This window comes from Streptomyces sp. NPDC051909 (genome assembly GCF_040681095.1).
Taxonomy (GTDB): Bacteria; Actinomycetota; Actinomycetes; order Streptomycetales; family Streptomycetaceae; genus Streptomyces.
Genome location: NZ_JBFAYA010000008.1, coordinates 1 through 224,299, shown reverse-complemented (window position 1 = coordinate 224,299; position 224,299 = coordinate 1). Strand labels below are relative to the sequence as shown.

209 protein-coding genes and 5 pseudogenes (1 of these 214 cut by a window edge) are annotated in these 224,299 nt (G+C 73.3%); 98 read left to right on the top strand and 116 right to left on the bottom strand.

Features of this window, described 5'->3' with window-relative positions:
* The 5 genes in view from AB0M18_RS15660 to AB0M18_RS15640 are tightly spaced (at most 6 nt apart) and all read left to right on the top strand, a layout consistent with a single transcriptional unit that may run on beyond the window.
* Window positions 1–1,133 carry the 3' portion of an ABC transporter substrate-binding protein gene (locus AB0M18_RS15660; RefSeq protein WP_365758039.1) on the top strand. Its footprint begins 622 nt before the window's first position, so the window shows 1,133 of its 1,755 coding nt (coding positions 623–1,755); its start codon lies off the left edge, out of view; it ends in the stop codon at window positions 1,131–1,133.
* Window positions 1,134–1,139: 6 nt separating this feature from the next.
* Window positions 1,140–2,090 (top strand): ABC transporter permease, encoded by a 951-nt coding sequence (locus tag AB0M18_RS15655; RefSeq protein WP_365758037.1) that lies wholly within the window; start codon window positions 1,140–1,142, stop codon window positions 2,088–2,090.
* A 5-nt stretch (window positions 2,091–2,095) separates the two neighbouring features.
* Window positions 2,096–3,082 (top strand): ABC transporter permease, encoded by a 987-nt coding sequence (locus AB0M18_RS15650; RefSeq protein ID WP_365758303.1) that lies wholly within the window; start codon window positions 2,096–2,098, stop codon window positions 3,080–3,082.
* Window positions 3,082–4,068: an ABC transporter ATP-binding protein gene (locus AB0M18_RS15645; RefSeq protein WP_365758035.1), complete on the top strand. Its 987-nt coding sequence runs from the start codon at window positions 3,082–3,084 to the stop codon at window positions 4,066–4,068. Before AB0M18_RS15650 ends, AB0M18_RS15645 begins: the two co-directional genes overlap by 1 nt.
* Complete coding sequence (locus tag AB0M18_RS15640) at window positions 4,065–5,072, top strand: ABC transporter ATP-binding protein (RefSeq protein WP_365758033.1); 1,008 nt, start codon at window positions 4,065–4,067, stop codon at window positions 5,070–5,072. Before AB0M18_RS15645 ends, AB0M18_RS15640 begins: the two co-directional genes overlap by 4 nt.
* A 98-nt stretch (window positions 5,073–5,170) precedes the next feature.
* On the opposite strand, the gene AB0M18_RS15635 is transcribed toward AB0M18_RS15640, so the two are convergent.
* The 3 genes from AB0M18_RS15635 to AB0M18_RS15625 all read right to left on the bottom strand — a co-directional run bounded on the left by AB0M18_RS15635 (window position 5,171) and on the right by AB0M18_RS15625 (window position 8,969).
* On the bottom strand, window positions 5,171–6,847 hold the full coding sequence (locus tag AB0M18_RS15635; protein WP_365758031.1) for a carbohydrate binding domain-containing protein: 1,677 nt from the start codon (window positions 6,845–6,847) through the stop codon (window positions 5,171–5,173).
* A gap of 162 nt (window positions 6,848–7,009) precedes the next feature.
* Window positions 7,010–8,170: an LCP family protein gene (locus AB0M18_RS15630; protein WP_365758029.1), complete on the bottom strand. Its 1,161-nt coding sequence runs from the start codon at window positions 8,168–8,170 to the stop codon at window positions 7,010–7,012.
* 136 nt (window positions 8,171–8,306) lie between these two features.
* The gene (locus AB0M18_RS15625) at window positions 8,307–8,969 is read right to left on the bottom strand and encodes a hypothetical protein (RefSeq protein ID WP_365758027.1); all 663 of its coding nucleotides are present in this window, start codon (window positions 8,967–8,969) and stop codon (window positions 8,307–8,309) included.
* A 591-nt stretch (window positions 8,970–9,560) separates the two neighbouring features.
* On the opposite strand from AB0M18_RS15625, the gene AB0M18_RS15620 reads away from it, so the two are divergent.
* Window positions 9,561–10,337, top strand: a complete 777-nt coding sequence (locus AB0M18_RS15620; RefSeq protein WP_365758025.1) for an NPP1 family protein — start codon at window positions 9,561–9,563, stop codon at window positions 10,335–10,337.
* 122 nt (window positions 10,338–10,459) lie between these two features.
* Complete coding sequence (locus AB0M18_RS15615; RefSeq protein ID WP_365758023.1) at window positions 10,460–13,324, top strand: BTAD domain-containing putative transcriptional regulator; 2,865 nt, start codon at window positions 10,460–10,462, stop codon at window positions 13,322–13,324.
* A 30-nt stretch (window positions 13,325–13,354) separates the two neighbouring features.
* On the opposite strand, the gene AB0M18_RS15610 is transcribed toward AB0M18_RS15615, so the two are convergent.
* A complete protein-coding gene (locus AB0M18_RS15610) occupies window positions 13,355–14,278 on the bottom strand; it encodes a MerR family transcriptional regulator (RefSeq protein WP_365758021.1) in 924 nt (307 codons plus the stop codon).
* Between the two features lie 92 nt (window positions 14,279–14,370).
* Here AB0M18_RS15610 and AB0M18_RS15605 point away from each other — a divergent pair, with 92 nt between their 5' ends.
* The 4 genes from AB0M18_RS15605 to AB0M18_RS15590 all read left to right on the top strand — a co-directional run bounded on the left by AB0M18_RS15605 (window position 14,371) and on the right by AB0M18_RS15590 (window position 18,404).
* A complete protein-coding gene (locus tag AB0M18_RS15605) occupies window positions 14,371–15,912 on the top strand; it encodes an alpha/beta fold hydrolase (protein ID WP_365758019.1) in 1,542 nt (513 codons plus the stop codon).
* Window positions 15,913–15,976: 64 nt separating this feature from the next.
* Window positions 15,977–16,690 (top strand): molybdopterin-dependent oxidoreductase, encoded by a 714-nt coding sequence (locus AB0M18_RS15600; RefSeq protein ID WP_365758017.1) that lies wholly within the window; start codon window positions 15,977–15,979, stop codon window positions 16,688–16,690.
* Window positions 16,674–17,300 (top strand): cytochrome b/b6 domain-containing protein, encoded by a 627-nt coding sequence (locus tag AB0M18_RS15595; protein ID WP_365758015.1) that lies wholly within the window; start codon window positions 16,674–16,676, stop codon window positions 17,298–17,300. The genes AB0M18_RS15600 and AB0M18_RS15595 overlap by 17 nt, the downstream gene beginning before the upstream one ends.
* A 54-nt stretch (window positions 17,301–17,354) precedes the next feature.
* A complete protein-coding gene (locus tag AB0M18_RS15590) occupies window positions 17,355–18,404 on the top strand; it encodes an NAD-dependent epimerase/dehydratase family protein (protein ID WP_365758013.1) in 1,050 nt (349 codons plus the stop codon).
* Between the two features lie 35 nt (window positions 18,405–18,439).
* Here the strand turns inward: AB0M18_RS15590 and AB0M18_RS15585 are convergent, their stop codons facing one another.
* Together AB0M18_RS15585 and AB0M18_RS15580 are read right to left on the bottom strand one after the other, a co-directional pair.
* Entirely contained in the window at window positions 18,440–19,552 is a 1,113-nt protein-coding gene (locus AB0M18_RS15585) for a HAMP domain-containing sensor histidine kinase (protein ID WP_365758011.1), read from the bottom strand.
* The gene (locus AB0M18_RS15580; RefSeq protein WP_365758009.1) at window positions 19,549–20,334 is read right to left on the bottom strand and encodes a response regulator transcription factor; all 786 of its coding nucleotides are present in this window, start codon (window positions 20,332–20,334) and stop codon (window positions 19,549–19,551) included. The genes AB0M18_RS15585 and AB0M18_RS15580 overlap by 4 nt, the downstream gene beginning before the upstream one ends.
* Window positions 20,335–20,457: 123 nt before the next feature.
* Here AB0M18_RS15580 and AB0M18_RS15575 point away from each other — a divergent pair, with 123 nt between their 5' ends.
* Genes AB0M18_RS15575 through AB0M18_RS15565 form a run of 3 tightly spaced genes read left to right on the top strand, consistent with a single transcriptional unit; the run spans window position 20,458 to window position 22,510 of the window.
* Window positions 20,458–21,198, top strand: a complete 741-nt coding sequence (locus AB0M18_RS15575; RefSeq protein ID WP_365758007.1) for a glycosyltransferase family 2 protein — start codon at window positions 20,458–20,460, stop codon at window positions 21,196–21,198.
* On the top strand, window positions 21,195–21,827 hold the full coding sequence (locus tag AB0M18_RS15570; RefSeq protein WP_365758005.1) for a DUF2064 domain-containing protein: 633 nt from the start codon (window positions 21,195–21,197) through the stop codon (window positions 21,825–21,827). Before AB0M18_RS15575 ends, AB0M18_RS15570 begins: the two co-directional genes overlap by 4 nt.
* On the top strand, window positions 21,824–22,510 hold the full coding sequence (locus AB0M18_RS15565) for a class I SAM-dependent methyltransferase (protein WP_365758003.1): 687 nt from the start codon (window positions 21,824–21,826) through the stop codon (window positions 22,508–22,510). Before AB0M18_RS15570 ends, AB0M18_RS15565 begins: the two co-directional genes overlap by 4 nt.
* Here the strand turns inward: AB0M18_RS15565 and AB0M18_RS15560 are convergent.
* Both AB0M18_RS15560 and AB0M18_RS15555 read right to left on the bottom strand, forming a co-directional pair.
* Window positions 22,483–22,929, bottom strand: coding sequence for a hypothetical protein (locus AB0M18_RS15560; protein WP_365758001.1), 447 nt, complete (start codon window positions 22,927–22,929; stop codon window positions 22,483–22,485). The two genes, AB0M18_RS15565 and AB0M18_RS15560, sit on opposite strands and share 28 nt — an antisense overlap.
* Window positions 22,930–22,931: 2 nt before the next feature.
* On the bottom strand, window positions 22,932–24,143 hold the full coding sequence (locus AB0M18_RS15555) for a molybdopterin-dependent oxidoreductase (protein ID WP_365757999.1): 1,212 nt from the start codon (window positions 24,141–24,143) through the stop codon (window positions 22,932–22,934).
* A gap of 113 nt (window positions 24,144–24,256) precedes the next feature.
* Between AB0M18_RS15555 and AB0M18_RS15550 the strand changes: the two genes are divergently transcribed.
* Window positions 24,257–25,717 (top strand): glycosyltransferase 87 family protein, encoded by a 1,461-nt coding sequence (locus tag AB0M18_RS15550; RefSeq protein ID WP_365757997.1) that lies wholly within the window; start codon window positions 24,257–24,259, stop codon window positions 25,715–25,717.
* On the opposite strand, the pseudogene AB0M18_RS15545 reads toward AB0M18_RS15550, so the two are convergent.
* A pseudogene (locus tag AB0M18_RS15545) lies at window positions 25,654–26,571 on the bottom strand (AraC family transcriptional regulator); the annotation flags it as partial. The gene AB0M18_RS15550 and the pseudogene AB0M18_RS15545 sit on opposite strands and share 64 nt — an antisense overlap.
* Before the next feature lie 270 nt (window positions 26,572–26,841).
* On the opposite strand from AB0M18_RS15545, the gene AB0M18_RS15540 reads away from it, so the two are divergent.
* The 6 genes from AB0M18_RS15540 to AB0M18_RS15515 all read left to right on the top strand — a co-directional run bounded on the left by AB0M18_RS15540 (window position 26,842) and on the right by AB0M18_RS15515 (window position 34,021).
* Entirely contained in the window at window positions 26,842–28,248 is a 1,407-nt protein-coding gene (locus AB0M18_RS15540; protein WP_365757995.1) for a DUF1254 domain-containing protein, read from the top strand.
* Window positions 28,249–28,293: 45 nt separating this feature from the next.
* Complete coding sequence (locus AB0M18_RS15535; protein ID WP_365757993.1) at window positions 28,294–29,640, top strand: MFS transporter; 1,347 nt, start codon at window positions 28,294–28,296, stop codon at window positions 29,638–29,640.
* Between the two features lie 109 nt (window positions 29,641–29,749).
* Window positions 29,750–31,312, top strand: coding sequence for a long-chain fatty acid--CoA ligase (locus AB0M18_RS15530; RefSeq protein WP_365757991.1), 1,563 nt, complete (start codon window positions 29,750–29,752; stop codon window positions 31,310–31,312).
* A 62-nt stretch (window positions 31,313–31,374) separates the two neighbouring features.
* Window positions 31,375–32,262 (top strand): M24 family metallopeptidase, encoded by an 888-nt coding sequence (locus tag AB0M18_RS15525; RefSeq protein ID WP_365757989.1) that lies wholly within the window; start codon window positions 31,375–31,377, stop codon window positions 32,260–32,262.
* A gap of 89 nt (window positions 32,263–32,351) precedes the next feature.
* Window positions 32,352–33,686, top strand: a complete 1,335-nt coding sequence (locus AB0M18_RS15520) for an ammonium transporter (RefSeq protein WP_365757987.1) — start codon at window positions 32,352–32,354, stop codon at window positions 33,684–33,686.
* A complete protein-coding gene (locus AB0M18_RS15515; protein ID WP_365757985.1) occupies window positions 33,683–34,021 on the top strand; it encodes a P-II family nitrogen regulator in 339 nt (112 codons plus the stop codon). Before AB0M18_RS15520 ends, AB0M18_RS15515 begins: the two co-directional genes overlap by 4 nt.
* A gap of 152 nt (window positions 34,022–34,173) precedes the next feature.
* Here the strand turns inward: AB0M18_RS15515 and AB0M18_RS15510 are convergent, their stop codons facing one another.
* A complete protein-coding gene (locus AB0M18_RS15510) occupies window positions 34,174–34,839 on the bottom strand; it encodes a Tat pathway signal sequence domain protein (protein WP_365757983.1) in 666 nt (221 codons plus the stop codon).
* A 425-nt stretch (window positions 34,840–35,264) separates the two neighbouring features.
* Between AB0M18_RS15510 and AB0M18_RS15505 the strand changes: the two genes are divergently transcribed.
* From AB0M18_RS15505 to AB0M18_RS15495, 3 genes are all read left to right on the top strand, one after another.
* Window positions 35,265–36,014, top strand: a complete 750-nt coding sequence (locus tag AB0M18_RS15505) for a TetR/AcrR family transcriptional regulator (RefSeq protein ID WP_365757981.1) — start codon at window positions 35,265–35,267, stop codon at window positions 36,012–36,014.
* Window positions 36,015–36,194: 180 nt separating this feature from the next.
* A complete protein-coding gene (locus AB0M18_RS15500) occupies window positions 36,195–36,854 on the top strand; it encodes a DUF6230 family protein (RefSeq protein WP_365757979.1) in 660 nt (219 codons plus the stop codon).
* A gap of 2 nt (window positions 36,855–36,856) precedes the next feature.
* Entirely contained in the window at window positions 36,857–37,339 is a 483-nt protein-coding gene (locus tag AB0M18_RS15495) for a DUF6114 domain-containing protein (protein WP_365757977.1), read from the top strand.
* Window positions 37,340–37,476: 137 nt separating this feature from the next.
* Here the strand turns inward: AB0M18_RS15495 and AB0M18_RS15490 are convergent, their stop codons facing one another.
* Window positions 37,477–37,830, bottom strand: coding sequence for a helix-turn-helix domain-containing protein (locus AB0M18_RS15490; protein ID WP_365757975.1), 354 nt, complete (start codon window positions 37,828–37,830; stop codon window positions 37,477–37,479).
* A gap of 70 nt (window positions 37,831–37,900) precedes the next feature.
* Here AB0M18_RS15490 and AB0M18_RS15485 point away from each other — a divergent pair, with 70 nt between their 5' ends.
* Entirely contained in the window at window positions 37,901–38,806 is a 906-nt protein-coding gene (locus AB0M18_RS15485; protein WP_365757973.1) for an NAD(P)-binding domain-containing protein, read from the top strand.
* A 14-nt stretch (window positions 38,807–38,820) separates the two neighbouring features.
* Here the strand turns inward: AB0M18_RS15485 and AB0M18_RS15480 are convergent, their stop codons facing one another.
* Together AB0M18_RS15480 and AB0M18_RS15475 are read right to left on the bottom strand one after the other, a co-directional pair.
* Window positions 38,821–39,990 (bottom strand): alpha-hydroxy-acid oxidizing protein, encoded by a 1,170-nt coding sequence (locus AB0M18_RS15480; protein WP_365757971.1) that lies wholly within the window; start codon window positions 39,988–39,990, stop codon window positions 38,821–38,823.
* Window positions 39,991–40,118: 128 nt separating this feature from the next.
* Entirely contained in the window at window positions 40,119–40,700 is a 582-nt protein-coding gene (locus AB0M18_RS15475) for a Type-2Aa cytolytic delta-endotoxin (RefSeq protein WP_365757969.1), read from the bottom strand.
* Window positions 40,701–41,038: 338 nt separating this feature from the next.
* Here AB0M18_RS15475 and AB0M18_RS15470 point away from each other — a divergent pair, with 338 nt between their 5' ends.
* The 4 genes from AB0M18_RS15470 (at window position 41,039) to AB0M18_RS15455 (ending at window position 44,650) form a co-directional block, all read left to right on the top strand.
* Complete coding sequence (locus AB0M18_RS15470) at window positions 41,039–41,524, top strand: NUDIX hydrolase (protein WP_365757967.1); 486 nt, start codon at window positions 41,039–41,041, stop codon at window positions 41,522–41,524.
* Between the two features lie 25 nt (window positions 41,525–41,549).
* Complete coding sequence (locus AB0M18_RS15465) at window positions 41,550–42,416, top strand: DUF6585 family protein (RefSeq protein ID WP_365757965.1); 867 nt, start codon at window positions 41,550–41,552, stop codon at window positions 42,414–42,416.
* Between the two features lie 97 nt (window positions 42,417–42,513).
* Window positions 42,514–43,740, top strand: coding sequence for a phosphodiester glycosidase family protein (locus tag AB0M18_RS15460; RefSeq protein WP_365757963.1), 1,227 nt, complete (start codon window positions 42,514–42,516; stop codon window positions 43,738–43,740).
* A gap of 112 nt (window positions 43,741–43,852) precedes the next feature.
* The gene (locus tag AB0M18_RS15455) at window positions 43,853–44,650 is read left to right on the top strand and encodes a VOC family protein (protein ID WP_365757961.1); all 798 of its coding nucleotides are present in this window, start codon (window positions 43,853–43,855) and stop codon (window positions 44,648–44,650) included.
* Between the two features lie 57 nt (window positions 44,651–44,707).
* Here AB0M18_RS15455 and AB0M18_RS15450 read toward each other — a convergent pair whose 3' ends face one another.
* The 5 genes from AB0M18_RS15450 to AB0M18_RS15430 all read right to left on the bottom strand — a co-directional run bounded on the left by AB0M18_RS15450 (window position 44,708) and on the right by AB0M18_RS15430 (window position 49,148).
* Window positions 44,708–44,902, bottom strand: a complete 195-nt coding sequence (locus tag AB0M18_RS15450) for a hypothetical protein (RefSeq protein ID WP_365757959.1) — start codon at window positions 44,900–44,902, stop codon at window positions 44,708–44,710.
* 246 nt (window positions 44,903–45,148) lie between these two features.
* Window positions 45,149–46,294 (bottom strand): acyl-CoA dehydrogenase family protein, encoded by a 1,146-nt coding sequence (locus tag AB0M18_RS15445; protein WP_365757957.1) that lies wholly within the window; start codon window positions 46,292–46,294, stop codon window positions 45,149–45,151.
* Window positions 46,291–47,499 (bottom strand): acyl-CoA dehydrogenase family protein, encoded by a 1,209-nt coding sequence (locus AB0M18_RS15440; protein WP_365757955.1) that lies wholly within the window; start codon window positions 47,497–47,499, stop codon window positions 46,291–46,293. The genes AB0M18_RS15445 and AB0M18_RS15440 overlap by 4 nt, the downstream gene beginning before the upstream one ends.
* Window positions 47,496–48,464: an NADPH:quinone oxidoreductase family protein gene (locus AB0M18_RS15435; RefSeq protein ID WP_365757953.1), complete on the bottom strand. Its 969-nt coding sequence runs from the start codon at window positions 48,462–48,464 to the stop codon at window positions 47,496–47,498. The genes AB0M18_RS15440 and AB0M18_RS15435 overlap by 4 nt, the downstream gene beginning before the upstream one ends.
* An 81-nt stretch (window positions 48,465–48,545) precedes the next feature.
* Window positions 48,546–49,148, bottom strand: a complete 603-nt coding sequence (locus tag AB0M18_RS15430) for an XRE family transcriptional regulator (RefSeq protein ID WP_365757951.1) — start codon at window positions 49,146–49,148, stop codon at window positions 48,546–48,548.
* Between the two features lie 65 nt (window positions 49,149–49,213).
* On the opposite strand from AB0M18_RS15430, the gene AB0M18_RS15425 reads away from it, so the two are divergent.
* Window positions 49,214–50,179 (top strand): NAD(P)/FAD-dependent oxidoreductase, encoded by a 966-nt coding sequence (locus AB0M18_RS15425; protein ID WP_365757949.1) that lies wholly within the window; start codon window positions 49,214–49,216, stop codon window positions 50,177–50,179.
* A gap of 248 nt (window positions 50,180–50,427) precedes the next feature.
* Window positions 50,428–51,207 carry a VOC family protein gene (locus tag AB0M18_RS15420; RefSeq protein WP_365757947.1) on the top strand — a complete coding sequence of 260 codons (780 nt, stop codon included), beginning with the start codon at window positions 50,428–50,430 and terminating at the stop codon, window positions 51,205–51,207.
* A gap of 28 nt (window positions 51,208–51,235) precedes the next feature.
* Here AB0M18_RS15420 and AB0M18_RS15415 read toward each other — a convergent pair whose 3' ends face one another.
* From AB0M18_RS15415 to AB0M18_RS15365, 11 genes are all read right to left on the bottom strand, one after another.
* Entirely contained in the window at window positions 51,236–51,994 is a 759-nt protein-coding gene (locus AB0M18_RS15415) for a PIG-L deacetylase family protein (RefSeq protein ID WP_365757945.1), read from the bottom strand.
* Complete coding sequence (locus AB0M18_RS15410; protein WP_365757943.1) at window positions 51,991–52,137, bottom strand: hypothetical protein; 147 nt, start codon at window positions 52,135–52,137, stop codon at window positions 51,991–51,993. The genes AB0M18_RS15415 and AB0M18_RS15410 overlap by 4 nt, the downstream gene beginning before the upstream one ends.
* A gap of 65 nt (window positions 52,138–52,202) precedes the next feature.
* On the bottom strand, window positions 52,203–53,516 hold the full coding sequence (locus AB0M18_RS15405; protein ID WP_365757941.1) for an alpha/beta fold hydrolase: 1,314 nt from the start codon (window positions 53,514–53,516) through the stop codon (window positions 52,203–52,205).
* An 89-nt stretch (window positions 53,517–53,605) separates the two neighbouring features.
* Window positions 53,606–53,995 (bottom strand): VOC family protein, encoded by a 390-nt coding sequence (locus tag AB0M18_RS15400; protein ID WP_365758301.1) that lies wholly within the window; start codon window positions 53,993–53,995, stop codon window positions 53,606–53,608.
* Window positions 53,996–54,149: 154 nt separating this feature from the next.
* The gene (nadE, locus tag AB0M18_RS15395; protein ID WP_365757939.1) at window positions 54,150–54,980 is read right to left on the bottom strand and encodes an ammonia-dependent NAD(+) synthetase; all 831 of its coding nucleotides are present in this window, start codon (window positions 54,978–54,980) and stop codon (window positions 54,150–54,152) included.
* A 132-nt stretch (window positions 54,981–55,112) separates the two neighbouring features.
* Window positions 55,113–56,243, bottom strand: a complete 1,131-nt coding sequence (locus tag AB0M18_RS15390; protein WP_365757937.1) for a sulfite oxidase — start codon at window positions 56,241–56,243, stop codon at window positions 55,113–55,115.
* Window positions 56,244–56,447: 204 nt separating this feature from the next.
* On the bottom strand, window positions 56,448–58,028 hold the full coding sequence (locus AB0M18_RS15385; protein WP_365757935.1) for a molybdopterin-dependent oxidoreductase: 1,581 nt from the start codon (window positions 58,026–58,028) through the stop codon (window positions 56,448–56,450).
* A 93-nt stretch (window positions 58,029–58,121) separates the two neighbouring features.
* Window positions 58,122–59,036 carry an amino acid ABC transporter permease gene (locus tag AB0M18_RS15380; protein WP_365757933.1) on the bottom strand — a complete coding sequence of 305 codons (915 nt, stop codon included), beginning with the start codon at window positions 59,034–59,036 and terminating at the stop codon, window positions 58,122–58,124.
* Window positions 59,033–59,698, bottom strand: coding sequence for an amino acid ABC transporter permease (locus tag AB0M18_RS15375; protein ID WP_365757931.1), 666 nt, complete (start codon window positions 59,696–59,698; stop codon window positions 59,033–59,035). Before AB0M18_RS15375 ends, AB0M18_RS15380 begins: the two co-directional genes overlap by 4 nt.
* 10 nt (window positions 59,699–59,708) lie before the next feature.
* Complete coding sequence (locus AB0M18_RS15370) at window positions 59,709–60,545, bottom strand: glutamate ABC transporter substrate-binding protein (RefSeq protein ID WP_365757929.1); 837 nt, start codon at window positions 60,543–60,545, stop codon at window positions 59,709–59,711.
* An 85-nt stretch (window positions 60,546–60,630) separates the two neighbouring features.
* Entirely contained in the window at window positions 60,631–61,386 is a 756-nt protein-coding gene (locus AB0M18_RS15365; protein WP_365757927.1) for an amino acid ABC transporter ATP-binding protein, read from the bottom strand.
* A 359-nt stretch (window positions 61,387–61,745) separates the two neighbouring features.
* On the opposite strand from AB0M18_RS15365, the gene AB0M18_RS15360 reads away from it, so the two are divergent.
* Window positions 61,746–62,204, top strand: a complete 459-nt coding sequence (locus AB0M18_RS15360) for a cyclic nucleotide-binding domain-containing protein (RefSeq protein ID WP_365757925.1) — start codon at window positions 61,746–61,748, stop codon at window positions 62,202–62,204.
* Between the two features lie 35 nt (window positions 62,205–62,239).
* Here the strand turns inward: AB0M18_RS15360 and AB0M18_RS15355 are convergent, their stop codons facing one another.
* Window positions 62,240–62,683, bottom strand: coding sequence for a GNAT family N-acetyltransferase (locus AB0M18_RS15355; RefSeq protein WP_365757923.1), 444 nt, complete (start codon window positions 62,681–62,683; stop codon window positions 62,240–62,242).
* A gap of 221 nt (window positions 62,684–62,904) precedes the next feature.
* Between AB0M18_RS15355 and AB0M18_RS15350 the strand changes: the two genes are divergently transcribed.
* From AB0M18_RS15350 to AB0M18_RS15340, 3 genes are read left to right on the top strand one after another with little or no spacing between them, the layout of a single operon-like run.
* Window positions 62,905–64,191, top strand: coding sequence for a diacylglycerol kinase family protein (locus AB0M18_RS15350; protein WP_365758299.1), 1,287 nt, complete (start codon window positions 62,905–62,907; stop codon window positions 64,189–64,191).
* Entirely contained in the window at window positions 64,184–64,807 is a 624-nt protein-coding gene (locus AB0M18_RS15345) for a phosphatase PAP2 family protein (RefSeq protein ID WP_365757921.1), read from the top strand. Before AB0M18_RS15350 ends, AB0M18_RS15345 begins: the two co-directional genes overlap by 8 nt.
* 8 nt (window positions 64,808–64,815) lie before the next feature.
* Window positions 64,816–65,247, top strand: a complete 432-nt coding sequence (locus AB0M18_RS15340) for a PPOX class F420-dependent oxidoreductase (RefSeq protein WP_365757919.1) — start codon at window positions 64,816–64,818, stop codon at window positions 65,245–65,247.
* A gap of 13 nt (window positions 65,248–65,260) precedes the next feature.
* Here the strand turns inward: AB0M18_RS15340 and AB0M18_RS15335 are convergent, their stop codons facing one another.
* The 9 genes from AB0M18_RS15335 to AB0M18_RS15295 all read right to left on the bottom strand — a co-directional run bounded on the left by AB0M18_RS15335 (window position 65,261) and on the right by AB0M18_RS15295 (window position 75,591).
* Window positions 65,261–65,977: a GntR family transcriptional regulator gene (locus AB0M18_RS15335; RefSeq protein ID WP_365757917.1), complete on the bottom strand. Its 717-nt coding sequence runs from the start codon at window positions 65,975–65,977 to the stop codon at window positions 65,261–65,263.
* A gap of 49 nt (window positions 65,978–66,026) precedes the next feature.
* On the bottom strand, window positions 66,027–67,031 hold the full coding sequence (locus tag AB0M18_RS15330; protein WP_365757914.1) for an ornithine cyclodeaminase family protein: 1,005 nt from the start codon (window positions 67,029–67,031) through the stop codon (window positions 66,027–66,029).
* Window positions 67,028–68,143: a proline racemase family protein gene (locus tag AB0M18_RS15325; RefSeq protein ID WP_365758297.1), complete on the bottom strand. Its 1,116-nt coding sequence runs from the start codon at window positions 68,141–68,143 to the stop codon at window positions 67,028–67,030. The genes AB0M18_RS15330 and AB0M18_RS15325 overlap by 4 nt, the downstream gene beginning before the upstream one ends.
* Complete coding sequence (locus AB0M18_RS15320) at window positions 68,131–69,135, bottom strand: proline racemase family protein (protein ID WP_365757912.1); 1,005 nt, start codon at window positions 69,133–69,135, stop codon at window positions 68,131–68,133. The genes AB0M18_RS15325 and AB0M18_RS15320 overlap by 13 nt, the downstream gene beginning before the upstream one ends.
* Window positions 69,136–69,150: 15 nt before the next feature.
* The gene (locus tag AB0M18_RS15315; protein ID WP_365757910.1) at window positions 69,151–70,065 is read right to left on the bottom strand and encodes a dihydrodipicolinate synthase family protein; all 915 of its coding nucleotides are present in this window, start codon (window positions 70,063–70,065) and stop codon (window positions 69,151–69,153) included.
* A gap of 70 nt (window positions 70,066–70,135) precedes the next feature.
* A complete protein-coding gene (locus AB0M18_RS15310) occupies window positions 70,136–71,593 on the bottom strand; it encodes an NAD(P)/FAD-dependent oxidoreductase (RefSeq protein WP_365757908.1) in 1,458 nt (485 codons plus the stop codon).
* Complete coding sequence (locus AB0M18_RS15305; protein WP_365758295.1) at window positions 71,574–71,834, bottom strand: (2Fe-2S)-binding protein; 261 nt, start codon at window positions 71,832–71,834, stop codon at window positions 71,574–71,576. The genes AB0M18_RS15310 and AB0M18_RS15305 overlap by 20 nt, the downstream gene beginning before the upstream one ends.
* A 199-nt stretch (window positions 71,835–72,033) precedes the next feature.
* Entirely contained in the window at window positions 72,034–73,197 is a 1,164-nt protein-coding gene (locus AB0M18_RS15300; RefSeq protein ID WP_365757906.1) for an FAD-dependent oxidoreductase, read from the bottom strand.
* Between the two features lie 63 nt (window positions 73,198–73,260).
* Window positions 73,261–75,591 (bottom strand): collagenase, encoded by a 2,331-nt coding sequence (locus AB0M18_RS15295; protein WP_365757903.1) that lies wholly within the window; start codon window positions 75,589–75,591, stop codon window positions 73,261–73,263.
* Window positions 75,592–75,794: 203 nt separating this feature from the next.
* On the opposite strand from AB0M18_RS15295, the gene AB0M18_RS15290 reads away from it, so the two are divergent.
* The gene (locus AB0M18_RS15290) at window positions 75,795–76,388 is read left to right on the top strand and encodes a TetR family transcriptional regulator (protein WP_365757901.1); all 594 of its coding nucleotides are present in this window, start codon (window positions 75,795–75,797) and stop codon (window positions 76,386–76,388) included.
* A gap of 152 nt (window positions 76,389–76,540) precedes the next feature.
* Complete coding sequence (locus tag AB0M18_RS15285) at window positions 76,541–78,613, top strand: discoidin domain-containing protein (RefSeq protein ID WP_365757899.1); 2,073 nt, start codon at window positions 76,541–76,543, stop codon at window positions 78,611–78,613.
* A 62-nt stretch (window positions 78,614–78,675) separates the two neighbouring features.
* Here AB0M18_RS15285 and AB0M18_RS15280 read toward each other — a convergent pair whose 3' ends face one another.
* Both AB0M18_RS15280 and AB0M18_RS15275 read right to left on the bottom strand, forming a co-directional pair.
* Window positions 78,676–80,589, bottom strand: a complete 1,914-nt coding sequence (locus AB0M18_RS15280) for a cellulase family glycosylhydrolase (RefSeq protein ID WP_365757897.1) — start codon at window positions 80,587–80,589, stop codon at window positions 78,676–78,678.
* Between the two features lie 34 nt (window positions 80,590–80,623).
* Window positions 80,624–81,949 (bottom strand): YncE family protein, encoded by a 1,326-nt coding sequence (locus AB0M18_RS15275; protein ID WP_365757895.1) that lies wholly within the window; start codon window positions 81,947–81,949, stop codon window positions 80,624–80,626.
* Window positions 81,950–82,218: 269 nt separating this feature from the next.
* Here AB0M18_RS15275 and AB0M18_RS15270 point away from each other — a divergent pair, with 269 nt between their 5' ends.
* From AB0M18_RS15270 to AB0M18_RS15260, 3 genes are all read left to right on the top strand, one after another.
* On the top strand, window positions 82,219–83,394 hold the full coding sequence (locus tag AB0M18_RS15270) for an ATP-binding protein (protein WP_365757892.1): 1,176 nt from the start codon (window positions 82,219–82,221) through the stop codon (window positions 83,392–83,394).
* Window positions 83,382–84,068: a response regulator transcription factor gene (locus AB0M18_RS15265; protein ID WP_365757890.1), complete on the top strand. Its 687-nt coding sequence runs from the start codon at window positions 83,382–83,384 to the stop codon at window positions 84,066–84,068. Before AB0M18_RS15270 ends, AB0M18_RS15265 begins: the two co-directional genes overlap by 13 nt.
* Window positions 84,069–84,209: 141 nt before the next feature.
* The gene (locus AB0M18_RS15260) at window positions 84,210–87,074 is read left to right on the top strand and encodes a LuxR family transcriptional regulator (RefSeq protein ID WP_365757888.1); all 2,865 of its coding nucleotides are present in this window, start codon (window positions 84,210–84,212) and stop codon (window positions 87,072–87,074) included.
* Window positions 87,075–87,089: 15 nt separating this feature from the next.
* Here AB0M18_RS15260 and AB0M18_RS15255 read toward each other — a convergent pair whose 3' ends face one another.
* The 4 genes from AB0M18_RS15255 to AB0M18_RS15240 form a co-directional block, all read right to left on the bottom strand.
* The gene (locus tag AB0M18_RS15255) at window positions 87,090–88,634 is read right to left on the bottom strand and encodes an ABC transporter ATP-binding protein (protein ID WP_365757886.1); all 1,545 of its coding nucleotides are present in this window, start codon (window positions 88,632–88,634) and stop codon (window positions 87,090–87,092) included.
* Entirely contained in the window at window positions 88,631–91,381 is a 2,751-nt protein-coding gene (gene lanKC, locus AB0M18_RS15250; RefSeq protein ID WP_365757884.1) for a class III lanthionine synthetase LanKC, read from the bottom strand. Before lanKC ends, AB0M18_RS15255 begins: the two co-directional genes overlap by 4 nt.
* A gap of 103 nt (window positions 91,382–91,484) precedes the next feature.
* Complete coding sequence (locus AB0M18_RS15245; RefSeq protein ID WP_365757882.1) at window positions 91,485–91,604, bottom strand: class III lanthipeptide; 120 nt, start codon at window positions 91,602–91,604, stop codon at window positions 91,485–91,487.
* Window positions 91,605–91,807: 203 nt separating this feature from the next.
* Window positions 91,808–92,572, bottom strand: a complete 765-nt coding sequence (locus tag AB0M18_RS15240; protein ID WP_365757880.1) for an HNH endonuclease family protein — start codon at window positions 92,570–92,572, stop codon at window positions 91,808–91,810.
* A 265-nt stretch (window positions 92,573–92,837) separates the two neighbouring features.
* On the opposite strand from AB0M18_RS15240, the gene AB0M18_RS15235 reads away from it, so the two are divergent.
* Window positions 92,838–93,440: a cysteine hydrolase family protein gene (locus tag AB0M18_RS15235; protein WP_365757878.1), complete on the top strand. Its 603-nt coding sequence runs from the start codon at window positions 92,838–92,840 to the stop codon at window positions 93,438–93,440.
* A 65-nt stretch (window positions 93,441–93,505) separates the two neighbouring features.
* Here AB0M18_RS15235 and lexA read toward each other — a convergent pair whose 3' ends face one another.
* Window positions 93,506–94,198 (bottom strand): transcriptional repressor LexA, encoded by a 693-nt coding sequence (gene lexA / locus AB0M18_RS15230; RefSeq protein WP_365757876.1) that lies wholly within the window; start codon window positions 94,196–94,198, stop codon window positions 93,506–93,508.
* Window positions 94,199–94,375: 177 nt separating this feature from the next.
* Complete coding sequence (locus AB0M18_RS15225; protein WP_365757873.1) at window positions 94,376–94,996, bottom strand: L-threonylcarbamoyladenylate synthase; 621 nt, start codon at window positions 94,994–94,996, stop codon at window positions 94,376–94,378.
* A 221-nt stretch (window positions 94,997–95,217) separates the two neighbouring features.
* On the opposite strand from AB0M18_RS15225, the gene AB0M18_RS15220 reads away from it, so the two are divergent.
* Genes AB0M18_RS15220 through AB0M18_RS15210 form a run of 3 tightly spaced genes read left to right on the top strand, consistent with a single transcriptional unit; the run spans window position 95,218 to window position 98,786 of the window.
* Entirely contained in the window at window positions 95,218–96,897 is a 1,680-nt protein-coding gene (locus tag AB0M18_RS15220; protein WP_365757871.1) for a 5-guanidino-2-oxopentanoate decarboxylase, read from the top strand.
* The gene (locus tag AB0M18_RS15215) at window positions 96,894–98,111 is read left to right on the top strand and encodes a Glu/Leu/Phe/Val dehydrogenase dimerization domain-containing protein (protein WP_365757869.1); all 1,218 of its coding nucleotides are present in this window, start codon (window positions 96,894–96,896) and stop codon (window positions 98,109–98,111) included. Before AB0M18_RS15220 ends, AB0M18_RS15215 begins: the two co-directional genes overlap by 4 nt.
* 54 nt (window positions 98,112–98,165) lie before the next feature.
* Window positions 98,166–98,786, top strand: coding sequence for a TetR/AcrR family transcriptional regulator (locus AB0M18_RS15210; RefSeq protein WP_365757867.1), 621 nt, complete (start codon window positions 98,166–98,168; stop codon window positions 98,784–98,786).
* 29 nt (window positions 98,787–98,815) lie between these two features.
* On the opposite strand, the gene AB0M18_RS15205 is transcribed toward AB0M18_RS15210, so the two are convergent.
* Window positions 98,816–99,079 (bottom strand): hypothetical protein, encoded by a 264-nt coding sequence (locus tag AB0M18_RS15205; RefSeq protein ID WP_365757865.1) that lies wholly within the window; start codon window positions 99,077–99,079, stop codon window positions 98,816–98,818.
* Between the two features lie 74 nt (window positions 99,080–99,153).
* Window positions 99,154–99,825, bottom strand: coding sequence for a maleylpyruvate isomerase N-terminal domain-containing protein (locus tag AB0M18_RS15200; RefSeq protein WP_365757863.1), 672 nt, complete (start codon window positions 99,823–99,825; stop codon window positions 99,154–99,156).
* A 172-nt stretch (window positions 99,826–99,997) separates the two neighbouring features.
* Between AB0M18_RS15200 and AB0M18_RS15195 the strand changes: the two genes are divergently transcribed.
* Window positions 99,998–100,819, top strand: coding sequence for a VOC family protein (locus AB0M18_RS15195; protein ID WP_365757861.1), 822 nt, complete (start codon window positions 99,998–100,000; stop codon window positions 100,817–100,819).
* Between the two features lie 101 nt (window positions 100,820–100,920).
* Here AB0M18_RS15195 and AB0M18_RS15190 read toward each other — a convergent pair whose 3' ends face one another.
* The 5 genes from AB0M18_RS15190 to AB0M18_RS15170 form a co-directional block, all read right to left on the bottom strand.
* Window positions 100,921–102,027: a hypothetical protein gene (locus AB0M18_RS15190; protein WP_365757859.1), complete on the bottom strand. Its 1,107-nt coding sequence runs from the start codon at window positions 102,025–102,027 to the stop codon at window positions 100,921–100,923.
* Between the two features lie 11 nt (window positions 102,028–102,038).
* Complete coding sequence (locus AB0M18_RS15185) at window positions 102,039–104,006, bottom strand: GAF domain-containing protein (protein ID WP_365757857.1); 1,968 nt, start codon at window positions 104,004–104,006, stop codon at window positions 102,039–102,041.
* Window positions 104,007–104,123: 117 nt separating this feature from the next.
* Window positions 104,124–105,491, bottom strand: a complete 1,368-nt coding sequence (locus AB0M18_RS15180) for an MFS transporter (RefSeq protein ID WP_365757855.1) — start codon at window positions 105,489–105,491, stop codon at window positions 104,124–104,126.
* Window positions 105,492–105,591: 100 nt separating this feature from the next.
* Window positions 105,592–106,386, bottom strand: coding sequence for a 3-hydroxybutyrate dehydrogenase (locus tag AB0M18_RS15175; protein WP_365757853.1), 795 nt, complete (start codon window positions 106,384–106,386; stop codon window positions 105,592–105,594).
* 99 nt (window positions 106,387–106,485) lie between these two features.
* Complete coding sequence (locus tag AB0M18_RS15170) at window positions 106,486–107,904, bottom strand: tannase/feruloyl esterase family alpha/beta hydrolase (RefSeq protein WP_365757851.1); 1,419 nt, start codon at window positions 107,902–107,904, stop codon at window positions 106,486–106,488.
* Window positions 107,905–108,242: 338 nt separating this feature from the next.
* On the opposite strand from AB0M18_RS15170, the gene AB0M18_RS15165 reads away from it, so the two are divergent.
* The 3 genes from AB0M18_RS15165 (at window position 108,243) to AB0M18_RS15155 (ending at window position 111,396) form a co-directional block, all read left to right on the top strand.
* Entirely contained in the window at window positions 108,243–109,739 is a 1,497-nt protein-coding gene (locus tag AB0M18_RS15165) for a PHB depolymerase family esterase (protein ID WP_365757849.1), read from the top strand.
* Between the two features lie 210 nt (window positions 109,740–109,949).
* On the top strand, window positions 109,950–110,729 hold the full coding sequence (locus AB0M18_RS15160; RefSeq protein ID WP_365757847.1) for a CoA transferase subunit A: 780 nt from the start codon (window positions 109,950–109,952) through the stop codon (window positions 110,727–110,729).
* A gap of 1 nt (window position 110,730) precedes the next feature.
* Complete coding sequence (locus AB0M18_RS15155) at window positions 110,731–111,396, top strand: CoA transferase subunit B (RefSeq protein WP_365757845.1); 666 nt, start codon at window positions 110,731–110,733, stop codon at window positions 111,394–111,396.
* Here AB0M18_RS15155 and araD read toward each other — a convergent pair.
* The 4 genes from araD to AB0M18_RS15135 all read right to left on the bottom strand — a co-directional run bounded on the left by araD (window position 111,311) and on the right by AB0M18_RS15135 (window position 116,594).
* Window positions 111,311–112,057: an L-ribulose-5-phosphate 4-epimerase AraD gene (gene araD / locus AB0M18_RS15150; protein WP_365757843.1), complete on the bottom strand. Its 747-nt coding sequence runs from the start codon at window positions 112,055–112,057 to the stop codon at window positions 111,311–111,313. The two genes, AB0M18_RS15155 and araD, sit on opposite strands and share 86 nt — an antisense overlap.
* Window positions 112,058–112,104: 47 nt before the next feature.
* Window positions 112,105–113,613 (bottom strand): L-arabinose isomerase, encoded by a 1,509-nt coding sequence (gene araA / locus AB0M18_RS15145; protein WP_365757841.1) that lies wholly within the window; start codon window positions 113,611–113,613, stop codon window positions 112,105–112,107.
* Between the two features lie 77 nt (window positions 113,614–113,690).
* The gene (gene araB, locus AB0M18_RS15140; RefSeq protein WP_365757839.1) at window positions 113,691–115,370 is read right to left on the bottom strand and encodes a ribulokinase; all 1,680 of its coding nucleotides are present in this window, start codon (window positions 115,368–115,370) and stop codon (window positions 113,691–113,693) included.
* Between the two features lie 177 nt (window positions 115,371–115,547).
* Window positions 115,548–116,594: a LacI family DNA-binding transcriptional regulator gene (locus AB0M18_RS15135; protein WP_365757837.1), complete on the bottom strand. Its 1,047-nt coding sequence runs from the start codon at window positions 116,592–116,594 to the stop codon at window positions 115,548–115,550.
* Between the two features lie 240 nt (window positions 116,595–116,834).
* Here AB0M18_RS15135 and chvE point away from each other — a divergent pair, with 240 nt between their 5' ends.
* From chvE to AB0M18_RS15110, 5 genes are all read left to right on the top strand, one after another.
* Window positions 116,835–117,944, top strand: coding sequence for a multiple monosaccharide ABC transporter substrate-binding protein (chvE, locus tag AB0M18_RS15130; RefSeq protein WP_365757835.1), 1,110 nt, complete (start codon window positions 116,835–116,837; stop codon window positions 117,942–117,944).
* Window positions 117,941–119,533: a multiple monosaccharide ABC transporter ATP-binding protein gene (gene mmsA / locus AB0M18_RS15125; protein ID WP_365757833.1), complete on the top strand. Its 1,593-nt coding sequence runs from the start codon at window positions 117,941–117,943 to the stop codon at window positions 119,531–119,533. Before chvE ends, mmsA begins: the two co-directional genes overlap by 4 nt.
* Entirely contained in the window at window positions 119,530–120,774 is a 1,245-nt protein-coding gene (gene mmsB / locus AB0M18_RS15120; protein WP_365757831.1) for a multiple monosaccharide ABC transporter permease, read from the top strand. The genes mmsA and mmsB overlap by 4 nt, the downstream gene beginning before the upstream one ends.
* 199 nt (window positions 120,775–120,973) lie before the next feature.
* Window positions 120,974–121,234, top strand: a complete 261-nt coding sequence (locus AB0M18_RS15115; RefSeq protein WP_365757829.1) for a hypothetical protein — start codon at window positions 120,974–120,976, stop codon at window positions 121,232–121,234.
* 219 nt (window positions 121,235–121,453) lie between these two features.
* Complete coding sequence (locus AB0M18_RS15110) at window positions 121,454–122,707, top strand: low temperature requirement protein A (RefSeq protein WP_365757827.1); 1,254 nt, start codon at window positions 121,454–121,456, stop codon at window positions 122,705–122,707.
* Window positions 122,708–122,792: 85 nt separating this feature from the next.
* On the opposite strand, the gene AB0M18_RS15105 is transcribed toward AB0M18_RS15110, so the two are convergent.
* Entirely contained in the window at window positions 122,793–123,758 is a 966-nt protein-coding gene (locus tag AB0M18_RS15105; protein WP_365757825.1) for a pirin family protein, read from the bottom strand.
* Window positions 123,759–123,894: 136 nt separating this feature from the next.
* Between AB0M18_RS15105 and AB0M18_RS15100 the strand changes: the two genes are divergently transcribed.
* The 3 genes from AB0M18_RS15100 to AB0M18_RS15090 all read left to right on the top strand — a co-directional run bounded on the left by AB0M18_RS15100 (window position 123,895) and on the right by AB0M18_RS15090 (window position 125,622).
* Window positions 123,895–124,242 (top strand): tetratricopeptide repeat protein, encoded by a 348-nt coding sequence (locus AB0M18_RS15100; RefSeq protein WP_365757823.1) that lies wholly within the window; start codon window positions 123,895–123,897, stop codon window positions 124,240–124,242.
* 172 nt (window positions 124,243–124,414) lie between these two features.
* Entirely contained in the window at window positions 124,415–124,873 is a 459-nt protein-coding gene (locus AB0M18_RS15095; RefSeq protein WP_365757821.1) for a DUF6153 family protein, read from the top strand.
* Between the two features lie 89 nt (window positions 124,874–124,962).
* Window positions 124,963–125,622 (top strand): DUF305 domain-containing protein, encoded by a 660-nt coding sequence (locus AB0M18_RS15090; protein ID WP_365757819.1) that lies wholly within the window; start codon window positions 124,963–124,965, stop codon window positions 125,620–125,622.
* 67 nt (window positions 125,623–125,689) lie between these two features.
* Here the strand turns inward: AB0M18_RS15090 and AB0M18_RS15085 are convergent, their stop codons facing one another.
* From AB0M18_RS15085 to AB0M18_RS15075, 3 genes are all read right to left on the bottom strand, one after another.
* Window positions 125,690–129,439, bottom strand: a complete 3,750-nt coding sequence (locus AB0M18_RS15085; protein WP_365757817.1) for a choice-of-anchor D domain-containing protein — start codon at window positions 129,437–129,439, stop codon at window positions 125,690–125,692.
* Between the two features lie 187 nt (window positions 129,440–129,626).
* A complete protein-coding gene (locus AB0M18_RS15080; RefSeq protein WP_365757815.1) occupies window positions 129,627–130,451 on the bottom strand; it encodes a hypothetical protein in 825 nt (274 codons plus the stop codon).
* On the bottom strand, window positions 130,448–131,917 hold the full coding sequence (locus tag AB0M18_RS15075) for an NAD(P)/FAD-dependent oxidoreductase (RefSeq protein WP_365757813.1): 1,470 nt from the start codon (window positions 131,915–131,917) through the stop codon (window positions 130,448–130,450). Before AB0M18_RS15075 ends, AB0M18_RS15080 begins: the two co-directional genes overlap by 4 nt.
* Before the next feature lie 122 nt (window positions 131,918–132,039).
* Between AB0M18_RS15075 and trxA the strand changes: the two genes are divergently transcribed.
* On the top strand, window positions 132,040–132,414 hold the full coding sequence (gene trxA, locus AB0M18_RS15070) for a thioredoxin (protein WP_365757811.1): 375 nt from the start codon (window positions 132,040–132,042) through the stop codon (window positions 132,412–132,414).
* Window positions 132,415–132,508: 94 nt separating this feature from the next.
* Here the strand turns inward: trxA and AB0M18_RS15065 are convergent, their stop codons facing one another.
* The 3 genes from AB0M18_RS15065 to AB0M18_RS15055 form a co-directional block, all read right to left on the bottom strand.
* Complete coding sequence (locus AB0M18_RS15065; protein ID WP_365757809.1) at window positions 132,509–133,696, bottom strand: thiolase family protein; 1,188 nt, start codon at window positions 133,694–133,696, stop codon at window positions 132,509–132,511.
* A gap of 175 nt (window positions 133,697–133,871) precedes the next feature.
* Entirely contained in the window at window positions 133,872–134,165 is a 294-nt protein-coding gene (locus AB0M18_RS15060; RefSeq protein ID WP_365757807.1) for a hypothetical protein, read from the bottom strand.
* A 146-nt stretch (window positions 134,166–134,311) separates the two neighbouring features.
* Entirely contained in the window at window positions 134,312–134,581 is a 270-nt protein-coding gene (locus AB0M18_RS15055; protein ID WP_365757805.1) for a hypothetical protein, read from the bottom strand.
* An 85-nt stretch (window positions 134,582–134,666) separates the two neighbouring features.
* Between AB0M18_RS15055 and AB0M18_RS15050 the strand changes: the two genes are divergently transcribed.
* Both AB0M18_RS15050 and AB0M18_RS15045 read left to right on the top strand, forming a co-directional pair.
* The gene (locus AB0M18_RS15050) at window positions 134,667–134,888 is read left to right on the top strand and encodes a hypothetical protein (RefSeq protein WP_365757803.1); all 222 of its coding nucleotides are present in this window, start codon (window positions 134,667–134,669) and stop codon (window positions 134,886–134,888) included.
* Window positions 134,889–134,971: 83 nt separating this feature from the next.
* Entirely contained in the window at window positions 134,972–136,390 is a 1,419-nt protein-coding gene (locus AB0M18_RS15045) for an SPFH domain-containing protein (RefSeq protein ID WP_365757801.1), read from the top strand.
* A gap of 102 nt (window positions 136,391–136,492) precedes the next feature.
* Here the strand turns inward: AB0M18_RS15045 and AB0M18_RS15040 are convergent, their stop codons facing one another.
* From AB0M18_RS15040 to AB0M18_RS15030, 3 genes are all read right to left on the bottom strand, one after another.
* Entirely contained in the window at window positions 136,493–136,876 is a 384-nt protein-coding gene (locus AB0M18_RS15040) for a hypothetical protein (protein WP_365757799.1), read from the bottom strand.
* A gap of 81 nt (window positions 136,877–136,957) precedes the next feature.
* Window positions 136,958–137,125 carry a hypothetical protein gene (locus AB0M18_RS15035; protein ID WP_365757797.1) on the bottom strand — a complete coding sequence of 56 codons (168 nt, stop codon included), beginning with the start codon at window positions 137,123–137,125 and terminating at the stop codon, window positions 136,958–136,960.
* 64 nt (window positions 137,126–137,189) lie between these two features.
* Entirely contained in the window at window positions 137,190–138,023 is an 834-nt protein-coding gene (locus AB0M18_RS15030) for a TIGR02452 family protein (RefSeq protein ID WP_365757795.1), read from the bottom strand.
* A 154-nt stretch (window positions 138,024–138,177) separates the two neighbouring features.
* Between AB0M18_RS15030 and egtA the strand changes: the two genes are divergently transcribed.
* Genes egtA through egtD form a run of 4 tightly spaced genes read left to right on the top strand, consistent with a single transcriptional unit; the run spans window position 138,178 to window position 142,473 of the window.
* Window positions 138,178–139,446 (top strand): ergothioneine biosynthesis glutamate--cysteine ligase EgtA, encoded by a 1,269-nt coding sequence (gene egtA, locus AB0M18_RS15025; protein WP_365757793.1) that lies wholly within the window; start codon window positions 138,178–138,180, stop codon window positions 139,444–139,446.
* Window positions 139,443–140,759, top strand: a complete 1,317-nt coding sequence (gene egtB / locus AB0M18_RS15020; RefSeq protein WP_365757791.1) for an ergothioneine biosynthesis protein EgtB — start codon at window positions 139,443–139,445, stop codon at window positions 140,757–140,759. Before egtA ends, egtB begins: the two co-directional genes overlap by 4 nt.
* Entirely contained in the window at window positions 140,759–141,511 is a 753-nt protein-coding gene (gene egtC / locus AB0M18_RS15015) for an ergothioneine biosynthesis protein EgtC (RefSeq protein ID WP_365757789.1), read from the top strand. The genes egtB and egtC overlap by 1 nt, the downstream gene beginning before the upstream one ends.
* Window positions 141,508–142,473 (top strand): L-histidine N(alpha)-methyltransferase, encoded by a 966-nt coding sequence (gene egtD / locus AB0M18_RS15010; RefSeq protein ID WP_365757787.1) that lies wholly within the window; start codon window positions 141,508–141,510, stop codon window positions 142,471–142,473. The genes egtC and egtD overlap by 4 nt, the downstream gene beginning before the upstream one ends.
* Here the strand turns inward: egtD and AB0M18_RS15005 are convergent.
* From AB0M18_RS15005 to AB0M18_RS14995, 3 genes are all read right to left on the bottom strand, one after another.
* A complete protein-coding gene (locus AB0M18_RS15005) occupies window positions 142,368–143,327 on the bottom strand; it encodes a lysophospholipid acyltransferase family protein (RefSeq protein ID WP_365757785.1) in 960 nt (319 codons plus the stop codon). The genes egtD and AB0M18_RS15005 overlap by 106 nt on opposite strands.
* Window positions 143,324–144,169, bottom strand: a complete 846-nt coding sequence (locus AB0M18_RS15000) for a GNAT family N-acyltransferase (protein ID WP_365757783.1) — start codon at window positions 144,167–144,169, stop codon at window positions 143,324–143,326. The genes AB0M18_RS15005 and AB0M18_RS15000 overlap by 4 nt, the downstream gene beginning before the upstream one ends.
* A gap of 187 nt (window positions 144,170–144,356) precedes the next feature.
* The gene (locus tag AB0M18_RS14995; protein WP_365757781.1) at window positions 144,357–145,604 is read right to left on the bottom strand and encodes an extracellular solute-binding protein; all 1,248 of its coding nucleotides are present in this window, start codon (window positions 145,602–145,604) and stop codon (window positions 144,357–144,359) included.
* Window positions 145,605–145,884: 280 nt separating this feature from the next.
* Between AB0M18_RS14995 and AB0M18_RS14990 the strand changes: the two genes are divergently transcribed.
* Entirely contained in the window at window positions 145,885–146,100 is a 216-nt protein-coding gene (locus AB0M18_RS14990; protein ID WP_365757779.1) for a dodecin, read from the top strand.
* A gap of 132 nt (window positions 146,101–146,232) precedes the next feature.
* On the opposite strand, the gene AB0M18_RS14985 is transcribed toward AB0M18_RS14990, so the two are convergent.
* The gene (locus AB0M18_RS14985) at window positions 146,233–146,721 is read right to left on the bottom strand and encodes a hypothetical protein (RefSeq protein ID WP_365757777.1); all 489 of its coding nucleotides are present in this window, start codon (window positions 146,719–146,721) and stop codon (window positions 146,233–146,235) included.
* 82 nt (window positions 146,722–146,803) lie between these two features.
* On the opposite strand from AB0M18_RS14985, the gene AB0M18_RS14980 reads away from it, so the two are divergent.
* Together AB0M18_RS14980 and AB0M18_RS14975 are read left to right on the top strand one after the other, a co-directional pair.
* Window positions 146,804–147,844 (top strand): LLM class flavin-dependent oxidoreductase, encoded by a 1,041-nt coding sequence (locus AB0M18_RS14980; protein WP_365758293.1) that lies wholly within the window; start codon window positions 146,804–146,806, stop codon window positions 147,842–147,844.
* A 9-nt stretch (window positions 147,845–147,853) separates the two neighbouring features.
* A complete protein-coding gene (locus AB0M18_RS14975; RefSeq protein ID WP_365757775.1) occupies window positions 147,854–150,247 on the top strand; it encodes an excinuclease ABC subunit UvrA in 2,394 nt (797 codons plus the stop codon).
* Between the two features lie 36 nt (window positions 150,248–150,283).
* Here the strand turns inward: AB0M18_RS14975 and AB0M18_RS14970 are convergent, their stop codons facing one another.
* Window positions 150,284–150,838: a YceI family protein gene (locus tag AB0M18_RS14970; protein WP_365757773.1), complete on the bottom strand. Its 555-nt coding sequence runs from the start codon at window positions 150,836–150,838 to the stop codon at window positions 150,284–150,286.
* Between the two features lie 132 nt (window positions 150,839–150,970).
* Here AB0M18_RS14970 and AB0M18_RS14965 point away from each other — a divergent pair, with 132 nt between their 5' ends.
* The 3 genes and pseudogenes from AB0M18_RS14965 to AB0M18_RS14955 all read left to right on the top strand — a co-directional run bounded on the left by AB0M18_RS14965 (window position 150,971) and on the right by AB0M18_RS14955 (window position 153,562).
* On the top strand, window positions 150,971–151,825 hold the full coding sequence (locus AB0M18_RS14965; protein ID WP_365757771.1) for a helix-turn-helix transcriptional regulator: 855 nt from the start codon (window positions 150,971–150,973) through the stop codon (window positions 151,823–151,825).
* Between the two features lie 591 nt (window positions 151,826–152,416).
* Window positions 152,417–152,494: pseudogene (locus tag AB0M18_RS14960) on the top strand (hypothetical protein); the annotation flags it as partial.
* A gap of 423 nt (window positions 152,495–152,917) precedes the next feature.
* Window positions 152,918–153,562 carry a response regulator transcription factor gene (locus AB0M18_RS14955; protein ID WP_365758291.1) on the top strand — a complete coding sequence of 215 codons (645 nt, stop codon included), beginning with the start codon at window positions 152,918–152,920 and terminating at the stop codon, window positions 153,560–153,562.
* 4 nt (window positions 153,563–153,566) lie between these two features.
* Here the strand turns inward: AB0M18_RS14955 and AB0M18_RS14950 are convergent, their stop codons facing one another.
* Genes AB0M18_RS14950 through AB0M18_RS14940 form a run of 3 tightly spaced genes read right to left on the bottom strand, consistent with a single transcriptional unit; the run spans window position 153,567 to window position 157,035 of the window.
* Entirely contained in the window at window positions 153,567–154,313 is a 747-nt protein-coding gene (locus tag AB0M18_RS14950) for a succinate dehydrogenase/fumarate reductase iron-sulfur subunit (protein ID WP_365757769.1), read from the bottom strand.
* Entirely contained in the window at window positions 154,310–156,298 is a 1,989-nt protein-coding gene (locus AB0M18_RS14945) for a fumarate reductase/succinate dehydrogenase flavoprotein subunit (protein WP_365757767.1), read from the bottom strand. The genes AB0M18_RS14950 and AB0M18_RS14945 overlap by 4 nt, the downstream gene beginning before the upstream one ends.
* Window positions 156,299–156,300: 2 nt before the next feature.
* Entirely contained in the window at window positions 156,301–157,035 is a 735-nt protein-coding gene (locus tag AB0M18_RS14940) for a succinate dehydrogenase (RefSeq protein WP_365757765.1), read from the bottom strand.
* Between the two features lie 95 nt (window positions 157,036–157,130).
* Between AB0M18_RS14940 and AB0M18_RS14935 the strand changes: the two genes are divergently transcribed.
* Entirely contained in the window at window positions 157,131–158,027 is an 897-nt protein-coding gene (locus AB0M18_RS14935; protein ID WP_365757763.1) for a LysR substrate-binding domain-containing protein, read from the top strand.
* Between the two features lie 94 nt (window positions 158,028–158,121).
* Here AB0M18_RS14935 and AB0M18_RS14930 read toward each other — a convergent pair whose 3' ends face one another.
* Both AB0M18_RS14930 and AB0M18_RS14925 read right to left on the bottom strand, forming a co-directional pair.
* Entirely contained in the window at window positions 158,122–160,293 is a 2,172-nt protein-coding gene (locus AB0M18_RS14930; protein WP_365757761.1) for an EAL domain-containing protein, read from the bottom strand.
* Window positions 160,290–161,102, bottom strand: coding sequence for an SAM-dependent methyltransferase (locus tag AB0M18_RS14925; protein ID WP_365757759.1), 813 nt, complete (start codon window positions 161,100–161,102; stop codon window positions 160,290–160,292). The genes AB0M18_RS14930 and AB0M18_RS14925 overlap by 4 nt, the downstream gene beginning before the upstream one ends.
* Before the next feature lie 530 nt (window positions 161,103–161,632).
* Here AB0M18_RS14925 and AB0M18_RS14920 point away from each other — a divergent pair.
* From AB0M18_RS14920 to AB0M18_RS14910, 3 genes are all read left to right on the top strand, one after another.
* A complete protein-coding gene (locus AB0M18_RS14920) occupies window positions 161,633–162,253 on the top strand; it encodes a hypothetical protein (RefSeq protein WP_365757757.1) in 621 nt (206 codons plus the stop codon).
* Window positions 162,254–162,292: 39 nt separating this feature from the next.
* Window positions 162,293–163,057 (top strand): hypothetical protein, encoded by a 765-nt coding sequence (locus tag AB0M18_RS14915; RefSeq protein ID WP_365757755.1) that lies wholly within the window; start codon window positions 162,293–162,295, stop codon window positions 163,055–163,057.
* A 169-nt stretch (window positions 163,058–163,226) separates the two neighbouring features.
* Window positions 163,227–163,790 (top strand): hypothetical protein, encoded by a 564-nt coding sequence (locus AB0M18_RS14910; RefSeq protein ID WP_365757753.1) that lies wholly within the window; start codon window positions 163,227–163,229, stop codon window positions 163,788–163,790.
* A 139-nt stretch (window positions 163,791–163,929) separates the two neighbouring features.
* On the opposite strand, the gene AB0M18_RS14905 is transcribed toward AB0M18_RS14910, so the two are convergent.
* Window positions 163,930–164,463: a hypothetical protein gene (locus AB0M18_RS14905; protein ID WP_365757751.1), complete on the bottom strand. Its 534-nt coding sequence runs from the start codon at window positions 164,461–164,463 to the stop codon at window positions 163,930–163,932.
* 345 nt (window positions 164,464–164,808) lie between these two features.
* Between AB0M18_RS14905 and AB0M18_RS14900 the strand changes: the two genes are divergently transcribed.
* On the top strand, window positions 164,809–165,468 hold the full coding sequence (locus AB0M18_RS14900; protein ID WP_365757749.1) for a class F sortase: 660 nt from the start codon (window positions 164,809–164,811) through the stop codon (window positions 165,466–165,468).
* 60 nt (window positions 165,469–165,528) lie between these two features.
* Here AB0M18_RS14900 and AB0M18_RS14895 read toward each other — a convergent pair whose 3' ends face one another.
* Window positions 165,529–166,410 (bottom strand): polysaccharide deacetylase family protein, encoded by an 882-nt coding sequence (locus tag AB0M18_RS14895; RefSeq protein ID WP_365757747.1) that lies wholly within the window; start codon window positions 166,408–166,410, stop codon window positions 165,529–165,531.
* A gap of 90 nt (window positions 166,411–166,500) precedes the next feature.
* Between AB0M18_RS14895 and AB0M18_RS14890 the strand changes: the two genes are divergently transcribed.
* On the top strand, window positions 166,501–166,947 hold the full coding sequence (locus AB0M18_RS14890) for a universal stress protein (protein ID WP_265867658.1): 447 nt from the start codon (window positions 166,501–166,503) through the stop codon (window positions 166,945–166,947).
* Between the two features lie 16 nt (window positions 166,948–166,963).
* Here AB0M18_RS14890 and AB0M18_RS14885 read toward each other — a convergent pair whose 3' ends face one another.
* Window positions 166,964–168,163: a CapA family protein gene (locus AB0M18_RS14885; RefSeq protein WP_365757746.1), complete on the bottom strand. Its 1,200-nt coding sequence runs from the start codon at window positions 168,161–168,163 to the stop codon at window positions 166,964–166,966.
* Window positions 168,164–168,392: 229 nt separating this feature from the next.
* Here AB0M18_RS14885 and AB0M18_RS14880 point away from each other — a divergent pair, with 229 nt between their 5' ends.
* The 3 genes from AB0M18_RS14880 to AB0M18_RS14870 all read left to right on the top strand — a co-directional run bounded on the left by AB0M18_RS14880 (window position 168,393) and on the right by AB0M18_RS14870 (window position 170,107).
* Window positions 168,393–168,980 (top strand): sigma-70 family RNA polymerase sigma factor, encoded by a 588-nt coding sequence (locus AB0M18_RS14880; protein ID WP_365757744.1) that lies wholly within the window; start codon window positions 168,393–168,395, stop codon window positions 168,978–168,980.
* Window positions 168,981–169,000: 20 nt separating this feature from the next.
* Complete coding sequence (locus tag AB0M18_RS14875; RefSeq protein ID WP_365758289.1) at window positions 169,001–169,414, top strand: PaaI family thioesterase; 414 nt, start codon at window positions 169,001–169,003, stop codon at window positions 169,412–169,414.
* A gap of 261 nt (window positions 169,415–169,675) precedes the next feature.
* Window positions 169,676–170,107 (top strand): hypothetical protein, encoded by a 432-nt coding sequence (locus tag AB0M18_RS14870; protein WP_365758287.1) that lies wholly within the window; start codon window positions 169,676–169,678, stop codon window positions 170,105–170,107.
* Window positions 170,108–170,128: 21 nt separating this feature from the next.
* Here the strand turns inward: AB0M18_RS14870 and AB0M18_RS14865 are convergent, their stop codons facing one another.
* The 4 genes from AB0M18_RS14865 to AB0M18_RS14850 form a co-directional block, all read right to left on the bottom strand.
* Window positions 170,129–170,887 (bottom strand): LytTR family DNA-binding domain-containing protein, encoded by a 759-nt coding sequence (locus AB0M18_RS14865; RefSeq protein ID WP_365757742.1) that lies wholly within the window; start codon window positions 170,885–170,887, stop codon window positions 170,129–170,131.
* Window positions 170,888–170,906: 19 nt separating this feature from the next.
* Complete coding sequence (locus tag AB0M18_RS14860; protein ID WP_365757740.1) at window positions 170,907–171,779, bottom strand: DNA-formamidopyrimidine glycosylase family protein; 873 nt, start codon at window positions 171,777–171,779, stop codon at window positions 170,907–170,909.
* Between the two features lie 70 nt (window positions 171,780–171,849).
* A complete protein-coding gene (locus tag AB0M18_RS14855; protein WP_365758285.1) occupies window positions 171,850–173,853 on the bottom strand; it encodes a SpoIIE family protein phosphatase in 2,004 nt (667 codons plus the stop codon).
* Between the two features lie 186 nt (window positions 173,854–174,039).
* The gene (locus AB0M18_RS14850; RefSeq protein ID WP_365757738.1) at window positions 174,040–175,239 is read right to left on the bottom strand and encodes a DUF6777 domain-containing protein; all 1,200 of its coding nucleotides are present in this window, start codon (window positions 175,237–175,239) and stop codon (window positions 174,040–174,042) included.
* Window positions 175,240–175,432: 193 nt separating this feature from the next.
* Here AB0M18_RS14850 and AB0M18_RS14845 point away from each other — a divergent pair, with 193 nt between their 5' ends.
* Genes AB0M18_RS14845 through AB0M18_RS14830 form a run of 4 tightly spaced genes read left to right on the top strand, consistent with a single transcriptional unit; the run spans window position 175,433 to window position 178,706 of the window.
* Window positions 175,433–176,479 carry a YndJ family protein gene (locus AB0M18_RS14845; RefSeq protein ID WP_365757736.1) on the top strand — a complete coding sequence of 349 codons (1,047 nt, stop codon included), beginning with the start codon at window positions 175,433–175,435 and terminating at the stop codon, window positions 176,477–176,479.
* Window positions 176,476–177,033 carry a DUF1990 domain-containing protein gene (locus tag AB0M18_RS14840; RefSeq protein WP_365757734.1) on the top strand — a complete coding sequence of 186 codons (558 nt, stop codon included), beginning with the start codon at window positions 176,476–176,478 and terminating at the stop codon, window positions 177,031–177,033. Before AB0M18_RS14845 ends, AB0M18_RS14840 begins: the two co-directional genes overlap by 4 nt.
* Before the next feature lie 50 nt (window positions 177,034–177,083).
* The gene (locus AB0M18_RS14835; RefSeq protein ID WP_365757732.1) at window positions 177,084–177,251 is read left to right on the top strand and encodes a hypothetical protein; all 168 of its coding nucleotides are present in this window, start codon (window positions 177,084–177,086) and stop codon (window positions 177,249–177,251) included.
* 18 nt (window positions 177,252–177,269) lie between these two features.
* On the top strand, window positions 177,270–178,706 hold the full coding sequence (locus AB0M18_RS14830) for a lipase maturation factor family protein (RefSeq protein ID WP_365757730.1): 1,437 nt from the start codon (window positions 177,270–177,272) through the stop codon (window positions 178,704–178,706).
* A gap of 88 nt (window positions 178,707–178,794) precedes the next feature.
* Here AB0M18_RS14830 and AB0M18_RS14825 read toward each other — a convergent pair whose 3' ends face one another.
* From AB0M18_RS14825 to AB0M18_RS14815, 3 genes are all read right to left on the bottom strand, one after another.
* Window positions 178,795–178,965, bottom strand: coding sequence for a hypothetical protein (locus AB0M18_RS14825; protein WP_365757728.1), 171 nt, complete (start codon window positions 178,963–178,965; stop codon window positions 178,795–178,797).
* A gap of 319 nt (window positions 178,966–179,284) precedes the next feature.
* Entirely contained in the window at window positions 179,285–180,778 is a 1,494-nt protein-coding gene (locus AB0M18_RS14820; protein ID WP_365757726.1) for an SDR family NAD(P)-dependent oxidoreductase, read from the bottom strand.
* Window positions 180,779–180,841: 63 nt separating this feature from the next.
* Window positions 180,842–181,585 carry an IucA/IucC family C-terminal-domain containing protein gene (locus AB0M18_RS14815; protein WP_365757724.1) on the bottom strand — a complete coding sequence of 248 codons (744 nt, stop codon included), beginning with the start codon at window positions 181,583–181,585 and terminating at the stop codon, window positions 180,842–180,844.
* 266 nt (window positions 181,586–181,851) lie between these two features.
* On the opposite strand from AB0M18_RS14815, the gene AB0M18_RS14810 reads away from it, so the two are divergent.
* Window positions 181,852–182,850 (top strand): DMT family transporter, encoded by a 999-nt coding sequence (locus AB0M18_RS14810; protein ID WP_365757722.1) that lies wholly within the window; start codon window positions 181,852–181,854, stop codon window positions 182,848–182,850.
* Here AB0M18_RS14810 and AB0M18_RS14805 read toward each other — a convergent pair.
* The 5 genes and pseudogenes from AB0M18_RS14805 to AB0M18_RS14785 form a co-directional block, all read right to left on the bottom strand.
* Window positions 182,731–184,083: a transglycosylase family protein gene (locus tag AB0M18_RS14805; protein ID WP_365757720.1), complete on the bottom strand. Its 1,353-nt coding sequence runs from the start codon at window positions 184,081–184,083 to the stop codon at window positions 182,731–182,733. The two genes, AB0M18_RS14810 and AB0M18_RS14805, sit on opposite strands and share 120 nt — an antisense overlap.
* Before the next feature lie 136 nt (window positions 184,084–184,219).
* On the bottom strand, window positions 184,220–184,384 hold the full coding sequence (locus AB0M18_RS14800; protein ID WP_265867640.1) for a hypothetical protein: 165 nt from the start codon (window positions 184,382–184,384) through the stop codon (window positions 184,220–184,222).
* A 156-nt stretch (window positions 184,385–184,540) separates the two neighbouring features.
* Complete coding sequence (locus AB0M18_RS14795; protein WP_365757717.1) at window positions 184,541–184,891, bottom strand: GNAT family N-acetyltransferase; 351 nt, start codon at window positions 184,889–184,891, stop codon at window positions 184,541–184,543.
* Between the two features lie 23 nt (window positions 184,892–184,914).
* Complete coding sequence (gene panD, locus AB0M18_RS14790; RefSeq protein WP_365757715.1) at window positions 184,915–185,340, bottom strand: aspartate 1-decarboxylase; 426 nt, start codon at window positions 185,338–185,340, stop codon at window positions 184,915–184,917.
* Between the two features lie 410 nt (window positions 185,341–185,750).
* Window positions 185,751–186,281, bottom strand: a pseudogene (locus AB0M18_RS14785) (GNAT family N-acetyltransferase); the annotation flags it as partial.
* Window positions 186,282–186,418: 137 nt separating this feature from the next.
* Between AB0M18_RS14785 and AB0M18_RS14780 the strand changes: the two are divergent.
* Window positions 186,419–186,705: pseudogene (locus AB0M18_RS14780) on the top strand (ABC transporter ATP-binding protein); the annotation flags it as partial.
* Window positions 186,706–186,802: 97 nt separating this feature from the next.
* On the opposite strand, the gene AB0M18_RS14775 reads toward AB0M18_RS14780, so the two are convergent.
* The 10 genes from AB0M18_RS14775 to AB0M18_RS14730 are packed head-to-tail and all read right to left on the bottom strand — an operon-like array spanning window position 186,803 to window position 198,060.
* The gene (locus tag AB0M18_RS14775; RefSeq protein ID WP_365757713.1) at window positions 186,803–188,329 is read right to left on the bottom strand and encodes an ATP-binding cassette domain-containing protein; all 1,527 of its coding nucleotides are present in this window, start codon (window positions 188,327–188,329) and stop codon (window positions 186,803–186,805) included.
* A complete protein-coding gene (locus AB0M18_RS14770) occupies window positions 188,326–189,138 on the bottom strand; it encodes an ABC transporter permease subunit (RefSeq protein WP_365757711.1) in 813 nt (270 codons plus the stop codon). The genes AB0M18_RS14775 and AB0M18_RS14770 overlap by 4 nt, the downstream gene beginning before the upstream one ends.
* A complete protein-coding gene (locus AB0M18_RS14765; RefSeq protein ID WP_365757709.1) occupies window positions 189,135–190,088 on the bottom strand; it encodes an ABC transporter permease in 954 nt (317 codons plus the stop codon). The genes AB0M18_RS14770 and AB0M18_RS14765 overlap by 4 nt, the downstream gene beginning before the upstream one ends.
* Window positions 190,085–191,704 carry an ABC transporter substrate-binding protein gene (locus AB0M18_RS14760; RefSeq protein WP_365757707.1) on the bottom strand — a complete coding sequence of 540 codons (1,620 nt, stop codon included), beginning with the start codon at window positions 191,702–191,704 and terminating at the stop codon, window positions 190,085–190,087. The genes AB0M18_RS14765 and AB0M18_RS14760 overlap by 4 nt, the downstream gene beginning before the upstream one ends.
* A gap of 46 nt (window positions 191,705–191,750) precedes the next feature.
* Entirely contained in the window at window positions 191,751–192,560 is an 810-nt protein-coding gene (locus tag AB0M18_RS14755; RefSeq protein WP_365757705.1) for a class I SAM-dependent methyltransferase, read from the bottom strand.
* A 14-nt stretch (window positions 192,561–192,574) separates the two neighbouring features.
* The gene (locus tag AB0M18_RS14750) at window positions 192,575–193,834 is read right to left on the bottom strand and encodes an MFS transporter (RefSeq protein WP_365757703.1); all 1,260 of its coding nucleotides are present in this window, start codon (window positions 193,832–193,834) and stop codon (window positions 192,575–192,577) included.
* On the bottom strand, window positions 193,831–194,889 hold the full coding sequence (locus AB0M18_RS14745) for an enolase C-terminal domain-like protein (RefSeq protein ID WP_365757701.1): 1,059 nt from the start codon (window positions 194,887–194,889) through the stop codon (window positions 193,831–193,833). Before AB0M18_RS14745 ends, AB0M18_RS14750 begins: the two co-directional genes overlap by 4 nt.
* Window positions 194,886–195,977 (bottom strand): cysteine synthase family protein, encoded by a 1,092-nt coding sequence (locus AB0M18_RS14740; protein WP_365757699.1) that lies wholly within the window; start codon window positions 195,975–195,977, stop codon window positions 194,886–194,888. Before AB0M18_RS14740 ends, AB0M18_RS14745 begins: the two co-directional genes overlap by 4 nt.
* The gene (locus AB0M18_RS14735) at window positions 195,974–196,807 is read right to left on the bottom strand and encodes a DUF364 domain-containing protein (protein WP_365757697.1); all 834 of its coding nucleotides are present in this window, start codon (window positions 196,805–196,807) and stop codon (window positions 195,974–195,976) included. Before AB0M18_RS14735 ends, AB0M18_RS14740 begins: the two co-directional genes overlap by 4 nt.
* The gene (locus AB0M18_RS14730) at window positions 196,804–198,060 is read right to left on the bottom strand and encodes an ATP-grasp domain-containing protein (RefSeq protein WP_365757695.1); all 1,257 of its coding nucleotides are present in this window, start codon (window positions 198,058–198,060) and stop codon (window positions 196,804–196,806) included. Before AB0M18_RS14730 ends, AB0M18_RS14735 begins: the two co-directional genes overlap by 4 nt.
* 171 nt (window positions 198,061–198,231) lie before the next feature.
* Between AB0M18_RS14730 and AB0M18_RS14725 the strand changes: the two genes are divergently transcribed.
* The 3 genes from AB0M18_RS14725 to AB0M18_RS14715 all read left to right on the top strand — a co-directional run bounded on the left by AB0M18_RS14725 (window position 198,232) and on the right by AB0M18_RS14715 (window position 200,228).
* Window positions 198,232–198,795 (top strand): GNAT family N-acetyltransferase, encoded by a 564-nt coding sequence (locus tag AB0M18_RS14725; protein ID WP_365757693.1) that lies wholly within the window; start codon window positions 198,232–198,234, stop codon window positions 198,793–198,795.
* Between the two features lie 95 nt (window positions 198,796–198,890).
* Complete coding sequence (gene rpmF, locus AB0M18_RS14720) at window positions 198,891–199,061, top strand: 50S ribosomal protein L32 (protein ID WP_344642506.1); 171 nt, start codon at window positions 198,891–198,893, stop codon at window positions 199,059–199,061.
* Window positions 199,062–199,067: 6 nt separating this feature from the next.
* A complete protein-coding gene (locus AB0M18_RS14715) occupies window positions 199,068–200,228 on the top strand; it encodes a GTP-binding protein (RefSeq protein WP_365757690.1) in 1,161 nt (386 codons plus the stop codon).
* Window positions 200,229–200,319: 91 nt separating this feature from the next.
* Here AB0M18_RS14715 and AB0M18_RS14710 read toward each other — a convergent pair whose 3' ends face one another.
* The 11 genes and pseudogenes from AB0M18_RS14710 to AB0M18_RS14660 form a co-directional block, all read right to left on the bottom strand.
* Window positions 200,320–201,447, bottom strand: a complete 1,128-nt coding sequence (locus AB0M18_RS14710) for an MsnO8 family LLM class oxidoreductase (RefSeq protein ID WP_365757688.1) — start codon at window positions 201,445–201,447, stop codon at window positions 200,320–200,322.
* A 95-nt stretch (window positions 201,448–201,542) separates the two neighbouring features.
* Window positions 201,543–202,946: an NtaA/DmoA family FMN-dependent monooxygenase gene (locus tag AB0M18_RS14705; protein WP_365757686.1), complete on the bottom strand. Its 1,404-nt coding sequence runs from the start codon at window positions 202,944–202,946 to the stop codon at window positions 201,543–201,545.
* Window positions 202,947–202,966: 20 nt separating this feature from the next.
* Complete coding sequence (locus tag AB0M18_RS14700) at window positions 202,967–204,172, bottom strand: LLM class flavin-dependent oxidoreductase (RefSeq protein ID WP_365757684.1); 1,206 nt, start codon at window positions 204,170–204,172, stop codon at window positions 202,967–202,969.
* Between the two features lie 309 nt (window positions 204,173–204,481).
* Window positions 204,482–205,456: a glutathione S-transferase C-terminal domain-containing protein gene (locus AB0M18_RS14695; protein WP_365757682.1), complete on the bottom strand. Its 975-nt coding sequence runs from the start codon at window positions 205,454–205,456 to the stop codon at window positions 204,482–204,484.
* A gap of 372 nt (window positions 205,457–205,828) precedes the next feature.
* Window positions 205,829–205,963 (bottom strand): annotated as a pseudogene (locus AB0M18_RS14690) (FMN reductase (NADPH)); the annotation flags it as partial.
* Window positions 205,964–206,061: 98 nt separating this feature from the next.
* Complete coding sequence (locus AB0M18_RS14685; protein WP_365757680.1) at window positions 206,062–207,048, bottom strand: ABC transporter substrate-binding protein; 987 nt, start codon at window positions 207,046–207,048, stop codon at window positions 206,062–206,064.
* 51 nt (window positions 207,049–207,099) lie between these two features.
* The gene (locus tag AB0M18_RS14680; protein WP_365757678.1) at window positions 207,100–207,918 is read right to left on the bottom strand and encodes an amino acid ABC transporter ATP-binding protein; all 819 of its coding nucleotides are present in this window, start codon (window positions 207,916–207,918) and stop codon (window positions 207,100–207,102) included.
* The gene (locus AB0M18_RS14675; protein ID WP_365757676.1) at window positions 207,915–208,916 is read right to left on the bottom strand and encodes an amino acid ABC transporter permease; all 1,002 of its coding nucleotides are present in this window, start codon (window positions 208,914–208,916) and stop codon (window positions 207,915–207,917) included. Before AB0M18_RS14675 ends, AB0M18_RS14680 begins: the two co-directional genes overlap by 4 nt.
* 21 nt (window positions 208,917–208,937) lie before the next feature.
* Window positions 208,938–209,861, bottom strand: coding sequence for an ABC transporter substrate-binding protein (locus AB0M18_RS14670; protein ID WP_365758283.1), 924 nt, complete (start codon window positions 209,859–209,861; stop codon window positions 208,938–208,940).
* Between the two features lie 41 nt (window positions 209,862–209,902).
* Complete coding sequence (locus tag AB0M18_RS14665) at window positions 209,903–210,421, bottom strand: GNAT family N-acetyltransferase (RefSeq protein ID WP_365757674.1); 519 nt, start codon at window positions 210,419–210,421, stop codon at window positions 209,903–209,905.
* Window positions 210,418–211,548, bottom strand: coding sequence for an LLM class flavin-dependent oxidoreductase (locus AB0M18_RS14660; protein ID WP_365757672.1), 1,131 nt, complete (start codon window positions 211,546–211,548; stop codon window positions 210,418–210,420). The genes AB0M18_RS14665 and AB0M18_RS14660 overlap by 4 nt, the downstream gene beginning before the upstream one ends.
* Before the next feature lie 727 nt (window positions 211,549–212,275).
* Between AB0M18_RS14660 and AB0M18_RS14655 the strand changes: the two genes are divergently transcribed.
* The 6 genes from AB0M18_RS14655 (at window position 212,276) to AB0M18_RS14630 (ending at window position 218,869) form a co-directional block, all read left to right on the top strand.
* Complete coding sequence (locus AB0M18_RS14655) at window positions 212,276–213,289, top strand: amino acid ABC transporter permease (protein WP_365757670.1); 1,014 nt, start codon at window positions 212,276–212,278, stop codon at window positions 213,287–213,289.
* 395 nt (window positions 213,290–213,684) lie between these two features.
* The gene (locus AB0M18_RS14650) at window positions 213,685–214,707 is read left to right on the top strand and encodes an ABC transporter substrate-binding protein (RefSeq protein WP_365757668.1); all 1,023 of its coding nucleotides are present in this window, start codon (window positions 213,685–213,687) and stop codon (window positions 214,705–214,707) included.
* Between the two features lie 4 nt (window positions 214,708–214,711).
* On the top strand, window positions 214,712–215,578 hold the full coding sequence (locus AB0M18_RS14645) for an ABC transporter ATP-binding protein (RefSeq protein WP_365757666.1): 867 nt from the start codon (window positions 214,712–214,714) through the stop codon (window positions 215,576–215,578).
* 92 nt (window positions 215,579–215,670) lie between these two features.
* Window positions 215,671–216,459, top strand: a complete 789-nt coding sequence (locus AB0M18_RS14640) for an ABC transporter permease (RefSeq protein ID WP_365758281.1) — start codon at window positions 215,671–215,673, stop codon at window positions 216,457–216,459.
* A gap of 50 nt (window positions 216,460–216,509) precedes the next feature.
* Window positions 216,510–217,832, top strand: coding sequence for an LLM class flavin-dependent oxidoreductase (locus tag AB0M18_RS14635; RefSeq protein ID WP_365757664.1), 1,323 nt, complete (start codon window positions 216,510–216,512; stop codon window positions 217,830–217,832).
* A 71-nt stretch (window positions 217,833–217,903) separates the two neighbouring features.
* The gene (locus tag AB0M18_RS14630) at window positions 217,904–218,869 is read left to right on the top strand and encodes a TauD/TfdA family dioxygenase (RefSeq protein ID WP_365757662.1); all 966 of its coding nucleotides are present in this window, start codon (window positions 217,904–217,906) and stop codon (window positions 218,867–218,869) included.
* A gap of 116 nt (window positions 218,870–218,985) precedes the next feature.
* On the opposite strand, the gene AB0M18_RS14625 is transcribed toward AB0M18_RS14630, so the two are convergent.
* Together AB0M18_RS14625 and AB0M18_RS14620 are read right to left on the bottom strand one after the other, a co-directional pair.
* The gene (locus tag AB0M18_RS14625; RefSeq protein ID WP_365757660.1) at window positions 218,986–219,549 is read right to left on the bottom strand and encodes a winged helix-turn-helix domain-containing protein; all 564 of its coding nucleotides are present in this window, start codon (window positions 219,547–219,549) and stop codon (window positions 218,986–218,988) included.
* A 263-nt stretch (window positions 219,550–219,812) separates the two neighbouring features.
* Complete coding sequence (locus AB0M18_RS14620) at window positions 219,813–219,896, bottom strand: putative leader peptide (RefSeq protein ID WP_365758279.1); 84 nt, start codon at window positions 219,894–219,896, stop codon at window positions 219,813–219,815.
* Window positions 219,897–220,011: 115 nt separating this feature from the next.
* On the opposite strand from AB0M18_RS14620, the gene AB0M18_RS14615 reads away from it, so the two are divergent.
* The 5 genes from AB0M18_RS14615 to AB0M18_RS14595 all read left to right on the top strand — a co-directional run.
* Window positions 220,012–220,470, top strand: a complete 459-nt coding sequence (locus AB0M18_RS14615) for an Rrf2 family transcriptional regulator (RefSeq protein ID WP_365757658.1) — start codon at window positions 220,012–220,014, stop codon at window positions 220,468–220,470.
* A gap of 281 nt (window positions 220,471–220,751) precedes the next feature.
* Window positions 220,752–221,954, top strand: a complete 1,203-nt coding sequence (locus tag AB0M18_RS14610; RefSeq protein ID WP_365757656.1) for an acyl-CoA dehydrogenase — start codon at window positions 220,752–220,754, stop codon at window positions 221,952–221,954.
* 104 nt (window positions 221,955–222,058) lie between these two features.
* Window positions 222,059–222,211, top strand: a complete 153-nt coding sequence (locus tag AB0M18_RS14605; protein WP_365757654.1) for a putative leader peptide — start codon at window positions 222,059–222,061, stop codon at window positions 222,209–222,211.
* A gap of 215 nt (window positions 222,212–222,426) precedes the next feature.
* A complete protein-coding gene (locus AB0M18_RS14600; RefSeq protein ID WP_365757652.1) occupies window positions 222,427–223,533 on the top strand; it encodes an aliphatic sulfonate ABC transporter substrate-binding protein in 1,107 nt (368 codons plus the stop codon).
* 44 nt (window positions 223,534–223,577) lie between these two features.
* Window positions 223,578–224,299: ABC transporter ATP-binding protein (locus tag AB0M18_RS14595; RefSeq protein ID WP_365757650.1), on the top strand; the 722-nt coding region annotated here is incomplete at its 3' end.

Sequence of the window (224,299 nt, the reverse complement as noted above, 5' to 3'; positions counted from 1 at the left end):
ACGCCACGGTCCTGCCCACCTTCGCCCCGGTGCCCGCCGCCCAGGACAAGGGCCCGCAGTACGACAACCGCCCGTTCTCCTCGGGGCCGTACAAGATCGAGTCGTACGCCCGGGACAAGCGGCTCGTCCTGGTGCGCAACCCGCACTGGGACGCCGCCACCGACCCGGTGCGCAAGGCCTACCCCGACCGGATCGTCGTCACGATGGGCCTCAAGGGCGGCCAGGTGGACGACCGGCTCGTCGCGGGCGCGGGCCCCGACGCCTCCGCCGTCCCGTGGGCCGGACTGCGCCCCGAGTCCACCCCCAAGGTGCTCACCAAGCCCGACATCCGCGCCCGGCTGCTCGCCGAGTCCAAGAACTGCACCGAGATGGTGCAGATGCACACCGGCCGCGCGCCCTTCGACGACGTGCGCGTGCGGCAGGCCGTGCAGTACGCCCTCGACCGGGAGGCGATCCTCACCGCCTCCGGCGGCCCGGCGCTCAACGACCCCGCCACCGCACTCATGCCCGGCTCGCTCTTCACCGGCGGCAAGCAGCCCGACACCCTGAAGATCCCGCTCACCGGCGACGTGACCAAGGCCAAGCAGCTGCTCAAGGAGGCCGGCAAGGCCGACGGCCTCACCACCCGCCTCACCGTCTCCACCGGCGACAAGGGCGTCGCCGAGGCCGTCCAGCAGTCCCTCGGCCGCGCCGGCATCAAGGTCGTCATCGAGACCGTCGACCCCTCCGCCTTCTACGACACCATCGGCGACACCAGGAACCGCACCGACCTCGTCTACACCGGCTGGTGCCCCGACTACCCGTCGGGCTCCACCTTCCTGCCCTTCGTCTTCGACGGCCGCTACATCAAGGAGAAGGGCAACTCCGGCAACCACTCCCTCTTCCGCGACCCGCCCACGATGCGACGGATGGACGAGATCGCCGCCATGACCGACGCCGCCCAGGCCAACAAGGCCTGGCAGGAGCTCGACGGGCAGATCCTCGCCAAGGCCCCGACCGCACCCGTCGTCATCGAGCGCATGCCGCTCCTGGTCGGCCCCAACATCGCGGGCGCCTTCGGCCACACCTCCTTCGGCGGGCAGATCGACTACGCGACGATCGGCCTCAAGGACCCCGCGAAGAGCGGGAGCTGAGCCGCCGTGACCACGACCGACACGCGCCCCGAAACCACGGCGGCACCGCCGCCGCCCGCCGCCGGCAGCCCCTGGCGCCTCGCCCTCGCCGAGCTGCGCCGCCGCCCCTCCGCACTCGTCGGGCTCGCCGTCGTCGTGCTCTTCGCCGTGATCGCCGCCGGCGCCCCGCTGATCGGCGGGCTCGGCGGCTGGCAGCCCGACGAGTTCGACAAGTCCGCCGTCGACCCGTACCTCGGCGGGCTGCCCGTCGGCCCCCTCGGCGGGATGTCCGCCGAGCACTGGCTGGGCGTCGAACCCGTCACCGGCCGCGACCTGTTCGCCCGGGTCGTGCACGGCGCACAGGTCTCGCTGCTCATCGCCTTCGCCGCGACCGCCATCGTGGTCGTCGTCGGCGTCGCCGCGGGCGTCGTCGCCGGCTACTTCGGCGGCCGCACCGACACCGTGCTGTCCCGGCTCATGGACCTCACCATGTCCTTCCCCTCCCTCATCTTCATGATCGCGGCGATGTCGGTGGCCAGGGACGTCAACCGGATCCTGCTGATGGTCCTGGTCATCGGCCTCTTCGGCTGGCCCGGCATCGCCCGGATCGTGCGCGGCCAGACGCTCTCGCTCAAGCACCGCGAGTACGTGGACGCGGCCCGCGTCGGCGGCGCCTCCACCTGGCGGGTCCTCACCCGGGACGTGCTGCCCGGGGTCGCCGGGCCGGTCATCGCGTACACCACCCTGATCGTGCCCGGCATGATCGCCACCGAGGCCGCGCTCAGCTATCTCGGCGTCGGGGTGCGCCCGCCGACCCCGTCCTGGGGCCAGATGATCGCCGAGGCCGTCGCCTTCTACGACACCGACCCGATGTACTTCATGGTGCCGAGCGTCTGTCTCTTCCTCACCGTCCTCGCCTTCACCCTGCTCGGGGACGCGCTGCGGGACGTCTTCGACCCGCGCGGAGGCCGCGCGTGAGACAGCTGCTCCCCTATGTCGGCCGCCGGATCCTCGGGATGCTCGGCGTGCTCCTCGCCGTCGCCGCGATCACCTTCCTCATCTTCTACGTCCTCCCCTCCGACCCGGCCGCCGCGGCCTGCGGCAAGTCCTGCAGCACCGAACGGCTCGCCGCGATCCGCGCCCACATGGGCCTGGACCAGCCGCTGTGGCGCCAGTTCGCCGACTTCGTCACCGGCGTCTTCACCGGCCGCACGGTCGGCAGCGGCCCGTACGCGCTGCGGTGCGACTTCCCGTGCCTGGGCTACTCGTACGAGAACAGCCAGCCGGTCTGGGACCTGCTCGTCGACCGGATGCCGGTGTCCGCCTCGCTCGCCGTGGGCGCGGCCGTGATCTGGCTGGCGCTCGGCCTGGGCGCGGGGGTCACCGCGGCCCTGCGCAAGGACACCCTGACCGACCGGGCGCTGATGGTCGGGGCGGTCGCCGCCGCCTCGCTGCCGGTCTACTTCACCTCGGTGATGCTGATCTACGGTCTCATCCGGGTGACGGGGCTCCTGCCCTATCCGCAGTACGTGCCGTTCGGCGCCGACCCGCTCGACTGGGGGCGGAACCTGCTGCTTCCCTGGCTGGCGCTGGCCCTGCTCTACGCCGCCATGTACGCGCGGCAGAGCCGGAGTTCGATGATCGAGTCGATGGCGGAGCCGTACATCCGCACCGCCCGCGCCAAGGGCCTGCCGCGCCGGACCGTGGTGGTCAAGCACGGGCTGCGGGCCGGCATGACCCCGGTCCTCACGCTCTTCGGCATGGACCTCGGCGGGCTGCTCGCGGGCGCCGTGATCACCGAGTCCCTGTTCGGGCTGCCGGGCGTGGGACGGCTCTTCTACGGGGCGCTGTCCACCGGCGACCAGCCGGTGATCCTCGGGGTGACGCTGCTCGCCGCCGCCTTCATCGTCGTCGCCAATCTGTGCGTCGACCTGCTCTACGCCGTCGTCGACCCGCGAGTGAGGTTCTGATGAGCGAGGCCGAACCCCTGCTGTCCGTGCGCGGCCTGTCGGTCGTGTTCCCGACCCGGCGCGGGCCGGTGCGCGCCGTGGACGGGCTCTCCTTCGACGTACCGCGCGGCCGGACTCTCGGGATCGTCGGCGAGTCGGGCTCCGGCAAGTCCGTGACCTCGATGGCGGTGATGGGTCTGCACACCGGCGCCGAGGTGACCGGCTCGGTCGTGCTCGACGGGCAGGAGCTCACCGGGCTGCGCGAGCGGGAGCTGAACCGGCTGCGCGGCCGGCGCATGGCCATGGTCTTCCAGGACCCGCTGTCCAGCCTCCATCCGTACTACACGGTCGGCGAACAGATCGCCGAGCACCACCGGGTGCACTTCGGCTCACGGCGGCGGGTGGCCCGCGAGCGGGCCGTCGACGCGCTGGCCGAGGTCGGCATCCCCGAGCCGCGGCGGCGGGCCGGCGAGTACCCGCACCAGTTCTCCGGCGGGATGCGGCAGCGCGTGATGATCGCGACGGCGCTGGTGTGCGAGCCGGACCTGCTGATCGCGGACGAGCCGACCACCGCGCTCGACGTCACCGTGCAGGCGCAGATCCTGGACCTGATCGCCCGGGTCCAGCAGGAACGGGGGCTCGGCGTCGTGCTCATCACGCATGACCTGGGCGTGGTCGCCCGGGTCGCCCACGAGGTCCTGGTGATGTACGGCGGGCGGGCCGTCGAACAGGCCCCGGTGGACGCCCTGTTCGCCTCCCCCGCCCACCCCTACACCCAGGGGCTGCTCGACTCGCTGCCCCGGCTCGACGACCCGGACGACACCCCGCTGCGGGCGATCCCCGGCTCCCCGCCGTCCCTGCTCGCCCCGGCGCCGGGCTGCGCCTTCGCGCCCCGCTGCGCGCACTCCCGGGACCGCTGCCGGGAGGAGCGCCCGGTGCTCAGCGGTCCGGCGGATCATCCGACGGCCTGTCACTTCCCCGCGTACGAAGGCGTGGTCACCCCATGAGCGACACCTCCGAGACCGCGGAGACTCCCCCGGCACGTCCCCCGCTGCTCTCCGTCCGCGATCTCACGATGACCTTTCCGGGGCACGGGCGGCGCGCCGGGCGGGTGCGGGCCGTGGACGGGGTCTCCTTCGACATCGCGCGCGGCGAGACCCTGGGCCTGGTCGGTGAGTCCGGCTGCGGCAAGTCGACCACCGGGCGGATGATCGTCCGGCTGCTCGAACCGAGCTCCGGCACCGTTGCCTTCGACGGGCGGGACATCAGCCGGCTGTCGCAGCGCGCGCTGAAGCCGCTGCGCCGCGAGCTGCAGATGGTGTTCCAGGATCCGCACTCCTCGCTCAACCCGCGCCGCACGGTGGCGCGGATCGTGTCCGATCCACTGCTCGTGCAGGGCGCGTCGGCGGCGGAGGCGCGACGGCGGGCGGCCGAGCTCCTGGAGCTCGTGGGGCTGCTCCCCGAGCATCTGGACCGGCATCCGCACGAGTTCTCCGGCGGGCAGGCGCAGCGGATCGGGATCGCGCGGGCCCTGGCGACCGGGCCGCGCCTGGTGGTCGCGGACGAGCCGGTGTCGGCCCTGGACGTGTCCGTACAGGCGCAGATCGTCAATCTGATGGGGCGGCTGCAGCGGGAGCTGGGGCTCGCGTACCTCTTCGTCGCCCACGACCTGTCGGTGGTGCGGCGGGTCTGCGACCGGGTGGCGGTGATGTATCTGGGGCGGATCGTGGAGATCGGCCCGAAGGAGCGGGTGTACGAGGCGCCCGCGCACCCCTACACCCGGGCGCTGCTCTCGGCGGTGCCGCTGCCCGACCCGGCGGCCGAGCGGGCCCGGGAGCGGATCACCCTGCTCGGCGACCCTCCGAGCCCGGCCGCACCGCCCCCGGGCTGCACCTTCCATCCGCGCTGCCCCAAGGCGCAGGCGCTGTGCCGGACGGAGGCTCCCCCGCTGCGGCGGACCGCGGCGGGGGAGGCGAGGGAGGTGGCCTGCCACTTCCCGGAGACGGACTGAGTCCTGGAGACGGGCTGAGTCCCGGACAAGGGCTGAGTCCTGGGGCCCGGCCGGTCGGGGGGCCGGCCGGGCCCGGGGACGGGGGTGTCAGCCCGATGTCAGCCCGTGAAGCCCGCGGTGATCCGGGTGAACTCCCAGTCGCTCTGGGCGATGCCGGAGCAGGTCTCGGTCACGCCGCCGCCCGCGCAGCCGCGGTCGCGGTTGACGGACCAGAAGGCGAGCCGGGCGATGTGGTTGGCGTTCGCCCAGTCGCGGATCTGCGTCCAGATCTGCTGCGTGGTGACCTCCTGCTGGTCGGAGAGGCCGTTCATGCCGGAGATGCCGACGTGGGCGTAGGCGGCGGCGTCGTCCCAGCCGTAGACGGACTTCAGCTTGTTCTTCAGGCCGTTGGCGGCGTTCACGGTGTTGCCGTACATGTCGGCGCCGCCGCCGAAGTCGAAGGGCATGATGGTGAAGACGTCGATGCCGGCGTTCAGCGCCTTGGACTGCTCGATGAGCCGGTTGCCGTAGTAGGTGGGGCCGGTGGTCGAGGTGCCGAAGGTGAGGATGGTCCGCAGGCCGGGGTTGTCGGCCTTGACGATCTTCAGGGCGCCGAGGATGCGGTCCTGGACGGCCGCGTTCTCGAACTCGTCGGTGTTCTCGATGTCGACGTCGATGGACTTGAGCCCGTACGCGTCGATGACCTTCTGGTAGGCGCCGGCCAGGGCCTCCGGGGTGGAGCAGTTGGGGCCGAGCTTGTTGCCGGACCAGCCGCCGATGGACGGGACGATGTCGCCGCCGGCCGCGCGGACGGCGGCGATGGTGGACTGGTCGACTCCGCCGGTGAGCGGGCGCTGGCCGTCCCAGGCCGGGTTGCAGCCGCCGGAGGAGAGGATGAAGGCCATGGTGAAGGTCTTGATGCCGGTGGCGTTCATGACGGTGGCGGGCGCCGGCGGGTTGCCCCAGCCGAGGTAGAGGTAGGGCGCTGCCTGCTTGAAGCCGGTGCCGCCACCCCCGCCGCCGGCCTCGGTGGTGACGGTGGCCGCGTTGGAGGCCGCCGAGACGTTGCCCGCGGCGTCGCGGGCCTTCACGGTGAAGGTGTACGAGGTGCTCGCGGCCAGGCCGGACACGGTGGCCGAGGTGCCGGTGACCGTGCTGACCTTGGTGGCGCCCTGGTAGACGTCGTACCCGGTGACGCCGACGTTGTCGGTGGCGGCGGCCCAGGCGAGGGTCACCGCGGAGGCGGTCTTGGACGCCACCTGGAGGCCGGTGGGCGCGCTCGGCGCCTGGGTGTCGGTGCCGCCGCCCCCGCCGCCGGGGCCGTCGAGGCTGATGTCGTCGGCGTGGTAGGTGCCCTGGCCGTACCAGCCGTGGGTGTAGACGGTGGCGCTGGTCTGGCTCGCGCCGGTGGTGAAGCTCAGCGACAGGCGCTGGTACGAGGGGGCGGACGCGGTCCAGGTCGAGGTGCCGCCGTCGACGCCGAGGTAGACGTAGTTTCCGCGCACCCAGCCGGACAGCGTGTAGGTGGTGCCGGGCTGGACGGAGACGGTCTGACTGCACTTGGCGTTGTCGGACGCGCTCGCGGCGCCGGCCAGGGCCTTGGTGCCGCTGTGCACGGGGCTGGAGACGACCGACCCCGTTCCGCCGGAGCAGCTCCAGCCGGACAGGGTGCCGGACTCGAAGCCCGGGTTGCTCAGCAGTTCGGCGGCCTGGGCCGGGGCGGGCAGGGCGACCAGGGCCGCCGCGCCGAGGAGCGACGCGCCGAGCGTCGCCACCAGGCGGTTGCGGACAAGCACCGTACCTCCAGGGGGAGTTGTGGGGGATAAAGCGGGAGGGGGAGAGCGGGAGGACAAGCGCGTCACAGATTGGACTGGACCAATCTGTCCGTCAAGCCCCCGTCTCACCCCCTGGCCGCTTCCGACCCCCTTGCCCGAGTCTCAACTCCCCTCGATCACCGCTCAGTTGGTGGCGGGGCGGAGTCGGTCGATCGGGTGGGTGTCGACGTAGTCCCCGACCTCGTCGTCCTTGTACGCCTGCCAGAGCGCCGCACAGCGGGCCCGGTCGAGGTAGACCACCGACTGGCCCTTCTCCATGCCGGTGCCCTTCGCCGGTGCGTTCATGAAGGTCATGTCGCCGGACCGCACCTCCCGCATGTTCCAGACCAGTTCGCGCATCTCCCCGTCGCCGAATCGCTCGTCGACCGACACCGTCTCGGTGAAGATGTCGAGGGTCTCCTTCAGCCGCAGCGGGTCCTTCAGGGACGCGGAGTCCATCACCTTCTCCAGGACCGTGCGCAGGTAGTTCTGCTGCCGGTGGGTGCGGTCGAAGTCGCCGTTGGGCAGGTCCTTGCGCTCCCCCACGTAGTCCAGGGCCTGCGCGCCGTTCATGTGCCGGCGCTCGCCGTCCGACATGATGATGTCGACGCCGCCGACGGCATCGGTCAGCTTCCGGAAGCCGTTCCAGTCGATGACGGCGAAGTGGTCGACGCGCACGTCGGTGAGCCGCTGCACGGTGTCGATGAGCAACGGGGGGCCGCCCCAGGAGAACGCCGCGTTGAGCTTGGCCCGACCCCGGCCGGGGATGTCCACCCAGGAGTCGCGGGGCAGCGAGACGACATAGGCGGCGGAGTGGTCGTCGGGAATGTGCACCAGCATCATCGCGTCGCTGCGCTGGTCGCCGTACTTCCACAGCCTGCCCTTGGCGTCACTGCCGGTGGTGGGCACGTCGGAGCGCGAGTCGAGGCCCATGAGCAGGAAGTTCTGCCCGCCCTTGGACGCGGCGGGCACCGGCGCGTTCGTCGGGAAGGTCTGCGGGATGCGCTGCACGCGGCCGGTGTAGTGCTCGTACGCCCAGTAGCCCGCCCCGGCGGTCAGGAGCACCGCCACGACGAACAGTGCCAGGGCGCTCAGGAGCACCGTGCGGCCCTTGGGGCGGCGGCGCTTCTTCGGCCCGACGCCGGACGACGGCTCGGCCCCGGGCGGCTCGGCTCCGTCCGGCTCCGCCTCGGGCTCCGCCTCGGGCTCCCGAGCGCCGAAGAGCGCGTCCTCGACGGAGCGGCCCTCAGGCGCCGGCTCCTGCCCCCGCTCTTGCTCCTGGTCTTGTCTCTCGTGCGCGCTCATGCCTGCGCCCTCCCCCTTCGCGGCCCCCGCCGCCGTCACCCCACCACACCCCAACGCACCCCGCCGGGGGCGTACTTCGAGCCACCAGGATGCCGAAGATCGGCGGGGTGCGCATCGGGTCGGGGGAACCGGCCGGTTACCCGGTCACGGTGATCTGCTGGGCGGGGTCGGTGATGTCGGTGATCTGGTACGTGGCGCTGAAGGCGGCGGACTGGTTGCCGGTCGGGCAGAGGAAGCCGCCGGTGACGGTGGCCGGGACGGGCGCGCCGCTGACGGCGAGGGTGGACGGGGCGCCATTGGTCCAGGTGCCGTTGACGGCGGTGGGGCCGGCGGGCGAGGCGGTGATGGTGCAGGTGGCGAAGCCGCTGGTCTTGAGGATCACACCGCCCTTGGGGATGGTGAAGCCGCCGGTGGCCGGGGCGCCGTTCTGCGCGGACAGCGCCCAGGCCCCGTTGGCGGCGTTGGCGGTGACGGTCACACTGACGCCGAAGACGCTGGTGGTGCAGCCACTGAAGGTGGGCGGGTTGATGGTGGCGCCGACGGGTCCCGCGTCGTTGTGGTTGGCGGGCGCGGCGGGGACCTGGTTGTTGGCGCCGGTGCCCGGTACGGACGCGGAGACCGTGCAGGTCATGGTGGTGGAACCGGCGACGAAGGTGGCCTTGCCGGTCAGTTTGGCGGCGAAGGAGTGACCGGCCGGCAGCAGCGTGGTGGAGGCGGCCTGGGTGCCGGTGCCGGCCCCGCCGAGAGTGAGGGCGGCGGCCGCGGCGAGTCCGGTCGCGGAGACGAGCAGCTTGGACATGGGGATCTCCTCGGTAGCGGTGTGTGGGGAGCGAGGAGGTGCGGATTCGCGTGGGGGGTGGGGGTGGGGGACACGCGAAGTGACTTGAGAGTAGAACCAGCCGGTAGCAGCGTCCAGGCAGGTTTCCGCCACTACTGACTGATCGTCAGAATCTTGGCGTGACTCGACACTTGACCCGGCCGCTCCGATGCGAGGGTGGGCCCGAGCCGTCCACGCCGCACACACGCCACCGCCCCCGGAGCGGAGCCTCGTCCCGGGGGCGGCGATGAGCGGCGATGTCGGCGCACGACGCTCGGACACGGGGTCCGAGAGCCCCCACGGCTCTCGTTCGGAAGCGACCCCGACGCCTCCGATCCTGCCGTGTCCCGGCGCCGGGTTCGGTGATCGACGGGCCCCTCCCACACGATCCGGGGAAGCCGAGGGCGCACCTTGACGGCCCGCGCGCCCCACCGAGCGCCCTGCGGCACGGCGGGGCGCGGACGACCCCATGCGACGCATCCGGAGGCGTAACCCCCCGTTCTCCGCAGGGTGGTTGACGCTCCGGGCGGGCGACTGCGAAGGTCTGGCGCACCCCCACCCCAAGGAGTTGACGTGCACCTGACCTCAGCGCCGGGGCGCCGCCGTACGGCGCTCGCCGCCCTCCTGTGCGCCCTCGGACTCGTCCTCGGCGTCCCGGCCACGGCCCAGGCGGCCGTGCTCCCGCCGCTCCCGCAGAACGCCGACGGGCTCGACCAGACCTTCGCCCCGGCGTACGACTTCGACACCGACGGCTGCTACATGACGGCCGCCATCGGCTCCGACGGGACGCTCAATCCCGGTCTGAAGCTCGGCGGCGCGGTCAACGGCCACTGCCACGACCCGGCGCAGCTGGCCGCCGCGAACAGCTACTCCCGCGCCAAGTGCAACAACGGCTGGTGCGCCGTCGTCTACGCCGGCTACTACGAGAAGGACCAGGCGACGTGGGGCCCGCTGGCGATCGGCCACACCCACGACTGGGAGCACATCGTCGTGTGGATCAGCGACAACGAGGTCAAGTACGTGTCGGCCTCGCAGCACAGCGGCTACCAGATCGCCGACCGCTCGTCGGTGCGCTTCGACGGCACCCACCCCAAGATCGTCTACCACAAGGACGGGCTGTCCACCCACTGCTACCGCTTCGCCAACACCTCCGACGACCAGATCGAGAACTCCACGGGCGGCTGGTTCTACCCGCGCCTCGTCGGCTGGAACGGCTATCCGGCCGGCCTGCGCGACCGGCTGACGGGCGCCGACTTCGGCTCGGCCACGCTCAAGATCGACGATGCCGACTTCGCGTACACCCTGTCGAAGGCCAAGCCGGCGGGCATCCCCTTCGACCCGAACGCCTAGTCACGGTCTGAAGTCGCCCCGAAGGCTCCCGAAGGGTCCGAATCCGGCCGCCTGCCGAACGACCCGCTCCCGGCATTGGGGATACTGGAGGGCCCACAGGACGAAGCGACAGGGAGGGCCGGGTGGAGTTCCGCCTGCTCGGGACGGTGTCCATCACGGCCGAGGCGGGTGAGCTGCCGCTCGGCCCCGCCAAGCGGAGAAGCGTGCTCGCGGCGTTGCTGCTGCGCGCCAACTCCGTCGTACCCGTCGACCGGCTGATCGACACGGTGTGGGCGGAGGATCCGCCGGCCAGGGCCCGCACGGTCGTCCAGGGGCATGTCTCCCGGCTGCGCGCGCTGTTCGAACAGGGCGGCGCGGACGACTACGGGGTGGAGCTGGCCACCCGCTCCCAGGCCTACGAGCTGTGCATGCCGGACCAGCTCCTCGACACCCACCGCTTCGAGGAGCTGGTCCAGCTCGCCGGGCACCAGAAGCACCCGGCCGACGCGGTCCTGATGCTGCGCGAGGCGCTCGCGCTGTGGCGCGGCCCGGCCCTCACCGGGACGGTGGCGAGCGAGCCGCTGCTCGTCGCCGCCCAGGCACTGGAGGAGACCCGGCTCGTCACGGTCGAGCAGCTCGCGGCGGCGTACGGGCGGCTCGGCGAGCACACGAGGGCCGCGGCCGTGCTGCGCGCCGAGGCCGCGGCGAACCCGCTGCGGGAGTCGCTGACGGCGGCCCTGATGCTGTCGCTGTACCGCGCGGGCCACCAGTCGGACGCGCTCGACTGCTACCACCGCACCCGGGGCCTGCTCGCCGACGAGCTCGGCGTGGACCCGGGCCCGGCGCTGCGCGCCGCCTACGAGGCGGTGCTGCGCGGCCTGACGACCGCGACCCCGCAGACGGCCGCCGTCACCGACGGCTCGGCGCGGGGCGAGCATTCGCCGCGGACCGCCGCGACCGACGAAATCACGCCCTCCGTGGCGGCGGTACGGGACGGGGAGGGCGGCCCCGGGGACGGCCCTGGCGCCGTCATGGTCACGAGTACGGGCTCGGGCTCGGGTACGGGCTCGGGTACGGGTCGCGGCTCGGGCGTCGGCCCGGCGGCGCCGGAGTGGCCCGCGCCCGATCTGCTCCCCCGTACCCCACGCGGCTTCCTCGGGCGGGAGCGCGAACTCGACGAGCTGGACGCGGCCGTGGACGCCGCCCGCGTCGCGATCGTCACCGGCCCCGCCGGAGTGGGGAAGACGGCGCTCGCCCTCCAGTGGGCGCACCGGCGGGCGCCGCGGTTCCCCGACGGCGTGCTCTATGCCGACCTGCGCGGCTTCAGCCCGGACGAGGGTCTGGAGGCGGCCGATGTCCTGCGGGAGTTCCTGCTCGCTCTCGGCGTGCCGCCGCGCCGGGTGCCGGAGTCGCCGACGGCCGCGGCCGCGCTGTACCGCTCGCTGACGGAGGACCGGGCGCTGCTCGTCGTCCTCGACAACGTGCGCGCCGCCGACCGGGCCGGGCCGCTGCTGCCGGCCGGCGCGCGCAGCGCCGCCGTGGTGACCTCCCGGCTGCGGCTCGGCGGTCTCGTCGTGTCCGAACTGGCCCGGCCGGTGCCGCTGGGCGTGCTCGGCGTGGACGAGTCGGCCGCGCTGCTCTCGGCGGCCGTCGGCGCCGACCGGGTGGCCGCCGAGCCGGCGGCCGCACGGATGCTCGCCTCGCTGTGCGACGGGCTGCCGCTCGCGCTGCGGGTCACGGCGGCGCAGCTGGCCGCGCGCCCGCACTGGCGGCTGTCCGACCTGGCGGCCGAACTCGCCGACGAGCAGCGGCGGCTCGCTCTGCTGTCGGTGGACGGCTGCGCGGGCCCCGACGCGCAGGGCGTGGCCGCCGCGCTGCACCTCACGGTGCAGGGGCTGCCGGAGGAGGCGGCCCGGCTGTTCCGGCAGATCGGGGCGCTGCCGGGCCCCGACCTGGACCGGAACGCGGCGGCGGCCCTCCTCGAACGGCCGCCGGCGGTCGCCGCCGAGGCGCTCGACCGGCTGTGCGACGCGCACCTGCTGAGGGAGTACGCGCCGGGCCGGCACACCCTGCACGACCTGGTCCGGCTCTACGCGCGGCGGCTCCGCCCCGACGACGAGGCGCTGCTGCGGCTGCTCGACCACTACACGTGCACCGCGATGGCGGCGACGAAGACCGCCGAGCCCGACGACCTGCCGTGCTGCACGCTGCCCGAGGACGCCCGCAGGCCGCCCGCCACCCCGCATTTCGCGGGGCGGGACGCGGCGCTGCTCTGGTACGCGGCCGAGCGCGACAACCTCGCCGCGGCGGTGGCCGCCGCGCGGGCGGCCGGGCACCACGACCGTGCCTGGCGGCTCGCCCTGCTCCAGTGGCCCTACATGCTGTGGAACAGCCTCGACGGCTGGGTGCCGCTTCTTGAGGCGGCGGTCGACTCGGCGGCCCGCGAGAACGACCCGGACGCCGAGTCCCGCGCCCGCGCGCTGCTCGGCTGGCTCCTCACCCAGGAGGACCGCCTCCCCGAGGCCCTGGTCCACCTCCGCCTCGCCCCCGGCCTCGCGGCCCGCGCCGGCGAGCCGTCCAGCGAGGCGACCGCCCTGGTCAACCTGGCCGTCGCGCTCGACGCCTCCGGCGTCACCGAGGAGTCCCTCGCGCACACCGCCCGCGCCCTCGCCCTCGTCGAGGACGGCGACGACGTCATCACCGAGCTCCTCGCCCTGGAACACCGCGCCCAGCAGCTCCTCGCCGCCGGCGACCCCGCCGGCGCGCTCGCCTGCGCCCGCCGCGGCCTCACCCTCGACGGCGACACCGTCAACGGCCTCCTCGGCGTCCGCCACAGCATGCTCACCGCCACCATGGGTGCCGCCCTCCTCGATCTCGGCGACCCCACCGCCGCCGAACCCGCCCTCACCCGCGCCCGCGAACTGGGCCTGTCCCACGGCTCCAAGGAAACGGTCCAGCGCGCGGAGTCGGAGCTGCGGCGCCTGCGGAAGACGGTCAGGGGGACGTAGCACGCGTCCCGCAGCGGCGCGGGGCCGCCGCTACTCGCCCCACGCCCCGCCCGAAGGATCCGGCCACAGCTCCGGGTCCACCAGGGCCTCCCTCTTGAGGGCCAGGCACATCCGGCCGTGGACGGCGCCGACCGTGGGGCCGGCGTCGGGGGTGCGGAGTTCGCCGACGAGGTGCCAGTAGCGGCCGATCAGCGGGTCCGCGCCGGCGGTGAGGAGGCGGGCGAGGCGGCGGCGGAAGGCGGGGGTGTCGCGGGTGGAGAGGGCGTCGGCGTAGGCGGTGACGAAGCGGTCCAGGGCCTCGGTCCGGGCGGCGGCCGCGAGGTCGTAGGCCTCGGCGAGGCCCTCGTAGAGCGCGGTCGGGCGGTGGGGGACGCCGGCGAGGTGGACGGGCGGGGCTGGGGCCGTGGCGACGAGGGCGTGGAGGCGGGCGTACGCGAGCACCTGCGCGGGGGTGGGGTCGGCGGGCGGTTGCGGGACCGCGACGTCCACGACGGCGGCCGCGAGCCGCGCCGGGAACCGTACGGGCAGAGTGCGCCGCCAGAACCGGGCGAGCACCGTCGTGTCCGGCGGCGCGGCCAACCCGCCGAGCAGCCGCAGGCGTTCGGCCCGCTCGGCCGCCGGGGCGTCCCGGAGCAGCCGCAGCGAGGCCTCGTGCCAGCGCAGCGCCGTCATCCGCCGCTCGACCTCGCGCAGCCGGCCCGCGACGACGTCCTCCCAGGCGGCCCCCTGGTCGAGCACGCGGCCCACGTCGGTCACCGGCAGCTCCAGGGCGCGCAGCGCCCGGATCGAGCGCAGCCGCTCCAACGCCCCCGGCCCGTACCGCCGGTGTCCGCCGCCGGTCCGACCGCCCTCCGGCAGCAGCCCGCGCTCGGAGTAGTAGCGCACGGTCTTGACGGAGACGCCCGCCCGCTCGGCGAGCTCCCCGATGCTCCACACCTCGTCCTCGGCCCCCATGCTCCGACCCTAACGCCCGCCTTGAACCTCCCCCTGGGGGAGTTCCTACCGTCCACCCGACGGAACGAACGACGCGAGGAGAGGAGAGGGCGATGACCGCTTTCGTGTTGGTGTCCGGGCCCTTCACCGGCGGATGGGTCTGGGACGAGGTGGCGGAGCGGCTGCGCGAGGCCGGGGCCGCCGCGTATCCGGTGACGCTCACCGGCATGGCGGGCGCCGAGACCTCGGAGACGGACACGGACCTGGAGACACACGTCGAGGACGTGCTGCGGGCGATCGACGAGGCGGACCAGGGCCCGGGCGCGGGCGCGGGCGCGGGCGAGGTCGTCCTCGTCGGGCACGACTACGGCATCCACCCCGTGCTCGGCGCCGCCGACCGGCGGGCCGGGCGGGTCGCGCGGGTGGTGTACCTGGACGCGGGGCTGCCGGGAGACGGGGACCCGGCGAGCGCCTTCGTCCCGGACCCGGCCGCCGTCGGGCGGGCCGGCGCGGACGGGCTCGTACCGCCGCCGTCGGGTGCCGAGTGGGCACGGTGGGGCAGTACGGACGACCTGTCGGCGGCGGATCTGGCCCGGCTCGACCGGCTGGCCGCGCCGCAGCCGGTGCGGACCCTGACCCAGCCGCTGCGGCTGACCGGCAGCCCGTTCGACCGGCCGACGACGGGCGTGCTGTGCACCGCGAACGGCCCGGGGATCCCGGGCGTGGAGATGCTGCTGGCCGCGGGACCGCCGCAGTTCCGGGTGCTCGCGTCCCCCACGGTGGGCTTCTTCGAGCTGGAGACCGGCCACTGGCCGATGCTGTCCGCGCCCGGCGCGCTCGCCGAGGTGCTGTTGCGGGCCGCGGCGGACGAGGGTGTGCGGCTGTCCGTACCGGAGACGGCGTCCGTCTTCGAGGGCGGGGGCTTCCTGCTCGACGTGCCGGAGCGGCCGTGCGAGCGGCACGGCGCGGTCGATCTGTACCTCCCGGAGGCCGGGGGGCCGCGCCCGGCCGTGCTGTTCGTGCACGGCGGGCCGGTGTCGCCGGAACAGAAGCCGACCCCCCGGGACAGCGCCTTCTTCCAGGGTTACGGGCGTTACGTGGCGGGTCTCGGCATCGTGGGCGTCACGCTGGACCACCGGCTCTACGGCCTCGCGGACTATCCGACCGCCGCCGCGGACCTGGCGCGGGCGCTCGATCTGGTCCGGGCGGACCCCCGGGTGGACCCGGACCGGATCGCGCTGTGGTTCTTCTCCGCCGGCGGCCTGCTCGCGGCGGACTGGCTCGCGACCCCGCCGCCGTGGCTGCGCTGTGTGGCGCTGAACTACCCGGTGCTCGCACCGCTGTCCGACTGGCGCCAGGTGGAGGCCCGCTTCCGCCCGGCGGAGGCGCTGTCGGCGGCCGGCCCGCCGGTCGTGCTGACCCGGGCGGGCCTGGAGCATCCGCCGTTCCAGGAGACGGTCGACGCCTTCCTGACGGTGGCGAAGCGTACGGGCGCCGAGGTCGAGCTGATCGACGTACCGCTCGCCCACCACGGCTTCGAGGCGATCGACCACCTCCCCGAGACCCGCGAGGCGGTGACGAGGGCCGCCGCCTCGGTCGTCCGCCGACTGACGGCGCCGGACCGACCCGGCCCCGGCCGGGACGGCAAGGCATGACGAAAGTCTGACGGAACGGCGCCGGCCCTGGCCCCGGGCTGGGAGGGCTGGTCGTATCGGGGGCGTGAACAGCACAGTGGAACACCCCCGAGGCACCCCCGTGGGCCGCCGCGTCGTGCTCGGCCTGCTCGGGCTCGGCGCGGCCGGCGTCGCGGCGGGACCGTACCTCCAGGAGGCCCAGAGCACCCTCGCCGCCAAGGACCCGACCGGGCTGAGCGGCCTGCTGCCGGGCGGTGGCGGCTTCCGGTACTACTCCGTGGTCTCCTCGGTGGCCGCCCGCACCGAGCGGACCTACGCGTTGACCGTGGACGGCCTGGTCGAACGCCCGGCCCGCTTCCGCCTGGCCGATCTGAGAGCCATGCCGCAGCGCCGCATCGTGCGGGACGTGCAGTGTGTGACCGGCTGGCGGGTGCCGGACACGCCGTTCGAGGGCGTCTCCCTCGCGCACCTCCTGGACGTCGCGGGGGTCCGGGCGGGTGCCCGGGCGGTGCGGTTCACCTGCTTCGACGGCACCTACACCGAGAGCCTCACGCTCGATCAGGCACGCCGTGACGACGTGCTGGTGGCGCTGCGGATGCGGGACGCCCCGATCTCCCACGTCCACGGCGGGCCGGTACGGCTGTACGTGGCGCCGATGTACTTCTACAAGTCCGCCAAGTGGCTGTCGGGGATCACCGTCACCTCGACGGTGCGGCCGGGTTACTGGGAGCGGTACGGATACGACGTCGACGCCTGGGTCGGCCGGTCGAACGGGCGGGACGATGCGCCGACCGGCTGACCCCGACCGCCTGCTCCGCTTCGCCCGCCCCGTGCGCTGGGTGCATCGCACCACCGCGGCGCTGATGCTGGCCTGCCTGGCCACCGCCGCCTGTCTGTACGTGACGCCGCTGGCCGAACTGGTCGGGCGCCGCCGGCTGGTCGTGACCGTGCACGTGTGGTGCGGTCTGGCCCTGCCCGTACCCCTGCTGTCCGGACTGCTCTTCCGGGCGCTGCGCGCGGACGCGGCCCGGCTCAGCCGGTTCACCCCGGTCGACCGGGCGTGGCTGAGGGCGCTGCGGTCCCGTGCCCCGTACCGCCCGGCGGGGAAGTTCAACGCCGGGCAGAAGCTCTACGCGCAGTGGACGCTCGGAGCGATGCCGGTGCTCGTCGGTACGGGACTGCTGATGTGGCTCACCCGGTTCGCGCCCCCGTCGCTGCGGACCGGTGCGACGTTCGTCCACGACTGGCTCGCCGCGGCCGTCGCGGGCGTGACGGCCGGGCACGTCTGGATGGCGGCGCGGGATCCGCAGGCCCGGCTCGGGATGCGGACCGGCCTGGTGGACCGCGACTGGGCGGAGCGGGAACACCCGCACTGGGGACGGGAGCGGCGGGCTCTTACGGAAGAGTGACGGCTGACCGTGGTGCGGCGAGGCCGGGGTCCCGGCCCTCTAGCGTGGGGCGGTATGCGGGTATTGGTCACCGGCGGAGCCGGATTCGTTGGCACCCAGATCGTCGACGCGCTGCTCGCGCGCGGCCATGACGTCGTCTCCTACGACGTCCTGCTGCCGTCCGCGCACTCCGGTCCGCCTCGCGTGGCGCGCCCCGGGGAGGAGCTGGTCATCGCGGACGTACGAGACGGCGCGGCCGTCGCGGAGGCCCTGCGGGGCGTGGACGCGGTGTGCCACCAGGCGGCGATGGTGGGCCTGGGCAAGGACTTCGCGGACGCGCCCGCGTACGTCGGCTGCAACGATCTGGGCACGGCGGTGCTGTTGGCCGCGATGGCCGGGGCCGGGGTACGGGAACTGGTCCTGGCCGGGTCGATGGTGGTCTACGGCGAGGGCCGCTACGAGTGCGGCCCGCACGGGGTCGTGCGGCCGGCCCCGCGTCAGGAGGCGGATCTGGCGGCGGGCCGGTTCGAGCCCGGCTGCCCGCTGTGCGGAGCCGCGCTCACGCCGGGGCTCGTGACCGAGGACGCGCCGGCGGACCCGCGCAACGTGTACGCGGCGACGAAGCTCACGCAGGAACACCTCGGCGCGGCCTGGGCCCGCGCGACCGGCGGCCGGGCGGTGTCGCTGCGCTACCACAACGTCTACGGCCCCGGCATGCCGCGGGACACGCCGTACGCCGGGGTGGCCTCGCTCTTCCGCTCCGCGCTCGCCCGCGGCGAGGCCCCCCGCGTCTTCGAGGACGGCGGTCAGCGACGGGACTTCGTCCACGTCCGGGACGTGGCCGAGGCGGCGGCGCTGGCCCTGGAGGCCGCGAACGGCCTGGGCGCGGGCTCGTTCACCGCGTACAACACCGGCAGCGGTGATCCCCGTACGGTCGGCGAGATGGCCGGCGCGCTCGCGCGCGCGTTCGGCGGGCCGCCGCCGGTGACCACGGGCGAGTACCGGCTGGGGGACGTACGGCACGTGACGGCGGACTCGTCCCGGCTGCGCCGTGACCTGGGCTGGCGGCCGCGGGTCGGATTCGAGGCCGGAATGAGGGAGTTCGCACGCGCCGAGTTGCGCTAGCGGCCCGGCGGTCCGCGCCGGGTCCTGCGCCGGGGTCAGTTCGACGCGGCCGGCAGGGTGACCTCGAAGCGGCAGCCGCCCGGGACGTTGTGGACCTCGGCGCGGCCGGCGTGGGCCTCGACGATGCCGCGGACGATGGCGAGGCCGAGCCCGGCGCCGGCCGGCGGGGTGCGGGCCTCGGTGCCGCGCCAGCCGGTGTCGAAGACGCGGGGCAGGTCCTCGTCGGCGATGCCGCCGCAGCCGTCGGTGACGGACAGGACGACGGCTCCGGCGCGTCGTTCGGCCGCCACCGCGACCGTGCCGTCGGCCGGTGTGTGGCGGATGGCGTTGACGAGCAGGTTCGCGAGGACCCGGGTCATCTCCTTGCCGTCCACCTCGACGGGGACCGCTTCGACCTCCTCCCCCACCAGGCGCACGCCGTGCTCGCGGGCGAGCGGGTCGGCGCCGCTCAGGGCGTCGCCCACCAGGTCGTACACGGACATGCGGCTCGGGCTGATGGCCAGCGCGCCGGCGTGGATGCGGGAGAGTTCGAAGAGGTCGGTGACCATGGTCGTCAGGCGCTCGACCTCGGTTCGGATCTGGCGGTGGTAGCGGGCGGGGTCGGCGGCCATGCCGTCCTCCAGGGCCTCCGCCATGGCGCGCAGCCCGGCCAGTGGGGTGCGCAGGTCGTGGGAGATCCAGGCGACGAGTTCTCTGCGGGAGGCCTCAAGGGACCGCTCACGGCGCCGGGAGGCGTCGAGTCTGTCGCTGGTGGCGGCCAGTTCCCGGGTGAGCGCGGCGAGTTCGGCGGTGGCGGCGCCGTCCGGTGCGGCGAAGCTGCCGCCGTCGCCGAAGTCGCGGGCGGCGCGGGCGAGGGCCCGGCTGCGGGCGACCACCCAGCGGCCCAGGAGCAGGGCGGTGCCGAGCGAGACGAGGGCCGCCATGGCCACGACGACGGTCACCACCCACAGGTCGTGCGCGGACAGGAACATCGCCTGGGCGACGGCGAGCGTCCCGGCGAGCATCGCGGTCACGGTGACGGCCGCGACCACGGTCAGGGAGACCGCGACCGAGCGCCGCCGGACGAGGCGGAGCACCAGCGCTCCGGCGAGGCCGGCGCACACGGCTCCCGCCAGTGCGAACCCCGCGATCAGCAGGACGTCCTTCACTCCGCTCCTCCACCCGTCGCGCCCGTCCCGTCCCGTTCGGGCTCGAAGCGGTAGCCGACTCCCCAGACCGTCCGGATGAGCCGGGGCCGCGCCGGGTCGTCCTCGATCTTGGCGCGCAGGCGCCGGACGTGGACGGTGACCGTGGACAGATCCCCGAAGTCCCAGCCCCACACCCGCCGCATCAGCTCCTCCCTGGTGTGCGCGGCGCCGGGGTGCTCCAGGAAGTACGCGAGGAGGTCGAACTCGCGGAGAGTGAGGGCGAGTTCGCCACCCGCCCGGGTGGCGCGGCGGGTGACCGGGTCGACGGCGAGACCGGCGGCGCGCAGGACCGGCCGGGGAGCCGCCGGTCCGGCGGCCGCACGGCTGCGGCGCAGGACGGACTCGACGCGCAGCACCAGCTCGCGCGGGCTGAACGGCTTGGTGACGTAGTCGTCCGCACCGACCTCCAGGCCGGTGATCCGGTCCTCCTCGTCGCCCCGCGCCGTCAGCATGATCACCGGTACGGGCCCGGTCTCGCGCAGTCTGCGGCACACCTCCAGGCCGTCGAGGCCCGGCAGCATGAGGTCGAGCAGAACGAGGTCCGGCCATCGCGCACCGGCGCGCAGCAGGGCGTCGGGGCCGTCGGCCGCGTGCTCCACGGCGAACCCGGACCGGTCGAGATAGCCGGTCACCACCTCGGCCACGGTCGGGTCGTCGTCCACGACCAGGATCCGGGCCGCGGGCCGGGAGGCGGGCGGGCCCGCGGGTCCGGAGGCGGTCCGGGAGGCGCTGTGCTCGTTCATGCCGCACAGCGTCGCATCCACCGCGCCGGGGGTCACCGCCACCCGGGCGTACGAAGGCCGACGTCCGCGTTTCGTAAGGACTTCCGGGCCCCCGATCCACCAGGTGCTTCCTACCGTGGAGCCGTGACCCTCCTGACCGCAGATGTCGTCCTTCCCTGTCTCGACGAGGCCGAGGCGCTGCCCTGGGTGCTCGCCCGGATCCCGGCCGGCTGGCGGGCGATCGTCGTCGACAACGGCTCCACCGACGGCTCCGCCGGCATCGCGGCCGGCCTCGGCGCCACCGTCGTGACCGAGCCGAGGCGCGGCTTCGGTGCCGCCTGCCACGCCGGACTGCTCGCCTGCGACGCCGAGTTCGTCTGCTTCTGCGACTGCGACGCCTCCCTCGACCCCGGTCTCCTGCCGGGCCTGGTCGGAGCGGTGGCCGACGGCTCCGCCGACCTCCTGCTCGGCCGCCGCCGCCCCGTCGCGCGCGGCGCCTGGCCGGTCCACGCCCGGGCGGGCAACCTGGCGCTGTCCTGGCTGCTGCGGCGCCGCACCGGGCTTCGGCTGCACGACCTGGGCCCGCTGCGGGCCGCCCGCCGCGAGGCGCTCCTCGGGCTCGGGCTCTCCGACCGGCGCAGCGGCTACCCGCTCCAGATGGTCGTCCGGGCGGCCGACGCGGGCTGGCGGGTGCGCGAGCTCGACGTGCCGTATCTCCCCCGGGCCGGACGGTCGAAGGTCACCGGCACCTGGCGGGGCACCTGGCAGGCGGTCCATGACATGCGCAAGGTGCTCGACGAGCCGACGCAGACGTCGACGCCAGCGTCGGCGCCGACGCAGACGCCGACGCCGACGCCGACGCCGACCACCGGAGTACGCCCGTGACCGTCCTCCTCGTCATCGCGAAGCAGCCCCGGCCGGGCCGGGTGAAGACCCGGCTCACTCCCCCGTTCGCCCCCGAGCAGGCCGCGGCGCTCGCCGAGGCGGCCCTCACCGACACGCTGACCGCCGCCGCCCGCGTTCCGGCGGAGCGGCACGTCCTCGTGCTCGACGGGGAGCCCGGCCCCTGGCTGCCACCGGGGTTCCATGTCGTTCCCCAGGCGGCGGGAGGGCTCGACGCGCGGCTCGCGGCCGCCTTCGCGGCCTGCGCCGGGCCGGCGCTGCTCATCGGCATGGACACCCCGCAGGTCACGCCCTCGCTGCTGGCTCCGGCCCTGCGCTGGGACGCGTACGACGCCTGGTTCGGTCCGGCCGCCGACGGCGGCTTCTGGGCCCTCGGCCTCGCCCGCCCCGACCCCGCCCTGCTGCTCGGTGTGCCCATGTCCCGGCCGGACACCGGCGCCGTCCAGTACGCGCGGCTGCGGACGGCCGGGCTGCGCGTCGGCCGGCTGCCCGTGCTGCGGGACGTGGACACCGCGTCGGACGCCCGGGAGGTGGCGGCCGCCGCACCCGCGACCCGCTTCGCCGCCCGGTACGCCGAGTTGACCGGCGCGACGGCGGGAGCGGGCCGTTGACCACGACCACCACCTCCGAGACCACCACCACGGCGTGGCGGGCCGATCCGTACACCGACGCCCTGCGCACCGGTCAGGGGCCCCTCTTCCTGCGCCGGCACGACGGCTGGCTGCTGCCCCTGGAGGTCGAGCGCTGGTGCGAGGCGCCCGACGCCGCCGACCGCTCCGTGCTCGACCGCTGCCGCGGCACCGTCCTCGACGTCGGCTGCGGGCCGGGACGGCTCGTCGCCGCGCTCGCCGCCGAAGGCCGGCGGGCCCTCGGTATCGACATCAGCCCGGCCGCGGTGGCCCGCACCGCACGAGTCGGCGCCACGGCCCTGTGCCGGTCGGTCTTCGAACCGCTGCCCGCCGAGGGACGCTGGGACACGGCGCTGCTGATCGACGGCAACACAGGCATCGGCGGCGACCCGGCCGCCCTCCTGCGCAGACTGCGCCAGGTCGTGTCGCCTTCCGGGCAGGTCGTCGCGGAGTGCGCGCCCTTCGATGTCGACGAGTGCTGCGAGGTGCGCGTCGACGACGGGCGGGGCGGCCGGGGTACGCCGTTCCCCTGGGCCCGGGTGGGCGCCCGCGCCCTGGCCGCGCACGCGCGGAGCTCGGGCTGGGCCGTCCACGAACAGTGGGCCGTGGCGGGGCGCCCCTTCCTGCGCCTCGCCCCTCAGTCGTCGGCGGCAGGACTCCGCTGAGCCCGCGCCCGCCCGCGTCGTACGCGATCCCGCCCCCGCCGTACGAGATACAGCGCCCCCGCCGAGGCGGCCACGCCCGCAAGCACGATCGCGAGATTCCGGCCGTACGGGAGGGGCAGCGCCGACGGGTTGGGCGGGGCTCCGGGTCGTACGAGCAGGGGCAGGGCGACCAGGACCACGCTGCCCGCCACGAGCAACGCCCCGCGCCACAGGCCCCGTTGACGCCGCCCCACGAGCAGCAGCCCCACGCCGAACACCAGCGGGGCGAGGACGCCGTCGTGCAGCACGAGCGCACCGGCCAGCCACACGAGCACCCCGAGCGGATCCGGCTCGGCCACCACCAGCCATGCCCCGAGGCCGATCAGGACGAGGCCGAGCCCGCCGACCGCGTATCGCAGCACCTGAGTCCCGCTCGTCACCCTCACCGCACCTCCAGCCGGTGCACCCACTTGGTCTGCAGGACTCCGGGCCGGCCGGGGGCGATGATCCGGGCCGGGAAGCCGTGGTCCAGCGAGAGCGGCTGCCCGTTCAGCGTCAGGGCGAGGAGGGTGAGCGGGTCGTCCGCGTACTCCGCGCCCATCTCCATCACCCGGTAGGCGCCGCTCACTTCGAGCGAGGTCACCCGCACCGCGTCCCGGCCCGGCCGCCCGCCGGCCCGCTCGACCAGGTCCCGTACCCGTACCCCGCCCCAGTCCGCGGCCACGCTCCAGCCCTCCACACAGGCGATCGGCAGCCGGGCCCCGGCTCGGGGCATCGCCCGCAGGGCGTCGAGCGTGAGGACGTACGGGCGGGGCCCGGCGACCTCGAGACGCCAGCCCGCCACGCCGCGCGCCGTCACACCGGCCGCGACGGCGGTCCGGTTCACCGGCAGCCCCTGCGGACCGTGGTCGGGGTGCCGGGGCGCGAGCAGGTCGAGCGCCTTCAGAGGGGTGAAGGACTGGCCGACGGTCGTCAGCGTGACCACGCCGACGGCCGCGCCCGTGGCGAGGAGCAGCGAGCGGCGGTCGACGGCGTCCTCGGCCGGCAGGGCGCGCGTCCCGGCCGAGCGCCGGCCCCAATGGTCCCTGATCTCGGGGGCCTTGACCGCGACGTGCAGCAGGATCGCGCCGGTGACCACCCAGGCGACGGCGAAGTGGACGGGGACGAAGGCGAAGGGCCACGGATACCACTCGACGATGTTGAGCAGCCCGGTGAGCAGTTCGAAGACCGCCGCGGCCACCAGAACCGCGACGGACAGGCGTTCGAGCGCGTGCCGCACGGACCGCACCGGCGGCCACACGAACAGCCGGGGATACACCGCCCACAGTTTGACGAGGAGCAGCACGATCGCCGCGAGTCCGGTGGCGACGTGCAGGCCCTGGGTGAGCGCGTAGCCCCACACCGGCCGGGCGGGCAGCCGGTCGGCGAGCCAGCTGGGCGGCTGCTGGAGGTAGTGGCTGACGAGGCCGGTCGCGAAGCAGATGGCGAAGGCCGCGCCGAGCCATCGCCCGACGGCCGTCGCCGTTCTGGCGTCGTGCAGGCGTCCGGTGAACGCGGGCGGCCGGACGGCCGGGATCCGGAAGGCGGGGCGCGGCAGGTGCGGCGGACGGGGCGGGCGAGGCGGGTGCGGCAGCCTGGGCTTGCGGAACGTCATGCCGTCCATGACACCGCCGCGAGTGGCCGCGCGGGGCGCCCGACACCTTACGAAACCCGAACGCCCCGCCGGGTCGCCTCCTCGTGCGCCGCCCGCGCTGCCAGTCTGCGCGCATGACCCGCGCCCGCCCTCTTCCGCTCCCCGTCGTCGTCACCGCGCTTCTGCTGTCGCTCCTGGCCGTCTCGCTGGTCCTTCTGCTCCGCGGGGGCGCCGGCGGGGCCGGTTTCCTGGCCGGGTACGCGGGCGCGTGGACGGTGTTCGGGGCGGCGGTGGTCGCCCTGCGCCGGGTCCACCGCCGGCACGTCGTCCCGCTCCTCCTCGCGGGGGCGGTCGCGGTGACGGCGACGGGCCTCGTGGCGGCGCCACGGACGAGCACGGACTCCTTCCGATACGCCTGGGACGGGCGGGTGCAGGCCGCCGGCGTCTCGCCGTACGACCACGCGCCCGCGGACCCGGCGCTCGCGGGGCTGCGTGACGACTGGCTCTTCCCCGGCCCCGAGGCCTGCGGGCGCGGCGGCGCCGACCTCGCGCCGCTCGACGCGGGCGGGTGCACGCGGATCAACCGGCCCGCCGTGCACACGATCTACCCGCCCGTGGCGGAGGGCTGGTTCCTCCTCGTCCACGGACTCTCACCGGAAGGCGCCCGCCACAAAGGGCTCCAGGCGGGCGCGGCGCTGCTCTCGCTGGCCGTCACCGGCCTCCTGATCGGCGTTCTGCGCCGGCGGGGCGACCCGCGCCGGGCCGCGCTGTGGGCGTGGTGCCCCGCGGTCCCCGTCGAGGCCGTGGACAACGCCCATGTCGACGTCCTCGCCGTGCTGCTCTCGGTGGGCGCGCTCGCTCTCGTGGCCCGGCGCCGTCACCTCGCGGGCGGGGCGCTGCTCGGTCTGGCGGTCGCCGCCAAGCTGCTGCCCGCCGTGCTGCTGCCGGGCGCCCTGTCCGGCGTGCGGCGGCCCCGTGCGGTCGTGGCCGTGACGCTGTCGGCCGCGGCCACGGTGGCGCTGGCATACCTGCCGTACGTGCTCCTGTCCGATGGTTCCGTCCTCGGCTATCTGGGCGGTTACGCGCGGGAGGAGGGCTACGACGACGCGGGCACGGGCGGGCGGTACGCGCTGCTGCGGCTCGTGCTGCCCGACGCGTGGGCGCTGCCGGCGGCGTTGCTGGGCATGGCGGCGGTGTCGGTGACGGTGTGGTGGCGCGGCGACCCCGAACGCCCGTGGCACGGCGCCCTGTCGACCGTGGGTACGGCGTTCCTCCTGCTGACGCCCGGCTACTCCTGGTACGCGCTGCTGCTCGTCGCCCTGGTCGCACTGGACGGGCGCTGGCAGTGGCTCGGCGTCGCCCTCGCCGGCGCGGTGGCGTATCTCGCGGGCCCGGTCACCGGCCCGGTGGGCGGCACCGTCGCGTACGGGGCGGCGGCGGCCGTGGCAGCGGCTCAGCCCCTGATCGCCTGGGTGCGCCAGGTGCTGGGGCTCGTGTCGAAGCGGGTGCGGAACCAGCGCGAGAAGGTGGCGAGGGAGGAGAAGCCGAGCAGGCCGGCGATCTCGGTGAGAGGGCGGCCGGAACCGCCCACATAGCGGCGCGCCAGACCCGTACGGACGGAGTCGACGATCGACGAGTAGCCTTCCCCGCTCTCCGCGAGGCGCCGCTGGAGGGTCCTCGGGTCGATGCCGAAGGTGCGGGCGACCTGTTCCAGGGAGCAGCGGCCGGTAGGGAGAAGCGCCTCGACGACCTCCCGGACGCGGTCGGTGAAGGCGCTGGCGGGCGAGGGAGCGATGTTCTCCAGGAACTGCCGGGCGTAGGGCCGCAGCCGGGGGTCGGCGAGGGTGTTGGGCGCTTCGAGGTCCGAGGGGTACAGGATGATGCCGGAGCGCGGCTGCCCGAAGGTGACGGTGGGGCCCAGGACTCGGTGGTGGGGACCGGGGTCGTCCGGGGCGGTGTGGCCGAGCGGGACGCCGACCGGCGTCCAGTCGGCGCCGATCAGTCGGCCGATGAGAGCGTGGCAGACCCCGACCAGCATGTCCGTCGCCTGGGGGCGGCTGTCGGGCGGTGAGTCGAGGGCCAGGTCCACCCAGATCCCGGCCAGACCGTTGCTGAGGGTGATCTCGGCTCGCAGGGCCTCGTTGTAGAGGTGGAGGTGCTGGATCAGCAGCTCCAGGGCGCTCCGTACGGAGGGCTCCTCTCGGGCGACGAGGCCGATGGGGCCGAGGTTCGAGAAGCGGGAGAGCTCGGCGAGCCGCAGGCCGAAGTCGGGGCAGCCGGTGGCGGCGGCGGTGTCCTCCAGGAGCCGGGCGACCGCGGCCACGGGCAGCCAGCGGTCGGCGGCGGCGAGCGCGGCCGGGTCCAGGCCGACGCCGCGCATCAGGGCCGACGGGTCGGCCCGCAGGGAGCGGGCGAGGTCGACGTAGTTGGCCAGTCCGGTGGTGCGCATCCGCAATTCCACGGTGGTCTCCCCGACTGATCTCCTGAGCTGGACGTGGTGTCGCGAAATGCTAAGTCATTCGCCGTCGAAGGCAAAGCACGTCGTCTTTCGGCCGGGTAGCGTCCGGATCCAAGCGCTCCGGCGTCCGAGCCGCAGTTCGATTCCCGGCCCTGCCGGCCGTGCCGTGTCGTGCCGTCCCCGCCCTGACCTGGACCGGCCCGGTCCGGCATCTGCGCATCAGCACAGCCACCGCCACCGCCACCGCCCCAAGGAGATCCCGTGACCACGACCGAGACCCAGACCGCCGGGGAGTCGGCCGCGCTGAGGGCGCCGGCCGCCGAGGCGTACGTCTTCGCCTATCCGCTGGTCACCATGGAGCTGACCAGACGCCAGATGACCACTACAGGCGCGGTCGTCCCCGGCAGTGCCGCGCCGAACACCTTCGCCCATCTGCCGGTCACCCCGGACGCCTCGTTCGAGGGCGTGGTCAGCCCGAACGCGGACACGCTGTACTCGCTGGCCTGGCTGGACCTGTCGGCCGGGCCGGTGCGGCTCTCCGTGCCCGAGACCCGCGGGCGGTACTTCCTGCTCCCGCTGTACGACGCCTGGACCAACGTCTTCGCCTGCCCCGGCTCCCGTACCACGGGCGGAGCCGCCGGCGAGTTCGCCCTGGTCGGCCCGGGCTGGGCGGGCGAGCTGCCGGACGGGGTGGAGCGGATCGACGCGCCCACCTCCATGGTCGCGATCATCGGCCGTACCCAGGTCAACGGTGCGTCGGACTGTCCGGCAGTGCACGCCGTCCAGGCCGGCTACCGGCTGACACCGCTCACCGGCACCGACACCGACACCCGCGCCGACTCCGCCTCGGCTTCGGCTTCGGCTTCGGCTTCGGCTTCGGCTTCGGCTTCGGCTTCGGCCATGGAGGCGGGCCCCGGCCCGGTGGACCTGGTGACCGCGCCGGTCGACCAGGTGGCCGCACTGGCTCCCGAGACGTTCTTCGCGATGGCCGCCCACCTCATGGCGGGCAATCCCGCGAAGGCCGACGACGCCCCCATGGTGGAGCGGATGGCACGGCTGGGCGTCGTCCCGGGCCGGCCGTTCGACTGGGACTCCCTGAGCCCCGAGGCCCGGCAGGCGATCGCCAAGGGCGCGGCCGAGGGCCTGGCCCGGGTGCAGGAGGCCGGCCGCAGGCCGCGGGCGCGGGTCGGCGACGGCTGGATGACCCCGGTCGAGATCGGCGCCTACGGGACGGACTACCTGCAGCGGGCCGCGGTCACGCTGATCGGCCTGGGCGCGAACCTCCCGCAGGACGCGGTCTACCCGGTGTGCCGGGTCGACGGCGACGGCGAGCCGCTGCACGGCCGCAACCGCTACCAGCTGCACTTCGCCGCCGACGGCCTTCCGCCGGTGAACGCCTTCTGGTCGCTGACGATGTACAACGACCGGCAGTTCTTCGTCGACAACCCGATCGACCGGTACGCCATCGGCGACCGCGACGCGCTGAAGTTCAACGCCGACGGCTCGCTGACGCTGCTGATCCAGCACGCGGCGCCCGCCGAGGGTCTGGACTCCAACTGGCTGCCCGCGCCGGAGGGTTCCTTCAACCTCATGCTGCGCCTGTTCTGGCCCCGGCCCGAGGTCCTGGACGGCACCTGGCACGCACCGGCCGTCCGCCGCGTCGGCTGACCCGCCCCCGCCCCGAGAAGAACACCCCCGCCCCGGAGGTCTCCCATGGACAGCCCCTCGCCCACCCCGGCGGTGCTCCCGGCGCCCGGCGCGCCCGGCTCGCCCGGTTCGCCGGGCTCGGAGCCGCCGGTCTCCCGGCGCTACGCCTGGACCGTGTTCGCGCTCGCCTTCGCGCTGATGCTCACGGACTTCGTCGACCGCCAGATCATCGTCGCCACCTTCCCCCTCCTCAAGGAGGAGTGGGGACTGTCGGACACCCGGCTCGGGGCCCTGGTCTCCGTCGTCTCCGTGACCGTGGCCCTCGGTGCGCTGCCCTTCGCGCTGGTGGCCGATCGCTGGAGCCGGGCGAAGTCCATCGCCGTGATGGGCACGGTCTGGAGCCTGGCCGCCATGGCCTGCGCCATGGTCGGCAACTACGCCCAGCTCCTGACGGCCCGGGCGGCCATCGGGCTCGGCGAGGCCGGCTACGGGCCGGCCGGCGGCGCCCTCATGGCCGGCCTGTTCCCGCAGCGACTGCGGGCGACGGTGGTCGGCGCGCTCCAGGCGGCCGGGCCGCTCGGTGTGGTCCTGGGCGTCCTCCTGGGCGGGCTGATGGTGCCCTCGCTCGGCTGGCGCATGACGCTCGCGGTGTTCGCCGCGCCCGGCCTGATCCTGGCTCTGCTGTTCCTGCGGGTACGCGAGGGGCGCACCCCGGGAGCGAGCCCGGCCGCCGCGGCCGGTGCACCGCCGGTCCGTACACGAGGCACCCTGGCCGGGCTCTTCCGCAGCCGGACCGCCGTCGCCTCGTACCTGGGTGGCGCCCTGCAGCTGGTGGTGCTCTCCACGCTCTACGCGTGGCTGCCCAGCTACCTCACCCGTACCCACGACTACACCAGTGCCAAGGCCGGCGCGGTGTCGGCTGCGGCGGTCGTCGCCGGCGCGGTCGGCACGGTCGTCCTGGGCTACGCGGCCGACCGGGCCGGGGCGGTCCGGGCCCGGCGCAAGCTGAGCCTGCCGGCGGGTCTCGCTCTGCTCGCGCTCGCCCTGCTGACCCCCGCCTTCGCCTGGGTACCGGCCGGCCCCGTGCAGCTGGTCCTGATCGTCGCCGGCGCCTTCGCGGTGACGGCGGCGGTGGGCCCGGTCCCCGCGTGCGTGATGGACGTGGTCGATCCGAAGGTCCGTGCCACCGCGCTCGGCATGGTCACGCTGATCCAGAACCTCTTCGGCCTTGCGGTGGGCCCGCTGCTCACCGGCTGGCTCTCCGACACCCTGGGCATCGCCGCCGCCCTCGCCCTGATGCCGCTGTTCTGCGCCGGTGCCGCCGCCTCGCTGTGGACCGCCTCGCGCAGCTACGAGCGGGAACTGCGTACGGACGCCGCCGGCGACGCCCCGCAGGCCGCCGCCGCCCTCTGATCCGCGGCCCCTCTGATCCCCCGGTCCTCTGATCCCCCGGTCCTCTGATCCCCGGCTCCGCTGACCCCCGTCCTCCTGCCCCCGCACCCTCGCACCGTACGGAGTTCCCATGCACAACCTCGCCGTCATGCTGGAGGACAGCGCCCGCGCCGTCCCCGACCGCACCGCCGTCGTCCTGGGCGAGCAGCGGCTCAGCTACGCCGAACTGGACACCGAGGCCCGCCGGGTGGCCGGCCTGCTGCGTGACCGTGGCATCCGGCCCGGCGACAAGGTCGCCCTGTCCTGCCCCAACCTGCCGTGGTTCCCGATCGTCTACTACGGGATCCTCAAGGCCGGCGCCGTGGTCGTCCCGCTCAACGTGCTGCTCAAGGGCCGCGAGATCGCCTACCACCTGGCCGACTCCGGGGCCAGGGCCTACTTCTGCTTCGAGGGCTCGTCCGAACTGCCCCTCGGGCAGGAGGGCTTCTCCGGCTTCGGGCAGACCCCGGGCTGCGAGCACTTCTTCCTGATGACGGCCGACGCCGCCACCACCGAGTCCCCCGTCCCGGGAGTCGAGTCGCTGGGCACGGCGCTCGCCGGACAGAGCGCCGACTTCGACACCGTGCCGACCGAGGCCGACGACACCGCCGTCATCCTCTACACCTCGGGCACCACCGGCCGCCCCAAGGGCGCCGAGCTCAGCCATGCCAACATGGCGTTCAACGCCCTGGCCTGCCACAAGCTCTTCGGCGAGGCCGAGCACGACGTCCACCTCGTCACCCTGCCGCTCTTCCACTCCTTCGGCCAGACCGTGCAGATGAACGCCGGACTGTCCGCCCGCGCCACCCTGGTCCTGCTGCCCCGCTTCCAGGCCTCCGACGCCCTCGCCCTCATGCGGCGCCACTCCGTCACGTTCTTCGCCGACGTGCCCACCATGTACTGGGCGCTGCTCGGCGAGGACACCGCCGGCGCCGGCGTGGAGCCGATCGCCGCGCATCTGCGCACGGCCGTCTCCGGCGGCGCCGCCCTGCCGGTGGAGATCCACCGCCGCTTCGGCGAGCGGTTCGGCGTGACCGTCCGGGAGGGGTACGGCCTGTCGGAGACCAGCCCGGTCGCCACCTTCTCGCCCCGCGGCGAGGACGTCCGGCCCGGCTCCATCGGGCGGCCGATCTGGGGTGTCGAAGTGGCCCTGATCGCCGAGGACTGGTCCACCGTCGAGGGCCCCGACGCCGTGGGCGAGATCGCCGTGCGCGGCCACAACGTCATGAAGGGGTACCACGGCCGCCCCGACGCGACCGCCGAGGTGATCCGCGACGGCTGGTTCCGCACCGGCGACCTGGCCCGCCGGGACACCGACGGCTGGTACTACATCGTCGACCGCGCCAAGGACCTGATCATCCGCGGCGGGTTCAACGTCTACCCGCGGGAGATCGAAGAGGTCCTGCACACCCACCCCGCGGTGAGCATGGCCGCGGTCATCGGCGTCCCCCACGAGCGGCACGGCGAGGAGGTCAAGGCCTGCGTCGTACGCGCGCCGGGTGCGGCGCTCACCGAGGACGAGCTCGTCGCCTGGTGCAGGGAGACCATGGCGAGCTACAAGTACCCGCGCCTGGTGGAGTTCCGCGACGCGCTGCCCACCAACGCCACCGGCAAGATCCTCAAGCGCGCGCTCCGCGACGCCCCCGCCTCGTAGCGACCGCCGCACTCCCCCGCACGCCCCACTCACCCGTCACTCCTCCGAGAGGCTCCCCTCCCATGGCCAAGGAACACTTCACCCCGCAGGAACTCGCCGACTTCAAGGCGGCCCAACGACTCGCCTACGAGGCGGTGGCGGCCGTCGAGGCGCAGCTGTACGAGGGGATCACCGAGAAGCAGGCCGCGCGGGCCGTCGAGGACTGGCTCCGGGACCACGGAGTGAACCGCTTCTTCCACTACGGCTTCGCGTGGTTCGGGGAGCGGACCAGGTTCCGGGACTTCACCAAGCCCAAGGGCGGCGCGCTGGCCAGCCTGCTCAACCCGAAGATGGCCCACTTCGGCAAGCAGTTCCAGCCGACCGACCGCCCGCTGCGGCACGGCGAGGCCGTCATCCTCGACGTCGGTCCGGTGGTCGGCGACATCGCCTGCGACATGGGCTACTCGTGCACGCTGGGCGGCGACGACAGCGAGGAGTTCCACGAGGCGCGGATGGCGCTCGAGCCGTACCGCGCCCTGATCCTGGACCTGGTCAGGGGCGGTGCCACCCAGGCCCGGATCTACCGGGAGGTCGACGGACTGATCGCCGACCAGGGCTTCGAGAACATCCACAGCTACTACCCCGGCTCGGTCATCGCGCACCGGGTCGGCAAAGTGCCCGGCACCCGCCTGCCCACCTTCCGGATCAACGGCTTCAGCCCGCAGGCCCTCGCCTACCTGAGCGGCCACCTCCTCTCCTCCGCGATCCGTCCGGGCCTGAACCGGACGCCGCTGTGGAACGAGGGCGCCGACCAGCCGTGCGAGCCCGGTCTGTGGGCCGTCGAGCCGCACATCGGAAAGGGCGAGATCGGGGTGAAGTGGGAGGAGTTGCTCGTGGTCACCGAGGACGACGCCTACTGGCTGGACGACGACCTGCCGCACACGCGGTACTGGGAGCAGCACCGCGGCTGATCGCGAAACACGGCGGAAACGTCGGCGTAGGCATCGCGAAACGCGCGGCCGTGAGGCTCTCCCCCGACCCCCGTAGGAGGAGACCGTTGATGCCCCTCGCCGCCGCACCCCGGCTCGACACCGGCGACACCGCCTGGCTGCTCGCCGCCACCGCGCTCGTACTGCTGATGACACCGGGCCTGGCCCTGTTCTACGCGGGCATGGTCCGCACGAAGAGCGTCCTCAACATGCTGATGATGAGCTTCGTGTCCATCGCCCTGGTCACGGTGGTCTGGCTGGTCGCGGGCTACTCGCTCGCGTTCGGCGACGACGCCTTCGCCGGCCTCATCGGCGGCCTGGGCCACCTCGGTCTTGCGGGCATCGGTCCGGACACCCTCACCGGCACGGTTCCCACCCTGCTCTTCAGCACCTTCCAGCTGACCTTCGCCATCATCACGGCGGCGCTGATCAGCGGCGCGGTCGCGGACCGCACCAGGTTCGCGGGCTGGCTGGTCTTCGTACCGGTGTGGACGCTGCTCGTATACGTTCCCGTGGCGCACTGGGTGTGGGGTCCCGGCGGCTGGATCACGCAGTCGCTGGGCGCCCTCGACTTCGCGGGCGGACTCGTCGTCGAGATCGCGTCGGGCGCGTCGGGGCTCGCGCTGTGCCTGGTGCTCGGCCCGCGCATCGGCTTCAAGAAGGACGCGATGCGGCCGCACAACCTGCCGATGGTGCTGCTCGGCGCGGGTCTGCTGTGGTTCGGCTGGCTCGGTTTCAACGGCGGCTCGGCGCTCGGGGCGAACGGTCTGGCTGCCGCGTCCCTCCTCAACACCCTGGTCGCCGGGTGCACCGGCCTGCTCGGCTGGCTCTTCGTCGAGCAGCGGCGCGACGGGCACCCGACCACGTTCGGCGCGGCGTCCGGCGCGGTCGCCGGGCTCGTGGCGATCACTCCGGCCTGCGGGGTCGTCGCGATGCCCGGCGCGGCCGCGGTCGGTCTGGCCGCGGGGGTCGTCTGCTCGTACGCGGTCGCCTGGAAGTTCCGCTTCGGCTACGACGACTCGCTCGACGTCGTGGGCGTGCACTTCGCCGGCGGTGTCGTCGGCACGCTGCTGATCGGCCTGTTCGCGACCTCGGTGATGACCGGCGGCACGGAGGGCCTGTTCTACGGCGGCGGGCTCGGCCTGCTCGGCCGGCAGGCGCTCGCGGTGGCGGCCGTGGCGGCGTACACCTTCCTCGTCACGTACGGGATCGGCAAGGCCCTCGACCGGGTGATGGGGCTGCGGGCCTCCGCCGAGGAGGAGCTGACGGGACTCGACCAGACGGTGCACGCGGAGACCGCCTACGATCACGGCGTGCTCGGCCACGGCGGCGCGCCGCTGCACGCCGCGTCCCCCGTCACCTCGCCCGTCGCCTCGCCCGTCAAGGACAGGAAGCCCTCCGCATGAAGCTGATCACCGCGATCATCAAGCCGTTCCGCCTCGACGAGGTGAAGACCGCCCTCCAGGAGCTCGGCATCAACGGGCTCACGGTCACCGAGGCCAGTGGTTACGGGCGCCAGCGCGGCCACACCGAGGTGTACCGGGGCGCCGAGTACCGGGTGGACCTGGTCCCGAAGGCCCGTATCGAGGTCGTCGTCGAGGACGCCGACGCGGAGCCCGTCATCGACGCCATCGTCCGCGCCGCCCACACGGGCAAGATCGGCGACGGCAAGGTGTGGGCGGTCCCGGTGGAGACGGTGGTCCGTGTGCGCACGGGTCAGCGGGGTCCGGACGCGCTCTGACGCTCGTCGACGGGCGTGGTGACGGTGATCTCACGCCTGAGGATCTTGCCGGTCGGCCCCTTGGGGAGCTCGTCGACGCGGGTGCCCGACCTGCTGGGCGGCCCCGGAGCCCGCGGGCTCCGGGGCCGCCCCGTGCCGTACGGGTCAGGCGGTCAGTTCACGAACACGGCCGGGCTGCCCGCCTGGCTGGTGTCGAGGACCGGGCCGTACTTGGCGCTGAAGTAGCCGCTGCCCGGACAGGTGCCCGGGCCGCTGTACTTGGTGAAGAGCTGGTTGCTGAAGGTGAGCGAGTTGTCGGCGTTGTTGGGGGTGGCGGTGAGGCTGCCGGCCCGGTAGACGCAGGTCGAGGTGCCGAGGATCGTGCTGACCTTGAGGGTGGTCTGGATCGGGCCGGCGGCGCCGGCCGTGACGGTGAGGGTGCCGCCGGAGCTGACCGCCGCGTTGAACGGCAGGTTGTTGACGGTGATGCTCTGCACACCGGTGGCGCCGATGATGTTGGTGGTGCAGTTGCTCAGGGTGTGAGCGGTGACGGACTCGGTGGCGGTGCCGGGCGCGGCGGGGTTGGCGGTGGCCGTGGCGGTGAAGGCCGAGGTGTTGCAGGTGATGCCGGTGCTGCCGCCCGAGGTGGTGGCGATCCGCGCCTGGGTACCGGTGGCGAGGGAGGCCGACAGGACGTCGCCGACGGCCACGGCGGGGCCGCCGGAGCTTCCGGTGGTGAGGACCTCGCCGGCCGCGGCGGTCGCGGAGGCGGAGGCCGTGACCGCGAGAACGGCGGCGACGGCGGCACCTAAGGCAGCGGAGAGAGCACGCTTGTCCATGGGGGTTCCTTTCGCACGAAGGCGGAGGGTGAGAGAGAACTCGGCGGATTGCGTGTGGCTGCGCGGGCCCGTGCGTACGGGGGACGTACGCACAGGGGGAGGTACGGAGGGGCGCGCCGCGCGGGGGATCACGTCACGCGCACGTGCCCGGCCATGACGGGGCGTCGATGCGGGTGACATGGTGACGCGGGGGCGCCGTGCGGCGACGGCCACCGCCGGAGCGATCCGGCGCCACGGATCTCCGACAGCGGTGTCGCGATACGGGGTGGAGCGTAATACTCGGTGTGCGGTGCGCGGCGGCGGCGCATCCCGTCCCACGGGGGTGCGGCTCCACCGGTGTTCGCCCGGAGCACCGAGAGGAAAACCCACGAGGGTTGTAATCCTGCCGGGTATGTGACGTCAACAACCACCGAAGGATGTGGCCGATGACGAGCGTTCGGGGCGCCGAGGAGGAACTGGTCCTGCCGGGGGCCCGCACGGGCCGCGAGCCCGAGCGCTCGCTGCGCCCCGGGCCGCGCCGGCTGACGCCCGAGGAGGTCGCCTCGCGGCAGCGGGAGCGGCTGCTCGACGGGGTGGCGCGCACGGTCGCGGCCAACGGCTACACGGGCGCGCGGATCAGCGACATCTGCCGGGCCGCCGGAGTGACCCGTCCGGTCTTCTACGAGCTGTTCTCCGGCAAGGAGGACGCGGTGCTCGCGGCCTTCCGGGGCGGCACCGAGACGGTGCTGCGGGCCATGCAGCGGGCGTACGAGGAGACCGGCGGCGCGGTCGACTGGCCGGCGGCGGTACGGGGCGGCCTCGGGGTGCTGCTCGGCCTGCTGGCACGCAATCCGGCCTTCGCCACGATGGTGGCCGAGATCGAGTCGGTGGGCCCGGCGGGGCGCCGGGCACGCGCCGAACTTCTGGCCAGTTTTCGACTGTTCTTCTCGGATGCCCCGGCGGGTCCGCCGGGGGTGCCGCGGGACGAGCTGGTGGACACGGTGGTGGGCGCGGTGCACGCCGCGCTGCTGCGGGCGGTGGACGAGGGGCGTTTCGGGGAGGGCGCGGAAACGCCGCGGGGCGAGGGGGCCACCGGCCCGGGCGAGGGGGTCGGGGCGCTCCTGGACGTGCTCGTGCACGTGGTCGTGGCACCCTTCGGATGGCCCGGCGGCGCGGTACCCAGAATCCCTGAGTGATCGTCAACAGGCATTTGTTACCGAGTAGTTGACGCGCCTTATAACGGCGCGTACGGTCCGTTTCGGTTCCCTGCGGCACCGCCGCCTCCGCACGATCCCGGGAAGACCCAGGTGGATGGGGAACCGTCCGCGCCAGGACGTCGCCGCGCTCCGTTTCCTCATCCATGTCAGGAGCAACGCATGGCCCTGTCCGAAGGCACCACCGACCCCGACGCGACGCCCGCCCGCGCCACCGCCGCGACCGACAGACGCGGCGGGGTGCGCTACCGCCGCGCCGCCCTGATGGGCGTCCCCGCCCTCCTTGCCGCGTCGGCCCTGGTGGTGCTCACCGCCCAGGGCGCGCTCGCCGCCCAGTTCGCCATCTCCGGCATGCCGTTCGTGGTCTCCGCGGACTCCCTGGAGGGCACCGGCTTCGGGCAGTTCGGCGCGCTCGACAACATGCCCGAGGGGAGTCCCAACGCGGGCGACACCGGCGGCCAGGTGCTCGTCATCGTGACCGCGATCCGCGAGGCGAAGCTCACCAACCTGTGCCAGAGCGTCGAACTCGGCGGCACCTACCTGCACATCACCGCCGGCGACAAGGGCACCCCGGTCAAGGCCTCCGGGCTCACCACCGACTCGACCGACATCACCGGAAAGATCGCCGACTTCGACAACATCGAGATCGGCGGGGACGCCAGCACCTTCGAGAAGCCGCCGGTCAAGGGCCCGCTGGGCTCCTTCGGCCAGCAGGCGGACACGGTGCGGCTGAATGATCTGCGGCAGACCAACTACGCCACCACCGCCGTCCGCTTCACCCTGCCCGACCTGCACATGAACTTCAGCTCGGAGGGCTGCTGACCATGGCACCGGGCACGGACGAGGTCGTCGCGGAGGCCCCCGGGCCCCCGAGCGGCGAGCCGGCCGGCAGGCGCCGCCGGCATCCCTGGCGGGCCTTCCGGCGCTGGCGGCACCGGCGGCCCTTCGGGGCGGGCCTCGCCCTGGCGCTCGGCGGCGCGGAGATCCTGTTGACCCAGCGGGCCAGCATCTCGGTGGTCCTCGCCGCCGGCGCCGACAGCCTGGCGGGCTATGTGCTGCCGATCGTGATGACGGTCTGCGGGCTGCTCATCGTGTTCAACCCCCGCCAGCGCCTGTTCTATTCGGTGATCGGCGTGCTCGCCTCGCTCGCCAGCTGGGTCACGTCCAACCTGGGCGGCTTCTTCGTCGGCATGCTCCTCGGTCTCGTCGGCAGCTCGCTGGCCTTCGGCTGGCTGCCGGACCGGCCCCGGCGCCGCCGGTGGCTGCGCCGGAGCCGTGCGCGTACGGCCGCGGAGCAGGCGGGGTAGCGCGGTATCGGGGTCCGGGCGGCAGGTACCCACAAATAAGTGGGTACTTGTCGCCCCACCGCCCCCGGGAGAGGCTGGTCTCGACCGAGGGAACGGACCGGAAGGAAGAGCGAAGGAACCCTGCGACACCAGAAACCTCAGGACGGTACGACGCGCTCCGCGACCAGCCGGTCGAGCCGCCGGTGGCCCCACGCGGCGACCGGGGCCAGCGCCTCGGAGAGCTCGCGGCCCTCGCCGGTGAGCGAGTAGACGGTCTTCGGCGGCTTCACGTCGTGCACCTCGCGGTGCACCAGACCGTCCGACTCCATCTCGCGCAGCGCCTGGGTCAGCACCTTCTCGCTGATGTCCGGGATCTTCCGGCGCAGTTCGCCGGGCCGGTGCGGGCCGGCTTCCAGGAGCCACAGCAGCAGGGTCTTCCACTTGCCGTCGATCACCGCGACGGCCGCGGTCACTCCGCACACGTCGGTGTCCTCGGCCCGCTGACGCGTCATCCGTTCCGTCCTTCGCTCTCCTCGGCCATGCCCTCTGCCCAGCCTTTCCTCATGACAAGGAAGTTCCGCCATGTCTTCTTCCCCGCTGCCCGCAGCCCCCTCCGCCGACCGCGCCGTCACCGTGCTCGGGCTCGGCCCGATGGGCCGGGCGCTCGCCGGCGCGTTCGTCGCCGCCGGAGTGCGTACGACCGTGTGGAACCGTACGCCGGGCCGGGACCGCGAGTTGCTCGAACGGGGCGCGACCGGGGCCGCGAGCGCCGCCGAGGCGGTCGCCGCGAGCCCGCTGACCGTGGTCTGCCTGGTCAACTACGACGCCACCGACGCCGTACTGCGCCAGGACGCCGTCACGGCGGCGCTCAAGGGGCGGACCCTGGTCAATCTGAGCGCCGACGTCCCCGACCGGGCCCGGGACACCGGGCGGTGGGCCGGCGAGCACGGCATCGCCTATCTCGACGGCGCCATCATGACCCCGACCCCCACCATCGGCACCCCGCACGCGGTGTTCCTGCACGCCGGCCCCGAGGAGCTGTACCACGCGCACCGCCCGGTGCTCGACCTCCTCGGCGGCACCCACAGCCACCTCGGCGAGGACATCGGCCGGGCCGCCGCGTACGACATCGCGCTGCTCGACATCTTCTGGACGTCGATGGCCGGCTATGTGCACGCCCTCGCGGTGGCGGGCGCGGAGGGCATCGCACCGCGCGAACTGGCCCCGTACGCCCAGGGCATCGGCGCGATCCTGCCGCCGCTGTTCGAGGAGTTGGCCGGGGACGTGCAGGACGGCGGGTTCTCCGGCGAGGGCAATCCGCTGACCTCTGCGGTGTCCACGATGGCGCACATCGTGCACGCCTCCGACGCGCACGGCATCGACGCGGGCGTGATGCGGGCGGCCGAGGGCCTGGCCCGCCGCACGGTCGCCCTCGGCCACGGCGCGGACGGCTTCTCGCGGATCGCCGAGGTCCTCGGCCGGCGCTGAGCCGCCCCGTATCGCTACGGGAGTCGCCGCAGGGCGCCCTCCGCGCGCAGGTCGGCGAGGGTCGGGTAGCCGTCCACGGCCATGATCAGGTCGGCCTCGGCGAGCAGTGAGCGCAGGACGTGGACGATGCCGTCGGTGCCGTCGAGGGCGAGCCCGTAGGCGTACGGCCGGCCGACGGCCACGGCCGTGGCGCCGAGGGCCAGCGCCTTGACGACGTCGGCGCCGCTGCGGACGCCCGAGTCGAAGAGCACGGGCAGTCCGTCGGCGCCGGCGACCACGTCGGGCAGCGCGTCGAGGGCGGGCAGACCGCCGTCGGCCTGACGGCCGCCGTGGTTGGAGCAGTAGATCCCGTCGACGCCGCCGTCCCGGGCGCGGCGCACGTCCTCGGGGTGGCAGATGCCCTTGAGGACGATCGGCAGGCTGGTGAGCGAGCGCAGCCAGGGCAGATCGTCCCAGGTCAGCGGGTTGCCGAAGATCCCGGTCCACTCCAGGACGGCGGCCTGCGGATCCTCCTCGGGCGCTTTGGCGAGCCGGGCCCGGAAGACCGGGTCGGAGGTGTAGTTGGCGAGGCAGTGGCCGCGCAGCTGGGGGAAGTTGCCGGTGGCGAGGTCGCGGGGGCGCCAGCCGGTGACCCAGGTGTCGAGGGTGACGACGATGCCGCGGTAGCCCGCCTCCTCGGCGCGCCGCACCAGGCTCTCGGCGAGGGCACGGTCGGTCGGGGTGTAGAGCTGGAAGAGACCGGGCGTGTCGCCGAGGGACTCGGCGACCTCCTCCAGGGGGTCGACGGTCAGGGTGGAGGCGATCATGGGTACGCCGGTACGGGCGGCGGCGCGCGCGGTGGCGAGGTCGCCGTGGCCGTCCTGGGCGCACAGGCCGATGACGCCGACCGGGGCCATGAGCAGCGGGGTGGGCAGCCGCATTCCGAACAGGTCGACGGTGAGGTCGCGTTGAGCGGCGCCGACCATCATCCGGGGCACCAGGCCCCACCGGTGGAAGGCCTCGGCGTTGGCGCGCTGGGTGCGTTCGTCGCCCGCGCCGCCGGCGACGTAGGACCAGAGGGAGGGCGGGAGGGCGGCCTGGGCGCGCCGTTCGAGTCCGGCGAAGTCCATGGGGAGCTTCGGCAGGGTGCCGAACAGGCCGTTGAGATAGATCTCGTTCTGGTAGTCGCCGAACCGCTGGTTCATCGTGCCCTTCGCCCTTCGTCCGCCGGCCGGTTCCCCCTGAGGCACGGACGCTACCGTCCGGTACGGCGGTTGGCCATGGCCCGGGACGGCGGGCCGCGACCTGTCGCGTAGGTACGGACTCCGCGCGGTCAGGCGGAGGTGAGGGCGAGGTCCTGGCGGACGACGATGGCGTTGAGCCGGAGCGCGAAGGGGACGGTGTCGGTCATGGCGAGCGCGCCGGCCCGGGCCTTGTCGAGGCCGACGGTGACGTCGACGCAGAAGGCGATGGCGTAGAGGTGGGCGCCGGTCTCCGCGTCCTGGAGGGCGAAGAACAGGTCGCGGTAGTAGCAGGTGCGGTCGGCGCCCTCCTCGTAGTAGGTGAGGCCGGGCCGGCCCTCCTGGCCGGCGAGGCCGGTGAACGCGGACACCAGTTCGCGTTCGACGGTGTCCCAGAACCCGGCCTCCGCCGCCTCGGGCGGCAGGGCCTGGCGGACGGCCTCCTTGAGCGAGAGCACCATCACCAGGACGGGCGCCTCCTCCTGGAGGCCCCAGCCGCGGACCATCCGGACGACGGTGCTGTCGGGAAGGGCCGCGGCGGCGGTGTGGATGTGCTCGAAGTCGAAGTTGACGGTGGCGGGGGCGATCGCGTCCTGGAAGGCGCGGGCCAGGCCCTCGGCCTGGGCGAGGTGGGCGGGACCCACCTCGATGACGGTCTTGAAGCTCGCGGCCAAGACTCCTCCTTAAACAATCTGTTGATCAAGGCGGCGTCAGTATGCCGCAGGGTCGGCCGATCGGTTGACCCGGGTGGGGCGGGAGCGGACGGAGCATGGGTGGCGGAGGCGGACCGTCCACCCGTCCGCCCGTCCGCCCGACCCCCGTGTCCCTGGGAGCCCGCCGAGAGCCGTCCCGCGGGCACCACGCCTCCCGCGACAAAGGCCCCCGCCACGGACGGCACCCCGCCCGGCACCGGCGAGTACCGGGGCGGCGGCATGGGCATCGCGGTCCTGTGACCGTCGGCGGCGTGGTGTTGGGTGGGGGCGTACGTGTACGTCCCCGGCCGAGGAGTCCGATGAGCATCGCCGACCGCAACGCCACACCGCCGCCCGCCCACGCCTCGCTCGGCGCGGGCGTCGTCGTGACCGACCCGGCGGGACGGGTGCTGCTCGGGCTGCACCACTCCGGGGTGTGGGAGCTGCCCGGCGGGAAGGTGGAGCCGGGCGAGTCCCTGGAGGCCGCGGCGGTCCGCGAACTCGCCGAGGAGACCGGCCTGGTCGCCGACCCCGCCGACGTCTCCGTCCTCGGCCTGATCCTCGACACCGCGAGCTCCGCCGCCCTCACCCGCGTGACGGCGGCGACCGCGGTCCGCACCCACACCGGCACCCCGACGGTCACCGAACCGGACAAGATCGCCCGCTGGTCCTGGTTCCCCCCGACCGCCCTCCCGACCCCGCTCTTCCACCCCTCCGCCCAGACCCTCGCCTTCGCCTACCCCGAAGTCCCGCTCACGGAGGGCCCGTTCCACCGCTACCCGATGGCACCGGCCGCCGGGCGGTGACATCATGCCGTCGGGGGGATGCGCGATGGAGCGGATCGACCGGGTGACGGTGCCACCGCCGGACGAGGCGGCGACGCGGGCTGCGCGCGAGGCGGGACTCGGGGTGTATCTACGGGGCTTCCGGGCGCGGCACGGGGACGGCGCGCGGGCGTTACGGGTGCGGGGGCGGCGCTCCGTGCCGCTGCTGCTGCTCGCGATGGCGGGCCTTTCGCTGCCCGCCCTGGCCACGCGATGGGCGGGGCCCGGGCTCGGGATCCCGCTGCTGCTCGTCCCGTTCGGGGCGCTCGGCTGGTTCCTGTGGCGCTCCTTCCGCCCGCCGGCGCCGCCGCCGCTCCGCCCCGGCGAGTACGTGTACCTGTACGAGCGGGGTCTGGTGTGTCCGGGCGAGTCGGGTACGGCGCGGGCGGTGCCCTGGCGGTCCGTCACGGCGATGCACCAGGACGTCACCCGGACCTATGTGAACGGCGGCTACACCGGCACCCACTACGCCTACCGGCTGCTGACCGACGGGCCCGCGGGGGTCACGGTCGGCGGGTTCCTCAACGAGGAGGTCGTGCCACGGCCGGCGGACTCGCAGATCCGCGAGCTGGCCCAGATCGTCCTGGACGAGACGGTGCGCCGCGCGCTGCAGCCGGCGGTGACCGCCCTGGAGGCGGGCGAGCGGGTCGCGTTCGGCGAGGTCGCCCTCGCCGGCGAGGGCATCGCGCTGCCGTCGGGGACGGCGCCGTGGGAGCGGGTGCGGGGCTGTGAGTGGCGCGGGGACGGGCTCGTGGTGGTGCGCACGGCGGGGGCGGGCCGCTGGGCGCGGGAGGCCAAGGACATCCCGGACTTCCCGGTGTTCTGGACGCTGGTGAAGGAACTGTTCCCGCAGGCACGGGAGTTCCGCCGCTGACCGTTCACCCGAACGAGTGTCTGGTCAACCATCGTGTCATTTGGGACATTTGAGGGGATGGCAGGGGACCCGGGGGGGAGCTGTGGCGGATCCATGTGTGCGTGCGCGGACGGTGGTGGCGCTGCTGCTCGCCTGGTGCGCGCTTGCCCTCGGCCTCGCCCCCGGAGCGACGGCCGCCCCGACGGCGGCCCTGGCGACGGACCCGTGGCAGGAGCTGGCGCCGGGGGTGGCGTACCGCGCCTTCGAGACGAGCGCCTCGCACGGCCTCGTCCGGGTGCATCTGCTCTCCGTCGACCTGCGGGCCGAGGGCGTGGAGGTGGATCTGCTGCATCCCGGCGCGGTGGCGGCGCGGGCGCCGCTGTCGGCGCTCGCGGACGCGCGCGGGGCGATAGCCGGGGTCAACGGGGACTTCTTCAACATCTCGGAGACCCAGCACCCGGGTGTCGACGCGACCGGCGCGTCGGTCGGTCCGGCGATCGGCGACGGACGGGAGCTGAAGGCGGCGGTGCCGACGGGACAGCGGTTCGGTCCGGCGCTGCCGCCGGGCACCGACACCCGTGAGGTGTTCGGGGTGGGCGTGGACCACCGGGCACGGATGGGGCGGCTGGCCCTGGACGGCACGGTCACGGACCCGGCGGGTGCGTTCCCGCTGGGCGGGCTGAACCAGTACGCGCTGCCGGTGGGCTCGGTCGGCGTCTTCACCGCCGACTGGGGCGCGGCCTCGCGGGCCCGGGCGGTGTGCGGGACGGACACCGACCGGGCGGCGGCGTGCGCGACGGAGACGTACGAGGTCACGGTGCGCGACGGGCGGGTGGTCGAGGTCGCGGACGCCCCCGGGCGCGGCCCGGTGGCCGAGGGCACCGAGGTCCTGGTGGGCCGGGAGGACGGGGCGCGGCGGCTGCGGACCCTGGCCGTCGGCGACCGGGTGCGGGTGCGGCACCGGCTGGTCGCGGAGGGCGCGGGCGTGCCGTACCGCTTCGCGGTGGGCGGCTTTCCGCTGCTGCGGGGCGGGGCGCCGCTGCCCGGTCTGGACACGGTGACGGCCGCCGTCCGGACCGCGGCGGGGAGCACCGACGGCGGGCGGGGGCTGCTGCTGATGGCCCTGGACGGCGCGCCGGGGCTGCGGGCGGGCATGACGGTGGCCGAGGTGGCCGCGCTCCTCGCCGCGTCCGGTGCGAGCGAGGGGTTCAGCCTGGACGGCGGGGGCTCGTCCACGCTGGTCGGGCGGACGGCCGACGAGCCCGCGGTGACGGTACGCAACCATCCCAGCGGGGGCGTCGAGCGGCCCGTGCCGAACGGCATCGGGGTCATGTCGCGGCACTGAGGCAGCGGGAGCCCGGTCCCGGCTACCGTGCGTCACCGAGCGGGCCGGGACGGATCTGGCTAGCGTGGCAGGCGAGACAAGGACGTCATCGAGCGGAAGAGAGAGTCTCGTCATGGCCTCACGACCTGAAGGCACGCCGGTCTGGACCGACGCGATGTTCACCGACCTCGAGGGTGCCAAGGAGTTCTACGGCGACGTGCTGGGCTGGACCTTCGGCGAGTCCGCCTCGGAGTTCGGCAACTACACCCAGGCCCTCAAGAACGGCAAGGCGGTCGCGGCGGTGGTGCCGCCGATGCCCGGGCAGGACGGTGAGCCGCAGTCGGCCTGGTGTCTGTACTTCGCGTCCCCCGACGTCGCCGCCACCGCCGAGAAGATCAAGGCCGCGGGCGGCACGCTGCTGATGGAGCCCATGCAGGTCGGCGACTTCGGCTCCATGTGCCTCGCGCAGGACCCGACGGGCACGGTGTTCGGCGTCTGGCAGGCCGGCATCCACGAGGGCTTCGAGCTCCAGGGCGAGACCGGCAGCTTCGTGTGGGCCGAGGTGTTCACGCGCGAGCCGGCGAAGGCGGACGCCTTCTACACGGCGGTGTTCGGCTACGGCTCGAAGAGGATGAAGGACGACCAGATCGACTACCGGGTCTTCGACCTCGGTGCCGATCCGCTGCTCGGCCGGATGGTGATGACGGCGGACGACTTCCCGCCGGAGATCCCCTCGTACATCCAGATCTACTTCGGCGTCGACAACTGCGACAAGGCCGTCGAGACGGCCGAGCGGGCCGGTGGCCGCAAGGTCTTCGGCCCGATGGACAGCCCCTTCGGACGCTTCGCGGCGCTGCTCGACCCGCAGGGCGCGGCGTTCGCGGTGATCGACGTGCGGACGACGGTCGGCGAGATGCCCGAGATGGAGTGAGCCGCGCGCGTGGCACGACGGGCGCCCGGGACCGCGGAGTGACGCGGTCCCGGGCGGTCAGGGCTTGAGGCTGGAGACCACGTTGGCGGTGGCGGCGACCCCGTTCTGGATGGTCGGCGCCATGCTGGTGCTGGCCAGGAAGAAGCCGAGCAGGGCGCAGACGACGGCGTGCGAGACCTTCAGGCCGCCGTTGCGGAGAAAGATCACGGCCAGGATCAGCAGCAGCAGGACGACGGATACGGAAATGGCCACCGGGCTCACCCTCCTTGCGCCGCACCGGGATTGCGGCGTTCGGCGGACAGTGTGACGGAAGGGACGATCCGGACGGCGGTATGGCGTGGCGGCCATCCGGGTGACGTTCCGGAGCAGGCCGTTCCCACGAGCCCGCCGGACACCTCGTGCGGGTGGCGGTCGCACGGCGGACGGATCGGGCTGCCGTGACGTCCACACCCCTCTCGCCATGAGCGGTCAGCGGAGGGGTGTGGACGCGGGCGCCCCCTACCTCGGGGCGGGCAGGTCGACGAGGGCGGCGATCGCGTCCTGGTGCCGGCCGGTCGAACCCAGCGCGGTCTGTGCGGACTTGGCCCGCTTCAGGGCCAGGTGCGCCGGGTGCTCCCAGGTCATTCCGATGCCGCCGTGCAGCTGGACGCACTCCTCGGCGGCGTGCACGGCGACCTTCGCGCAGTACGCCTGGGCGACGGCGACGGTCAGCTCGGTGTCCGGGGCGCCGGTGGCCAGCGCGTCGGCGGCGGCGCGGGCCGCCGCCCTGGCCCCCACCAGCTCCAGCCACAGCTGGGCCATCCGGTGCTTGAGCGCCTGGAAGGAGCCGACCGGCCGGTTGAACTGGTGGCGCTCCCTGGTGTGCCGGACGGTCTCCTCCAGGCACCAGGTCGCGAGCCCCAGTTGCTCGGAGGCCAGCAGTCCGGCGCCGGCGAGCAGTCCGCGCCGGACCGCCGCCCCGCCGGTCTCGGGGCCGGCGAGCCGGACGCCGACGGCGCCGGTGGTGTCGACGACGGCGAGCGGGCGGGTGAGGTCGAGCGGCACCTGCGGGATGATCCGGGCCTCCGCGGCCGGTACGGCGTACAGACCGTCGGCGCGCGGCACGAGCAGTACGTCGGCGGCGGCCGCGTCGGCGACGGCGGGCACCGGGCCCTCGGTCACCGGGTCGGCGCCGGGCGCCGTGGACAGCGGCACGGCGAGCACGGCGGTCTTCTCGCCCGCTGCCAGCACGCCGAGGAGTTCGGCGACCGGACCGTCGTCGGCGCCGAGCGCGAGCAGGGTCTCGGTGGCGACGACGGCACTGGTGAGGTACGGGGCGGGGGTCACGGCCCGGCCCAGCTCCTCCAGGACCACGGCGGCCTCGCGGTGGCTCGCGCCCTGGCCGCCCAGCTTCTCGGGCACGAGCAGTCCGGCGGCGCCGATGCCGCCGGCGAGGGCGCCCCAGAGGCCGGGGAGGTACGGGGCCTCGCCCTCGATCCGGGCGAGCACCGTCTGCGGCTCCGCCCGGTCGGCGAGCAGCGAGCGGACGGCGGCGCGCAGGTCCTCCTCGGCCTCGGAGTAGAGCAGATCGAGGTGAGCGGCCGGCGTGTCGCGCGTGTCAGGCGTCTCGGGCGTCTCGGGCGTCGGTTCCGGCGTCTCGGTCATCGGGCGAGGTCCTTCCAGGCGACGTCCTTGTCGTTGCGAGGCTCGGGCGGCAGTCCGAGGACCCGCTCGGCCACGATGTTGAGCAGCACCTCGGTGGTGCCGCCCTCGATCGAGTTGCCCTTGGCACGCAGATAGCGGTAGCCCGCGTCGCGGCCGGTGAAGTCGACGAGCTCGGGCCGGACCATGGTCCAGTCCCCGTACAACAGGCCCTCGTCGCCGAGGAGTTCGACCTCCAGGGCGCTGATGGCCTGGTTGAGCCGGGCGAAGCCGAGCTTCATCGCGCTGCCCTCGGGGCCGGGCTGGCCGGCCACCAGCTGCTGGCGGAGGCGTTCGCCGGTGAGCCGGGCGACCTCGGCGTCCACCCAGAGGTCGAGGAGCCGCCGGTGCAGGTCGTGGGTGCGCAGCTCGGGGCGGGCCCGCCAGGTGGCGGCGGCCTTGCCGATCATGCCGCCCTCGCGGGGGATGCGGGCCCCGCCGATGGAGACCCGCTCGTTCATCAGGGTGGTCTGGGCGACCCGCCAGCCGTCGCCGATCTCGCCGAGGCGGTGGGCGTCGGGGATGCGCACGTTCGTGAGGAAGACCTCGTTGAACTCGGCCTCGCCGGTGATCTGGCGCAGCGGCCGGACCTCGACACCGGGGTCGGTCATGTCGCACACGAAGTAGGTGATGCCGCGGTGCTTGGGCAGGTCGGGGTCGGTGCGGGCGATGAGGATCGCCCAGCGGGCCACATGGGCGCTGGAGGTCCATACCTTCTGCCCGTTGATCACCCAGTCCTCTCCGTCGCGGACGGCGCGGGTGCCGAGCGCGGCGAGGTCGGAGCCGGCACCGGGCTCGCTGAAGAGCTGGCACCAGACCTCCTCGCCGACCCAGAGCGGCTTCAGGAAGCGCTCCTTGACGGCGTCGGAGCCGAATTCGAGGAGGGTCGGGGCGGCCATGCCGAGGCCGATGCCGATCCGGCGCGGGTCGTTGTCGGGGGCGCCGGCGGCGGCGAGTTCGGCGTCCACGACGGCCTGCAGGGAGCGCGGGGCGCCGAGCCCGCCGAGGCCCACGGGGTAGTGCACCCAGGCGAGGCCGGCGTCGAAGCGGGCGCGCAGGAAGTCGCGGCGGTCGGTGGTGCCGGGCGGGTGCCCGGCGAGCAACCGCCGGGTGCGGTCCCGGAGTTCGGCGGCGTCGGGCGTCCCGGCGGGGGCGGGGTGTCCGGTCATGCGCGGGCTCCTTCCGGGAGGACGACGAGCCGGCCGGTGGTGACGCCCTCGGAGAGCCGCTGCACGGCGTCGGCGGCGGCCGCGAAGGGCACCCGCTCGCTCACGTACGGCTTGATCAGGCCCTTGGCGGCGAACTCGGTCAGGGTCTCGTGGCAGCGCAGGACGGCGGCCGGGTCCTTGAGGTTGTACAGGCCCCAGTGCAGGCCCAGGATCGAGTAGTTCTTCACCAGGGCGTGGTTGAGGGCGGGGGCGGGCACGGTGCCGCTGGCGAAGCCGACGACCACGATCCGGCCCTCGAAGGCGACCAGCTTGGCGGACTGCTGGTAGGCGGCGCCGCCGACCGGGTCGTAGATCACGTCGGCGCCACGGCCGCCGGTGGCCTCCTTGACGGCCGCGACGACATCCTCGGCGTGCCGGTCGACGACGGTGTCGCAGCCCAGCTCGCGGGCCACGGCGGCCTTGTCGGCGCCGCCGACGACACCGATGACGGTGGCGCCGGCCGCCTTGCCGAGCTGGACGGCGGCGCTGCCGACGCCGCCCGCGGCGGCGTGCACGAGCAGCGTCTCGCCCTCCTTCAGGGCGGCCCTGCGGTGCAGGCCGAACCAGCCGGTCTGGTAGCCGATGTGCAGCGCGGCGGCCTCGGCGTCGTCCAGGGCCTCGGGCGCGGGGAGCAGCGCGGCGGCGTCGGCGACGGCGTACTCGGCGAGGCCGCCGTGCGGGAGGGCGGGGGTGGCGATGACCCGGCGGCCGTCCTCGGTCTCGGCGCAGATCTCCACGCCGGGGGTGAAGGGCAGCGGGGGCCGCACCTGGTACTGGCCGCGGCAGAGCAGCGCGTCGGGGAAGTTGAGGCCGGTGGCCCGGACCTTCAGGAGTACCTGCCCCGGCCCGGGCACGGGCGCCGCGACCTCGTCGAGCTGCATCACCTCGCCCGGCTCGCCGTTCTCGTGCACTCGCCATGCCTGCATCCGGGCCTCCACGTGCTGTCGTGCGTCCTGCGCGGTCGACCGCATACTAAGCGGTCGCTTGGTCGGAGGGGAACCAGGCTCTCAGGACTTCTTCGGCCGGGCCCGTACGTGCATCCGCTCGCCCTGTGGGCCGAACAGGCTCAGGAACTCCACCGGCCGGTCCCCCGCCGGACCGAACCAGTGCGGCACCCGGGTGTCGAACTCCGCCGCCTCCCCGGCGCCCAGCTCCACGTCGTGGTCGCCGAGCACGAGGCGCAGCCGCCCGGAGAGCACGTACAGCCACTCGTATCCCTCGTGCACCCGGGGATCGGGCTGCTCGGCACCGGGCTCCTGGAGCACCTTGTACGCCTGGAGGCCGCCGGGCTGGCGGGTCAGCGGGTACAGGGTGCGGCCGTGGCGGCGGATCGGCCTGGCCTTCACCCGGGGGTCGCCGACCGGGGGCGCGCCGACGAGTTCGTCGAGCGGGACCTGATGGGCGCGGGCGATCGGGAGCAGCAGCTCCAGGCTGGGCCTGCGCTGCCCCGACTCGAGGCGGGAGAGGGTGCTCACGGAGATGCCGGTGGAGGCGGAGAGGTCGGCGAGGGTCGCTCCGCGTTCGCGGCGGATGCGGCGCAGGCGGGGGCCGACCTCGGTGAGGACGTCATCGATGCGGTCGTCGTCTTCGGCGCGGTCGTCCTGGGTCATGTTCTCCATTGCAGAAACGGCAACTTTGTTTGTCAAGCGGGTGTGGGAGTGGCGACCCTCGCGGCATGAACGCACACAGCTCGCGGAGCGAATACGACGTGGTGGTGATCGGCGGCGGCGCGGCCGGCCTGAGCGCGGCCCTGGTGCTGGGCCGGGCCCGCCGCAGCACCCTGGTCATCGACGCGGGAGAGCCGCGCAACGCGCCCGCCGCCCATATGCAGGGCTATCTCGGCCTCGACGGCACGAGCCCGGCCGAGCTCCTGGCGACCGGGCGCGAGGAGATCGCCGCGTACGGGGTGGACTGGACGAAGGGCCTGGTCACGGCCGCGACACCGGAGCCGGACGAGGGCTTCGCGCTGGACCTGGCGGACGGGCGCCGGGTGCGCGCGCGGCGGCTCGTCGTCACCACGGGTCTGGTGGACGAGCTGCCGGACGTGGCCGGGGTGGCCGAGCGCTGGGGCCGGGACGTCATCCACTGCCCGTACTGCCACGGCTGGGAGGTGCGCGACCGGGCCTTCGGAGTGATCGCCCACCCCGTGATGCCGGCCCATCAGGCCCTGATGGTCTCCCAGTGGTCCCCCGACGTCACCCTCTTCCTGCACACCGCCCCCGAGCCCTCCGCCGAGGACACCGCCCGCCTCGCGGCGGCCGGGGTCACGGTGGTGACCGGCGAGGTCGCCGGGATCGTCGCCGAGGACGACCGGCTGACGGGGGTTCGGATGGCGGACGGCCGGGTCGTCCCGCGCGAGGTGCTGTTCGTCGGCACCCGCACCGTGCCCCGCGACGGGCTCCTGACCGCCCTCGGCGCCGAGACCCACGAGACGCCCTTCGGCCGCTTCGTCACCGTCGACGAGTCCGGCCGCACCTCCGTCCCCGGCGTCTGGGCCGCCGGCAACGCGGTCGGCGCGTTCGAACAGGTCGTCAACGCGGCGAGCGGCGGCTACCGCGCGGCGGCGATGATCAACGGCGACCTCCTGATGACGGACCTGGACCGCAGGGTCGCGGAGGGCGCGGGCGCGCGGGGCGTGTGAGGTGGACCCGGCCCACGCCCGGTGCGGCCCCTCCCGGGCACGGGCCGGGGCCCGGTGCGCTGCGCCGTGCGGATGAAACCCGGCGGGCGGGGCTGCGCCCGCCCTTGCGGAGGGCGAGGATCGGCCATGGTGGCCGGAAAGCCCAGACAGCCCGACACCCGCGACAGCGCACCACGGCCCGGCACCGCACGATCCGGCATCCGCCGTGACGGCACGGCCTCCCCACCCGGAAGGACGGGACTCACCCCATGCTCGGTACGGACTTCATCACCGGCTCCCCCGACTGGCTCGACCTCGGCAGCCCGGACACGGCCGCCGCCGCCCAGTTCTACGGCCGGGTCTTCGGCTGGGACTTCGTCTCGGCGGGCCCCGACGCCGGCGGCTACGGCTTCTTCCAGCAGGACGGCAAGACCGTCGCGGCGCTCGGCCCGCTGACGGAGGAGGGCGCGAGCAGCGCCTGGACGGTCTACTTCCAGACCCCCGACGCGGACGCGACCGCGAAGGCGGCGGAGAAGGCGGGCGGCACGGTGCGCGCGGCGGCCTTCGACGTGATGGACGCGGGGCGGATGGCCGCGCTGACCGACCCGGCGGGCGCCGAGTTCGCGGTGTGGCAGCCGAACGCGGTCAAGGGCCTGGAGCGCACCTCGCAGAACGACACCCTGGTCTGGGTCGAGCTGCACGTGCCCGACCCGGAGACCGCTCTCGCCTTCTACCAGGGCCTGTTCGGCTGGCGCTGGCAGGAGATGGAGTCCTCGGGCATGACCTACCGGGTGCTGCTCACCGCCGAGGGCGAGCCGCAGGACGCCTCCTTCGGCGGTGCGGCGCCGCGCCAGGAGGGCATGGACAGGTCGATGTGGGTGCCGTACTTCATGGTGACGGACGCCGACCGCACCTCGGTGACGGTGCAGGAGAACGGCGGCTCGGTGCTGCTGCCCCCCTCGGACGTGCCGGACGTCGGCCGACTCGCCTGGTTCACGGACCCGTTCGGCGCGCCGTTCGCGGTACTGCGCCCCGACCCGAACATGTAGGCCGGCCCGGCGGCGGCCCGGACGCCCCCTAGCGGGGGAACACCTCGAACGCCACCGCCGGGCGGCCGCCGAAGCGGGCCGAGGCGCGGCCGGTGGACTCGGCGACGAAGGTGCGGCAGTAGTCGTCGACGTCCTGGTCGGTCAGCGCCTCGATGTAGGTGCGGTGGGCGCGCAGGGAGTGGGTGGCGCGGTCCAGGCCGGGGGTGGCGTCGACGGCGTGGGTGGGGAGGTTCGAGCCGGCGACGGCCACCCACCGGACCCCGTTCCAGGGGGCGAGGCCCTGGTCGGTGAGCTCGGGGAAGATCCAGCGGTTGCCCGCGTCGGCGGCGGCGTCCAGGACGGCGCGGCCGACGGCGCGGTGGTCGGGGGTGTTCCAGAAGCCGCCGGGCTCCGGGCCCCAGGTGTCACGGTGGTTGAGGGTGATGACGAGTTCGGGCCGGTGCCGGCGGATCGCGGCGGCGATGTCGCGGCGCAGGCCGAGCCCGTACTCGATCACGCCGTCGCGATGGTCGAGGAACTCCACGGTCCGCACGCCCACGATCGCGGCGCTCTCGCGCTGCTCTCGTTCGCGCAGCGGGGCGCAGGTGGCCGGGTCGAGGGTGTCGATGCCGGCCTCGCCGCGGGTGACGAGGAGGTAGGCGACCTCCTTGCCCTGGTCGGTCCAGCCGGCGACGGCGGCGGCGCAGCCGTACTCCAGGTCGTCGGGGTGGGCGACGACGGCGAGGGCGCGCTGCCAGTCGCCGGGCATCTCGGCCAGCGGCGGGGCCTGTTCGGTGTTCTCGCTCATACGGGCAGGATACGAGCGAACCGGGTCTGGACGACGGAGCGTTCGTCGGCGAAGCCGAGATCGACGACGGCGTCGGCGTGGTGAGCGGCCGGGCTGCCGGTGACGCCGGTGAGGGTGACGCACCATGAGCGATCGGTGAGCACCGCTTGGACTTTCGTCCGCGCACGAGGGCGCCCCGGGGGGGCGCCTGGGGTGCCGACGCCCCCGCTCAGACCTCGTCGCGGACCAGGCCGAGCAGCCGGTCGAGGACGCGCGGGCCGCCGGCCCGGACGCCGTCGTGCTCGAACTCGTCGGTGACCCAGGTGCGCAGGCCCCGGATCGTCCGTGCGGTCCGCAGGGAGTGGGCGGTGTCCACGTACATGTCGTCGTGGTAGACGGCGGCGGCGACCGGCACCTCGTTGGCGGCGAGGCGGGCCGGGTCGTAGAGCGGCGCCCAGTCGGCGCGGGCGGCCAGGTGCTCGGCGGTCTCGCGCAGCGGGATCAGCGCCGGGTCGGTGGTGAAGTGCCAGGGGTGGATGCTCTCGCCGGTCAGCGGCACCGGTCCGTCGCCGGTGAGCGCCTTGGCCGCGTCGAAGACGGGGAACTCGGCGCGGACCCGCTCGGCGGCCCAGTCGGTGGCGCCGTGTCCGAGGCCCGGGCCCTGGGCGTAGATGACCTCGTGAAGCACGGCGTAGAGCGGATGACCGGCGAAGGAGAGCTGCGCCTGCACGGCTTCGAGGAAGGCGTCGGAGAGCGCGGAGCCGCCGGGGGTGGGGACGAACGCGTCCTCCAGGAGCAGATGGAGCTGGTGGGTGCCCTGGCCGGTGCCGAGGAGGATCCCGAGCGACTGGAAGGCCTCGGCGGTGAGGGTGCCGCCGCCGGGCAGGGTCGCGGGCCGCTCCAGGAGGTGGGCGGCGACGGCCCGCACCCGCTCGACGTCGTCGGGGTAACGGGCGTAGTGCGCCTCGTTCTTGCGCAGGATCCGCGGGTACGCGGCCCGGTAGACCTCGTCGGCGGTGGCGCCGAGCGAGGGCAGGCCGCCGGTGATGAGGACGGTGGCGAGGCCCTCGGGCGCGGTGGAGAGGTAGTGGGTGGCGCAGAAGCCGCCGAAGCTCTGCCCGAGGACGGTCCACGGGGCGCCGCCGGTCAGCTCGCGGCGGATCAGCTCGCAGTCCTTGACGATGGAGTCCGCGCGGAAGTGGGCCAGGTAGTCCGCCTGCTCGCGCGGGGTGCCGCGGAGCGGCAGGGTCTGCCGGTTGGCGGGGGTGGAGCGGCCGGTGCCGCGCTGGTCCAGGAGCAGCACCCGGAACTCGCGCACGGCGCGCCCGAGCCAGGCCTGCGGGCCGATGAAGCGGCGGGCGCCGAAGCCGGGGCCGCCCTCCAGGTAGAGCAGCCAGGGCAGGTCGGTGCGGTCGGCCTTGTCGGTGGCGACGACCTCACGTCCGTACAGCTCGATCGTCTCGCCGTCGGGGCGGGTGTGGTCGAGCGGGACGGTGTAGTGGCGGTCGGTGAGGACGAGTCCCGGCTGACGGTACGTGGACACGGCGTACGACTCCTGTTCGTGTGCGCCCCCGCCAGGACAGTGGATCACATGGCGGGGGCGCACGCCGCCCAGGGGGCGGAAGAGCCTGATCAGCGCTGGAGTACGGCGATGACGTTGCGCGCGGGGTCGGTGAACCAGGCGATGGCGGCCGGGCCGCGCTCGTCCCGGACGACGCCCTTCGCGTCGGACTCGAAGCCCTCGTAGCGCTCGAACGTGACGCCCTTGTCGGTCAGCGCGTCGACGGCGGCGTCGATGTCGTCGACCTGGAAATTGAGCACGGTGAAGCTCGCCGGGCTGTGCTGGTCGCCCTTCGGGTAGACCATGACCCGCGCTCCGCCGGCGAGGGTGAGGAACAGCATCCGCATCTCCCCGGAGCCCTCCAGCTCGGCCTGGAGGCCGAGCGTGTCGCCGTAGAAGGCGCGGGCCGCGTCGAGGTCGTCGACCGAGAAGCTGCTGAATGCCGTGGTGCTGCCGAACAACACGGGTGGTTCTCCCTTCGGTGGGGCGTCTGCTGACGTCCCCACAGGGCACACCACGCCCCGGGCGCCCGGCCGCCCCCGCCACGCGGAAACGGCCGGATGGTCCCCCGCCTGTCACCCTCGGGTGACCGCGCCCGGACAGGGCCCAAGGGCCTCAGGGCGCGATCGGCAGGCTGCGCTTGTGGGCGGTGAGGCGGTAGCGGCGCACGATCGCGTCGAAGGCCGCCTCGCCGACCGGCTTGCCCTCCAGGAAGTCGTCGATCTCGTCGTACGTCACGCCGAGCGCGTCCTCGTCGGGCTTGCCTGGGTCCAGGGTCTCCAGGTCGGCCGTCGGGGTCTTCCACACCAGCCCGGCGGGGGCGCCCAGCTCGGCCGCGACCGCGCGCACCCGGCGCTTGGTGAGACCGGTGAGCGGGACGAGGTCGGCTGCGCCGTCGCCGTGCTTGGTGAAGAATCCGGAGACGGCCTCGGCGGCGTGGTCGGTGCCGACCACCAGACCGTCGTGGGCGCCGGCCACCGCGTACTGGGCGATCATCCGCTGGCGGGCCTTGATGTTGCCCTGTACGAAGTCCTGGTGGTGCGCGTCGCGGAAGGCGACGCCGGCGGCCAGAGCCGCGTCGAGGGCGGCGTCGCTGGCCGGCTTCACGTCCACGGTGAGGACCCGGTCGGCCTGGATGAAGCCGAGGGCGAGCTGCGCGTCGTGCTCGTCGGCCTGGACGCCGTAGGGCAGGCGCATCGCGTAGAAGACGGCCTCGTGGCCGGCGGCCCGGGCCCGCTCGACGGCGAGCTGGCAGAGCCGGCCCGTGGTGGTGGAGTCCACGCCGCCGCTGATGCCGAGGACCAGGGAGCGCAGGCCGGTGGAGGTGAGGCGCTCGGTGAGGAAGGCCACCCGGCGCTCGATCTCCGTCCTCGGGTCGAAGGTCTCGCCGACCTCCAGCTCCCGGGCGATCTGCTGCTGCAGGGCGGTGGTCTCCGGGTCGGTCACGAATGCTCCTCGGTCATGCGGTGTCTGTCCTGCGGTGTCTGTCCTGGGGCGTCCGTCCGGCGGTGACGGTCGGTCCCGTTCGACTCTATCCGGCCGCGCGGACACCCCCGGACGGCGATCGGGTGGGACGGGTCACTCCGGCAGGCAGTGCACCTCGACGCGCTGCACCAGGTTGTTCCCGAAGCCGCCGCGGTTCCAGGGGGCCGTGAGCGGCTGGGTGCGGCCGGTGGCGTCGGTGGCGCGGACGGCGAGCAGGTACGTGCCCGGGCTCGCCGTCCAGTTCGCGCGCCAGGCCGCCCAGGCCCAGGGCCGGTCCGGGTCGGCGGTGACCTCGGCGTCCGTCCAGGTCTCCTCGCCGTCGACGCTGAGCTCGACCCGGACCACGGGCGCGTGCCCGGACCAGGCGCGGCCGGCCAGCGGCACCGGACCGGGGCGGACGACGCGGGCCCGGGTCATGAAGTCGGGGAAGCCGGGCGGGATCATCAGGGCGCGCGGGGCGATCAGGGTCACCGGCTCGCCGGGGTCGTCCGTGTCGTCAGCGGCGCGCCGGTATCGGTAGGCGACGGCCTGCTGGAAGCCGGTGAAGGGGGTGTCGGTGACGGTGACCGAGCGGAGCCACTTCACCGAGGCCATGCCGTACCAGCCGGGCACGACCAGGCGCAGCGGGTGCCCGTGCTGGGGCGGCAGCGGGGCGCCGTTCATGGCGTACGCGAGGAGGACGCCGCGGCCGGGGTCGGCGGCCAGGTCGAGCGGGAGGCTGCGCTGGTAGTCCTGTTCGGTGCCGCGTTCCACGCCGTGGTCGGCGCCGGTGAAGACGGCCTCGACGGCGCCGGGACGCGGGCCCGCCTCGGCGAGCAGGGCGGCCAGCGGGACGCCGGTCCAGTCGGCGGTGCCGACGGCCTCGGCCAGCCAGGGCTGACTGACCGGCCGGGGCGCGAGGCGGGCCCGGCCGTTGCCCGCGCACTCCAGGGTGACCCGGTGGGTGACGGCGGGGCGGGCGCGGAGGGCGGCGAGGTCGAGCGAGAGCGGACGGTCGACGAGGCCGTCGAGGTCGAGCCGCCAGGTGTCGGCGTCGGTGGCGGGGATGTCGTAGTGCACCAGGACGTAGTGCAGGCCGGGCGGGCTGGTGTCGTGGCGGAGCGCTTCGAGCGGCAGGCCGTGATTGCGGGCGGCGAGGGCCAGCTCGGCGGTGCTGATCCCCTCGTCGGGCCCGGCGACGCGGCCCGGCGCGCTGACGTCCCCGAGTCCGGGCGTGCCGTCCATGCTTCTCATGGTGCGCCGTCCGGGCCCCGGCGGCATCGCGGAGGACCGGGCGCACCGGGTCCGGCCCGGGCGGGCACCACGGGCGGTCCGCTCCTCGGAGACCGCCGTCCCGTTCGGCCCGGGCCGCCGGGTGGCGTCGCTGCCGCTGCCGCCGTCCGTTCAGTCCGTTCAGTCCGTTCAGTCCACTCGGCCTGCTCGGCCCGCTCAGCCCTCCGCGACGGTGACCTCGACGGAGTGCAGGCCGGTCGCCCCGTCCGGCATGACGTCCGCGCGGCGCTCGGTCTGCACGGCGCCGGTGCCGTCGGTGGCGCGTACCGTGAGGACGTGCCGGCCGGGGGTAGCGGGCCAGTGGTGGACCCACTGGCGCCAGGTGTCGCGGCTGTCCTCGGCACCGAGCTCGGCGTCCTGCCAGGGGCCGTCGTCGATCCGTACCTGGACCCGGGAGATGCCCCGGTGCTGGGCCCAGGCGACACCGGCGACGGCGACCGGGCGGGGTCCGGCGGCGATCCTGGCGAGGGGCCGGGGGGTGTCGATCCGGGACTCGGTCTTGATCGGCGCCTGCGCGGCCCAGCCGCGCGGCACCCAGTAGGCGTCGTACGCGGCGAAGGTGGTGAGCTCCAGGGAGCCGAGCCACTTGCAGGCGGAGACATAGCCGTAGAGGCCGGGGACGACCATGCGGACGGGGAAGCCGTGCGCGAAGGGCAGCGGCTCGCCGTTCATGCCGAAGGCGAGGAGCGCGTCGCGGCCGTCCATGACGGCCTCGACGGGGGTGCCGATGGTCATGCCGTCGACGGAGCGGGCGACGATCTGGTCCGCCGGGCCGCCCTGCGAGGGCGGGCGGACCCCGCACTCGCGCAGCAGGTCGGCGAGGCGGACACCGAGCCAGCGGGCGTTGCCGACCAGCGGGCCGCCGACCTCGTTGGAGACGCAGGCGAGGGTGATGTCGCGTTCGACGACCTCGCGGCGCAGCAGTTCGGGCAGGGTGAGGACGCGCTCCCGGGGCACTCCGCTGCCGTGGATCCGCAGTTTCCAGGTGTCGGCGTCGACGCGCGGGACGACGAGCGCGGTGTCGACCCGGTAGAAGTCCTTGTTGGGGGTGACGAAGGGGCTGATGCCCTCGACCGGGAGCTGGGCGCCGGGCGGTACGGCGGGGGCCGGCGAGGCGGGCCGGGGCAGCCGGAGGGCACTGCGCGAGGCGGCGGCGTGCCGGGAGCGGGTGGACCCGAGACTGCGGGCCAGGAAGGTGGCGGCGGTGGCGCCGACGGCCACCCCGGCCCCGGCCAGCAGGAAGCCGCGTCGGTCGGTGCGGGGCGCCGTCGCCGGCCGCGGCCGGGTGAGCCGGGCGGCCAGGACGTACAGCAGGGCGGCGGCGGTGGCCGCGCCGACGAGCGAGGGCAGCGCGTCGGTGGCGGAGGTGGAGTCGGGGCGGGTGACGGCGGCGAGCGCCCCCAGGAGGCCGAGCAGTCCCACGCCGACGAGGGCGGCGGCCCGGCGGCGCAGGGCGAGCAGGCCGAGGGCGGCGGCGAGGAGCGCGAGCAACACCAGGATGCCGAATTCGAGGACGGCCTTGTCGCTCTCGCCGAAGGTGCGGATCGCCCAGTCCTTGACGCCGGCCGGGGTGCGGTCGACGACCGCGTCGCCGACGGCGGGCACCGGCCCGGCCTCGGGCCGCACCACGACGGCCACGAGGGCGGCGACCGCGAGCCCGCCGTATCCGGCGAGGATCCCGGCGAGGGCGGCGAGCAGCCGGTCGGTACGGGTGAGCGGCGAGGGCGCGGCGGTCATGCCCCCGATTCTGGGCGCGGTGGCGGCCGGGGGCGAGCACCCGGGATGCGGCGTCGTACGGACGGGCCGTCGACCCGTGGCGCCGGCGGACGTTCAGGGCCGTTCTCCGCCGCCCGGCGGGTGTTCGCCGGGTACGGCGAGCTCCTCCACCGCCTCGACGCCGACGACCGCTCCGGTGGACTTCTTGCCGCGGCGCAGCCGGCCCTCCAGCCAGGAGGCGAAGGTGGTGAGGAGGAAGTTGAGGATCACGAACACGACGGCCACGACCGTGAACGAGGCGATCGTGTTCGCGCCGTAGTTCGCGCTCATCGGGCGCACGGAGGCGAGGAGTTCCGAGAAGCCGAGCATCGCGCCGCCGAGCGCGGTGTCCTTGACGATGACGACGAGCTGGCTGACCAGGGCGGGCAGCATCGCGGTGACGGACTGCGGGAGCAGCACGTACGCCATGGTCTGGCCCTTGCGCATGCCGATCGCCTTGGCCGCGTCGGTCTGGCCGGCCGGCAGGGCGAGGATGCCGGCCCGGACGACCTCGGCGAGGACGGAGGAGTTGTAGAGGACGAGGCCGGTGACGACCGCGTACAGCGGCCGGTTCTCAGGGCTGACGTCGGTGAACTCCGAGTACGCGGCGTTGGCGAAGAGCATCAGGATGAGGACGGGGATGGCGCGGAAGAACTCCACGACCGTGCCGGCCGTGGCGCGCACCCAGGCGTGGTCGGAGAGCCGGGCGATGCCGAACAGCGCGCCGAGCGGCAGCGCGATCACCATGGCGAGGGCGGCGGCGATGACGGTGTTCTTCAGGCCCGGCAGGATGTACGTGTTCCAGATCCGGGGGTCGGTGAAGAACGGTTCCCACTTGGTCCCGTCGAGCTGGTTCTTTGCGGCGAGGCTGTCCACCACCCACCACACGAGGGCGCCGATGGCGACCAGGAAGAGCACGGTGAAGAGGACGTTCCGGCGGCGGGCGCGCGGCCCGGGGACGTCGTAGAGGACGGTCGGCTTCTCCTTCATCGTTTCACCGCCACCTTCTTCGCGACCCAGCCGAGGAAGAGTCCGGTGGGCAGGGTGAGACAGATGAATCCGAAGGCGAAGATCGCGGAGATGAGGATCAGCTGCGCCTCGTTCTCGATCATCTCGCGCATCAGCAGCGCGGCTTCGGCGACGCCGATGGCCGCGGCGACGGTGGTGTTCTTGGTGAGCGCGATGAGGACGTTGGTGAGGGGGCCGACGACCGAGCGGAAGGCCTGGGGCAGCACGATCAGACGCAGGGTCTGGGTGAAGTTCAGACCGATGGCGCGGGCGGCCTCGACCTGTCCCAGGGGGACGGTGTTGATGCCGGACCGCAGCGCCTCGCAGACGAAGGCGGAGGTGTAGGCGATGAGGCCGAGGACGGCGAGCCGGAAGTTGATGGTGGTGAAGTCCTTGGCGCCCAGGCTGACTCCGAGGGTCTGGAAGAGGCCGAGCGAGGTGAAGACGATGATGACGGTGAGCGGGATGTTGCGGACGATGTTGACGTAGACGGTGCCGAAGCCCCGCATGAGGGGGACGGGGCTGACGCGCATGGCGGCCAGCAGCGTCCCCCAGATCAGGGAGCCCACGGCGGAGTAGAGCGTCAGCTGGATGGTGGTCCAGAAGGCGCCCAGGATGTCGTAGCCCTCGAGGAAGTCGAACACGGCGGCCTGCTCACTGGACGATGACGCCGATCTTGGGGGCGGGTTCGTTCTGGTAGCCGGCGGGGCCGAGGTTCTTGTCCACGGCGGCCTGCCAGGATCCGTCGGCGACCATCTTCTCCAGGGCCTTGTTGATCTGGTCCTTCAGTTCGCTGCCCTTCTGGACGCCGATGCCGTAGTTCTCGTTGCTCAGCTTGAAGCCGCCGAGCTTGAACTTGCCCTCGAACTCGGGCTGCGCGGCGTAGCCGGCCAGGATCGAGTCGTCGGTGGTCAGGGCGTCGATCACGCCGTTCTCCAGGCCGGTGAGGCACTCGGAGTAGCCGCCGTACTCCTGGAGCTGGGCGTTCGGGGCGATCTTCGTCTTGACGTTCTGGGCGGAGGTCGAGCCGGTGACCGAGCAGAGCTTCTTGTTGTTGAGGTCGGTGGGCTTGGTGATGGAGTTGTCGTCCGCGCGGATCAGCACGTCCTGGTGGGCGAGGAGGTAGGGACCGGCGAAGTCGACCTTCTCCTGCCGTTTCTCGTTGATCGAGTAGGTGGCCGCGATGAAGTCCACGTCGCCGCGCTGGAGCAGCGTCTCGCGGTCGGCGCTCTTCGCCTCCTTCCAGACGATGTCGGACGGATCGTGGCCGAGTTCCTTGGCGACGTACGTCGCGACGTCGACGTCGAAGCCGGTGTACTTGCCGTCCGGAGTCTTCAGGCCGAGGCCGGGCTGGTCGAACTTGATCCCGACGGTGATCTTGTCGTCGCCGCCCCCGCCGCCACCGTCGTCGCTGCACGCGGCGCCGGTGAAGGCGAGGACGACCGCGGCGGCCGCGGCGATGGTGATCCTGCGGTTCCTGTGCGGGTTCATGGTCTTCACTCCACGGTGGTACGGGTATGGGGACAGGTGCGGATTCGGGTGCGGGTGCGGGTGCGAATGCCGGTGCGGATTCGGGTCAGTGCTTGAGGATCTTCGACAGGAAGTCCTTGGCACGCTCGCTGCGCGGGTTGCTGAAGAACTCGTCGGGCGTGGTCTCCTCGACGATCCGGCCGTCGGCCATGAAGACCACCCGGTTGGCCGCCGAACGGGCGAAGCCCATCTCGTGGGTGACGACCACCATCGTCATGCCCTCCTGGGCCAGCTGCCGCATGACCTCCAGGACCTCGTTGATCATCTCCGGGTCGAGCGCCGAGGTCGGCTCGTCGAACAGCATCACCTTGGGGTCCATCGCGAGCGCGCGGGCGATGGCGACGCGCTGTTGCTGACCGCCGGACAGCTGCGCCGGGTACTTGTCCGCCTGATTGGCCACCCCGACCCGCTCCAGGAGCGCGCGGGCACGCTCCTCGGCCTTCTTGCGGTCCTTCTTGCGGACCTTGATCTGCCCGAGGGTGACGTTGGCGAGCACGGTCTTGTGGGCGAAGAGGTTGAACGACTGGAAGACCATGCCGACGTCGGCGCGCAGCGCGGCCAGCGCCTTGCCCTCGGCGGGCAGCGGCCGGCCGTCGATGGTGATGGTGCCGGAGTCGATCGTCTCCAGACGGTTGATGGCACGGCAGAGCGTGGACTTGCCGGACCCGGAGGGCCCGATGACCACCACGACCTCTCCGCGGTGGATCGTGAGGTCGATGGACTGGAGCACGTGGAGCGTGCCGAAGTGTTTGTCGACGTCGCTGAGGACGACGAGTGCGTCGCCTCCGTCCGGGACGGCCATGACACCCTCCTGGGTCACCGCCCCCGTATCGCCGCTCCCTCCCCACGTTCATGCTCCGCCCTCCGCCCGGAAGGCGCACGCCGGACGGGGCGGGCCGGGTGAACGGCGCACCGCGGAGGCACGACGTCCGGATGTCGCCGTCCGGGAAGCGCCCGAGAAGACCGTTCTCCGTGGGGGGGTCCCCCGGAACGAGCGCACCGTATGCACGTGGTGACCGGGCCGCCACCGGCCGTTCGGGGGGCCTCGTGGCCCGTGTACGGCGTCCGTGTGACGGTGCGGGTGCGGTGTCTGCGCAGCGGGCGCGGGCGGCGGACACTGGAGGCGGGACGCACGCCGCCGCCGCGCAGAGGAGGCCCGCCATGAGCGCCGCAGCACCCAAGGTCAGCACGCTTCCGCCCGAGCACCGGGAACGCCTCATGGCCTTCGCCGAGGACGTGTACTTCGAGGCGGGTCAACGGCTGTTCGAGGAACAGGACCGGGCCGACCGCTTCTGGATCGTGAAGACGGGCGCGGTCACCCTGGACGCCAAGGTGCCGGGGCGCGGGGCGCCGGTCATCGAGACGCTGCGGCACGGCGAGCTGGTGGGCCTGTCGTGGCTGTTCCCGCCGTATCTGTGCCAGTCCGGCGCGGAGGCGATGACGCCGGTCAGGGCGTACGAGTTCGACGGCGCGGCGGTGCGCTCGATGTGCCGGACGGACGCGGAGTTCGGCGCCTCGGTGATGTTCTGGGTCGGCCAGATCCTCGCCCACCGGCTCCAGGTGACCCGGGTCCGGCTGCTCGACCTGTACGCCCCGCACGGCAGCGGGATCCTGGCCTGACCCCCGTACGGCATGTCCCCGTACGGTCGCTCCGCCTACGGTCTGCCGAGTTCCTTGACGTGCCAGTCGAGGAGGGTGCCGTCGGCGCGGCTGATCTGGCCGCGCCGCGCGAAGCCGGCCCGCCGGGCGACGGCGCCGACGGCCGGGGCCGCGGCGGGCGTGAGGACCACAGCGCGGCGGGCGCCCGCGGCCCGGGCGTGGTCGCAGGCGAGCAGCACCGCCCGGGTGGCGAGGCCGCGGCCGCGGGCCTCGGGCTGGAGGGAGAAGCACAGATCGACGTCGCCGCGGGCGAAACCGGCGGCCGCCGGGCGCAGCTCGACGGTGCCGACGAGCCGGCCGGCGCGGATGCCGAGGATCCGTACGGGGCCGTGGGCGCGCCACGGTTCCCAGGGGTGGTGGGCAGGGGCCCGGCCCGGGTCGTCGGGGCCGAGCGGGGACAGGGTGACGACCCCGTCCGAGAGTTTCGGTTCATCATGCACCTGAGCGATCCTGTCGCCAATCCGCCCGTGCCACAATCGGTATCCGGACGGACACGCGGAGGCATCATGCCAAGCCGTCACCCGAACGGGCGCCCGGGGCGGTGCGGGCCCCCGGTCGACCGCAGGCTGGGACCGTCGACACGGGGAGGCTGGCGGTGAGTACGGACGATCCCGAGCGGGTGCGGGCCGCGGCCCGGTCCCGGCTGCTCGCGCGCTGCGCGATGCTGGCGGCCGTCGTCGCGGTGCTCTCGCTGTTCCTGCCGTTCGGTGACGGCGGCGTGCTGATCATCCTCAGCGGTCTCGCCGGGCTCGCGCTGTCCGCCGCCGGTGTCTGGTGGTTCCTGGCGCATCGCGGACCGGTGCGCTTCCTCGGCGCGCTGCTCGCGGCCGGCACGCCGGTCGGCGTCATGTTTCTCTACGTGGCGGGCGGACTGTGGCCGTCGGCGCTGACCGCGCTCGCCCTGTGGGGCGTGGCCCTGTTCTGCGCCCGCCGGGCCCTGCACCGGCCGGCGCTCGGCCACCGGGCGCGGCCCGCCGCGCCGCCCTCGCGGCCGGTGCTCCTGATGAACCCGAAGTCCGGCGGCGGCAAGGTCGAGAAGTTCGGCCTGGTGGAGAAGGCGGAGCGGCTGGGCGCTCGGGTGCTGCTGCTCGCCCCGGCCGAGCCCGGCGGTGCGTTCCCGGACGCGACCGAGCTCGCCCGCGCGGCCGTCGCGGACGGCGCGGACCTGCTCGGGGTGGCGGGCGGCGACGGCACCCAGGCGCTGGTGGCGGCGGTGGCGGCCGAACACGACCTGCCGTTCCTGGTGATCAGCGCGGGCACCCGCAACCACTTCGCGATGGACCTGGGCCTGGACCGCACCGACCCGTCGCGCTGCCTGGACGCCCTCACCGACGGCGAGGAGCTGCGGGTGGACCTCGGGGAGGTGGCCGGGCGGCCGTTCGTCAACACCGTGTCCTTCGGGGTGTACGCGGACGTGGTGCAGCGCCCGGAGTACCGGAACGCGAAGGCGGAGACGGCGCTGAGCATGATGCCCGAGCTCCTCGCCGCCGACTCGGGGCGGCGCCTCGACGCGCGGGCCGACGGCACCGAGCTGCCCGACCAGCAGGCGCTGCTCGTCAGCAACAACCCGTACAACTCGCCCGATCCCTTCGGCGGCGGGAAGCGGCCCCGGCTCGACCGGGGCACACTCGGCGTGGTCGGCATCCGGGTGGACGGCGCGGCGCAGGCGGCCGACCTCGCGGTGCGCGGGGCCCAGTCGGCGGGACTGAACGTGCTGACCGCCGCCCGGGTCGAGGTCGTCTCCGCCTCCCCCGAACTCGCGGTGGCCGTCGACGGCGAGGCCCTGACCCTGCCGGCGCCGGTCGTCTGCACCCTGCGACCGAGGGCGCTGCGGGTCCTGGTGCCGCGCGACCGGCCGGGCACCCTGCCCGCCGCACCGCCGCTGAGCTGGCGCCGGATCGTCGTGCTCGCCTTCGGCCGGCGCCGAGGAAGGACCTCGAATGACTGAAATCGCTCCCCCGGACACCGTGCGCGCCGTGCTCGCCGACCTGCGGGCGGTGGACGGCGCGCTGTACGCGGCGGTCGCCGCCACGCCCACGCCGACGCTCGACCGGGCGCTGCGGCTGCTCTCGGCCGCCGCCGACCACTCCAAGATCTCCCTCGCGGTGGCCGGGGCGCTCGCCCTCGCGGGCGGGCGGGCGCGACGGGCGGCGATCGCCGGGGCGGGCGCGATCGGGATCGCCTCGGTCTCGGCGAACCTCCTCGGCAAGCGTCTGGTACGGCGCCGGCGGCCGGACCGGGAGGCGGCCCGGGTCGTCGTGGCGCGGCACGTGCCCATGCCGTCCTCGGCCTCGTTCCCGTCGGGCCACATGGCGTCGGCGGTCGCCTTCGCCACCGCCGTGGGCGTCGTGCTGCCGCCGGCGGCGGTCCCGCTGGGGATCCTGGCGAGCGCCGTGGGCTACTCGCGCGTCCACACGGGTGTCCACTACCCGGGTGATGTCGCCGCCGGGGCCGTCCTCGGCCTGGCCGCCGCGGTGACCTCCCTCGCCGCGACCGAGGCGCTGCCGCCGCGACGCAATTCACCACACGCCGGAGGGAACAACCCGGCGCCGCACAGGACTTGAAGAAGGACATGACGACCTCCTCGTTCGACACCCGTGCCCTGCTCGCCGAGAGCCGACTCGGCGTCCTCGCCACCCTGAAGGCCGACGGACGCCCGCAGCTGTCCCCGGTGATGCCGTTCTACGACCCGAAGACCGAGACGCTGTACGTGTCGATGACCGAGGGCCGCGCCAAGACGGCCAATCTGCGCCGGGACCCGCGCGCCGCCCTGGAGGTGACCGCCCGGGACGGCCGGGCGTGGGCCACCGCCGAGGGCACGGTCACGCTGACCGGGCCCGGCACGGACCCCTACGGCCCGGAGGTCGAGGCGCTCGTCGAGTACTACCGGCTGGCCGCCGGGGAGCACCCCGACTGGGAGGAGTACCGGTCGGTGATGGTGGCCGACCGGCGGGTGCTGATGCGGATGTCCGTGGACCACGTCTACGGGCAGTCCCTGCGCTGAGCAGGACCCGGTCTCAGTTCTTGCGGACCGGGCCGAGCCGGCCCGCCGCGCGCTCGACCGGTTCGTCGCGGGCCTCGGCCCACAGCGAGCGCACATGCCCGAGGTGGCGGGTCATGCACTCCTCGGCGGCCTGCCGGTCGCCGGCGATCATCAGGTCGAGCAGCTCCACGTGTTCCTCCGCCGACGACACCAGCTTGCCGGCCTCGTCGAGGCCGGTCAGTCCGTAGAGCCGGGAGCGCTTGCGCAGATCGCCGACGGTCTCGACGAGGCGGTCGTTTCCGGCCAGACCGAGCAGGGTGAGGTGGAAGCGGCGGTCGGCCTCCAGATAGCCGATGAGATTGTGCTCGCGCGCGTTGGTGACGATCTCCTCGGCGAGCGGGCGCAGCGCCTCCAACTGCTCCTTGTCGGCGGTCTCGGTGACCCGGCCGACCGTGGGGACCTCGATCAGGGTGCGCAGCTCGGTGCACTGGTCGAGCTCGCGCTCACTGACCTCGGTGATGCGGAAGCCCTTGTTGCGGACGGGCTCGACCAGGCCCTCGCGGGCGAGGTCGAGCATCGCCTCGCGCACCGGGGTGGCCGACACGCCGAGTTCGGCGGCGAGACCGGGTGCCGAGTAGATGCTGCCCGGGCGGAGTTCACCCGCTATCAGGGCGGCGCGCAGGGCGTGGCCGACCTGGTCGCGGAGCCGCTCCTGGGCCTTGATGAGACTGTGCTGCTTCAGGTCACCCACGCTGATCCTCCGAGAACTCGCCGGAGGACAGCGTACAATGTCACGTTTCTCAGCCGGACCCGCCGTGCAGGGCGCGGGCCGCGCCGTACACGGCGACGGCCACGGCGAGGTCCTCCCAGGCCATGCCGACGCTCTTGAAGAGCCGCGGAACGGCCGGGCCGGGCGGGACCGCCCGGCCGGTGACCAGGTCGGCCAGAGTGCCGGCGATGTGACCGGGGCCGATCGCTCCCTCCGCCTCGGGGATCAGCAGATCCCCGGCCTCGCGGGCCGCGGCGGCCCGCGACTCGACGTAGACGGCGGACCGCCGCACCAGCTCCGTGTCGGTCTCGCGCGCCTGCGGTTCGTGCGAGCCGACGGCGACGACCGTGGCACCGGGCGCGACGAGCCGCCCGTCGAAGAGAGGGGTACGGGCGGTGGTGCAGCACACCACGAGGTCCGCGTCCGGCACGTCCGCGTCCGTGCCCGTACGGGCCTTCGGCACGCCGAGGTCCCGGGCGTGGGCGGCGAGCCGGGCGGCCCGGCCGGGGTCGCGGGCCACCACCACGACCTCGGTGACCTCGCGTTCGGCGAGCACCGCCGTCAGATGCCCGTACGCCTGCGGTCCCGAGCCGAACAGCAGGAGCCGCACCGGGCGGCCGGGCCCGGTGAGATGACGGATCGCCAGGGCCGACGCCGCCGGGGTACGCAGGGCGGTGAGCGCGGCGCCGTCGAGGACGGCCACGGGGCGCAGGCTCGGGCCGTCCAGGAGCAGATAGCTGCCGGTGATCCGGGGCAGGCCGCGGGCCGGGTTGCCGGGTGCCACTCCGGCGATCTTCACCCCGGCCCAGGACGCCGACGCGGCGGGCATCAGCAGGAGTTCACCGGCCGGCACCGGAACGGCGGTGCGCGGCGCGGCGGACTCCGGGTCGAGTCCCTCGCGGAGGGCCGCGGCGAGCGCGTCGGCCGCCGCGGCCGGGGGCAGCAGCCGGGTCACGGCGGCGGCGTCCAGGACGAGGGGGGTGGGGTTCTCGGGGTTCTCGGGGGTGCCAGGGCTCACAGGGCTCACAGGGCTCACAGGGCGAATCCTGTGCCGAGGGTGTCGTCCGGGTCGAGCACGAAGAGGTGCTCGCCGGTGCGGTGGGCGGTGCCGGTCACCTCGGTGACCCTACCGGCGGCGCCCGGCCGCGCCGGCAGGACACGGCCGGTGAAGACCGTGCCCACGATCGAGGTGTGGGTCAGCTCCTCGTCCTCCGTCAGCCGTCCCTCGTCGGCCAGCAGGGCGAGCCGGGCGGAGGTGCCGGAGCCGCAGGGCGAGCGGTCGACCTGGCCGTCGGCGAAGACCGTGACATTGCGCTGGTGCGGGCCTCGCGGGGTGTCGGGCAGCTCCTCGTACAGGATCACGCCGTACACGCCGGACAGCCGCGGGTCCTTTGGGTCGCGGGTCGCCGGATGGTCCGCGAGCGCCGTACGGATCTCCTGACCGGCCCGGGTCAGGGCGGCGAGCCCGGCCGGGTCGACGGTGAGGCCGAGCGCGGCGGCGGGCAGCGCCGCGTAGCAGGCGCCGGCGTGCGCGAGGTCCACCTCGACCGTGCCGAGGCTCGTGGCGACCGGCACCTTGCGGGCGGAGACGCGGGCGGGCACGTTGCGGAAGGTGACAGCGGTGGTGCGGCCGGCCGTGCGGTGCACGGTCGCGGTCACCCGGCCGGACGGCACGTCGATACGCACCTGGGCGTCGCCGTCGGCGGGCGCGGCGACCCGGCCGGAGTCGACCGCCCAGGCGCCGAGCGCGATGGTGCCGTGTCCGCAGGCGGTGGACCAGCCGTCCTTGTGCCAGAACAGGACGCCCAGATGGGCGCCGTCGTCGTCCGGCGGGACGACGAGCCCGCCGTACATCCCGGCATGGCCGCGCGGCTCCCGGACGAGCAGCCGGCGCAGGTCGTCGTGCGGGCCGGGGCGAGGGTTCGTGCCCCCGCCGTCGCTGACACCGCGGCCCGGCCGCGGCGGGGTGAGGAGGGTGGCGCGGCGTTCGGCGACCGTGTCGCCCGGCACCGGCGGGAGCCCGGAGCCGGCGAGGTCCGCGAGGTTCGTGAGATCGACGATGCGGAAGGGCTCGCCGGCCGTGTGGTAGTCGGTGGCGCGCACCTCGGCGAGGGGCGCGGGGGAAGGGGCGGCGCTCACAGGAGGAATCCGGCGGGGAAGGGGTCGGCGGGGTCGAGGAAGTACTGGGCGGTGCCGGTGATCCAGGCGCGTCCGGTGACGGTGGGGACGACGGCCGGCCGGCCGGCGACCGTGGTCTCGCGGACCAGCCGGCCGGTGAACTCGGTGCCGATGAAGGACTCGTTGACGAAGTCCGTGTCGAGCGGCAGGAGTCCGCGCGCGTGCAGCTGGGCCATCCGGGCGCTGGTGCCCGTACCGCACGGGGAGCGGTCGAACCAGCCGGGGTGGATGGCCATCGCGTGCCGGGAGCGGCGGGCGTCGGAGCCGGGGGCGGCGAGGTAGACGTGCTTGAGGCCGGACACGGCCGGGTCCTCGGGGTGCACCGGGCGGTCCGGGCCCGCGTTCACCACGTCCATCAGGGCGAGTCCGGCTGCGAGCAGGTCCTCCTTGCGGTCGCGGTCGAAGGGCAGGCCGAGGGCGTCGAGTTCCACGAAGGCGTAGAAGTTGCCGCCGTAGGCCAGGTCGTAGGTGACCGTGCCGAGGCCGGGGACCTCGGCCTTGAGGTCCAGGCCGACGGAGAAGGCGGGCACGTTGGTGAGGGTGACGGCGGTGGCCGCGCCGTCCTCCACCCGGACGTCCACGCTCACCAGACCGGCCGGGGTGTCGAGCCGGACCGTGGTGACCGGTTCGGTGACCGGCACCATGCCGGTCTCGACGAGGACGGTCGCGACACCGATGGTGCCGTGGCCGCACATCGGGAGCAGCCCGGACACCTCGATGAACAGCACGCCGAAGTCGGCGTCGGGGCGGGTGGGCGGCTGCAGGATCGCGCCGCTCATGGCGGCGTGCCCGCGCGGCTCGTACATGAGGAGCGTGCGCAGGTGGTCCAGGTGCTCGATGAAGTGCAGCCGCTTCTCGGGCATGGTGGCGCCGGGAATCACCCCGACGCCGCCGGTGATCACCCGGGTGGGCATGCCCTCGGTGTGCGAGTCGACCGCGTGGAAGACGTGACGGGTGCGCATGGGTTCCCCCAGAGGTCAGTGGTGGCCGTCGGCCAGGGCCTTCTCGGTGGCGGCGCGCACGGCGGCCGCCGTGGCGCCGGTCAGCGGGAGCCGCGGCGGCCGGGTCGGCCCGCCGGGGCGGCCGGCGAGGTCCATGGAGGCCTTGATGGCCTGTACGAACTCCGTCTTGGAGTCCCAGCGCAGCAGTGGGTGCAGCGCCTTGTAGAGCGGCAGGGCGGTGGCGAGGTCGCCGGAGACGGCGGCGCGGTAGAGGGTGGCGCAGGAGGCCGGCAGGGCGTTCGGGTATCCGGCGATCCAGCCCACGGCCCCGGCCAGGGCCAGTTCGAGCAGGACGTCGTCCGCACCGATCAACAGGTCGAGGTCCGGGGCGAGTTCGGCGATCTCGTACGCCCGGCGGACGTCGCCGCTGAACTCCTTGACCGCCACGATGTGTCCGGCGGAGTGCAGCCGGGCGAGGAGCGGCGGGGTCAGGTCGACCTTGGTGTCGATGGGGTTGTTGTACGCGACGACCGGCAGCCCCACGCCCGCGACCTCCGCGTAGTGCGCGAGCACCGCCGACTCGTCGGCGCGGTACGCGTTCGGCGGCAGGAGAAGGACCGAACCGGCGCCGGCCTCGGCTGCCTGCTCGGCCCAGCGGCGGGACTCGGCGCTGCCGTACGCGGCGACCCCGGGCATCACCCGCGCCCCGTCGCCGGCCGCCTCCACCGCCGTACGGACCACCCGGGCCCGCTCCTCGGGCGTGAGGGTCTGGTACTCCCCCAGCGAGCCGTTGGGGACGACGCCGTCGCAGCCGTTGTCGATCAGCCGGCGCACATGCTCGGCATAGGCGTCGTAGTCGACGGACAGATCTTGGCGGAGGGGGAGGGTGGTGGCGACCATGATGCCGCGCCAGGGGCGGGTGGGGCTCCAGTGAGAGGCGGTGACGCTCATCAGCAACTCCTTAGTAGTGTGTGACATTTTATTGGTGGGTGCGGGTCGGCCACAAGAGGGCCGGACGCGATCAATCCCCTGCGGGCAGCGGGAGCTCGGCAAGGTCGCGGAGCGGGACCGGGCAGGCGAGGGGGCGGCGGTCGGGGGTGGGTGCCGCTGGGTCGGCGGCTGCGCCTGCGTCTGCGTCTGCCCTCGCACAGAGCGCCGCGACCGCCGGGCCGCACATCCGGCCTTGGCACCAGCCCATGCCCGCGCGGGTCAGCAGTTTGACGGTCCGTGCGTCGCGGGCGCCGAGGTCCGTCAGGGCCGCGCGGACCCGGCCCGCCGGCACCTCCTCGCAGCGGCACACGTCCGTCGCGTCCGGGAGCCACTCCGGCCAGCCCGCGCCGGGGCGGTGGGCGGCGCCCATCACGTCGGCGAAGGCGCGCAGGCGGGCGCGGGCGCGGCGGAGGGCGGACGGGGCGGAGCTGCCTGCGATGGAGTGGGCCGCCAAGGTGCCCTCGACAAGGGCGAGTTGGGCTCCGCCGATGCCGCCGGTCTCCCCCGCCGACCAGATGCCCTGAACGGAGGTGCGCAGGTCCGCGTCGAGCGCGAGGGCGACCGTGCCGTCCGGGGCCGTGCGGGTGGCGCAGCCCAGGGCGGTGGCCAGGGACAGTTCGGGGACCAGGCCGTGCCCGACGGCCAGCGCGTCGCACGGGATGCGGCGTGACGTGCCCGGGACCGGGCGCCAGTCGCGGTCCAGGCGGGCGACCGTGACGGCCTCCACCCGGTCGGCACCGTGCGCCTCGACCACGGCATGGCGGGTGAGGAGGCGGGTGTGGGCCCGCAGGAGCGCCGCGCCGTGGCGGGCGCCCTCGACCAGCTTCGCGGGGTTGCGAAGGAGCGCGCCCGCGGTGGCCGCGCCGGACGCGTACCGCGTGTACGCGGCGGCCTCCACGACCGCCGGGACCCGGGCTCCGGCGCCCGCCAGCGAGCCGGCGACGGCCAGGAGCAGCGGGCCGCTGCCGGCCACGACGATCCGCCGGCCGGGGAGTACCAGGCCGCCCTTCAGCATCGCCTGCGCGCCGCCCGCTCCGACCACGCCCGGCAGGGTCCAGCCCGGGAAGGGGAGCTGGCGCTCGTACGAGCCGGTGGCCAGGAGCACGGCGTGGGCGGTGACGGGGGTCGTGGGCCGCTGGGTGGCGGGGGCCGATTCGGTGGTGCGGGTGTGGAGGGTCCAGGTGGGGGCGGATTCGGCCGCGACGGCCGCCCAGACGTGGTGGTGCGGCGCGTATGTGATCCCGCCCGCCGCCTGGTGGGCCCGGAGGCGCCGGGTGAGCGTCGCGAACGCCTGCCGGTCGTGCTGCGGGGCCGCCTGCGGGCGGGTCGCGGCGAGCTCGGGCGCGGGGTGGCGGTAGTACTGGCCGCCCGGGCGTGCGCCCGCGTCGAGCAGCGTGACGGTCAGGCCGAGGTCTGCGGCCGTGACGGCGGCGGCGAGGCCGGCCGGGCCGGCTCCGATGACGGCGAGGTCAGTGGTGGTGTTCCGCACGGCCCGTTCCCTCCTGGGTGGTGACGGTGTCGCCGGGGCGGGCCGGCACCAGGCACGCGCGCTGGTTCGGGCGCCCGTTGACGGTGACGAGGCAGTCGTAGCACTGGCCGATGCCGCAGAACACGCCACGTGGGGTGCCGTTGGTGCGGGTGGCGCGCCAGGCGAGGATGCCGGCCGACCAGAGGACGGCGGCGACGGACTGGCCCTCCTGGGCCGGGAGTTCACGGCCGTCGAAGGTCAGCGTGTGGGACACGGGGCGCTCCGGTGGGGGCAGGGGTGTGTGTGGGCGGGTGCGTGGTGGCCACTCCGGTGGCCGCATCCGGGACTGCATGATCTACGGCGCGGGCGGGTCCGGGTCGGATCGAGGTCCCGAGAACCGCGCCACAAATCACGCTTCACGTCCCGGACGCGGCCCCCTGCGCGGCCCCCACTTCCGTCCGTCATTCCGCTCCCCCGCCGTGTCCGTTGAAGTCCCGGTGTGGTGCGAAGGGTGCCATGTCGAGGGGGGGTTCCGAGCCTGTGAGGGCAGCTGCGATCAGTGCCGCCGTCGCCGGGGCCAGGCCGATGCCCGCGCCCTCGTGGCCGCACGCGTGGAACAGGCCCGGGATCCGGTCGTCGGGGCCGATGGCCGGAAGGTGGTCGGGAAGGTACGGGCGGAAGCCGTGGTACGCGCGGATGACGTCGACGTCGGCCAGGACCGGGAAGAGCGCGGCCGCTTGGGCGGCGAGGCGGCGCAGGGCCTCTGTGGAGAGTGTGCGGTCGAAGCCGACGCGCTCCCGGGTGGCGCCGATCAGGACCGGGCCCGCCGGGGTGCCCTCGACGACCGCCGAGGACTGGAGGTTCGCCGAGTCGCTGGCCACGTCGGCGACGTAGTCGGCCGCGTACACCTTGTGCCGCACGAGAGGCGGCAGCGGCTCGGTGACGAGCACGAAGCCCCGGCGTGGCAGTACGGGCAGATGCGCGCCGGCGAGCGCCGCGACCTCGCCGCCCCAGGTACCGGCCGCGTTGACCACGGCTGGCGCGCGCAGTTCGCGGCGGGGCGTGCGGACGCCGGTGACGGCGCCGGAGGGGCTACGGAGGATGGCCGTGACCTCTTCGCCCAGGTAGGTCGGAACCCGGGCCGCCTCCAGGAGTCTCGCCGCCGCCTTGGCCGGCTGGACCTGGGCGTCCTGAGGGTAGAGGAAGCCGCCTGCGCGGGAGGGGGACAGGTGGGGTTCGAGGTCGCGAAGTCGCTCAGAAGGGATCTCGTCGGCCTGTACGCCGGACTCGCGTTGGGACTCGGCGAAGGCGCGCAGCGCCTTCAGGGTGGGCTCGTCGCGCGCCACGACGAGCCCGCCCTTCGGCTCGTACTCGATGTCCGCCGGGAGTGCGTCGGACAGTTCGCGCCAGAGTCTCGTGGACAGCAGCGCGAGGTCGAGCTCGGGGCCCGCCCCCTTGTCGGAGACGAGCAGGTTGCCTTCCCCGGCACCTGTGGTGCCGCCCGCGACGGGACCGCGGTCGACGACGGCGACGGTGAGGCCGGAGCGCGCCGCGAAATAGGCGCAGGCGGCTCCGATCACGCCGGCACCGATGATCACGGCGTCCAGGGAGTGTCTCTTGGGCACGGCAGTAATATGTCACATTCTTCAGGTGGTGCCCAGGGGGTCCTGGGCACCATTGACGGCGGGTCAGCTGCGCAGCGGGCCTTCGCAGCGGAAGCTCGACGTGCCCGCGACCCGGTTGGACCAGATCTCGATCGGTCCGAAGCTGCAGTTCATGTCGGCCAGGTTGTTCAGGGACTCGCCCGCGCGGTCCAGGATGAAGTAGTCGACCGTCTCGGACATGTCCTTGAAGTTCTGGTCGTCGCTGTTCGCGTTCGCCAGGTTCGCGGTGATCCGGCCGGTGCAGACGAAGCGGCGCTTGCCGGGTTCGCCGCTCTCGACGCAGTCCGGGGTGTTGTACGTCGCGTTGGCGAAGGCGGTCTTCACTCCGACGACGGTGGAGTAGGTCAGCCGGCTGTTGGGGGTGAACGTGGTGTCGGGGACGAAGAGGTCGTCGACCTTGGCGATCTGCGCGTCGAGGAAGCGGTCGTACGCGCTCTGGAGGGCGGGGTCGGCGCTGAGGCGCTCGCGCCAGGCGTCGTAACCGGCGACGTCGTTCGCGCGGAGGCGCCCGTACATCTCGCGGAGCAGGCTCGGGTGTTCGGTCCAGAGGAACTCGAAGAAGGTGCCCGCGTAGTTGTAGAAGCGGAACCCGTCGCCGTCGTAGGTGGCGTGCAGGAGCTGGCGCACGCTCATCCGGGGGCCGCCCCGGGCGGTGTCGTTGATGATGCCGCGGACCAGGGACTTGCGGACGGCGATGCCGTCGTCGCGGGTGGCGCCGTCGAAGAACTCGGCGGTGCCCTCGTCCATGGCGGTGGTGCGGTCGCCCTGGTACCAGGGGCCCTCGCCGAAGAAGCCGGGGACGGCGAAGCGCCCGTTGAGGTAGTGGGTGTACTCGTGCCGGAAGAGCTCTTCGAGGGTGAGGGTGGAGTCCTGCGGGACGCGTCGCTGGTAGGTGTAGAAGGTCGCGCCGTTCTCGATGTAGATGCCGCCGTTGTTGGTGTCGTACCCGGTGAGGATCGGGTGGTAGTTCTCGTAGTCGGCGCGCGAGGCGTAGAGCACGATGTTCAGGGTGCTGTTGGGGTCGCCGGCGAGGGGGGTGTCGGTGCCGAGGACGCGGTGGTACTGCGCCTTGACCTGCTTGCTGGCGTAGTAGAGCTGGTCGACGGTGGCGCGGTCGAGCGCGGTGCGGACCTTGATGCCGCCGTTGTCGTAGCTGTAGGTGTAGGGGAAGAGGCGCTTCTCGATGTCGGCCTTGCAGACGTTGTAGGGCGCGCAGGCCTCGTAGAAGTTGAGCCAGGTGACGATCTTGGCCCACGGCTGGCTGCCGTAGCCGAAGCCGGACTCGACGGTGCCGAGGAGGCTGCCGAGGTCGGCGACGACGGTGGTCTGGAGGCCGGATATCTGGCCGAAGCGGCCGTACTCGGAGAGGGCGTCGCGGGCCACCCAGGCGTTGGCCGTGCCCTTGAGGTGGGTGTAGCCGGCGAAGGCCTTGAAGGTGGCGCGGTAGGCGGGGTCGGCCTTGGCCGCGGCGTGGAAGGCGGTGTCCTGGTTGCCCGGGTACACGCCGAGGTAGTTGACCGAGAGCGCGGCGAGGGCGGCGCCGGCCCAGGTGGGGTCCTGGTTGGTCGCGGGGTGCGCGCCGTCCATGGTGGCGAGGACCTTCACGATGAGGCCGAGCTGGTGCTGGCGCAGTCCGGGGGCGCTGCCGATGTAGAGGGCCTCGCGCAGGGTGGCGGCGTTGGTGGGCGTGACGTCGAAGGTGTGGGCGGCGTTGCCGTAGTCGGCGATGGCGCGGCGGACGGCGTCGACGGTCGGGGCGTCGGTGATGTCGATCTCGGTGCGGGAGAAGTCGTGGTAGGCGACCGCGTGGAGGTAGGTGAACATCTCCTGCAGGTGGGTGGAGTTGCGTCCGTCGTGGGTCGCGGCGAGGGACGAGACGCGGCGGGCGACGGCCTGGACATGGGCGTCGGACATGACCGGCGCCAGTCGGGCGTCCCACGTCCAGACGAGGTCGCGCAGACACCCGTCGGCGGTGACGGCCGGGTCGGCGAGGAAGTCGGCGAACTGCTCGGGCGAGAGTCCGGTGACGCCGTCGAGGGTGCAGGGCACGCCGGCGGCGAAGGCGGTACGGGCCTTCGCGCCCTTGGCCTTGGGTGCGGGGCCGGGGATGCGGGCCTGGGTGCCGTTGCCGCCGGGGGCGGGGGCCGGGGTGGGCTTGGCCGTACGGGGGTTGGCGAGGTGGGCGACCTCGTCGAACGGGTTCTGGCCGAACGCGGCGGGGAGCTGGGCGGACGCCGGGGCCGGGGCGGCCGGGGGTTCGGCGGCCTGGGTCGCGGACTGGCCCGCGGTGGCGAGGAGGGTCACCGCGACGGCGGTGGCGAGGAGGGAGGTACGCACGAGTCTGCGCTGGGACACCTGGGCTCCTGAGGAGGGTGTGGGGGATGGCTGCATGCACGGTGAACTCCCCTTGGTCATAGGGGAGTTGACGGCTCCATGGTTCACCGCGTGAGCAGTAAAATAGTAATGTGAAATTGCACTGACAAGGGTTGTGCACCGATCAGTTCCGGTGGACTGACGGGTGGGGCGGTTACCCTGGCGCCTCGACGCGAGGAGGCAGCATGGCGCGGATGCCGTCGGCGGAACGGCGCCGGCAGTTGGTGGAGGCGGCGGTCCGGGTCATGGCCAGGGACGGGGTGGGGCGGGCGACGACGCGGGCGATCTGTGCCGAGGCGGAGGTGTCGCTGAGCGTCTTCCACTACTGCTTCGACTCCAAGCAGGAGCTCCTGGAGGCGGCGATCGGGGCGATCACCGGGAACTACGTGGCCCGGGTGATGTCGGCGGTCGAGCCGCGGGCGACGCTGCGGGAGACGGTGCGGGGCGCGCTCGGGACGTACTGGGAGCATGTGCGGGCCCGTCCGGCCGAGCACATGCTGACGTACGAACTGACCCAGTACGCGCTGCGCGAGGAGGGGTTCGAGCATCTGGCGCGGGCGCAGTACGAGCAGTACGTGGCGTCCGCCGCGACCCTGGTGGGGCAGGTGTGCGCGGTGCTCGGGGTGACCCCGAGGGTGCCGGTGGAGCTGGTCGCGCGGGTGCTCGCGGCGACGATCGACGGGCTGACCCTGCAGTATCTGGTGCTCGGCGACGAGCAGGCGGCCGAGGCGCTGCTCGACGTGACGGCGGATCAGCTGGTGGCGCTGATCGACGGCTGAGGGCCTCTCCCGATCGTCAACAGGTCATTTGACCCGGACTATTGACTCACTGGTCGTTCGCCGCGATCCTCGGCGCGAGCCCACTGTTACCGCCAGAAACACCCCGGTGGCTCCCAGCCCGGTATCCCCCATGACCGAAGGCATCGCTGACCATGATTCGACCATCCACACGCGGGCCGGGCGGCCGGTTCGCCCTCGTGGCCCTGTTCATCGCGCTGGCCACCGTCGTCTTCGGCGCCGGCCCGGTCCCCGCCGCCGACACCGGCGGCCAGTGGTGGGATCCCACCGCCCGACCGGCGCCCGACTCGCAGACCAACGTCACGGGCGCCCCGTTCCAGGGGACGGACGCGTCCGGCAACGTGCGCGGCTTCGTCGACGCGCACAACCACCTGATGTCCAACGAGGGCTTCGGCGGCCGCATGATCTGCGGTCAGACCTTCTCCACCGCCGGGATCGCCGAGGCGCTCAAGGACTGTCCCGAGCACTACCCCGACGGCTCGGGCGCGCTCTTCGAGCACCTGACCGGCGGTGACAACGGCAAGCACGACCCGGTCGGCTGGCCCACCTTCAAGGACTGGCCCGCCAACAACTCGCTGAGCCACCAGCAGAACTACTACGCCTGGGTCGAGCGCGCCTGGCGCGGCGGTCAGCGGGTGCTGGTCAACGACCTGGTGACCAACGGGCTGATCTGCTCGCTCCTGCCGCGCGACCGCGGCTGCGACGAGATGGACGCGATCCGCCTGGAGGCCCGTAAGTCCTACGAGCTGCAGGACTACGTCGACTCCATGTACGGCGGCCCCGGCAAGGGCTGGTTCCGCATCGTCACGGACGCCGCGCAGGCCCGTTCGGTGATCGAGCAGGGCAAGCTCGCGGTCGTGCTCGGCGTGGAGACCTCGGAGCCGTTCGGCTGCAAGATGATCCTCGACGTTCCGCAGTGCAGCCAGGCCGACATCGACCGGGGTCTGGACGAGCTGTACGGGATGGGCGTGCGCAGCATGTTCCTGTGCCACAAGTTCGACAACGCGCTGTGCGGCGTGCGCTTCGACAGCGGCACCACCGGTGTCGCGGTGAACATCGGACAGTTCCTGTCGACCGGCACCTTCTGGGCGACCGAGCAGTGCGCGGGCCCGCAGCACGACAACCCGATCGGGCTCGCGGCAGCGCCCGCCGCGATGGCCGAGAAGCTGCCGGCGGGCGTGGCCGTGCCCTCGTACGCCTCGGACGCGCGGTGCAACACCCGCGGCCTCACCCGGCTCGGCGAGCACGCCCTGAAGGGCATGATGCAGCGCGGGATGATGCTGGAGCTCGACCACATGAGCGTGAAGGCCGCGGGCCGGGCGCTCGACATGCTGGAGGCCGAGGAGTACCCGGGTGTCATCTCCAGCCACAGCTGGATGGACCTGGACTGGACCGAGCGGGTCTACCGCCTCGGCGGCTTCGTCGCCGAGTACATGCACGGCGCCGAGGGCTTCATCGGCGAGGCCGCGCAGAAGGCGGACCTGCGCAGGAAGTACGGCGTCGGCCTCGGCTACGGCACCGACATGAACGGCGTCGGCGGCTGGCCTGTCGCGCTCGGCGAGGACGCCCCCAACGCGGTGAAGTACCCGTTCAAGAGCTTCGACGGCGGTGCGACCCTTGACCGGCAGGTGACGGGTGAGCGCACCTGGGACCTGAACAAGGACGGCGCCGCGCACAACGGTCTGGTCCCCGACTGGGTCGAGCAGATCCGGCTCACCCCGGGCGGCCCGGGCGTCGTCGACGAGCTGTCGAAGGGCGCGGAGTCGTATCTGCGCACCTGGAAGGCGACCGAGACGCACGAGATGGGTGTCAACCTGGCCTCGGGTCAGCCCACTTCGGCCTCCACGAGCGAGTGGTGGAACCCGTTCGTGAACTACTCCCCGGGCCGCGCCGTGGACGGCGACACCGGCTCGCGCTGGGCCAGCGAGTGGAACGACGAGCAGTGGTGGCAGGTGGACCTGGGCGAGTCGCGCCGGGTGGGCAGGGTCACCCTCGACTGGGAGGCCGCCTATGGCAGGGCCTACCGGATCGAGCTGTCGGACGACGGAAGCAGCTGGCGTCCGGTGTGGTCCACGGACGCCGGTGACGGCGGCTACGACTCGGCCGAGTTCGCCTCGCAGCAGGCCCGCTATGTGCGGGTGCACGGCGAGAGGCGGGGCACCGGCTGGGGCTATTCGCTGTACGAGGTGAAGGTCACCCGGTCCTGATCCGCTGACCGTACGCACGAAGGGGCCCGCCGGCAGGTGTCCGGCGGGCCCCTTCGTCGCGGTCAGAGGGTGCGGCAGAGCAGGGCGTCGGGCGTCTTGCCCTTGGCCCAGGCGCCGGTGAAGGCGAGGCCCGCCACGTACTCGGTGGCCGCGCACTGGCCCTTGTAGTTGCCTTCGGCGAACTCGCCGCCGGGGGCGCCCGAGGCCCCGTTCGGGCGGTTGTCGCCGCGGTCGAACCACAGGGTGCGGCCGGTCAGCGGCAGGTCGCGGCTCGCGCCGGTGCACAGCAGGGCGGAGACGGCCTGGCCCCGGACGCTGTAGCCGATCGCGAACTGGCCCCGAGGGCACTGGAGTTTGGTGTATCCGCCGGCCCAGTCCCCTTCCTGCACATACCGCTCGTCGCGGACCACGGTGACCGGCCCGGTGGGCGCGGTGAGTCCGCGCGCTCCGGAGTCGGTGCACAGTCCGCGCCCGTCGTGGTGGGACAGGCCGATCAGCCGCTGCCCGTCGGGGCAGACGCCCTTGCGGGCTCCGGAGTCCCAGTCGCCGCCGGCCCGGGTGCGCAGCGACTGGACGGCGTCGGCGTGGTCAAGGTTGAGCATGTCCCAGGTGTCGGTGGCCGGGACGGGCCCGGTGACCGTCGGGGCGGTGACCAGCCGGCGCCAGTCCGTGGCCCGCCAGTCGTCTCCGTCGAGGATGCCGGAGCGGCGCCCCTCGGAGTCGTAGTCGAGGAGCTTCCAGCGTCCGTGGCCGGTGAAGCCGACGAGCGGCCAGTAGGCGAAGTCGGTGTCGTTGGCGATCAGGTAGTCCACGAAGTTGCTGAACCAGGCACGGGCCTGCGGGTCGGTCTCGTCGGCGCCGATGCCGAACTCGCTGATCCACACGGGTGCGGTGTAGTGCCGGCCGGTGTCGGCGGTCACGAAGAAGGCCTGGCGGCGCAGAGTGGCGTACAGGTCGTCGCGGGAGAGCTCCTGGTAGCGCCAGTCGTGCGTCTCGCCCATGCCGGTGGCGCCGGTGTGGTTGGGCCCGGTGTAGCCGTAGAAGTGGGCCGAGTAGACCAGCTTGTTCGCGGCCACGAGCGTGTGGGAGAGGGTGCGGGCGGGTTCCAGGGTGGGCCGCCAGTGGAAGAAGCCGTCGGCGGGGATGCCCTGCCAGTTGATGCCCTCGACGATGACGAGGAGGTCGGGGTTGGCCTCGGTGAGGAGTCGGTCGCCGAGCCGCTGGGTGGCGGCCCACCAGTCGTGGTCGTCACCCCAGTCCCAGTTGGCGTCGTCCATGACCGTACGGCGGACCTCGTTGTAGAGGTCGGCGCCCACGACGCGCTTGTTGTCCTTGTAGCGCTTGGCGAGAAACAGCCAGTCGGCCTCCCACTGGGCGGTGGACTGGCTGGTGTTCCAGCGCTCGTTGCCGTCGAGGCCGCAGCACCAACGGGAGGTGTTGGTGTGGTTGTTGAGAACCACGGCGAAGCCCTCGGCGGTGGTCGCGGCGATGACGGCGTCGAGGACCTGGAGCGGAGTACGGCCCCGGAGCTGGGGGTTCGCGGCGACGGCGGCGTCCGCGACGGGGCGCGTGCCGTGCAGCATCTCGTTGGAGAAGGGCAGCCGGATGCTGTTGATGCCCAGGGCGTGGAAGTCGGCGAGGATCGTGGCGAGCGGTGCCCGGTCGAGGCCGAGGGGCATCTCGTCGGACTTCTCGCCCGCGTTGTGGTTGGCGGGGTCGGCGATGTCGCCGGATCCGGTCCACGAGCCCTGTGCGCCATGCCAGTTGCCCGACGTGAGCTTGAAGCGGTCGCCGTTCGCGTCGACGATGTAGCGGCCGCGGGTACTCAGTGGCGGCTGCCAGCTGTCGGCGAGGGTGGTGCCCGCGGAGACCGAGGTGGCGGTGGGGACGGGATCGGATGCGGTCGCGGAGGCGGCCGGGGTCCCGGCAGCCAGGAGGGCCGCGGCGAGCGCGGCCCCCAGGAGGGTTCTCTTCACGATGTCCTTCGGGTGAGGAGCGGAGGAGGGACGGTCAGGGGGCCGTGGGGCCCGTCCAGTCGGCGGGCACGTGGGCGAGCCGGACCCGCTGGGGGTGGTCGCCCACCTGGACGGAGGCGACCCGCTGCCCGGTGCGGAAGTCGATGGCGCTGACCCGGTCGGCGCCGCTCTCGGAGACCACGCAGGCGCTGCCGTCGCCGCTGACGGTGGCCCAGTAGGGCTTGGAGGTCTCGACCAGCGGGCCTTCCTGGAGGGTGGCCCGGTCGACGACGGTCGTGTAGTCGTCCATGGTCCCGGCGACGCACAGCTTGGCGCCGTCGGGGCTGATCGACAGGCCGTGGTGGCGGGAGTCGTTCACCCAGGTGGTGCGGTCGGGGTCGGTCGCCGGGTTGCCGGGCAGCGTCTTCAGGCGGGTGATCCGGTCGGTGGCGACGTCGTACTCGAGGAAGCCGTTGAAGAAGGAGACCTGGAAGTAGATCTTCTTCTCGTCGGGGGTGAAGACGAGCGGGCGGACGGCGTCGGAGAGGTCGCCTCGGCCGAAGGCGTCGAGGCGCTCGCGCATGTCGATCACGCGGACGGTCTTGAAGGTGTTCGCGTCCACGACGGTGATCTTCCGGTCGCCCTTGGTCCAGTCGAGCCAGGTCGCGTCGAGGGCGGTGGTGACCTCGCCGATGGACATGTTCCACAGCAGTCCGTCGGAGGTGAAGACGTTCTCGTGGGGCTTGTCGCCGGTCTTGAAGGAGCCGATCTGGCGGCCGGTGACGATGTCGAGGACGTGCACGGTGTTGGCGGTGGAGGCGGAGACCGCGACCCGGGTGCCGTCGGGCGAGACGGCCATGTGGTCGGAGCGGTAACCGGCCACCGGGAAGCGCCAGTTGATCCGGCCGGTGCGCAGGTCGACGGAGACCACGTCGGCGAAGCTGGGCCGGGAGACCACCATGGCGGAGCCGTCGGGGGTGGCGTACATGTCGTCCACGAACTGGTCGTGGCCCTCGCCCGGCCCGCTGCGCACGCCGAGGAAGAAGGCCAGCCTGATCGGGTCGAGATAGATGTCCCGCATCCGCTCCTCGCGGTCGGGGACGACGTTCACCCGCCCGATCCGGCGGAACTCGCCCCGGGACTCGATGACATCGGCGGTGCCGTCCCAGTTGTTGCCGACGAACATCACCTCGCGCAGTCCGTCGGCGGTGGTACGTGCCGGGGCGGGCGTCGCGGCGGCCGGGGAGGCCACGGCACCGGAGCCGGCGACGGCGGCGAGCAGGGCGAGCGCGGCGGCGAGGGAGCCGCCGAGGCGCCGACGGGCCCGGCCGCGCGGGGACCCGGGTCGGGGGCGGGGACGTGGCTCACGGGGAGAGGGCATGGGGGTTCCTTCTTCCGGCTCCGGACATGGGATTACCCGCGGTAAGCGGGCTGGTCCCCCCGAGGGAAGCACGGACCTGCCGCACTCAACAAGCCCTCGGCACCGGCCTGTTACCCCTGAGTACGGGGCTCCGCCACAGCTCGCGCACACCGCCTTCACACCGTCCGCAAAACGGCTGGTAGCGGACCTGTCGGCGGAGGGCCGCTCGGGCACAATGCGGGGCGACGGGGACAGTCGGGCACGGTGGTACGGGAGGCACGGTCTTGCCGGTGGGGTCCTTATCGACGGGGTGGAAGCGCGCGCTGCGCCGGCCGGAGGGAGTGGGCTCGGCGCTCCAGCGGGCCCGGTCCTTCATGATGCTCACCACCCTGCTCTATCGCGCCAGCCATCTCACCGTCGGTGTGCTCGCCGTCGCCCAGCGCCGGGACGGCCACCCCGTCCCGTACCTGGGCATCGCCGCCGCGCTCGGGCTCAGCGCCCTCACGTACGGCAGCGGGCTGCGCCGCGGCTGGTTCGACCCGCGGCACGTGCGCGCCGACGTCCTGGTCACCGGCTGCGCCCTGCCGTTCGTCCTCTACGCGTGGGGCGGGGTCCGGGAGACCCCGGCGATCGGCTGGGCGATGCTGCTCGGCGGCTCGGCGAGCGCCGTCGCCGCCATCGCCCTCCCGCGCGTCCAGGCCCTCGTCTGCCTCGCGCTGCTCGTCGCGACCCATCTCGCCGGCTACCACCTGGTCGGCGCCGGCCGCGCCGTGCTCGGCGGGCACCTCAACTCGCTGCTCTCCTCGGCCGCGATGGCCTGGGTGATGTGGTGGTATCTGCGCCGCCAGGGCCGGCTGCTCGACGAGGCCAACGCCCGCGCGCTCGCAGCCGAGACCCAGAAGGCCCGGTACGCCGAACGGCTCGACCACCACCGCGCCCTGCACGACACCGTGCTCGCCACCCTCACCACCCTCGCGGCCGGGGGCGTCGACGCCAACGCCCCCGAGGTGCGCGAGCGCTGCGCCCGCGAGGCCGCCTATCTGCGGCGGCTCGTCCAGCAGACCGCCGAGGAGGTCCACCACCCGGGCCTGGGTGCCGCCCTGGAGGAGGCCGTCAGCTCCGTGGAGAGCCTGCAACTGCGGGTCACCGCCCAGTACCACCGGCTCCCCGAGGTGCCGCCGGCCGTCGCCGGCGCCTTCGCCGACGCCGCCCGCGAGGCCCTGAACAACGTGCGCCGGCACGCCGGCACCGGACACGCCTGGCTCACCGCGACCGGCGACACCGGCGGCCCCGGGGCCGTGATCACCGTCGTCGACCGCGGCCCGGGCTTCGACCCCGACGGCCATGTGCCGGGCTTCGGGCTGCGCGGCTCGATCCACTCCCGGATGACCGAGGTCGGCGGCCGGGCCGTCGTCGACACCGCGCCGGGCGAGGGGGTACGGGTGGAGCTGCGATGGCCGGCGTGATCGGCGTGGCGGTGGTCGACGACGACCGGATGCTGCTCGACGGCATGCGGTCCTGGCTCGGCGGCGTACCCGGGCTCCGCGTCGTCGCCACTGCGGCCACCGTCGGCGAACTCCTGGCCGCCGCACCGGGACCGGACGCCGGGCCGGGACCGGACGCCGCACCGGGACCGGACGCCGGGCCGCCGGCCGACATCGTGCTGCTCGACCTGCTGCTGCGCGACGGCTCGACGCCCACCGACAACATCCGCCGGCTCGTCGCCACCGGCACCCGGGTCCTGATGATCAGCACGGTGCCGGACCGCACCCGGATCATCGAGTCCGTACGGGCAGGCGCCGACGGCTATCTGACCAAGGACAACGACCTGCCCACCCTCGTCGCCGCCGTCAAGGACATCGTGGCCGGTCACGGCTCCCACTCCCCCGAACTCGCCTTCGCCTGCGCGCACGACAGCAGCCCCACCCGGCCCAGCCTCTCGCCGCGCGAGCGGCAGATCCTGCTCGACTACGCGTCGGGGATGACCCTCAAGTCCGCCGCCCGGCGCGCCGGGATCACCGTGTACACCGCGAAGGACTACCTCGACCGGGTCAAGGCCAAATACCGCCAGGCCGGCCGCCCCGCCTACACCAAGATCGACCTGGCCCGGCGGGTCCGCGAGGACTGCCTCGACGCCTGACCGCTCCGGCCAGGACAGTCTCCACGCCGGGTGCCCCCTCCCCGCAAGCCCCCCAAACGGACGGCTGCAGGGGGCACCCCGCCGCTTCCTATCGTCGTCCCCGGCACGCGCCGCCGGGCGGGGCCGGAGGGGAAGGCGCAGATGACGGAACCGTACGCCTGTACCGATCCGGGACCCGGCGGACTCGTGGGCCGGGGCGACCATGTGAGCCGCGTCGCCGGGGCCCTCGGGGACGCCCGTTCGGGACGGGGTGCGGCGGTGTTCGTCGGCGGCGAACCGGGCGTGGGGAAGACCCGGTTCGCTCTGGCGGCCGCCGCCGCGGCGCGGGCGACGGGGATGGGCGCGGCCCACGGCAGGACGGGGACCGTGGGCCCGGCCGTCCCCTACCGGCCGCTGGCCGAGGCGCTGCTCGCGCTGGCCAGGACCGAGGGGCTGCCCGCGCCGGGGGGCACGGGCGGCCACCGGCGGATCCTGGCCAGGCTCCTCGGGGGAAGGGGCGGCGTGCCTCCCCTGGCGGCGGCCGAGGCGGTCCTCCGCACCGTCGCCTCGGCCGCCGGACGGCGGGGGTTCCTGCTCGTCCTCGACGATCTGCACGAGGCCGATCCGGGGACCCTCGCCGTCGTCGACTACCTCCTCGACCATCTCCCGTCGCTGCCGGTGGTGCTCCTGGCCACGGTCTGCCCGGGCCCCGGCCCGGCGAGCGCCCTCGCGGCCCGCGCCCGGCACCGTCTCGACCTGGCACCGCTCGGCCCGCAGGACGTGCGGCGCCTGGCGGCGGCCGAGTACGGGAGGGCCGCCCTGCCGCCGGAGCTGCTGCGCCGGGTGCTCGACGAGTCGGCCGGACTGCCGTTTCTCGTACGGGAGTCGGTACGCGCGTACGGGAGTGGGGGCGGCCCGGCGGGGGTCCCGGAGGCGGTCGCGGCGGATGTGCGGCGGCGGGCCGAACGGCTGGGTCCTGACGCGGTGCGACTCCTCGGTGTGGCCGCGCTGTTCGGGGAGCGGTGCGGGGTGGCCGAGGCGGCGCACGCGGCCGGCGTCGAGGAGGGCAGGGCGGGCGCGCTGCTGCGGGCGGCGGCCGACGCGTACCTGCTCACGTCCGACCCGGACGACCCCGCCGCCTATGCCTTCCGGCATCCCCTGGCCGCCCGGGCCCTGGGTGCGGACCTGCCCCCGGCCGACCGCGTCCGGGCCGCCCGCCGTGCCGCACACGCGGTGGCCGAGCTCCACCCGGGGCTGCCCGGCCCGTGGTGTGCCCGGGCGGCGGCGCTGCACGCGAGCGCGGGCGAACCGGCGCAGGCGCTGCGGCGGTATGTGGAGGCGGCGCACCGGGCCGGTGCCGAGGGTGCCCCGGAGCGGGCCCTGGCTCTGCTCACCACCGCGCGGGGCCTGCTGTCCCCGGCGGTGGCGCCGGATCTGCGGGCGGAGGTGTGGGAAGGGCTCCTGGAGGCGGTTCTCCTGACCGGCCGTCTCGACGCCCTTCCCGGGGATGCCCTGGAGCCGCCGGCCGACGGGCATGGGCTCCCGGCGGCCCGGCGGGCCGGTCTGTACGCGCGGATCGCTCAGGTGCACGCCCTGGCCGGGCGGCCCGAGGAGGCGCTTCGGCGCCTCGATCTGGCGCGCTGGACGCTGGGCGAGACGTGCGACGACCACGCCGCCACCGCCCGGGTCGAGCTCGCCGCCGCCCTGATCGAGCCGAGCAGGCTCGCACCCGAGCGGCTGCGTACCGCCACCGGGGCCGCCCGCCGGGCGGTCGATGCCGCGCATGCCGCGGGGCTGCCCGGGCTCACCGGGTGGGCGCTGCTCGCGCTCGGGCGGCTCACCCAGGACCAGGACGGACAGGGCGCGGCGGAACGATTCGCCAGGGCACGGGCGCTGGCCTCGCCCACGCCCGGGGACGGGGCGCTGCGGATCGCCGCCGACGGATGTCTGGCGCGCCTCGCGATGCGGCGGGACGGGCTCTCGGCGGCCGTGGAGGAGACCCGGCGGGCGGCCGAGCGGGCGGGGCTCGCGCCGCAGGCGCACGAGACGGGGTTCGCGCTGGCGCTCGACGGGGTGCGGCGAGGGACGTTCGGGGCGGCCGGGGAGCTGATCCGGGCCGGGGAGGAGGAGGCGGCACGGCGGGGCATGGGCCGGGCGGTGGCCTTGTGGCGGCTGGCGGAGGCGGTCCGGGTCGCGCACTCGGGGCGGCGGGACGAGCTGCGGGAGGCGCTGGGACGGCTCGCGCCGGTGGTGGGCGCGGCGCCGGGGTTGCGGGCGATGGAGTTCGGGCTCGCGCGGGGTTTCTGCTCGCTCCTTCAGGAGGACCACGAGGCGGCCGAGCGGGAGTTCGCGCAGGCCCTCGCGTACGACGCGGAGAATCCGGCGACGGGTGACTTCGGCCGGCACGGGGTGGCCCTGCTGTGCGGGGTGCTCGCGGGGCGGGCCGGGCGCCCGCACCACGACCGCGCGCTCGCGGCGGGTGCCGCGGCGGCCCGCTGGAACCGTCCGTTCGCGGGGCTCGCCGACGCGGTGCTGCTCGGCCGCGAGGGCCGGACGGCCGAGGCGACGGCGGCGGCCGGGGCCGCGCTCGCCGCGGCGGCTCCCTATCCGCTGGCGGGGCGGCTCGGCATGCGGCTCGTGGCGGCGGCCGCGTACGAGGACGGCTGGGGCGCGCCGGCCGACTGGGCGCGCGAGGCGGAGGAGTTCTTCCACGCCGCCGCCCTGCCGGCCGTGGCGGGCGCCTGCCGCGGACTGCTCCGCACCATGGGCGCCCCGGTGCGTCAGCGCCGCTCCGGCACCGACCGGGTGCCCGCGCCGCTGCGCCGGTGCGGCATCACGGTCCGGGAGTTCGAGGTGGCGCGGCTGCTCGCGGAGCGCTTCGGCAACCGTGACATCGCGGGCCGGCTGCACATCTCGCCCCGCACGGTGGAGAAGCATGTGTCGAGCCTCCTGCAGAAGACGGGCCACCCGAACCGGGCGGCCTTCGCGTCGGCCGCCCGGGACCTGGTGACGGGTTCGGCTCCGTAGGCCGTGTCGTGCGGGTCAGGCCGTGGGGGTGCCGGCCTTCGCCGGCGCCCCGGCCCGTACGACCCGGTCGAAGGTCTCGTCCAGGGACTCGTCGCCGTGGTGGACGACAAGGAGGGCGCGGCCCGCGGTGCGGTCGTGGAGGAGCTGGAGGGCGCGGGCGCGGCTGTGTTCGTCGAGGTTGGCGAAGGGTTCGTCGGCGAGATAGGCGTCGGCGTCCTCGGAGAGCAGGGCGCCGATGCCGGCGCGCTGGCGTTGTCCGGAGGACAGGTCGGCGGGGAGCCGGTCGGCGAGCGCGTCGAGGTCGAGGGCGGTGCGCAGGCCGGGGTCGGTGACGAGCTCGCGTACGGGCAGCGGGGGCAGGTCGACGGGGGCGGTGAGCGCGGCGACCCGGGCCGGCCGGGTGACGTGGCCGGCGTCGGGGGCGAGGGTGCCGGCGACGACGTGGAGCAGGGTGGTCTTGCCGCAGCCGTTGGGGCCGCGGAGCAGCAGGTGCTCGCCGGGCCGCTGGACGAGCTCGGGCAGGGTCAGCCCGTCCGGGCGCTCGTCCCCCTCCCCGTACCGGATGCGCGCGTCGCGCACCCGGATCAGCGGGCTCTCCTCGGGCGTGGGGCCCGCGGGGGCCGCGCGGAGGGCCTCGATGCGGAGCAGGACGGCGGTGCTGCGGCGGGTCTGCGGGATCATGTTGACGAGATCGAAGATGCCGGTGACGGCCCGCCAGAGGGAGTTGACGAAGGCGAGGAAGCTGCCGAAGGTCATCCGTCCGGAGAAGACGAAGAAGGCGCCGATGACCATGGACGCGGTGTCGGAGAGGTTCATCACCAGGTCGCTGAGCGTGCGTTGACGCTGCGTCAGGCGGTGGTTGGTGTAGGTGATGCCGAGGAAGCCGCCGAGCGCCTCGCGGTTGGCGGCGCGGGTGCCGGGCAGCAGGGCGGGCAGCCCGCGCAGGGCGTGGAAGGCGGCGAGGGTGCGAGTGAGGACGTGCACGTAGTGCGCCTCGGCCTCGCGTTCGGCGTCGGTGTTCTCCGCGATGCGCTTGGCGAGCCGGTTGCTGGCGAGGACCAGCGGGGGCACGATCACCAGGAGGATGAGGCTGGCCTGCCAGGAGAGGTAGAGCAGCACGCCGAGGAAGACGGCGGAGGCGACGGCCTGGCGGGCGATGCGGAGGGCGACGTCGACGGCCGGCAGGACGCCCTCGCGCACGTCGTTGTGGATGCGGCTGACGTACGAGGCGCTGCCGGGCTCGGCGATCTTCCGGCCCTCCAACGTCAGGGTGCGGCCCAGGAGTTCGGTCTCCAGGGCGAGCACGAAGGCGTTCTCGAAGCGTTTGCGCCACAGCACGGTGCCGTACCCGGCGAGGTTGAGGGTGAGGCCGAGGAGCAGATAGCAGCCGCCGAGGAGCAGGAAGCGCCGGAAGTCGGCGGTGAGGATGGCCTGGTCGAAGAGGGCCTTGAGGAGCAGGGGGTGCAGCAGGGCCTCGGTGCCGCCGGTGAGCGCCTCGGCGGCGAGGATGGCGGTGAAGGGGCCGCGGTGGCCGCGCAGGGTGTGCCAGAGCTGGTTCACCGGTCCACCTCGTCGAGGAGGAAGTCGGCGGGGCCGCCGTGCCGGAGGCGGTGCAGGACGCGCAGGACGCCGGCCGATCCGGTGAGGTAGTCGGTGGCGCAGCGAAGGAGTCCTTCGCCGGGGACGCCGAGCGGGGCGGGTCCGGCGGGGTCGCGCGGGATCCGGAAGCGCGGCTCGGGTTCGAAGAGGAACACCTGGCGCACATGGTCGAGTTGGCGCAGCGCGGTCTCGCGGAAGCGGGCGTCGCCGGTGAACTCGGCGGCGTCGAGCAGGGCGTCGGCGATGCCGCTCATCCCGAAGGAGAGGCCGGGCAGGACGGAGTGGCCGACGTCGAGTCCGCGGAGCACGGTCCGGGCGGCGTCGAGGTCGCCGTACCGCAGCAGCACGCGCAGCACCCCGGCGGAGCCCACCTCCAGATACGGCTCCATGGTCCCCTCGTGCTCGAACATGAGCGGGCCGCCGTCGTCGTCGAGCGGGCGGGCGTGTGCCATCTCCCAGTCGAGGGCGGCCCGGCCGAGCCGCCGGTGCCGCTCCTCGCCGGTGACCTGGTGCATGCGCAGCAGGAAGAGGGCGGGGCCGGCCTGGCCGAAGCCGAGTCCGGTGAGCGGTTTCCCCGGCGAGAAGGCGTTCAGCCAGTAGGCGTGGGGGCCGTCGTGGTGGGCGGTGGCGTGCAGGGCCTCGGCGCAGGCGCGGGCGGCGGCGAGGTGGGCCGGGTCGCGCTCGGGGCCGTACAGGTGGAAGCGGAGGCTGGTCATGCCGAGCCCGGCGAGGCCGTAGTAGAAGGTGTGGTCGGCGGCCTCGTGGCCGGCGTCGCCCGTGCGCCGGACGGCCTGGTCGAGGAGGTCGCGGGCCTCGGTGCGCAGGCCGAGGGTGTCGGCGGCCCAGGCGATGCCGGCGAGGCCGCTCATCAGTCCGTCGGGGTAGGCCTGGGGATCGATTCCGGCCACTTGCTCGCGCAGCCAGGCGCGCCACTCGGGCCGCACCTCGTGCCCGGAGGCGTGCAGCGCCCACAGCACCCCGCCGGCGCCGAAGCCGAGGCTCAGCGGGTTGGTGACATGGGTGAAGGGGTCGGCGGGGAAGAGCGTGGCGCGTGCGGTGTCGGCGGCGGCGGTGATGAAGGCGGCGACGCCGTCCGCGGCCTCGGCGAGCGGCGCCGGGTCGACGGTTCGGGGCGCGGGCTCGCGGACCTGGTCGATCAGGGCCTCGGGGTCGGCGAGGGCGTCGAGCACCTCGGGCAGCCCGATCCGGGCGGCGGCCAGGTCGGTGATGAGGGTGTGCAGGGAGGGCGGCCAGCCGAGGTCGGCGAGGTGCAGCCGGTAGCTGTCGAGGACGTCGGCGCGGAGGTACGACATGGCGGCGATCGGGAAGACGAAGTAGGCCATGGTCGTGGCGAGGGCGAAGAGGTCGCCCTCGTAGCCGAAGGTCTGGTAGATGTGCCGGGACAGGCTGAAGCCGGGCGTGAAGAGCTCGACGGGCTGGGCGAGTCCGTGTTTCGCGGCGTCCGTGCCCTCGTCCGGGGCGTGCGCGTCGGCGTCCGGTGCGTCGTCGGCGAGCCGGCAGGCCTCCAGGTCGACGATCGTCACCTCGTGGGTGTCGGGGTCGATGAGGAGGTTGGCTGCGGTGAGGTCGCCGAGCACGACATGCCGCCCGTGGGCGGCCCGCACGGCGCGCGCGAGGCTGCGGAAGACGGTGAGGAAGATCCGCAGGAAGTCCTTGGACTGTTCGACGTCGAAGCCGGGGCGGGCGAGCGGATTGCGCTCCAGGAGCACCGAGCGGATGTCGGAGCCCTCGGCGAACGACTCGGCGACGAAGTGGTGTTCCCAGTGGGTGAACTTCGCGAGCGGCGCGGGGAAGAAGCCGGTGCCGTCGAGGCGGTTGAGGAAGGTCCACTCCCGGGCGAGGATGTCGACGGCGTCGTGGTCCCGGCGCGGGTTGGGGTTGGTGTACGGGCGGGCCTCCTTGAGGACCACCTTGCGGTCGCCGTCGGCGGTGTCCTCGGCGGTGTAGACGCCGCCGCTGTTGGAGAACTGGATGGCGCCGGTCACCCGGAAGCGCCCGCCGAGCAGCCCGTCCGCGGACTCGTCGTCCTCGTGGTCCTCCGGCTTCCAGTCGTCGAACGGCCACGGTACCCACCCGGGGTGGGCCTGGCCGGGCCGCCGGTCGTCGGGTACGGGAGCGCCGTCGGGTCCGGTGATGTGCGGGACACGGCGGCCGAGCACGTCGACGGTGTGGGTGTCGAGGAACTGCCCGTATCGGAAGTAGAGCGCCTTGCTCTCCCGGTAGCGCAGGTCGGACAGGATGTACGGGCCCTCGGCGCCTTCGAGGAGGCGGGCGAGGTCGGCGAGGCAGCGGCGGAATCGCTCCTCGTCGCGCGGGTAGACGGTGACGAGCTTGCCGCCGCTGCCCCGGGACATGCCCTTGGAGTTGAGCATCTCGAAGATGTTGAGGTCGAGCGCGATCTTGAAGTCGTGGCCGTGGGCGGTGAGATAGCCGATCACGGTGGCGGCGACCTCGCGGACGTTGCGGTGGTTCGCCGAGACGTGGATCTTCCAGCCCTGGGCGGGCAGTTCGGGATCGTGGCGGTGGCTCCACCAGATGCCGCTGCGGACGAAGCGGTCCCGGGTCCGCTGGTCGAGGCCGGCGAGGAAGTGGTCCTCGCGCGGGATGTAGTCGACGTCGAGCGGATCGAAGAACAGCGTGTCGTTCCAGGCGAAGAGGAACCGGTTGACCCATCGTTCGTTGCGCATCTCAGCCTCAGCTCAGCCTCGGGGTTGCCTGCGGTGCCGGGAAAGGCGCGGGATCCGCGCGGGGGTGCCCCGTGCACCCCCGCGCGGATCACCGGCCGATGCGTCAGGCGTCCGTGGGCTTCACGGAGCAGCAGGTGCTGCTGGAGCTGGTCAGGCTGACGACGGCGGCGGCGTTGGTGGCGGCCGTGGCCTCGAGGTTCTGGAGCTTGAGGACGCTGCTCATGCGGATCGTCTCCTCGGGTTGCGGTGCGCCTGGGGCGCACGCAGTGGATGGTGTCCGTACCGGCCGGCCGTTCGGCATGCGCCAGTCAACTCCATCCGCCGCCCCCGCACATGGGAGCTCCGCCCCCATAATCCGGCGGCCCCCACCCGCCGCGAATGGTGGGGGTGAGGGTGGGGGTGGGGGCGCGGGCGGGGTGCAGGGGGTCAGGAGCCGCAGGTGTCCAGCATGGCGACGAGCTCGGTCTTCTCGGCGCGGGTGACCGTCAGGCCGTAGGTCGACTTCACCGAGGTCCACGCGCGGGCGTAGACGCACCAGTAGGCACGGGACGGCGGCTGCCACTCGTCGGGGCCCTGGTCGCCCTTGGAGCGGTTGGTCACGGCGGACACCGCGAGGAGTTGGGGGTGGGTGAGGTCGTTGGCGAAGGCCTTGCGCTTGTCCTGGGTCCAGGTGTTCGCGCCGGAACGCCAGGCGTTGGCGAGCGGCACCATGTGGTCGATGTCGAGGCCGGAGGCCTTGGTGACGGTCTTGCCGTCGTAGACGCTGAGCCAGGTGCCGGAGACGGCGCGGCACTCGGAGTCGCGGCGGACGCCGGTGCCGTCGCGTTCGAGCACGGTCTCGCGGGTGTTGCAGTTGTCGCCCTGCTCGGCCCAGTGCGGGAACCTGTCCCTGCTGTATCCGGTCATCGAGCCCTGCGGCGCGACCTTGAGCGCGGCGAGCCGGGTGCGGGCCTCGGCCGTGCCGGGCAGCCCGGGCAGGGTGCCGGCGCCGGCGCCGCCGGGCGCGTCGCCCGGGTCCTGATCGGTGCCGCCGCGCGTGGCCCTGGCGGTCGGCTTGGTGCCGGGCCGGGCGGTCGGCGCCTTCCCGTCCGGACCGGAGCCGGCCTGGCCGGAGCAGCCCGTGACGGTGACGAGCAGCAGCGCCGCGGCGGCCGTCAATCCCGATATGTACCTCTGCTTCTGACGCCCCATGAGCCGAATCGTTCCCTCCGCTTGCCGCTCGTACGCGCGGAAGCGTACCGGTTCGTCCCACTCCCGACCTCAGATGCTCCACAGCTGCGGAGCAGCACCGGCCGACCTCGCCCACCGCCCGGCGGCGATGTCCGGATCTGCAACTCACATGACATTGCCGCCATCCGGGCGGGGTTCGTAGCGTGGAGACACCGTCACCGAGCCGCGTGCGACGCGGCCGCGTTCCGGCTGTCTCCGACCCTCGACCCTGAGAAGGGGCCACACCATGTCCACCAGCACGCCTTCGACCACCCTGCGCGAGCTCAGCGGCTTCGACCGGGCCCCGGCCTCACTCGCCGGCTCGACCCTGGTCCTGATCGACTACCAGAACACCTACACCCGTGGCGTGATGGAGCTGGTGGACTGGGAGGCCGCGCTCGACGCCGCCGCCGGGCTGCTCGCCGAGGCGCGCGCCGCCGGTGCGAAGGTCGTCCACGTCATCAACGACGGCGGCGAAGGCACCCCGTACGACATCCGTGCCGAGATCGGGCAGATCCATCCGCGGGTGGCGCCGGTCGGCGGCGAACCGGTCGTGGTGAAGACCGCCCCCGACGCCTTCGTGGGCACCGACCTGGCCGAGCGCCTCGACGAGGCCGGCAACAAGGACGTCGTCGTGGCCGGATTCATGACCCATATGTGCGTGGCCTTCACGACCGCCGGCGCCTTCCTGCGGGGCAACCGCCCGACGGTCGTCGCCGACGCGTGCGCCACCCGCACCCTGGCCACCACGGGCGGCACCGTCTCCGCCGAGCAGCTGCACCTGGGCGCGCTGGCCACCATCGACGACCTGTACGGCGTCGTCGTACCGAACGCCGCCGCGCTGAGCTGAGCCGAGTCCCGCGCCGGGCGGCACACGGCCGAGGGGCGGACAGGCGTCGGCCGCCGCCGGACCGCTCAGAGGCGGCGCAGGACGGACACCACCTTGCCGAGGACGACCGCCTCGTCGCCGGGGATCGGGTCGTAGTCCGGATTGGCCGGCTTCAGCCAGACGTGCGGGCCCTCGTGGGAGAGGCGCTTCACGGTGGCCTCGCCGTCCAGCATGGCGGCGACGATGTCGCCGTCGTCGGCGGTGTCCTGCGCGCGCACGACCACCACGTCGCCGTCCTCGATGTGGGCGTCGCGCATGGAGTCGCCGACGACGGTCACGGCGAACAGCCGGCCCGCGCCGACCACCTGGACGGGCAGGACGAGGGTGTCCTCGACCATCTCCTCGGCGGTGATGGGGACACCGGCGGCGATCCGGCCGACCAGCGGCACGGTCACGGCCTGCCGCTCGCCCTCCTGCTCCAGGCGCCGCTCGCGCGCGACCTCGGCGGGCTCGTCCCCGGGCCGGTCGGCGATCACATAGGCGCGCGGCCGCTGCGGGTCCTGGCGCAGGAAGCCCTTCTTCTCCAGGGCCCGGATCTGGTGCGAGACGCTGGAGGTGCTGAGCAGTCCGGCACTCGCCGCGATCTCCCGCATGGACGGCGGGAAGCCGTGCCGCCGGGTGTGGGTGCGGATGATGTCGAGGATCTGCTGCTGGCGCTGGGTCAGCCCGTCGTGGTTGATCCGGGTGCCCGGCGGCCGGCCGGCACGAGGTCTGCCCATGGTCGGCCTCCGTTCTTCCGTTTCGCCGGCGCCTGCCGTGGCGCCTTGTGTCGGCTTGTCGTCTCGTCGTGATGTCGTCTTGTCGCTGCCACTGGTCCTGTGAGGCACATTAACCCGGCCCACTGACAACGCAGCAGGTCGGGTGTGTCCGGGCGGCGCGGGAGCGCCGCCGGCGGGTCACTCGAAGCGGGAGGGGTCGCCCGCCCCGTACCGTACGATCTCGGCCTCGCCGCCGGAGAAGTCGACGACCGTGGTCGGCTCCGTGCCGCAGTCGCCGGAGTCCACGACGGCGTCGAGCAGGTGGTCGAGCCGGTCCTTGATCTCCCAGCCCTGGGTCATCGGCTCGGCCTCGTCGGGCAGCAGCAGGGTGCTCGACAGGAGCGGCTCGCCGAGCTCGGCGAGCAGCGCGCGGGCCACGGGGTGGTCGGGGATGCGGACGCCGACGGTCTTCTTCTTGGGGTGCAGCAGGCGGCGCGGGACCTCTCGGGTGGCCGGGAGGATGAAGGTGTAGTTGCCGGGGGTCGCCGCCTTCACCGCGCGGAAGACGTTGTTGTCGATCTGGACGAACTGCCCGAGCTGGGCGAAGTTCTCGCAGACCAGGGTGAAGTGGTGCCGGTCGTCGAGCCTGCGGATCGTCTTGATCCGCTCGACGCCCTCGTGGTTGTCGATCTGGCAGCCCAGCGCGAAGCACGAGTCCGTGGGGTAGGCGATGAGGGCTCCGGCCCGGAGGCTCTCGACCACGGTGCCGATGGTGCGCGGCTGCGGGGACTGCGGGTGCACATCGAAGTACTTGGCCATTTTCCGACCCTAAGGGATCGGCGGCACCGTCGTTCGCGCCCCGCACCGCGCCCCGTGCCACGCGCCCTCCGTGCGCCCTCCGCGCACGCCCAGCGGGATGCGTTGACAGCGCCACCCACGGCTGCCGATACTGACTGAAGATTCAGTCAGTATCTGTGCCCCGTCCTGCCCGGAGACACCATGTCCGACCTCATCCGCCCCGCCCTCTCCCGGGGGCTGTGATGACGACCGCCTACAGGGACCGGCCCCTCCCCCTCCCCGCGCCCGCCACCGCGCTCACCGGCGGCGAGGCGGTCGTCCGGGCGCTCGCCGCGCACGGCGTGACGGACGCGTTCGGCATCCCCGGGACGCACAACCTGGAGATCTACCGGCACCTGCGACCGTACGGGATACGGCATGTGACGCCACGTCATGAACAGGGTGCGGGGTACGCGGCCGACGCGTACGCGCGGGTGTCGGGGCGGCCGGGGATCGCGATCACCACGACCGGTCCGGCGCTCCTGAACATCGCGGCGGCGGTCGGCCAGGCGTACTCCGACAGTGTGCCGCTGCTCGTGGTGTCGCCGGGCATGCCGCTGCGTCACCCGCGTCAGTCCACCGGTCTGCTGCACGAGACGCGGAGCCAGACGGAGGCGCTGCGCGGGGTGGCGGCGGCCAGCCACCGGGTGTCGTCGGTGGCCGAGATCGGCGCGGCGGTGGCCCGGGCCTTCACCCTGTTCCGTACGGGCCGGCCGCGGCCGGTGCACATCGAGGTGCCGCTCGACCTCCTGGAGGCCGTCGAACCGGCGGGACCGCCGCGCCTCGCGCCGCCCGCCGCTCCCCCGGCGCCGGACCCGGACGCGGTACGCGCGGCGGCGCGGGTCCTGGGCGCGGCCCGGCGGCCGGCGCTGGTGCTCGGCGGAGGCGCGCGGACGGCGGCGGCCGAGTGCCGGGCACTGGCGGCGCTGCTCGGCGCGCCGGTGGTCACCACCGCCAACGGCAAGGGGGTCGTGGACGAGCGGCACCCGCTGTCGCTGGGGGTCGCCCTGCACAGTCCGGCCGTGCGGGCCTGGCTGGCGGACCGCGACGCGGTGCTCGCCGTCGGCACCGAGCTGGCGGAGTCCGACGTCTGGGGACCGCTGCCGGCCCTCACCGGCCGGCTGGTCCGGGTCGACGTCGACCCGGCGCAGATGTACGCGGGGCTCCCCGCGGACGTCCCGCTGGTCGGCGACGCCCCGACGGCGCTCGGCGCGCTGCTCGACGCCCTGTCCGGGACCGCGAGCGGGAGCGGGACCGACGCGCCCGGCGCCGGGCGGGACGACGGAGCCGACGTGGCGGCGGACGTGACCGCGCTGCGGACCGCCCGCGACGACGAGTCCCGGGAGCGCGACGCGCGCTGGGTGCCGTATCTGCGGGCGATCCGGCGGGGGCTCGCCGAGGACGCGGTGATCACCTCCGACAGCGCCCAGTGCTGCTACTACGGGGCGCTGCCCCATCTGCCCGTCGGTCCCGAGGGCCGGTATCTGCATCCGACCGGCTTCGGCACCCTCGGCTACGCGCTGCCCGCCGCCGTCGGCGCGAAGACGGCGTGCCCGGAGCGGCAGGTCGTGGCCCTGAGCGGGGACGGCGGCCTGCAGTTCTCGGTGCAGGAGCTCGCCACGGCCGCGCAGACCGGTCTGCCGCTGCCGGTCGTGGTCTTCGACAACGGCGGGTACGGCGAGATCCGCGAGGAGATGGCGGCGCGCGGGGACGCGCCCGTGGGCGTCGACCTGCCGTCCGTGGACCTGTCCGCGCTCGCCCGCGCGTACGGCGGGCGCGGCGCCGTCGCCCGTACCCCCGAGGAACTGTCCGCCGCCCTCGCCGAGGCGCTGGTCGCCCCCGGTCCCACCGTCGTCACCGTTCCCGAGGAGTCCCCCCGATGACGCCCCCGTCCCCCGCAGCCGTAGCCGCCGCCGTGCCGAACCCGCCGCTGGTGTCGGTCACCTGGACCGATCATGTGACGGGTCGTCAAGGTCATCTGGTGATCGACCGGCTGGTGCGCGGTGTGGCCAGCGGCGGGCTGCGGATGCGCGCCGGCTGCACCCTCGACGAGGTCGCCGGACTCGCCCGGGGCATGACGATGAAGGAGGCCCTGCACTACGACCCGCGCGCGCGGTACGTGCCGCTGGGCGGCGCCAAGGGCGGCATCGACTGCGACCCGCGCGACCCCGGGGCGTACGGCGTCCTGGTCCGCTATCTGCGCGCCATGCGCCCGTACGTCGAGCGGTTCTGGACCACCGGCGAGGACCTGGGCCTCAGTCAGGACCTGGTCGACCGGGCGGTCGCGGAGGCCGGTCTGGTGTCGTCGGTGCAGGCGGTGTATCCGCTGCTCGACGACGAGGCGGAGGCGCGGCGGCGGCTCGCCGACGCGTTCGCGGTGGAGGTCGACGGGATCGGTCTGGACGAGCTCGCGGGCGGCTGCGGGGTCGCCGAGTCGGTGCTGACCGCACTGGACCGGGCGGGCGTGCCGCACACGGGGACACGGGTGGCGGTGCAGGGCTTCGGCACGATGGGCGGCGCGACCGCGCGCTTCCTGGCCGGGGCCGGGCTGCGGGTGGTGGCCGTGGCCGACGTGAAGGGGACGATCGCCCGCCCGGAGGGCCTGGACGTCGAGGCGCTGCTCGCCGCCCGGGACTCCTTCGGCACGGTGGACCGCTCGGCGCTGCGGCCCGGTGACGTCGAGCTGGCCGGCGACGCCTGGCTGTCGGCGGACGCCGACGTGCTGGTGCCGGCGGCCGTCTCGTACGCGATCGACGCGGACAACCAGGCGCGGATCACGGCTCGTTGGGTCGTCGAGGCGGCCAACATGCCGGTGCTCGCGGAGGCGGAGGAACTGCTCGCCGCGCGCGGGATCGCCGTGCTGCCGGACGTGGTGGTCAACTCGGCCACCAACGCCTGGTGGTGGTGGACGCTGTTCGGGGACATCGGCGCCGACGCGGACGAGGCCTTCGCCCACATCCGGCGCTCCATGCGGGCGCTGGTCGAGCAGGTGCTGACCCGGGCCGAGCGGGACGGCACCACGGCGCGCGCGGCGGCGCACCGGCTGGTCGCCGACCGGCTGCCGGAGATCTCCGAGCGCTTCGGCTGGTACGTGTGAGCCGCTCTCCGCTTGCCGCCCCGGGGGCTGCCGGGCGATGTGTAGGGTGACGCCGTGGCCAGAGTTCGGTTGAGCGTGGAGGAACGGCGCGCGGAGATCCTGCGCGTCGCCGTCGAGCAGATCGGGGCCCGCGGCGTCGGCAACGTACGCATCGCGGACGTCGCCAAGGAGCTCAACGTCAGCAGCTCCCTGGTGCTCTACCACTTCTCCACGAAGGAACTCCTCGTCGCCGAGGCCTTCGCGCACGCCGCCCGCGGCGACCTCGCTCGGCTGCGCGAACTGCTCGACAAGCCCCGCAGCAGCGCCACCCGGCGCCTGCGCTCGGCGGTCCGCTGGTACGCGCCGACCGGGCAGGCCAAGGGCTGGCGGCTGTGGATCGAGGGCTGGGCGGCGGCACTGCGCGAGCCCGTGCTCCGCGAGGTCACCCATGATCTCGACCGCCAGTGGAAGGCCGCGATCGCCGAGGTCGTCGCGGAGGGCGTCGCCGCCGGCGAGTTCCGGTGCGAGCGCCCCGAGGACACGGCCTGGCGGCTCACCGCCCTGCTCGACGGGCTCGCCGTGCAGATGACCTCGTACAGCGGTTCGCTCTCCCGGGCCACGATGCTGGAGTGGGTGGACGACGCGCTCGTCCGTGAACTGGGCATCGACCACGAGCGGCTGCGCACCGCACGCTGACCCCCTCTCGGCGCCTCCGCTCGGCCCCGCTATCTCCCGGTCACCCGGATCCGCAGCTCGTACGGCGCGCCGCTGCTGATCGCCCGCGCCTGGTCCAGCAGATCGGCGCCGGTGAATCCAAGGAGCGCGCGCTCCGCCGCCTCCTTCAGCAACGGCACGATCACCTCGACCGGCCGTCCCCGGTACGACACGGCGAGCCCGGCGAACGCCTCCTGGTACGGCACCGCGTACCGGCTGCTGCTGTCCGCGAGCAGACGGTCGAGCTGCCGCCGGTCCACACTGATCTCACCCATGTCCACTCCCTCGCTCCCGGGGTCCGGCCGCTGCCGGACCCATCGGTTTCGACGGTACGAGGGGGGTCTGACACTCAGGCCGGACCGGCGGTCCCGGCGGTCCGGACCGTGCCGTCCCAGCGCCACGTCGTGACCCTCGGCCGGCCCGGCAGCTCGGCGCGGCCCGTGGCCCAGAGCAGGGTGGGCCAGGGCGGCGTGTCGGTCGGCGCGGTGGGGAAGAGGCGGGCGAGGGCGCGGGCGCAGGGAGCGGCGGGCGGTTCCCAGGACAGGCCGAGGCCGGCGGCGAGGTCGTGGGCGTGGACCACGGTCTCCACCAGGCCCATCGCGGCGAAGCCCTCGGGGTCGGACACCCCGTAGGCGTGGTAGGCGCGGGTCTCCGGGGATGTGGTGCGCACCATGGCGACGAGCAGGGCGCCGCAGGCCTCCAGGACCTGGAGCAGTCCGGCGGGGCCGGCGGCGCGGTCCGCGTGGACGGCGTTCGCGGGCCCGCCGGGGCGCCGGGCCTGCCAGACGAACGGCACGTCACCGTCCGACGGCGGGGCGGCGGGCCCGAGTTGGACGGCGTACGCGAAGAGGTCGTCGGCCAGGTGCTCGACCGTCTCCCAGCAGTCCCACTCCAGTGTCCCGGCCCTGCCCTCCCAGGCGTCCGGCGGCGCGTCCCGGAGGGTGGCGACGGCGAGCCGTACGGCTTCGTGCAGGTCGTCGGCGGCGATGTGCGCGGCGGTTCGAGCGGCGGTTCCAGGCATGCCGGGACCGTATCGCGCCGGGTCACCCGTGCGCCCCTGCCGTTCGGCGGCCGGGCGGCGCCTGACAGTGCCGGATGTCAGGCTGTGAGGTGGTACGGAATCCACCCGTGGGGGACCTGGACGCACGCCGGCCACCGCTCGCGAGCGCCGGGCCCCGTGAAAGGCAAGGGCCATGATCACCACTGACTTCGTTCCCGGCACCCCCTGCTGGCTCGACCTCGGCGCGCCCGACGTCGCCGCCGCGGCGGCGTTCTACGGCGCCGTCCTCGGCTGGGACTACGAGCCGATGACCGGCGGCGCGGGCGAGGAGGAGATGCAGGGCGAGGGCGGCATGTTCCGGAAGGACGGCAAGATCGTCGCCGGGCTCGGCGAGCTCACCGAGAAGGGGGCGCGCTCGGCCTGGATGATCTACTACACGGTCGCCGACGCGGACGCGACGACCGAGGCCGTCGAGCGCGCCGGCGGCACGGTCCGGGTGGCGCCCCGGGATCTCGGGGAGTGGGGCCGGATGGCGCAGTACAGCGACCCGCTGGGCGGGCAGTTCGCGGTCTGGCAGCCGGGTGACAGCACGGGCGTCGAGCTGGTGGACAAGGCGGGCTCGCTGAACTGGACCGAGCTGTACACGAGCGACGCCGCCGCGGCGAAGGAGTTCTACGGCAGCGTCTTCGGCTGGCAGTTCAGCGACATGCCGCTGCCGGGCGGCGGCGCCGACGGCACGTACACCCTCATCACGCCCGCCGGGCTGCCGGAAGACCGGATGCAGGGCGGCCTGATGGAGATGTCGAAGGACGATCTCGCGCTGGCCGGCGGACGCCCGTACTGGCACCCGGTGTTCGCCGTCGACGACTGCGACGCGGCGGTCGCGGCGGCCACCGGCCACGGCGGCACGGTGCAGATGGGCCCGGAGGACGCGGAGGGCGTGGGCCGCCTCGCCGTGTGCCTGGACCGGGCGAACGCCGACTTCGTCGTCCTGAAGCCGGCGACGCAGTCCTGAGCCGTGCCCGCTGAGCCGGGCCGGGCTCAGCAGGCACGCAGCGCGGTGCGCGCGCCGGTCCGGGGGCGTCGGTGCCACGCTCCGTCCTGCCCGGCGGTCCGCTACAGGGGCATCGTCGCCGTGCCCCTCGAACCGGCCTGGGGCTTCGCCCGCCGGGCGGCGACGGCTCGGGCGTGGTCGAACGCGACGACCGGGTCGCCGAACGCGGTCCACGGGAACGCGCCGCACCAGCGGCCGATCAGCCGGAACTGCTCCAGGGCCGCCTCGTGACTGCGCGCCTTCAGCAGGTAGTGCGCCAGCAGGTGCCGCAGCCGCGGAAGGGCCTCGTCGTCGGGGGAGACATGCCCGAGCGACTGGGCGACCCGCTCCAGGGTCCCGCGGGACATGCGGGCTCGTATTCCGCCGGTGCTGCCGCGCTTGTCCAGTTCCTGGAGGGCGTGGAGGTAGATGCCGGCGAGCGGGCTTCCGGCGGGGGCGCGGTCGACGGCCTGCCGGGCGAAGGCCAGCATCAGCCGGTCCGAGCCGTGCCACTTGCCGCACCAGTACTGCAGGGCCTGCCAGTGGCCGGAGTAGTGGTACGGGGCGCGAGCGGTCAGTTCCCTCCACAGGACGCGGAACTGCTTGTGGGAGTACGACATCGCGCGCGCCGCGGTGATCATGACGACCCAGGGGCCGGGGTTGCGGGGGTCGAGCTTCGAGGCGTCGGCCGCGGCGCTCATCGCCTGCGGCAGCATCGCCTCGAACCGTTTCATGTCCGAGTCCAGGACCTCGTGGGCGTACCCGGTGCCCCGGACATACCAGGCCCGGTGCAGGAGCAGGCTCGCGTACAGCGTGGCCGCGTCGGCGTTCTCCGGCTCCGCGGACCGCCACTTCTCCACCCATTGGTCGCCCTCGCCCGCGATCTCCTGGAGCACTTCGGTACGGGACCAGCGGGCGTCCCAGTCGTCACCGGCGGCCGCGACGTACGCGGCGGCCGCACGCCAGTCGCCGCCCCAGGCCGCGTCGGCGACGGCCTGCATCTCCTGGAGCCGGTGCGCCGGCTGCGGAGCCCCGGCCCGCCCGGCGTCCAGGACTTCGCGCGGGACCAGTCCGTACGCGGCGGGCGTGAAGTCGGCGGCGGGGCCCCCGAATCTTCGGGAGCGGTCTCGGTACAGGGCGATCAGCGCGACCAGGAGGCCGATGACCAGGGCTGTCATGGATTCGGACATGACCGGGATCATCACCGATGGACGTCCCCGGGGCAACAGAGATCACCTCGCCCGGCGGCGCCGCGGGTGAGCTGGTGGAGGCGGAGCGCCAGGTGGGTCTCCAGGGCGCGGGCGGGGCTGTTCCAGTCGGGGCCGAGGAGTTGGGCGACGCGGTCGAGGCGCTGGACGACCGTGTTCACATGCACGTGGAGGGCGTCCTTGGCCCGGGAGAGGCTGGCCCCCTGCTCGTAGTAGGCGTGGAGGGTGCGCAGCAGGTCGGTGCCGCGCTCGGCGTCGTACGCCATGACCGGTCCGAGGACGCGTTCGACGTACGCGCCGACATCGGCCCGGTCGCCCAGCAGGACGCCGAGGAAGCCCAGGTCGGCGATGTCGGCTCCGTCTCCGGTGCGGTCGAGGGTGTGGAGCGCGGTGAGGCAGCGCAGGGCCTCGGCGTGCAGGGCGGCGTGCTGCTCGGGTCCGGTGCCGGGGCCGGCGGCGCCGACGGTGACGGGGGTGCCGAGGACGCGGGCGAGGTCCGTCGCGAGGCCGCGGGCGAGGGCGCCGGGCGGGTCGGCCGGTGCCAGCAGGACGACACGGCCGTGCCGGGTGCCGGCCAGACCGCCGAGCCTGCGGGCGGTGCGGGCGGTCTCGGCGGCGAGCCGGGGGCGCAGGGCCGGCTCGCAGTCGAGGACGGCGACGGCGTGCGGCCGGGCGAGGTCGACGCCCAGGCGCCGGGCGCGCAGGGTGTGGCTGCCGGGGTCCCAGTGGGCGGAGGAGTCGGGGCCCGCGAGGAGGTCGTCGAGGAGTTCGCCGCGCACCCGGTCCTCGGTCTCGGCGACGGACCGGCGCATCAGCAGCAGCATCGCGGTGACCAGCGCCGCGCGTTCGAAGAGGCGGCGGTCGGCTTCCGAGAGGTCGCCGCGTCCGGTCAGGACGATGCCGCCCAGCGGCTCGGAACCGGCGAGGACGGCGCAGGTCCAGACGCCGTCCGTGCGGACCGCGCGGCCCTCGGTGCGGGAGGCGGCGAGGCTTTCGGCGGAGGGGGTGACCGGTCCGGTGCCGGCCCGGGCCAGTTCGCTGCCGTCGGTGTCGTGGACGGCCACTCCGCCGCCGAGGAGGGCCGCGATCTCAGCGGCCATCTCGTCGACGCCCGCGCCGCGCAGCACGAGCCTGGTCAGCCGGTCGTGGGCGTCGGAGGCCCGGTGCAGGGCCTCGCTGTGGGCGCGCGCGGTCGCGTTGGCGGCTTCGAGCCGGGTGAGGGTGTCGCGGGTCTCCTCCAGAAGGCGCGCGCTGTCGATGGCGACGGCGGCGTGGTCGGCGAGGGAGGCGAGCAGGGCGATGGCGTCGGGGGTGAACTCGCGCGGGGTCCGGTCGGCCGCGAAGAGGACGCCGATGATCTCCTCGCCGAGCCGCAGCGGGACGCCGAGGATCCCGCGCAGCCCCTCCTCGGCCACGCCGTCGTCGATCGTCCCGGTGTGGCGGTAGCGCCGGTCGGAGCGGTAGTCGGTGCTGGCGTAGGGGCGGGCGGTCTGTGCGACCAGGCCGCCGAGGCCCTCCCCCATGCCGAGGCGGAGCTGCTGGAAGGCGGCGGAGACGGATCCGTCGGTGACGCGCATGAACGTGTCCCGCGCGACCGGGTCGTTGAGGGTGAGATAGGCGATGTCGGCGCCGAGGAGGGTGCGGGCGCGCCGGACGATGGCGCGCAGCACGGTGTCGAGGTCCCGCAGCACGGCCAGGTCGCCCGCGGTGTCGAACAGCGCGACCAGTTCCGCCTCCCGGCGGCGGTACTGGTCGAGCACCCGCCGCACGGCGAGGGCGGCCTCGGTGGTCTCCTCGATCCGGGCCGCCTCGGCCGCGTCGGCTCCGTCGGCGCGCGAGCGGGCCGGCTGGAGGGCGAGCTCCTCGGCGGGCGCGTCGGCGGCCAGGAGGTCCACCAGCCTGCGGGCGGCGGCCTCGCCGGCCGTCTGCGTCCGGGGGTGTGCGCTGCGGTCCGCGGTCATGGGGCCTCGTCTCGGGCGGGTGGCGTCGGGGGCGGGAGCGGGGGGGCGGGCACGGCGTTGCCCGGTCTGCCGTGCCCTCACTCACGGCAGACCGGGCGCCTCGGGTACGGGGCGGGGTCAGGCCGGGTCGCCCGCGGTGACCGCGGGGGCCGCGGCGGTCTGCTCGTCCTTGGCGCGGCTGAGGTCGCGGCCGAGGGTCTCCCGCGTGACGGCCACCGTGATGGTGGTGATCACGGCCGCCGCGCACAGGTAGACGCTGATGGGCGTGGAGCTACCGTAGTCCTTGAGGAGCTCGACCGCGATGATCGGGGCGAGGGCGCCGGCGAGGATCGAGGCGAGCTGCGAGCCCATGGAGGCGCCGGAGTAGCGGACCTTGGTGTCGAACATCTCGGAGATGAACGCGGCCTGCGGTCCGTACATCGCGCCGTGCAGCAGCAGACCGGCGGTGACGGCCAGCGTGATCACCACGAACGACTTGGAGTCGACGAGGCCGAAGAAGACGAACGCCCAGACGGCCATGCCCACGGAGCCGATGAGGGTGACCGGCCGCCGGCCGACGCGGTCGGACAGCGCGCCCCACGCGGGGATGGTGACGAAGTGGACGGCGGAGCCGATCAGGACGGCGTTCAGCGCGGTGCTCTTCGGCAGTCCCAGGTGGGTGGTGACGTACACGAGGAGGAAGGAGGTGAGGATGTAGTACGAGATGTTCTCGCCGAACCGGGTGCCGATCGCGGACAGCACCTCACGCCAGCTGCGCTTGAACACCTCGACGACCGGGGCCTTCTCCTTCACACCCTGCGCGGCGGCGGCCTCGGCCTTGCGCTGGGCCTCCAGGAACACCGGGGACTCGGACACCGAGACGCGGATCCACAGACCGATCACCACGAGGAGACCGGACAGCAGGAACGGCACACGCCAGCCCCAGGACTGGAAGGCGGCGTCCGACTGGAACGCGGCGAGCAGCGCGAGGACGCCGGTGGCGAGCAGGTTGCCGCCGGGGGCGCCGGCCTGCGGCCAGGACGCCCAGAAGCCGCGGTTCTTGTCGCCACCGTGCTCGGAGACGATCAGAACGGCCCCGCCCCACTCGCCGCCGAGCGCGAAGCCCTGGACGAGGCGCAGCACGGTCAGCAGGATCGGCGCCCACACGCCGACCGCCCCGTACGTGGGCAGCAGGCCCATCGCGAAGGTCGCGCCGCCCATCATCAGCAGGCTGACCACCAGCAGCTTCTTGCGGCCGATCTTGTCCCCGAAGTGACCGAAGACGATCCCGCCGAGCGGGCGGGCGGCGAACCCGATGGCGTACGTGATGAACGCGATCAGCGTGCCCACCAGCGGGTCCGCGCTGGGGAAGAACAGCGTGTTGAACACGAGGGCGGCAGCCGAGCCGTAGAGGAAGAAGTCGTACCACTCGATGGTGGTGCCGATCAGGCTCGCTCCGACGATGCGGCCGATGCCGCCTCTCGGCTTGGTGGTGGTGTCAGACATGGATTCACCGGTTTCACGAACGGATGGGACGGGACGGTACGGGGGGTGGTGATGGGGTGATACGGCAGGGGGTACGGGGGGTGCGGGTGGTGGTACGGGGTCAGCCCGCGGTCCAGCCGCCGTCGAGCGGGAGGGAGGCGCCGGTGAGGTAGCCGGTGTGCGGGCCGCACAGCCAGAGGACCGCGGCGGCGACCTCCTCGGACTCCAGGAGCCGCTTGACGGGCGAGCGGGCCAGCATGACGTTGCTGAGCACGTCGCCCTCGCTGATGCCGTGGGCGGCGGCCTGGTCGCGCACCTGGCCCTCGACGAGGGGGGTGCGGACATAGCCGGGGTTGACGCAGTTGCTGGTCACGCCGTGCGGCGCGCCCTCGATCGCGGCGACCTTGCTCAGCCCCTCCAGGGCGTGCTTGGCGGCGACGTAGGCGGACTTGTAGGCGCTGGCCCGCAGTCCGTGGACGCTGGAGACGTTGACGATCCGGCCCCAGCCCTGTGCGTACATGTGCGGCATGACCCGGCGCATCAGCAGGAACGGGGCGGTGACCATCACCTTCTGGATCAGCTCGAAGCGCTCCGGCGGGAACTCGGTCAGCGGCGCGACGTGCTGGAGACCGGCGTTGTTGACCAGGATGTCGACCGCGGACGGGAGGAGGTCGACGGCTCCCCCGTCCGCGAGGTCGGCCACGTGGGCCGTGCCGCCGGCGATCTCGGCCACGGCCTTGGCCGCCGCGGCGTCCCGGTCGACCACGTGGACGTCGGCGCCGGCCTGGGCCAGGGCGAGGACGCAGGCCCGGCCGATGCCGCTGCCGCCGCCGGTCACCAGCGCCGTCCGCCCGCTCAGATCGAGCGCGGCGGCGGGCGGCGGCAGGGGAACCGGCGTGGGAAATGTGTTCGTCATGGCCGGAAACAGTAGGGAGAGCCCAAGACCGCTCCCATGTGTGCGACACATATAAACCAGTGGCTACTAGTGGTGTTGCACACCATGGAATAGCTGGATCTACCCGAGCGAGCAGGTGTTCGCGAGGGTGACCGGATCCGTCTCGACGGGCCGCGCGACCGTGCCGGAGGCGGGCGGCCGGTGCCCGGTCGCGAGCCAGCGCTCCAGGGCCGTGAACGCGGTGCGGTGGCACGGCGTGAGCGGGCGCAGCCGGCCCGGGAAGGAGTCGACGAGGGAGTCCGTGTGGGTGCCGCCCTCGATCCGGTAGTAGCGGAACAGATGGCCGCGGCCGGCCTCGCGCACCATGCGGGCGTAGACGTCGGAGTCCTGTCCGATCGGCAGCAGGACGTCCAGGGTGCCGTGCAGGGTGAGCAGCGGCTTCCCGATCCGCCCCGTCAGGCCGATCTTCGCCACCGCCTGCCTCACCTCGTCGGGCCGGGCGGCGTAGTCGTAGTCGGTGTCGCAGGCCGGTGTGCCCGTCGCGCAGTACGGGGTGCCGGCCTCGGCCGCTCCGTCGAAGCCGGGGTCCAGCTCCTCGCGGTAGATGCGCTGGGTCAGGTCCCAGTAGACCTTGTGGTGGTACGGCCAGAGGAACTCCGACCCCTCCGGGAAGCCGGCCGCGTGCATCCGCCGCCGTGCCTCCTCGGCGCCCTCGCCGCCCGCGGCGTACACGGGGTGGTCGCGCAGCGCCCGGGGCAGGAAGTCCAGCAGGTTGGGGCCGTCGGAGCGCCACAGCGTGCCCTCCCAGTCCACTCCCCCGTCGTAGAGCTCGGGGTGGTTCTCCAGCTGCCAGCGGACCAGATAGCCGGCGTTGGACAGGCCGGTGACCAGGGTGCGGGTCGGCGGGCGGTGGTAGCGCTGGGCGATCGTGGCGCGGGCCGCGCGGGTCAGCTGGGTGACCCGGTCGTTCCATTCGGCGATGGCGTCGCCGGGCGCTTTGCCGTCCCGGTAGAAGGCGAGGCCGGTGTTCCCCTTGTCGGTGGCGGCGTAGGCGTAGCCGCGGGCGAGCACCCAGTCGGCGATGGCCCGGTCGTTGGCGTACTGCTCGCGGTTGCCGGGGGTGCCGGCGACGACGAGGCCGCCGTTCCACCGGTCGGGCATCCGGATGACGAACTGGGCGTCGTGGTTCCAGCCGTGGTTGGTGTTGGTGGTGGAGGTGTCGGGGAAGTAGCCGTCGATCTGGATGCCGGGCACTCCGCTGGGGACGGCCAGGTCCTTGGGGGTGAGTCCGGCCCAGTCCGCCGGGTCGGTGTGGCCCGAGGCGACGGTGCCGGCCGTGGTCAGTTCGTCGAGGCAGACGGCCTGTTGGTGTGCGGCGCCCGGTACGCGGACCTGCGCCTGGCGGGCGCAGTGCCCGCCGGGCGCGGAGGGCGTCGCCGTCGCCGGTGCGGTGCCGAGGGTGAGTGCGGCGAGTGCGAGTGCCGCGGGCGCGCCCCGCCGCCAGAGGCGGGGTGCGGTACGGAAGGTGGGGCGATGCATCGGTGTGCCTCCGAGGCTCATGGACAGGGACCCGCGGGAGGCTATGACGCGGTCGGGCCGTCAGATATGGGCGTGCCACCCACCATCCATCGATAGCCAATGGGTTCCGACACCACCTCGTCAGGTGGCCGAACGACGCCTTGCCCCGCGGCGGTTCTTCCCCTACATGCCGCCGCGCGGGCCGGACCATGGAGGGCCGTCACACTCGGCCTCCGCCAAGGCTGGCTGTCCCGCCCATGGTCTCTCCGGCGAGCGGGCCCGCATGATGCACGCCACACCGGCGGCCCGAGCCGCGTTCCGCCGGTGCCTCCCCATCCCCCCCTCGGAAGGCATCAGCCATGGGACAGCCGTACCCTCCGTTCCGCGCCGCGAAGGGCCGCCGCGTCTTCGGCGGCATCCGTCGCTGGCTCACCGCCGCGGCGGGCGCCCTCGCCCTGACCGGGGGTCTGGTGGCCGTGGGCCCCCAGGCCTCGGCCGCCGGACTGACCCAGGTCACCGGCTTCGGCTCCAACCCCGGCAGCCTGACCATGCACGCCTACGCGCCGGACGGCCTCCCGGCGGGCGCGCCGCTCGTCCTCGCCCTGCACGGCTGCACGCAGAGCGCGAGCGACTACTACGCCCACTCGGGCTGGCCGAAGTTCGCCGACCAGTACGAGTTCGCGGTCGTCTTCCCCCAGACCACCAGCGCGAACAACGCGAACTCCTGCTTCAACTGGTTCGATTCGGCGGACAGCACGCGCGGCCAGGGCGAGGCCCTGTCCCTCAAGCAGATGGTCGACACGGCCGTCGCCCGCTACGGCAGCGACACCGGCCGCGTCTACATCACCGGCCTGTCCGCCGGCGCCGGGATGACGGCGAACATGCTCGCCGCCTACCCCGATGTCTTCGCCGGCGGCTCCATCGACTCCGGGCTGCCCGCCCTCTGCGCGACCAGCGTGTCCGCCGCGTACACCTGCATGTACAGCCCGCCGAACAAGACGCCCGCCCAGTGGGGCGACCTCGTGCGCTCCGCCGCACCGGCCGGCACCACCTCCTGGCCCCGGGTGGCGATCTGGCAGGGCACCTCGGACACCACCGTCGTACCGGCCAACGCCACCGAGCTGCGCGACCAGTGGACGAACGTCTGGGGCATCGGCCAGACGCCCTCCCGCACCGAGAGCCTCTCCGGCGGCACCACGCTGAGCGAGTACGACGACGCCGGCGGCAGGCCCGCCGTGTCGGTCTACTCGGTCTCCGGCATGGCGCACGGCCTCGCGGTCGACCCGGGCAGCGGCGCCGAGCAGTGCGGCACCACCGGAACGTACTACCTCGACACCATCTGCTCCAGCTACCACACGGCCCGCTTCTGGGGGCTCGACGGCGAGGGCGGCGGCGGGGGGACCCCGGGCACCCTGCCCGCGCCGACGGGGCTGACGGTCGGCGGGACCACCGACACGACCGTGTCGCTGAGCTGGAGCCCGGTCGGCGGCGCCGCCTCGTACCAGGTGTACCGCGGCGGTACGAAGGTCGGCACCACCACGTCGGCCTCGTACACCGACACCGGCCTGTCCACCGCCACCACGTACGCCTACACCGTGGCGGCGGTCGACTCCGCCGGTGCCACGGGCGCGGCGTCGGCGCAGGTCTCCGCCACGACCACCGGCTTCCGGGCCACCTGCCACACGGCGAGCAACTACGACCAGGTGGCCGCCGGGCGCGCCTACCAGAGCGGCGGCTACACCTACGCCAACGGCTCCCAGCAGGCCATGGGGCTGTGGAACACCTTCACCACGCACACCCTGAAGCAGACGGCACCCGGCTACTACGTCCTCGCGGACTCCGGCTGCTCGGCCTGAGGCTGCTCGGCCCGCGTTCCCTCGCCGGCTCCGCTGCCTCCGCCGCGTACCGCGGAGGCAGCGGTCACCCACACACCACACCCCGGTGCTATGGCGGTGACAGACATGGTTGCGCCCTCATCACGCTGCCTAGGCTCCGTGCTCGTCGCTGGTAGCGGCACCGGCTCTGACCGGCGAGGTCATCCGGCTGCCCGAGGGAAAGGGATCCGTATGGGTCTGGACAAGACGGTCGCGAGCGCGGCGGAGGCGGTGGCCGACATCCCCGACGGGGCCTCGCTCGCGGTGGGCGGCTTCGGCCTCTGCGGGATACCGGGCACGCTGATCGACGCCCTGTGGCAGCGTGAGCTGAGCGGCCTGGAGATCGTGTCGAACAACTGCGGCGTCGACGACTGGGGCCTCGGCCTGCTGCTCGCCGCCGGGCAGATCGCCCGCATGACGAGCTCGTACGTCGGCGAGAACAAGGAGTTCGCCCGCCAGTACCTGAGCGGGGAGCTGGAGGTCGAACTCGTCCCGCAGGGAACCCTCGCCGAGCGGCTGCGGGCCGGCGGCGCGGGCATCCCCGCCTTCTACACCCCCGCCGGAACCGGCACCCAGGTCGGCGAGGGCGGACTGCCCTGGAAGTACGCGCCCGGGGGCGGTGCCGTCGCCGTCGCCTCGCCCGCCAAGGAGACCCGGGAGTTCGGCGGGCGCCCGTACCTCCTCGAACACGGCATCACCACCGACTTCGCGCTGGTCCGGGCCACCATCGGCGACCGGCACGGCAACCTCGTCTTCCGCTCCTCGGCCCGCAACTTCAACCCGCTGGCCGCCATGGCGGGGCGGATCACCGTCGCCGAGGTGGACCATCTCGTCGAACCGGGCGAACTCGACCCCGACGAGATCCATCTGCCGGGCGTCTTCGTCCAGCGCGTCGTCCGGGTCACCCCGGGCGACCCCACCGCAGAGCGGCGTATCGAGCGCCGGACCGTCCGACCGGAAGGCGACGCCTGAGATGGCCCTCACCCGCGAGCAGATGGCGGCCCGCGCCGCCCGGGAACTGACCGACGGCAGCTACGTCAACCTCGGCATCGGCCTGCCGACCCTCATCCCCAACCACCTCCCGCCCGGCGTCGAGGTCGTCCTGCAGTCCGAGAACGGCATCCTCGGCGTGGGCCCCTACCCGACCGAGGACGAACTCGACCCCGATCTGATCAACGCCGGCAAGGAGACCGTCACCACCCTGCCCGGCGCGTCCTTCTTCGACTCCGCCCTGTCCTTCGGCATGATCCGCGGCGGCCACATCGACGCCGCCGTCCTCGGCGCCATGCAGGTCTCCTCCTCCGGCGACCTCGCCAACTGGATGATCCCCGGCAAGATGGTCAAGGGCATGGGCGGCGCCATGGACCTCGTCCACGGCGCCGGGCGGGTCATCGTCCTGATGGAGCACACCGCCAAGGACGGCACGCCCAAACTCGTCGACGTATGCAGCCTGCCCCTCACCGGCCGGGCCGTCGTCCAGCGCGTCATCACCGACCTCGCCGTCGTCGACATCACCGAGCGCGGATTCGTCCTGACGGAACTCGCCCCCGGCGTCACGGTCGACGAGGTCCGGGCTGCGACGGGCGCGGAACTGACGGTGGGTTTCCGTAGTACGCGTCCGGGCCGTGCTTGCGCGTGAAGTGACGGTCCAGGAGGTGCTGCGGGGGTTCGACCGGGCCCAGGGCGATGGTGTGGAGGGCCATCTCGGCCACCGCCTCGCAGATGATGGCGTGCTCCAGGGACGCGGTGGCGTCGGCGCCCCAGGTGAAGGGGCCGTGGTGGGCGACCAGGGCGCCGGGGACCTCCCGGGCCCGGGTGTCGTCACGGTCGAGGAGGTCCACGATGACCTGGCCGGTGTGGAACTCGTAGTCCGTGGCGCACTGTCGGGGGGTGAGGGGCGCGGTGACGGGCACGGGACCGTTGAAGGTGTCCGCGTGGGTCGTGCCGAGCACCGGGATCGGGCGCCGGGCCTGGGCGAAGGCGACCGCGTGGGTGGAGTGCGTGTGGGTCACGCCGCCGATGGAGGGAAAGGCCAGGTAGAGACTGCGGTGGGTCTCCGTGTCGGTGGACGGGCGCAGCCGCCCGTCCACGACGCTCCCGTCGGACAGGGAGACCACGACCAGGTCCTTCTCGCTCAGGTCGTCGTAGGACACCCCCGAGGGCTTGATGACGAAGACGCCGGCCTGTCGGTCGACCCCGCTCACATTGCCCCAGGTGAGGGTGGCGAGCCCGGCTCGGGGGATGCGGAGGTTGGCCTCGAGGACCTCCCGGCGCAGTTCCTCGGAAACGGTCGTGCTCACGGAGGACTCCGTTCTGGTGGGGGTGGTGGGGGTGGCGGCGGGCGTGTTCACAGGCTCTGGGCCAGCCGGTGGTAGGCCTGGTTCCAGCGCAGCTCGCGGGTGAAGTCTCGGATCGTGGTGTCCTCGTCGATGACGACGAGTTCGGTCCGCAGCATCTCGGCGAGGTCGTCGAGCTCCTCGCCGACGAGAGCCGTGGTCAGGACGGTGTGGTGCGGTGCTCCGGCCGTCAGCCAGGCCTCGGTGGAGGTACGCAGATCGGGGCGGGGGCGCCAGACGGCGCGGGCGACGGGGAGCTTGGGCAGCGGCTCGGGCGGGGCGACGACGTCGATGCGGTTGGCGACGAGGCGGAACCGGTCGCCCATGTCGGCGAGGCCGACGACGACGGCCGGACCGGCGTCCGCGTCGAAGACGAGGCGGACCGGGTCCTCGCGTCCGCCGATGCCGAGCGGGTGGATCTCGCAGCTGGGCGTCGCCGTCGTGATCGAGGGGCAGACCTCCAGCATGTGGGCGCCGAGGATGAGTTCCCGGCCGGGCGTGAGGTCGTAGGTGTAGTCCTCCATGAAGGAGGTGCCGCCGGGCAGGCCGTGGCCCATCGCCTTCAGGGTGCGCAGCAGGGTGGCGGTCTTCCAGTCGCCCTCGCCGCCGAAGCCGAAGCCGTCCGCCATCAGGCGCTGCACGGCGAGGCCGGGCAGCTGGCGCAGGCCGCCGAGGTCCTCGAAGTTGGTGGTGAAGGCGCGGAAGCCGCCTTCGGTGAGGAAGCCGCGCAGGCCGGCCTCGATGCGGGCGGCGTAGCGCAGGGATTCGTGGCGCTCGCCGCCGGGGCGCAGCTCGGGCGCGAGGGCGTAGCGGTCCTCGTACTCCTTGACGAGGGCGGTGACGGTGTCCTGGTCGGCGGCGTCGACCGCGGCGACGAGGTCGTTGACGCCGTAGGTGTTGACCGAGACGCCGAACCGCAGCTGTGCCTCGACCTTGTCGCCCTCGGTGACGGCGACGTCGCGCATGTTGTCGCCGAAGCGGGCGAGTTTGAGGGTGGCCAGTTCGGCGCGGCCGACGGCGGCGCGGGCCCAGCCGGCGATGCGGTCGATGACCTCGGGCGTGGAGACATGGCCCGCCACGGTCTTGCGCGGGACGCCGAGTCGGGTCTGGACGAAGCCGAACTCGCGGTCGCCGTGGGCGGCCTGGTTCAGGTTCATGAAGTCCATGTCGATGGTGGACCAGGGCAGCCGTCGGTTGGCCTGGGTGTGCAGGTGCAGGAGCGGCTTGCTCAGGGCGTCGAGGCCGGCGATCCACATCTTGGCCGGGGAGAAGGTGTGCATCCAGGCGATCAGGCCGATGCAGCGGTCGTCGGCGTTGGCCTCCAGACAGACCGCGCGGATGGCGGCCGCGTCGGTGAGGACCGGCTTCCAGACGAGGCGGACGGGCAGCTGGGGCTGGTCGGCGAGGGTCGCGCAGATGGCGCGGGACTGGTCGGCGACCTGGGCCAGGGTGTCGTCGCCGTAGAGGGCCTGGCTGCCGGTGAGGAACCAGATCTCGCGGTCGGTCGTGGCTGGCGTCATGTCGGGTGTGCTCCTCGGAGGTGCTGGAGTCGAGTGGTGGGGCCGGTGGAACCCGGTGAGCCGGGGAAGCGGCCCGGTCAGTCGGCGGTGGTGGCGCGTGCGCTGTTACGGATCCGGCGCAGGCGGTGCAGGAGGAGGTCCGCGCCGGTGCCGAAGTGCTCGTGCAGGGCCCGGTACTCGCCGAACAGCGCGTCGTAGGCGTCCGCCCGCGCGGGGTCGGGCAGGTACGCGTGGCGCCGGACGCCGCCCATGACGGCGGCGGCGGCGCGGACATCGGGGTACGCGCCCGCGGCGACGGCAGCGTGGATGGCCGAGCCGAGCGCCGGTCCCTGTTCGGAGGTGCCGAGGGAGACGGGGCGGCGGAGCACGTCGGCGTGGATCTGCATGAGCAGCGCGTTCTTCTTCAGGCCTCCGGTGACGATGAACTCCTCGACGGGGATCCCGCCGTCCTCGAAGGCCTCGACGATCAGCCGGGTGCCGTAGGCGGTGGATTCGAGGAGTGCCCGGTAGACGTCCTCTGGCCGGGTGTCGAGGGTGAGGCCGGCGACGACTCCGGAGAGATGGTGGTCGACCAGGGGGGAACGGTTGCCGTTCATCCAGTCCAGGGCGACCAGGCCGTGCGCGCCGACCGGCTGGGCGGCGGCCTTGCGGGTCAGGAGCTCGTGGAGGTCCTCGCCGGTCGCCTCCGCCTCGGCGCGGTAGTGGTCCGGCACGCCCTGCCTGAGCCACCAGGCGAAGATGTCGCCGACGGCGCTCTGGCCGGCCTCGTAGCCGTAGGCGCCCTGGACGATGCCGCCGTCGACGACGCCGCAGATGCCGGGGATCTCGGCGAGGGCGGCGCCGTTGAGGACGTGGCAGGTGGAGGTGCCCATGATGGCGAGCATCCGTCCGTTCTCGACGGCGCCCGCCGCGGGTGCGGCCACGTGGGCGTCGACGTTGCCGACGGCGACGGCGATGCCCTCGGGAAGGCCGGTCCAGTGCGCGGCCTGGGAGCTCAGCCCGCCGGCCCGGGAGCCGAGGGGGGAGAGCGGGTGTTCCAGACGCGTGGACGGGAAGTCGGCGAAGTCCGGGTGGAGCCCGGCGAGGAAGCCGGGTGAGGGGTAGCCGCCGTCCTGGTGGATGCCCTTGTAGCCGGCGGTGCAGGTGTTGCGGGACTCGGTGCCGGTGAGCTGCCAGACGATCCAGTCGGCGGCCTCGATCCAGCGGGCGCAGGCGGCGTAGACGGCCGGGTCCTCCTCCAGGACCTGCAGGGCCTTCGCGTACTGCCACTCGGCGGAGATCTTGCCGCCGTACCGGGCGATCCACTTCTCGCCGCGGGCGTGGGCGAGGGCGTTGATGCGGTCGGCCTGCTCCTGGGCCGCGTGGTGCTTCCACAGCTTGGGCCAGGCGTGCGGGCGGTCGGCCCACTCGGGCGTCAGGGCGAGCGGGGCGCCGTCCGGGGTGGTCGGCAGGACCGTGCAGGCGGTGAAGTCGGTGGCGATGCCGATGACGCGGGCGGGGTCGACGCCCGCGACGGCGACCGCCGCCGGGACGGCCGTACGCAGGACGTCGCGCCAGTCCTCGGGGTGTTGCAGGGCCCAGTCGGGGCGCAGGGGGGCGCCGGTGGAGGGCAGACGGTCCTCGATGACGGCGTGGCGGTACTCGTGGACCGCCGAACCGAGTTCGGCGCCGTCCCGGACCCTGACCACGACGGCGCGCCCGGAGAGGGTGCCGAAGTCGACTCCGATGGTGCAGTCCTCGGGGTGGTGTGTCGTCACGATGGGGTCTCTCTCGTCATGGGCAGGGGCCGGAGGAGCACCCTGATTGTTAACGCTAACAACGAGGTCGGACAAGAGCTGCTCGCAGTTCCGGGGAAGATTCGAAGGGAGAAGTGACCCTTGAGGTGAGCGCTCACTCAGGCGGGAGCGGCGACCGGTCGCGCCCGGCCCTCCCGGTCAGACGTCGCCCGAGGGGCGCGTGCTCGCGCGCATGATGAGCTGCGGTTCCACCAGCAGGTGCTCGGCCTTCTCGGCCCGCCCCTCGATGTGGTCCACCAGGAGCCCGATGCTGCGGCGCCCGATGGCGGCGAAGTCCTGGCGCACCGTCGTCAGTGGCGGCGGGAAGTACTCGGCCTCCGGGATGTCGTCGAAGCCGGCGACGGCCACCTGGGCGGGGGTGCGGATCCCGACCTCGCGCAGCGCCCGCAGGACGCCGAGCGCCATCTGGTCGTTGGCGACGAAGACCGCGGTGACCGGTGCCGCCCCGCGCCGGGCCAGGGCGAGCCCGGCGAGTTCCTGTCCGGCCCGGTAGCCGGACAGCGGGCTCCAGTCCCCCGTCAGGACGCGCGGGGGCCGGATGCCGCTCTCCTCCAGGACGGCGCGCCATCCGGCGGTGCGGGCCTCGCTCTCCAGCCAGTCCTCGGGGCCCGCCACGTGCCAGACGGTGCCGTGCCCGGCGGCGAGCAGGTGCTCCGTGACCATGCGGGCGCCGAGCTCCTGGTCGAGGGAGACACCGGGCAGGTCCAGCCGATGGCCGCCCTCCACGGTGACCACGGGGAAGGGCGCGTCCAGTTCGGCGAGCGCCCGCACGTGCGAGCGCTGCGGGGTGATGGCCACGACGCCCTCCACGCCCCAGGAGGCGAGGTGGTCGATGGCGTCCTTGAGCCCCTGCCCCTCGCCGGCGCGCAGATTGACGGTCGAGACGAGGTAGCCCTGCTCCCGCGCCGCCTCCTGCAGACCGGTCAGGGTGCTGGCGGGGCCGTACAGGGCGGTGTTGACGGCGATGACGCCCAGCGTCCTCGTACGGCGCGTGACCAGGGCGCGGGCGGCGGAGTTGCGGCGGTAGCCGAGCCGTTCGATGGCCGCGGTGACCTGTTCGCGGGTGGCGGCGCGCACGTTGGGATGGCCGCTCAGCACCCGCGAGACGGTCTGGTGGGAGACACCCGCCTCTCGCGCGACGTCGGCCATCGTCGGCGGGCGGACGTCTTCCGCGGGATGCGCCACGTCTGCCTCCCTTCCCCCTGCTTACGGCTCTGCGTCTGCTTACGGCTGTGCATCGATCCGAGAAAAACCTTAGCGCCTCTTGTGACACACCATTGTGAGCGCTAACAATCTAGCTCGACCGGGGCGCCGACGCCCTGGCACCGAGCCGGAGCGGTGCCCTCCTGGCGGTGCGGGGACACGCGCCGCCGCCGGGCCCGACCGGTCGGAGCCGCCCTCGACGACGGGATTGGGGTAACGCCCATGAAGAAGTTCCGATCCGTATCCGCCCTCCTGGCCGTGACCACCGGCTGCGCCCTGCTCCTGACCGGCTGCGGACAGAACAGCGAGGGCGGCAGCCAGGAGTCCAAGGAGAAGAAGGACCTCACCATCGGCATCGCCATGCCCACCAAGTCCTCCGAGAGGTGGATCGCCGACGGCCGGAACATGACCGAGAGCCTGAAGAAGGCCGGTTTCGCCACGACCCTGCAGTACGGCGAGGACGACCCCGACCAGCAGGTCGCCCAGATCGAGAACATGATCACCCAGGGCGTCGACGCGCTGGTCGTGGCCGCCATCAACGGCGAGGCCCTGTCCAACGTCCTGCAGCAGGCGGCGGACGCCCACATCCCGGTGATCTCCTACGACCGGCTCATCCTCGGCTCCCCGCACGTCGACTACTACGCCTCCTTCGACAACGAGAAGGTCGGCGAGCTCCAGGCCACGTACATCGTCGACAAGCTGGGTCTGAAGGGCGGCGCCAAGAAGGGCCCCTTCAACATCGAGCTGTTCGCCGGGTCCAACGACGACAACAACACCAAGTACTTCTTCAACGGCGCCATGAAGGTGCTGAAGCCCTACCTCGACAAGAAGCAGCTGGTGGTGCGCTCCCAGCAGACCCAGCTCAACCAGGTCACCACGCTGCGCTGGGACGGCGGGACGGCGCAGAAGCGCATGGACGACCTGCTGACCTCCTCGTACGCCACGGCCCGGGTCGACGCCGTGCTGTCCCCCTACGACGGCATCTCCATCGGCATCCTGTCCGCCCTGAAGTCCGACGACTACGGAAGCCCCGCCAAGCCGCTGCCGGTCGTCACCGGCCAGGACGCGGAGGTCGCCTCCGTGAAGTCGATCATCGCGGGCCAGCAGACGCAGACCGTCTACAAGGACACGCGCGCGCTCGCGCAGGTCGCCTCGGACATGGTGACCGCCGTCCTCGCCGGCAAGAAGCCCGAGATCAACGACGACACCACCTACGACAACGGCAAGAAGGTGGTCCCGGCCTTCCTGCTCGACCCGGTCAGCGTCGACAAGTCCAACTACCAGAAGGTCCTGGTCGACTCCGGCTACATCGACGCCGGTGCACTGCGATGACACCGCCCCTCCTCCAGATGCGGTCCATCGTCAAGACCTTCCCCGGGGTCAGGGCGCTCTCCGAGGTGACCCTGTCCGTGGAGCGGGGCGAGGTGCACGCCCTGTGCGGGGAGAACGGGGCCGGGAAGTCGACCCTCATGAAGGTCCTGTCCGGCGTCCACCCGCACGGCAGCTACGAGGGGGAGATCCTCTTCGACGGCGAGCCGTGCCGCTTCAGGGACATCAGGGCCAGTGAGCGGCACGGCATCGTGATCATCCACCAGGAGCTCGCGCTCGTACCGTATCTGTCGATCGCCGAGAACATCTTCCTCGGCAACGAGCCGTCCCGACGGGGCGTCATCGACTGGCACGAGGCGCTGCGCCGGGCGGCGGAACTGCTCCGGCGGGTCGGTCTCGACGAACACCCCGAGACCCGGGTCGCCGACATCGGGGTCGGCAAGCAGCAGCTCGTGGAGATCGCGAAGGCACTGGCCAAGAACGTGCGTCTGCTGATCCTCGACGAGCCCACCGCGGCGCTCAACGACGAGGACAGCGCGAAGCTGCTGCGGCTGATGCGGGAGCTGAAGGATCAGGGCATCACCTCGATCATCATCTCGCACAAGCTCAACGAGATCGCCCGGATCGCCGACTCCGTCACCATCCTGCGCGACGGGCGCTCCATCGAGACCCTCGACGTCAGGGACCCGGCCACCACCGAGGAACGCATCATCCGCGGCATGGTGGGACGCGACCTGGACAGCCGGTTCCCCGACCGCACGCCGTACGAGGGCCCGGCCGACGCCGAACCCGTCCTGGACATCCGGGACTGGACCGTACGGCATCCGCTCGACCGCGGCCGCAAGGTCGTCGACGGCGTGTCGCTCCAGGTGCGCCGCGGGGAGATCGTCGGCGTCGCGGGACTCATGGGGGCCGGCCGCACCGAACTCGCCATGAGCGTCTTCGGCCGTTCCTACGGCCACTACGAGCGGGGCACCGTGCTCAAGGACGGCCGCGAGGTGCGGACCCGTACGGTGCCCGAGGCGGTCGCCCACGGCATCGCGTACGTCACGGAGGACCGCAAGCACTACGGGCTCAACCTCGGGGACTCGGTCAGCCGGAACATCTCGCTCGCGTCGCTCGGCGCCCTCGCCCGCCGCGGGGTCGTCGACGGGCACGAGGAACGCAGGGTGGCCGAGCGGTACCGGCGGACCATGAACATCAAGGCGCCGAACGTCCTCGAACCGGTCGGCCGCCTCTCCGGCGGCAACCAGCAGAAGGTCGTGCTCAGCAAGTGGATCCTCGCCGGTCCCGACGTCCTCGTCCTCGACGAGCCGACGCGCGGAGTCGACGTGGGAGCCAAGTTCGAGATCTACACCGTGATCGACCGGCTCGCCGCCGAGGGCAAGGCCATTCTCTTCATCTCCTCCGAGCTGCCCGAACTGCTCGGCATGTGCGACCGCATCTACACCATGGCCGCGGGCCGGCTGACCGGCGAGGTCTCCCGCGAGGACGCCACCCAGGAGGTCCTGATGCGGCACATGACACAGGACACCCCCACCCCGACGGCCGGAACCGCGAGCGCCGCCCCCGACGAAGGACACCAGGCATGAGCACCGACATCAGCATGGACAAGAGCGCCCCGGCGCCCCCGGGCGGCGCCCCGACGACGCGTGGCACACCGCTGGTCGGGGTGCTCCTGGACGGGGTCCGGCGCAACATGCGCCAGTACGGGATGCTCTTCGCGCTCGGCCTGATCGTGCTGCTGTTCCAGATCTGGACGGGCGGCGACCTGCTGCTGCCGCGCAACGTCTCCAACCTGGTGCTGCAGAACAGCTACATCCTCATCCTGGCCATCGGCATGATGATCGTCATCATCTCCGGACACATCGACCTGTCGGTGGGCTCCCTGATGGCCCTGGTCGGTGGCATCGGGGCGGTGCTGATGGTCCAGCACCAGGTCTCCTGGCCCGTCGCGGTGCTCGTCACCCTGCTGCTCGGCGCCGTCGCCGGTGCGCTGCAGGGATTCTTCATCGCGTACGTCGGCATACCGTCGTTCATCGTGACCCTCGCCGGCATGCTGCTGTTCCGCGGGCTCACGGAGATCTTCCTGAAGGGGCAGACCCTCGGCCCGTTCCCGGACGGACTCCAGAAGCTCGCCAACGGCTTCCTGCCGGAGGTGGGGCCGCGGACCAACTACCACAACGTGACCCTGCTGCTCGGCCTGGGACTGGTCGCCTACGTGGTGTTCCAGGAGGTACGGGACCGCCGCCGGCAGCGGGAGTTCGCCCTGGAGACGCTCCCCACCGGCCTGTTCGCGCTGAAGGTGACGGCGCTCGTCGCCGCGGTCCTGGTCACGACCCTGCTGCTGGCCAGCTACAAGGGCGCGCCCGTGGTGCTGCTGATCCTGGCCGTACTGCTCGTCGGCTTCGGTTACGTGATGCGCAACGCGGTGATCGGGCGGCACGTGTACGCGATCGGGGGCAACCTGCCCGCCGCGAAGCTGTCCGGGGTGAAGGACCGGAAGGTGACCTTCGCGGTGTTCCTCAACATGGGGATGCTCGCGGCGCTCGCCGGCCTCGTCTTCGCGGCACGCTTCAACGCGGCCTCGCCGAAGGCGGGCGTGAACTTCGAACTGGAGGCCATCGCCGCCGCGTTCATCGGCGGGGCGTCGATGAGCGGCGGTGTCGGCACCATCCTGGGCGCCATCATCGGCGGGCTCGTCCTCGGTGTGCTCAACAACGGCATGAACCTGGTCGGGGTCGGGACCGACTGGCAGCAGGTCATCAAGGGGCTCGTGCTGCTCGCGGCGGTCGGCTTCGACGTGTGGAACAAGCGGCGGGCGGGCGCCTGACCCGCCGCCGGACGTCGCCGTGCCCGCCGGCTCCCCCGCCGGCGGGCACGGCCGTGTCGCCGCACTGCCGTGTCGGCGCCCGCTCACACTTCCCCCTTCGTCCTCCGCGCGTCGAGGGAGCGGGTACGGAGGGCGAGCAGCGCCTCGAAGCGGAAGCCCGGGCCGCGCCTGTGCCCAGCAGGTCACCGGCTCCGGCTTCGTGACCGCGCTCAACGAGGGAGGCGAGACGGCGCCGGACGTCTCGTACACGGTGATCGCCAGCCGCTACGACGAGGTCGTCACCCCGTACACGTCGTCCTTCCTCCGGCCGGCCCCGAACGTCGCCGCCCAGACCGTGCAGGACCACTGCCCGCTGTCGCTCACCGAGCACACCGACATCGGCTACGACCCCACCGCCACCCGACTGGTCCTCAACGCCCTCGACCCGGCGCACGCCCAGCGCCCCGGCTGCCTTCCGTAACGGAGGAGGGACCGCCGGGAAGCCGGTCCGGTCCGACGTACGCGGCAGCGGTCCCTGGTGGGCCGACGGGACTCCTGCCGCCGGGCGCGCCCCGCTGCTCCGCCCTGTCGAATCACCGACGGTCGTCCGACTCCCCGCGGCGCGTCCGCGGCCGCCGCGGCGGCGCAGCCGTCACCATCGCTTCGCCCCACGTTCGGCCGCGTCCCCCAGGAGTCTCGTATGTCCGACAGCGCCCCGGAGCCCCGCCCCGTCACCGCGGAGGCGGTCCCCCTGGGCACCGGTACCCGGCGATGGCTCTTCCGCCCGCCCCGGCGCCACGGCGAGGTGGACACCGGTCGCAGCGTCAGCTTCATGGAGCTCTTCTACGACCTCGTCTACGTCGTCCTCGTCGGCCAGGCGGCCCACACCCTCGCCGAGGACCTCTCCTGGCGAGGCACGGCGACCTTCGCGGTGCTCTTCGGGCTGATCTGGATCGCCTGGGTGAACGGCACGCTCTTCTACGAACTGCACGGCCGCGAAGACGGCCACACCCGCTCGCTGATCTTCGTGCAGATGCTGCTGCTGTCCCTCATGGCGGTGTACGTCGGCCACGCCGACGGCGACGACGGGCGCACCCTGGCGGCACTCTACGCACTGCTCCTCGCCCTGCTCAGCTACCAGTGGTACTCCGTCTACCGGCAGGACCTGCCGGAGCTGCGCAGCACGCCCCGACGCTATCTGATCGTCATGGTCGCGGGCATCGCCCTGATCGCCGCATCGGTGCCGCTGTCGGCCGGCGTCCGTCTCGTCGTCTGGGCGGTGTTCGTCGTCGCGTGGTGCGGCGTGGAGTGCGTCATTCTCGTCTTCTGGCGCAGAAGGCCGAGTTACGACGTCGTGACCGACGCCATGGTGGAGCGCTTCGGGCTGTTCATCATCATCGTGCTCGGCGAGGTCGTCATCGGTGTCGTGAACGGCCTGGCCGACACCGAGCGCAGCGTCCTCGTGACGACCACGGGCCTGCTCGGGCTGGCGATCGGCTTCGGCTTCTGGTGGAACTACGCCGATCTGGTGTCCGGGCAGCCGCCCCGCGAGACCGGCCACTCCCTGGCGACATGGATCTTCACGCACCTGCCGATGACCATGGCCGTGGCGGCTGCCGGTGCGGGCATGGTCGGGCTGGTGGAGCACGCCGCCGATCACCGCACGCCGGTCGCCGTGAGCTGGCTGATGGGCGGGTCCGTGGCCGCGATGCTGGTCACCACGGTGGTGCTCCTGGCCACCCTGGCGGACTACGACCGCCACCCCTCCGCCTACACGTCGGTGCAGGCCGTGCTCGTCACGGCCGCCGTCGCCGCCCTCCTCGCCGGATGGTCCCGCCCCGCCCCCTGGCTCCTCGCGCTGGTGTTGCTGCTGCTCCTCTTCGCGACCTGGGCTTTCGCGTTCGTCCGCTGGCTGCGCGAAGGCTCCCTGATCAACGAGCGGCCGGCCGAGTGATCTGATCCCGGCCGGATCCGCACCCGAACGCGCACCGGGTTCCGGGCCGGCGCGCGCTGGATCACGTTCGGTGACACGGGCGGGGTCAGCGCACCCGGCCCCGGGCCTTCAGCTGGGTCGGCGGGACCTCCGGGGCGTCCAGGCGGTCGCCGGCGTAGCCGACCACGTCGCCGAAGCGGTCGCCGGTCATCCACTGTTCGCGCGCCACGCGGATCTCCTCGTCCGTGCGGCCCACGAAGTTCCACCACATGACGATCTCCTCCTCGAACGGCTCGCCGCCGAGGAGCATCAGGCCGGCGTCGGAGATTGCGCGGAGGGGGAGTTCGGTGCGGCCGCAGCCGAGGTAGAGCATGGAGCCGGGGAGTACGGGGACGTCGTCGACGTGGGCCTCGCCGGACATGGCGAGGACGGCGTACTCGAAGTCCGGGTCGAGCGGGAGGCGTTGTTCGGTGCCGGCGGCGAGGGCGAGGTCGGCGCCGACCAGGGGGGTGTAGGTGGTGCCGGGTGAGGCGGCGCCGTCGAGTTCGCCGAGGATGACGGTCGCGGTCAGGCCCGGAGCGGCGACCTGCGGCAGTTCGGCGTGGTGCTGGAAGTGGGGCTCGACGTCGCGGTGGGCGTCGGGGAGGGCGACCCACAGCTGGGCGCCGTGGAGGTAGCGGGCGTGGGACTTCGGGCTCTCCTCGGAGTGGGAGATGGCCCGGCCGGAGGTCATCAGGCCCAGCTCGCGGGGGCGGATGGTCTGCAGGCTGCCGGTGGAGTCGCGGTGCAGCACCTCGCCCTCGTGGAGCCAGCTGACGGTCTGCAGGCCCATGTGCGGGTGCGGCGGGACCTGCATCCCGGGCTCGTCGGCGATGTCGTCGGGGCCGTAGTGGTCGACGAAGGCCCAGGCGCCGACCATGCGGCGGCCCAGGTTGGGGAGCAGTCGGCGGACCTCCGTCGATTCGCCGAGCTGGACGTGGCGGGGGCTGAGGAGCTCGCGCACCGGTTCGGCGACGACGAAGCCCCGGCCACCGCAGACCTGGAGGGTGGCCTGGCGGTCGAGATTGCTCATGGCGCTCAACCTATTCCCGTCGGGGTGCGGAGGGGGTCGGACCCACCCACCGAATATCGGTGGAATGTTCAACGACCTTTCCGTGTTGTCGCGGCCGTAAGAACCCGGCAGCAGGACCGCATGGAGAGAGTGAGCAGTGAGCGACGAGACGTACTACGAGTTCGGCACGCCGGCCGACCGCTGGAGCCGCGCGCAGCTGTTCTTCGAGGCGAAGGAGTACCTGACGGCGGCGCGGATCCTGCGCGGTCTGGTCGCCGAGCACCCGGACCAGACGTCCCAGCGACTGCTGCTCGCCCGGGCGTACTACCACTCGGCGCAGCTCTCGAAGGCCGAGGAGGAGCTCCGCACGGTCCTGGAGCGCGACCCGGTCGAGCACTACGCCCGTCTGATGCTCGGCCGCACCCTGGAGCGGCAGGGCCGCCCGGACGAGGCCGCGCCGCATCTGCGCCTCGCGGCCGCCATGTCCGGCGAGACCGTCGAGTGACCCGCACGCCCTGAGCGTCACGGCGTGAACCGGAGGTCGGTGCCGCCCGCAGCAGCGGGGCGGCACCGGCCTCCGTCCATGTCGGGACTCGGCGCCCGGACGGGCGCCCGGACAGGTACCTGTCCGGGGTATTCGGTAGGGTCGGTGGGGACGAGGGAGAGGAGGAGCGGACGTGACGGGACAGGAACGCGGTCGCGGCCGGACGCCGGTCGGCGGTGCCCTGGCGCACCTGCTGCTCGTCGTCCTGCTCGCGCTCGGGGTCTTCGTCATGCACGCGGTCGGCCACCCGGAGGGCTCCTCCCGCGACGCTGCGGGCGGGGCGGCGGCCCACCACGGCGCCGCGGCCGTCCACCACGAGGCCGGCGACTCCCCGCCCGAGGCGGCGGGCCACGGCGCTCCCGCCTCCGTCCCCTCGTCCTCGCACGACTCCGGCGGCGGAATGGACATGACCACGCTGTGCGTGGCGGTCCTCGGGGCCTGGCTGCTCGCCGCGCTCGTCCGCGCAGCCCTGCGGCGCGCCCGCCTCGACCGCACCGTCCCGCCGCTCGCCCGGCTCCTCGCGGCCCTGCGCCCGAACGCGCCGCCGCCCCGGCCGCCCGACCTCGCCACCCTGTCGATCCTGCGGATCTAGGCCGTACCGCCCCGCGGGCGTTCTCCGACGCCTGCCCGCAGACGCGTACGACCGACCACAGGAACGACATCACACGAGGTGTGACACCCATGCGTGCCATCAAGAACGTCAGGAACACCACCACCCGCCGTCTCGCCGTGACCGGCGCCGTCGCCGCGGCCGGGCTGCTGCTCGCCGCCTGCGGCGGGTCGGGTGACGGCAACGACTCGATGAGCGGGATGGACCACGGCGGGAAGACCTCCGCCTCCGCGACCGCGACCGCCTCCGCCGGGTCCTCCGCCGGGTCCTTCAACGACGCGGACGTGATGTTCGCGCAGATGATGATCCCGCACCACCAGCAGGCCCTGGAGATGGCGAAGCTCGCCGACGGGCGGGCCGAGGACACGGAGATCAAGAAGATCGTCGCGGCGATCGAGAAGGCCCAGGACCCCGAGATCCAGAAGATGACGGCCTGGCTGAAGGCCTGGGGCAAGCCCGAGGCGATGGCCGGCGGTTCCGGCCACTCCGGTCACGCCATGGCCGGGATGATGTCCGACGCCGACATGGCGGACCTCGCCGCGGCGAAGGGCAAGGACTTCGACCGGAAGTTCGCCGAGCTGATGATCGCGCACCACGAGGGCGCGGTGGACATGGCGAAGACGGAGCAGAAGGGCGGCGCCGACCCGGAGGCGAAGAAGGTCGCCGACGACGTGGTGCGGACCCAGACCGCCGAGATCGCCCAGCTGAAGAAGATCCTCGACCGGCTCTGAGCCCGCGCCCTGATCGCCTGGCGGCCCCGCACCTGGTGTGCGGGGCCGCCCCCTCATGGGCCCGGGGTCAGTAGCCGATCCGCACGCCGCTGACGGCGTGCCGGTCGGTACGGCCGCCGGTGGCGCCGGAGAAGCCGACCAGGACGTTCTTGGGGAGGGTCACGGCGACGTCGATGACGCGGGTGCCGTCGACGCTGATCTGGAGGCGTCCGGTGCTGGTGACGACGGCGTCGACGGTGTGGCTGCCGGAGCGCAGGTTGGGCACGTTGGTGGCGGTGGCGGCGTAGCGGAGGGTGTCGGCGGTGCCGCCGGTGGCCACGGCGACGAAGTTCGCCGAGGGGTCGGCCGTCCCGTTGTCGTACGTGTCGAGGGTGACGGCGATGCCCGGCAGCCCGCTGAAGCCGAGGCCGCCACCGCCGGTGCCGAGGGACTTGGGGGTGGCCCGGGTGGCGTCGAGGAGCAGGAGGGCGAGTCCGTCGGCGCCGGTGCCGCCGCCGATCGTCGCGGTGAACCGGGCCTTGAGGCGGGCGGTGGGGACGGCGGTGGCCTGGAGCGCGGAGCCGCGCTGGGAGGTCTGGAGCGGGGTCAGCTGGAGGGTGGTGCCGGAGAGGGTGGCGCTGCCGTTGTAGGTCCAGCCGTTGGGGCCGGGCGGCGGGACGGCGTAGGCGGTGGCGGTGACGGTCGCCCTGCGGACGGCGTGGATGTCGGTGCGGCCGCCGGTGGCGCCGGTGAAGGCGAGCAGGGCGGTCGGCGGGAGGGACGCGACGGAGGTGCTGAGCCGCTGGGTGCCGTCGACGGAGACGGTGAGGGTGCGGCCGGTGACGGCGATGCTCACGGCGTGGCTGCCGGAGCGCAGGTTGGGGACGCTCGTGGTCGTGGCGGCGTAGGTGAGGGTGTCGGCGGTGCCGCCGGTGGCGATGCCGAGGAAGTTGGCGGAGGGGTCGGCCGTGCCGTTGTCGTACGTGTCGAAGGTGACGGCGGTGCCGGGCAGTCCGCTGTAGCCGAGGCCGCCGCCCGCGGCGCCGAGGGCGGTGGGGGTGGTTCTGGCCGGGTCGAGCAGGGCGAAGGAGAGTCCGTCGGCGCCGGTGCCGCCGCCGATGACGGTGGTGAAGGTGGCCTTGAGGCCGTCGGTGAGCACGGGCACGGGCCAGACGGCGGTGCCCCGCTGCCAGCCGGTGGCCTGGGTGAGCTGGAGGTCGCCGCCGGAGACCTGGGCGGCGCCGTTGAGCTTCCAGCCGCCGGCGTCGGGGCCGGGGACGGTGACTCCGGTACCCGCGGCGCCGGTGCCGACCAGGGCCTCGGACAGGGCGCCCTGTCCGTCGTCGGCGGTGAGCTGGTAGGCGGCGTTCACGGTGCCGAGGGAGGTGGGCGAGAAGGTCACGGCCTGGTGGATGACGTCCTCGGGGCCGAGGACCTGGCCCTCGCTGACCGGGTCGGTGACGTGGAAGGGCGCGGCGGGCGCCTTGGCCTTGGTGATGGTGAGCGGGATGTTGCCGGTGTTGCTGATGTCGAAGGTCCTGGTGACGGACTGGCCGACCTTCACGGTCCCGAAGTCGGTGGAGGTCGGGGTGAGGGTGAGCCGGGCCCGACCGGTCACGGCGGTGCCCTTGAGCGTGACGCCGGCGGTGCCGTTCGCGCCGGTCACGGAGAGGTTCGCGGTGTGGTCGCCGGCGGTGGCCGGGGCGTAGCCGATCTGCACGGAGACGGACTGCTGGGGCGGGACGACGGTGCCGTCGGCGGGCAGTCCGGTGGCGGTGAAGGGGGCACCCGGCGGGGCGGTCGCGGTGACGGTCTCGGGCTGGGTGCCGGTGTTGGTAAAGGTGACGCCGAGGGACTTGGTGGTGCCCGTGGCGACGGTGCCGAAGTCGAGGGCGTCGGGCGAGGCGAGGAGGCCCGGCCGGGTGCCGTAACCCGTGAGCCCGACCGCGCTGTCGCCGAGGTCGGTGGCGAAGGTGAGCACGGAGCTGTCGGCGCCGGGCGCGGTCGGGGCGAAGGTGACGGGCACGGAGTAGGTCTCGCCGGTGCGCAGGGTGCGCGGCAGTCCGGTCGGCCGGGCGGTGAAGGCGCTGCCGGCGGGCGTGGTCACGGCGTCGACGGTGACGTCGCGGGTGGCGGTGACGGTGGCGGTCGCGGTGCCGGAGGAGCCGACGGCGACCTGGCCGAAGTCGACGGGGCTGCTGGTGAGCGCGGTGTTGGCGGGGCGGCCGAAGGCGAGGACGTGTCCGTCGCGGGTGCCGACGTAGACGCGTCCGCCGTCGGTGGCCGGGACGGAGAACTTCGCGGCGGTGCCGATGGGCGCGGACCAGCGCAGTTTGAGGGTGCCGTTGACGGGCACGGCGTCGTACGCGCGGAGTTGGGCGTTGGCCCCGCCGGCGCCGTCCGCGGCGACCGCCCAGACCAGGGCGGAGCCCGGGTTGGTGCCGGTGGAGGTGAGGACGGGCGAGCCGGAGGTGTAGCCGAAGGTCTCGGGGCTGCGGCCGGTGTTGCTGAGCGCGGGCCGGCCGTCGCCGGTCAGCCCGTACGCGAAGGCGCGCAGCGGGCCGCGCGAGCCGATGGTGTAGACGTAGCCGCCCTGCCCGCCGTACGCGGCGGGGTGTCCCCACACTCCTTCGTACGGTCCGAAGGCGCCGAGCACCTTGTCCGTGCCGCCCGGCCCCTGGGCGCGGCCGCCGAGGTCGTCGCGGTCGAGGAGGAACAGGCGGCCGTCCTTGCCGATCTGGACGAGGAGGTTCGGGTGGGCGCTGGTCCCGAAGGGCGCGCCGGGGAGGGCGACGGGGCCGCCGGAGCCGAGGTCGGTGTCGTTGAGGTCGAGCTGGTTGGCGTTGGCGGGGCTGAAGAAGTCCTGGGCGGACATGGTGCCGTCGCTGTTGACGCCGAGCCGGACGACGGACTCGGAGAGCTGGCCGGGCGGCGAGGTGCCGGGGCCGGGGGCGGGGGTCACGCCGTTGCCGGTGGAGAAGAGGATCCGGCCGGGCCCGTCGGAGACGAGGCCGCCGCCGCTCATCCAGATGCCGGCCATGCCGTTGGCGGACGAGTCCTCGGTGGCCCACAGGGTGGTGCGGCGGGTGGCGGTGTTCACGCCGAGGACGTAGCCGACGTAGGGGCCGTGGTCGCAGTGGGAGGCGAAGGCCGCGTACACGGAGCCGCCCATGAGCAGCAGTCCGGGGCGCTGGGCCGCGGTGTACGGGTTGAAGGCGCGCCCGGGGTCGTTGACGGGCGCGCCGGCGATCTTGACGGGCCAGCCGGAGCGCTCGGCGCCGGTGGCGGGGTCGAGCGCGTGCACGTACCAGCTCGGGTGCTGGTCGTCGGCGCCGTCGTTCACCTTGGAGGTCAGGTAGAGCGCACCGCTCGCCGGGTCGTAGACGGGCGTCGAGGTGACGCCGATGTTCGGGACGAGGTCGCCGCAGGAGATCGCGGCCGCTGGCCAGGGGGCGCCCGTGCTCTTCGTCCAGTTGACCTTCCCGGAGGCCGCGTCGAGTCCGTACACCTTGTTGTTCTCGGTGGCGACGACGAGGGTCGAGCCGACGACGATCGGCTGCGCGTAGACCTGCCCGTCGACGGTGGTCGAGAACTGCTGCCCGAAGTCGGAGCTGGACACCTGGTCGGGCGCGAGGCCGGGTTCGTCCCGGTCCCAGCCGGTGCGGAAGGTGTCGTGCGAGATGGTGGTCTGGTCGGCGGCGAGGCGCGGGGCCGCCGGGGCGGGGACGGGGGCTCGGGTCGAGGGGGTGGCGGCGGTCGCGGCGGTCGACATCCCGCCACCGCCCACGAACAGACACATCGTCAGCACTCTGGCGAGCGCCCTGCGGCTGCCGGTCATCTTCTCCGCCCTCGAGTCGGCGCGTGGGGGCGGAGACCGGAAGCCGTCCCGCCGAGGGCCATGGTGAGGCGAGCCCGCCCCGCGCGGTAGGGCGCACGACCACGACATGACGCGCTTCACTCCCTAGGGTGGCCGAAACCTCCTCTGGACGGCCCGACCCGTCCGCCGCCGCGCCTCTGACGTGTCCTCACTTCTGCTGCGGTTCCGGCGAGGGGGGCTCCCAGGGCAGGGGCTCGATCTCCTCGAACGGCCAGGCGGGCGCGTCGGGGTGGCGGGTCGTCTGTTCCGCGTACCAGAGGATCTGTTCGGTGTGGAGGGCGGGGCGGGAGAGGCGGGCGAGGGAGGGGTACGAGGCAGGGACGGACTGTGCGAGGGCGAGTGCCGCGGCGGCGTCGGAGGCGGGATCGCCGGGGGCGGGGTGCGGGATGCCGTACCACTCGGCGACGGTGTGGAGGGTGCGGCGGCCGGGGCGGTGGCGGTCGGTGTGCCGGTCGAGGACGAGGGGGTCGCAGACCGGGGCGACCCCGGCGGGGAGCCGGGCGGTGAGCGGGGCGAGGCCGTGGCGGAGCAGCTCGGCGTGCAGGGTGGTCAGGACGTACGGCGCGAACCAGACGACGAGGAGCTCGCCGGACGCGAGGTGGTCGGTGACCAGGCCCGCGATCTCGTCGAGCGCCCGGGCCGGGGGCAGGGCCGACCGGTCGGGCGACGGCCCCACCGCCGCGTCCACCACCCACTCCCGTTCCCGCCCGTCGCTCCCCCGCAGCGCCGCCCCCAGGACACGGTCGACCGCGAAGCGGTGGCCCGTGGTCGTGATGTCCAGGGACAGCAGGGGACGGTGGTGCCAGCCGGGGTGGCCCGTGGGTGGGGGCGGGCCGGGGGCCGGGGCGTGCCGCGGATGGTAGACCTCCCAGCCCTTGGCGGCGTGGCGGAGCAGGCCGGTGCCGGCCGGGACCGGGCCGCCGCAGTGGGCGCAGGTGGCGTCGTACTCGTTGACCCGCTCCCCCGGGCTCATGCCGAGCCCGCTCCGTCCCGGTAGGCCTCCAGGAGCCTGAGCCAGGCCTCGCTGATGGTGGGGTAGGCCGGAACCGCGTGCCAGAGGCGGGCGATCGGGACCTCGCCGGTGACGGCGATCGTGGCCGAGTGGAGGAGTTCGCCGATGCCGGGGCCCACGAAGGTGGCGCCGAGGACGACCTCGCGGTCGAGGTCGACGACCATCCGCGCGTGGCCCTTGTAGCCCTGCCCGTAGAGCCCCGCCCCCGCGACCCCTCTCAGGTCGAGGTCGACGGCGCGCACCCGGTGCCCCGCCCGCTCGGCCGCCGCGAGGCTCAGGCCGACGGCCGCCGCCTCCGGGTCGGTGAACACGACCTGCGGGACGGCGGCGTGGTCGGCCGTCGCCCGGTGCGGACCCCACGCCGAACCGTCGACGGCGTCCGCCCCCTTCGCCCGGGCGGCGATCGCGGCGCCCGCGATCCGCGCCTGGTACTTGCCCTGATGGGTGAGGAGCGCCCGGTGGTTGACGTCGCCGACCGCGTACAGCCAGTCGTGCCCGTCGACCCGCAGACTGTCGTCGACCGACAGCCAGGAGCCCGGCTCCAGGCCGACCGTCTCCAGGCCGATGTCCTCGGTGCGCGGGCGCCGGCCGGTCGCGAACAGCACCTCGTCGCCCTCGACATGGTCGCCGCCCTCCAGGACGACCGTGACGGGGCCGCTGCTCCCGTCCCGTACGACGGCGGAGACCGACACCCCGGTACGGATGTCGGCGCCGCGCTCGGTCAGCGCGGCGGCGACGTGCTCGCCCGCGAAGGGCTCCATGCGCGGCAGCAGTCCGTCGCCCCTGACCAGCATGGTGACGTGCGCGCCGAGCGCCTGCCAGGCCGTCGCCATCTCGGTGCCGACCACTCCCCCGCCGACCACGACCAGGCGCCGGGGCACGCGTTCGGAGCTGGTGGCCTCGCGGCTGGTCCACGGCCGGGCGCCGGTGAGGCCGGGGAGCTCGGGCAGGACGGCACGGCTGCCGGTGCAGACGGCGACGGCGTGCCGGGCGGTGAGCAGATGGCGGTCGCCCTCGGCGCCGTCGACGGTCACCCGGCGCGGGCCGTGCAGGCGTCCGCGCCCGCGGTAGAGGTCGGCGCCGGTGGACCGCACCCAGGACGCCTGGCCGTCGTCCTGCCAGTTGCCGACCACCTCGTCGCGGTGCGCGAGGACCTCCTGGGCGTCCAGGGGACCGTACGCGTGGGCGCGCAGTCCGGCCACCCTGCGGGCCTCGGAGCGGACGATGGCCGGACGGAGCAGGGCCTTGCTGGGCATGCAGGCCCAGTACGAGCACTCCCCGCCGACCAGCTCGCTCTCGACCACCGCCGCGCTGAGCCCGGCCGCCCGGACCCGGTCCACCACGTTCTCGCCCACGGGTCCCGCGCCCAGGACCACCACGTCGTACTCGCGCTCGTGCGTCTGCTCGTGTTCCGCCGCTCGTGTCATGCAGACCAGTCTGCGGGCGGCGGCGCGGATCGGCGCGGAATACCGCGGCCCGGTACGCCGTTGTGCCGGACGAGTCCCCAGGGGACCGCAAGGCAACCGCCAGGAGACGGAAGGCAGGCAGCATGAGCACCGTAGAGCTCACCAAGGACAACTTCGACCAGATCGTGAGCGAGAACGAATTCGTCCTGATCGACTTCTGGGCTTCCTGGTGCGGTCCCTGCCGTCAGTTCGGACCGGTCTTCGAGGCGGCCTCCGAGCGTCACGACGACCTGGTCTTCGCCAAGGTGGACACGGAGGCGCAGCAGGAGCTCGCGGCCGCGTTCGAGATCCGCTCGATCCCGACGCTGATGATCGTCCGCGACAAGGTCGCGGTGTTCGCGCAGCCCGGCGCGCTGCCGGAGGCGGCTCTGGAGGACGTGATCGGTCAGGCCCGCAAGCTGGACATGGACGAGGTGCGCAAGTCCATCGCCGAGGCGCAGGCCGCCGGTCAGCAGTAGGCACGGCCGAGGTGTGAGAGGGGCGGCCCCGGTGGACCGGGCCGCTCCTCTCGTACGCCGTGTCGTGTGCCGTGCGCGCGGTCGGTACGTACCGTCAGCGCTCCAGGACCAGGGCCAGGCCCTGGCCCACGCCGATGCAGAGCGCCGCGAGGCCCGTGCCGGAGCCGGCCGCCGCGAGCTGGTGGGCGACCGCGCCGGCGAGGCGGGCGCCCGAGGCGCCGAGCGGGTGGCCCATCGCGATGGCGCCGCCGCGCGGGTTGACCACGGCGGGGTCGAGTTCCGGCCACTCGGCGAGGCAGCCCAGGGACTGGGCTGCGAAGGCCTCGTTCAGCTCGAAGGTGGTCAGGTCGCCGAAGCCGCGGCCGGACTTCTCCAGGGCCCGGCGCACGGCCTCGACCGGGCCGAGGCCGAAGAGCTGCGGCTCGATGCCGGTGACGGCGGAGGCACGGATGCGGGCCAGCGGCTCGCGGCCGGTCTCGCGCAGGCCGGCCTCGTCGACGAGCAGGAGGGCGGCGGCCCCGTCGTTGAGCGGAGAGGCGTTGCCCGGCGTCACCGTGCCGCCGTCGGGGCGGAACGAGGGCTTCAGGCGCGCCAGGGCCTCCATCGAGGTGTTGTCGCGGATGCACTCGTCCCGTACGAGGTCCACGCCCTGGTACGGGACGACCTCGCCGTCGTACAGCCCCTTGGCCCACGCCTCGGCGGCCTTCTGGTGGCTCGCGAGGGCGAAGGCGTCCTGCGCCTCACGGCTCAGGGCGTGCTTGTCGGCGACGAGTTCGGCGCCCTCGCCGAGTGCGACGGTCCACTCGGCGGGCATCCGCGGGTTGGTCATGCGCCAGCCGAGGGTGGTCGAGTGGAGTTGCTGGTGGCCGGCCGGGAAGGCGCGCTCGGGCTTCTGCAGGACCCAGGGGGCGCGGGACATCGACTCGACGCCGCCGGCGACGGCCACCGAGGCGTCGCCGAGCGCGATGGCGCGGGCGGCCTGGATCACGGCCTCCAGGCCGGAGCCGCAGAGCCGGTTGACGGTCACGCCGGGCACGGAGGTCGGCAGCCCGGCGAGGAGTACGGCCATCCGGGCCACGTCGCGGTTGTCCTCGCCGGCGCCGTTGGCGTCGCCGAAGTAGACGTCGTCGATCAGGACCGGGTCGAGGTCCGGGGTGCGGGCGACGAGGGACCTCACCACGTGGGCGGCGAGGTCGTCGGGGCGCACGGAGGAGAGCACACCGCCGAACTTGCCGATCGGAGTGCGGACGGCGTCGACGATGTAGACGTCGCGGATGCTCATCGGTTCTCTCCCACATGCCCTGTGTCGGAACGGCCCGGACGAACGGACGGACACCGACGACGGCTCCTGTTCGCCTGGTGAAGGCTTCTTCGCCCTCGCCCGCCCGAGTCTCCGCCCCGCCCGCGGCTCCTGTCAACGCCCACCGGCGCGCCCCGGGCGGCCTCGCGGCAGCCCTTCAGCTCCCGCCCCCGGCCGCGCGGCGGCCCGTCTCCGGTCCCCTGATCAGCGCCGTCAGGCCGTAGTCCAGCTCGCGTCCGTCCACGAGCAGCGCCTCCACCGTCCGCGTCTCGGGGTCGATGTCGGCCACCAGGCCGTGGCCCTCGTAGATCGGGTACCCGGTCTCGCCGGTGCGGCCGGTCGCCTCGACCACCGCCGAGCGGACGGCGCTGTCCTCCACGGACGCGGTGCCCCGGTTCTCCACGTGCGCCGGGACCAGCAGGATCTCGAAACGCTTCGGATGTGTCCTCATGCACCGACGCTAAGCCGCCCGCCCGCACCCCGCCGCCCGACCGGAGGCCGGAGGCCGGACCCGATGCCGTACGGCGCAGCCGGGCCGGCCCGCGGGGGCGCCGCCGCCAGCCGGACTCACGCACGACCAACCGCGAGCCGAGCAGCTCATGCACCCTCCAGACCCGGCTCCTCGGGCATCACGCCGATGGCCAGGCAGCCGCGCGCGACCAGGTGGGCGCCGGCCTCCCGGCCGACCCGGGTGAGGTCCGTGACGACGGAGTGGGCGCCGGCGCGCTTGAGCACGTCGACGCCGGACGGGGTGAGGTGGACGGGGCCGAGCGAGACCACCGCGAGGCGTGCGACGTCGGCGCTGGTGGGGACGGAGCGTCCGGCGGACCGCGGACCGGCGGAATGCCGTTCGGGTGACCGACTCATCGATCCGGCATCCTTCCAGAACGATCCGGCGCAGGGTCTGGCGGATGGCCGGACTCGGGTGCCGCACAAGGTCTACCGTTCGGTCATGGACGACGACACTTCGATGGTGGGTCTGCTCGGCCGTGTGACCGGCACCGTCGGCCCCGGCCTCGTCGGTGAGGTGATCGTCCGCATCCGGGGCGGCGCCGAGCACTTCCTCGCCTACCCGGCCGCGGGGAAGGACCGGATCGAGCCCGGGACGGTCGTGATGGTCATGGAACATCTCCCTCCACGCACCGTGTATGTCACAGCCGCGTACGACAGTTGACCGATCCATTGAGTGCCGGGCGGCACCGGGCGCACACTCCCTTCACCGGAACCGCTCGGTTCCGGTGAAGGGGGACCTGTGCAATGAGCCTCGGGATCCTGGCGGGTGGCGTCGTCGGCGCCCTCGCCGTTCTGATCGCTCTGTTCAAACTGATGTGGCGCGTCGCGGAACCGAACGAGGCGCTGATCATCTCGGGTTCGAACCACAAGAACGAGGGCCTCGGCGAGGGGATGGGCTTCCGGATCGTCACCGGCCGGGGCACGCTCGTACTGCCCGGTGTCCAGGCGGTGCGGAAGCTGTCGCTCGACCTCAACGAGACGCAGCTGTCGGTGGAGTGCGTCACGCACCAGGGCATTCCGCTGAAGGTGCGGGGCGTCGTCATCTTCAAGGTGGGCGACGACTTCGTGTCGATCGCCAACGCCGCCCGCCGCTTCCTCGACCAGCAGAAGCTGATGTCGGAGCGCGTCCACATCGTCTTCGCCGGTCATCTCCGCGCGATCGTCGGCGGGTTGACCGTGGAGGACATGATCCGTGACCGGGAGAAGCTGACCGGGCAGGCACGGGCGGCCTGTGGCACGGAGATGGAGAAGCTCGGTCTGATCGTGGACTCGCTGCAGATCCACGAGATCGACGACCCCACCGGCTACATCAAGAACCTGGCGGCCCCGCACGCGGCGGCCGTGCAGCGCGACGCGCGCATCGCGCAGGCGGAGGCCAACCGGCGGGCGACGGAGGCGGAGCAGCAGGCCGCCGCGCGCATGTCGGAGGCGACCAGGGACAGCGAGATCCTGCAGGCGGGCTACCAGGCCGAGCGGGACCAGGCGGGCGCGAAGGCCCGGCAGGCCGGGCCGCTGGCGGACGCGGCCGCGCGCCAGGAGGTCGTGGTCCAGGAGACCCGGGTGGCCGAGCTGGAGGCCAACCGGAAGGAGCAGCAGCTCCAGGCGGAGGTCCGCAAGCCGGCCGACGCCCTCGCGTACGAGAAGCGGACGCTGGCGGCGGCCGATCGCGACGCCCGGATCCTCGCCGCGGAGGCGGAGGCCCGCAAGACCGAACTGGCGAGCGCGGCGACGGCGACGGCCACCCGGGTGACCGGTGAGGCGGAGGCCGCCGCGGCCCACGCCAAGGGTCTCGCGGTGGCCGAGGCGACCCGGGCGAAGGGTCTGGCCGAGGCCGAGGCGATCAAGGCGCGGGCGGCGGCGCTCGCGGAGAACCAGGAGGCCGTGGTCGCGCAGCAACTGGCCGAGAGGTGGCCGGAGATCGTGGAGGCGGGTGCCTCGGCGTTCGGCAACGTCGACCAGATGGTGCTGCTCAACGGCGCGGACGGGATGGCGGACATGTTCGCCAAGGCGCTCACCATGGGCGGGACCGGCCTGGGCCTGGCCCGTCAGCTGCTCGCCAACATGAACCCGGGCGGTCCGTCGCCCACCGCACCGGCCGCCCCGGCGGCGGAGGCCGTGCCCGCGCCGCGTACGGAGGAGATCACCGTCGGCGACGACTCGTAGGAGGGGGAACGCGGAGGGAGGGGCCCGGCGAGCCGGGCCCCTCCCTCCGCGTCGTCAGCGGTCCGCGTCGTCAGCGATCCGTGTCGTGAGCGGTCCGCGTCGTCAGCAGTCCTCGGAGTTCTTCACCGCGCCGATGACCATCTCCTGGCCATCGGTGACTGCGGCGCCGGGCGCCGGGGTCTGGGTGCAGACCTTCCACTCCTCGGCGGCGCCGGACTGGACCGGGACGATCCGGCCCTGACCCGAGACGTCCTCGAAACGCATCGAGCCCGACAGCCGGCCGTAGGCGCTCATGACCGAGACGCCGACCAGGTCGGGCATGAAGCCGTCCTCGACGCGCACCGGTGCGGTGGGGGTGGACCTGGTGGCCGCCCCGGCCTTCGGCGAGCCGGCGTCCGGCGCGGGATCCGTCGAGGTGCAGGCCGTGAGGCCGCCGAGCGTGACGGCGGTCAGAACGAGGACGGTTCCGAACGTGGTGCGGCGCATGTTCCCCCCTGGGACGAGCGTGCTGGGTGCTCATCATGCACACGTCGCCCCGATGGGGATCACGCGCCTCCGGATCCTGTCTCAGTTGTGCCCGAACTTCCGTTCCTTGCGGTGGGACGGGACGTCGATGGCCGGGCGGGGTGCCTCGGGCGCCGACGAGCGCGAGCTCTCCTTGGCCACGGCCGTCTCGCGGTGTTCGTGCCCTCCGGTGCGGGCGCCCTTGTTGACCCGGGTCTGTTTCTTGCCCACGATCGTGCCTCCCGTGGTCGGGGAACTTCCTCCCAGACTCGCACGGGGGTACGAAAGGCGCATGTCAGACGCCGGTCGGCGGAAACACCCGGCGGAAGGCGCCGAGAGTGGCCCGGTCGCGGGTGCGGTCGAGGATGCCGAAGACGACCTCGTCGAAGTGACGGGCGAACCGTCCGTCGCCGGTGAGCAGGACCTTGAAGGCGCCCGCGACCTCGGCGGGGTCGTTCTGGAAGACGCCGCAGCCCCAGGCGCCCAGGACCAGCCGGCGGTAGCCCTGCGCGACGGCGGTCTCCAGGACGCGTTCGGCCCGCGCGGCGAGAGCGGCGGGAACCCGGTGGGCGAGTTCGGGGGTGCGGCGGCGGATCACTCCCGCGTTGGGGGCGGGCGAGGTGAGGAAGCCGACGGCGAAGGGTTCGTCGAGGAGCCCGCCGCGCTCGTCGCGGAAGACGGGGACGGCCGGCGAGTGAATGACCCGGTCGGTGTAGAAGGCGTCTCTTTCCGCGCGGTGGTGTTCGTAGTACTCGGGCGCGCGCAGCAGCGTGGTGTAGAGGGCGGAGGAGCGGCAGAGGGCCTCTTCCTGGGCCTGGGCGCCGTTGAGGTAGCCGCCGCCGGGGTTGCGGGCGGAGGCGAAGTTGAGGACGGCGACCCGCTCGTCCGGCTTCTCGCGGAGCATCCGGCGGGCGGCGGCGAGGCTGCTCTCGCCGGTGACGGCGAGGGTGGTCGTACGGTCGGTGCCGGGGGTGACGGGGACGGGCCCGGGGCCGTACAGCCGGGTTCCGGACAGGGCCGCGGCCAGCGGCTCGGCGAGGAGGACGGTCCGGCCGCCGGGCCCGGTGTAGTGGCCGGCCGCCACGATGTCCTCGTTCTCACGGGCGAGGGCCCGCAGTCGTGCGCTCATGTGTGGAGAGCATGATCGAGAGCCGTGACGGACGGCAACGGATTTTGCGCCGTACGCACACCTGGGGCTCGTGAGGCGCCCTTGCACGCCCGTGCCGGGTGGCTTTAGGTGGAACCAGCGCTTCCCCAGCAGCGCTTTCCCAGGAGGTGGAGCGATGACGACACCGTCGTCGAGCGGCATACCCCGGGGCGGTCCCCCTCTGACCGAGGAGGAAGCCGAGGACCTGCTGCGATGCATCTGTTTCAAGACGGGGCCGCCGCGCGCGGTCGGGGCGGAGCTGGAATGGCTCGTCCACGAACTGCGTGACCCCCGTCGTCCCGTCCCGCCGCGCCGGCTGGCCGCGGCGATCGACACCGTACGGGCCGTGCCGCTGGTGGCGGCCCTCACCTTCGAACCCGGCGGGCAGCTGGAGCTGAGCTCGCCGCCCGCCGCCTCCCTCATGGAGTGCCTGGACTCCCTCGCCGCGGATCTGCGGGCGGTACGGGAGGCGCTCGCCCCGCTCGGACTCGGCCTCAGCGGCTACGGGGTGGACCCGTGGCACGCGCCGCGCGAGCGGGTGCTGCACGAGCCGCGCTACGACGCCATGGAGCTCGCCCTCGGCCGGACGGGTCCGGCCGGACGGGCCATGATGTGCGAGTCGGCGTCCGTGCAGGTCTGTCTGGACGCCGGGCTCGACGACGACGGGCCGCTGGGCTATCGCGACCGCTGGCGGCTCGCGCATCTGCTCGGCGCGGTCCTGGTGGCCGCGTTCGCCAACTCGCCCGTGCACGGCGGGCGCCGGACCGGCTGGCGGTCGACCCGGCAGGCGCTGTGGACGGACCTCGATCCGACCCGGGCGCTCGCCCCGTCGCCGGACGGCGAGCCGCGCGCCGAGTGGGCGGCGCACGTCCTGGACACCCCGGTGATGTGCGTGCGCACGCCGAACGGCCCCTGGGCGGTGCCGGAGGCGCTGACCTTCCGGGACTGGCTGCGCTCGGGTCTGCCGCGCCGGGCGGACGCGGACGATCTGCGCTACCACCTGACGACCCTGTTCCCGCCGGTCCGGCCGCGCGGGCATCTGGAGCTGCGGATGATCGACGCACAGCCGGGACCCGACGGCTGGATGGTGCCGCTCGCGGTCACCACCGCCCTCTTCGACGATCCCCGGGCCGCCGCGGCCGCCCATCAGGCGGTCGAGCCGCTGGAGGCGCTCGCCGCGGACGGCCCCGCGCCGCGCAACGCACTGTGGCGGACCGCCGCCCGGGACGGACTCACGGACCCGGCCCTGCACAAGGCGGCGCTGACCGTCTTCGAGGCGGCCCTCGACGCGCTGCCCCGGACGGGCGCGACGCCCGAAGTGGTGGGCGCGGTCGCCGCGTTCCACGCACGGTACGTGGTGCCGGGCGGCTGCCCGGCCGACGAGCAGCTGGAGGTGGCCTCATGACCGCACCCGCCGAGCAGGATCTGAAGCGTCGGACGACGGTGGCGCTGACCCGGGCCCGCGAGCGCACCGCGCTGCTCACCTCCTGCGTCGAGGACTCCGAACTGACCGCCCAGCACTCGCCGTTGATGTCGCCGCTGGTGTGGGACCTGGCGCACATCGGCAACCAGGAGGAGCAATGGCTGTGGCGGGCGGTCGGCGGCCGTGCGGCGCTGCGGCCCGAGATCGACTCGATGTACGACGCCTTCGAGCACCCGCGGGCCACCCGGCCGTCGCTGCCGCTGCTGGCCCCCGCCGAGGCGCGGGCGTACGCGGCGGACGTGCGCGACCGGATCCTGCACGTGCTCGACGGCACCCGCCTGGAGGGCCGCCCGCTGGTGGACGCGGCCTTCGCCTTCGGGATGATCGCGCAGCACGAACAGCAGCACGACGAGACGATGCTGATCACCCATCAGCTCCGCAAGGGCCCGGCCGCGCTCACCGCGCCTCCCCCGCCGGCCACCACCGACGAAACATCGATGCCGCAGGAAGTCCTCATCCCCGGTGGACCGTTCACCATGGGCACCTCGGACGAGCCGTGGGCGCTCGACAACGAACGGCCCGCGCACACCCGGATCGTGGCCTCCTTCCACATCGACACCGTGCCCGTCACCAACGGCGCCTACCAGGCCTTCATGGCCGACGGCGGCTACCGCGACGAGCGCTGGTGGCGGCCCGAGGGCTGGGACCAGATCCGCCGGCACGCCATCGAGGCGCCGCTGTTCTGGCGCCGCGAGGGCGGACAGTGGCTGCGCCGTCGCTTCGGGGTGACCGCGCCGGTCGCCGAGGACGAGCCGGTGCTGCACGTCAGCTGGTACGAGGCCGACGCCTACGCGCGCTGGGCCGGGCGCCGGCTGCCCACCGAGGCCGAGTGGGAGAAGGCCGCCCGCCACGACCCGGCGACCGGCCGGTCCCGCCGCTATCCGTGGGGCGACGCCGACCCCGCGCCCGTACACGCCAATCTGGGACAGCGGCACCTGGGGCCCGCGGCCGCCGGGAGCTATCCGGAGGGTGCCTCGCCGCTCGGGGTGCGCCAGCTGATCGGCGACGTGTGGGAGTGGACGGCGAGCGACTTCCTGCCGTATCCGGGTTTCACGGCCTTCCCGTACAAGGAGTACTCGGAGGTCTTCTTCGGACCGGAGCACAAGGTGCTGCGCGGCGGCTCGTTCGCCGTGGACCCGGTGGCGTGCCGGGGCACCTTCCGCAACTGGGACCTTCCGGTGCGGCGGCAGATCTTCGCCGGGTTCCGCACCGCCCGTGACGCGGAGCCCGCCTGATGTGCCGGCATCTCGCGTTCGTCGGGGCACCGGTCGCGCTCGGCGATCTGCTGCTGCGGCCGCCGCACTCCCTGGAGCACCAGTCCTGGGCTCCGCGCACCCAGGCGAGCGGGACCGTGAACGCCGACGGCTTCGGCGTCGGCTGGTACGCCGACGGCGATCCGGTGCCCGCCCGCTACCGGCGGGCGGCGCCGATCTGGGGCGATCCCGGATTCGCCGACCTCGCCCGGGTGGTGCGCACCCGGGCGCTGCTCGCCGCCGTGCGGGGCGCGACCCTGCCGGGGGCGGACGGAGAGGCGGCGGCGGCGCCGTTCGCGGCCGACCGCTGGCTGTTCAGCCACAACGGGGCGGTGCCGGGCTGGCCCGGTTCACTCGTGCCGGTCGCGGCGACCCTGCCGGCTGCGGTGCTCCTCGACCTGGCGGCCCGTACCGACTCCGCGCTCGTGTGGGCGCTCGTCCTGCACCGGCTGCGGGCCGGGACCGCGCCCGGCGACGCGCTCGCCGCGACCGTGCGGGAGGTGGCCGGGGCGGCACCCGGCGCCCGGCTCAATCTGCTGCTCACAGACGGCTCGACCGTCGCCGCCAGTACGTGGGGGGACTCGCTCTGGTACCTGACCGGGCCCGGCCGGACGGTCGTGGCCTCCGAACCGTACGACGCCCATCCGGGCTGGACGGAGGTGCCGGACCGCACGGTCCTCACCACCGGCCCCGGCGGGGTCGTCCTCACTCCGATCGAGGAGCCCTCCCCGTGAGCCCGTTCCAGCTGACCCGCACCCTCGCCGAGGACGCCATGGACGCCGCGCTGCGCGCCGACGTTCTCCACGGTCTGACCCGCATGCCCAAGGAGCTGCCGCCGAAGTGGTTCTACGACGCGCGCGGCAGCGAGCTGTTCGAGGAGATCACCCGGCTCCCCGAGTACTACCCGACGCGGGCCGAGCGGGAGGTGCTGATCGCCCGCGCGCCGGAGATCGCGGCGGCGACGGGGGCCCGCACCCTGGTGGAACTGGGCTCCGGTTCCTCGGAGAAGACCCGGCACCTGCTCGACGCGCTGCTGCCCGGCCTGGAGTCGTACGTCCCGGTGGACGTCAGCGAGTCCGCGCTCACGGGCGCGGGCGAGGCGCTGCTCGCCGAGCGGCCGGCGCTGCGGGTGCACGCCCTGGTCGCCGACTTCACCCAGGGCATCGTGCTGCCGCCGACCACCGGTCCGCGTCTGGTGGCCTTCCTCGGCGGCACCATCGGCAACCTGCTGCCCGAGGAGCGGCGGGAGTTCCTGCGGGCGGTACGCGCGGCACTGCTGCCGGGCGACGCGCTGCTGCTCGGCACGGACCTGGTGAAGGACGAGGCGACGCTGGTCGCCGCGTACGACGACGCGGCCGGGGTGACGGCGGCGTTCAACAAGAACGTGCTCGCGGTGGTGAACCGGGAGCTGGGCGCCGACGCCGACCCGGCCGACTTCGACCATGTGGCGCTGTGGGACCCGGAGCGCGAGTGGATCGAGATGCGGCTGCGGGCCCGGCACGCGCTCGCGGTGAAGATCCGGGAGCTGGATCTCGTGGTGCCGTTCGAGGCCGGTGAGGAGGTACGGACGGAGGTGTCGGCGAAGTTCCGTCAGGAGGGGGTACGGGCGGAGCTGACGGCCGCCGGGTTCGCGCCGTCCCACTGGTGGACGGACGAGCGGGGGCGGTTCGCGCTCTCGCTGGCGGCGGTGGTCTGAAGGGGGACCCGCGGCGGCGTGGGGGCGGCCGGGTCGAGCGCGACGGCCGCCTCCGCGGCGCGGGCCAGGCTCCGGCGGGCACCCCGGCCCGGAGGGTCCGGGACCTCGGCCGCCGGAGAGAGCGGCTCCAGGAGCCGTATCTCGGCGACGAGTCCGCGCGTGGTCGCGATCCGCCAGAGCGAGGCGCCGAGAGAGTCCTCGCCGACGTAACCGGCGGGGCCGACGGGCGTGTAGTGGAGGCGTACCGGCTGGATCGCGGCCCCGGCGTCGACAGCGGCCTGGAAGGCGGCCGCGCGGAACGGGCCACGGGCCCGGCCGCACCAGGTGGAGCCCTCCGGGAAGGCGATCACCCGGCCGCCGGCGCCGAGCGCGCCGGCCATGGTGGCGACGGCGCCGGGCAGGCTCCGCAGCCGGTCGCGGTCGATGAAGACGGTGCCGCCGAGCGCCGCGAGCGGGCCGAGCACGGGCCAGCCGCGCACCTCGCGCTTGGCCAGCATCCGGCCCGGCAGCACCGCCGCGACCAGCGGGATGTCCAGCCACGAGATGTGGTTGGCGACGACGAGCAGCGGACCGGCGCCGGGCACGGGCCGGCCGGTGACCCGGATCCGTACCCCGAAGGCCCGCAGCACCCCGCGGCACCACAGCCGGACGAGCAGAAGCCGGGCGGCGGCGGGCAGCGGGGCCGCGAGCGGAGCGAGCAGCACGCCCAGGAGCACCGCGGCGAGGCCGGTGGCCAGCCGGAACGCGCCCGCGGCGGTGCCGCCGCGCGGGGCGGCGGCACCGGGGTGGGCGGCGCACCGGCCCGGGGTGCACGGCGCCGTGGGGAGCCACGGCGAGACGGCCGGGGTGCTCACCGGCCCGGGGCGAGCGGGGCCGGGGCGAGCGAGAGGAAGTGGCGCAGGTAGCGGGGGTTGGTGCGGCGCAGCGAGAGCAGCACGTAGAGGTCGGCGACGCCGAACTCGGGGTCGTGGGCGGGGGCGCCGCAGACCCAGGCGCCGAGCCGCAGGTAGCCGCGGAGCAGCGGCGGCAGGTCGGCGCGGCTGCCGGCGGCGGGCGGGGCGGCGCTGTCGGGGGTCCACAGGCGGTGCGGGGTGACCCAGTACTCCTCGGGGGCGAGGTGCTTGGTCCTGACGGCGTCCCAGGTGGTGGCGGCGAGGGTGCCGCCGTCGGCGAGCGGGACGGAGCAGCAGCCGGACAGCCAGTTGTGGCCGGTGCGGGTCATGTAGCGGGCGAGGCCGGCCCAGACGAGGGCGATGACGGCGCCGTTGCGGTGGGCGGGGTGGACGCAGGAGCGGCCGACCTCGACCAGGTCGTGGCGGATGGGGGCGAGCCGGGTGAGGTCGAACTCGCTCTCCGAGTAGAGCCGGCCGGCGACGGCGGCGCGCTCGGGCGGCAGGATGCGGTAGGTGCCGACGACCTCGCCGGTGTCCTCCTGGCGTACGAGCAGGTGGTCGCAGTAGGCGTCGAAGGCGTCGCTGTCGAGGCCGGGCTCGGGGCCGTCGAGGCGGGCGCCCATCTCTCCGGCGAACACGAGGTGGCGCAGCCGCTGGGCGGCGCGGACGTGCTCCTGGTTCGCGGCGAGGCCCACGACGTAGCGGGGCTGCGGCGCGCCGTCGGCCCGCGGCTGGGCCGGGACGGTGGCGAGGGGCGCGGCCAGGGGTTCGGCGACGGGCTGGGCGAGGGGTACGGCGGCCATGTCGGGCTCCTCCGGCGGTGCGGACGGGGACGGTCGGAGCCGGGCCGTGCGAGCGGTGGCCCGGCCCCTCGTTTCTTCCGCGACCGACTGGATTCGACGTGACCGGACGGGGGCCGGTTGGTGTGGAGGCGCTGAATGGTGGGCGGAGCCGGGACGGTCACCGGCGGCCCCGCCCCGGGCGCCGCGGCTATTCGCCGAGGGCGTCGGTGATCTCCTCGGAGGCGTGCTGCGCTGCCTGCGCGGGGTCCTCGCCGGAGAGGACGGCGGTCATGTAGGGCTTGATCGGGTTGTCCGCCTCGACGTCGGCCCACTGCGGGGAGTTGGGGGTGGCCCGGCCGCGGGCGGCGCCGACGGCCATGGTGGCGGTGGCCTCCTGACCGGCGACGAGGGAGGCGAGGGACTTCTTGTTGGGCACGTAGTTCATGGCGCGGGCGAGCTCGCCCTGCCACTTCTCTCCGGCGAGCGCCTTCACGACGTCGAGGGCGGCGGTGCGGTCGGGCGCGTTGTCCGGGATGATCAGGTCGGAGCCGCCGGTGAAGACGGCGCAGGGCTGCCCGGCCCTCTTGCCCGGGATGGGGAAGAAGCCCAGTCTGTCCTTGAGTTGCGGGTTGGCCTTGGTGATGGCGGTGATGGCGCTCGGCGCGGCGATCATCTGGGCGACATCGCCCTTGGCGAAGACGTCGGCCTGCGGCGGGGTCTGCTCGTCGGCGTCTTTGGGGCCGTCGCCGAGGGCCTGGAGGCGCTTGTAGAAGTCCATGCCGCGCAGGGCGGCCGGGCTGTCCAGGGCACCGGCCCAGGCGCCGCCCTTGTCGACGGCGAGGTCGCCGCCCTCCTCCCAGATGAAGCCGGAGAGGGTGTACCAGTCCTGGCCGGCCAGGTAGATGCCCTGGGTGCCGCCGTCGTTGAGCCTGGCGGTGTCGTCGAGCCACTGGTTCCGGTTCTTGGGCGGCTTGACGCCGGCGGCGGCGAACAGGGCCTTGTTGTAGATGACGATGCGGTTGGCGGCGTACCAGGGGATGCCGTACTGCGCGCCGTCGATGCTGCCGGGCTCGGCGAGACCGGGCAGCCAGTCCTCGCTGCCGAGGTCGCGGACCGACTCCAGGGTGAGGTCGTAGAGCTTGTCGGTGTCCGCGTACTGCGCGACCTGGGTGTTGCCGACCTCGATGACGTCGGGTCCGCCCTCGCCGGTGATGGCCTCGGTGACCTTCTTGCCGATGCCGGTCCACTCCTGGATGGTCACCTCCAGTTCGATGTCCTCGTGCTCGGCCTCGAAGGCCTCGGTGAAGCGCTGGAGGAAGTCGTCGCTGACGCTGTCGCGCATCAGCCAGAGGTTCACCGTGCGGGTCTTGTCGCCGCCGCCGGGGAGCAGTCCGCAGCCGGCGAGGGCGAGGGCGGACACGACTGCCAGCGGACAGACGAGACGGCGGTTCTTCACGTAGGTCACCTTCTGCGGTCCAGTGCGTGGCACCTGGTGGGAGGCCACGGCATGGGGGCTGACCCGACGTGTGGGGGGACCTGACGGGAGGTTCGCTCGGGTATGTGGCCTGGATTCTGGTCTGGACCAAAGCGATGGTCAAGTCCTGGACCATCCGCTTCTCGCGCGCTTCCCGTGCGCTCCTCGCTCGCCGGACCGGACGCCGACGTGTCGCGGACCGCTCCCGTCTGGGGCACGGTGGAGGGAACCCACGTAGGGCACCGAGAGGAGTCCGGCTCCCATGTCGAACCACACCTATCGCGTCACCGAGATCGTCGGCACGTCCACCGAGGGCGTCGACCAGGCCATCCGCAACGGCGTCGAACGCGCCTCCCACACCCTGAGGGGCCTCGACTGGTTCGAGGTCACCGAGGTCCGCGGCCACCTCGTCGACGGCGCGATCGAGCACTACCAGGTGGGCCTGAAGGTCGGCTTCCGCCTGGAGGACGAGAGCTAGGGGGCGAGACACCCCCCAGGGCCCGTCCGGCCCCGATCCGGAAGAGACGGCCCAGTCCTCCAGGGGACCTCTACGGGATGGGCGCGGGCGCCGGGAGGATCCGGCGCCCGCCTCCGTACCGCGGGGCGTCCGTCAGGTCCGCCCCTCCGTCTCCTGCGCCTCGCGCAGCGCCTCCGACGGCACCGCCCAGCGGGCCCGGACCACGGTGAAGCCGGCCGCCTCGGCGGCGTCGCAGACCAGCTCGTCGTCGTCGACGAGCATCCGCACCGTGCGCTCCCGGGACAGCCGGCGCAGCACCTCCAGCTTGGTCTGCCGGGCCGGGCGGAAGTCCCGGTCGCGGCGCATGTGGACGGGGCCCTCCGGCAGGTCCTGGGCGGCGAGCCAGTCCAGGGTGTCCCGGCGGCAGCGCTCGGGCCGCCCGGTGAGATAGACCACGTCGCACTCCTCGGCGCTCTCCCGGCACAGGGCGACGCCCTCCGGCAGCGGCGGGTCCTTGGGCGCGGCGGCGAAGAATCCGGCCCAGTCGCGCGGGCGGCCCTCCAGGTAGTGCTGCCGGTGGGCGGTCGAGGCGAGGGTGTTGTCGAGGTCGAAGACGGCCACGGGCCTGTGCTGTCGGGTCACTCCCCCAGCGTAGGCGGGGCTCCTCCGGCCCGGTCGGCGGGAATCCCTCGGGCCGGGAGGCGTTGGAAGGGGAGTGAGCAGCCTGACGACGATCCCCGAGGCGATCCGCGGCATCCGCTTCTCGGTGCTCGACCGCTCCCGTACCCGGGAGGGTGAGGAGCCCGGGCGGGCGCTGCGCGACACGGTGCGCCTGGCCCGGGAGGTGGAGGAGCTGGGCTTCCACCGGTTCTGGGTCGCGGAGCACCACAGCGTGCCCGGGGTCGCCGGGTCCGCGCCGACGGTGCTCGCGGCGGCCGTCGCCGGGGCGACCTCGCGGATCCGGGTGGGCACCGGTGGGGTGATGCTGCCGAACCACCAGCCGCTGGTGGTGGCCGAGCAGTTCGGGGTGCTGGAGTCGCTGTTCCCCGGGCGGATCGACATGGGGCTCGGCCGCTCGGTGGGTTTCACCGACGGCATCCGGCGGGCGCTCGGCCGGGACAAGGAGGACGCGGACCGGTTCGCGGAGCAACTGGACGAACTGCTCGGCTGGTTCACCGGCACGCAGAGCACGCATCCGCAGGTGCACGCCCGGCCCGCGGAGGGGCTGCGGGTGCCGCCGTACGTGCTCGCGACCGGCGAGGGCGCCCGGATCGCGGCGGCGGCCGGGCTTCCGCTGGTGATCGGGGACCTACGTGGCCGGGCGCGGGTGCGGGAGGCCGTCGAGACGTACCGCTCGGCGTTCGTCCCCTCCGGGTGGTCGGCCGAGCCGTATGTGATGGTCGCGGGCACGGTCGTGGTGGCCGGCAGCGAGGCGGGCGCCCGCCGGCTGCTGATGCCGGAGGCCTGGTCGATGGCGTACGCACGGACGGTCGGCGTCTTCCCGGCGCTCGTTGCGCCGGAGCGGATCGAGGCGCTGCCGATGTCGGAGAGGCAGCGCGGCTTGTACGAGGACGGGCTGCGCGGGCACGTGTACGGCACCGAGGAGCAGGTCGCCGAGCAGCTGGCGCGGGCGGTCGAGGAGACGGGCACGCAGGAGGTCCTGGTGACGACGAGCACCCACGACCGGGGCGCGCTCCTCGACTCGTACCGTGCGCTGGCCCGGCTGGCGGGGCTGACCAGGGCAAACGCGGCAAGCCGGGCTTAGACTCGGCGGATGCGCGACACCGGCACCGACCGCACCGACCCGTTCCCCCTCGGCCCCGCCGCGGCCCGTGATCCGTTCGTGCGGGTGCGGGGCGCGCGTGAGCACAATCTGCGCGGGGTCGACGTCGACATCCCGCGCGACGCGCTCACCGTGTTCACGGGGGTGTCGGGCTCGGGCAAGTCGTCGCTGGCGTTCGGCACGATCTACGCGGAGGCGCAGCGGCGCTACTTCGAGTCGGTCGCGCCGTACGCCCGACGCCTGATCCACCAGGTGGGGGCGCCGAAGGTCGGGGAGATCACGGGGCTGCCGCCGGCGGTGTCGCTTGAGCAGCGGCGGGCGGCGCCGAACGCGCGCTCCTCGGTGGGCACGGTGACCACGCTCTCCAATTCGCTGCGGATGCTGTTCTCTCGCGCGGGCGCCTATCCGCCGGGCGCCGGGCGGCTCGACTCGGACGCCTTCTCCCCCAACACGGCGGCCGGGGCGTGCCCTTCGTGCCACGGTCTGGGTCGGGTGCACGAGACGAGCGAGGAACTGCTCGTGCCGGACCCGGGGTTGTCGATCCGGGAGGGCGCGATCGCGGCCTGGCCGGGGGCCTGGCAGGGCAAGAACCTGCGGGACGTGCTGGACACGCTGGGCCACGACGTGGACCGGCCGTGGCGGGAGCTCGATGCGAAGGACCGGGAGTGGATCCTGTTCACGGACGAGCAGCCGGTGGTGACGGTCCACCCGGTGCGCGAGGCGAACCGTATCCAACGCCCTTACCAGGGCACGTACATGAGCGCCCGGCGCTATGTGATGCACACCTTCTCCGACTCGAAGAGCGCGACGCTGCGGGCGAAGGCCGAGCGCTTCCTGACCAGCGCGCAGTGCCCGGTGTGCGGGGGCAGCCGGCTGCGGCCGGAGGCTCTGGCGGTGACCATCGCGGGCAGCACGATCTCGGAACTCGCGGCGCTGCCGCTCACGGCGCTCGCCCGGACGCTGGCCGCGCACGAGGGTTCGGAGACGGCCCGGGTGCTCACCGAGGACCTGGTGGCGCGGATCGCGACGGTGACCGAGCTGGGACTCGGCTATCTCAGCCTGGACCGGGCGACGCCGACGCTGTCCAACGGGGAGCTGCAGCGGCTGCGGCTCGCCACCCAGCTGCGGGCCGGCCTGTTCGGTGTGGTGTACGTGCTCGACGAGCCGTCCGCCGGACTGCACCCGGCGGACACGGAGGCGCTGCTCGTGGTCCTCGACCGGCTGAAGGCGGCGGGGAACACGGTGTTCGTGGTCGAGCACCACCTGGACGTGGTGCGGCACGCCGACTGGCTGGTGGACGTGGGGCCGCGGGCCGGTGAGCACGGCGGGCGGGTGCTGCACAGCGGGCCCCCGGCGGCGCTCGCCGGGGTGGCCGGGTCGGCGACCCGCCGCTTCCTCTTCGCCCCGGAGCCGGTGCCGGACCGGGCGGTGCGCGGCCCGTCCGGGAAGCTGACGGTCGGGCCGGTGACCCGGCACAACCTCCAAGGCCTGGAGGCCGTGTTCCCGCTGGGGGTGCTCACGGCGGTGACGGGGGTGTCCGGGTCGGGCAAGTCGACGCTGGTCGGTGCGCTCACCGAGACCGCGGAGGAAAGCGGTGACGTGAACCGGGTGGTGACGGTCGATCAGAAGCCGATCGGCCGGACCCCGCGCTCCAACCTCGCCACGTACACCGGGCTGTTCGACGTGGTGCGCAAGCTGTTCACGGAGACGGAGGAGGCCCGGGAGCGCGGCTACAGGGCGGGCCGGTTCTCCTTCAACGTGGCCGGCGGGCGCTGCGAGACCTGCCAGGGCGAGGGCTTCGTCTCGGTGGAGCTGCTGTTCCTGCCGAGCACGTACGCGCCGTGCCCGGACTGTCGGGGCGCCCGCTACAACCCGGAGACGCTCCGGGTGCGGCTGCGCGGGCTCACCATCGCGGAGGTGCTCGACCTGACGGTGGAGGCGGCCGCGGAGTTCTTCGCCGACGTGCCGGCGGCGGCCCGCCCGCTGCGCACCCTGCTCGACGTGGGCCTCGGCTACCTGCGGCTGGGGCAGCCGGCCACCGAGCTGTCCGGTGGCGAGGCGCAGCGCATCAAGCTGGCCGCCGAGCTGCAGCGGCCGCGCCGCGCGCACACCCTGTACGTCCTCGACGAACCGACCACCGGGCTGCACCCGGCGGACGTGGAGGTGCTGATGCGGCAGCTGCACGGGCTCGCCGACGCCGGACACACGGTGGTCGTGGTCGAGCACGACATGGACGTGGTGGCGACCGCCGACCGGGTGCTCGACCTGGGGCCGGGCGGCGGCGCGGAGGGCGGCCGGATCGTCGCCGAGGGGACGCCTGCGGAGGTGGCCCGGACGCCGGGGAGCCGGACCGCGCGTTTCCTCGCGGCCCGGCTCGGGATCTGAACTCCCGGGGCTCTGACGCCCTGACCGGCCAGGCGGTCACCGGGGGTCGAGGAACTGCACCTCCAGGGTGACCTTGATGACGTCGCCGAGGACGCCGGGCGCGAAGTCCAGGCCGAAGTCCCTGCGCCGGAACTCTCCGGTGGCGTCGAAGCCGGCGTGCCGGTGCCCGTCCACGGGGTTGTCCACGACGCCGCCGAACTCGACGTCGAAGACGATCGGCCGGGTCACGTCGCCGATGGTGAGCTCGCCCTCCAGCGTCCAGTCCTCGCCGTCCCCGGCGATCCGGGTGGAGCGGAAGGTCATCGTGGGCCGCTTCTCGACGTCGAGGAGGTCGGCGGCGCGGACGTGGGCGTCCCGGTCCGGGTTGCCGGTGTCGACGGAGGCGAGCGCCACGGTCGCGGTGACCGAGGAGGTCTCCAGGGTGTCGCCGACGACCAGCTCCGCCTGGAGCTCGTTGAAGCGGCCGCGCACCTTGGAGATTCCGAAGTGGCGGATGGTGAAGCCGACCGCGGAGTGCAGCGGGTCGAAGGCCCAGCGGCCCGGGGCGAGCGGCAGGACGGTGGGCGTGGTGGGGTGGGATTCGGTGGTCATGGGCCCCACGCTGCCGTGCCGCCGGGGCGGGAGGAAGGCCGTGCCGAGACGGGTAGTGGCGGAGCCTGGTAGTGGCGAGCCTGGTAGTGACAGGGCCACCCTCGCCCGCGGTCGCGCCCGTACGCTTGACGGATGAGCGACAACGAGCTGGGGGCGTTCCTGCGCGCCCGTCGTGAGGCCGTGCCCCCCGCCGAGGCCGGTCTCCCCGCGGGCCCCCGGCGGCGCACCCCGGGGCTGCGCCGGGCGGAGCTGGCCATGCTGGCGGGGATCAGCGTCGAGTATCTGGCCCGGCTTGAGCAGGGCCGGGACCGCAACCCGTCGCCGCAGGTGCTCGGCGCGCTGAGCGAGGCCCTGCGGCTGCCGCTCGAAGCCCGCCTGCACCTGCGGAACCTGATGAAGTCGGGCTCCCACCACCACATCTGCACCCGGGCGCCCACCCCGGCGCAGGAGGTGCGGGCCCCGGTCCGGGCGCTCCTCGACCGCCTCGGCCCGACCCCGGCGGTGGTCCTGAACATGCTGGGCGAGGTCGTGGCGCACACCGACGGCTACGCGCGCCTCGCCGGCCCGGTCGGCCTGCTCGACGGCGAACGCCCGAGCCTGCCGCGCTATGTCTTCACCGACCCCCGGGCCCGTACGGTCTACCCGGACTGGGACCGGGTGGCCGACCAGCAGGTGGCGGGGCTGCTCCTGTCGATCACCCGCAGCGACCCGCACATGGCGGAGCTGGTCCAGGAGCTGACGGTGACCGCCGGCCCCGCCTTCTCCTCCCGGCTCGACGCGCCCGCGCCCGTACCCTCCCGCTCCGGTGTGGACCGCTTCGTGCATCCCGAGGCGGGTGAGCTGCGCCTCGCGTACGAGGTGCTCGAACCGAGCGAGACGGACGCCCAGCACCTCGTGGTGTACCTGCCGGCGGACGAGGCGACGGAGTCGGCGCTCGACGGCCTGATGGGCCGCCGCCCGGGCACCCTGCGCGCCGTCGGCGCCTGACCGGCGCCCCGTACGCCCCTGGGGGTGTACCCAGGTACACCCCGGTCCGGCACCCGGCACCAGTGGCCCGGCCCGCTCCCGCCGGCAGAGTCGACGGCGACGGAACACAAGCCGGACGACGGGGAGGCCGAGGGGCATGCGGGTGTGGAAGGCGGAGACGGGGGCTTCTGGCGGGACCTGCGCTGGGCGTGGCTGGAGCCGCTGAACGGCGGCCTCCTCGTGGCGGTGCCGCTCTCGCTGTTCTGGTTCGGGGTGTTCGGCGCGGTGGTCCAGCCGTTCGTGTGGCGGGAGTTGGGGGACGGCAACTGGTACTCCTTCGTGCCGGTGGTCTCCCCCGCCACCGCGGTCGCGGCGGCGGGGCTCGGGTGCGGCTTCGTCGCCGGTGCCGTGGCCCTGGCGCCGTGGACGCTGGCCCGGTACGCCCGTTGGACCCGGCGCGCGCTCTCCGTACCGTACGAGACGGTGCTCGTCCGGCGGATCGACCACCTGACCGGCACCCGGGCCGACGCGCTGGACCTCCAGGCGGCCGAACTGCGGTGCATCGAGCGGGACTTGCACGACGGGGCGCAGGCACGCCTGGTGGCGCTCGGGATGACCCTGGCGGAGGCGGCCGGGCGGCTCGACGAGGATCCGACCGCGGCGCGGACGCTGCTCGCGGACGCGCGGGAGGTCTCCGAGCGGGCGCTCGGGGATCTGCGGGAGCTGGTGCACGGGATCCTGCCGCCGGTCCTGGCCGACCGCGGGCTCGGTGACGCGGTGCGCTCGCTGGCCCTGGACTCCTTCCTCGACGTACGGGTGGACTCCGCGCTGCCGCCCGGCCGGCTGCCGGCGGCCGTGGAGTCCGCCGCGTACTTCGTGGTGGCCGAACTCCTCGCCAACGCGGCCAAGCACGCCGGGGCCCGCGAGGTCCGGATCGCCCTCGCGCACACCGGCGGCACCGGCGGGCTGCTGCGGGTGACCGTCGCCGACGACGGCCGCGGCCCCGGACGGCGGCGGGCTGCACGGGGTGCTGCGCCGGCTGCGCGCCTTCGACGGAACCCTCGCCCTGGACAGTCCGCCGGGCGGCCCCACCCTCGCGACCCTGGAGATACCGTGCGCGTCGTCCTCACCGAAGACCTCTTCCTCCTCCGGGACGGGCTGACCCGCACCCTTCAGGAGCACGGCTGCGAGGTGGTCGCCGCCGTCGACAACCATCCCGCCCTGGTCCGCGCGCTGCGCGAGGAGCGCCCGGACGTGGCCGTGATCGACATCCGGCTGCCGCCGGGCTTCACCGACGAGGGACTGCGGGCCGCCCTGGACGCCCGCCGGGAGCGGCCGGGCTTCCCGGTGCTGATCCTGTCGCAGTACGTGGAGCAGTTGTACGCACAGGAGTTGCTGGCCGGCGGGGAGGGCGCGGTCGGCTATCTCCTGAAGGACCGGGTGACGCACACGGCCCAGTTCGTCGACGCGGTACGGACGGTGGCCGCGGGCGGCACGGTGCTGGACCCGCAGGTGGTGGCCCGGCTGCTCGCCCGCTCCGACGCCCGCGGGAACACGGCCGCGCTCACCCCGCGCGAGCACGAGGTGCTGCGGCTGATGGCCGAGGGCCGGTCGAACGCGGCGATCGCCACCGCGCTCCACGTCAGTGAGAGCGCGGTGGCGAAGCACACGGCGGGCATCTTCGGGAAGCTGCGCATCGAGCCGTCGGCCGACGACAACCGGCGGGTCCTGGCCGTCCTCGCGTACCTCCGGCGCTGAGGCTCTAGCGGGCGGCCTTGCGGCGGGCGCGCAGCCACTCCTTGTTCATGGCGGAGATCGAGGGCAGCGGGATGCCCTTGGGGCAGGCGGTGGCGCATTCGCCGGTGAGGGTGCAGCCGCCGAAGCCCTCGGCGTCCATCTGGGCGACCATGTCGAGGACCCGGGTCTCCCGCTCGGGCGCCCCCTGCGGCAGCACGCCCAGGTGGTTGACCTTGGCCGAGGTGAACAGCATGGCGGAGCCGTTGGGGCAGGCCGCGACGCAGGCGCCGCAGCCGATGCACTCGGCGTGCTCGAAGGCGAGGTCGGCGTCGGCCTTGGGGACGGGGGTGGCGTGCGCCTCGGGCGCGGAGCCGGTGGGGACGCTGACGTAACCGCCGGCCTGGATGATCCGGTCGAAGGCGGAGCGGTCGACGACGAGGTCCTTGACGACCGGGAAGGCGGCGGCCCGCCAGGGCTCGACGTCGATGGTGTCGCCGTCGCGGAAGGACCGCAGGTGCAGCTGGCAGGCGGTGGTGCGCTCGGGGCCGTGGGCGTCGCCGTTGATGACGAGGCTGCAGGCGCCGCAGATGCCCTCGCGGCAGTCGTGGTCGAAGGCGACGGGGTCCTCGCCGCGCAGGATCAGCTCCTCGTTGAGGGTGTCCAGCATCTCCAGGAAGGACATGTCGGGCGAGATGCCGTCCACGTGGTAGGTGGCCATGGCGCCCTCGGCGTCGCCGTTCTTCTGGCGCCAGACGCGCAGGTTCAGCCTCATGCGTAGCTCCGCTGGGTGGGGTGGACGTATTCGAAGGTGAGGTCCTCCTTGTGGAGGACGGGCGCGCCTCCGCCGCCGAACTCCCAGGCGGCGGCGTACGAGAACTCCTCGTCGCGGCGGGCGGCCTCGCCGTCCGGGGTCTGGGACTCCTCGCGGAAGTGGCCGCCGCAGGACTCGACGCGGTGGAGGGCGTCGAGGCACATCAGCTCGGCGAGCTCCAGGTAGTCGACGATCCGGTTGGCCTTCTCCAGGGACTGGTTGAACTCCTCACCGGTGCCGGGGACCTTGATGCGGCGCCAGAACTCCTCGCGGATCTCGGGGATGCGGCGCAGCGCCTTGCGCAGTCCGGCGTCGGTGCGGGCCATGCCGCAGAACTCCCACATGAGTTCGCCGAGTTCGCGGTGGAAGGAGTCGTGGGTGCGGTCGCCGTCGACGGCGAGGAGGAGGCTGAGCCGGTCCTCGGTCTCGGCGAGCACGTCCCGTACGGCGGGGTGGGCGTCGGTGACGGGTTCGGCGTGCGGGTGGCGGGCCAGGTAGTCGTTGACGGTGGCCGGGAGCACGAAGTAGCCGTCGGCGAGGCCCTGCATGAGGGCGGAGGCGCCGAGCCGGTTGGCGCCGTGGTCGGAGAAGTTGGCCTCGCCGATGGCGAAGAGGCCGGGGACGGTGGTCTGGAGGTCGTAGTCGACCCAGAGTCCGCCCATCGTGTAGTGCACGGCCGGGTAGATCCGCATCGGTGTCTCGTACGGGTTCTCGGCGGTGATCCGCTCGTACATGTCGAAGAGGTTGCCGTACTTCTCCTCGACCCCGGCCCGGCCCATCCGCCGGATGGCGTCGGCGAAGTCCAGGTAGACGCCCTGGCCGCCGGGGCCCACTCCCCTGCCCTCGTCGCAGACGTTCTTGGCGGCGCGGGAGGCGATGTCGCGGGGGACGAGGTTGCCGAAGGAGGGGTAGATGCGCTCCAGGTAGTAGTCGCGCTCGTCCTCGGGGATCGCGTGCGGCGGGCGGGTGTCGCCCTGGGCCTTGGGGACCCAGATGCGCCCGTCGTTGCGGAGCGACTCGCTCATCAGGGTGAGCTTGGACTGGTGGTCGCCGGTGCGCGGGATGCAGGTGGGGTGGATCTGGGTGAAGCAGGGGTTGGCGAAGTACGCGCCGCGCCGGTGGGCCCGCCACACGGCGGTGGCGTTGGAGTTCATGGCGTTGGTGGAGAGATGGAAGACGTTGCCGTAGCCGCCGGTGGCGAGGACGACGGCGTCGGCGTAGTGGGTGGAGATCTCGCCGGTGATCAGGTCGCGGGCGACGATGCCGCGGGCCCGGCCGTCGACCACGATCAGGTCGAGCATCTCCGTACGGGCGTGCATCTCGACGTTTCCGGCGGCGATCTGCCGGGACAGTGCCTGGTAGGCGCCGAGGAGGAGCTGCTGGCCGGTCTGGCCGCGGGCGTAGAAGGTGCGGGAGACCTGGACGCCGCCGAAGGAGCGGGTGTCGAGGAGGCCGCCGTACTCGCGGGCGAAGGGGACGCCCTGGGCGACGCACTGGTCGATGATCTCGACGGAGATCTGGGCGAGCCGGTGCACGTTGGACTCGCGGGCGCGGAAGTCGCCGCCCTTGACGGTGTCGTAGAAGAGGCGGTGCACGGAGTCGCCGTCGTTGCGGTAGTTCTTGGCGGCGTTGATACCGCCCTGGGCGGCGATGGAGTGGGCGCGGCGCGGGGAGTCCTGGTAGCAGAACTGGACGACGTGGTAGCCCTGTTCGGCGAGGGTGGCGCCGGCGGAGCCGCCGGCCAGGCCGGTGCCGACGACGATGATCCGGTGGCCGCGCCGGTTGGCGGGGTTGACCAGCTTCGCCTGGAAGCGGCGGGTGTCCCAGCGGTCGGCGATGGGCCCGGTGGGGGCGGCGGTGTCGGCGATCGGCCCGCCGGTCGTGAAGTCGGTGAAGTCGGGGGTGCCGGTGAAGACGGGAGCTTCGGTGAAGTCGGGGAGGGACATGGTCAGTTCACCACTCCGGTCATGACGCCGACGGGGACGGCGATGAAGCCCGCGGTCAGCACGAGGGCGAGGGCGTCGGCGAGGAATCTCAGGGCCCGTTCACGGCGGGCGTTGCCGACGCCGAGGGTCTGGGCGGCGCTCCAGAAGCCGTGCCGGACGTGGAGGCCCACGGCGAGCATGGCGACGATGTAGACAGCGTTGCCGTACCAGGTGGAGAAGGTGTCGATCACGTTCTGGTAGGGCTTGCCGTCCTCGAAGCCGCCGGCGTGGACGGTGCCGGTGGTGAGGTCGAGGACGTGCCAGACGATGAAGAGGCCGAGGATCACGCCGCCCCAGCGCATGGTGCGGGTGGCGTAGGAGGAGCCCTTGCGCCGGTGCGCGTAGCGGGTGGGGCGGGCCTTGAGGTCGCGCCGGCTGAGCTGGTACGCGGAGACGGCGTGCGCCGCCACGGCGGCCAGCAGCGTGATCCGGGCGATCCACAGGCCCCACTGGTGGTGCAGGACGGGGGCGCCCATGACGCGCAGCCAGTGTCCGTAGCCGTTGAACTCCTCGGGGCCGAAGAAGACCTTGAGGTTGCCCGCGACATGGGCGACGAGATAGGCGAGCATGATCAGGCCGCTCACGGCCATCACGGTCTTCTTGCCGAGGGTCGACGCCCAGAAGCCGCGGGTGGGGGCGGCGGGCGGGGGCGCGGTCCGGCGTTCGGGCCGCCGTTCGGACTTCGTTGCCAGAGCCATGCGACCGACGCTAGGGCCGAAGAGCCCGAGAGGTCCAAGACATGGTTCGGCTCATCTCGATAGGCGACTCCTATGGGTCCCGGTAGGCTGGTGGCATGCAGTTCCAGCAGCTCCTGTACTTCGTCGCCGTCGCCGAGACCCGCCACTTCACCCGGGCCGCCGAGCGCGTGCACGTCTCGCAGCCCTCGTTGTCCCAGCAGATCAAGGCCCTGGAGCAGGAGCTGGGTGCCGAGCTGTTCAGCCGGGCCCGGGGCAACATCGCGCTCACCGACGCGGGCGAGGCGCTGCTGCCGCTGGCCCGCCGGATCCTCGCCGACACGGACACCGCGCGCCACGAGGTCCAGGAGCTGGTGCAGCTGAAGCGGGGCCGGGTGCGGCTCGGCGCGACGCCCAGCCTGTGCACCGGGCTGCTGCCGGACGTGCTGCGCGACTTCCACGACCTGCACCCGGGGATCCGTCTCCTTATCGAGGAGGGCGGCTCGCACGACCTGGTACGGGAGCTGGCGCGCGGCTCGCTCGACCTGGCCCTGGTGGTGCTGCCGCTGCCGACGCCGTCGCCCGCGCTGACCACGGTGGAGCTGCTGACCGAGGACCTGGTGGTGGTCTCGTCGGCCTCGGCGCCCGCACCGCGCCGGCCGGTGCGGATCGCGGACCTGCGCGAGCAGCCGCTGGTGATGTTCCGGCACGGGTACGACCTGCGGGAGCTGACCGTCGCGGCCTGCCGCGCGGAGGGCTTCGAGCCCTCCTTCACAGTGGAGGGCGGCGAGCTCGACGCCGTCCTCGGCTTCGTCCGGGCGGGCCTCGGCCTCGCCGTCGTCCCGGCCATGGTCGCCGCCCGCGCGGGCCGCGACCTCCGCGTCACGGCCCTGGCCCGCCCGGGCCTGCGCCGCACGATCGCACTGGCCCACCGCAGCGACGTGGCGCCGCCGCGGGCGGCGCGGGAGCTGCAGAAGCTGCTCATGGCCTCGCGACGGGGTGCGCCACAGCCCTGAGCCTGCCGCCCCGGCGCCCCGCCCGGACCGGCGCCCCGCCCGGCGCCGACCGGCACCGCGCAACGGAAAGGCGCCGCCCTCCGCACCGCGTCCGCTACACCGCGTCCACCAGGGCCAGCGACCGGATCCGGTCCGGGGCGCCGGGGCGGGCGTAGTACCAGCCCTGGGCCGTGTCGCAGCCCAGGTCGCGGAGCTGCTGGGCCTGGGCGCCGGTTTCGACGCCCTCGACGGTGACGGCGAGTTCGAGGCTGTGGGCGAGCTGGACGATGCCCTCGACGATCTTGATGTCGACCGGGTCCACGGGGTGCTGCTGCATGCCCTGGGTGAAGGAGCGGTCGAGCTTGAGGACGCTCACCGGGAGGCGGCGCAGGTTGGCCAGGTTGGAGTAGCCGGTGCCGAAGTCGTCGAGCGCGATGTCCACGCCCATCTCGGCCAGCTGCCGCAGCGGCTTGAGAAGGTCGTCGTCGGCGCCGATGAGCGCGGACTCGGTGACCTCCAGGCACAGCGCCCCCGGTTCGAGGCCGGAGCGCTCCAGGACGTCGACGGTCTCGGCGACCAGGCCCGGGTGGTGCAGCTGGGTCGGCGAGAGGTTGACGTTGATCCGCAGCGGCCCGGTGGCGGGGTGCCCGCCGGGGGCCTCGTCCTGCCAGAACCGGGCCTGGCGCACGGCCTCCTGGAGCACCCACCGGCCCAGCGGGACGATGAGCCCGGTGTTCTCGGCGAGCGGGATGAAGCGGTCCGGGCCCAGCACTCCGTGCTGCGGGTGGCACCACCGTACGAGCGCCTCGGCGCCGTGCACGCTGCCGTCGCCGAGGTGGACCAGCGGCTGGTACTCGATGAAGAACTCGCCGCGTTCCAGGGCGGCGGGCAGCGCGGTGGTCAGCCCGTGCCGGGTGATGGCCCGGGCGTCGGCCTCCTCGTCGGCGTACTCGAACCGGTTGCCGCCCGCCGACTTGGCCCGGTACATGGTGATGTCGGCGCTGCGCAGCACCTCGGCCGCGGTCCGCTCGCCCGCCGGTCCCTCGACCACGCCGACGCTGCCGCGCACGGCGAGCTCGCGGCCGTCGATGCTGATCGGGGTGGCGAGCGAGGCGAGCATCCGGTCGGCGAGCTCGCCGACCTTGCGTTCGCTGCCGGCGCCGGTGGTGAGCGCGACGAACTCGTCGCCGCCGAGCCGGGCGACCATCTCGCCGGGCGCGGTGACACAGCTCTGCAGCCGGTCGGCGACCTCCACGAGCAGCCGGTCACCGGTGGAGTGGCCCAGGCTGTCGTTGATCACCTTGAAGCCGTCGAGGTCGAGGTAGGCCAGGCCGAAGCTGGTGTCGCCGCCCGGGCCGAGGGTCTTCTCCAGGCGTTCGAAGAACAGGGTCCGGTTGGGCAGCCCGGTGAGCGCGTCGTGGGTGGCCTCGTAGCGCAGCCGGAGGTTGAGCAGCCGCCGTTCGGTGGTGTCCTCCATCAGCGCCAGCTGGTACTGCGGCCGGCCGGCCGCGTCGCGCAGCAGGGAGACGGTGAGGTTGGTCCACAGGACGGTGCCGTCGCCGCGGTAGTACGGCTTCTCCACGCGGTACGACTCGCGCTCGCCGCGCACCAGCTCGTCGTACAGGCGCCAGACGTGCGGGCCGTCCTCGGGGTGCACCCACTCGACGATGTTCTTGCTGGTGACGGTGCCCTCAAGGCCGCCGAACATCCGGGTGAGGGCCTCGTTCACCTCCAGGATGTTGCCGTCGAGGTCGGCGATGCCGATGCCGATGGCGGCCCCGTCGAAGACCGCGCGGAAGCGGCTCTCGGTGGCGTGCAGGGCGAGTTCCGCGGCGCTGCGGGCGGACAGCGCGGAGTGCGCGATGGACTCCTGCTCGGCGAGGGTGCGTTCACGCAGGGCCTGGGCGAAGCCGGCCGCCATGGCGTGCTGGAGCCGGGAGCAGCGGGCGCGCAGCTCCTCGGCCTCGACACCCTGTTCGTCCCCGCAGTACAGCACCAGATACGCGTCGACCACGCCGAGGCTGCGGGCGAGCGCGTCCGGGTCGGTGCAGTGCGCGGCCACCAGCGCCTGTCCGACCCGGTGCGCGGGCGCCGTGTCGAAGGGCCGGGCGTGCAGTGCGTCGCACAGCTCCCGGGCGGGCGGCAGCAGGTGCCGCTCGAACTCCTGACGGGTCATCGAGGTGGCGGTGACCGGGAACACGGCGCGGCTCCAGATGGTCACGAACCGCCTGAGTCTGTCCTCCGGTCCGTCGGCCACGGAACCGGCAGGCTGGGACGGCAGCTTCACGCCTTGCGCCCCACCCCTGCGAACCCGGAGAAGGCGAAGGGATCCTCCTCCTCGTCGGGACTGTCGGGCCGCCACAGGGGCATGGGCACGACGCCCGGCTCGACGAGCTCGGTGCCGTCGAAGAAGCGGGTGATCTCCTCGTGGGTGCGCATCACCAGCGGGTTGCGGATGTCGCGGTAGACGCCGACGGCCCCGCCCGCGCGCTCCTGCGGCACCGGGATGCCCTCGTACGAGGCGTGGGTGAGGACCAGCATGCTGCCGGGGGCGAGCGCGTCGACCAGCTCGGCGACGGCGGCGCCCGGCTCGTCCGCGTCCTCCAGGAAGTGCAGCACGGCGACGAGCAGCAGGGCCACCGGGCGGTCGAGGTCGAGGAGTTCGGCGACCTCGGGGCTGTGCAGGATCTCGCGCGGCTTGCGCAGGTCCGCGGCGACCACGGCGGAGCGGGGGTCGTCGCCGAGCACGGCCCGGCTGTGGGCGACGGCGACCGGGTCGTGGTCCACGTAGACGACCCGGGCCGCCTCGCTGGCGGCCTGGGCGACCTCGTGGACGTTGCCGAAGGTCGGTATCCCCGAGCCGATGTCCAGGAACTGCGTGACGTCGTTGTCGACGGCGTGCCGCACGGCCCGGCGCATGAAGGCACGGTTCGCCTGCATGATCTTCGGGAGTCCCGGCAGGAACTCCATGGCCCTGCGGGCCGCTTCCCGGTCCACTTCGAAATTGTGCGAGCCGCCCAGATAGAAGTCGTACATACGGGACACGCTCGGCACCGAGATATCGATGCCCGGCGGAGCCCAGGCGGGACGCTCCATCAAAGTCTCCAACAAGTCGCCGTGAGATGTGGCCAGGTGTTCGCGGCCTGTGTTCGAGCTGAGGCTACTGATCGCCCGCCAAGAGAGCGAGCGGAAACGGAAATTCTCGATCCGTTCTTGGTCACACGCCAATGGCACGTGCTCGGGGTAAGGAAGAGTTCACGCCTTCAGGTCGTGCAAATTCACGTGCATATGGTCGTGCGGCCCTCTGACCTGCGTTCCGTCGCAGCCCGCGGGCGGGGTGGGCGGGGATCGGAGTCCAACGGGCGGCGACAACCGGCCAGTTCCCGGATTCGGGCCCGCGGAGTGCCGCGCGCCGCTCGCGCACCACCCTCACACGCCGCCCTCCCGGGCGGGGCCGATCCACGTGAATCCACCGCAACGGACGAGCCGTTGGCACCGTTGGGCAGCCCGTGAGACGACAAAGTCGGTGGAAACGTCAAACCAGTGCACGCCCAGATCCGCTCCATCCGGGGAATCGGGGGCCGTTCCGACCCGTCCGGCCCACCCGCCGGATCATGCTGCTCGGCGTGTCTCTCTTGCCTCGATGCCCGTTCTCCCGCTATGGGACACGGCTGACGCGCCCGCTCGCGGCCGGCGCGCTGGTGTGGCTGCTGACCGCACCGGCCACACCGGCGACCGCCGACGCGTGCGCCTGGGCCGTGACCGGGCCCGGTGGATCGAGCGGGGTGGCGATCGCCGGGGACGGGCCGTGTCATCCGACCCATCCCCCGCACCCCACGCATCCCCCGCACCCGACCCATCCGACCCATCCGCCGCACCCGACCCATCCGCCGAAGCCGAGCCCCAAGCCCACACCCGCCCCGAAGCCGACCCCGAAGCCGAAGCCACCGGCCCCGCCGCCGCCTCCGGTGCGCACCACACCGCCACCGAGGCCCGCACCGCCCCCGCCTCCGCCGCCGCGCCCCGCGCCCCCGGCGCCCGAGCCGGAGCCGGAGCCGGAGCCGGAGCCCCCGAGCCCGGCCCCGGCCCCCACGGCGCGTCCCCGGCCCACCCCGGTCGCACTGCCGCACTACCGGCGCACGGCCCGGGTCAAGCCGAAGAGCGCGCCCAACGTGCTCACCACGACCCTGCTCGTCACCGCCCCCGCGGTGCTCGCGACCGCGATCCTGCGCCCGCGCTCCCGCTGACCCCTGTGCCCCGACCACCCCGCAACGGAGGAAACACCCTTGTCCGAATGGGTAGTGCTCACCATCGCGATGGCCGCCGCGTGCGCCGTCGTGCTGGCCATCGTCGTCATCAACCACCGGCGGATCCCCGAGGACGACGACCCCAGCGAGACCCCCGACGTCATCGAGTACATGACCATGATGATCGGCGTGGTGTACGCGATCGTCCTCGGCCTCGCCATCGCCGGCGTGTGGGAGGCCCGCAGCGCCGCCCAGGAGACCGTGCGCCAGGAGGCCCAGGCGATGCACGAGATCTCGGAACGGGTCGAGGTCTATCCGCTCGCCACCCGGGAGCGGATCCGCGCCGACATCGACGCGTACGTGGCGTACGTGGTCGAGGACGAGTTCCCGTACATGACCGAGCACGGCGAACTGAGCGAGACCGGCACGGAGCTGCTGCAGAAGGTGCGCCGCAGCGTCACGGACTACCAGCCCGCCAACGACTTCGAGGGCCAGGCCTACCAGCCGCTGGTCGACCAGGTCGCGGTCGCCGACGACGCCCGCAACGCCCGCGGCGAGAACGCGGGCGCGACGATGCCGGGGGTGGTCTGGTTCGGCCTGATCGCCGGCGCCCTGGTGACGGTGGGCCTGATCTTCACACTGCAGATCCGGCGCACCGGCCGGGAGTTGCTGCTCGCCGGCCTCTTCAGCGCCCTGATCGCCTTCCTGCTCTTCCTGATCTGGGACTTCGACGCACCGTTCAGCCGGGGCCTGGCGGCCACCGCCGCGCCGTTCGTCGATCTGTTCCCGCAGGTCACGGGCTGACAGCAAGGGGCGTGACTGGGCCGAGCGGGGGACATCGGTGCCCCATTCGCACGTCTGGGATCGCGGCTGTGGTAGAGGGCTCCTAGCGTTTCGGGCATCGAGGTGCACGTCCCGCCTTTCTCGCGGATACCCCTTCCGCGGCTGCTCCTCGGGACCCGGAGGATTGACCATGCGCGCGATACGTGCCGCGTCCACCGCTCTGCTGGGGGCGGCCGCCCTCGCCCTGGCCGCCCCCGTCGCCGTCGCCGCCGACGGCGCCCCGGCGCCCGCCCGTCAGGCGCCCCGAGCGAAGGCCCCGGGCGATTTCGTCGTGTCGCCCGGGGTCGTCGCGCCCGGCGGCCGGATCTCGCTCAGCGCACCCGGCTGCGCCAGTACGGCGACGGCCTCGGCCGGCATCTTCGACACCGTGACCATCGCCCCGAACTCGGTGGTCACCGCCACCGTGGACACGGACGCCAAGCGCGGCGCCGTCTACACGGTGTCGTTCAACTGCACCGGCGGCATCCAGGGCACCGTCGACCTGACCATCAGCGGCGGGACGACGGCGACGGCGACCGCCCGGTCGACCGTGCTCGTCACCCCGCGCGGCGTCGCGGGCGGTCTCGGCGGCTCGTTCGACGCCACCGACACCTGGACCTTCGCGGCCGGCGGGGCGCTGGTGCTCGCCGCGGCGGGCGGTCTGGTCTTCGTGATCCGCCGCAGGTCGTCGGCCTCCGACGGCCGCCGCCACTGACGGCGTCCCGGAGTGTCACCGCACCCCGCCCCGTCGCGCCCCGCCCCGTTCCGCCCGTCGGCACACGCCCGTCGCCCCCGAGCCCTGGACGGGACTCGGGGGCGACGGGCGTTGCGGGCCGACCGGGAGGTTCGGCCGGTCAGACCCCCGCGCCGGTCGTGCGGCGCCGGCGGGCGATGAACAGCCCCCCGCCCAGCGCGGCGGCGGCGACGAGGCCGCCGCCCACCGCCATCTCGGTGGAGCCCGGGGCGAGCGAGCCGCCCAGACCGCCCTGCGAACCCTGGCCGGCCAGCACGCGGAACTGCGTCGTGAGCTTGCGGCCGTTGACGCACGTGGCGGTCACGGTGTGCAGGCCGGGCGTGGCGTTGTCGAAGATGCGGACGCTGACAGTGGAGAACCCTTGGTTGGAGCCCGAGAGGGTGCCGGACGGGAAGGCCGCGGACGAGACCGTGCCCGCGGCGCAGTCCCTGGTGGTGACCAGGAGAAGCGCACCCTGGTGAACCGCGAAGGGGGAGACGGTGATATTGGAGTTGTTGTTGTCGCCGCCCTTGGGGGCCTGGAAGGAGCCGACGGTCACGCTGCTCGGCCCGTTGGTGGCGGTGGCGAGGGGGGCCGCGAGCCCGAGCGCCGCGAACGCGGTCGCCGTCACCGCCAGAGTGCGTGCAGCACGCATGGTTGAACCTCCAGTGGAAGACGCCCCGAAGCCGTGCTCCGGGAGATTCGACGAGTACGTCTTCCATGACGAACCATCACAAGTTGCGGCGACCCCCGCATTTCGGCACTGGGCCACCCCGGTGAGGCCGGAGACCGGCCGAATGGGGTAGCAATCTGACGGATCCGCAGGTCACGCAGCGTCAGAACGATCATCTGATGATGACTCGGATGGCTGATCACCCGTTCCCCCGCGCGGGACCGCCGGGGCGGGGTCGCTCCTCCGGCGGACACCCGTTCGCTCCGCCCGGGAAGCCGGTTCGCGTCCGCGCCCTTACCGTTCCCGTGACGCCACCAAGGGAGAACCATGAGCCCCAAGGACTTCAGCCTCTTCGACGCCGCCAGGAGACGCCAACCCTGGGGCGCGCTGGCTCTCGTCATGCTGTCCGGCCTGGCGATAATGCGCAACGGGGTCGGCTTCGAGTCCGGCCCGCCGCAGCCCACCGCGGCTGCGCGCCCGGTCGCCCGGCCGGTCGCCCCCGTCCCCACGGCCGGCGCCGTCCAGGAACTGCCGTTCGCCCCCGCCTCACGCATCAGGATCCCGGCCATCCAGGTGGCGGCCCCGCTCATGGACGTGGGCCTGGACGACAACGGCTGGGTCGCCGCCCCGCCGCCCGAGGAGAAGAACCTCGCCGGCTGGTACCAGAACGGCATCGCGCCGGGCATGCGCGGCACCTCCGTCATCGTGGGGCACGTCGACAACCTGGCAGGGCCCGCGGTGTTCTACGGACTCGGCTCCCTGCACCAGGGCCAGCACATCGAGGTCGACCGTTACGACGGCCGGGTGGCCGTGTTCGAGATCTACGGGGTCGAGGTCTTCTCGAAGAACGACTTCCCCGGAGCCCAGGTGTACGGGGACACCGGCCAGCCGGAGCTGCGGGTGATCACGTGCGGCGGCGGCTACTCACGCGCCCACGGCTACGACGGCAACGTCGTGGTCTTCGCCCGGATGATCGGTCTCCGCTAGGCGGTCCGCAAGGCGAAGGGCCCCGGCACCGGGTGGGTGCCGGGGCCCTTCAGGGTCTGCTCAGCGGCGCGGCACGGTGATGCTGTAGCCGGCGTCGAGGAGGCGCGGCAGATAGCGCTTGAGGGCGGCGACGGAGTGCGAACGGTTGCCGCCCGCATCGTGGTTGAGGACGACGACGCCCTCGCCCGCGCCGTCGAGGACCCGGCGGACGATGCTGTCGGTGGGCGGCTCCTGCCAGTCGAGGGTGTCCACGGTCCAGGCGAGCGGCTCCATGCCGAGTTCGGCGCCGATCTCGAACGACAGCTTGTTCCAGGCTCCGTAGGGTGCCCGGTACCACGACGGCGGTGCGCCCAGGGCCTGTTCGATGACGTCGCTGGTGGAGCCGAGCTCGTGGCGGATGAGCGAGGGCCGCAGCTTGGGCACGAGCGGATGCGACCAGGAGTGGTTGCCGACCACGTGCCCGTCCTCGGCCATCATCTTGAGCAGGTCCTGGTTGTCGACGGCCATCTCGCCGCAGACGAAGAACATCGCCCGGCAGCCGTAACGGCGCAGGGTGGCCAGGATCTCCGGGGTGTAGCGCGGGTCCGGGCCGTCGTCGAAGGTGAGCACCATCGAGCGGCCGACGCCCGTGAGGTGGAGGAAGGGCCGGGTCCGGACGGGCGGGAGGGCGCGCCGAACGGCGGGCGGAGCATAGCCGGTCATCGGCTGGAGCCTATACGCGGCGGGCCGCAGCCGCGCCTGAGCCTTCGCCTGCGCCCCGCCCCGGGCCTGGGGTCCGGCGGCGGGTGCCGGGCGCGCGGGGCGGGCCCCGGCCACCGTGGTCCCCTCGTCCGTGCCTCCCAGGCGGTCCGCGGCGAAGACTCCGACGGTGGCGGTGGCGCCCAGGGCGGCGGCGAGGCGCAGCAGCGCCCGGCGCCCCGTGGTCGTCTCATCCTTTTTCATGACCAATGGTGCGAACGGTGGACGGCACCGGCCGCGCAGCGACACCGGCCCCCCGCCGGAAAACACCTGATGAGCCGATAGCCTCGGAGGGTGAGCGGATTCGAACGAGGTACAGACGGCCCGAAGGTGATCGTCGCCGGGGTCGACGGTTCGGCGTCCTCGCTGCGCGCGGCGGCGTACGCGGCCGGGCTCGCCCGGCGGCAGAACGCACTGCTCGCGCTCGTGTACGTACAGCCGGTGCTCGCGGCCGGCGCGGCGATGGGGGCACCGGTCTCCGGCGCCACCGAGGAGATCGCCGAGGGTCTGGTGGCCGAGATCCGGGAGTCCGCGGAGCGCGTGAAGGAGATCTTCCAGGTGCGCTGGGAGTTCCACACCTTCCGCGGGGACGCGTACGCGGGTCTGGTCTCGGCCGCCGACGAGCTGAAGGCGGACGCGGTGGTGGTCGGGGCCTCGGAGTCGGCCGGGCACCGTTTCGTGGGGTCGGTGGCGGTGCGCCTGGTCAAGGCGGGCCGCTGGCCGGTCACGGTGGTGCCGTAACCCGTACCCCCCGGGGCTACTCCCCCATGGTCAGTCCGTCGCGGGCCGCGCCCCGGTCGAGGACGACCGAGCGGATGGCGTCGCGGGGCTCGGTGTACTGCGCCTGGCCCTTCCTGATCGCCTCGTTGAGGTCGACCACCCGGCCGCGCGCGGTGTCGAAGAACTGGGGCACGAACTCCGCCTTGGTCACCTCCCAGCGGCGGCCGGGCGCGGTGGGCGGGGCGAAGGTGAAGCGGCCCAGGGTGCCCATGTTGCCGCGGCGGTCGTAGGCGCTCTCGTAGTTGATCATGTCGCCGGCGACCTGGTCGCCCATGCCGTAGACGATCCAGGTGCCGTTGACCTTCTCGTAGGCCTGCGGCACATGGGCGTGGGTGCCGATGATCAGGTCGATGTCGGGGCGGTCACCGGTGCGGGAGGCGGTGAGTGCCCGGCCGAGGGTGAGCTGTCGCCGGTCGGGCGCGGTCTGCCACTCGGTGCCCCAGTGGATGGAGACGACCACGACGTCGGCGCCGGCCTTCCGGGCGGCCCGGGCGTCGGAGACGATCTTCTCCTGGTCGATCAGGTTCACGGCCCAGGGCTGCCCCTCGGGGAGCGGATAGCCGTTGGTGTCGTACGTGTAGGCGAGCTGGGCCACGGTCGCCCGGCCGGCCTTGAGCAGGGCGGGGCGGGCCGCCTCGTCGGCGGTGCGGGCCGAGCCGGCGTGCCGTACTCCTGCCTTGTCGAGCGCGTCGAGGGTGCGGCGCAGTCCGGCGGCGCCGTCGTCCAGGGTGTGGTTGGAGGCGGTGGAGCAGGAGTCGTAGCCGGTCTCCTTGAGGGCCGCGGCGACCTCGGGCGGGGACTTGAAGGCGGGGTAGCCGGTGTAGGGGCCGCCGGGCTCGCCGTACACCGTCTCCATGTGACAGATCGCCAGATCGGCGCGGGAGACCACGGGTCTGACGCCGGAGAGCATGGGGCGGAAGTCGTAGCCGTTGCCGCCCGCGTCGGCGGCGGCCTGCCGGATGATCGAGTCGTGCGGGAGGACGTCGCCGGAGGCCACGAGGGTGAACGGGGCCGGGGCGGAGGCGCCGCCGGGGGCGGCGGTGCGCTGTGGCGCCCGGCTCTGCGCGGGGCCGCCGCCGGGGCGTTCCGGGGCGCGGTCGGCGACGGCGCAGCCGGCGGCCGCGGTGAGCAGGACGGCGGCGAGCGCGGCCGTTCCGGGTCTGGTGCGTGGGGTCATCTGCCGGACTCCGCTGGTTCGTAGGATGAACAGCTGTTCCTATGAATTCACGGCTGGCGATAAGCCTCAGTCAAGGTTCAATGCCGCAACAGGCCACAAACCCGCTGAATCGGACGCATGCCTTCCGCCCGTCCGTTCACCGGACCATTCACCGCTCGGTGTGACCGTTCGTCGCAGATCCCTGTCCGTTCCCTGTCGCCCGACGTTCGGATGCGTTCACATACGGCGCATGACGACGGCACTGACGCCACCGACCGCACCGGCGGCGACCACCGACGAGCGGGCTCTGGAGGAGCTCCAGCGCGAGCACGGCCCCGCCCTGCTCTCCTTCCTGCTCGGCCTGACCCAGGGCGACCGGCAGCGCGCCGAGGACCTGGTGCAGGAGACCCTGGTCCGGGCCTGGCTGCACCCCGAGGCCTTCGACTCCTCCTACACCTCCATGCGGCCCTGGCTGTTCACGGTCGCCCGGCGGCTCGCCATCGACGCCCGCCGCTCCCGGCTCTCCCGGCCCACCGAGATCGGCGACGACCTGCTCGCCGTCACCGCCGACCCGGCCGACGCCACCGAGTCCGCGGTCGCCGCGCTCGACGTCCGGGCGGCGGTACGCGGGCTGCGCCCGGAGCACCGGGCCGTCCTCGTCCGGCTCTACTTCCACGGGCTCACCGTCAACGAGGCCGCCGCCGATCTCGGCATCCCGGCCGGCACCGTCAAGTCCCGCTCCCACTACGCCCTGCGCCAGCTCGGGCACCGGCTCCCCGGCTACCGGCCGCGCCACCGCGGACCCGTTGCCCGGGCCTCGGCCGGGGCCGCACAATGACGCCCGTGACAACGACGCCCGTGGCCCTGACCACCGCCGCCGCCGAGAAGATCCTCGCCGACAACTTCGCCCCCTGGGTGCTCGACCTCGGCCTCTCCGTCGACTCCGTCGACGGGCACGAGGCCGTCCTCCGGCTCCCCTGGTCGGAACGGCTCGCCCGCGAGGGCGGCGGGATGTCCGGCCAGGCCCTGATGGCCGCCGCCGACACGGCGACCGTGATCGCGGTGGCCGCCGCCCGCGGCGGCTTCGTCCCGATGACCACCGTGCAGCAGTCGATCAGCTTCCAGCGGCCGGTCGTCGGTGCCGACGTCCTGGTGCGGGCCCGGCTCACCAAGACCGGCAAGCGGATGGCCTTCGCGGACATCACCATGACCGCCGAGGGCAGCGAGGAGACGGCCGCGCACGCGACCGCCGTGTACGCGCTGCTCGGCTGAGCCGTCTCCCCCGTCCCGGATCTCACCCCCGCCACACGGCGCTCACCAGCACCGACGCGGCGGGGACGCATTCGCCGATCCGCCGGTCCAGTTGAGCGAACCGCCCCCGCGCGGCGCCTTCTCAGAGGAGGCTCGTCCCGGGGACGAACAAGACCTGGCGTCCCAGAAGAACCGGGAGAAGGTGGAACCGTGCTGCCCGAGAGCACGAACGGCACCGGCGGAGGCGGCGGAGGCGGAGGCGGAGGCGGACTCGCCGTGCCGATGGACTGGCTGTGCGCCGAGTACGTCGCCGACGACGTGATGCGGACGAGCGGGCTGGTCGCGCCCGGCTCGCTGGAGTTCCGGGCGGGGGTACGCACCCTGGCCCTGACCGTCCTGCTCGACGGGCGGGGCGTCGACGGCCCCGGCCTCGACGGCTGGCTGCGCCGCACCGCGCACGACCACCCGTGGGACGCGTGGGTGACCGCCCGGCTCGCCGACCCGCCCGCCGCCACCCCGGAGCCGGATCTGGCGCTCGCCCGGGACACCTGGCGGCTCCTGAAGGACACCGAGCTGCGCGCCGCCGACCTGGCCGGGCTCGCGGGGCTCGGCGGACCCGGCCGGGCCCACGTTCTCGACGAGGAGCGTCAGGTGTGGCTGCCCGCCTGGCAGTTGGGCGTGGCCCTCGGCCATCTCGCGCTGCACCTCTGCTGAGCGGCCGCCGGGGCGCCGCGATCAGCCCCGGGCGCGCCGCATCAGCAGGTCGCGCAGCTCCCTGGCGTGCCGGCGGGAGACGGCGAGGACCGCCTCGCCGACCCGGACCGAGGTCGCGCCGCCGTCCAGGCGCAGTTCGTCGATCCGGCCGAGCGCGACCAGATGGCTGCGGTGGATCCGTACGAAGCCGCGGGGGGCCCAGCGCTCCTCCAGGACGGACAGCGGGATGCGTACCAGATGGCTGCCCTGGTCGGTGTGGAGCCGGGCGTAGTCGCCGTGCGCCTCCGCGTACGCGATGTCGTCGACGGCCACGAACCGGGTGACGCCACCGAGTTCGACCGGGATCTGCTCGGCCGCGGGCGCGGCCGCCGGGGCCGCCGCGGCACCCGCGTGCACCAGCTCGCGGACCCGGCGCACGGCCTCGGCGAGGCGTTCCCGGCGCACCGGCTTGAGCACGTAGTCGACGGCCTCCAGGTCGAAGGCCTGCACCGCGAAGCCCTCGTGGGCGGTGACGAAGACGATCAGCGGCGGCCGGGCGAGGCCGCCGAGCACCCGGGCCAGGTCGAGGCCGCCGAGCCCGGGCATGTGGATGTCGAGGAAGACCACGTCGATGCCCTCGGGCCCGTCCGGCCCGGACTCGACCGCCCGGCCGATCCTGCGCAGCGCCTCGGTGGCGTCGCCCGCGCCCTCGGCGGTCCGCACGCGCGGGTCGGCGCGCAGCAGATAGAGCAGTTCCTCGAGGGCCGGCGACTCGTCGTCGACGGCCAGTACGCGCAGCATGCCCGCGAGTGTATTTCAGCTATTTGAGCAGCTTGGACAGGCGGCGGTCGGCGAGCGGCCGGCCGCCGGTCTGGCAGGTGGGGCAGTACTGCAGCGAGGAGTCGCTGAAGGAGACGCTGCGGACGGTGTCGCCGCACACCGGGCAGGGCTCGCCCGCCCGGCCGTGCACCCGCAGGCCGCTCTTCTTCTCGGCCTTGAGCCGGCCGGCGGCAAGTCCGTGGGAGCGCTCGACGGCCTCGCCGAGGGTGGCGCGCATCGCCTCGTACAGGGCGGCGGTCTCCTCGGCCGTCAGGTTCTGGACGGGCTTGAACGGGGACATCTTCGCGGCGTGCAGGATCTCGTCGCTGTACGCGTTGCCGATGCCCGCGATCAGGCCCTGGTCGCGCAGCGCGCCCTTGATCTGGCGCCGTTCGCCGGCGAGCAGGGCGGTGAAGGCGGCGAGGTCGAAGTCCGCGGCGAGCGGGTCGGGGCCGAGGCGGGCGACGCCGGGCACCTCGCCGGGGTCGTGGACGACGTACACGGCGAGGCGTTTGGTGGTGCCGGCCTCGGTGAGGTCGAAGCCGTCGCCGCCGGTGAGCGCGATCCGCAGGGCGAGCGGTCCCCTGCCCGGTTTCGGCGGGCCGGACGGCAGCACGTCCTTCCAGTGCAGCCAGCCGGCCCGGGCGAGATGGGTGACCAGGTGCAGTTCGCCCGCCGCGCCCTCGGTGGCCAGGTCGAGGAACTTGCCGTGCCGGGCCACGCCGGTGACCCGGGCGCCGTCGAGCGCGGTGACGGGCGGGTCGTAGGTCTTGAGCACGCTGATCGCGACGGGCAGCACGCGGGCGATCTCCTTGCCCACGAGGTGCTCGTCGAGGAACGCGCGGAGGGCTTCGACCTCGGGCAGCTCGGGCATGCCCCCACCCTGCCGTACGCGCGGGGCGCCCGCCCGTCGGACGCGCGCCCCGGCCCGTACCGCCGCCGGTTCAGGACCCCTCGGCCCGCTCCCCCGGCTGTTCGGTGGCGAACTCGCACCACACGCACTTGCCGCCGCCGCGCGGTTCGACGCCCCACAGGTCGGAGAGCTGGTCGACGAGCAGGAGTCCTCGGCCGGAGACGCCGGACTCGCCGGCCTCGCGGCGGCGCGGCAGGGCGCTGGAGCGGTCCTCGACCTCGACGCGGAAGCGGCGTTCGGGCCCGCCGAGCAGCCGCAGGGTCACGATGGCGCCGCCGTCGGTGTGCATCAGGGCGTTGGTCATCAGCTCGTCGGCGACCAGCTCGATCTCGTCGGAGCGGCCGCCGGCGCCCCAGGCGCGCACGGCGGCGCGGATCATGTGGCGGGCGGAGCTGAGGGCCTCGGGGTCGTTCTGGCCGACGTGCTGTTGGAGCCGCCCGCCGGCCTGCGGCGACCGGTCGCCCTCGCGGCGCAGCAGCAGGACGGCGACGTCGTCCTCGCCGCCGCGCTCGTCGACGACGTCGCAGAGGTGGTCCGCGAGCAGGCCGAGATCCCGGGGGCCGCGCTTGACCAGCGAGGTGAGCCACTGCAGGCCCTCGTCGAGGTCGGCGCCCGGCTTCTCGACCAGGCCGTCGGTGTAGAGCAGCAGGGTCTGGCCGGGGTCGAGCTCGACGGCGGTGACCGGGTACTCCAGGCGCCCGAACTCGGCGGACAGGCCCAGCGGCAGCCCGCCCTCCACGGGCAGCCGGCGGGCGCTGCCGTCGCGGTCCTGGAGCATCGGGTCGACATGCCCGGCGCGCACGATCTGGACGAGTCCGGTGGCGGGGTCGGTCTCGGCGTAGGTGCAGGTGGCGAAGCGGTCGGTGTCGAGCTCGTGGAGGAAGACGGAGGCGCGGGCCATGACGGTGGCCGGGGTGTGGCCCTCGGCGGCGTAGGCGCGCAGCACGATCCGCAGCTGGCCCATGACGGCGGCGGCGTGGGTGTCGTGGCCCTGGACGTCGCCGATGACGGCGCCGACCCGGCCTCCCGGCAGCGGAATGATGTCGTACCAGTCGCCGCCGATGTCCCGGCCGAGCCGGGCGGAGCGGTAGCGGACGGCGATCTGCGCGCCGGGCACGTCGGGGATGCGGCGCGGCAGCATCGCCTGCTGGAGGCCTTCGGCGAGGTCGTGGTCCTGCTCGTACAGCATGGCGCGCTGGAGGCTCTGGGCGATGGAGCTGCCGAGGGCGACGAGCAGATTGCGCTCGTCGGCGCTGAAGCCCGTCCGGTCGCTGTAGAGCAGGCCGAGGGCGCCGATGGGGCGGGCCTGGGCGATCAGCGGGAGGTAGGCGGCGGAGGTGATGCCGAGGCCGCTGATGTGGGGCCACAGGACCGGGTAGGAGGTGGCGAAGTCCTCCGGGGACTCGATGAAGCGGGGGCTGAGGGTGCGGACCACCTCGCTCATCGGGTACTGCTCGTCCACCCGGGTGAAACGGGTGCCCGGCACGAAGGCACCGGCGGGTCCCTCGGCCACCAGGTGGATGCGGCCCGATTCGAGCAGGCCCATGACGAGGCTGGCGGCGCCGAACTGCTCCAGGCCCTGGGAGTCGTTCAGGAGGTCGATGATGTCCTGCACGGTGCGGGCGTGGGCGAGGGCGGCGGTCATGCCCTCGACGACGCTGGTGCGCTGCCGCCGGCCCTCGTCGAGGCCGAGCCGGGCGGCGGACTCGGTGAGCTCCTCGGAGGCGTCGCGGACGAGCCCGATGATGCGCACCGGGCGCCCGTCGGGGTCGCGGCGGACCACGCCCAGGGTGTGGGTCCAGCGCTGGACGCCGGCCCGGGTGCGGATCCGGAAGTAGGCGCCGTAGTGCGCGCTGCCGTCCTTGAGGGCCTGGGCGACGAGGGAGTCGAGGCGGCGGCCCTCGTCGGTCAGGACGCGGGATCCGAGAGTGGTGGGGTCGCCGTCGTAATCCTCGGCGGGCATGTCGAAGATCTCGAGGGCGCCCTCGTCCATGCTCATCCGGCCGGTGAGCAGGTCCCAGTCGAAGGTGCCCATCCGGAATTCCCGGCCGAAGTCGTGGAGGAAGCAGCAGGTGGACGCCGTCGAGCCCGCCTGCCCGGCCGTGCAACGGCACGGCTCGGCCGCCGTCCCGCCCCCTCTGCCCACAGTCATGGGGCCACGCTAGGCGCCGCGTCGGCCGCGCGCACGGCGAAGATCGGAACTCGTTCGCAACAACGTTCGTCAGCCTTCGAAGGTCTCGGGCTGCCGGGGCGCGGTGTCGCCGGGCAGCAGCTCCTCGAAGGAGGGCGGCGGCTCGGGCAGCGGCTGCTGCTCGCCGGGGCCGTCGGGCACCGGGACGTCGGGGGCCGGGACGTAGGGGCCCGGCGGTACGTCGGGGATGGGCGCGTCGTTCGGGGCGTCCGGCAGCGGCGGGGCGACCGGGTCGCCCGGCCGTTCGTTCTCGCGGGGCGCGGACGGGGTGTGGGGCACGACCGGCACCGAGGGGGCGGTGGACGGCGCCTGGGGGCGCGCCGGGGTGGCGGCCGGGACGGAGGCGTCCGGCACCGGCTCGGGCGGGTTGGTGACCAGGTCGCAGGACGCCGGGTCGCAGGACGGCAGGACGTCGGGCCTGCGGTCCTGGTCGCCGTCGGTGCCGGTGCGGCGCTCCAGCCAGGTGTTGTCGGCGGTGCTGGCGATCACCAGGCTGCCGACGGTGCCGCTGGTGGGGGTGATGACGACGACCCGCTCGGGGCGGTAGCCGGGCCAGGCCTCGCCGGTGTGCACGGCGCCCTCGGCGGCGGCCGGGGAGCGCAGCGGGTTGCCGCACGCGCAGCGGAGCCGGGGGGTGCCGTACTGGTCGACGAGGACGGCGGTGCCGGCCTGGAGCACGGCCTGGTAGGCGTTGGCGCGCCCGTTCTGGAAGCCGTGGCTGGTGACCCGGGTGTCGGCGCGCAGCAGGACGGGGGTGAGGCCGCGCAGCCAGTCGGCGAGGTTGCTCTCGGGGATGCCGGCGGACTCGGCGAAGGCGCGGGCCTTGGCCGGTTCGGCGGTGAGGTAGGAGACCTGCTGCTCGACGTTGCAGCTGGCGACGGCGCGGGTGCCGCCGTAGAGGCCGGGGGTGGAGCCGGCCAGCGCATGGCCGGCGGGGGCGGGGTCGGCGACGCCGGTGACGGGCGGCGCGTCCTGCCGTACGGGGGCGCCCTCCTGGGCGGTGGAGGCGGTGAAGGGGGCGGGGCCCTGGGACCCGGCGGGCTGGAGCAGCACCTCGCGGGCGGGGCCGGTGGCGCTCTGTTCGGCGCCGGGCTCGCCCGGGTCGCCGCCGGAGCAGCCCGCGAGGAGCAGGGCCGAGGCCAGTGCGGCGAGGGCGCGCGCGGCGGGGCGCGAGGGTCCGCGGCCGTGTCCTGGTGGTGTCGAGGGCCGTCGTCTGGCTGCGTCGCGCACTGGGTCTCCCGCCTGTCGCCCCCGGTCGTTCCTTCATGTCTGACGCAGGCCTCCGGGGCCCGCAATCCAGGCGCGTCCATCCGGCGCCGCACCCACACCCACCGCCACTTGAACACGTTCAAGGAAGGCTCTAGGCTCACCACCGAAGGGTTGAACATGTTCAACCGATCTCGCTCGTGGGGGTGGCGGTGCCATGTCCGTGCTCGTCGGACTGATCGTGATGCTGGGGATGCTGGTCGTCGTGCCCGTCGGGCTCCGGCTGCTCGACGGACCGCAACCGGCCACCCTCCGGCTGCTCCGCCGCGTCTGGCCGCTGCTCGCACTGCCCGGCGCCGTCGCCCTGTGGCTGCCGCGCTCACCGCTCGCCGTCGCGCTCGCCTCGGTCTACGCCCTGGCCACCCTCGCCCTCGCCCTGCACGCGCCGGTCCGGCTAGGTCGTGTCTTTCGGATCAGGCCGGATCAGCGAGCGGCGTTCGGCGCCGTGGATCGCAAGGCGGAGGAGGGAGACGATGCGGAGCATCGGCGACCGACGACAACGCGGCGAGGCGCGGCGCCGGGCGTCGGGAGCCCGGCAAGATCCGGAAGACACGGCCTAGCCCTGACCAGGACCCTGGCCCCCGCCGAGATCGCGGCGCTCACCGCACTGGCCACCCCGGCCGTCGCGGGGCTCGCCCTGGTCGCCGAGCGCGCCGGGTACGAGCTGTTCGGCTTCGAACTCGGCATCCTGGCCCTCACCGTGCCGCACTTCCACTTCGCGGGCTTCGCCGCCGCCCTGGTCGCGGGCCTCGTCTGCCGTACGGCCGAGAGCCGGGGCACCCGGTTCGCGGCGCTCAGCGTCCCGCTCGGCACCCTCTTGGTCCTCCTCGGCTACTTCGTCGACGACTGGGCCGAGCTCGCCGGGGCCCTCGTCCTCACCGCCGGAATGTGGGCCGTCGCCCTCGCCACCTGGCGCGAGCTGCGCGCGGACGCCCCCGACCCGGCCACAAGGCTGCTGCTCGGCACCTCGGCCGCCGTCCTGGTCGCCACCATGCTGCTCGCCCTGAGCTGGGCGCTCGGCGAGGCCACCGGGCTGCCGCACCCGAACCTGACCTGGATGGCCGCCACGCACGGCCTCGGCAACGCCCTCGGCTTCGCCCTCTGCTCGCTGCTGGCCTGGCGCCGGCTCGCCCCGGCCCGTACCGCCGGCGCCGCCCGTACCCCCCTCGCCCTCCCCACCCACCGAACGGAGCTCCCGGCATGAGCCGCCTCATCCGCAGTCTCTCGGACGTCCTCGCGACCGGCCCGGCCACGGCCCTCAACTACCCCGAGGTCGGCGCCACCCGCACCGGCCCGCTGCCCGCCGGCTACCACCACCTGCACCACACCGTCCGGATCGGCCACGGCCGGGCCGCGTACGAGGCGGCCGGCGCCGCCGTCACCACCTGGGCGATGCACCGCGCGACCGGCGCCCGGGTGGACAGCGCGGCCGACCGGGCCGCGCCGGGCGTCACCCTGGAGGTCTCGCTCGGTCTCGGCCCGGTCCGCTTCACGGCGCCCTGCCGGGTGATCTGGACGACGTACACGGAGCGGGAGACCGGCTTCGCCTACGGCACCCGCGCCGGGCACCCGGAGTGCGGCGAGGAGTCCTTCGTGGTCGACCTGCACGACAACGGCGACGTGTGGTTCACGGTCACCGCCTTCAGCCGGGCCGCCGTCTGGTACACCCGGCTCGGCGGGCCCGTCGTCCGGGCCCTGCAGCACGCCTACGCCCGCCGGCTCGGCCGCGCCCTCACGGCTCTCGCCGCCGGCCGATGAGAGTTACGCTCGTTCCGTACTCACCGGTGCACCTCTCCGAGGAGGCGGCCATGAGCCAGTACGACGAGTACACCAGCCCCTCGCAGGCCGAGGGCGAGCGCCTCGACGAGGACATGGACGAACAGCAGAAGGCGCATGTCCACCCGCAGGTCACCCGCACCACGCCGTCCCAGGCGGAGGGTGAGCGGATGGCGGACGAGGACGAGCGGAAGAGCTGACCGCTCGCGCCCGGCGCGATGGACTGGTTCACCGCCCCCGACTACTGGCTGAGCCGGATCGTCTTCCAGCGAGGCCTCGCCGGCCTCTATCTCGTCGCCTTCCTGTCGGCGGCCCTGCAGTTCCGGGCGCTGATCGGCGCCCGCGGCATGCTGCCGGTGCCCGAGTTCGTCCGGGCCGTGCCGGCGCGGCGGGCGCCCAGCCTCTTCCAGTGGCGCTACTCGGACCGCCTCTTCGCCGCCGTCGCCTGGACCGGTGCCGCACTCGCCCTCGCCCTGGTGGCCGGGGCCGGCGACGCGGTTCCGCTGCCCGTGTCGATGCTGCTGTGGCTGCTCGCCTGGGCCCTCTACCTGTCGATCGTGAACGTCGGGCAGACCTGGTACTCCTTCGGCTGGGAGTCCCTGCTCCTGGAGACCAGCGTGCTCGCCGTGCTGCTCGGCAACGACGACACCGGGCCGCCGATCCTCGTACTCCTCCTGCTGCGCTGGCTGCTCTTCCGGGTCGAGTTCGGCGCCGGGCTCATCAAGATCCGCGGCGACCGCTGCTGGCGCGACCTCACCTGCCTCTACCACCACCACGAGACCCAGCCGATGCCCGGACCCCTCAGTTGGTTCTTCCACCACCTCCCCGGTCCGCTGCACAAGGTCGAGTGCGCCGCCAACCATGTCGTCCAGCTCGGCGTCCCCGTCCTGCTCTTCACCCCGCAGCCGGTCGCCACCATCGCCGCCGGCCTGATGATCGTCACCCAGCTGTGGCTGGTGCTCTCCGGCAACTTCGCCTGGCTGAACTGGATCACCATCGTGCTCGCGCTGTCCGCCGTGGACGGCTCGCTCCTCGTGGGCGACGACCACCCGCAGCCCGAGGCGCCGCTCTGGTACGTGGTCGTGGTGTGCGCCGCCACCGCAGGAATCCTCTACCTGAGCCGCCGCCCGGTCCTCAACCTGCTCTCCAAGCGGCAGGCGATGAACCGGTCCTTCGACCCCCTGCACCTGGTGAACACGTACGGCGCCTTCGGCACGGTCGGCCGGGTGCGCGACGAGATCGTGGTCGAGGGCACCGCGGAGCCCGGGCGGCCGCACGCGGGGACCGAGTGGCGGGAGTACGGGTTCAAGGGCAAGCCCGGCGACCCGGGCCGGATGCCGCGCCAGTTCGCCCCGTACCATCTGCGCCTCGACTGGCTGATGTGGTTCGCGGCGCTCTCCCCCGGCTACGCCCGGGACTGGTTCGGGCCGTTCGTGGAGCGGCTGCTCACCGGGGACCGGGACACCCTGCGGCTGCTCCGGCACAACCCGTTCCCGGACGCCCCGCCGGTCTTCGTGCGGGCCCGGCTCTACCGCTACCGCTTCACCACCTGGCAGGAGCTGCGGGAGACCGGGGCCTGGTGGCACCGCACGCTGGTGCGCGAGTACCTGCCGCCGGTCCGGCTGCCGGAGCCCGCCGGACGCGGGCGGAGCTGACCCGGGCTCGGCACGCCCGTGCCCCGGCTCCGCGTGGGGCGGGGCCGGGGGCACGGGGGGGACGCGTCGGTCAGGACGCGGTACTCGGTCAGTCGATGCCGGGCAGGATGTGCGGCTCGGCGAGGTCGTCCTCGTAGCCGGCCAGTCGGATCGGGGCCGAGCGGGCCCACACTTCGAGGCTTCCGAGCTCTCCGGAGCGGCGCGGCCGCTCCTCGGGTTCGGACGGGCTCTGCTCCTGCTGGGTCAATTCCGGTGTCACCGCGCACTCCTCTGTGTCGCGAGTCAATGGGTCTGGGCCGGTCGGTCGCGGTGGCGCCGTATCGGGGCGGGACCGCGGCCTAGGTGTCAGGCCTGTCCCCTGGCCGGCCGTGGGGGTTCGGTGAAACCCCCGGTGGCCGACCGTGGACATCAGACTAACCATCTGAGCACGCTCGCGCTCTATGGGGCGTGAAAGTGTGACGCGATCGAGTGAAAGTGGCTCGTTCGGCCCCGTTTACCGAGGTCAACGGGGGTGCGAACGCTCGATCATCGATCAACCGGAAGGGGCCGCGAGGCGGGTGCCGGCCTCCCCTTGCCGGTCACCACTTGCCGGGCAGGTAGTCCTTCATGAACACGCCGTACAGGTCCTCGCCGTCCTCGCCACGCACGATCGGGTCGTAGACCCGGGCCGCGCCGTCGACCAGGTCGAGCGGGGCGTGGAAGCCCTCCTCGGCGAGCCGCAGCTTGTCGAAGTGCGGGCGCTCGTCGGTGATCCAGCCGGTGTCGACGGAGGTCATGAGGATGCCGTCGGCCTGGAACATCTCCTGCGCGCTGGTCCGCGTCACCATGTTGATCGCGGCCTTGGCGGCGTTGGTGTTCGGGTGCCCGGCGCCCTTGTAGCCACGGCTGAAGACGCCCTCCATGGCAGAGACGTTCACGATGTACGCGCGCCCGCTCTTCGCCCGCGCGGCGGCCTCGGCCATCGCCGGGCGCAGCTTGCTGATGAGGATGAAGGGCGCGGTGTAGTTGCAGAGCTGGGTCTCCAGGAGCTCCACCGGGGAGATCTGGTCGATGGTCTGCACCCAGGTGTTGGTGTCGACGACGTCGGGGACCAGGCCGCCGGCGTCGATCGCGGTGCCGGCGTGGTGCCGCTCGATGCTTGCGTTGCCGGCCACCAGGGCCAGGTCGGCGACCTGCTGCGCCTCGATACCGCTGGTGCCCAGCGGCAGCGCGGCCAGACCGTCGACGGCGCCGGAGTTGAAGGCGCCGATGACATGGTGGGCCGGCAGCTCGCCGGCGGGGAGCGGCGCGGTCTCGCCGTCGACCAGGGCGGCGTACGCGGAGGGCAGCCGGCGCACGGTCTGCGTCGCGTTGTTCACCAGCATGTCCAGCGGGCCGGCGGCGGCCACCTGGTCGGCGAGGGCCACGGCCTGGGCCGGGTCGCGCAGGTCGATGCCGACGACCTCCAGGCGGTGCATCCAGTCCGCGGAGTCCTCCATCGCCTTGAAGCGGCGGATGGCGTCCTTGGGGAAGCGGGTGGTGATGGTGGTGTGCGCGCCGTCGCGGAGCAGGCGCAGCGCGATGTACATGCCGATCTTGGCGCGGCCGCCGGTGAGCAGCGCGCGCTTGCCGGTGAGGTCGGCGCGGGCCTCCCGCTTGGCCCGGTTCAGCGCGGCGCAGTCCGGACAGAGCTGGTGGTAGAAGTAGTCGACCTCGACGTAGCGGCTCTTGCAGGTGTAGCAGGAGCGCGGACGCTGGAGTATGCCCGCGATCTTGCCGGCCTCAGTGACCGACGAGGGCAGGATGCCCTCGGTCTCGTCGTCGATGCGCTGCGCGGAGCCGGTCGCGGTCGCCTCGGTGACCGCCTTGTCGTGGGCGGTCTTCGCGGCCCGGCGCTCCTGGCGGCGGCGCTGCTTCACGGTCCGGTAGATGCCCGCGGTGGCGCGGCGGACGGCGATGGCGTCCGGGTGGTCGACGTCGATCCGGTCGAGCTCGTCGAGCACGCTGAGGCAGACGGCCAGACGCTCCGGGTCGATGCCCGGCCCGTACTCCTGGGCCTCCCCGAGGTCCTGGGTCTCTTCGGTCACCGTCATGGCCTTCGTCGTTCCTCGATCGCTCGCGCCTGCAAGTACTCCCGTACTCCCGAAAAGGCAACTTTACGGAGCCGGGGGCCGTCGCTCCAAACCCTTACCGGGCGGGTGGTCGAACACACAGTCGCCGCACAGGCCTCCGGACGGGCAGCGGTAGTAGAGGCAGCAGGTGGTGCGGCGCAGCGCGGGGCCGCGGACGGTGCGCTCCAGGTCGGGGTGGGCGAACAGGCCGCGGGCGAGGTCGACGGCCCGGTCGGCGGCCTCGGGCCGGTCGTGGGCCCGGGCCCAGCGCAGCAGTTCGCGCAGGGCGCCGGCCAGCGCGGAGCCCGCGTTGCCCCACAGCAGCCGCGGGGAGATCCGTCCGTCGCGGGCGAAGGCGGCGTGCAGCGGGACCAGGTGCGCCTCCTGGACGGCGGACCGCAGCGCTTCGACGGTGGCGGGCCGGCTGCCGGTGCCCGACCACCACAGCTCGTCGGGGGCGCCGAGCGTGCCGTCCCAGTGCAGGGTCTCGGGCGTGAGGTCGGGGAAGCGGCCGGAGAGCGCGGCGGGGCCGAGCACGAGGGACCAGAGGCGGGCGGCGAGACCGAGGTGGGCGGCGGAGGCGGCGACGCGGCGCTCGGGGGCACGAAGGCCGGCGGCGACCCGGTCGACCCGGGCGGTCAGCGCGGCGTCGGCCCCGCCCGCGTACAGGAGCGCGAGGGGGACGGCGGCGGGAGCCCGGGGTGGTGCCGGCGGGGTGCGCGGGGCCGGCGGCGGGCTGGTGCGCAGGGTGAAGAAGCCGCCGATCCGGGCGCTCTGGTCGAGATCCACGCCGCACACGGTACGGGCGGGCGCCCGGTGCGGGCCAATGTGGCCCCGGCGGGGGCCGCGGTGGCTCGGAATGCGGGCCGCCGGGGGCGCGGGGCGGGGCGCGCGGGATGCCGGACGCGCCCCTGAGGGGTTCGCCGGTACCGGCCCTGACCTGCGCGGGCGTACATCCAGGGGTGTACGGGGTGTCCTCGTACTCCGTCCGCGGTATGCGAGATCGCGTTCCCAGGTACGACGACGCGGACGCCCGGAAGAGAGATCGTGGAGGTATGAGCTCCCTCACGCTGTCCGTGCTCCTCGCCCTGGTCTCCGCGGTCGCCTACGCGGCCGCGGCGATCGTGCAGGAGCGGGTCGCGGCCGCGGCCGACGGCCCGCGGTACGCGCCGCTGCGCCGCCCCGCCTGGTGGGGCGCCGTCCTGCTCAACGGCCTCGGCGCCGCGCTGCACGTGGCGGCGCTCGCGTACGGCCCGCTGAGCCTGGTCCAGCCGCTCGGCGCGCTCACCATCGTCTTCGCGCTGCCGATGGCGGCGCTCTTCGTGGGCCGCCGGGTCGGGCGCACCGCCTGGCGGGGCGCGCTGATGGCGACCGCGGGCCTGGCCGGGCTGCTCAGCCTCACCGGCGGCCCCGGTTCGCACCCGCTGTCCGACACCGACCGGCAGCTCCTCGCGGTGGTCACCTTCGGCGCGGTGGCGCTGCTCTTCGTGCTCGCGCACCTGGTGGGCCGATCGGCGCTGCGCAGCGTGATCCTGGCGACGGCGGCCGGGGCGTCCTTCGGCATCGCCTCGGTGTTCACGAAGGCGGTGGCCGAGGAGTGGACGCCGGACGCGCCGCTCGCCGAGTGGACCAGCCTGCTGATCCTCTCGGCGCTCGCGATCACCGGTCTGCTGCTCTCCCAGGCCTCCTACCGGGGCGCGGGGCTCGCCGCGCCGCTGGCCACGCTCACGGTGGTCAATCCGGTGATCGCGGCGGCCGTGGGACTCACCCTGTTCGGCGAGTCCTTCCGGTACGGGGCGGCCGGCACCGTCGCCGCGCTGATCTGCGGCGCGGTGGCGGCGGGCGGCCTGGTGCAGCTCACCGTGGACCGGCTGGCCCGGCCCGAGGACTCCCCGGCGGTGTCATCGGCGGTGTCGTCCGCCCGGGGCGGCGCGTCAGATGTCGACGCCGCGGGCCCGCAGATAGGCCAGGGGGTCGATGTCGGACCCGTACCCGGGACCCGTGCGCATCTCGAAGTGGAGGTGCGGTCCCGAACTGTTGCCGGTCGATCCTGACCGCGCGATCCGCTGCCCCGCGCCGACCCGCTGTCCCTCGCGGACGGAGAGCGCCGAAAGGTGCGCGTACTGGCTGTAGCGCCCGTCCCGGTGCCGGATGACGACCTGGTAGCCGTACGCGCCGCCCCAGCCGGCCGAGACGATCGTGCCGTCGGACACGGCCCGTACGGAGGTGCCGGTGGGGACGGGGAAGTCGACGCCCGTGTGATAGCCGCTGGACCAGGAGGAACCGGCCTTGCGGTAGCGGGTGCCGATGTCGGTGTCGGCGACCGGGGTGGCGAAGCGGGCGCGCTCGGGAGCGGGCTTGGCGGCGGCCGGCTTGGTCACAGGCTTGGTCACGGGCTTGGTGACCGGCCTCGGCGCGGGCTTGGCTGCGGTCGGCCGGGGCGCGGGACGGGCCGGGGCCTTGGTCGCGGGAGGGGCCGGGGTGGGCGGCTTGACCGGGGTCTTCGCGGTCGGCGGCTTCGGGGTGGCCGGCTTGGTCTCCGGCTTGGGCTTGGTTTCCGACTTGGGCTTGGGCTTCTGCGGCGCGGCGGGGGCGCTGATCCGGAGGGTGAGCCGCTGGCCGGGAAGGATCAGATCGGGGTCGTCGCCGACGACCGTACGGTTCGCCGCGTAGAGCCGGGGCCAGCCGCCCCGTACATGCTCGTCGCGGGCGATCTTCGAGAGCGAGTCGCCGGGCGCGACGGTGTACATCTCGCGAACCGTCGGCACGGTGGTGGGGCTCGCCGGGGCGGCGGTCCGCTGGGCGGGTAACGCGGCCTTCCGGGCCTGCGGGGCGTCCGTCAGCGGCCGGGTGCGCTCGGTCTGGGTGGTGACGTCGGGGGCCGCGTCTCCACGTTCGAGCCCGGCGCGCGGCGCACAGGCCGGCCAGGCACCGGGGCCCTGGCCCTTGAGGACGCGCTCGGCGATCTCGATCTGCTGGTCCTTGGAGGCCAGGTCGGCGCGGGGCGCGTAGTGCGTCCCGCCGTACCGCTCCCAGGTGGACTGGCTGAACTGGAGCCCGCCGAAGTAACCGTTGCCGGTGTTGATCTGCCAGTTGGAGGAGGATTCGCAGGAGGCGAGCTTGTCCCAGACGTCGAGCGAGGCGGCCTGCGCGGTACCCGCGCCGACCAGCGGCAGGGCGATTCCGGCACCGCCCGCGGTGACGGTCAGCGAGGCACGGTTGATCCGGCTCGGCTGGTACCGACGGTGTTTTCCGCGATTCTCGCGATTCCCGCGTACGGCTGGCATGGGCCCCCCTCGAACGCATCGGCAGTCGCCCACGGTAGGGGCTGGCAACCGTGCGTGACAAGGGCTTCGGGCCGATCCCCCGTCCCTTCCGTCACATCCCTGCGGTCAGGTCACAGAGTCAGCTGACAGGGTCGGGTCACAACCCGGCGGGGCCGGGCTGTGGCTGCGGTTCGGGTTCCGGTACGGGCACGGGGTTGGGCGGCGGCACGGGCGGCGGGACCGGCGGGGGCACGGGTGACGGCGGGCCGGGCGGCACGGGGCCGGGCGAGGGCAGCGGGTCGGGGATCGGGGGCTGGGTCATCACGGACTCCCGGTCTGCGGTGCGGGCGGGGTGGGGACGCGGGGCGCCAGAGCCCGAGGGAAGGGGTGGTCCCGACTCCCAGCGTCCCCTTGTCCGTCTGCCCCGGCGCGCCGGACCCATTCGTTCGGGTGGCGGCGCGGCCGGGACCCGGCCGGGTCACCAGAGTTCCGGGGTGGCCTTCAGCTGTCGTCTGGCGGCGCGGACGACCTCCGCCGCCGGCACCGGGGCCTCCTCGGGGTGCCGTTCGGCCCACTTCGCGGCGTACGGGCAGAGCGGCACGACGGGGACGCCCGCGGCGGCGGCGATCCGGTAGAACTCCTTCACGAGCCGCCCGGCGACGCCCTTCCCCTCGTGCGTGGCCTCGACGACCGTGTGCACGGCGACGAGGGCGTGCGGCTCCTCATCGAGGACGAAGTAGACGACGACTCCGGCGTAGTCGCCGTCGTCGAACGCCTCCAGGCGGCCCTTCTCCCGGTCGTCGCGGATGGTCAGGTCGAGCTCTGCCATGCTGCGGGCCTCCTCGGCCGTGGTCAGACCTGCGCGGGTACGGCGTGCGGCGGGCGCACCGTGTCTGTCCCGGGCACGGGCGCCGACGCGTCGCCCCCGAGCTCCACGATGCGGTTCTCGGCGTCCACGTGCACGACGCGCGGCACGAGCGCGCGCGCCTCGGCGTCGCTGACCTGCGCGTAGCTGATGAGGATGACCAGGTCCCCCGGGTGCACCAGATGCGCGGCCGCGCCGTTGATCCCGATCACTCCGGAACCGCGCTCGCCCTCGATGACGTACGTCTCCAGGCGGGCCCCGTTGTCGATGTCGACGATGTGGACGAGCTCACCGGGCAGCAGGTCGGCGGCCTCCATCAGCTCGGCGTCGACGGTCACGGAACCGACGTAGTGGAGATCGGCCTGCGTCACGGTGGCGCGGTGGATCTTGGACTTGAACATGGTGCGCATCATGGAGGTACTCCTGAATCTCGGCTCCCTGCCTGCGTTTTTGCAGGTCAAGGGCTGTTTCCTCACCCTACAGCGAGTCGCGTGTCCGGGCAGCGTTCCCCAGGTCCTTCAGGACTCACGCTGACCGCCTGCCGACTTTCCTGACGCGTCGCCAGGCGGTGTTCAGGAGCTTCGCCTACTCTCCCCGCCTCACCGCGACGACCCCACCAGCGTACGCAGCACTCCCCCGAGATCCCTCGTGACCACCGTCACCCCGACGAGTCACGGGGATCGCCGGTCTGGCCGGCCCGGGATTCGCCGGTAGCGGCCAAGATGACCGGGGGTTGCCCAGGTGCTGTCCCGGGTTCCGTTCCTGCCGCCCGCAGGTCGGACGCATGGCCTGCGCACCGCGGGCGGAGATCCGCGGGCAGCGCCGCGTAGATGTACTCGCTGCCCCAGCGATCCCCGTCGAGGTCGTTCTCGACCAGGTGTGCCTCCCGGCGCATCCCAAGGCGCTCACAGACCCGCACAGACCCGGTGTTCTCCACATCCAGCCGCGCGTAGAGCCGGTGCACGCCCAGCGTGCCGAAGGCGAACCCGGCCAGCGCCGCGGCCGCCTCGGTCGCGTAGCCGCGCCCCTGGTGAGCTGGGTCGAGAGTCCAGCCGATCTCCGCCTGGGCGGCATGGGCGTCGGCCAGGGCGAGGCTCACCTCGCCAAGGATGCCGGGCTCATCGTGTCGGCAGACGGCGAGCGTCAGCTTGTCCCCGTCGGCGCGCCAGGCCGTCTGCGCCGCACGCTCGGCGGCAACCTGCTCGCTGCGCCCACGCGTGTGCGCAGGCCGGTACAGGTAGCGCGCCACGCTTGGCAGGCTCTGGTAGGCGTACAGGTCGTCGGCGTCGCCGGGAGTGAACAGACGCAGCGACAAGCGGGCCGTGGTCAACGGCAGCAGTGAGGCGACGTCCATGCGGAGCTCCGGAGGCGGATGTGGATCACGTTGCGGACTGATCTTCGCATCACGACTCCCCGCCGGCCACCCCTTTCGAGAGCAGTGCTCGGCAGCCGCACTTCACCAGCGGCGCGGCATCTGGCGAAAGGCAGAGGGTGGGCGGACTGGACATACACATAAGCGGAGTCGCGTGCCGGCATGGACGCAACGAAGCCGTGGTGGGTGTCGATCTGGAGATCGTCGCCGGTGAGCGGATCGCGTTGACCGGGACGAACGGGTCCGGGAAGACCACGCTGCCGCGGGCGGTCCCGGGGCTGCACCGGCAGGTGAGCGGCACCATCGAGGTCGGCGGGCGCGAAGCGCGCTCGGCCGCCGAGTGGGTGTGGCGGCGCCGGTCGTGCGCGTGGATCCCGCAGAAGCCGGCCGCCGGGCTGAGTTCCCGCCCCGAGGGAACCGAGTCACCCGACGGTCCGACTCCTCCAGAGAGGCGTCCGGGCCTCGCCGACCGGGCGCCGCAGGCCGGCGAGGCCCTTGGGAGGCTACGTCCGCGTTTCCGCCGCCAGACGCACCGACGTCGCCGTGAGGGAAGCCGTGAACGGGTGCCTTGGAGTGGTCAGCACCTCACGGGCCGGTCCCTGTTCGACGAGTTCTCCGGCGTTCACCACGGCGATACGCGTGGCCAGGGCCGCGATGTCGAGGTCGTGGGTGATCAGGACGAGGGCCAGGTCCGGGCGATCACGCCGAACGGCGGCGAGCAGGTCCAGGAGGGCGCGTCGGGTCACCGTGTCGAGAGCGGAGGTGATCTCGTCGCAGATCAGCACCCTCGGCCGGGCGAGCAGGGCGCGTGCGAGCGCGGCGCGCTGGAGTTCGCCGCCGGACAGCCGTCCCGGCCTGCGCCGTACCAGCTCCTCCGTGAGGCCGAGGGTGGTGAGGAGGTCCAGGGCCTCGGTACGGGCCTGGTTCGGCGCGGTGCCGCGCAGCCGTAAGGCCGTGCGTGCCACCTGGTCGAGGACCGGGCGGTGTTCGTCGAAGGCGGCCCGCGCGTCCTGGAAGACGTACTGCACCGCGGCCAGTTGGCCGCGGTTCCTGGCGCGCAGGCTGCGGGGCAGTGGCACCCCGTCGAGCAGGAGCTCGCCCTCGTGGTCGCGGTGGAGCCCGGCCAGGCAGCGGGCGAGTGTGGTCTTGCCGCCGCCGGAGCGGCCGACGACGGCGAGGCACTCGCCCGCGCCCAGGGTGAGGGCGCCGGTGCGGAGCACCACGGTCCGGCCGTGCCGGGCGGTCAGGTCGCGGACCTGGAGCACGGCCGTGGCCTGCACGTCCCCCATGGGTTCGGGGAATCGGGTTTCCGCAGCGAGGAGTTCGTGGGTCCACGGGTGTCGCGGTGCGGTCCAGAGCCGCTCCGCGGGGCCCGACTCCACCACGTGACCGCCGCGCATGACCAGGACCTCGTCGGCGAGCGCCCGTACGACGTCCAGGTCGTGGCTGAGCAGCACCACCGCGATCCCCTGGCGGGCGACCTCCGCCAACTGGTCGACGATGCGCCGCTTCGTCAGGGCGTCCTGCCCGGTGGTCGGCTCGTCCGCGACCACGACCCTGGCGCCGAGCAGCAGGGCCTGGGCGAGGACGACGCGCTGCTGCTGGCCGCCCGAGAGCTGGTGCGGGTAGCGCCGCAGCAGCTCCTCGCCCTCCAAGAGCTGGGCCAGGGACAGGGCGCGCACGATGCGCTCCCGGGCGGCGGCCCGGCGCTCGGACCGGGGCAGGGTCCGCACCTGGGCGCGGGCGATGTCCCACAGCAGCGCACCCGCCCGGCGGGCGGGGTTGAGGACGGAGCCCGGGTGCTGAGGCACGTATCCGACGAGGCCGTCCGGCACGCGGACGCAACCGGACACCCGTGCGCCCGCCGGGTACTCGCCGAGCAGCGCGAGCCCTGTGGTCGTCTTGCCGCTGCCGGACGCGCCGACCAGTGCGGTGACCTGGCCGGGGAGGACCCGGAGGTGTACTCCGTCGACGATCGCCCGGGCACCGATCTCGACGCGCAGATCCCTGATCTCGGCGACCGCGCTCATGTCCGCATCCTCTTCTTCCTCTTCTCCCGTACGGATTGTGTCGCCAGCGTCGCGTCGAAGAGCAGGTTGGTCCCCATGGTCAGGGCGACGATCAGCAGGGCCGGCACCACCACGGCCCAGGGCTGCACGAACAGGCCCGTGCGGTTGCGGTCCACCATCACGGCCCAGTCGGAGGCGTCCGGCGCGACCCCGACGCCGAGGAAGGCCGCGGTCGCCACCAGGTAGAGCACGCCGGTCAGGCGTACGCCGGCGTCGGCGGCGAGCGTGCGGGTGATCGACCGGCCGACGTATCCGACGCCCATGCGCCACCATGTCTCGCCCTGCATGCGCAGCGCCTCGACCGCCGGGCGCGACGCCGCCTCGGCGGCCGCGGCCCGGACGATCCGGGCGGCGTCGGGGATGTTGACGAACGCGACGAGCAGTGCGAGACCGACCGCGCCCGGGGTGAGGACCGAGGCCACGAGCAGGATCATCAGGAGCGACGGCACGGCGAGGAGCACGTCCAGCGGCCGCATCAGCACCTCTTCCAGCCACGTCCGGTGGGTGAGCGCGCTGACGAGGCCGAGCGGCAGCGCCACCAGACAGGCGAGCGCCGTCGCGGCGAGCGCGACGAGCACCACCGACCGTCCGCCGAGCAGGACCTGCCGCCACACGTCCCGGCCGACGAAGTCGGTGCCGAGCCAGTGGCCGCCGCCGGCCGTGAAGGAGGCGGCACGCGGCCCCGCCTCGCCCGTGAACAGCGGGCCGAGGAGGGCCAGTGCGAGGGGCACCCCCACGATGACCGCGCCGAGCGCGAAGCGCGATTTCACGCCGCCGCCCCCGCCCGGGGAGCGAAACGGCGGGCGACCAGGTCGGCGCCGAGATTGAGGACGACGGTGCTGACCCCGAACACCACCGCCAGGCCCTGCACCACCGGCACGTCGCGTTCCGCGACGGCGTTCATCAGCACGGTTCCGAGACCGGGGATCACGAACAACGCCTCCGCGACGACGACTCCGCCCACCAGCCAGTCGATCGTGCGCACCAGCTGCTGGGCGGCGGGCGCGACCGCGCCCGGCAGCGCGTGGGCGTACGTGACGCGGGTACCCGGGACTCCGTAGCGGCGGGCGTGCGCGACGTACGGCGAGGCGAGCGTGTCGATCAGGCCGGCCCGTACCAGGCGGGACAGCGAGCAGACCGGACGGGACAGCAGGACGAGGACGGGAAGCACCAGGGCCGCCGGGTGGGCGAGGAGGTCGGTGCCGTAGCCGACGGCGGTCGGCGGCAGCCAGCCCAGGCGCAGCGCGAAGACCGTGACCAGCAGCACGCCGAACGCGAACTCCGGTACGGCGTACACGCCGAGCGTCGCCGAGCTGACGAGGCGGTCCACGAGCCGCCCCTCGTGCCGGGCGGCCAGGACGCCGAGACCGACGCCGAGCGGCACGAGCAGCGCCACCGTCAGGGCCGCGAGCAGCAGGGTCGGCCCGAAGCCGTCCGCGAGGTACGTGGCGACGGGCCGCCCCGACGCCAGTGAGGTGCCCAGGTCGCCGTGGAGCAGCCCGGCCGCCCAGTCCGCGAGCCTGACGTGGGCGGGCCGGTCCAGGTCCATGGCCTCGCGGATGGCGGCGATCCGTTCCGGGTCGGGCTGGTCGCCGGCGAGCGCCACGGCGGCGTCGCCCGGCAGCGCCTCGGTCAGGCCGAAGACGAGCAGCACGACGGCCGCCGTCTGCGCCACGCCGAGCAGCAGCCGCCGGGCGAGCCAGGATCGTGGTCCGGTCACGCGAGCCAGACCTTGTCGAAGCGGGCCCAGTCGAGGGAGTTGGCGGGCGCCTTCGCCTCGACACCCCGGACGTGACGGGCGGTGCCGATGATCCAGTCGGCGAAGCCCCAGATCAGGAAGCCGCCTTCGGCGTGGAGTCGGCGCTGCATGCGCTCGTAGACGGCGGCGCGCTCCTGCTTGTCCTTCGTGGACTGCGCCTGCTGGTACAGGGCGTCGAAGTCCTTGTGCCGCCACTGGGTGGCGTTGGTGGTGGAGCCGGTGAGCAGCCGCTGGGAGATGTGGGACTCGATGGGCATGGGACCGGAGCGGTAGGAGGCGAAGGTGCCGGAGTCGAGGATGTCCTTCCAGTAGCTGTCCTTGCTGCCGGTCTTGACGTCGACGGTCACTCCGGCCTTGGCCGCCTGGTCGCGGAAGATCGACGCGGCCTCGGTGAATCCGGCGGCGACGGGTGAGGTGTCGAGGGTGACCCTCAGGTTCTCGGCGCCGGCCTGCTTGAGCAGTGCGCGGGCGCGGTCGAGGTCCTGTTCGCGCTGCGGCAGGCTGCTCGCGTAGTACTCGTAGCCCTTGCCGAACAGGTCGTTGCCGATCTCGCCCGCGCCGGACAGGGCGCCGTCGACCAGTTCCTTGCGGTCGGCGATCAGGAAGAACGCCTCCCGTACCCGCTTGTCGTCGAACGGCGGGCGGTCGGTCTTCATGACGAAGCCCTGCATGGCGCTGCCCGGGAGCCGGACGATCTGGATGCGGCCCTGGCTCTCGTGTGCGCGGGCGGTGGCGGGCGTGAGTTCGTGGGCGTACTCGACCTGGCCGCCGAGGAGGGCGTTGGTACGCGCGGACTCCTCGTTGGCGACGACGAACTCCAGCTCGTCGAGATACGGGGCGCCGTCCCAGTAGGCGTCGTTCCGCTTGAAGACGGCGGACGTGCCGGGGGCGAAGGAGACGAAGCGGAACGGGCCGCTGCCGACCGGCTTCTTGTCGAAGTCCTGCTCGCCCTCGGGCACGATGTAGGCACCGAACGCGGCGAGCACGTTGGGGAACTCGGCGGTGGGGCGCTTGAGGACGAACTCGACGGTCCGCTCGTCCAGCGCGCGGCTCGCCCTGAGGTCGACGGGTTCCAGGGACGCCTTGGCGCGGAACGCCTTCTTCGGGTCGGTGATGCGCCGGTAGCTGTACAGGACGTCCTTCGCCGTGACCGGCTTGCCGTTGTGGAAGCGGGCCTCGCGCAGCGTGACCTTCCAGCGGTCCAGGCCGGCGTCGGGTTCCCAGGTCGCGGCGAGCCGTGGCTGGGCGGACAGGTCGGGGCCGTAGTCGGCGAGCTTGTCGAAGAGGGCCTTGGCCCGGGCCACGTCCGCGAAGAGGTTGGCGAGGTGCGGGTCGAGCGTCTCGCTCGCGCCGCCGCCGGCGAAGGCGGCGCGCAGGCGTCCGCCGCGCCGGGGCTTGTCTCCGTCCTTGCCGCCGTCCTTGGCGGTGCCGGCGGCCGGTCCGGAACCGGCGCAGCCGGCGAGCGTGAGGGCGCCGAGGCCGGCCACCCCTCCGGCCGCGGCGAGGAAGCCGCGGCGGCGCAGGCCGGGGAAGCGGCGGCCGTCCACGGTGGCGTCGTGCACGGGAGAGTCGTTCATGGGGTGTTCCTTGCTGGTGTGCGAACGGATGGGACGCGTGAGGGGCTCAGGGGCCGGGTGGGGAGGTGAGACGGGCGACGACATGCAGCCGGTCGCCGTCGGCGGTCGTGGCGGGCAGGTCGCCCTCCTGCCAGCGCGGCTCGGTGCGGGGGCCCGGCCCGTCGTGCAGGGCGAGGACCTCGAAGCCGTGGGCGGTGAGGACGTACCGGAGCTCCTGGGGGAAGAGCAGTCGCCACGCGGATCGCTGCTCGACCGGCGGCGCCCCGTCGTCGGAGGTCCACACCCTGGTGCGGCACAGCAGTTGGGCCGCCCGGTCCAGGTACAGCGTGGTGGTGGACCGGTAGGTGACGCCCCGCCAGGTCAAGCCGTTGACCGACGGTGCGTCCAGGAGTTCCGTACGCCCGAGGAAGAAGGCGCCGTTGCGCATTTCGGCCACGAGCAGTCCACCGGGGCCCAGGGCGCGTCGGCAGGACGCGAGGAATCCGTCGAGTTCGTCGTTGGTGTGGCAGTACAGCAGAGCGCTGTCCAGGCACACCACCGCGTCGAAGGTCCGCTCCCCCAGGTCGAAGCCGTGCAGGTCGGCCCGGACGTACGCGGGGCCGGGGTGCCGTTCGCGGGCGTACGAGAGCATCGCGTCGGACAGGTCGGCGCCGGTGACCGTGCGGCCGGCACGGTGCAGGGATGCGGCGTCGCGGCCGGTGCCGCAGCCGATGTCCAGCACGCGGTGCCCGGGCGCCCCGTACCGGCGCAGGCAGTCTTCGGCCCAGCGCCCGGCGAGCCGTTCGGGGTCGGGGAAGCGGGCCTCGTACAGCGCGGGGTTGTCGGTGAGCAGGTTCGCGGTGGTGTTGACGGTCATGTGCGGCACGCTCCTCAAACGGTCGCCGGCACGGATGCGGGGCGGGCGGGAAGGACCCGGTGGCGGTGCAGCCAGGCGACACCGGCGGCGGAGGCGAGCCCGAAGGCCAGGCAGCACGCCCACGGCAGCCACGGCGTGTCCGTGCGCACACCGGTGTCCATGGCCCAGCCGACGAGCGTGTTGCCGACGGCGGCGGCGACACCGGAGACGACGTGGAACAGGCCGAAGTACGTGCCGGTGAGTTCGGTCCGGCCGAAGCCGGGGATCAGTTCCATCACGAACGGCTGGGCCAGCATCACGCCCAGGTAGAGCATCAGGGCGCCGGCCAGGACCGGCAGCGCGCGCAGCGTCGCGTCCGCGAGGCCGTCGGGGGGAGCGCCGTACCCCGACACGGTCATCGGCGGGACGAAGGAGAGTCCCATGAGCGCGAGCCCGGCGCCGATCCAACGTGCCCTGCTGCCCCGCTCCTTGAGGGCGGTGGTGATGCGCAGCTGGAGCGAGAGGCCGGCGACGGTGCCGACGAGGAAGACGAGCCCGGCGGCGCCTTCCCAGCCGGTGGCCCGCCGCGCGCCGTCGGGCAGCAGCAGGTACAGCTGGTTCTGCAGGGTGAACAGGCCGACCAGGACCAGGGCGAAGGCGACGAAGCCCCGGTTGCCGACCGCCTCGCGCCAGTCGGCGAGGACGCTGTTCCCGGTCGGCTCGATCTGACGGACCGGCAACACCAGGGCCTGAGCGAGGGTGAGCACGGCGAAGATCCCGGCCGCGGTGAGCGCGGAGGCGCGGAAGTCGACGAGCAGCAGGGCGCTTCCGAGCAGCGGTCCGAGCAGGGCGCCGGCGGTGGCGAAGACGTTGAACAGGGCGAACGCCTCGGCCCTTCGCTCCCCCGCCTCCAGGGCGAGGTAGGCCCGCACGGCCGGGTTGAACAGCGCCCCGGCCAGACCGCTGAGCAGGGATGCGGCGAGGAACACGGGGAGTCCGTCGCCGAGTGCGAAGAGCCCGAAGCCGACGGCGCGCAGGGCGCATCCGGTGATGATGACGCCGCGCGCTCCGAGCCGGTCCGAGGCCGTGCCGCCGATGAGGAACAGCCCTTGCTGGCTGAGGTTGCGCACGCCGAGCACGATCCCGACGACGGCCGCCGACATCCCCAGGTCCTCGGTCAGATGCAGGGCGAGGTACGGGACGAGCAGGTAGAAGCCGGTGTTGACGCCGAACTGGTTCACCAGGAGAAGCCGGAGGGCGAGCGGGAAGCCGCGTATCTCGTGCCAGGTCTTCACGCCAGGGCCTCCGCGTCACCGCGCTCCCGTACGCCGAGGCCCGGGCTCCGACTCGCCCGTACGGTGCCGTCGCCGCCGCCGATGCCCGTCCACGGGTCGTGGGCGAGCAGCAGATGCCCGTCGAGGTCGATCCACCGGGCGCGGTCGGCGAGATGGACGGCGGGAGCGATGCCCAGCGTGCTCGCGGTCAGGCAGCCGAGCATCAGCTCGGTCCCGGTGCCCGCGATCACTTCGGCGATGCGGAGGGCGGCGCTGACGCCCCCACACTTGGCCAGCTTGACGTTGATCCCCTGGACGCGTCCGGCCAGCCGCCGGGCGTCCTCGACGTCCACCGCGTCCTCGTCGGCGATCACGGGGAGCGGCGAGCGCTCCGCGAGCTTCGCCAGCGCCTCGGGATCGCCGGGAGCCAGCGGCTGCTCGACGGCCTCGACGCCCAGCTCGCAGAGGAGCGGGAGCAGTCGCTCCGACTCCTGAACGGTCCACGCTCCATTGGGGTCGAGCAGCAGCCGGGTGTGGGGGGCGGCGGCACGGACGGCCCGTACGCGGGCCAGGTCGTCGGCGGGGTCGGGGGCGCCGGCCTTGAGCTTGAGGACCGAGAACCCGTCCCGTGCGAGGCGGGCCGCCTGCGCCCCGGCCCGCTCCGGCGCGGTGATGCCGATGGTGCGGGCGGTCGCGGCGGAAGGCTCGGCTCCGTGGGCGCCCAGGAGCCGGTGGACCGGGACGCCCGCGCGCTTGCCCACGAGGTCGAGCAGCGCGGACTCCACGGCCGCGGCCACGGCCGGCGGAGCGGTGGCCTCCCCTCTCCTGCTTCGGAATGTCTCCAGGGCGGTCTCTGGATCGCCGAAACGGGCCAGACCTTCGGATTCCGCGTACAGCAGACGTCCCAGGGTCTCGGTGTCGAGTCCGTAGTACACGCTGGTGACGGCCTCTCCGTGGCCGCGCTGCCCTTCGTGCTCGATGGTGAGCCAGACGGCCTCACGGGCCGCCATCGTGGAGCGGGAGATGCGCAGTGGCTCGGTGAGTTCGAGGCGTACGGTGCGCTGACTGGCCTTCACGTGTTCTCTTCCGGGGGTGTGGCGAGCGGATCGGTGACGGTGCGGCACCGGGCCCAGCCGGTGGCCTCCACGGCCTGGGGGTACGGGATCTCGACGGGGCGGGTGGCGGCGGTGGCCGGGTCGACGCCGTGGGCGGTGGTGAACTCGTCGTCGAAGACGCTGTCGAGGTAGCGCTGGGGGCCGTCGGGGAAGACGGTGGCGACGACGGCACCGGGGTGGACGCGGGCGGCCCAGGCGGCGACGCGGGCGACGGCGCCGGTGCTCCAGCCGCCGCTGACGAAAGCGGAGCGAGCCAGTCGGCGGCAGGCGTCGACGGCCTCGGCGGGGCCGACCCAGTGGACCTCGTCGAAGGCGTCGTAGGCGACGTTGCGCGGATGGATGCTGCTGCCGAGGCCGCGCATGAGGCGCGGCCTGGCGGGCTGGCCGAAGATGGTGGAGCCGGTGGCGTCCACGCCGATGAGCCGCAGGCCGGGCCAGTGACGCCGCAGCGCGCCGCTGATCCCGGCGCTGTGACCGCCGGTTCCGACGCTGCACACGAGCACGTCGAGATGGTCGAGCTGGGTGGCCAGCTCGGCAGCCAGGGAGGCGTAACCCGCCGTGTTGTCCGGGTTGTTGTACTGGTCGGGCCAGTACGCGTCCGGGAGCAGCGCGAGCACTTCGCCCAGTCGGGCGAGCCGCGCGGCCTGCCAGCCGCCCTCGGCCGCCGGGCGGTCGACCAGCTCCAGGCGAACGCCGTACGCGCGCAGCAGCTGCCGCATCGAGGGCTCCAGCTCGATGTCGCCGACCAGCACGACCGGGTGGCCGAGGGCCTGCCCGGCGAAGGCCAGCCCGATGCCGAGCGTCCCGGAGGTGGACTCCACCACGGGGGCGCCCGGCCGCAGTTCGCCGCGCTCCTCGGCGCCAAGGAGCATGGAGACGGCGGCACGTGCCTTCATACCGCCGACGCCGAGCCCTTCGAGCTTCGCCCAGAAGCCCGGCTGCGGGTACGGCAGATCGACCGAGACGCGGGCGAGCGGAGTACGGCCGAGCAGGGCGAGGAGCTCCCGGTCTCCCGCGACGCGCGCGGAGCCGAGGACGGCCGTGGTCACCGGGCGCCTCCGTAGCAGTGGATGGTCCCCGGGCCGCCGTCCAGCCAGAAGAAGGGATACGGCTCCGCACACACCGCGCTGACGCCGGAGCCGATCAGGCGCGGCAGGACCGCGCTGCCGGTCTGCGCGAACATCACCAGGGGGATGCCGCGCAGTTGCGCGCGCCGGCGCAGCGGCTCGAAGCTGCCATTGCCGAGGGTCATGCCGGAGGCGAGCACCGCGTCGCAGCGTTCCAGCTCCGCCAGGGCGTCGGTGCGGACCGGCTCGCCCCACTCGGTCGTGCCGCCCTTGAGGTCGCAGGGGATGTACGCGAGTCCGCGCGCCCGCAGGGCCTCCAGGAGGGAGTTGACCACGCCGACGACGAGCACGGTCGCTCCGGGCGCGGCGTCGACCAGCTCCACCACGGCCCTGGCCCTGGCCCGGGACTTCTCCAGCGACGTGCCGGCGGACAGCGGGCAGGGCCGCGCGCCGTTCTCCGGACCGTGCGGCAGGGTGTGCAGGAGGTACGCGTCGAGGGCGGCGACCCGGACCGGAAGCAGCTCGTGCGCCAGGAGCCGGGCGACGTCGGCGCCGACGCAGTCCTCGACGGCGCCGTCGGGAAGCTCTCCCGGCTCGACCGCGCAGGACCCCACGGCTTCGGCGAGGCGCAGGCTGAGCACTTCGTTGCGATAGCCGGAGCCGCGCCCTTCGTGGCGTACCGCCTGGCGGGTGGTGAAGGCCACCGAGATCCGCCGGGTGCGCGGATCGGGCCCGAAGCCGCCGGCCAGTACGCGCTCGACGAGCTCGTCGTACGAGGAGGCCGCGAGGGGCAGTTCGGTCAGGGCGGTCATCGGGTCACCACCTGGGGACGGAGCTGGGCGAGGAGGTCTTCGACGCGAGCCCGGGCGGCCGGGCCCCGCGTATCGCCCGCCATGACGTGGCCGAGGTACTCGTTGTTGCTGCCGGCGGCCTTGACGGCCCTGCCGGGATCGGCGAGTTGCAGTTCGAGCAGGCCGTCCGCGGCGCGCACCGCGTCGGCGCCGTCGACGGCCTCCAGCACGCCGTCCTCGTCCGGCACCAGGAAGCCGATGGCGGCGCTGGTCAGTCCGGTGGCGCGACGGCGCAGGTCCGGTGCGCGGCCGAGGGCGACGTCCACGCAGGCGGCGGCGAGGTCGATGCCGGTGACATGCCGTACGAGCTCGGTGATGCGGTTGCCGGCGGGCCGGGGGTTCACCTCGACCAGGCGCGGCCCGTCGGCCGTCAGCTTGATCTCGGTGTGGGCGACGACGCCGTCGAGTCCGAGCGCCTTGAGCGCCCGGCGCGCGGTCTCCTCGGCAGCTACGGTGTCCGCCGGGTCCAGGGCGGCGGGGAACATGTGGCCGGTCTCGACGAACGCGGGGGCCCCGCCGACGCTCTTGTCGGTGACGCCGACGACGTGCACGGTCCCGTCGTACGACACGGTCTCGACGCTCACCTCCGGGCCGTCGAGGAGTTCTTCGAGCAGCACCACGGGGTCGCGGCGCTGTCCTCGGGCGTTGACGGGGAACGCGGCGAGCGCGCGGTAGGCGTCCGCCAGCGCGGCGTCGTCGTCGACGCGGCGGACGAACATCCCGGCGCACAGGTCCACGGGCTTGAAGACCAGCGGGTAGCCGAGGTCGTGGGCCGCGGCGGCGGTCTCGGCCCAGTCCGCGCACACGGCGAACCGCGGTCCCGGCAGCCCGGCTTCGGCCAGGACCCGGCGGGTCGCGTCCTTGCGGCAGGCGTTCTCGACCGCCTCGGGCGTGGGGCCGGGCAGGCCGAGGCGCCCCGCGATCCGTGCGGCCGTCCTGAGGTAGTAGTCGCAGGAGGTGACCACTCCGTCGAAGCGCAGGACCTCGTGGGCGCGCTCGACGAAGGGCAGCAGCGCGTCGGTGTCGTTGGTCTCCGCGGTGAGCACATGGCGGGCCGCGAGGAGGGGGTGTGCGGTGCCCTCCGGGGCGGAGCGCAGGTAGTGGTGCAGGTCTCGGGTCAGGAAGGTGAACTCGTGGCCGGCCTCGCGAATGGCCCTTGGCAGCAGCCTGCTCATAGACCCTACCCAGCTCTCGACCATCAGCAGATGAGCCACGACTTGCCCTTCTCACGGCGCGGTTGAGGTGCGATGCGGTCGCGGAGGCAGCGCCGGTCAGGGCGCGCTCGCTTGACCGAGAGGGACCTTATCGACAATCGTTTTCATTGTCATCTGACGGAGAGCGACTTCTCCGCAAGCGAGACACACCACGCACCCCAGGAGGCCCCGATGAACCACCGCCCGCACACGCCCTACACGGTGCGCCCCGCCGGGCGGGCCGATGTCGACGGCGCTCGCCGGGTCATGCTCGACACCTTCTACCGGGACTTCGGCTACGGCTACGTGCCCGCGTGGCACCGCGACGTCGTCGAGATCGAGACCACCTACCTGGACGATCCGCGCCACCTGCTGCTGGTCGCCGTGCACGGTGGCGAGGTGGTGGCCACCACCGGCGTCCGCTCGGCAGGACCGGCTCACCCGCCGCACCCGCGCCGGCTCGCCGAGCGCTACCCCTCGGGCACCACCGCGCAACTCGTCCGGGTCTACGTACGCCCGGAGCACCGGCGGCACGGCCTGGCCCGCACCCTCGTGGACCATGCCTGCGCCTTCGTCGCGCGGACCCCCGGGTACGACAGCATCTACCTGCACACCAACGTCGACATCGAGGGCGCGGAGGCGTTCTGGCGCAGCATGGCCAAGGAGATCTTCGACGCCCGCACCACGGGAGAACACGGTCCCGGTGTCGGCACCGTGCACTTCGAAATCCCGTTGCCCGGATCCGACGTGGCCTGAGGCCGGCCTCGCGGCGGCCGCAAAGGATCAGCTTGAGAATGGAATCCATTTTCATATAGCCTCCGCGGGTCGGAACCGAACCGAGGAGTCTCACGATGGCCGTCCCCAAGCGGAAGATGTCCCGCAGCAACACCCGTCACCGCCGCGCCCAGTGGAAGGCCACCACGCCCCAGCTGGTGCCGGTCACCGTCGACGGCGTCGTGTACCAGGTCCCGCAGCGACTGGTGAAGGCGTACGAGCGCGGCCTCATCCAGCCGGAGGGCTGACCGCTCATGGCGTCCACCGACCGACTGCCGGTCACGGTTCTCTCCGGGTTCCTCGGGGCCGGGAAGACCACGCTGCTCAACCATGTGCTCGGCAACCGCGAAGGGCTGCGGGTCGCCGTCATCGTGAACGACATGAGCGAGGTCAACATCGACGCCGCGCTCGTGCGCGGCGGCGAGGCGGCCCTGTCCCGCACCGAGGAGCGGCTGGTCGAGATGACCAACGGGTGCATCTGCTGCACCCTGCGCGACGACCTCCTCGAAGAGGTCGACCGGCTGGCCCGCGAGGGCCGGTTCGACTACCTGCTCATCGAGTCCAGCGGCATCTCCGAGCCCATGCCGGTGGCCGCGACGTTCTCCTTCCCCCGGGACGACGGGGCCACCCTCGGCGACCTCGCCCGCCTGGACACGATGGTGACGGTCGTGGACGCCGCGGACTTCCTGGCGGAACTCGACCACGGCGACGAACTCGTCGCACGGGGCCTCGATCAGTACGAGGACGACGAACGCACCGTCAGCGATCTCCTCGTGGACCAGGTCGAGTTCGCCGACGTCATCGTGCTCAACAAGCTCGACCTCGTCGACCCCGAAGAGGCGCGCCGGCTCCGCGCCGCGCTGTCCCGGCTCAACCCGGAGGCCCGGATCGTCCCCGCCGTACGTGGCCAGGTCCCCCTCGAACACATCCTGGGAACCGGCCTGTTCGACGTGGAGAAGGCCCAGCAGGCCCCGGGCTGGGTGAAGGAGCTCAACGGCGACCACGTACCGGAGACCGAGGAGTACGGCATCTCCTCGCTCGTGTTCCGCTCCGACCTTCCCTTCCACCCCGGGCGCCTGTGGACCTTCGTCACCAAGGGCCTGGACAGCGGCACGTACGGGCGGGTCCTGCGCTCGAAGGGGTTCTTCTGGATCGCCAGCCGGCCCCGGGTGACCGGACTGTGGTCCCAGGCCGGCGCCGTCGCCCGGTTCGAACCGTCCGGCGCCCGCGGCCCGGAGACCACGCAGGGCCAGGAACTGGTCTTCATCGGCACCGGACTGCGCGCCGACGCCCTCCGCGCGACCCTCGACGCCTGCCTGATGGCACCCGGCGAGGCCGTCCCCGTCGACGACGACTTCCCGGCCTGGGAGACGTACGGCTTCGAGGACGCCTGCGAACACGAGCAGGCGGCCTGAAGCCGCGGCCCCGCGCACTCCGGGCCGTCTGGCCAGGCTGTGCAGCGCGACCACGAGGGCCACGAGTGGCTCTCCACCGCCCCCGATCGACTCATCGGCGTTGCCACTCCTCTGCCAGAAGTCGGTAGGAGCGGACCCGGTCGGCGTGGTCGTGGGTGATGGTGGTGATGATCAGTTCATCGGCGCCGGTGGCCTGTTGCAGTTGTTCGAGTTGGTCCGCGACCCGACCGGGTGAGCCGACGAACTGGGTGTCGACACGATCGGCGACGAGGGCGCGGTCCTCTTCGGTCCAGGTGCGGGCGTGGGCCTCGTCCGGGGTCGGGAAGGGGATGGCGCCCTCGGCGGTGCGGATGCTGCGCACCCACGGGCCGTAGCCGGTGGCGAGTTCGCGGGCGGTCTCGTCGTCCTCGGCGACCACGACGTCGGCGGAGACGCTGACGTAGGGCTTGTCGAGGTGGTCGGAGGGCTGGAACGCGGCGCGGTAGCCGTCGGCCGCCTCCAGTACGGTGGCGGGGCTGACGTGGTAGTTCGCGGCGAAGCGCAGCCCGTTCCGGCCGGCGACGTCGGCGCTCTGACCGCCGCTGCTGCCGAGGATCCATACCTCCACCTCCGCGCCCTCGCCGGGGACCGCGTGCGCCTCGGTCCCGTCCGCCGAGCGGTAGTCGCCGCGCAGGAGGGCGAGGATGTCGTCGACCTGCTCGCCGTAGTCCTGGGGGCGGGCGCCGGGCTGGTGCAGGAGCTGCTGCTGGAGCCGGAAGCGGGGGGAGGCGATCAGGTGCTCGAAGGAGAACCGGGGCGGGATCTTCAGGCCGTTGGGCGCGTGGCCGTCGACGACGGGGGTCGTGGTCGGGCGCGATTTCGCCGTCTGTCCGGAGGGGCGGCCGCCCGAGCGGCCGAGGCCCAGGTCGAGTCGCCCGGGGTGCAGGGCGTCGATCAGTCCGAACTCCTCGACGGTGGACAGGGCCGTGCGGTGACCGAGCAGTACAGCACCGGAGCCGATCCTCATGGTGGACGTCGCGGAGGCGGTCAGGGCCAGTACGACGGCGGGAGAGGCGCCGGCCACACCCGGGTTGAGGTGGTGCTCGGCGAACCAGTAGCGGGTGTAGCCGAAACGCTCGGTCTGCCGGGCCAGGTCGATCGTGTTGCGCAGTGCCTCGGCGGCGGTGGCGCCGGACGGGACCGGGACGAGGTCGAGGACTCCGAGGGGGATGCCGGACATGGTCGGGTGGTGCTCCTCAGCGGTCGGTGGGTGCGGGCGCCGCGGTGACCGGGGCCCAGAGGAACGGCGGGTCGGGGATGTCGCGTCGTAGAACTTCACGACGCCACCCGCCGGGACTCGGCCGCCGCCTGCGCGCGGGCGTCGGGGTGCGCCAGGCCGAGGTGGTCCCGGAGCGTGGTGCCCGTGTAGTCGTGGCGGAACACACCACGTTCCTGGAGCAGCGGGACGACGGTGTCGGCGAACTCGTCGAGGCCGCCGGGGGTGAGGTGCGGGACCAGGATGAAGCCGTCGGCGGCGTCCGTCTGGACGAAGTCGTCGATGGTCTCGGCGACGGTGGCCGGTGAGCCGATGAACGACTGTCGGCCGGTGGTCTCGATGACCAGCTCGCGGATCGACAGGTTGTCGGCCGCGGCGCGCTCGCGCCATCTCCTGGCGACGGCGAGTGGGTCGCGGAACGACCGGACGCTCGCCCGGCCGCGGGCGACGGTGTGCTCGCCGGGGTCCGGGTCGATGTCCGGGAGCGGGCCGTCCGGGTCGTAGGCGGACAGGTCCCGGTTCCATACCTGTTCGAGGTACGCGATCGCCGTCTGGCCGCTGACCTGCCGGCGTCGTACCTCTCGGGCCAGTTCCTGTGCCTCGGCGTCGGTGTCGCCGAGTACGAAGGTCGCCGCGGGCAGGATGAGCAGCTGGTCGGGGGTGCGACCGTGGCGGGCCAGGCGTCCCTTGACGTCGGTGTAGAAGGCCCGGCCGGCCTCCAGGGTGCTGTGCCGGCTGAAGATGGCGTCGGCGTCCGCGGCGGCGAACTCGCGGCCCTCTTCGGAGTCGCCGGCCTGGAAGATCACCGGACGGCCCTGTGGGCTGCGCGGGACGTTGAACCGGCCGGCGATGTCGAAGTGCTGTCCCTGGTGGACGAAGGCTCCGGCTTGCGCGTCCGTCACGAAGACGCCGGACTCCCGGTCGGTGACGAGCTCGTCGCCGTGCCAGGAGTCGAACAACTCGGTGGCGGTGGACAGGAACTCCCTGGCCCTGGAGTAGCGCTGGTCCTCCGGGAGGAAGCCGCCGCGCCGGAAGTTCTCGCCGGTGAAGGCGTCCCAGGAGGTGACGACGTTCCAGGCGGCGCGTCCGTCGGAGAGATGGTCCAGGCTGGCGAACTGGCGGGCCACCTCGTAGGGCTCGTTGAAGGTGGAGTTGATGGTGCCGGTCAGGCCGAGGCGTTCGGTGACGGCGGCGAGCGCGGACAGGACGGTGAAGGTGTCGGGCCGTCCCACCACGTCCAGGTCGTATATCCGGCCGCCCTGTTCGCGCAGTCGCAGTCCCTCGGCGAGGAAGAGGAAGTCGAACTTCGCGCGTTCGGCGGTCCGCGCGAAGTGCGCGAACGAGCTGAACTCGATGTGGCTGCCTGCCCGCGGGTCGCTCCACACGGTGGTGTTGTTGACGCCGGGGAAGTGGGCCGCGAGATGGATCTGCTTCAGGGGCTTGCCCGTGGTCGGGTCGGTCATGGTGGTACGGCTCCTGCGGCTCAGACGGCGGCGGCGTAGCGGTTCGCGGGGCGGGTGAGCCCGAGCAGCCCCCGGAGGGTGTCCGCCTCGTAGGCGTGCCGGAAGGCGCCCCGGCGTTGGAGTTCGGGCACCAGGCCCCGGGTGATCTGTTCCAGGTCGTGGCCGATCACTCCGGGGCGCAGTCGGAAGCCGGTCAGACCGGCTCGGCTCAACTCCAGGAGATGGTCCGCCAGTTGCCCGGGCGTGCCCGTGAACACCTTGGCGTCGCTGATGTAGGCGTAGCCCGCCACGTCGTCCAGGCGAGCCTTGTGGTACTTCGCTGCCGCGGGCTCGTCGTCCAGGAACACGACCAGGTCGCCGAAGACGTGCAGCCGCTCCTCCGCCCGCCCTGCGGCGGCCTGGGCGGCACGGATCTCGGCGACGATGGCCCTGGCGTGGTCGGTGTCGTGCGGGGTGACGTACCCGATGTCGGCGGAACGGCCCACCAGTCGGTACGGCACGCTGTCGTGCGCGAGCGCGCTGACAAGGGGCTGGCCCTGCGGGGGCCGAGGGGTGATCGAGGGGCCCTTGACGCTGAAGTGCCTGCCCTCGAAGTCGATGTGGTGCAGCTTGTCGCGGTCGATGAAGCGTCCGGTGGCGACGTCACGGATCTCCGCGTCGTCCTCCCAGCTGTCCCACAGACGGCGCACCACCTCGATGTGTTCGGCGGCCTCCTCGAAGAGTTCGACGGCCAGGTCCCGGCCGGCCGGGGTGTCCCGGTCCTCGATGCGGAGGGGCGGGAAGGTACGGCGGCCGAAGTGCGCGGCCTCGTTCCGCCGTGCCGTCACCTGGACGCGCAGGCCCGCGCGGCCGGTGCTGACGTAGTCCAGGGTGGCGATCGCCTTGGAGATGTGGAACGGCTCGGTGTGCGTGGCCACCACCGTCGGTACGAGCCCTATGTGCCGGGTCAGCGGTGCGATCCGGGCGGCGACGAGCACGGCGTCCAGTCGGCCCCGGACCTGGTCCGTACGCCCGTCCGGCTCCGTGGGGTGCGAGGACTGCGGCCCGAGCCCGTCCTCGAACGTCACGAAGTCGAGCAGGCCGTGTTCGGCCTCGGCCACGAGGTCGGCCCAGTAGCGGGCGGTGAACAGGTCGTGGGGCCGGGCGTCCGGCTCACGCCACGCGGCGGGGTGCCAGCCGGTGCCGTCCAGCGCCACGGCGAGATGAAGAGGGGGATGTGCGGGCACGAGAAGGGGGCCTTCCTGGTCGACCGTATGGGTCATCGGCCCTCGTACGGAGGGTCCGATGGCGGGGAACAGGTCAGGAACGACAGAGGGCGCCGGCCACCCGTCGCAGATCGATGTGGGCGCGGGAGTACAGGCGGACGCAGCCGCGCGCGACGAGAACCGGGGCAGCCGGGACGAGTACACGGGAATCGGGGAAGACGGGGTAAGACACCGTCACCTCCGCTCTTCCGGTTGGTCGTCCTGCTCGGGCCGGGGCCTGCCGCACGCTCCGGCACGCTGCGGCACGGCAAGTCCCCATGTCCTCGCAGCCTAGGCGGAGCTGGACGGACGAAGGTGGAGGGCGTGTTTCGGCTCCATGAAACCGTCCGGATCCTCCTTCTCCGTGCCGGGCGGGCAGTGCCGTACGGCGCCCCCGCCCGCGATGTGAGCCGCCCAGTCCAGAATCTGCACGGCCGCCCCCGCGGCCTCCAGTCCCCTGCAGTGGGCATGGTGCCTGCGGGCGATGCCGTCGAGATCGAGGTGCCGGCCGAAGGCGGGGTGGGCGGCCAGTCTCCGTGCGTAGGACCACAGATGCGGATGGTCGGCCACGGCGTGCACCGCGGCGGCGTCCAGATGCAGGCGGTGCACGGTGTCGAGCTGGACCAGGGACACCCACAACCACACGTCGCCGGCGGTCGGTTCGTCGCCGAGCAGGAACTCCTGGTCGGCGAGCCGCCATTCCAGTGAGACCAGGGTCCGCAGCAGGGAACCGAGGGCGGTCCGACGCGCGGTGGCGTCGGCACCGGCCTGGCCGGCGTGCTGTGCGGCTCGGTCGATCCGGTACGCGCAGAGGTGCTCGACGGCCTCGATCTCGGCCTCCGCACCGTGCGGGTACAGCACGGGCCCGTCGGGGGCGTCACCGGAGAGGCGCCGGGCCAGGTCGCTCAGGATGTCCGGGGTGTGCGTGCTGACGATCCGCCCCGTCCAGGTGTCGCTCAACACCGGTGCGGCAGCGGGTCCCTTGTACCTGTGCGAACCGGCCTCGTACAGCGGGCGCAGAGCGGAGTATCCGCCCCCGGGTGCGTCGGGCACGGCAGGAAGCAGCACCACGGGGACGGCCTCATCCAGGCCGAGCAGACTGTGGGTGATGGCGATCCGCAGACAGTGGGGGCAGGACGGCGTGAGATGGAGGCGGTAACGGCGCGGCACGGCGTAGTAGCCGCTGCTCTCGTCACAGCCGATCCTGCCCCGGAACGACGGCACGGAGGGGAGGGTCAGCGCGGTGGGCGTGTGTGCGGCGGGCATGTGTCTCCCTGGGTGTCCAGGTCCGGCTTCAGGTGCGCAGAGGTGCGGCTGCGGCGGCGCACGGGGGATGACGGGCACACGGCGGTATCGGCGCGCGCCCGTGACGCGGCGGGTTGCGGTGCCGGTGGGACCCGGCGGTTCAGCGCCGAGAACTCGCCGCGCTGCAGACACGTAGGAGATCGATGTGGCGGCGGGAGGTCAGCAGGAGCGGCGGGCGACCCGCGCGCGCCACGCGGTTGGCGGGCGACTCCGGACACTCCATTTTTCCCACCCATCCACTAGGGATTCTGTGAGCGAGTGTCCGGCGCCCTTCGACCGTCGTCAAGACCTCAGCCGGCGCTGCGAGGCTGAAGACCGTCAGGCTGCTCGTCCGGCGGGGACGGTACGGACGTCCAGGGGGATCACCTCGTGGCCCTGGGCCGTGAGCCGCCGGTCCAGATGACGCAGCGGCCGGGCGGTACGGGAGGTGGCGGAGGGGCTTCCGGAGACGGACAGGACGGTGGCCATGGCGGACCCTTCGAGAGCGTGAGACGTGGCGTGGGACGGGTGCGGGGCCGCGTACCGCGGCGTATCGCGGCGTGCCGCGGCCCCGCTTCCCGCGACGGCTACTTGTTGGTCTTGGGCAGGCCGGGCGGGTTGATCTGGGACGTGGACACGGCCTCGTCGGACAGGCCCCAGCGCTTGAGCACCTGCGCGTATGTGCCGTTCTTGATGACCTCATTGAGCGCGTCGGCAAGCGGCTCGGCCAGGCCGCTGTCCTTCTTGGTGGTGGCCGCGATGAGGCCCTGGAGGGTGGCGCCCGCGCCGGAGTACGTGCCGACCACCTCCGTCCTCCCGGTGGTGGCCGCGTGGTAGGCGGCGGTCGGGTTGGGGCCGAGGTAGAGGTCGATGCGGCCGGACTGGAGGGCGAGGTAGGTGTCGCTGTCGTTCTGGTAGTACTTGATGTCCACCGGCTTGCGGCCGGCCTTCTCGTTCTCCCTGCTCCACTCGACGAGCAGCTTCTCCTGGTTGGTGCCGCTGCTCACGGCGACGGTCCGGCCCGCGACGTCCTCGGGCCCGGTGATCTTCAGACCGCTGCCCTTCTTCGCCTCGAAGCCCAGGTTGTCCTCGCGGTAGGTGGCGAAGTCGTACTTCTCCTTGCGCTCCTCGGTGACGGTGATGTTGCTGAAGCCGACGTCGTACTTGGCGCTGTCCAGGCCGACGAAGATGTTCTCCCAGGAGACCGTGTTGATGTGCGGCTTCAGGCCGAGCACGTCGGCGACCAGGTAGGCGAGGTCGGGCTCGACGCCGATGACGGTCTTGTTGTCGGTGGCGTGGAAGGTCAGGGGCGCCGCCGAGCCGGAGGAGTCGACGATCTCCAGGGTGCCTCGCCTGCGGATCTCCTCCGGGACCTCGGCGGCTATGGAGTCGACTTTTCCGGTGGTGACGCGGTTCTGGTCGGGGCTCAGGTTGATCTTCACCGTGCCGCCCGACGTGGCCGCGACCTCGGTCGTACCGCCGTCGGAAGGGTTGCCGCACGCGGCGAGGACGAGGGCGGCGGTCAGCCCCAGCGCTGCGGCGGTGGCGCGGCGGGCGATCGAGGTGGTGGACATGGTCGTGCTCCTTGCTTACGGGGATCGGGGGGGAGAGAGCAGAGGGGGTGGTCAGAGGACCTTGGAGAGGAAGGCGCGGGTGCGCTCGTACCTCGGGTCGTCGAGTACGGCCGCGGGCGGGCCCTGTTCCACGACGACGCCGCCGTCCATGAACACCACGGTGTCGGCGACCTCGCGGGCGAAGCCGATCTCGTGCGTCACGACGATCATGGTCGTGCCGGCGCGGGCCAGGTCCTTGATGACGTCGAGGACTTCGCCGACGAGTTCCGGGTCGAGCGCCGAGGTGGGCTCGTCGAACAGCAGCACCTTGGGTTCGAGGGCGAGCGCGCGGGCGATGGCCACGCGCTGTTGCTGGCCTCCGGACAGCTGACGCGGATACGCGTCGGCCTTGTCGGCGAGACCGACCCGGTCGAGGAGCCGGCGGGCGTTCTCCTCCGCCTCCCTGCGCGGCCGGCGCAGTGCGGAGACCGGCGCCTCCACGAGGTTGTCAAGGACGGTCAGATGCGGGAACAGGTTGAAGTTCTGAAACACGAACCCGATGTGGGTTCGCTGCTTCAGGACGTCCTTCTCCTTCAGCTCGTGGAGCTTTCCCGCCCGTCGCCCACCACCACCCTCAACCGAGGCCCTTCGGGCCGCTCTCTTGTCTTCGGAGCGGCGGTAGCCGATGAGCTCGCCGTCGATGCTGACCCAGCCGCGGTTGACCTTCTCCAGGTGGTTGATCGTGCGCAGCAGGGTGGACTTCCCGGAGCCGGACGGGCCGAGGATCACGGTCACCTCACCGGCGCGGACCTTCAGGTCGACGCCGCGCAGCACCTCCAGCGGGCCGAAGCTCTTGTGGACGTCGTGGACGTCGACCATGACGTCGTTCATGTCTTCTCCGTCAGGTGGTGGGTGGCGGCCGGGCGCTGCGCTGCCAGGAGGCGGCGGGCGCGCTGGAACGGGGTGGGCGGCGGGGTCCGGTCGGCGCCCCGGGCGAAGTGGCGCTCCACGTAGTACTGCGCGACCGACAGCAGAGAGGTGAGAAGCACGTACCAGGCGGTGGCGACAAGGAGCAGGGGGATCACCCGTCCGTTGCGGCCGTAGATCACCTGTACCTGGTAGAAGAGCTCGCCGATGGCCATCACGTAGACCACCGAGGTGCCCTTGAGCAGGCCGATGATCTCGTTCCCTGCCGTGGGCAGGATGGCGCGCATCGCCTGCGGCAGCACGATCCGGCGGATCTGCCGCAGCCGGGGGATGCCGAGTGCGGCAGCGGCCTCCAGCTGCCCGTGGTCGACGGCGATGACGCCGCCGCGCACGATCTCGGCGGCATAAGCTGCCTGATGGAGCGTCAGGCCGATCACGGCGGCGCCGATGGTGCCGATGAGGCTGTTGCTGTCGACGGACCAGAACACCGGACCGAAGGGGATGCCGACGCCCAACTCCTGGTACAGCGCACTCAGGTTGAACCAGAACACCAGTTGGACGATCATCGGGATCGACCGGAAGATCCAGATGTAGGACCAGGCGACGGTCTGCAGGACCGGGCTGCGCGACAGCCTCATGAAGGCCAGGACGGTGCCGAGGAGGAAGCCGAGGACGGTGGCGTACGCGGTGAGCTGCAGGGTCACCCACACCGCCTGGACGATCGTCTCGGACAGGAAGTAGGCGCGGAAGACGCCCCACTCCCAGACCGGGTTGGTGGCCAGCCCGTGCACGAACTGGGCGACCAGCACGATCACGACGACGGCCGCCGCCCAGCGGGCGTAGTGGCGGGCGGGGACGACCTTGAGCGAGGCCGGGTCGTCCGGGGCGGGCCGTGTCTCGGGGCCGGCGCCCGGCGAGGCCGCGCCGGGTGGCGCGGAGGCTGAGCCTGTGGTGAGAGCCATCGTGGTATTCCTGTGTGGTCGTTACGTGTGCTCGGGCGGGTTGACCCGAGACGTGTCGATCGCGGAGGCGGTGGTGCCCCACTTCTTGAGGATCCGGGCGTACGTGCCGTCCTTGATCAGCTCGTTGACGGCGGCCTGGAACGCCTTGGCGAGCGGGGAGCCCTTCTTGAAGGCGAAGCCGACGTCGAGGCGGTGGTACTCGCCGAGGAAGGCGGTCTGGGCGGCAGGCTGTGCCGCCTGGTAGCGCAGGCCGTTGATGGTCGACATGACGACGTCGATCCGGCCCTGCTGGAGCGCGGTGAGAGTCGCCCCGTTCTCCGAGTAGACCTTGACGTCGTACGGCTTCTTGCCGGCCTCGGCGCACACCCCCTGCTTCGCGGTCAGGGTCGCCTCGAAGGTGGTGCCGGCGCCGGTGCCGATGGTCAGCCCGCACAGCTGGGTGAGGGCGGTGACCTTCGTCGTGAGTGTGGGGTTGCCCTTCTTCACCGCGAAGCCCTGGCCGTCGTTGATGTAGGTGACGAAGTCGACGGTCTTCAGGCGTTCGGTGGTGACGCCGAAGTTCCCGGTGCCGACGTCGTACTTGCCGCTGCCGAGGGCGGGCAGGATGGTTTCGAAGGAGGCGTCCTGCCGCTCCAGCTTCACGCCCAGAACCTTGGCCACCGCGTCGGCGATGTCGATGTCCTGGCCGGCGGGCGGCTTGTCCTGGCCGTTCGGGTAGTACGCGCCGGGCGGGAATCCGATCGAGCTGCCGATCCGCAGCGTGCCGCCCTGGCGTACGTCGGCGGGCAGCAGGGCGGCGACGGTATCGACCTTCCTGACGGGGGCGACCGGGTCGTCGGTCGGCGCCGGGGATGCCTGAGCACCCGCCGGCGTGGTGCCGGAGGTGCCGTCGGATCCGCAGGCGGTGAGTACCAGTACGGGCAGCAGCGCGGTGGCGATGCGCAGGCGGCGCGGACGACGCAGACGTGTTCCGCTGTCATGGGCGCTCACAGATGTGCCGCCTCTCCTTGGTGTGTCGCGGTTGTCGGCAGGTGCTTCTCGAAGGGCAGCGGGCCGATGGTCTCCGGGTCGGCCTCCGTGTCGAACAGCGGGGCGTAGCCGGTGGCCAGGTACAGACCGCGGGCCTCGGGCTGGCGCGGGCCGGTGGTCAGGTAGATCCGCCGGTAGCCGCGGGCGCGCGCCTGGTGCTCCAGTTCGGCGACGACACGGCGGGCGAGGCCCCGCCGCCGGTGGGCGGAGTGCGTCCAGATCCGTTTCAACTCGGCCGTGCTCGCGTCGTACCGGCGGAACGCGCCGCCCGCGACCGGCTCGCCGTGTTCGAGGAGCAGGAGCAGGATGCCGCCGTGCGGGACGGTGAACTCCTCGTCGGGGTAGCGGGAGATCTCGGCGTGTGCGTCCTTGCCGTAGCGCCGGGAGTACTCGTCGCCGAGTTCCCGCAGCAGGGGCCGTACTCGGGGATCGGAGACAGGGACGTGAATCACCGTCAGTTCTGCGGCGGACGTCATCCGTTCACCGCCGCGAGGGTGCCGCGTGCCGCCCGTTCGGCGTCGCGCCTGGCGACCTCTTCGCGGACGATCGGGATCACGTAGCGGCCGAAGTCGATGGCGTCGTCCAGGAGGTCGTAGCCGCGGGCGGAGAGGATGTCGACGCCGAGGTCGTAGTAGTCGAGCAGCGCCTGGGCGACCGTTTCCGGGGTGCCGACCAGGGCGTTCGAGTTGCCCGCCCCGCCGGTGGCCGCTGCGGTCGGGGTCCACAGGGCGCGGTCGTAGCGCTCCCCCGCCTCGGCGATGGCGAGCAGCCGCTGCGAGCCCGTGTTCTCCGGGTTCCCCTGGGTGCCTCTGCGGTGGTGTCGTACGAGACCCGCCTCGCGCCGCTTCCGGATCGCGCCGACGGTGCGTTGGGCCTTCTCCCAGGCCAGCTCCTCGGTCGGGGCGATGATCGGCCGGAACGCCACCTGGATACGGGGCGCCTCGGTGCGGCCCGCCGCCTTCGCGGCGGCCTCCACGGCCTCGATCTGCTCGGCGGTCCTGGCCAGGGGCTCGCCCCACAGGCAGTAGATGTCCGCCTCGGCGCCGCCGGCGGCGTACGCGGCGGGCGACGACCCGCCGAACGACACTCCGGGGCGGGGCTGTTGGACCGGGAAGACGTCGCTGACGAAGTCGTGGAAGCGGTAGTGGTCTCCCTCGTGGTCGAAGGGCTCGTGCGTGGTCCAGATCTTCTTGACGATGCCGATGTATTCGCGGGTCCGCGCGTAGCGCTCGTCCTTGGTGAGGGTGTCGCCCTCGCGGGCCTGCTCGTGGTCGTTGCCGCCGGTGATGAAGTGCACGGTCAGCCGGCCGTCGCTGATCTGGTCGAGGGTGGCGAAGGTCTTCGCGGCGAAGGTGGGATACGAGACGTTGGGCCGGTGGGCGAGCAGGATCTGGAGCCTCTCCAGTCGGCTCGCGACGTAGGCGGCGGCCGGGGCGGGGTCGGGCGCCCCGGAGCCGTAGGCGAACAGCACCCGGTCCCAGCCGTGGTCCTCGTGCGCCCGGGCGAGCCGGAGCGTGTACTCCTTGTCGAAGGCGGCGCCGGAGCGCGGGGTGGATTCGGATCCGTCGTTGGTGGCGGCGATGCCAAGGAACTCCACGGGCATGGGAGATGGCCTTTCCTCAAGTCCTCGGGTCCGTGCCGTGATGTGGTGGCGCGGGCCGGGCACGGCGGAGCAGGGCAGCCCTTCGGCGCGGCCGGCGCGACGGCGCTTCAGGGGGCGGGGAATCGGGGGGAGCAGGTGTGACGACGCCGGGGCAGGGGCGGGTTCAGGGCCTCGGGCGAGGGAGGGCGGCGGCAGCGCGCGTCAGGTCCCGCAGGGCCGCCCGCACGCGGACTCGGCGTGTGCCGAGCGCGCGGTGTGCAGGACGGTGCCGCGAAAGGACGAACTCGGCCCGCGACGGGGCCACCGAGGGAGGGAAGGGCCGGTCAGACGGCCCGCTGCCGCGTCAGGCGCAACACGCCGCGGACCACACCCGACCGAAGTCGATGTGATCGCGCGTGACCAGCCGCTGCTCGGCATTCATGCGCCCAATTGAGCATCACATCGCGCCTCTCGTCAACCACGGCCCGGATACCGGACCGGTGTCGGGCGACTCCCGGGCGTGGTGCGGTTGACACCTGCGCGCGGTGCGCCCGTACGATCGAGGCCGGACCGGCTCCGCCGCGCGCGGCAGCCGTACCGGCCGCGTTGAGGGACGCGGCGAGCGTGACGACGCCGGAAACCGGCCACCACCCGGTGCCCCGCACCGCGTCTGCCCGGAGTCCACGCACGTGCACCCGCCGGGTGGACACCTCCGCCCGCGCGCCTCCCTCACCTGGAGAGCCTTCTGATGGCTTCACCGTCCGACATCTACGATCCCGCCCGCGTCCCCGCGTCCGTCCCGCCCGCACCACGCCTGAGCGCCTCCGACGGCCGAGGCCCCGAGGCCGATCCCCCGCGGATCGTGCCGCGCCGACACGCCGGCCGCTGGCTGACGGCCGCCGCCGCTCTGCTGGTCTTCGCGATGGCGGTCCGCTCCGTCGTCCGCAACAGCGCCTTCCAGTGGGAGGTGGTCGGCCGGTACTTCACCACCGCCGCCGTACTCGACGGCCTGCTGCTCACCCTCTGGCTGACCGGTGTGGTGATGGTGCTCGGCTTCCTGCTCGGCATCCCGTTGGCCGTGCTGCGCCTGTCCGCCAACCCTGTGCTCCGCGCGCTGAGTTGGGGCTATGTGTGGATCTTCCGGTCCACCCCGCTGCTGGTGCAGCTGCTGTTCTGGTTCAACATCGGCGCCCTCTATCCGACGCTCGGACTCGGCATCCCCTTCGGGCCCGAGTTCGTCACCGTCAAGACGGTCAACCTGCTCGGCCCCACCCTCACGGCCGTCATCGGCCTGACCCTGCACGAAGCCGCCTACGCCGCCGAGGTGGTGCGCGGCGGCATCCTCTCGGTGGACTCCGGCCAGACGGAGGCCGCCCAGGCTCTCGGCATCGGCAGGCCGCGCACCCTGCGCCGGATCGTCATCCCGCAGGCGATGCGCTCCATCGTCCCGACCGCCGGGAACATGCTGATCGGCACCCTGAAGGGCACCAGCATCGTCAGTGTCCTCGCGGTGCACGACCTGCTGTACTCGGTGCAGCTGGTCTACAACCAGACGTACCAGGTCATCCCGCTGCTGATGGTGGCCACCCTCTGGTACATCGCCGTCACCACCGTGCTCAGCGCGGGGCAGTTCTACGTCGAGCGCCACTACGCGCGCGGCTCCGCACGTGCTCTGCCGCCCACCCCCCTGCAGCGACTCAGGAACCAGCTGGCAGGTTTTCGGGCCCGGCTGGAAAGGGCGACCGCGCGACGCGGACAATGAACGGCACGCTTCGGGCGTATGTCGAGAAATTCAGAATATGAGACGGCTCCGATTCTCGCATTGACGTGGCCGATTCACGCTGCCAGCCTCATGGACGTGAACCAGTCAGCGCACTTCAGCACGCGGCTGCACGTCGATCTCCGGCGGCACGCCAGCGCTCTCTGTGCGGTCTGCTGCGCCTGTTAGACGCCCGCCGGCGGCCACGTCACAGGCCGCTGCCGCCCCGGACGTCCCCTGCCTTTCGCCGCCCTTTCCGCTGTCTCTGACATCCTCCGGAACTCGGCCGGCTTTCAACTCCGCCGCGATTCCGTCGCATTCCTCTGCCTCCTCCAGGCCATGGACGGGTTCGTGCGCGCTCTCCACCGCCCCTCGTCCCCTCTGAACAGGACGTTCCGATGAGCACGTTGTCCCCGACGAACCGACGCCAATTCCTCGCCCTGCTCGGCCTCTCGGCCGTCGCGGTCGGCTGCGGCACGGCCGCGGGCAGCGGCGGCTCCGCCAAGGGCGGCACCAAGACGCTCCGTTACCAGGGCTGGACCGGCCAGGTCACTCCCGCCGAACTCGCCCAGGACCTCGGGTACTTGGAAGACGTGAAGCTGGAGTGGGTCGGCAACACCATCAGCGGCCCGCAGGACATCCAGTCGGCGGCCACCGGCCAGACCGACTTCGGCGGCGCGTTCAACGGAGCGGTGGTCAAGCTGGCCGCGAGCGGCGCCCCGATCAAGGCCGTCATCAGCTACTACGGCTCCGACAAGGAGTCCTACAGCGGCTATTACGTCCTCACCGACAGCCCCATCCGCTCCGCCCGCGACCTCATCGGCAAGAAGGTCGGCATGAACACCCTCGGCGCGCACTCCGAGGCCATGCTCGACATCTACCTCCAGCGGGGCGGCCTGTCCACCGCGGACACCGACAAGGTCGAGCCTCTCGTCGTCCCTCCTGTGAACACCGAGCAGTCCCTGCGGCAGAAGCAGATCGACGTCGCCGTGCTCGGCGGGGTACTGCGGGACAAGGCCCTCGCCAACGGAGGGCTGCGGCCGCTGTTCACCGACCACGAGCTCCTGGGCTCCTTCAGTGCCGGCACGTACGTCATGACCGAACGCTTCATCAAGCACAACCCGGACACGGTGCGGACCTTCGTCACCGCGGTGGGCCGGGCACTCGACTGGTCGCGCACCACCCCGCGTGACGAGGTCGTGGCCCGGATGACGGAGATCGTCGGGAAGCGGAAGCGGAACGAGGACGCCGGCGCCCTGCGCTACTGGAGGTCGTACGGCGTGGCCGAGCCCGGCGGGCGTATCACGGGCAAGGAGCTCCAGCTCTGGATCGACTGGCTGGCCCAGCGCGGGGACGTCGACCGCGGCCGGGTCCACCTCGACGCCCTCTACACCAACGACTTCAACCACAACGGGAGGTGACCTCGTGACCGCCACGGATTCGGATACGCATATCCATACGCATACGCATACGCATACGGCGAAGATCGTCTTCGACGGGGTGTGCAAGGAGTTCCCCGTCAAGGGCAAGGACGGCGCACGCTCGGCCGTCACCGCGCTCGACGGTGTCGACCTGACCGTCGGCGCCGGTGAGTTCCTCGTCGTGGTGGGGCCCAGCGGCTGCGGCAAGTCGTCCCTCCTCGACCTGCTCGGTGGCCTGTCCCGGCCCACGTCGGGCCGCATCCTCCTCGACGGCTCCCCCGTGACCGGGCCGGGCGTCGACCGGGGCATCGTGTTCCAGCAGTACGCGCTGCTGCCCTGGCGCACGGCTCAGGGCAACGTCGAGTTCGGGCTTGAGGCCATCGGCATCCCCCGGCGCGAACGGGCGGCACGGGCCAGGGAGTTCCTGGGCCTGGTGGGACTCTGCGGCTTCGAGGGACGGCATCCGCACGAGCTGTCGGGCGGGATGCGGCAGCGGGTCGCCATCGCGCGCAGCCTGGCGTACGACCCGGACGTGCTGCTGATGGACGAGCCGTTCGCGGCGCTGGACGCCCAGACGCGGGAGTCGCTCCAGGACGAACTGCTGCGCATCTGGCAGGCCACCGGCAAGACGGTCGTCTTCATCACGCACGGCATCGACGAGGCCGTGCACCTGGGGCAGCGGGTGGCCGTGATGACCTCCCGGCCCGGCCGGATCAAGGAGGTGGTGCCGATCGATCTGCCCGCCCCTGCGGACGGCGACGACCCGCGCTCCAGCCCCGAGTTCGCGCGGCACCGGCACCACATCTGGTCCCTGCTCCGCGACGAGGTGTCCAGGGCCCAGCAGGAGGAAAGGGAAGGAGCCGCCGCGTGAGTACAGTGACCACCGAGGCCGGTACCGGCCTCGCCGCCCGTCCCGAGGCATTCCCGCAGACCGCCGACCCGGCCCCGGCACGCCCCAGGCGGTTGCGGTGGGCAGGGCGCCGCCTGGCGTACGGGCTCGTCAGGGCCGGCACCAGGTCGGCGGCCGTCGTGGCCCTGCTCCTGCTGTGGGAGACCGCGCCGCGGCTCGGCCTCGTCGACCGTACGTTCCTTCCCCCGTTCAGCGAGGTCGCCCAGGCGTGGTGGCAGCTCGCCGCCGACGGACAGCTCGCCGACAACGCGCGGGCCAGCCTCACCCGCTCGCTGAGCGGTTTCGGGATCGCGGTGGCGCTCGCCGTGCCCCTCGGCCTGCTGATCGGCTGGTACCGGCCGGTGGCGGACCTCCTCGGGCCGCTGCTCGAAGTCTTCCGCAACACCGCCGCCCTCGCCCTGCTGCCGGTGTTCGTGCTGCTGCTCGGCATCGGCGAGACGTCCAAGATCTCGATCGTCGTGTACGCGTGCACCTGGCCGGTCCTGCTCAGCACCATCAGCGCCGTACGGACCGTGGACGCGACCCTGCTGCGGCTGGCCAGGTCGCTGGACCTGCCCGCCCTACGCCTGTTCCAGAAGGTGATCCTCCCGGCGTCGGTGCCGGCGGTGTTCACGGGCATCCGGCTCGCGGGAGCCGTGTCCATCCTGGTCCTGGTGGCCGCCGAGATGATCGGCGCCAAGGCGGGCCTCGGCTATCTGATCAACGCCTCGCAGTACAACTTCGCCATCCCGCAGATGTACGCCGGGATCATCACGATCTCCGCGATCGGCGTGGCCTTCAACCAGCTCCTCGTCGCTCTGGAGCGGCGGCTCAGCTCCTGGCGGGTCCCCGCGAACGGCTGAACCACGCCTCGCCGCCGCCCCGTACTCGCCCACCCACCGAGGAGACTGCTATGCCCGGATCACCGCCCCGTCGCCGCCATCTGCACCTGAACGCCTTCCTGATGAACGCCGGCCACCACGACGCCGCCTGGCGGCACCCCCGCACCACGCCGGAACGCGTCACCGATCCGACGTACTTCCAGGAGCTGGCCCGCACCGCCGAGCGCGGGCTGCTCGACTCGGTGTTCCTCGCCGACGGGCTCGCCCTGTGGGGCAACGCCCGGTACAACGCACTGGGCGGCTTCGAGCCGCTGACCCTCCTGTCGGCGCTGGCCACCGCCACGCGCCACATCGGACTCATCGCCACCGTCTCCACCACCTACAACGAACCGTTCACCGCGGCCCGCGCGTTCGCCTCCCTCGACCACCTCAGCGGCGGCCGGGCCGGCTGGAACATCGTGACGTCCGGAACCGTCGACGAGGCCCGCAACTTCGGCCGCGCCGAACACCTGGAGCACGGCCTGCGCTACGAGCGGGCCCGGGAGTTCGTCGACGTCGCCGTCAAGCTGTGGGACAGCTGGGCCGACGACGCCATCGTCCTCGACCGGGCGAGCGGCATCTACGCCGACACCGAAAAGGTCCGGCCCATCGACCACCGGGGGACGCACTTCCGGGTGCGCGGCCCCCTGAACGTGCCCCGCTCCCCGCAGGGGCGCCCGCTGCTGGTGCAGGCGGGCTCGTCGGACGACGGCAAGGAGTTCGCGGCGCGGTACGCGGAGGCGGTGTTCACCGCGCAGCAGACCCTGTCCGACGCCCAGGCGTTCTACAAGGACCTCAAGAGCAGGGTGGTCCGCCAGAGGCGCGCGGAGGACGAGGTGAAGATCCTGCCCGGCATCTGCCCCGTCATCGGATCGACGGAGGCGGAGGCCCGTGCCCTGGAGCAGGAGCTCACCGACCTCCAGGTGCCCGAGTACGGCCTGGCGCAGCTCTCCGGGATGCTCGGCACCGACCTGACCGGCCTGCCGCTGGACGGCCCGCTGCCCGAGCTGCCGGCCGAGCACGACATCAACGGCAACAGGAGCCGCTTCACGCTCGTCGCCGAACTCGCCCGGCGGGAGGGGCTCACCCTGCGCGAGCTGATCGCGCGGCTCGGCGGCGGACGCGGCCACCGGGTGGTCGCCGGCACCGCCGAGCAGATCGCCGACCAAATCCAGGAGTGGTTCGCCCAGGGCGCGGCCGACGGGTTCAACATCATGCCGCCGTACCTGCCAGGCGGCCTTGACCACTTCGTCGACCAGGTGGTCCCGATCCTCCAGGCCCGCGGCCTGTTCCGCACGGAGTACAGCGGCCGCACCCTGCGCGAACACTACGGCCTGCCGCGGCCGACGGCCTGAGCGGCGACCCGCTCGATCTCATCACCGACGTTCCCGGCCCTGATCATCACCTTCTGAAAGGACGACCTGGCATGACCATCGCATCCACCGCATCCACCGCATCAGGCGCGCCCACAGCATCGACCGGACCGACCAGTCCGACGGGACCGATCGGCTTCGGGCTCCGCCGGATCGGCGGCCGTATCGGCGCCGAGATCCACGGCCTGGACCTGGCGGGCGATATCACCCCGGAGACCGTCGCGTCGCTCAACGGCGCGCTGCTGGAGCACAAGGCCCTCGTCTTCCGCGACCAGAACCTCGACGACGACGGGCAGCTCCGCTTCGCCTCCCTCTTCGGCGAGCTGACGAGCGCCCACCCCACCGTGCCGGCCGTCGACGGACGACCGCAGATCCTGCCGGTGGACGGCGACGAGGGCATCCGCGCCAACCACTGGCACACGGACGTCACCTTCGTGCGTACGCCGCCCAAGGCGTCCACGCTGCGGGCTCTCGTCGTCCCGCCGTACGGCGGCAACACCCTGATCGCCAACGCGGCCGCCGCGTACCAGGATCTGCCGGAGCCGCTGCGCGAGCTCGCCGACCGGCTCTGGGCCGTGCACACCAACGCGTACGACTACGCCGAACCGAAGAACGAGAAGGCCGCCGAGCACCGCAGGCAGTTCGTCTCACGCCGCTACCGCACCGCCCACCCGGTGGTGCGCGTCCATCCCGAGAGCAGTGAACGGGGGCTGTTCATCGGCGGGTTCGCGCAGAGCCTGGTCGGGTTCGGGCCGGCGGAGTCGCGGGCCCTCCTTGGGCTCCTCCAGTCGTACGTCACCCGGCCCGAGAACCTGGTGCGGATCTCCTGGAACGCCGGGGACCTGGTGCTGTTCGACAACCGCATCACCCAGCACTACGCCCCCGACGACTACGGCGACCAGCCGCGGCTGCTGCACCGCGTCACGGTCGCCGGAGACGCCCCCGTCGGGGTCGACGGCACGACCAGCTACGTCGTCGAGGGCGACGATGCCGCCCACTACACGCCCGTGGCGGCCTGACCGGCCTGACGGAAGCGGCGGCCCGCCGTGCGGGGCGGGCCGCCGCGCTCGATGTGGTGGGGGCCTGAGGTTGCCCGTCGGCCGGGGCGGTGGGGGCGCCCCGGCCGGGTCCGGTGCTATGCGAGGTCGGGCACGTACTTGTAGCCGACCCGGCGCACCGTGACGATGCGGTCCCGGTAGGCGGCGCCGAGCTTTCGGCGCACCCGGGCGACGTGAACGTCGACGGTGCGGCCGTCGCCGATGTGCCCGTAGCCCCAGATCCCCGAGATCAGGGCTTCCCTCGTGTGGACCGTGTGGGGGTGGGAGACCAGATGGGCGAGCAGCCCGAACTCCAGGTAGGTGAGGTCCAGTTCCTGTCCGTCGACCTCTATCCGCCGCGCGACCTGGTCGACCCGGATGCCGTGGTCGGCGTACACGGGGTCGGGGTCGGCCGCGGGTTCCGGCGCGGGTGCGGGCGGGGCGGTCCGGCGCGGAGCGAGGCGCTGGATCTCGGGATGCAGACCATGCGCGGTCAGCAGCGCGACGGGGTCGATGTCCGGCGGCAGGAACATCAGGTATCCGACACGGCCGTCTCCGGCTTCGGTGGCGGTGGCGGTGGCGCCCGGCAGATGGTCCCCGACGAGCCGGAGGCGGGGGGCGGGAGAGCGGCGGATGAGGGATGCGGGGAGTGGGGTGGTCACGATGAGCCCCTTCGACTGGTGTCAGGGTTGGTGGTTCGGGCCGACTCCGCGGCAACAGCTGGGGCAGGAAGAGCGCTGGTGAGAGCCCTGGTGCTGGATCCGACCGGCCGGCGTCATCGTCGTCGCACGACAGGCGGCTCCGCACGGCCCCGCAGTGCCTGATCGGGTCGCGAAGAGAGAGGGAGAGAAGACGCGGAGAAGACCAGCGGCCGCGATGCCGCCGCGCGCGTCGAAGGAGAAAGGCCCCTGGGAGGGGAGAAACCCTAGACGAGTCGGCAGGCGGCGCTGGCGACGCGAAGGAAGTCGACGTGCCTGCGGCGTACGAGCGACGGCTGCGACGGGGACATGCCGACATCCTGAGGCGCACAGGAGCCCACGTCAATACTTCCCTATTGATTGCATAGGAAAAAGCTCCAGGCCCCCTCCGCGATCATCGACGCGACGTGCAGGGATAATGCCCTCATGCGGATCTCAGCCAGGGCGGACTACGCGGTGCGGGCCGCCCTCCTCCTCGCCGGCGCCCCCGAGGGCGGCCCCCTGAAGGCGGAGGCCATCGCCGAGGCGCAGGAGATCCCGCACAAGTTCCTCGAAGGCATCCTCAACGACATGCGACGCGGCGGGCTGGTGGTCAGCCAGCGCGGCGCGAGTGGCGGCTACCGGCTGGCCAGGGCCGCCGAGGACATCTCCGTCGCCGATGTGGTGCGGGCGGTCGAAGGCCCACTGGTCTCCGTACGCGGCGTGCGCCCGCCGGAGCTTTCGTACAACGGCCCCGCACAGGCGCTGCTGCCACTGTGGGTCGCCCTGCGCGCGAACGTCCGCCAGATCCTGGAGGGCGTTTCGCTGGCGGACATCGCCTCGGGTGAGCTGCCCGACTTCGTGCATTCCCTGGCTCAGGACCCGGCCGCCTGGACCAATCCCTGACGGGACACCCGGAACTCCCCCTCGCCACACGTCTCTGCACCTGAGACGCGGCCGTCCACCGTTCGGTCACCCCCTTGCCCGACAGGCACCTCCCGCCCAATATCCCTATTAACTCGATAGGAAAACTGGGAATCTGATCGCGGCCGTGGCGCAACAAGCGCCCGACGCCCTCAACACACCTCGGGAGTAGCGCACATGACCACCACCACCCGCCATCGTGCCACGGCCGCCCACCCGGCCCCCGGGCCGATTTCCCGCACCTCGGCCTGCCGGTGAGCGCCATGCCGGCGACACCGGCCGCTCTCTTCCTCCCGTCCGGCCGCGAGCGACGGCACGCGCTCCTGCGTATCGCCCGCGACGTGGCGGACGACCTCGCCACGGACGCCATCGTCCGAGATCAGGCCGGCAAGCCACCCGTCGACGAGACGGCGCGGCTGCGCGAGGCCGGCCTGCTGGCGGCCCTCACCCCGCCCCTGCCGGGCGGCGGGGCGGACTGGCGCACCGGGTGCGCCGTCATTCGGGAGGTCGCCTCGGCGGACAGTTCCCTCGGCGAAATGCTCGCCCGCCACTACACGCACGCCTGGAGCGGCCGCTTCTACGCCTCACGCCTCAGCGCACCCGTCCTCGAAGAGGAGGCGGCATGCGAGCAGTGGCTCTGGGCCGGGACCGTCCGCGCCCCCGGCTCCACCCATGACACCGGCGGGCCGGACCTCACCCTGACGCCGCTGGACACGGGCTACGTGCTGCACGGGCGCCGCCCGGTGGACACCGCGGTGACCGTCGCCGACCAGTTCCTGGTGGACGCGGTGTGCGCCGTGACGGGAGACGTGCTCGTCGTACGCATCCCAGCCGATGCCGAGGGAGTGATCGCCGAACCGTCCTCAGACCGTCTCGGCCAGCGCGTCGCCGGCGCGGGTGCGGTCGTCATGGACGGGGTCGTCGTCACTCCCCAACAGGTACTGGGACACCGGCCGCAGGACGAGGAGTCGACCGCGCCTTTCACCGCACTCGCCGAGCCCGCGCTCCGTCTCGCCCTGTGCCATGTCGGCCTGGGCACCGCCGAGGGCGCTCTCGCCGAAGCACGCGACCTCGGCATGAACAGCCGCACCCCAGGACCGCCCGGCGACGACTCCGACCTACTCCTCACGTACGGCGAACTCGCCTCCGCCTCCCAGACGGCCGCCGCCGTGGTCGAGAGGGCGACGGACGCGATGACGCTCGCCCTGAGCGCCGGAGCGGAGCTCGACCCGGAGGAACCGGCGGCCGTCGACGCCCTAGTCGCCATGGCCGAGACCGTCACGACGAGGGCGGCCCTGCACATCACCACCCGAGTCCTGGAGCTCACGGACGCCCCCGGCCTGGACCGCTTCTGGCGCAACGCCCGCACCCTGACAGCCCACCACCCGGCCGCCCACCGCCTGCGCGCCATCGGCGACCACTACCTGAACGGCCGCCGCCAGGCCATGGCGAAAGCCGACGCCTGACCCGACCTGACCTGACCTGGCCCGACCTGCGACGTCTCGGATCACGAAACGCGATCGTCCACAATGCGAAATCCCTCTTGGGGCCGAAACCCGCCTCTGCCACTATGCCTATCAGCCAGGTGGGAAAACTAGGGATTCCGGAGGTGGTGGTAGCTGTGCACACGCTGAAGCAGGCAGACCGCTCGCTCCCCCGCCTCACCTCCCGCCGGCACATCGACCTCGGACGCACGTCCAGCGCCATCTGTCTGCCTCTCTGAGGCCGTTCTCTCTGAGGCCGTTCAGCGGATCCGCCTCCCCGCCCCGCGGAACACCGCCGGCGCCACCGCCGTCCGCTCCCGGCCCGAACGCGCGCCGACCGTGTGAGGCGCGGCCCGTCGACGCACGACGGTCCGGCGTCCGCCCCGAGGGCATCGCGTCGCGTATCCCCGCATCTCCGCACTCCCTGAAACCCTTTCCGTGAAAGGACACCTTCGTGTCTGCCGCCAGATCACTCACCGCCCTGCGCACCATCGCCGCCACAGCAGCGCTTCCGCTCCTGCTCACCGCCTGCGGCTACGGCTCCCAGGCGACCGAGAACAACGAGCAGCCCAAGGTCGCGGCCGACGCCAAGAAGCTCTCCGCCGGCGAGGTACGGATCGGCTACTTCCCCAACCTCACCCACGCCACCGCGCTCGTGGGCGTCCAGGAGGGCCTGCTCCAGAAGGAACTCGGCGGCACCACGATCAAGCCCTCGACCTTCAACGCCGGTCCGTCCGAGATCGAGGCGCTGAACGCGGGCTCGATCGACATCGGCTTCATCGGCCCCTCGCCCGCGATCAACGGCTACACCAAGTCCAAGGGCAAGAACCTGCGCATCGTCGGCGGCTCCGCCTCGGGTGGTGTGAAGCTCGTGGTCAATCCGGACAAGATCAAGACCCTGGACGACGTCAAGGGCAAGCGGATCGCCACCCCGCAGCTCGGCAACACGCAGGACGTCGCGTTCCTGCACTGGGTCTCCGAGAAGGGCTGGAAGGTCGACTCGCAGTCCGGCAAGGGTGACGTCTCGGTGCTGCGTACGGACAACAAGATCACCCCCGACGCCTACAAGTCCGGTTCCATCGACGGGGCGTGGGTGCCCGAGCCGACCGCGTCGAAGCTGGTCAGCGAGGGCGCGAAGGTGCTGCTCGACGAGTCCGACCTGTGGCCGGAGAAGAAGTTCGTGATCACGAACATCATCGTGCGGCAGGCGTTCCTCAAGGAGCACCCGGACGTCGTCGAGGCCGTGCTGCGCGGCACGGTGAAGACCAACGCGTGGATCACCGCCAACCCGGACAAGGCCAAGGAGTCGGTGAACGCGGCGCTGAAGAAGGAGACCGGCAAGCCGCTCTCGGCCAAGGTGATCGACGCGGCCTGGCCGTCCATCACCATCACCGACGACCCGCTCGCCGCCACGCTCCAGGCGCAGGCGGACCACGCGGTGGACGCCGGCCTGCTGAAGAAGCCCGAGCTGGCGGGCATCTACGACCTCGCGCTGCTCAACAAGGTGCTCAAGGCCGCGGGCAAGCCGGAGGTCGCCGACGCCGGTCTCGGCGCGAAGTAGGCCCGAGCCCGCCCAGCAGCCCGAACTCCCAGGAGGTGACGACCATGGCCACGACCACCACGCTCGCCAAGACCAAGACCAAGGCCGAGTACGAGGACGAGAACCGTACGGCGGTGACGCACGCCGCCCGGATCGAGCACGTCTCGAAGTCCTTCGGCGGCCCCGCCGGCGGGCAACTCGTCCTCGACGACATCTCGCTCAATGTCCGACCCGGCGAGTTCGTCACCCTCCTGGGGGCCTCGGGCTGCGGCAAGTCCACCCTGCTCAACCTGGTCGCGGGCCTCGACCGGCCGACCGCCGGGTCCATCGACACCCCCGGCGGCCGGCCCGCCCTGATGTTCCAGGAGCACGCCCTCTTCCCGTGGCTGTCCGCGGGCAAGAACATCGAACTCGCCCTGAAGCTGCGCGGAGTGCCGAAGGCCGAGCGCCGCACCGAGGCCGAACGGCTCCTGGAGCTCGTCCGGCTCGGCGGCTCGTACGGCAAGCGCGTCCACGAACTGTCCGGCGGCATGCGCCAGCGCGTCGCCATGGCCCGGGCACTCGCCCAGGCCAGCGACCTGCTGCTGATGGACGAGCCGTTCGCCGCACTCGACGCCATCACCCGGGACGTGCTCCACGACGAGCTGTCTCGCATTTGGCGGGAAACGAAGCTGTCGGTCCTGTTCGTCACGCACAACGTGCGCGAGGCCGTGCGGCTGGCCGGGCGCGTGGTGCTGCTCTCGTCCCGGCCCGGCCGGATCGCCCGGGAGTGGACCATCGACATCCC

Bases quoted from the DNA above. Each gene is read 5' to 3' on its own strand.
- AB0M18_RS14940 (WP_365757765.1), bottom strand. From the start codon at position 157,035: ATGGCTCTGGCAACGAAGTCCGAACGGCGGCCCGAACGCCGGACCGCG.
- AB0M18_RS14775 (WP_365757713.1), bottom strand. From the start codon at position 188,329: ATGAGCGCGGTCGCCGAGATCAGGGATCTGCGCGTCGAGATCGGTGCC.
- AB0M18_RS15350 (WP_365758299.1), top strand. From the start codon at position 62,905: ATGCTGGCGGCCGTCGTCGCGGTGCTCTCGCTGTTCCTGCCGTTCGGT.
- AB0M18_RS14880 (WP_365757744.1), top strand. From the start codon at position 168,393: ATGACGACGGCACTGACGCCACCGACCGCACCGGCGGCGACCACCGAC.
- AB0M18_RS15180 (WP_365757855.1), bottom strand. From the start codon at position 105,491: ATGTCTGACACCACCACCAAGCCGAGAGGCGGCATCGGCCGCATCGTC.
- AB0M18_RS15225 (WP_365757873.1), bottom strand. From the start codon at position 94,996: ATGGCCAAGTACTTCGATGTGCACCCGCAGTCCCCGCAGCCGCGCACC.
- AB0M18_RS15595 (WP_365758015.1), top strand. From the start codon at position 16,674: ATGCGCCGACCGGCTGACCCCGACCGCCTGCTCCGCTTCGCCCGCCCC.
- AB0M18_RS15535 (WP_365757993.1), top strand. From the start codon at position 28,294: ATGGACAGCCCCTCGCCCACCCCGGCGGTGCTCCCGGCGCCCGGCGCG.
- AB0M18_RS14970 (WP_365757773.1), bottom strand. From the start codon at position 150,838: ATGACCACCGAATCCCACCCCACCACGCCCACCGTCCTGCCGCTCGCC.
- AB0M18_RS14950 (WP_365757769.1), bottom strand. From the start codon at position 154,313: ATGAGGCTGAACCTGCGCGTCTGGCGCCAGAAGAACGGCGACGCCGAG.
- AB0M18_RS15360 (WP_365757925.1), top strand. From the start codon at position 61,746: ATGAGCGCCGCAGCACCCAAGGTCAGCACGCTTCCGCCCGAGCACCGG.
- rpmF (WP_344642506.1), top strand. From the start codon at position 198,891: ATGGCCGTCCCCAAGCGGAAGATGTCCCGCAGCAACACCCGTCACCGC.
- AB0M18_RS14895 (WP_365757747.1), bottom strand. From the start codon at position 166,410: ATGAAAAAGGATGAGACGACCACGGGGCGCCGGGCGCTGCTGCGCCTC.
- AB0M18_RS15445 (WP_365757957.1), bottom strand. From the start codon at position 46,294: ATGACCGAGACGCCGGAACCGACGCCCGAGACGCCCGAGACGCCTGAC.
- AB0M18_RS15290 (WP_365757901.1), top strand. From the start codon at position 75,795: ATGGCGCGGATGCCGTCGGCGGAACGGCGCCGGCAGTTGGTGGAGGCG.
- AB0M18_RS15645 (WP_365758035.1), top strand. From the start codon at position 3,082: ATGAGCGAGGCCGAACCCCTGCTGTCCGTGCGCGGCCTGTCGGTCGTG.
- AB0M18_RS15110 (WP_365757827.1), top strand. From the start codon at position 121,454: ATGTCCGACAGCGCCCCGGAGCCCCGCCCCGTCACCGCGGAGGCGGTC.
- chvE (WP_365757835.1), top strand. From the start codon at position 116,835: ATGAAGAAGTTCCGATCCGTATCCGCCCTCCTGGCCGTGACCACCGGC.
- AB0M18_RS14885 (WP_365757746.1), bottom strand. From the start codon at position 168,163: ATGACCCCACGCACCAGACCCGGAACGGCCGCGCTCGCCGCCGTCCTG.
- AB0M18_RS14845 (WP_365757736.1), top strand. From the start codon at position 175,433: ATGTCCGTGCTCGTCGGACTGATCGTGATGCTGGGGATGCTGGTCGTC.
- AB0M18_RS14705 (WP_365757686.1), bottom strand. From the start codon at position 202,946: ATGACCGACCCGACCACGGGCAAGCCCCTGAAGCAGATCCATCTCGCG.
- AB0M18_RS14725 (WP_365757693.1), top strand. From the start codon at position 198,232: ATGAACCACCGCCCGCACACGCCCTACACGGTGCGCCCCGCCGGGCGG.
- AB0M18_RS15440 (WP_365757955.1), bottom strand. From the start codon at position 47,499: ATGACCGGACACCCCGCCCCCGCCGGGACGCCCGACGCCGCCGAACTC.
- AB0M18_RS15455 (WP_365757961.1), top strand. From the start codon at position 43,853: ATGGCCTCACGACCTGAAGGCACGCCGGTCTGGACCGACGCGATGTTC.
- AB0M18_RS15105 (WP_365757825.1), bottom strand. From the start codon at position 123,758: ATGAGCAATCTCGACCGCCAGGCCACCCTCCAGGTCTGCGGTGGCCGG.
- AB0M18_RS14630 (WP_365757662.1), top strand. From the start codon at position 217,904: ATGACCATCGCATCCACCGCATCCACCGCATCAGGCGCGCCCACAGCA.
- AB0M18_RS14650 (WP_365757668.1), top strand. From the start codon at position 213,685: ATGAGCACGTTGTCCCCGACGAACCGACGCCAATTCCTCGCCCTGCTC.
- AB0M18_RS14840 (WP_365757734.1), top strand. From the start codon at position 176,476: ATGAGCCGCCTCATCCGCAGTCTCTCGGACGTCCTCGCGACCGGCCCG.
- AB0M18_RS14620 (WP_365758279.1), bottom strand. From the start codon at position 219,896: ATGTCCCCGTCGCAGCCGTCGCTCGTACGCCGCAGGCACGTCGACTTC.
- AB0M18_RS15195 (WP_365757861.1), top strand. From the start codon at position 99,998: ATGATCACCACTGACTTCGTTCCCGGCACCCCCTGCTGGCTCGACCTC.
- AB0M18_RS14735 (WP_365757697.1), bottom strand. From the start codon at position 196,807: ATGACCGCCCTGACCGAACTGCCCCTCGCGGCCTCCTCGTACGACGAG.
- AB0M18_RS14665 (WP_365757674.1), bottom strand. From the start codon at position 210,421: ATGACGTCCGCCGCAGAACTGACGGTGATTCACGTCCCTGTCTCCGAT.
- AB0M18_RS15490 (WP_365757975.1), bottom strand. From the start codon at position 37,830: ATGACGCGTCAGCGGGCCGAGGACACCGACGTGTGCGGAGTGACCGCG.
- AB0M18_RS14760 (WP_365757707.1), bottom strand. From the start codon at position 191,704: ATGAACGACTCTCCCGTGCACGACGCCACCGTGGACGGCCGCCGCTTC.
- AB0M18_RS15285 (WP_365757899.1), top strand. From the start codon at position 76,541: ATGATTCGACCATCCACACGCGGGCCGGGCGGCCGGTTCGCCCTCGTG.
- AB0M18_RS14810 (WP_365757722.1), top strand. From the start codon at position 181,852: ATGAGCTCCCTCACGCTGTCCGTGCTCCTCGCCCTGGTCTCCGCGGTC.
- AB0M18_RS15185 (WP_365757857.1), bottom strand. From the start codon at position 104,006: ATGACCGCGGACCGCAGCGCACACCCCCGGACGCAGACGGCCGGCGAG.
- AB0M18_RS15435 (WP_365757953.1), bottom strand. From the start codon at position 48,464: ATGCAGGCATGGCGAGTGCACGAGAACGGCGAGCCGGGCGAGGTGATG.
- AB0M18_RS15155 (WP_365757845.1), top strand. From the start codon at position 110,731: ATGGCCCTCACCCGCGAGCAGATGGCGGCCCGCGCCGCCCGGGAACTG.
- AB0M18_RS15495 (WP_365757977.1), top strand. From the start codon at position 36,857: ATGGCACCGGGCACGGACGAGGTCGTCGCGGAGGCCCCCGGGCCCCCG.
- AB0M18_RS14610 (WP_365757656.1), top strand. From the start codon at position 220,752: ATGCCGGCGACACCGGCCGCTCTCTTCCTCCCGTCCGGCCGCGAGCGA.
- AB0M18_RS14945 (WP_365757767.1), bottom strand. From the start codon at position 156,298: ATGTCCCTCCCCGACTTCACCGAAGCTCCCGTCTTCACCGGCACCCCC.
- AB0M18_RS15165 (WP_365757849.1), top strand. From the start codon at position 108,243: ATGGGACAGCCGTACCCTCCGTTCCGCGCCGCGAAGGGCCGCCGCGTC.
- AB0M18_RS15050 (WP_365757803.1), top strand. From the start codon at position 134,667: ATGGACGACGACACTTCGATGGTGGGTCTGCTCGGCCGTGTGACCGGC.
- AB0M18_RS15415 (WP_365757945.1), bottom strand. From the start codon at position 51,994: ATGAGCGAGAACACCGAACAGGCCCCGCCGCTGGCCGAGATGCCCGGC.
- AB0M18_RS15205 (WP_365757865.1), bottom strand. From the start codon at position 99,079: ATGGGTGAGATCAGTGTGGACCGGCGGCAGCTCGACCGTCTGCTCGCG.
- AB0M18_RS15420 (WP_365757947.1), top strand. From the start codon at position 50,428: ATGCTCGGTACGGACTTCATCACCGGCTCCCCCGACTGGCTCGACCTC.
- AB0M18_RS15550 (WP_365757997.1), top strand. From the start codon at position 24,257: ATGACCCGCGCCCGCCCTCTTCCGCTCCCCGTCGTCGTCACCGCGCTT.
- AB0M18_RS15160 (WP_365757847.1), top strand. From the start codon at position 109,950: ATGGGTCTGGACAAGACGGTCGCGAGCGCGGCGGAGGCGGTGGCCGAC.
- AB0M18_RS15045 (WP_365757801.1), top strand. From the start codon at position 134,972: ATGAGCCTCGGGATCCTGGCGGGTGGCGTCGTCGGCGCCCTCGCCGTT.
- AB0M18_RS15630 (WP_365758029.1), bottom strand. From the start codon at position 8,170: ATGAGCGCGCACGAGAGACAAGACCAGGAGCAAGAGCGGGGGCAGGAG.
- AB0M18_RS15090 (WP_365757819.1), top strand. From the start codon at position 124,963: ATGCGTGCCATCAAGAACGTCAGGAACACCACCACCCGCCGTCTCGCC.
- AB0M18_RS14675 (WP_365757676.1), bottom strand. From the start codon at position 208,916: ATGGCTCTCACCACAGGCTCAGCCTCCGCGCCACCCGGCGCGGCCTCG.
- AB0M18_RS15480 (WP_365757971.1), bottom strand. From the start codon at position 39,990: ATGAACCAGCGGTTCGGCGACTACCAGAACGAGATCTATCTCAACGGC.
- AB0M18_RS15580 (WP_365758009.1), bottom strand. From the start codon at position 20,334: ATGAACGAGCACAGCGCCTCCCGGACCGCCTCCGGACCCGCGGGCCCG.
- AB0M18_RS14795 (WP_365757717.1), bottom strand. From the start codon at position 184,891: ATGGCAGAGCTCGACCTGACCATCCGCGACGACCGGGAGAAGGGCCGC.
- AB0M18_RS14805 (WP_365757720.1), bottom strand. From the start codon at position 184,083: ATGCCAGCCGTACGCGGGAATCGCGAGAATCGCGGAAAACACCGTCGG.
- AB0M18_RS14965 (WP_365757771.1), top strand. From the start codon at position 150,971: ATGAGCGACAACGAGCTGGGGGCGTTCCTGCGCGCCCGTCGTGAGGCC.
- mmsB (WP_365757831.1), top strand. From the start codon at position 119,530: ATGAGCACCGACATCAGCATGGACAAGAGCGCCCCGGCGCCCCCGGGC.
- AB0M18_RS15320 (WP_365757912.1), bottom strand. From the start codon at position 69,135: ATGCGCACCCGTCACGTCTTCCACGCGGTCGACTCGCACACCGAGGGC.
- mmsA (WP_365757833.1), top strand. From the start codon at position 117,941: ATGACACCGCCCCTCCTCCAGATGCGGTCCATCGTCAAGACCTTCCCC.
- AB0M18_RS14975 (WP_365757775.1), top strand. From the start codon at position 147,854: ATGCGCGACACCGGCACCGACCGCACCGACCCGTTCCCCCTCGGCCCC.
- AB0M18_RS15520 (WP_365757987.1), top strand. From the start codon at position 32,352: ATGCCCCTCGCCGCCGCACCCCGGCTCGACACCGGCGACACCGCCTGG.
- AB0M18_RS15060 (WP_365757807.1), bottom strand. From the start codon at position 134,165: ATGAGGACACATCCGAAGCGTTTCGAGATCCTGCTGGTCCCGGCGCAC.
- AB0M18_RS14605 (WP_365757654.1), top strand. From the start codon at position 222,059: ATGCCTATCAGCCAGGTGGGAAAACTAGGGATTCCGGAGGTGGTGGTA.
- AB0M18_RS15500 (WP_365757979.1), top strand. From the start codon at position 36,195: ATGGCCCTGTCCGAAGGCACCACCGACCCCGACGCGACGCCCGCCCGC.
- AB0M18_RS15000 (WP_365757783.1), bottom strand. From the start codon at position 144,169: ATGGCCGCCGTACCCCTCGCCCAGCCCGTCGCCGAACCCCTGGCCGCG.
- AB0M18_RS14990 (WP_365757779.1), top strand. From the start codon at position 145,885: ATGTCGAACCACACCTATCGCGTCACCGAGATCGTCGGCACGTCCACC.
- AB0M18_RS15260 (WP_365757888.1), top strand. From the start codon at position 84,210: ATGACGGAACCGTACGCCTGTACCGATCCGGGACCCGGCGGACTCGTG.
- AB0M18_RS15085 (WP_365757817.1), bottom strand. From the start codon at position 129,439: ATGACCGGCAGCCGCAGGGCGCTCGCCAGAGTGCTGACGATGTGTCTG.
- AB0M18_RS15315 (WP_365757910.1), bottom strand. From the start codon at position 70,065: ATGAGCGTCACCGCCTCTCACTGGAGCCCCACCCGCCCCTGGCGCGGC.
- AB0M18_RS15470 (WP_365757967.1), top strand. From the start codon at position 41,039: ATGAGCATCGCCGACCGCAACGCCACACCGCCGCCCGCCCACGCCTCG.
- AB0M18_RS15265 (WP_365757890.1), top strand. From the start codon at position 83,382: ATGGCCGGCGTGATCGGCGTGGCGGTGGTCGACGACGACCGGATGCTG.
- egtB (WP_365757791.1), top strand. From the start codon at position 139,443: ATGACCGCACCCGCCGAGCAGGATCTGAAGCGTCGGACGACGGTGGCG.
- AB0M18_RS15215 (WP_365757869.1), top strand. From the start codon at position 96,894: ATGACGCCCCCGTCCCCCGCAGCCGTAGCCGCCGCCGTGCCGAACCCG.
- AB0M18_RS15370 (WP_365757929.1), bottom strand. From the start codon at position 60,545: ATGAACCCGCACAGGAACCGCAGGATCACCATCGCCGCGGCCGCCGCG.
- panD (WP_365757715.1), bottom strand. From the start codon at position 185,340: ATGATGCGCACCATGTTCAAGTCCAAGATCCACCGCGCCACCGTGACG.
- AB0M18_RS15365 (WP_365757927.1), bottom strand. From the start codon at position 61,386: ATGGCCGTCCCGGACGGAGGCGACGCACTCGTCGTCCTCAGCGACGTC.
- AB0M18_RS14820 (WP_365757726.1), bottom strand. From the start codon at position 180,778: ATGACGGTGACCGAAGAGACCCAGGACCTCGGGGAGGCCCAGGAGTAC.
- AB0M18_RS15175 (WP_365757853.1), bottom strand. From the start codon at position 106,386: ATGACGAACACATTTCCCACGCCGGTTCCCCTGCCGCCGCCCGCCGCC.
- lexA (WP_365757876.1), bottom strand. From the start codon at position 94,198: ATGGGCAGACCTCGTGCCGGCCGGCCGCCGGGCACCCGGATCAACCAC.
- araA (WP_365757841.1), bottom strand. From the start codon at position 113,613: ATGACGCCAGCCACGACCGACCGCGAGATCTGGTTCCTCACCGGCAGC.
- AB0M18_RS15625 (WP_365758027.1), bottom strand. From the start codon at position 8,969: ATGTCCAAGCTGCTCGTCTCCGCGACCGGACTCGCCGCGGCCGCCGCC.
- AB0M18_RS15065 (WP_365757809.1), bottom strand. From the start codon at position 133,696: ATGAGCATCCGCGACGTCTACATCGTCGACGCCGTCCGCACTCCGATC.
- AB0M18_RS15030 (WP_365757795.1), bottom strand. From the start codon at position 138,023: ATGAGCGCACGACTGCGGGCCCTCGCCCGTGAGAACGAGGACATCGTG.
- AB0M18_RS15515 (WP_365757985.1), top strand. From the start codon at position 33,683: ATGAAGCTGATCACCGCGATCATCAAGCCGTTCCGCCTCGACGAGGTG.
- egtA (WP_365757793.1), top strand. From the start codon at position 138,178: ATGACGACACCGTCGTCGAGCGGCATACCCCGGGGCGGTCCCCCTCTG.
- AB0M18_RS14905 (WP_365757751.1), bottom strand. From the start codon at position 164,463: ATGCGTGCTGCACGCACTCTGGCGGTGACGGCGACCGCGTTCGCGGCG.
- AB0M18_RS14680 (WP_365757678.1), bottom strand. From the start codon at position 207,918: ATGAACGACGTCATGGTCGACGTCCACGACGTCCACAAGAGCTTCGGC.
- AB0M18_RS15245 (WP_365757882.1), bottom strand. From the start codon at position 91,604: ATGAGCAGCGTCCTCAAGCTCCAGAACCTCGAGGCCACGGCCGCCACC.
- AB0M18_RS15465 (WP_365757965.1), top strand. From the start codon at position 41,550: ATGGAGCGGATCGACCGGGTGACGGTGCCACCGCCGGACGAGGCGGCG.
- AB0M18_RS15080 (WP_365757815.1), bottom strand. From the start codon at position 130,451: ATGAGCCCGGGGGAGCGGGTCAACGAGTACGACGCCACCTGCGCCCAC.
- AB0M18_RS15385 (WP_365757935.1), bottom strand. From the start codon at position 58,028: ATGACCGCCGCGCCCTCGCCGCTCACCCGTACCGACCGGCTGCTCGCC.
- AB0M18_RS15525 (WP_365757989.1), top strand. From the start codon at position 31,375: ATGGCCAAGGAACACTTCACCCCGCAGGAACTCGCCGACTTCAAGGCG.
- AB0M18_RS15640 (WP_365758033.1), top strand. From the start codon at position 4,065: ATGAGCGACACCTCCGAGACCGCGGAGACTCCCCCGGCACGTCCCCCG.
- AB0M18_RS15075 (WP_365757813.1), bottom strand. From the start codon at position 131,917: ATGACACGAGCGGCGGAACACGAGCAGACGCACGAGCGCGAGTACGAC.
- AB0M18_RS14685 (WP_365757680.1), bottom strand. From the start codon at position 207,048: ATGTCCACCACCTCGATCGCCCGCCGCGCCACCGCCGCAGCGCTGGGG.
- AB0M18_RS14830 (WP_365757730.1), top strand. From the start codon at position 177,270: ATGGACTGGTTCACCGCCCCCGACTACTGGCTGAGCCGGATCGTCTTC.
- AB0M18_RS15200 (WP_365757863.1), bottom strand. From the start codon at position 99,825: ATGCCTGGAACCGCCGCTCGAACCGCCGCGCACATCGCCGCCGACGAC.
- AB0M18_RS14715 (WP_365757690.1), top strand. From the start codon at position 199,068: ATGGCGTCCACCGACCGACTGCCGGTCACGGTTCTCTCCGGGTTCCTC.
- AB0M18_RS15170 (WP_365757851.1), bottom strand. From the start codon at position 107,904: ATGCATCGCCCCACCTTCCGTACCGCACCCCGCCTCTGGCGGCGGGGC.
- AB0M18_RS14655 (WP_365757670.1), top strand. From the start codon at position 212,276: ATGGCTTCACCGTCCGACATCTACGATCCCGCCCGCGTCCCCGCGTCC.
- AB0M18_RS14900 (WP_365757749.1), top strand. From the start codon at position 164,809: ATGAGCCCCAAGGACTTCAGCCTCTTCGACGCCGCCAGGAGACGCCAA.
- AB0M18_RS15390 (WP_365757937.1), bottom strand. From the start codon at position 56,243: ATGGACGGCACGCCCGGACTCGGGGACGTCAGCGCGCCGGGCCGCGTC.
- AB0M18_RS15510 (WP_365757983.1), bottom strand. From the start codon at position 34,839: ATGGACAAGCGTGCTCTCTCCGCTGCCTTAGGTGCCGCCGTCGCCGCC.
- AB0M18_RS15345 (WP_365757921.1), top strand. From the start codon at position 64,184: ATGACTGAAATCGCTCCCCCGGACACCGTGCGCGCCGTGCTCGCCGAC.
- AB0M18_RS14615 (WP_365757658.1), top strand. From the start codon at position 220,012: ATGCGGATCTCAGCCAGGGCGGACTACGCGGTGCGGGCCGCCCTCCTC.
- AB0M18_RS15340 (WP_365757919.1), top strand. From the start codon at position 64,816: ATGACGACCTCCTCGTTCGACACCCGTGCCCTGCTCGCCGAGAGCCGA.
- AB0M18_RS15505 (WP_365757981.1), top strand. From the start codon at position 35,265: ATGACGAGCGTTCGGGGCGCCGAGGAGGAACTGGTCCTGCCGGGGGCC.
- AB0M18_RS15190 (WP_365757859.1), bottom strand. From the start codon at position 102,027: ATGTCCGAATCCATGACAGCCCTGGTCATCGGCCTCCTGGTCGCGCTG.
- AB0M18_RS14660 (WP_365757672.1), bottom strand. From the start codon at position 211,548: ATGCCCGTGGAGTTCCTTGGCATCGCCGCCACCAACGACGGATCCGAA.
- AB0M18_RS15235 (WP_365757878.1), top strand. From the start codon at position 92,838: ATGTCCACCAGCACGCCTTCGACCACCCTGCGCGAGCTCAGCGGCTTC.
- AB0M18_RS14910 (WP_365757753.1), top strand. From the start codon at position 163,227: ATGCGCGCGATACGTGCCGCGTCCACCGCTCTGCTGGGGGCGGCCGCC.
- AB0M18_RS15040 (WP_365757799.1), bottom strand. From the start codon at position 136,876: ATGCGCCGCACCACGTTCGGAACCGTCCTCGTTCTGACCGCCGTCACG.
- AB0M18_RS14925 (WP_365757759.1), bottom strand. From the start codon at position 161,102: ATGGAGCGTCCCGCCTGGGCTCCGCCGGGCATCGATATCTCGGTGCCG.
- AB0M18_RS14935 (WP_365757763.1), top strand. From the start codon at position 157,131: ATGCAGTTCCAGCAGCTCCTGTACTTCGTCGCCGTCGCCGAGACCCGC.
- AB0M18_RS14695 (WP_365757682.1), bottom strand. From the start codon at position 205,456: ATGCCCGCCGCACACACGCCCACCGCGCTGACCCTCCCCTCCGTGCCG.
- AB0M18_RS15555 (WP_365757999.1), bottom strand. From the start codon at position 24,143: ATGACGTTCCGCAAGCCCAGGCTGCCGCACCCGCCTCGCCCGCCCCGT.
- AB0M18_RS15610 (WP_365758021.1), bottom strand. From the start codon at position 14,278: ATGGGGGCCGAGGACGAGGTGTGGAGCATCGGGGAGCTCGCCGAGCGG.
- AB0M18_RS15220 (WP_365757871.1), top strand. From the start codon at position 95,218: ATGACGACCGCCTACAGGGACCGGCCCCTCCCCCTCCCCGCGCCCGCC.
- AB0M18_RS14855 (WP_365758285.1), bottom strand. From the start codon at position 173,853: ATGGGCACCTTCGACTGGGACCTGCTCACCGGCCGGATGAGCATGGAC.
- AB0M18_RS15275 (WP_365757895.1), bottom strand. From the start codon at position 81,949: ATGCCCTCTCCCCGTGAGCCACGTCCCCGCCCCCGACCCGGGTCCCCG.
- AB0M18_RS15430 (WP_365757951.1), bottom strand. From the start codon at position 49,148: ATGACCCAGGACGACCGCGCCGAAGACGACGACCGCATCGATGACGTC.
- AB0M18_RS14870 (WP_365758287.1), top strand. From the start codon at position 169,676: ATGGACTGGCTGTGCGCCGAGTACGTCGCCGACGACGTGATGCGGACG.
- AB0M18_RS14860 (WP_365757740.1), bottom strand. From the start codon at position 171,779: ATGCCCGAGCTGCCCGAGGTCGAAGCCCTCCGCGCGTTCCTCGACGAG.
- trxA (WP_365757811.1), top strand. From the start codon at position 132,040: ATGAGCACCGTAGAGCTCACCAAGGACAACTTCGACCAGATCGTGAGC.
- AB0M18_RS15240 (WP_365757880.1), bottom strand. From the start codon at position 92,572: ATGGGGCGTCAGAAGCAGAGGTACATATCGGGATTGACGGCCGCCGCG.
- AB0M18_RS14635 (WP_365757664.1), top strand. From the start codon at position 216,510: ATGCCCGGATCACCGCCCCGTCGCCGCCATCTGCACCTGAACGCCTTC.
- AB0M18_RS14755 (WP_365757705.1), bottom strand. From the start codon at position 192,560: ATGACCGTCAACACCACCGCGAACCTGCTCACCGACAACCCCGCGCTG.
- AB0M18_RS14710 (WP_365757688.1), bottom strand. From the start codon at position 201,447: ATGTCCGGCATCCCCCTCGGAGTCCTCGACCTCGTCCCGGTCCCGTCC.
- AB0M18_RS14835 (WP_365757732.1), top strand. From the start codon at position 177,084: ATGAGCCAGTACGACGAGTACACCAGCCCCTCGCAGGCCGAGGGCGAG.
- AB0M18_RS15485 (WP_365757973.1), top strand. From the start codon at position 37,901: ATGTCTTCTTCCCCGCTGCCCGCAGCCCCCTCCGCCGACCGCGCCGTC.
- AB0M18_RS15380 (WP_365757933.1), bottom strand. From the start codon at position 59,036: ATGAAGGAGAAGCCGACCGTCCTCTACGACGTCCCCGGGCCGCGCGCC.
- AB0M18_RS15605 (WP_365758019.1), top strand. From the start codon at position 14,371: ATGACCGCTTTCGTGTTGGTGTCCGGGCCCTTCACCGGCGGATGGGTC.
- AB0M18_RS15425 (WP_365757949.1), top strand. From the start codon at position 49,214: ATGAACGCACACAGCTCGCGGAGCGAATACGACGTGGTGGTGATCGGC.
- AB0M18_RS14800 (WP_265867640.1), bottom strand. From the start codon at position 184,384: ATGACCCAGCCCCCGATCCCCGACCCGCTGCCCTCGCCCGGCCCCGTG.
- AB0M18_RS15530 (WP_365757991.1), top strand. From the start codon at position 29,750: ATGCACAACCTCGCCGTCATGCTGGAGGACAGCGCCCGCGCCGTCCCC.
- AB0M18_RS14865 (WP_365757742.1), bottom strand. From the start codon at position 170,887: ATGCTGCGCGTACTGGCCGTCGACGACGAGTCGCCGGCCCTCGAGGAA.
- AB0M18_RS15055 (WP_365757805.1), bottom strand. From the start codon at position 134,581: ATGAGTCGGTCACCCGAACGGCATTCCGCCGGTCCGCGGTCCGCCGGA.
- AB0M18_RS15590 (WP_365758013.1), top strand. From the start codon at position 17,355: ATGCGGGTATTGGTCACCGGCGGAGCCGGATTCGTTGGCACCCAGATC.
- egtC (WP_365757789.1), top strand. From the start codon at position 140,759: ATGTGCCGGCATCTCGCGTTCGTCGGGGCACCGGTCGCGCTCGGCGAT.
- lanKC (WP_365757884.1), bottom strand. From the start codon at position 91,381: ATGCGCAACGAACGATGGGTCAACCGGTTCCTCTTCGCCTGGAACGAC.